The 228,507-nt window shown below is 72.1% G+C and carries 202 protein-coding genes, 2 tRNA genes and 4 pseudogenes (2 of these 208 running past the window's edge); 104 read left to right on the top strand and 104 right to left on the bottom strand.

Going from position 1 to position 228,507, the window contains the following annotated elements:
* The 7 genes from ACQEU6_RS37795 to ACQEU6_RS37825 form a co-directional block, all read left to right on the top strand.
* Positions 1–728, top strand: partial view of an MFS transporter gene (locus tag ACQEU6_RS37795; RefSeq protein WP_499338491.1) — the 3' portion only. 655 nt of this gene lie to the left of the window's left edge; the window shows 728 of its 1,383 coding nt (coding positions 656–1,383); its start codon lies off the left edge, out of view; the stop codon is at positions 726–728.
* Between the two features lie 323 nt (positions 729–1,051).
* On the top strand, positions 1,052–1,732 hold the full coding sequence (locus tag ACQEU6_RS37800) for a hypothetical protein (RefSeq protein WP_499338492.1): 681 nt from the start codon (positions 1,052–1,054) through the stop codon (positions 1,730–1,732).
* An 89-nt stretch (positions 1,733–1,821) separates the two neighbouring features.
* Positions 1,822–3,231 (top strand): MFS transporter, encoded by a 1,410-nt coding sequence (locus ACQEU6_RS37805; protein WP_499338493.1) that lies wholly within the window; start codon positions 1,822–1,824, stop codon positions 3,229–3,231.
* Positions 3,232–3,856: 625 nt separating this feature from the next.
* Positions 3,857–5,290: a family 2B encapsulin nanocompartment shell protein gene (locus ACQEU6_RS37810; RefSeq protein WP_499338494.1), complete on the top strand. Its 1,434-nt coding sequence runs from the start codon at positions 3,857–3,859 to the stop codon at positions 5,288–5,290.
* The gene (locus ACQEU6_RS37815) at positions 5,287–6,657 is read left to right on the top strand and encodes a family 2B encapsulin nanocompartment shell protein (protein ID WP_499338495.1); all 1,371 of its coding nucleotides are present in this window, start codon (positions 5,287–5,289) and stop codon (positions 6,655–6,657) included. The genes ACQEU6_RS37810 and ACQEU6_RS37815 overlap by 4 nt, the downstream gene beginning before the upstream one ends.
* A 16-nt stretch (positions 6,658–6,673) precedes the next feature.
* The gene (locus ACQEU6_RS37820) at positions 6,674–7,753 is read left to right on the top strand and encodes a family 2 encapsulin nanocompartment cargo protein polyprenyl transferase (RefSeq protein ID WP_499338496.1); all 1,080 of its coding nucleotides are present in this window, start codon (positions 6,674–6,676) and stop codon (positions 7,751–7,753) included.
* Positions 7,754–7,829: 76 nt separating this feature from the next.
* On the top strand, positions 7,830–8,063 hold the full coding sequence (locus tag ACQEU6_RS37825; protein ID WP_179846570.1) for a hypothetical protein: 234 nt from the start codon (positions 7,830–7,832) through the stop codon (positions 8,061–8,063).
* 120 nt (positions 8,064–8,183) lie between these two features.
* On the opposite strand, the gene ACQEU6_RS37830 is transcribed toward ACQEU6_RS37825, so the two are convergent.
* Complete coding sequence (locus ACQEU6_RS37830) at positions 8,184–9,401, bottom strand: ABC transporter substrate-binding protein (protein WP_499338497.1); 1,218 nt, start codon at positions 9,399–9,401, stop codon at positions 8,184–8,186.
* A gap of 290 nt (positions 9,402–9,691) precedes the next feature.
* On the opposite strand from ACQEU6_RS37830, the gene ACQEU6_RS37835 reads away from it, so the two are divergent.
* The 5 genes from ACQEU6_RS37835 (at position 9,692) to ACQEU6_RS37855 (ending at position 15,325) form a co-directional block, all read left to right on the top strand.
* Positions 9,692–12,268, top strand: a complete 2,577-nt coding sequence (locus ACQEU6_RS37835) for a sensor histidine kinase (protein WP_499338498.1) — start codon at positions 9,692–9,694, stop codon at positions 12,266–12,268.
* 6 nt (positions 12,269–12,274) lie between these two features.
* Positions 12,275–12,652, top strand: a complete 378-nt coding sequence (locus ACQEU6_RS37840; protein WP_179837111.1) for a DUF742 domain-containing protein — start codon at positions 12,275–12,277, stop codon at positions 12,650–12,652.
* Entirely contained in the window at positions 12,633–13,283 is a 651-nt protein-coding gene (locus tag ACQEU6_RS37845; protein WP_499338499.1) for a GTP-binding protein, read from the top strand. The genes ACQEU6_RS37840 and ACQEU6_RS37845 overlap by 20 nt, the downstream gene beginning before the upstream one ends.
* A 13-nt stretch (positions 13,284–13,296) precedes the next feature.
* A complete protein-coding gene (gene galT, locus ACQEU6_RS37850) occupies positions 13,297–14,346 on the top strand; it encodes a galactose-1-phosphate uridylyltransferase (RefSeq protein WP_499338500.1) in 1,050 nt (349 codons plus the stop codon).
* 70 nt (positions 14,347–14,416) lie between these two features.
* Positions 14,417–15,325 (top strand): WD40 repeat domain-containing protein, encoded by a 909-nt coding sequence (locus tag ACQEU6_RS37855; protein WP_499338501.1) that lies wholly within the window; start codon positions 14,417–14,419, stop codon positions 15,323–15,325.
* 342 nt (positions 15,326–15,667) lie between these two features.
* Here ACQEU6_RS37855 and ACQEU6_RS37860 read toward each other — a convergent pair whose 3' ends face one another.
* The 10 genes from ACQEU6_RS37860 to ACQEU6_RS37905 form a co-directional block, all read right to left on the bottom strand.
* Complete coding sequence (locus ACQEU6_RS37860) at positions 15,668–16,603, bottom strand: LamG-like jellyroll fold domain-containing protein (RefSeq protein ID WP_499338502.1); 936 nt, start codon at positions 16,601–16,603, stop codon at positions 15,668–15,670.
* Between the two features lie 61 nt (positions 16,604–16,664).
* Positions 16,665–18,758, bottom strand: a complete 2,094-nt coding sequence (locus ACQEU6_RS37865; RefSeq protein WP_499338503.1) for a PQQ-dependent sugar dehydrogenase — start codon at positions 18,756–18,758, stop codon at positions 16,665–16,667.
* A gap of 125 nt (positions 18,759–18,883) precedes the next feature.
* Entirely contained in the window at positions 18,884–19,186 is a 303-nt protein-coding gene (locus ACQEU6_RS37870) for a hypothetical protein (protein ID WP_499338504.1), read from the bottom strand.
* The gene (locus tag ACQEU6_RS37875; protein ID WP_499338505.1) at positions 19,177–20,124 is read right to left on the bottom strand and encodes an SLC5/6 family protein; all 948 of its coding nucleotides are present in this window, start codon (positions 20,122–20,124) and stop codon (positions 19,177–19,179) included. Before ACQEU6_RS37875 ends, ACQEU6_RS37870 begins: the two co-directional genes overlap by 10 nt.
* A complete protein-coding gene (locus ACQEU6_RS37880) occupies positions 20,121–20,969 on the bottom strand; it encodes a sugar phosphate isomerase/epimerase family protein (protein WP_499338506.1) in 849 nt (282 codons plus the stop codon). Before ACQEU6_RS37880 ends, ACQEU6_RS37875 begins: the two co-directional genes overlap by 4 nt.
* Positions 20,966–22,081, bottom strand: coding sequence for a dihydrodipicolinate synthase family protein (locus tag ACQEU6_RS37885; protein WP_499338507.1), 1,116 nt, complete (start codon positions 22,079–22,081; stop codon positions 20,966–20,968). The genes ACQEU6_RS37880 and ACQEU6_RS37885 overlap by 4 nt, the downstream gene beginning before the upstream one ends.
* The gene (locus ACQEU6_RS37890) at positions 22,078–23,229 is read right to left on the bottom strand and encodes a Gfo/Idh/MocA family protein (RefSeq protein ID WP_499338508.1); all 1,152 of its coding nucleotides are present in this window, start codon (positions 23,227–23,229) and stop codon (positions 22,078–22,080) included. The genes ACQEU6_RS37885 and ACQEU6_RS37890 overlap by 4 nt, the downstream gene beginning before the upstream one ends.
* Positions 23,230–23,287: 58 nt before the next feature.
* A complete protein-coding gene (locus ACQEU6_RS37895; RefSeq protein WP_499338509.1) occupies positions 23,288–24,097 on the bottom strand; it encodes an ABC transporter ATP-binding protein in 810 nt (269 codons plus the stop codon).
* Positions 24,098–24,117: 20 nt separating this feature from the next.
* Positions 24,118–25,140: an ABC transporter substrate-binding protein gene (locus ACQEU6_RS37900; protein ID WP_499338510.1), complete on the bottom strand. Its 1,023-nt coding sequence runs from the start codon at positions 25,138–25,140 to the stop codon at positions 24,118–24,120.
* A gap of 120 nt (positions 25,141–25,260) precedes the next feature.
* A complete protein-coding gene (locus tag ACQEU6_RS37905) occupies positions 25,261–26,130 on the bottom strand; it encodes an ABC transporter permease (RefSeq protein ID WP_499338511.1) in 870 nt (289 codons plus the stop codon).
* Between the two features lie 142 nt (positions 26,131–26,272).
* Between ACQEU6_RS37905 and ACQEU6_RS37910 the strand changes: the two genes are divergently transcribed.
* Together ACQEU6_RS37910 and ACQEU6_RS37915 are read left to right on the top strand one after the other, a co-directional pair.
* A complete protein-coding gene (locus ACQEU6_RS37910; protein WP_499338512.1) occupies positions 26,273–27,331 on the top strand; it encodes a LacI family DNA-binding transcriptional regulator in 1,059 nt (352 codons plus the stop codon).
* A gap of 28 nt (positions 27,332–27,359) precedes the next feature.
* Positions 27,360–28,484 carry a mandelate racemase/muconate lactonizing enzyme family protein gene (locus ACQEU6_RS37915; protein WP_499338513.1) on the top strand — a complete coding sequence of 375 codons (1,125 nt, stop codon included), beginning with the start codon at positions 27,360–27,362 and terminating at the stop codon, positions 28,482–28,484.
* A 57-nt stretch (positions 28,485–28,541) separates the two neighbouring features.
* Here the strand turns inward: ACQEU6_RS37915 and ACQEU6_RS37920 are convergent, their stop codons facing one another.
* Complete coding sequence (locus ACQEU6_RS37920; protein ID WP_499338514.1) at positions 28,542–28,670, bottom strand: hypothetical protein; 129 nt, start codon at positions 28,668–28,670, stop codon at positions 28,542–28,544.
* 195 nt (positions 28,671–28,865) lie between these two features.
* On the opposite strand from ACQEU6_RS37920, the gene ybiA reads away from it, so the two are divergent.
* A complete protein-coding gene (gene ybiA / locus ACQEU6_RS37925) occupies positions 28,866–29,393 on the top strand; it encodes a riboflavin biosynthesis intermediates N-glycosidase (protein WP_499338515.1) in 528 nt (175 codons plus the stop codon).
* A gap of 44 nt (positions 29,394–29,437) precedes the next feature.
* Here ybiA and ACQEU6_RS37930 read toward each other — a convergent pair whose 3' ends face one another.
* Positions 29,438–30,037 carry a helix-turn-helix domain-containing protein gene (locus ACQEU6_RS37930; RefSeq protein ID WP_499338516.1) on the bottom strand — a complete coding sequence of 200 codons (600 nt, stop codon included), beginning with the start codon at positions 30,035–30,037 and terminating at the stop codon, positions 29,438–29,440.
* A 92-nt stretch (positions 30,038–30,129) separates the two neighbouring features.
* Here ACQEU6_RS37930 and ACQEU6_RS37935 point away from each other — a divergent pair, with 92 nt between their 5' ends.
* On the top strand, positions 30,130–31,392 hold the full coding sequence (locus ACQEU6_RS37935; RefSeq protein WP_499338517.1) for an MFS transporter: 1,263 nt from the start codon (positions 30,130–30,132) through the stop codon (positions 31,390–31,392).
* A gap of 51 nt (positions 31,393–31,443) precedes the next feature.
* Here ACQEU6_RS37935 and ACQEU6_RS37940 read toward each other — a convergent pair whose 3' ends face one another.
* The 3 genes from ACQEU6_RS37940 to ACQEU6_RS37950 all read right to left on the bottom strand — a co-directional run bounded on the left by ACQEU6_RS37940 (position 31,444) and on the right by ACQEU6_RS37950 (position 35,343).
* Entirely contained in the window at positions 31,444–32,394 is a 951-nt protein-coding gene (locus tag ACQEU6_RS37940; RefSeq protein WP_499338518.1) for a hypothetical protein, read from the bottom strand.
* A complete protein-coding gene (locus ACQEU6_RS37945) occupies positions 32,391–33,053 on the bottom strand; it encodes an RNA polymerase sigma factor (RefSeq protein ID WP_499338519.1) in 663 nt (220 codons plus the stop codon). Before ACQEU6_RS37945 ends, ACQEU6_RS37940 begins: the two co-directional genes overlap by 4 nt.
* A 142-nt stretch (positions 33,054–33,195) precedes the next feature.
* Complete coding sequence (locus ACQEU6_RS37950; RefSeq protein ID WP_499338520.1) at positions 33,196–35,343, bottom strand: terpene synthase family protein; 2,148 nt, start codon at positions 35,341–35,343, stop codon at positions 33,196–33,198.
* A 112-nt stretch (positions 35,344–35,455) separates the two neighbouring features.
* On the opposite strand from ACQEU6_RS37950, the gene ACQEU6_RS37955 reads away from it, so the two are divergent.
* The 5 genes from ACQEU6_RS37955 (at position 35,456) to ACQEU6_RS37975 (ending at position 41,197) form a co-directional block, all read left to right on the top strand.
* Entirely contained in the window at positions 35,456–35,824 is a 369-nt protein-coding gene (locus ACQEU6_RS37955) for a phage holin family protein (protein WP_499338521.1), read from the top strand.
* A 64-nt stretch (positions 35,825–35,888) separates the two neighbouring features.
* On the top strand, positions 35,889–36,434 hold the full coding sequence (locus tag ACQEU6_RS37960; RefSeq protein WP_499338522.1) for a (2Fe-2S)-binding protein: 546 nt from the start codon (positions 35,889–35,891) through the stop codon (positions 36,432–36,434).
* Positions 36,431–37,405 carry an FAD binding domain-containing protein gene (locus ACQEU6_RS37965; RefSeq protein ID WP_499338523.1) on the top strand — a complete coding sequence of 325 codons (975 nt, stop codon included), beginning with the start codon at positions 36,431–36,433 and terminating at the stop codon, positions 37,403–37,405. The genes ACQEU6_RS37960 and ACQEU6_RS37965 overlap by 4 nt, the downstream gene beginning before the upstream one ends.
* Entirely contained in the window at positions 37,402–39,459 is a 2,058-nt protein-coding gene (locus ACQEU6_RS37970; RefSeq protein WP_499338524.1) for a xanthine dehydrogenase family protein molybdopterin-binding subunit, read from the top strand. The genes ACQEU6_RS37965 and ACQEU6_RS37970 overlap by 4 nt, the downstream gene beginning before the upstream one ends.
* A gap of 94 nt (positions 39,460–39,553) precedes the next feature.
* The gene (locus ACQEU6_RS37975) at positions 39,554–41,197 is read left to right on the top strand and encodes an L-lactate permease (protein WP_499338525.1); all 1,644 of its coding nucleotides are present in this window, start codon (positions 39,554–39,556) and stop codon (positions 41,195–41,197) included.
* A gap of 16 nt (positions 41,198–41,213) precedes the next feature.
* Here the strand turns inward: ACQEU6_RS37975 and ACQEU6_RS37980 are convergent, their stop codons facing one another.
* Positions 41,214–41,459 (bottom strand): DUF2630 family protein, encoded by a 246-nt coding sequence (locus ACQEU6_RS37980; RefSeq protein ID WP_499338526.1) that lies wholly within the window; start codon positions 41,457–41,459, stop codon positions 41,214–41,216.
* A 122-nt stretch (positions 41,460–41,581) separates the two neighbouring features.
* Between ACQEU6_RS37980 and ACQEU6_RS37985 the strand changes: the two genes are divergently transcribed.
* The 3 genes from ACQEU6_RS37985 to ACQEU6_RS37995 all read left to right on the top strand — a co-directional run bounded on the left by ACQEU6_RS37985 (position 41,582) and on the right by ACQEU6_RS37995 (position 43,251).
* Positions 41,582–41,995, top strand: coding sequence for an STAS domain-containing protein (locus ACQEU6_RS37985; protein WP_499338527.1), 414 nt, complete (start codon positions 41,582–41,584; stop codon positions 41,993–41,995).
* A 147-nt stretch (positions 41,996–42,142) separates the two neighbouring features.
* Positions 42,143–42,985: an acetate uptake transporter family protein gene (locus tag ACQEU6_RS37990; protein WP_499338528.1), complete on the top strand. Its 843-nt coding sequence runs from the start codon at positions 42,143–42,145 to the stop codon at positions 42,983–42,985.
* An 80-nt stretch (positions 42,986–43,065) separates the two neighbouring features.
* Positions 43,066–43,251, top strand: a complete 186-nt coding sequence (locus tag ACQEU6_RS37995) for a hypothetical protein (protein ID WP_499338529.1) — start codon at positions 43,066–43,068, stop codon at positions 43,249–43,251.
* Positions 43,252–43,285: 34 nt separating this feature from the next.
* Here ACQEU6_RS37995 and ACQEU6_RS38000 read toward each other — a convergent pair whose 3' ends face one another.
* The 6 genes from ACQEU6_RS38000 to ACQEU6_RS38025 all read right to left on the bottom strand — a co-directional run bounded on the left by ACQEU6_RS38000 (position 43,286) and on the right by ACQEU6_RS38025 (position 53,113).
* Complete coding sequence (locus ACQEU6_RS38000) at positions 43,286–44,251, bottom strand: effector-associated domain 2-containing protein (protein WP_499338530.1); 966 nt, start codon at positions 44,249–44,251, stop codon at positions 43,286–43,288.
* A 50-nt stretch (positions 44,252–44,301) separates the two neighbouring features.
* Positions 44,302–48,465: an FxSxx-COOH system tetratricopeptide repeat protein gene (gene fxsT / locus ACQEU6_RS38005; RefSeq protein ID WP_499338531.1), complete on the bottom strand. Its 4,164-nt coding sequence runs from the start codon at positions 48,463–48,465 to the stop codon at positions 44,302–44,304.
* Positions 48,462–49,487 carry an AAA family ATPase gene (locus ACQEU6_RS38010; protein WP_499338532.1) on the bottom strand — a complete coding sequence of 342 codons (1,026 nt, stop codon included), beginning with the start codon at positions 49,485–49,487 and terminating at the stop codon, positions 48,462–48,464. Before ACQEU6_RS38010 ends, fxsT (ACQEU6_RS38005) begins: the two co-directional genes overlap by 4 nt.
* Before the next feature lie 19 nt (positions 49,488–49,506).
* Positions 49,507–50,991, bottom strand: coding sequence for a VMAP-C domain-containing protein (locus ACQEU6_RS38015; protein ID WP_499338533.1), 1,485 nt, complete (start codon positions 50,989–50,991; stop codon positions 49,507–49,509).
* A gap of 60 nt (positions 50,992–51,051) precedes the next feature.
* Positions 51,052–52,464 (bottom strand): MFS transporter, encoded by a 1,413-nt coding sequence (locus ACQEU6_RS38020; RefSeq protein WP_499338534.1) that lies wholly within the window; start codon positions 52,462–52,464, stop codon positions 51,052–51,054.
* A 478-nt stretch (positions 52,465–52,942) separates the two neighbouring features.
* Positions 52,943–53,113 carry an FxSxx-COOH-like cyclophane-containing RiPP peptide gene (locus ACQEU6_RS38025; RefSeq protein ID WP_499338535.1) on the bottom strand — a complete coding sequence of 57 codons (171 nt, stop codon included), beginning with the start codon at positions 53,111–53,113 and terminating at the stop codon, positions 52,943–52,945.
* A 327-nt stretch (positions 53,114–53,440) separates the two neighbouring features.
* Between ACQEU6_RS38025 and fxsT (ACQEU6_RS38030) the strand changes: the two genes are divergently transcribed.
* A complete protein-coding gene (gene fxsT / locus ACQEU6_RS38030) occupies positions 53,441–55,951 on the top strand; it encodes an FxSxx-COOH system tetratricopeptide repeat protein (protein ID WP_499338536.1) in 2,511 nt (836 codons plus the stop codon).
* Here the strand turns inward: fxsT (ACQEU6_RS38030) and ACQEU6_RS38035 are convergent.
* From ACQEU6_RS38035 to ACQEU6_RS38045, 3 genes are all read right to left on the bottom strand, one after another.
* A complete protein-coding gene (locus tag ACQEU6_RS38035; protein ID WP_499338537.1) occupies positions 55,948–57,258 on the bottom strand; it encodes an HEXXH motif domain-containing protein in 1,311 nt (436 codons plus the stop codon). The two genes, fxsT (ACQEU6_RS38030) and ACQEU6_RS38035, sit on opposite strands and share 4 nt — an antisense overlap.
* Complete coding sequence (locus tag ACQEU6_RS38040) at positions 57,255–58,502, bottom strand: FxsB family cyclophane-forming radical SAM/SPASM peptide maturase (protein WP_499338538.1); 1,248 nt, start codon at positions 58,500–58,502, stop codon at positions 57,255–57,257. Before ACQEU6_RS38040 ends, ACQEU6_RS38035 begins: the two co-directional genes overlap by 4 nt.
* Before the next feature lie 105 nt (positions 58,503–58,607).
* Positions 58,608–59,804 (bottom strand): PucR family transcriptional regulator, encoded by a 1,197-nt coding sequence (locus ACQEU6_RS38045; RefSeq protein ID WP_499338539.1) that lies wholly within the window; start codon positions 59,802–59,804, stop codon positions 58,608–58,610.
* 98 nt (positions 59,805–59,902) lie between these two features.
* Here ACQEU6_RS38045 and ACQEU6_RS38050 point away from each other — a divergent pair, with 98 nt between their 5' ends.
* Both ACQEU6_RS38050 and ACQEU6_RS38055 read left to right on the top strand, forming a co-directional pair.
* Positions 59,903–60,796 (top strand): SGNH/GDSL hydrolase family protein, encoded by an 894-nt coding sequence (locus ACQEU6_RS38050; RefSeq protein WP_499338540.1) that lies wholly within the window; start codon positions 59,903–59,905, stop codon positions 60,794–60,796.
* A 257-nt stretch (positions 60,797–61,053) separates the two neighbouring features.
* Positions 61,054–61,854, top strand: a complete 801-nt coding sequence (locus tag ACQEU6_RS38055; protein ID WP_499338541.1) for a maleylpyruvate isomerase family mycothiol-dependent enzyme — start codon at positions 61,054–61,056, stop codon at positions 61,852–61,854.
* Between the two features lie 7 nt (positions 61,855–61,861).
* On the opposite strand, the gene ACQEU6_RS38060 is transcribed toward ACQEU6_RS38055, so the two are convergent.
* Together ACQEU6_RS38060 and ACQEU6_RS38065 are read right to left on the bottom strand one after the other, a co-directional pair.
* Entirely contained in the window at positions 61,862–62,356 is a 495-nt protein-coding gene (locus tag ACQEU6_RS38060) for a nuclear transport factor 2 family protein (protein ID WP_499338542.1), read from the bottom strand.
* Positions 62,353–63,225 carry a TIGR03619 family F420-dependent LLM class oxidoreductase gene (locus ACQEU6_RS38065; protein WP_499338543.1) on the bottom strand — a complete coding sequence of 291 codons (873 nt, stop codon included), beginning with the start codon at positions 63,223–63,225 and terminating at the stop codon, positions 62,353–62,355. The genes ACQEU6_RS38060 and ACQEU6_RS38065 overlap by 4 nt, the downstream gene beginning before the upstream one ends.
* A 181-nt stretch (positions 63,226–63,406) precedes the next feature.
* Between ACQEU6_RS38065 and ACQEU6_RS38070 the strand changes: the two genes are divergently transcribed.
* Entirely contained in the window at positions 63,407–64,396 is a 990-nt protein-coding gene (locus ACQEU6_RS38070) for an IclR family transcriptional regulator (protein ID WP_499338544.1), read from the top strand.
* A 19-nt stretch (positions 64,397–64,415) separates the two neighbouring features.
* Here ACQEU6_RS38070 and ACQEU6_RS38075 read toward each other — a convergent pair whose 3' ends face one another.
* On the bottom strand, positions 64,416–65,033 hold the full coding sequence (locus tag ACQEU6_RS38075) for a flavin reductase family protein (protein WP_499338545.1): 618 nt from the start codon (positions 65,031–65,033) through the stop codon (positions 64,416–64,418).
* Between the two features lie 284 nt (positions 65,034–65,317).
* Between ACQEU6_RS38075 and ACQEU6_RS38080 the strand changes: the two genes are divergently transcribed.
* Genes ACQEU6_RS38080 through ACQEU6_RS38095 form a run of 4 tightly spaced genes read left to right on the top strand, consistent with a single transcriptional unit; the run spans position 65,318 to position 70,096 of the window.
* Complete coding sequence (locus ACQEU6_RS38080) at positions 65,318–66,187, top strand: alpha/beta fold hydrolase (RefSeq protein ID WP_499338546.1); 870 nt, start codon at positions 65,318–65,320, stop codon at positions 66,185–66,187.
* Positions 66,184–67,866, top strand: a complete 1,683-nt coding sequence (locus ACQEU6_RS38085) for an FAD-binding protein (protein WP_499338547.1) — start codon at positions 66,184–66,186, stop codon at positions 67,864–67,866. The genes ACQEU6_RS38080 and ACQEU6_RS38085 overlap by 4 nt, the downstream gene beginning before the upstream one ends.
* Positions 67,863–68,888 carry a 2Fe-2S iron-sulfur cluster-binding protein gene (locus tag ACQEU6_RS38090; RefSeq protein WP_499338548.1) on the top strand — a complete coding sequence of 342 codons (1,026 nt, stop codon included), beginning with the start codon at positions 67,863–67,865 and terminating at the stop codon, positions 68,886–68,888. Before ACQEU6_RS38085 ends, ACQEU6_RS38090 begins: the two co-directional genes overlap by 4 nt.
* 23 nt (positions 68,889–68,911) lie before the next feature.
* Positions 68,912–70,096 carry an acyl-CoA dehydrogenase family protein gene (locus ACQEU6_RS38095; protein ID WP_499338549.1) on the top strand — a complete coding sequence of 395 codons (1,185 nt, stop codon included), beginning with the start codon at positions 68,912–68,914 and terminating at the stop codon, positions 70,094–70,096.
* Between the two features lie 106 nt (positions 70,097–70,202).
* Here the strand turns inward: ACQEU6_RS38095 and ACQEU6_RS38100 are convergent, their stop codons facing one another.
* Both ACQEU6_RS38100 and ACQEU6_RS38105 read right to left on the bottom strand, forming a co-directional pair.
* The gene (locus tag ACQEU6_RS38100) at positions 70,203–71,102 is read right to left on the bottom strand and encodes a transposase (protein WP_499333365.1); all 900 of its coding nucleotides are present in this window, start codon (positions 71,100–71,102) and stop codon (positions 70,203–70,205) included.
* A gap of 61 nt (positions 71,103–71,163) precedes the next feature.
* Positions 71,164–72,000, bottom strand: a complete 837-nt coding sequence (locus ACQEU6_RS38105; RefSeq protein ID WP_499338550.1) for an SDR family NAD(P)-dependent oxidoreductase — start codon at positions 71,998–72,000, stop codon at positions 71,164–71,166.
* 152 nt (positions 72,001–72,152) lie between these two features.
* On the opposite strand from ACQEU6_RS38105, the gene ACQEU6_RS38110 reads away from it, so the two are divergent.
* The 6 genes and pseudogenes from ACQEU6_RS38110 to ACQEU6_RS38135 all read left to right on the top strand — a co-directional run bounded on the left by ACQEU6_RS38110 (position 72,153) and on the right by ACQEU6_RS38135 (position 79,244).
* Positions 72,153–73,064, top strand: coding sequence for a VOC family protein (locus ACQEU6_RS38110; protein WP_499338551.1), 912 nt, complete (start codon positions 72,153–72,155; stop codon positions 73,062–73,064).
* Positions 73,065–73,069: 5 nt separating this feature from the next.
* Positions 73,070–74,536, top strand: coding sequence for an FAD-dependent oxidoreductase (locus tag ACQEU6_RS38115; RefSeq protein ID WP_499338552.1), 1,467 nt, complete (start codon positions 73,070–73,072; stop codon positions 74,534–74,536).
* Between the two features lie 297 nt (positions 74,537–74,833).
* Positions 74,834–75,982, top strand: a pseudogene (locus ACQEU6_RS38120) (RNA-guided endonuclease InsQ/TnpB family protein); the annotation flags it as partial.
* A 193-nt stretch (positions 75,983–76,175) separates the two neighbouring features.
* Positions 76,176–77,783 carry an AMP-binding protein gene (locus ACQEU6_RS38125; protein WP_499338553.1) on the top strand — a complete coding sequence of 536 codons (1,608 nt, stop codon included), beginning with the start codon at positions 76,176–76,178 and terminating at the stop codon, positions 77,781–77,783.
* 71 nt (positions 77,784–77,854) lie between these two features.
* Entirely contained in the window at positions 77,855–78,538 is a 684-nt protein-coding gene (locus ACQEU6_RS38130; RefSeq protein WP_499338554.1) for a serine/threonine-protein kinase, read from the top strand.
* Positions 78,539–78,971: 433 nt separating this feature from the next.
* Positions 78,972–79,244, top strand: a complete 273-nt coding sequence (locus ACQEU6_RS38135) for a hypothetical protein (protein WP_499338555.1) — start codon at positions 78,972–78,974, stop codon at positions 79,242–79,244.
* A 41-nt stretch (positions 79,245–79,285) separates the two neighbouring features.
* Here ACQEU6_RS38135 and ACQEU6_RS38140 read toward each other — a convergent pair whose 3' ends face one another.
* The 4 genes from ACQEU6_RS38140 to ACQEU6_RS38155 are packed head-to-tail and all read right to left on the bottom strand — an operon-like array spanning position 79,286 to position 82,249.
* A complete protein-coding gene (locus ACQEU6_RS38140) occupies positions 79,286–80,074 on the bottom strand; it encodes an SDR family NAD(P)-dependent oxidoreductase (RefSeq protein ID WP_499338556.1) in 789 nt (262 codons plus the stop codon).
* Positions 80,071–80,862: an SDR family NAD(P)-dependent oxidoreductase gene (locus tag ACQEU6_RS38145; RefSeq protein ID WP_499338557.1), complete on the bottom strand. Its 792-nt coding sequence runs from the start codon at positions 80,860–80,862 to the stop codon at positions 80,071–80,073. Before ACQEU6_RS38145 ends, ACQEU6_RS38140 begins: the two co-directional genes overlap by 4 nt.
* Complete coding sequence (locus tag ACQEU6_RS38150) at positions 80,859–81,095, bottom strand: ferredoxin (protein WP_089309888.1); 237 nt, start codon at positions 81,093–81,095, stop codon at positions 80,859–80,861. Before ACQEU6_RS38150 ends, ACQEU6_RS38145 begins: the two co-directional genes overlap by 4 nt.
* Positions 81,092–82,249 carry a 3-ketosteroid-9-alpha-monooxygenase, oxygenase component gene (locus ACQEU6_RS38155; protein WP_499338558.1) on the bottom strand — a complete coding sequence of 386 codons (1,158 nt, stop codon included), beginning with the start codon at positions 82,247–82,249 and terminating at the stop codon, positions 81,092–81,094. Before ACQEU6_RS38155 ends, ACQEU6_RS38150 begins: the two co-directional genes overlap by 4 nt.
* A 143-nt stretch (positions 82,250–82,392) precedes the next feature.
* Here ACQEU6_RS38155 and hsaA point away from each other — a divergent pair, with 143 nt between their 5' ends.
* A complete protein-coding gene (gene hsaA / locus ACQEU6_RS38160) occupies positions 82,393–83,559 on the top strand; it encodes a 3-hydroxy-9,10-secoandrosta-1,3,5(10)-triene-9,17-dione monooxygenase oxygenase subunit (RefSeq protein WP_499338559.1) in 1,167 nt (388 codons plus the stop codon).
* Positions 83,560–84,420: 861 nt separating this feature from the next.
* On the opposite strand, the gene ACQEU6_RS38165 is transcribed toward hsaA, so the two are convergent.
* From ACQEU6_RS38165 to ACQEU6_RS38175, 3 genes are all read right to left on the bottom strand, one after another.
* Positions 84,421–85,377 (bottom strand): ferritin family protein, encoded by a 957-nt coding sequence (locus ACQEU6_RS38165; protein ID WP_499338560.1) that lies wholly within the window; start codon positions 85,375–85,377, stop codon positions 84,421–84,423.
* 167 nt (positions 85,378–85,544) lie between these two features.
* A complete protein-coding gene (locus ACQEU6_RS38170; RefSeq protein WP_499338561.1) occupies positions 85,545–86,705 on the bottom strand; it encodes an alpha/beta hydrolase family protein in 1,161 nt (386 codons plus the stop codon).
* Positions 86,702–88,222 carry an FAD-dependent oxidoreductase gene (locus tag ACQEU6_RS38175; RefSeq protein WP_499338562.1) on the bottom strand — a complete coding sequence of 507 codons (1,521 nt, stop codon included), beginning with the start codon at positions 88,220–88,222 and terminating at the stop codon, positions 86,702–86,704. Before ACQEU6_RS38175 ends, ACQEU6_RS38170 begins: the two co-directional genes overlap by 4 nt.
* A 175-nt stretch (positions 88,223–88,397) precedes the next feature.
* Here ACQEU6_RS38175 and ACQEU6_RS38180 point away from each other — a divergent pair, with 175 nt between their 5' ends.
* The 3 genes from ACQEU6_RS38180 to ACQEU6_RS38190 are packed head-to-tail and all read left to right on the top strand — an operon-like array spanning position 88,398 to position 90,628.
* Entirely contained in the window at positions 88,398–89,039 is a 642-nt protein-coding gene (locus ACQEU6_RS38180; RefSeq protein WP_499338563.1) for a TetR/AcrR family transcriptional regulator, read from the top strand.
* A gap of 48 nt (positions 89,040–89,087) precedes the next feature.
* Positions 89,088–89,840 (top strand): SDR family NAD(P)-dependent oxidoreductase, encoded by a 753-nt coding sequence (locus tag ACQEU6_RS38185; RefSeq protein ID WP_499338564.1) that lies wholly within the window; start codon positions 89,088–89,090, stop codon positions 89,838–89,840.
* A gap of 11 nt (positions 89,841–89,851) precedes the next feature.
* On the top strand, positions 89,852–90,628 hold the full coding sequence (locus ACQEU6_RS38190) for an SDR family oxidoreductase (RefSeq protein WP_499338565.1): 777 nt from the start codon (positions 89,852–89,854) through the stop codon (positions 90,626–90,628).
* Positions 90,629–90,694: 66 nt separating this feature from the next.
* Here the strand turns inward: ACQEU6_RS38190 and ACQEU6_RS38195 are convergent, their stop codons facing one another.
* Positions 90,695–91,615 (bottom strand): SDR family NAD(P)-dependent oxidoreductase, encoded by a 921-nt coding sequence (locus tag ACQEU6_RS38195; RefSeq protein ID WP_499338566.1) that lies wholly within the window; start codon positions 91,613–91,615, stop codon positions 90,695–90,697.
* A 170-nt stretch (positions 91,616–91,785) separates the two neighbouring features.
* Here ACQEU6_RS38195 and ACQEU6_RS38200 point away from each other — a divergent pair, with 170 nt between their 5' ends.
* The 4 genes from ACQEU6_RS38200 to ACQEU6_RS38215 all read left to right on the top strand — a co-directional run bounded on the left by ACQEU6_RS38200 (position 91,786) and on the right by ACQEU6_RS38215 (position 97,400).
* Positions 91,786–93,378: an acyl-CoA synthetase gene (locus tag ACQEU6_RS38200; protein ID WP_499338567.1), complete on the top strand. Its 1,593-nt coding sequence runs from the start codon at positions 91,786–91,788 to the stop codon at positions 93,376–93,378.
* Between the two features lie 68 nt (positions 93,379–93,446).
* Entirely contained in the window at positions 93,447–94,607 is a 1,161-nt protein-coding gene (locus tag ACQEU6_RS38205) for a steroid 3-ketoacyl-CoA thiolase (RefSeq protein ID WP_499338568.1), read from the top strand.
* Between the two features lie 7 nt (positions 94,608–94,614).
* On the top strand, positions 94,615–96,792 hold the full coding sequence (locus ACQEU6_RS38210; protein ID WP_499338569.1) for an acyl-CoA dehydrogenase family protein: 2,178 nt from the start codon (positions 94,615–94,617) through the stop codon (positions 96,790–96,792).
* A complete protein-coding gene (locus tag ACQEU6_RS38215; protein ID WP_499338570.1) occupies positions 96,789–97,400 on the top strand; it encodes a PaaI family thioesterase in 612 nt (203 codons plus the stop codon). Before ACQEU6_RS38210 ends, ACQEU6_RS38215 begins: the two co-directional genes overlap by 4 nt.
* A gap of 22 nt (positions 97,401–97,422) precedes the next feature.
* Here the strand turns inward: ACQEU6_RS38215 and ACQEU6_RS38220 are convergent, their stop codons facing one another.
* The 4 genes from ACQEU6_RS38220 to ACQEU6_RS38235 all read right to left on the bottom strand — a co-directional run bounded on the left by ACQEU6_RS38220 (position 97,423) and on the right by ACQEU6_RS38235 (position 99,547).
* Positions 97,423–98,016: a GNAT family N-acetyltransferase gene (locus ACQEU6_RS38220; protein WP_499338571.1), complete on the bottom strand. Its 594-nt coding sequence runs from the start codon at positions 98,014–98,016 to the stop codon at positions 97,423–97,425.
* Entirely contained in the window at positions 98,013–98,621 is a 609-nt protein-coding gene (locus ACQEU6_RS38225) for a TetR/AcrR family transcriptional regulator (protein ID WP_499338572.1), read from the bottom strand. Before ACQEU6_RS38225 ends, ACQEU6_RS38220 begins: the two co-directional genes overlap by 4 nt.
* A gap of 132 nt (positions 98,622–98,753) precedes the next feature.
* Entirely contained in the window at positions 98,754–99,098 is a 345-nt protein-coding gene (locus ACQEU6_RS38230) for a hypothetical protein (protein ID WP_499338573.1), read from the bottom strand.
* Positions 99,098–99,547, bottom strand: coding sequence for an ATP-binding protein (locus ACQEU6_RS38235; protein WP_499338574.1), 450 nt, complete (start codon positions 99,545–99,547; stop codon positions 99,098–99,100). The genes ACQEU6_RS38230 and ACQEU6_RS38235 overlap by 1 nt, the downstream gene beginning before the upstream one ends.
* 99 nt (positions 99,548–99,646) lie before the next feature.
* Here ACQEU6_RS38235 and ACQEU6_RS38240 point away from each other — a divergent pair, with 99 nt between their 5' ends.
* The 3 genes from ACQEU6_RS38240 (at position 99,647) to ACQEU6_RS38250 (ending at position 101,109) form a co-directional block, all read left to right on the top strand.
* Entirely contained in the window at positions 99,647–100,456 is an 810-nt protein-coding gene (locus ACQEU6_RS38240; RefSeq protein WP_499338575.1) for a helix-turn-helix domain-containing protein, read from the top strand.
* Positions 100,453–100,641, top strand: coding sequence for a DUF397 domain-containing protein (locus ACQEU6_RS38245; protein WP_499338576.1), 189 nt, complete (start codon positions 100,453–100,455; stop codon positions 100,639–100,641). Before ACQEU6_RS38240 ends, ACQEU6_RS38245 begins: the two co-directional genes overlap by 4 nt.
* 297 nt (positions 100,642–100,938) lie before the next feature.
* Positions 100,939–101,109: a hypothetical protein gene (locus ACQEU6_RS38250; RefSeq protein ID WP_499338577.1), complete on the top strand. Its 171-nt coding sequence runs from the start codon at positions 100,939–100,941 to the stop codon at positions 101,107–101,109.
* A 33-nt stretch (positions 101,110–101,142) separates the two neighbouring features.
* On the opposite strand, the gene ACQEU6_RS38255 is transcribed toward ACQEU6_RS38250, so the two are convergent.
* Positions 101,143–101,604, bottom strand: a complete 462-nt coding sequence (locus ACQEU6_RS38255; protein WP_499338578.1) for a hypothetical protein — start codon at positions 101,602–101,604, stop codon at positions 101,143–101,145.
* Between the two features lie 550 nt (positions 101,605–102,154).
* On the opposite strand from ACQEU6_RS38255, the gene ACQEU6_RS38260 reads away from it, so the two are divergent.
* Positions 102,155–102,691, top strand: coding sequence for a Type 1 glutamine amidotransferase-like domain-containing protein (locus ACQEU6_RS38260; RefSeq protein ID WP_499340487.1), 537 nt, complete (start codon positions 102,155–102,157; stop codon positions 102,689–102,691).
* A gap of 249 nt (positions 102,692–102,940) precedes the next feature.
* Positions 102,941–103,471, top strand: coding sequence for a hypothetical protein (locus tag ACQEU6_RS38265; RefSeq protein WP_499338579.1), 531 nt, complete (start codon positions 102,941–102,943; stop codon positions 103,469–103,471).
* A 111-nt stretch (positions 103,472–103,582) separates the two neighbouring features.
* Here ACQEU6_RS38265 and ACQEU6_RS38270 read toward each other — a convergent pair whose 3' ends face one another.
* Together ACQEU6_RS38270 and ACQEU6_RS38275 are read right to left on the bottom strand one after the other, a co-directional pair.
* On the bottom strand, positions 103,583–104,329 hold the full coding sequence (locus ACQEU6_RS38270; RefSeq protein WP_499338580.1) for a hypothetical protein: 747 nt from the start codon (positions 104,327–104,329) through the stop codon (positions 103,583–103,585).
* Between the two features lie 11 nt (positions 104,330–104,340).
* Positions 104,341–104,739, bottom strand: a complete 399-nt coding sequence (locus ACQEU6_RS38275; protein ID WP_499338581.1) for a MerR family transcriptional regulator — start codon at positions 104,737–104,739, stop codon at positions 104,341–104,343.
* An 88-nt stretch (positions 104,740–104,827) separates the two neighbouring features.
* Between ACQEU6_RS38275 and ACQEU6_RS38280 the strand changes: the two genes are divergently transcribed.
* Entirely contained in the window at positions 104,828–105,838 is a 1,011-nt protein-coding gene (locus ACQEU6_RS38280; RefSeq protein ID WP_499338582.1) for an SDR family NAD(P)-dependent oxidoreductase, read from the top strand.
* Positions 105,839–105,884: 46 nt separating this feature from the next.
* Here the strand turns inward: ACQEU6_RS38280 and ACQEU6_RS38285 are convergent, their stop codons facing one another.
* The gene (locus ACQEU6_RS38285; RefSeq protein WP_499338583.1) at positions 105,885–106,391 is read right to left on the bottom strand and encodes a DUF4240 domain-containing protein; all 507 of its coding nucleotides are present in this window, start codon (positions 106,389–106,391) and stop codon (positions 105,885–105,887) included.
* A gap of 97 nt (positions 106,392–106,488) precedes the next feature.
* On the opposite strand from ACQEU6_RS38285, the gene ACQEU6_RS38290 reads away from it, so the two are divergent.
* On the top strand, positions 106,489–107,925 hold the full coding sequence (locus tag ACQEU6_RS38290) for an AAA family ATPase (RefSeq protein WP_499338584.1): 1,437 nt from the start codon (positions 106,489–106,491) through the stop codon (positions 107,923–107,925).
* A 104-nt stretch (positions 107,926–108,029) separates the two neighbouring features.
* Positions 108,030–108,821: an SDR family oxidoreductase gene (locus ACQEU6_RS38295; protein ID WP_499338585.1), complete on the top strand. Its 792-nt coding sequence runs from the start codon at positions 108,030–108,032 to the stop codon at positions 108,819–108,821.
* 39 nt (positions 108,822–108,860) lie between these two features.
* On the opposite strand, the gene casG is transcribed toward ACQEU6_RS38295, so the two are convergent.
* Positions 108,861–110,468: a steroid-24-oyl-CoA synthetase gene (casG, locus tag ACQEU6_RS38300; RefSeq protein ID WP_499338586.1), complete on the bottom strand. Its 1,608-nt coding sequence runs from the start codon at positions 110,466–110,468 to the stop codon at positions 108,861–108,863.
* 243 nt (positions 110,469–110,711) lie between these two features.
* Between casG and ACQEU6_RS38305 the strand changes: the two genes are divergently transcribed.
* The 16 genes from ACQEU6_RS38305 (at position 110,712) to ACQEU6_RS38380 (ending at position 127,448) form a co-directional block, all read left to right on the top strand.
* Entirely contained in the window at positions 110,712–111,473 is a 762-nt protein-coding gene (locus tag ACQEU6_RS38305; RefSeq protein WP_499338587.1) for an SDR family NAD(P)-dependent oxidoreductase, read from the top strand.
* Between the two features lie 112 nt (positions 111,474–111,585).
* Positions 111,586–113,004, top strand: coding sequence for an ABC transporter substrate-binding protein (locus ACQEU6_RS38310; protein ID WP_499338588.1), 1,419 nt, complete (start codon positions 111,586–111,588; stop codon positions 113,002–113,004).
* A 57-nt stretch (positions 113,005–113,061) separates the two neighbouring features.
* A complete protein-coding gene (locus tag ACQEU6_RS38315) occupies positions 113,062–115,272 on the top strand; it encodes a branched-chain amino acid ABC transporter permease (RefSeq protein WP_499338589.1) in 2,211 nt (736 codons plus the stop codon).
* Positions 115,265–116,014: an ABC transporter ATP-binding protein gene (locus tag ACQEU6_RS38320; protein WP_499338590.1), complete on the top strand. Its 750-nt coding sequence runs from the start codon at positions 115,265–115,267 to the stop codon at positions 116,012–116,014. The genes ACQEU6_RS38315 and ACQEU6_RS38320 overlap by 8 nt, the downstream gene beginning before the upstream one ends.
* On the top strand, positions 116,007–116,750 hold the full coding sequence (locus ACQEU6_RS38325; RefSeq protein ID WP_499338591.1) for an ABC transporter ATP-binding protein: 744 nt from the start codon (positions 116,007–116,009) through the stop codon (positions 116,748–116,750). The genes ACQEU6_RS38320 and ACQEU6_RS38325 overlap by 8 nt, the downstream gene beginning before the upstream one ends.
* A 6-nt stretch (positions 116,751–116,756) precedes the next feature.
* Positions 116,757–117,110: a hypothetical protein gene (locus ACQEU6_RS38330; protein WP_499338592.1), complete on the top strand. Its 354-nt coding sequence runs from the start codon at positions 116,757–116,759 to the stop codon at positions 117,108–117,110.
* A gap of 85 nt (positions 117,111–117,195) precedes the next feature.
* The gene (locus ACQEU6_RS38335; protein WP_499338593.1) at positions 117,196–118,395 is read left to right on the top strand and encodes an NADH:flavin oxidoreductase; all 1,200 of its coding nucleotides are present in this window, start codon (positions 117,196–117,198) and stop codon (positions 118,393–118,395) included.
* Positions 118,388–120,043 (top strand): steroid-22-oyl-CoA synthetase, encoded by a 1,656-nt coding sequence (casI, locus tag ACQEU6_RS38340; RefSeq protein ID WP_499338594.1) that lies wholly within the window; start codon positions 118,388–118,390, stop codon positions 120,041–120,043. Before ACQEU6_RS38335 ends, casI begins: the two co-directional genes overlap by 8 nt.
* A 16-nt stretch (positions 120,044–120,059) precedes the next feature.
* Positions 120,060–121,223, top strand: a complete 1,164-nt coding sequence (locus tag ACQEU6_RS38345) for an acyl-CoA dehydrogenase family protein (RefSeq protein ID WP_499338595.1) — start codon at positions 120,060–120,062, stop codon at positions 121,221–121,223.
* The gene (locus ACQEU6_RS38350; RefSeq protein ID WP_499338596.1) at positions 121,220–122,209 is read left to right on the top strand and encodes a bifunctional MaoC family dehydratase N-terminal/OB-fold nucleic acid binding domain-containing protein; all 990 of its coding nucleotides are present in this window, start codon (positions 121,220–121,222) and stop codon (positions 122,207–122,209) included. The genes ACQEU6_RS38345 and ACQEU6_RS38350 overlap by 4 nt, the downstream gene beginning before the upstream one ends.
* Positions 122,209–123,273, top strand: a complete 1,065-nt coding sequence (locus ACQEU6_RS38355) for an acyl-CoA dehydrogenase family protein (protein WP_499338597.1) — start codon at positions 122,209–122,211, stop codon at positions 123,271–123,273. The genes ACQEU6_RS38350 and ACQEU6_RS38355 overlap by 1 nt, the downstream gene beginning before the upstream one ends.
* Before the next feature lie 11 nt (positions 123,274–123,284).
* A complete protein-coding gene (locus ACQEU6_RS38360) occupies positions 123,285–123,731 on the top strand; it encodes a MaoC/PaaZ C-terminal domain-containing protein (RefSeq protein WP_499338598.1) in 447 nt (148 codons plus the stop codon).
* On the top strand, positions 123,728–124,903 hold the full coding sequence (locus ACQEU6_RS38365) for a lipid-transfer protein (RefSeq protein ID WP_499338599.1): 1,176 nt from the start codon (positions 123,728–123,730) through the stop codon (positions 124,901–124,903). The genes ACQEU6_RS38360 and ACQEU6_RS38365 overlap by 4 nt, the downstream gene beginning before the upstream one ends.
* The gene (locus tag ACQEU6_RS38370) at positions 124,900–125,754 is read left to right on the top strand and encodes a MaoC/PaaZ C-terminal domain-containing protein (RefSeq protein ID WP_499338600.1); all 855 of its coding nucleotides are present in this window, start codon (positions 124,900–124,902) and stop codon (positions 125,752–125,754) included. The genes ACQEU6_RS38365 and ACQEU6_RS38370 overlap by 4 nt, the downstream gene beginning before the upstream one ends.
* An 11-nt stretch (positions 125,755–125,765) precedes the next feature.
* A complete protein-coding gene (locus ACQEU6_RS38375; RefSeq protein ID WP_499338601.1) occupies positions 125,766–126,557 on the top strand; it encodes an SDR family NAD(P)-dependent oxidoreductase in 792 nt (263 codons plus the stop codon).
* A gap of 261 nt (positions 126,558–126,818) precedes the next feature.
* Positions 126,819–127,448 (top strand): HNH endonuclease family protein, encoded by a 630-nt coding sequence (locus ACQEU6_RS38380; RefSeq protein WP_499338602.1) that lies wholly within the window; start codon positions 126,819–126,821, stop codon positions 127,446–127,448.
* 152 nt (positions 127,449–127,600) lie between these two features.
* Here ACQEU6_RS38380 and ACQEU6_RS38385 read toward each other — a convergent pair whose 3' ends face one another.
* The 3 genes from ACQEU6_RS38385 to ACQEU6_RS38395 form a co-directional block, all read right to left on the bottom strand.
* The gene (locus tag ACQEU6_RS38385; RefSeq protein ID WP_499338603.1) at positions 127,601–128,533 is read right to left on the bottom strand and encodes an aminoglycoside phosphotransferase family protein; all 933 of its coding nucleotides are present in this window, start codon (positions 128,531–128,533) and stop codon (positions 127,601–127,603) included.
* Between the two features lie 112 nt (positions 128,534–128,645).
* Positions 128,646–130,238: a Coagulation factor 5/8 type domain-containing protein gene (locus tag ACQEU6_RS38390; protein WP_499338604.1), complete on the bottom strand. Its 1,593-nt coding sequence runs from the start codon at positions 130,236–130,238 to the stop codon at positions 128,646–128,648.
* Between the two features lie 104 nt (positions 130,239–130,342).
* Positions 130,343–131,464 (bottom strand): FAD-dependent monooxygenase, encoded by a 1,122-nt coding sequence (locus ACQEU6_RS38395; protein WP_499338605.1) that lies wholly within the window; start codon positions 131,462–131,464, stop codon positions 130,343–130,345.
* A gap of 62 nt (positions 131,465–131,526) precedes the next feature.
* Between ACQEU6_RS38395 and ACQEU6_RS38400 the strand changes: the two genes are divergently transcribed.
* Both ACQEU6_RS38400 and ACQEU6_RS38405 read left to right on the top strand, forming a co-directional pair.
* Positions 131,527–131,973, top strand: coding sequence for a MarR family winged helix-turn-helix transcriptional regulator (locus ACQEU6_RS38400; RefSeq protein WP_499338606.1), 447 nt, complete (start codon positions 131,527–131,529; stop codon positions 131,971–131,973).
* A gap of 122 nt (positions 131,974–132,095) precedes the next feature.
* Positions 132,096–133,655 carry a FadD3 family acyl-CoA ligase gene (locus ACQEU6_RS38405; protein WP_499338607.1) on the top strand — a complete coding sequence of 520 codons (1,560 nt, stop codon included), beginning with the start codon at positions 132,096–132,098 and terminating at the stop codon, positions 133,653–133,655.
* A 7-nt stretch (positions 133,656–133,662) separates the two neighbouring features.
* Here ACQEU6_RS38405 and ACQEU6_RS38410 read toward each other — a convergent pair whose 3' ends face one another.
* Both ACQEU6_RS38410 and ACQEU6_RS38415 read right to left on the bottom strand, forming a co-directional pair.
* Positions 133,663–134,565: an acyl-CoA dehydrogenase family protein gene (locus ACQEU6_RS38410; protein WP_499338608.1), complete on the bottom strand. Its 903-nt coding sequence runs from the start codon at positions 134,563–134,565 to the stop codon at positions 133,663–133,665.
* Entirely contained in the window at positions 134,562–135,743 is a 1,182-nt protein-coding gene (locus ACQEU6_RS38415) for an acyl-CoA dehydrogenase family protein (RefSeq protein WP_499338609.1), read from the bottom strand. The genes ACQEU6_RS38410 and ACQEU6_RS38415 overlap by 4 nt, the downstream gene beginning before the upstream one ends.
* A gap of 465 nt (positions 135,744–136,208) precedes the next feature.
* On the opposite strand from ACQEU6_RS38415, the gene ACQEU6_RS38420 reads away from it, so the two are divergent.
* Both ACQEU6_RS38420 and ACQEU6_RS38425 read left to right on the top strand, forming a co-directional pair.
* Positions 136,209–137,657, top strand: coding sequence for a carboxylesterase/lipase family protein (locus tag ACQEU6_RS38420; protein WP_499338610.1), 1,449 nt, complete (start codon positions 136,209–136,211; stop codon positions 137,655–137,657).
* A complete protein-coding gene (locus tag ACQEU6_RS38425; RefSeq protein ID WP_499338611.1) occupies positions 137,654–137,917 on the top strand; it encodes a hypothetical protein in 264 nt (87 codons plus the stop codon). Before ACQEU6_RS38420 ends, ACQEU6_RS38425 begins: the two co-directional genes overlap by 4 nt.
* Here the strand turns inward: ACQEU6_RS38425 and ACQEU6_RS38430 are convergent.
* A complete protein-coding gene (locus tag ACQEU6_RS38430) occupies positions 137,907–138,734 on the bottom strand; it encodes an SAM-dependent methyltransferase (protein WP_499338612.1) in 828 nt (275 codons plus the stop codon). The two genes, ACQEU6_RS38425 and ACQEU6_RS38430, sit on opposite strands and share 11 nt — an antisense overlap.
* Before the next feature lie 160 nt (positions 138,735–138,894).
* On the opposite strand from ACQEU6_RS38430, the gene ACQEU6_RS38435 reads away from it, so the two are divergent.
* Both ACQEU6_RS38435 and ACQEU6_RS38440 read left to right on the top strand, forming a co-directional pair.
* A complete protein-coding gene (locus ACQEU6_RS38435) occupies positions 138,895–141,039 on the top strand; it encodes a hypothetical protein (protein WP_499338613.1) in 2,145 nt (714 codons plus the stop codon).
* A 65-nt stretch (positions 141,040–141,104) separates the two neighbouring features.
* Positions 141,105–141,923, top strand: a complete 819-nt coding sequence (locus ACQEU6_RS38440) for an NYN domain-containing protein (RefSeq protein ID WP_499338614.1) — start codon at positions 141,105–141,107, stop codon at positions 141,921–141,923.
* 128 nt (positions 141,924–142,051) lie between these two features.
* Here the strand turns inward: ACQEU6_RS38440 and ACQEU6_RS38445 are convergent, their stop codons facing one another.
* Both ACQEU6_RS38445 and ACQEU6_RS38450 read right to left on the bottom strand, forming a co-directional pair.
* Entirely contained in the window at positions 142,052–143,341 is a 1,290-nt protein-coding gene (locus ACQEU6_RS38445; protein ID WP_499338615.1) for a phosphodiester glycosidase family protein, read from the bottom strand.
* A gap of 464 nt (positions 143,342–143,805) precedes the next feature.
* Positions 143,806–146,967: an AfsR/SARP family transcriptional regulator gene (locus ACQEU6_RS38450; RefSeq protein WP_499338616.1), complete on the bottom strand. Its 3,162-nt coding sequence runs from the start codon at positions 146,965–146,967 to the stop codon at positions 143,806–143,808.
* Between the two features lie 233 nt (positions 146,968–147,200).
* Between ACQEU6_RS38450 and ACQEU6_RS38455 the strand changes: the two genes are divergently transcribed.
* Genes ACQEU6_RS38455 through ACQEU6_RS38465 form a run of 3 tightly spaced genes read left to right on the top strand, consistent with a single transcriptional unit; the run spans position 147,201 to position 150,165 of the window.
* The gene (locus tag ACQEU6_RS38455) at positions 147,201–148,391 is read left to right on the top strand and encodes a hypothetical protein (protein ID WP_499338617.1); all 1,191 of its coding nucleotides are present in this window, start codon (positions 147,201–147,203) and stop codon (positions 148,389–148,391) included.
* Between the two features lie 2 nt (positions 148,392–148,393).
* Positions 148,394–149,635, top strand: coding sequence for a hypothetical protein (locus ACQEU6_RS38460; protein ID WP_499338618.1), 1,242 nt, complete (start codon positions 148,394–148,396; stop codon positions 149,633–149,635).
* A complete protein-coding gene (locus tag ACQEU6_RS38465; RefSeq protein WP_499338619.1) occupies positions 149,635–150,165 on the top strand; it encodes a hypothetical protein in 531 nt (176 codons plus the stop codon). Before ACQEU6_RS38460 ends, ACQEU6_RS38465 begins: the two co-directional genes overlap by 1 nt.
* Here ACQEU6_RS38465 and ACQEU6_RS38470 read toward each other — a convergent pair.
* Complete coding sequence (locus ACQEU6_RS38470) at positions 150,095–152,242, bottom strand: ATP-binding protein (RefSeq protein WP_499338620.1); 2,148 nt, start codon at positions 152,240–152,242, stop codon at positions 150,095–150,097. The two genes, ACQEU6_RS38465 and ACQEU6_RS38470, sit on opposite strands and share 71 nt — an antisense overlap.
* A 179-nt stretch (positions 152,243–152,421) precedes the next feature.
* On the opposite strand from ACQEU6_RS38470, the gene ACQEU6_RS38475 reads away from it, so the two are divergent.
* Positions 152,422–152,787, top strand: coding sequence for a hypothetical protein (locus tag ACQEU6_RS38475; RefSeq protein ID WP_499338621.1), 366 nt, complete (start codon positions 152,422–152,424; stop codon positions 152,785–152,787).
* A gap of 18 nt (positions 152,788–152,805) precedes the next feature.
* Here the strand turns inward: ACQEU6_RS38475 and ACQEU6_RS38480 are convergent, their stop codons facing one another.
* From ACQEU6_RS38480 to ACQEU6_RS38500, 5 genes and pseudogenes are all read right to left on the bottom strand, one after another.
* Positions 152,806–153,762, bottom strand: coding sequence for a DUF5954 family protein (locus ACQEU6_RS38480; protein WP_499338622.1), 957 nt, complete (start codon positions 153,760–153,762; stop codon positions 152,806–152,808).
* A 208-nt stretch (positions 153,763–153,970) separates the two neighbouring features.
* Complete coding sequence (locus ACQEU6_RS38485) at positions 153,971–154,345, bottom strand: cellulose binding domain-containing protein (protein WP_499340489.1); 375 nt, start codon at positions 154,343–154,345, stop codon at positions 153,971–153,973.
* Positions 154,325–154,504 (bottom strand): annotated as a pseudogene (locus ACQEU6_RS38490) (endo-1,4-beta-xylanase); the annotation flags it as partial. The gene ACQEU6_RS38485 and the pseudogene ACQEU6_RS38490, both read right to left, overlap by 21 nt.
* A 27-nt stretch (positions 154,505–154,531) precedes the next feature.
* On the bottom strand, positions 154,532–155,302 hold the full coding sequence (locus tag ACQEU6_RS38495) for a transposase family protein (RefSeq protein WP_499340490.1): 771 nt from the start codon (positions 155,300–155,302) through the stop codon (positions 154,532–154,534).
* Positions 155,303–155,414: 112 nt separating this feature from the next.
* Complete coding sequence (locus ACQEU6_RS38500) at positions 155,415–155,756, bottom strand: endo-1,4-beta-xylanase (protein ID WP_499338623.1); 342 nt, start codon at positions 155,754–155,756, stop codon at positions 155,415–155,417.
* 504 nt (positions 155,757–156,260) lie between these two features.
* Here ACQEU6_RS38500 and ACQEU6_RS38505 point away from each other — a divergent pair.
* Complete coding sequence (locus ACQEU6_RS38505; protein ID WP_499338624.1) at positions 156,261–157,271, top strand: patatin-like phospholipase family protein; 1,011 nt, start codon at positions 156,261–156,263, stop codon at positions 157,269–157,271.
* Between the two features lie 192 nt (positions 157,272–157,463).
* On the opposite strand, the gene ACQEU6_RS38510 is transcribed toward ACQEU6_RS38505, so the two are convergent.
* From ACQEU6_RS38510 to ACQEU6_RS38560, 11 genes are all read right to left on the bottom strand, one after another.
* A complete protein-coding gene (locus ACQEU6_RS38510; protein ID WP_499338625.1) occupies positions 157,464–158,495 on the bottom strand; it encodes a M20/M25/M40 family metallo-hydrolase in 1,032 nt (343 codons plus the stop codon).
* The gene (locus ACQEU6_RS38515; RefSeq protein ID WP_499338626.1) at positions 158,492–159,280 is read right to left on the bottom strand and encodes a [LysW]-aminoadipate kinase; all 789 of its coding nucleotides are present in this window, start codon (positions 159,278–159,280) and stop codon (positions 158,492–158,494) included. The genes ACQEU6_RS38510 and ACQEU6_RS38515 overlap by 4 nt, the downstream gene beginning before the upstream one ends.
* A 26-nt stretch (positions 159,281–159,306) precedes the next feature.
* Positions 159,307–160,317, bottom strand: coding sequence for an N-acetyl-gamma-glutamyl-phosphate reductase (gene argC, locus ACQEU6_RS38520; RefSeq protein ID WP_499338627.1), 1,011 nt, complete (start codon positions 160,315–160,317; stop codon positions 159,307–159,309).
* A complete protein-coding gene (gene lysX, locus ACQEU6_RS38525) occupies positions 160,314–161,168 on the bottom strand; it encodes a lysine biosynthesis protein LysX (protein ID WP_499338628.1) in 855 nt (284 codons plus the stop codon). Before lysX ends, argC begins: the two co-directional genes overlap by 4 nt.
* Complete coding sequence (gene lysW / locus ACQEU6_RS38530) at positions 161,165–161,332, bottom strand: lysine biosynthesis protein LysW (protein ID WP_258940458.1); 168 nt, start codon at positions 161,330–161,332, stop codon at positions 161,165–161,167. The genes lysX and lysW overlap by 4 nt, the downstream gene beginning before the upstream one ends.
* On the bottom strand, positions 161,307–162,317 hold the full coding sequence (locus ACQEU6_RS38535) for a transketolase family protein (protein ID WP_499338629.1): 1,011 nt from the start codon (positions 162,315–162,317) through the stop codon (positions 161,307–161,309). The genes lysW and ACQEU6_RS38535 overlap by 26 nt, the downstream gene beginning before the upstream one ends.
* The gene (locus tag ACQEU6_RS38540) at positions 162,314–163,156 is read right to left on the bottom strand and encodes a transketolase (RefSeq protein WP_499338630.1); all 843 of its coding nucleotides are present in this window, start codon (positions 163,154–163,156) and stop codon (positions 162,314–162,316) included. The genes ACQEU6_RS38535 and ACQEU6_RS38540 overlap by 4 nt, the downstream gene beginning before the upstream one ends.
* On the bottom strand, positions 163,156–163,995 hold the full coding sequence (locus ACQEU6_RS38545) for a family 3 encapsulin nanocompartment shell protein (RefSeq protein ID WP_499340491.1): 840 nt from the start codon (positions 163,993–163,995) through the stop codon (positions 163,156–163,158). The genes ACQEU6_RS38540 and ACQEU6_RS38545 overlap by 1 nt, the downstream gene beginning before the upstream one ends.
* 17 nt (positions 163,996–164,012) lie before the next feature.
* Complete coding sequence (locus ACQEU6_RS38550; protein ID WP_499338631.1) at positions 164,013–164,786, bottom strand: SDR family NAD(P)-dependent oxidoreductase; 774 nt, start codon at positions 164,784–164,786, stop codon at positions 164,013–164,015.
* A gap of 1 nt (position 164,787) precedes the next feature.
* Complete coding sequence (locus tag ACQEU6_RS38555; RefSeq protein WP_499338632.1) at positions 164,788–165,675, bottom strand: sulfotransferase; 888 nt, start codon at positions 165,673–165,675, stop codon at positions 164,788–164,790.
* Between the two features lie 184 nt (positions 165,676–165,859).
* The gene (locus tag ACQEU6_RS38560; protein WP_499338633.1) at positions 165,860–166,897 is read right to left on the bottom strand and encodes a ketoacyl-ACP synthase III family protein; all 1,038 of its coding nucleotides are present in this window, start codon (positions 166,895–166,897) and stop codon (positions 165,860–165,862) included.
* 156 nt (positions 166,898–167,053) lie between these two features.
* Here ACQEU6_RS38560 and ACQEU6_RS38565 point away from each other — a divergent pair, with 156 nt between their 5' ends.
* Positions 167,054–169,285, top strand: a complete 2,232-nt coding sequence (locus ACQEU6_RS38565; protein ID WP_499338634.1) for a lantibiotic dehydratase — start codon at positions 167,054–167,056, stop codon at positions 169,283–169,285.
* Here the strand turns inward: ACQEU6_RS38565 and ACQEU6_RS38570 are convergent.
* Entirely contained in the window at positions 169,258–170,622 is a 1,365-nt protein-coding gene (locus ACQEU6_RS38570) for an MFS transporter (protein ID WP_499338635.1), read from the bottom strand. The genes ACQEU6_RS38565 and ACQEU6_RS38570 overlap by 28 nt on opposite strands.
* A gap of 297 nt (positions 170,623–170,919) precedes the next feature.
* On the opposite strand from ACQEU6_RS38570, the gene ACQEU6_RS38575 reads away from it, so the two are divergent.
* A complete protein-coding gene (locus tag ACQEU6_RS38575) occupies positions 170,920–171,378 on the top strand; it encodes a hypothetical protein (protein WP_499338636.1) in 459 nt (152 codons plus the stop codon).
* Positions 171,379–171,728: 350 nt separating this feature from the next.
* Here the strand turns inward: ACQEU6_RS38575 and ACQEU6_RS38580 are convergent, their stop codons facing one another.
* From ACQEU6_RS38580 to ACQEU6_RS38600, 5 genes are all read right to left on the bottom strand, one after another.
* Positions 171,729–172,745 carry a hypothetical protein gene (locus ACQEU6_RS38580; protein ID WP_499338637.1) on the bottom strand — a complete coding sequence of 339 codons (1,017 nt, stop codon included), beginning with the start codon at positions 172,743–172,745 and terminating at the stop codon, positions 171,729–171,731.
* Positions 172,746–172,837: 92 nt separating this feature from the next.
* Entirely contained in the window at positions 172,838–174,745 is a 1,908-nt protein-coding gene (locus ACQEU6_RS38585; RefSeq protein WP_499338638.1) for a hypothetical protein, read from the bottom strand.
* Entirely contained in the window at positions 174,742–175,467 is a 726-nt protein-coding gene (locus ACQEU6_RS38590) for a toll/interleukin-1 receptor domain-containing protein (RefSeq protein WP_499338639.1), read from the bottom strand. Before ACQEU6_RS38590 ends, ACQEU6_RS38585 begins: the two co-directional genes overlap by 4 nt.
* 13 nt (positions 175,468–175,480) lie before the next feature.
* Positions 175,481–176,770, bottom strand: a complete 1,290-nt coding sequence (locus tag ACQEU6_RS38595) for a helix-turn-helix domain-containing protein (protein WP_499338640.1) — start codon at positions 176,768–176,770, stop codon at positions 175,481–175,483.
* Between the two features lie 191 nt (positions 176,771–176,961).
* Entirely contained in the window at positions 176,962–177,546 is a 585-nt protein-coding gene (locus ACQEU6_RS38600) for a dihydrofolate reductase family protein (RefSeq protein ID WP_499338641.1), read from the bottom strand.
* A gap of 750 nt (positions 177,547–178,296) precedes the next feature.
* On the opposite strand from ACQEU6_RS38600, the gene ACQEU6_RS38605 reads away from it, so the two are divergent.
* Together ACQEU6_RS38605 and ACQEU6_RS38610 are read left to right on the top strand one after the other, a co-directional pair.
* Positions 178,297–180,054: a hypothetical protein gene (locus ACQEU6_RS38605; RefSeq protein ID WP_499338642.1), complete on the top strand. Its 1,758-nt coding sequence runs from the start codon at positions 178,297–178,299 to the stop codon at positions 180,052–180,054.
* A complete protein-coding gene (locus ACQEU6_RS38610) occupies positions 180,038–181,492 on the top strand; it encodes a hypothetical protein (protein ID WP_499338643.1) in 1,455 nt (484 codons plus the stop codon). The genes ACQEU6_RS38605 and ACQEU6_RS38610 overlap by 17 nt, the downstream gene beginning before the upstream one ends.
* 4 nt (positions 181,493–181,496) lie before the next feature.
* On the opposite strand, the gene ACQEU6_RS38615 is transcribed toward ACQEU6_RS38610, so the two are convergent.
* Positions 181,497–181,694: a hypothetical protein gene (locus tag ACQEU6_RS38615; protein WP_499338644.1), complete on the bottom strand. Its 198-nt coding sequence runs from the start codon at positions 181,692–181,694 to the stop codon at positions 181,497–181,499.
* An 84-nt stretch (positions 181,695–181,778) separates the two neighbouring features.
* Positions 181,779–182,591 (bottom strand): SDR family NAD(P)-dependent oxidoreductase, encoded by an 813-nt coding sequence (locus ACQEU6_RS38620; RefSeq protein ID WP_499338645.1) that lies wholly within the window; start codon positions 182,589–182,591, stop codon positions 181,779–181,781.
* 145 nt (positions 182,592–182,736) lie between these two features.
* Here ACQEU6_RS38620 and ACQEU6_RS38625 point away from each other — a divergent pair, with 145 nt between their 5' ends.
* Positions 182,737–183,435: a TetR/AcrR family transcriptional regulator gene (locus ACQEU6_RS38625; RefSeq protein ID WP_499338646.1), complete on the top strand. Its 699-nt coding sequence runs from the start codon at positions 182,737–182,739 to the stop codon at positions 183,433–183,435.
* A gap of 57 nt (positions 183,436–183,492) precedes the next feature.
* On the opposite strand, the gene ACQEU6_RS38630 is transcribed toward ACQEU6_RS38625, so the two are convergent.
* Positions 183,493–184,797 carry an outer membrane protein assembly factor BamB family protein gene (locus ACQEU6_RS38630; protein ID WP_499338647.1) on the bottom strand — a complete coding sequence of 435 codons (1,305 nt, stop codon included), beginning with the start codon at positions 184,795–184,797 and terminating at the stop codon, positions 183,493–183,495.
* A gap of 160 nt (positions 184,798–184,957) precedes the next feature.
* On the opposite strand from ACQEU6_RS38630, the gene ACQEU6_RS38635 reads away from it, so the two are divergent.
* Complete coding sequence (locus tag ACQEU6_RS38635) at positions 184,958–185,704, top strand: NAD-dependent epimerase/dehydratase family protein (protein ID WP_499338648.1); 747 nt, start codon at positions 184,958–184,960, stop codon at positions 185,702–185,704.
* Between the two features lie 302 nt (positions 185,705–186,006).
* A pseudogene (locus tag ACQEU6_RS38640) lies at positions 186,007–186,957 on the top strand (RecQ family ATP-dependent DNA helicase); the annotation flags it as partial.
* A gap of 654 nt (positions 186,958–187,611) precedes the next feature.
* On the opposite strand, the gene ACQEU6_RS38645 reads toward ACQEU6_RS38640, so the two are convergent.
* The 8 genes from ACQEU6_RS38645 to ACQEU6_RS38680 form a co-directional block, all read right to left on the bottom strand.
* On the bottom strand, positions 187,612–188,634 hold the full coding sequence (locus ACQEU6_RS38645; protein WP_499338649.1) for a WD40 repeat domain-containing protein: 1,023 nt from the start codon (positions 188,632–188,634) through the stop codon (positions 187,612–187,614).
* Positions 188,616–189,626, bottom strand: a complete 1,011-nt coding sequence (locus tag ACQEU6_RS38650) for a serine/threonine-protein kinase (RefSeq protein WP_499340492.1) — start codon at positions 189,624–189,626, stop codon at positions 188,616–188,618. Before ACQEU6_RS38650 ends, ACQEU6_RS38645 begins: the two co-directional genes overlap by 19 nt.
* A 22-nt stretch (positions 189,627–189,648) precedes the next feature.
* On the bottom strand, positions 189,649–191,673 hold the full coding sequence (locus ACQEU6_RS38655; RefSeq protein WP_499338650.1) for a WD40 repeat domain-containing serine/threonine protein kinase: 2,025 nt from the start codon (positions 191,671–191,673) through the stop codon (positions 189,649–189,651).
* Positions 191,674–192,190: 517 nt separating this feature from the next.
* A tRNA-Lys gene (locus tag ACQEU6_RS38660) sits at positions 192,191–192,263 on the bottom strand.
* An 84-nt stretch (positions 192,264–192,347) separates the two neighbouring features.
* Entirely contained in the window at positions 192,348–192,917 is a 570-nt protein-coding gene (locus ACQEU6_RS38665; protein ID WP_499338651.1) for a response regulator transcription factor, read from the bottom strand.
* 233 nt (positions 192,918–193,150) lie between these two features.
* Positions 193,151–193,226, bottom strand: a tRNA-His gene (locus tag ACQEU6_RS38670).
* Positions 193,227–193,280: 54 nt separating this feature from the next.
* On the bottom strand, positions 193,281–193,877 hold the full coding sequence (gene orn / locus ACQEU6_RS38675) for an oligoribonuclease (RefSeq protein ID WP_499338652.1): 597 nt from the start codon (positions 193,875–193,877) through the stop codon (positions 193,281–193,283).
* Positions 193,878–193,929: 52 nt separating this feature from the next.
* A complete protein-coding gene (locus ACQEU6_RS38680; protein ID WP_499338653.1) occupies positions 193,930–194,580 on the bottom strand; it encodes a pyridoxamine 5'-phosphate oxidase family protein in 651 nt (216 codons plus the stop codon).
* A gap of 117 nt (positions 194,581–194,697) precedes the next feature.
* On the opposite strand from ACQEU6_RS38680, the gene pdxR reads away from it, so the two are divergent.
* Positions 194,698–196,014, top strand: a complete 1,317-nt coding sequence (pdxR, locus tag ACQEU6_RS38685) for a MocR-like pyridoxine biosynthesis transcription factor PdxR (RefSeq protein WP_499340493.1) — start codon at positions 194,698–194,700, stop codon at positions 196,012–196,014.
* A gap of 4 nt (positions 196,015–196,018) precedes the next feature.
* Here pdxR and ACQEU6_RS38690 read toward each other — a convergent pair whose 3' ends face one another.
* Complete coding sequence (locus tag ACQEU6_RS38690) at positions 196,019–196,681, bottom strand: hypothetical protein (protein ID WP_499338654.1); 663 nt, start codon at positions 196,679–196,681, stop codon at positions 196,019–196,021.
* Positions 196,682–197,149: 468 nt separating this feature from the next.
* Here ACQEU6_RS38690 and ACQEU6_RS38695 point away from each other — a divergent pair, with 468 nt between their 5' ends.
* The gene (locus tag ACQEU6_RS38695) at positions 197,150–198,235 is read left to right on the top strand and encodes a phosphotransferase family protein (protein ID WP_499338655.1); all 1,086 of its coding nucleotides are present in this window, start codon (positions 197,150–197,152) and stop codon (positions 198,233–198,235) included.
* A 28-nt stretch (positions 198,236–198,263) separates the two neighbouring features.
* Here ACQEU6_RS38695 and ACQEU6_RS38700 read toward each other — a convergent pair whose 3' ends face one another.
* The 3 genes from ACQEU6_RS38700 to ACQEU6_RS38710 form a co-directional block, all read right to left on the bottom strand.
* Positions 198,264–199,751 (bottom strand): RNA polymerase sigma factor, encoded by a 1,488-nt coding sequence (locus tag ACQEU6_RS38700; protein WP_499338656.1) that lies wholly within the window; start codon positions 199,749–199,751, stop codon positions 198,264–198,266.
* 214 nt (positions 199,752–199,965) lie between these two features.
* Positions 199,966–201,474 (bottom strand): RNA polymerase sigma factor, encoded by a 1,509-nt coding sequence (locus ACQEU6_RS38705; protein ID WP_499338657.1) that lies wholly within the window; start codon positions 201,472–201,474, stop codon positions 199,966–199,968.
* 289 nt (positions 201,475–201,763) lie between these two features.
* Positions 201,764–203,986: a substrate-binding domain-containing protein gene (locus tag ACQEU6_RS38710; protein WP_499338658.1), complete on the bottom strand. Its 2,223-nt coding sequence runs from the start codon at positions 203,984–203,986 to the stop codon at positions 201,764–201,766.
* 271 nt (positions 203,987–204,257) lie between these two features.
* Between ACQEU6_RS38710 and ACQEU6_RS38715 the strand changes: the two genes are divergently transcribed.
* The 3 genes from ACQEU6_RS38715 (at position 204,258) to ACQEU6_RS38725 (ending at position 208,856) form a co-directional block, all read left to right on the top strand.
* Complete coding sequence (locus tag ACQEU6_RS38715) at positions 204,258–205,205, top strand: TrmH family RNA methyltransferase (protein WP_499338659.1); 948 nt, start codon at positions 204,258–204,260, stop codon at positions 205,203–205,205.
* A 675-nt stretch (positions 205,206–205,880) separates the two neighbouring features.
* Positions 205,881–207,695 carry a DUF7380 domain-containing protein gene (locus ACQEU6_RS38720; protein WP_499338660.1) on the top strand — a complete coding sequence of 605 codons (1,815 nt, stop codon included), beginning with the start codon at positions 205,881–205,883 and terminating at the stop codon, positions 207,693–207,695.
* 237 nt (positions 207,696–207,932) lie between these two features.
* Positions 207,933–208,856, top strand: a complete 924-nt coding sequence (locus tag ACQEU6_RS38725) for an SAVMC3_10250 family protein (protein WP_499338661.1) — start codon at positions 207,933–207,935, stop codon at positions 208,854–208,856.
* 29 nt (positions 208,857–208,885) lie between these two features.
* On the opposite strand, the gene ACQEU6_RS38730 is transcribed toward ACQEU6_RS38725, so the two are convergent.
* Positions 208,886–209,470, bottom strand: a complete 585-nt coding sequence (locus tag ACQEU6_RS38730) for a hypothetical protein (protein WP_499338662.1) — start codon at positions 209,468–209,470, stop codon at positions 208,886–208,888.
* A 206-nt stretch (positions 209,471–209,676) separates the two neighbouring features.
* Here ACQEU6_RS38730 and ACQEU6_RS38735 point away from each other — a divergent pair, with 206 nt between their 5' ends.
* Entirely contained in the window at positions 209,677–210,636 is a 960-nt protein-coding gene (locus ACQEU6_RS38735; RefSeq protein ID WP_499338663.1) for an ATP-binding protein, read from the top strand.
* Between the two features lie 724 nt (positions 210,637–211,360).
* On the opposite strand, the gene ACQEU6_RS38740 is transcribed toward ACQEU6_RS38735, so the two are convergent.
* Complete coding sequence (locus tag ACQEU6_RS38740) at positions 211,361–211,699, bottom strand: ATP-binding protein (RefSeq protein ID WP_499338664.1); 339 nt, start codon at positions 211,697–211,699, stop codon at positions 211,361–211,363.
* 295 nt (positions 211,700–211,994) lie between these two features.
* Here ACQEU6_RS38740 and ACQEU6_RS38745 point away from each other — a divergent pair, with 295 nt between their 5' ends.
* The 3 genes from ACQEU6_RS38745 (at position 211,995) to ACQEU6_RS38755 (ending at position 213,869) form a co-directional block, all read left to right on the top strand.
* Complete coding sequence (locus tag ACQEU6_RS38745) at positions 211,995–212,819, top strand: helix-turn-helix domain-containing protein (RefSeq protein WP_499338665.1); 825 nt, start codon at positions 211,995–211,997, stop codon at positions 212,817–212,819.
* A complete protein-coding gene (locus ACQEU6_RS38750) occupies positions 212,816–213,028 on the top strand; it encodes a DUF397 domain-containing protein (protein ID WP_499338666.1) in 213 nt (70 codons plus the stop codon). The genes ACQEU6_RS38745 and ACQEU6_RS38750 overlap by 4 nt, the downstream gene beginning before the upstream one ends.
* Before the next feature lie 82 nt (positions 213,029–213,110).
* Positions 213,111–213,869 (top strand): GntR family transcriptional regulator, encoded by a 759-nt coding sequence (locus ACQEU6_RS38755; RefSeq protein ID WP_499338667.1) that lies wholly within the window; start codon positions 213,111–213,113, stop codon positions 213,867–213,869.
* Positions 213,870–214,044: 175 nt separating this feature from the next.
* Here ACQEU6_RS38755 and ACQEU6_RS38760 read toward each other — a convergent pair whose 3' ends face one another.
* Positions 214,045–214,866, bottom strand: a complete 822-nt coding sequence (locus ACQEU6_RS38760) for a GntR family transcriptional regulator (protein WP_499338668.1) — start codon at positions 214,864–214,866, stop codon at positions 214,045–214,047.
* 214 nt (positions 214,867–215,080) lie between these two features.
* Between ACQEU6_RS38760 and ACQEU6_RS38765 the strand changes: the two genes are divergently transcribed.
* The 6 genes from ACQEU6_RS38765 to ACQEU6_RS38790 all read left to right on the top strand — a co-directional run bounded on the left by ACQEU6_RS38765 (position 215,081) and on the right by ACQEU6_RS38790 (position 218,996).
* On the top strand, positions 215,081–215,428 hold the full coding sequence (locus ACQEU6_RS38765; RefSeq protein WP_499338669.1) for a hypothetical protein: 348 nt from the start codon (positions 215,081–215,083) through the stop codon (positions 215,426–215,428).
* A gap of 3 nt (positions 215,429–215,431) precedes the next feature.
* Positions 215,432–215,656, top strand: coding sequence for a hypothetical protein (locus ACQEU6_RS38770; RefSeq protein WP_499338670.1), 225 nt, complete (start codon positions 215,432–215,434; stop codon positions 215,654–215,656).
* 149 nt (positions 215,657–215,805) lie between these two features.
* Positions 215,806–216,531 (top strand): DUF2637 domain-containing protein, encoded by a 726-nt coding sequence (locus ACQEU6_RS38775; protein ID WP_499338671.1) that lies wholly within the window; start codon positions 215,806–215,808, stop codon positions 216,529–216,531.
* A gap of 52 nt (positions 216,532–216,583) precedes the next feature.
* A complete protein-coding gene (locus ACQEU6_RS38780) occupies positions 216,584–216,778 on the top strand; it encodes a hypothetical protein (protein ID WP_499338672.1) in 195 nt (64 codons plus the stop codon).
* 50 nt (positions 216,779–216,828) lie between these two features.
* Complete coding sequence (locus ACQEU6_RS38785; protein ID WP_499338673.1) at positions 216,829–217,164, top strand: hypothetical protein; 336 nt, start codon at positions 216,829–216,831, stop codon at positions 217,162–217,164.
* A gap of 11 nt (positions 217,165–217,175) precedes the next feature.
* Positions 217,176–218,996, top strand: a complete 1,821-nt coding sequence (locus tag ACQEU6_RS38790) for an FtsK/SpoIIIE domain-containing protein (RefSeq protein WP_499338674.1) — start codon at positions 217,176–217,178, stop codon at positions 218,994–218,996.
* A 316-nt stretch (positions 218,997–219,312) separates the two neighbouring features.
* Here the strand turns inward: ACQEU6_RS38790 and ACQEU6_RS38795 are convergent, their stop codons facing one another.
* Positions 219,313–220,800: a recombinase family protein gene (locus ACQEU6_RS38795; RefSeq protein WP_499338675.1), complete on the bottom strand. Its 1,488-nt coding sequence runs from the start codon at positions 220,798–220,800 to the stop codon at positions 219,313–219,315.
* 50 nt (positions 220,801–220,850) lie between these two features.
* Between ACQEU6_RS38795 and ACQEU6_RS38800 the strand changes: the two are divergent.
* A pseudogene (locus tag ACQEU6_RS38800) lies at positions 220,851–221,270 on the top strand (TrmH family RNA methyltransferase); the annotation flags it as partial.
* 98 nt (positions 221,271–221,368) lie between these two features.
* Here the strand turns inward: ACQEU6_RS38800 and ACQEU6_RS38805 are convergent.
* From ACQEU6_RS38805 to ACQEU6_RS38830, 6 genes are all read right to left on the bottom strand, one after another.
* Entirely contained in the window at positions 221,369–221,710 is a 342-nt protein-coding gene (locus ACQEU6_RS38805; protein ID WP_499338676.1) for a hypothetical protein, read from the bottom strand.
* 281 nt (positions 221,711–221,991) lie between these two features.
* The gene (locus tag ACQEU6_RS38810; protein WP_499338677.1) at positions 221,992–222,411 is read right to left on the bottom strand and encodes a hypothetical protein; all 420 of its coding nucleotides are present in this window, start codon (positions 222,409–222,411) and stop codon (positions 221,992–221,994) included.
* Between the two features lie 467 nt (positions 222,412–222,878).
* Positions 222,879–223,871 (bottom strand): hypothetical protein, encoded by a 993-nt coding sequence (locus ACQEU6_RS38815; protein ID WP_499338678.1) that lies wholly within the window; start codon positions 223,869–223,871, stop codon positions 222,879–222,881.
* Positions 223,872–223,991: 120 nt separating this feature from the next.
* Positions 223,992–224,360: a UCP033725 family protein gene (locus tag ACQEU6_RS38820; protein ID WP_499338679.1), complete on the bottom strand. Its 369-nt coding sequence runs from the start codon at positions 224,358–224,360 to the stop codon at positions 223,992–223,994.
* Positions 224,357–228,112, bottom strand: coding sequence for an SseB family protein (locus tag ACQEU6_RS38825; protein ID WP_499338680.1), 3,756 nt, complete (start codon positions 228,110–228,112; stop codon positions 224,357–224,359). Before ACQEU6_RS38825 ends, ACQEU6_RS38820 begins: the two co-directional genes overlap by 4 nt.
* Positions 228,113–228,223: 111 nt before the next feature.
* Positions 228,224–228,507, bottom strand: partial view of an aminotransferase class V-fold PLP-dependent enzyme gene (locus ACQEU6_RS38830; RefSeq protein WP_499338681.1) — the 3' end only. Its footprint extends 976 nt past the window's final position; only the last 284 of its 1,260 coding nucleotides appear in the window; its start codon lies beyond the right edge, outside the window — the gene reads right to left on this strand; its stop codon occupies positions 228,224–228,226.

The raw sequence follows: 228,507 nt of genomic DNA on the forward strand, positions 1-228,507 counted from the left end.
TCTATCCCCTCGTCCAGGGCACCTGGGACGGGGCCCTGATCGCGGCGGGCCTCGTCGTGCTGGCGCTGTTCGGCCTGCACCAGCGCCGCAGTGCCCGGGCCGGAAGGCGGCCGCTGGTAGAGCCGAGCCTGTTCGCCGGGCGGGGGTTCCCGGCCGCGCTGGCCACCTCCGTCCTGTTCTTCGCGGCGATGAACGGGCTGATGCTGGCCGTGGTGCTGTACGTCCAACTCGGCCTGGGCCGGGACACGGTCACCTCGGCGCTCACCCTGCTGCCCTGGTCGATGGCGGTGGGGGCGGCATCATGGATCACCGGCGCGTACCTGGTGCCCCGGTACGGCGCACGGGTGATGCACGCCGGGCTCGCCGCCATGCTGGCCGGAGTCCTCGCCGCGGTCTGGGCGTTCGGCGCCCACGACGGCTTCCCGCCGCCGCTGCCGGCCACCCTCGCCATGGTCGGGCTCGGCGCGGGCCTGTTCACGGCGCCCTTCTTCACCGCCGCGCTGAGCCCGGTGAAGAGCCACGAGACCGGCTCGGCCGCCGGCCTCCTCAACGCCGTCCAGCAGTTCGGCGGCACCCTCGGCGTCGCCGTCATCGGCAGCGTCTACCAGACCGGCGCTCTCCACGCCGCACCGGCCACCGCCGCTCAGCGCGCCTTCTGGACGGCCGCCGCCCTGCTGGCCGCCGCCGCCCTCGCGGCAGTCCCGATGCGTGCCGACAGCGAGAATTGACAGGCGGCCCCGGATCGACGGCGGGGCGTGACAAGGTGGTCCGGGCCGTTCGTGGCGGTGTGCGGAACGTGCGCGGGCGGCGTGCGGGGCGCCGGGTCGGACGCGGCCGTCACATCCTGTTAGGGTTTTCGCCAAGGTCTCCCTCCGGTCACGATTCGTGGGAGCCCGTCGACTGACAGGGCGGCGCGCGAGGGCGCGAGCCCGGAGCCGTCCCGGCCGCGGAGCCCGGCGGCGTCCCCTGGAACGGCGGTGCCACGGCGCTGGAACATCGCGCCTCGGCCCGGTCGTTGCCCCCGTTCCGAGCCGAGTGGAGGAGAAGGCGAGTGAGGATCCCCAAGCGCGTCAACACCGTCCTGGACTGGGTGGAACAGCACCTGCTCGCGCTCACGGTGGTCGTCGCGCTGGTCGTGGTCGCGCTGGTCGCCACGCTCGCGCCGCCCGCCGTCGGCCTCCCCGTCGCCGGGTTCGTCCTCGGCGCCGCGGCGGGGGGCCTCCTCGTGCACGTCCGGATGTCGCGCCGCGTCGCCCGCGCCCGCTCCGACATCGACAACCTCCTCCGCGAGAACGGCGCGCTGCGGCACCGCAACACCGTCCTCGCCAGCGGCGTGATCACGCGGGAGGCGCAGGAGACGCAGGCGCTCGTCGCGATCCCCGAGGACGACCTGCTGGGCGCGGCCGGCGATCCGCGGACCACCGCGTCCCTCGACGAGCTGCTGGGCGGCGACCCGCAGACCACCAACGAGCTGCCGGACGCCCCCGAGACCGCCGAAGAGCCCGCCGAGGACCCGCGGGCCGCCGGCGACCCTCTGACCACCGACGAGCTGCCCGGACGGGACGAGGTCCCGCGCCGCGCCGCCGACCCCCTGGAAGGCGATCCGCAGCGCACCACCGTCCTGCCCACCCTGCCGGACGACCTCCTCGGAGGCCCGGGCGCCGGGGACGCAGAAGAGGACGAGGACGACGAGGACACCGCCCGGACCCCGCGCCGGTCCCGCAAGGCGTAGAGCAGGCCCTAGACCAGGGCCGTCTACCGCAGAGTCATCGAAGGCCCAACCCGGCGTTACCTTTGCTGATCTTCGGGCAGGGGCAGGCCGTGAACGACTCGACGAACGCGCGGCAGGGAGCGGATCCGGGAGGCGGAGGCGGGGGCGACGGACCGCCGGAAGGCGGGGCGCCCGACGAGGGCGCCGTCCGCAAGGCCGTGATCGCCTCGGCGATGGGCAACTGCATCGAGTGGTTCGACTTCGGCGTGTTCAGCGCCGGGGTGATGACGTCGATCATCGGGACCGTGTTCTTCCCCGAGGACGCGGGCGGCAGCGCCACGCTGCGCTCGTTCGCGCTGGTCGCCGCGGCGTTCCTCGCCCGCCCGTTCGGCGGCATGTTCTTCGGGCCCATGGGGGACCGGATCGGCCGCAAGCGGGTGCTGGCCGCCACCATCATCCTGATGTCGGGCTCGACGTTCGTGATCGGCGTCCTGCCCGGCTACGCCGCGATCGGGATCGCCGCGCCGCTGCTGCTGCTCGGCGTCCGGCTCGTCCAGGGCTTCTCGACGGGCGGCGAGTACGGCGGCGCCGCCACGATGATCGCCGAGTACGCGCCGACGAGGAGACGCGGGTTCTACGGAGCGTTCCTGGAGTTCGGCACGCTCGGCGGCTACATCATGGGCGCCGGGCTCGTGCTGCTGATCGACCTCCTGCTCAGCGAGGACGCGATGCAGGGGTGGGGCTGGCGCATCCCGTTCCTGATCGCGCTGCCGCTCGGCGCCGTCGGGCTCTACGTCCGGACGCGGATCGAGGACACCCCGACCTTCCAGCACATGGAGGCGGAGGGCAGGAAGGCCCGGTCGCCGCTCAAGGAGACGGTGGAGCACCACTGGCGCACCATCCTGAGGCTCATCGGGATCGTGATCCTGCTGAACGTCGCCGTCTACACGCTGCTGACGTTCATGCCGTCCTACCTCGTCGACTTCCTGGACATGGACGACACCTCCTCGCAGCTCACCACGATCGGCGTGGAGGCGGCGATGATGGTGGTGATCCTTCCGCTCGGCGCGCTGTCGGACCGGATCGGCCGCAAGCCGCTGCTGATCGCCGCCGCGGTCGGCTTCCTCGTGCTGTCCTGGCCGGCGTTCGCGCTCATGCAGACGCACGACACGGCCGGGGTCGTGGTCGGCTACGCGATCATCGGCGCGCTGCTGGTGCTGATGCTGGCGGTCATCGGCGCGACGTTCCCGGCGATGTTCCCGACCAAGGTGCGGTACGGGGCCTTCGCGATCGGCTACAACATCTCGACGTCGCTGTTCGGCGGGACCGCGGCCGTGCTCGTGGGCTCGCTGATCGACGCCACGGGCTCCAACTCCGTCCCGGCCTACTACCTGATGATCGTCGCGCTGGTGGCGCTGCTGCCGATCATCAAGATCCCGGAGACGGCCGGGGTGCCGATCGAGGAGGCCGGGGAGGAGAACGCCCCGGAACCGGTGGGTTCCGGGGCGCGGCGGAGCTGAGAACGAGCCGGGCCCGGGAGCCGGGCCCGGCTCGGAAGTTCGGTCAGCGGGAGCGGGCGAAGTGCCGGCGGGCCCAGCCCGCCAGGGAGCCCGCGATCGCCAGCGCGGCTCCGGTCTCGATCGCCAGCGCGGTCCACACTCCGGTCACTGGGGGCCTCCTCTCGCGCTCCGCCGGGCCCGTCCTGGCCCGGTCCGGTGCACGCCGGGTACAACATCGAAATGCGGTAGATCTTTCCTCGGCGAGGCCGTCCGGCGGGGTGATCTACCCCACGTCCGCCATGCCTGACCTGCGACCAAACCTCTACAGAGGGTAAAAACCGCTGCTCGTCGCCGTGCCGGGACCGAGGGCGCCGAGGCGGTCTCCGCACCGCCCGCCGGCGATGAACGACAGCGCTCGCAGGAAGATCGCGGCAACGGCGGCAACCCGCGTCGCGCGCCCTCTTCCACGGCGCTGAGCTGGCCCGTCGCGAGGGATGTTGCGCCCGGGTGCGAGTTGTGTGGCGTGAGAGCAAATCATAGGTGCGGTCCATGGCTCCTTGCGACCGTCTCATTACCGTCTGTAGCGTCACGGGTGGCCAAAGGCCGCCCCTTCCCCGCAGGACCACGACGAATCGGTGGTGTGGACGTGACGGAACAGCAGCAACAGGAACAGCAGCAACAGGACCACCAGCTGAGCCTCGGCACCGCCGCCGCGCGGAACCTGGCGACCACGACCAAGTCCGTCCCGCAGATGCAGGGCATCACGTCGCGGTGGTTGCTGAAGCTGCTGCCCTGGGTGCAGGCGTCCGGCGGCACCTACCGCGTCAACCGGCGGCTCACCTACACGCTGGGCGACGGCCGGGTCACGTTCGTGACCACCGGCGCCGACGTCCGCGTGATCCCGCGCGAGCTCGGCGAGCTGGCCCCGCTGCGCGGCTACGACGACGACCTGACCCTGGACGCCATCGCGGGCCGCTTCACCCAGCAGGAGTACGCGCCCGGCGACGTCGTCGTCGAGCGGGGACGCCCCGTCGACCGCGTCGTCCTCGTCGCGCACGGCAAGCTCAGCAGGATCGGCGCGGGCGAGTACGGCGCGGACGCGGTCCTCGGGACGCTCGCGGGCGGCGACTTCTTCGGCGAGCAGTCCCTCCTCGGGACCGAGGACGGCGAGGAGCCGCCGACGTGGGACCACACCGTCAAGGCGGTGACCTCCTGCACGATCCTCAGCATGAGCCGGTCCGACTTCCAGGAGACGCTCGGCCAGTCGTCCTCGCTCCAGGCGCACCTCGACGAGTACCGCGCGAGCCCGCGGCGCTCGCACAACGCCCACGGCGAGGCGGCGATCGAGGTGGCGTCCGGGCACGACGGCGAGCCGGTCCTGCCGAGCACGTTCGTCGACTACGAGGCGTCCCCCCGCGAGTACGAGCTGAGCGTCGCGCAGACCGTGCTGCGCGTCCACACCCGCGTCGCGGACCTCTACAACCAGCCGATGGACCAGATCGAGCAGCAGCTCCGGCTGACGATCGAGGCGCTGCGCGAGCGGCAGGAACAGGAGATCGTCAACAACCGCGACTTCGGCCTGCTGCACAACACCGACCTGTCGCAGCGCATCCACACCCGCTCGGGCCCGCCCACGCCCGACGACATGGACGATCTGCTCACCCTCGTCTGGAAGGACCCGGCGTTCTTCCTCGCGCACCCGAAGGCGATCGCCGCGTTCGGCCGCGAGTGCAGCGCCCGCGGCATCTACCCCGACAGCGTCGACGTCGGCGGCCACCGGGTGCCGGGGTGGCGCGGCGTGCCCATCTTCCCGTGCAACAAGATCCCGGTCTCCTCGACGCTGACCAGCTCGATCCTGCTGATGCGGACCGGTGAGGCGGCGCAGGGCGTCGTCGGGCTGCACCAGGTCGGCCTGCCCGACGAGTACCAGCCGGGGCTGTCGGTCCGGTACATGGGCATCGACGACAAGGCGCTCCTCAACTACCTGGTCAGCGCGTACTACTCGGCGGCCGTCCTGGTGCCCGACGCGCTCGGCATGCTGGAGTCGGTCGAGGTCGCCCACGGCGGTGCCGGCGCGTGACGGAAGAACGGCTGGCCCTCTCCACCCGCGCCGCCCGCAACCTCGCCTCGACGACCAAGTCCGTCCCGCAGACGCAGGGCGTCACCCCGCGGTGGCTGCTGTCGCAGCTGCCGTGGGTGCAGGCCGGCGGCGGCGCCTACCGGGTGAACCGCCGGCTCACCTACCGGCTCGGCGACGGGATCGTGACGTTCGTCAACGACGGCGCGGCGATCCGGGTCGTCCCGCCCGAACTGGCCGAGCTGCCGCCGCTGCGGGGCCTGTCCGACCCCGCGATCCTGGAGGGTCTCGCCGCGCGGTTCGAGCAGCGCGAGTACGGGCCCGGCGAGATGATCGCGGAGTCGGGCCGGCCCCTCGACGCGGTCCACCTGATCGCGCACGGCAAGGTCGAGGAGAGCGTCCCCGGCGCCTACGACGCCGCCGGGCGGGTCGGCGTCCGCGACGGCGGCGGGTTCTTCGGCGCGGGCGCCCTGCTCGACGAGCCGGGGGAGTGGGCGCACACGTTCCGCGCGCTCACCCCCGTGATCGTCCTGTCGCTGCCGCGGGCGGCGGTCGAGGAGCTGACCGAGCGGTCCGACGCGCTGCGCGCGCACCTGGAGGAGTACCGGTCCGCGCCCGCCCCGCCGCAGACCAGGCACGGCGAGGCGGCGATCGAGGTGGCGTCCGGGCACGGCGGCGAACCCGTCCTGCCCGGCACGTTCGTCGACTACGAGGCCTCGCCACGCGAGTACGAGCTGGCCGTCACCCAGACGCTCCTGCGCGTCCACTCCCGGGTCGCCGACCTCTACAGCGAGCCGATGGACCAGGTCGAGCAGCAGCTCAGGCTCACGATCGAGGAGGTCAGGGAGCGCCAGGAGCACGAACTGATCAACAACCGCGACTTCGGCCTGCTGCACAACGCGGACCTGCGCCAGCGCATCCAGACCCTCGGGGGCCCGCCGACCCCCGCCGACATGGACGAGCTGCTGGCGCGGCGCCGCAAGACCCGGTTCTTCCTCGCCCACCCGAGGACGATCGCGGCGATCGGCCGGGAGTGCACGCGGCGCGGCGTGTACCCCGCGCCGGTCGAGGTCGACGGCCGTCGCGTGCACGCCTGGCGCGGCGTCCCGATCCTCCCGTCCGACAAGATCCCCATCTCCCCGACCGGGACCAGCTCGATCCTCGCGCTGCGCACCGGGGAGGACGACCAGGGCGTGGTCGGCCTGCACCGCACCGGGCTGGAGGGCGAGGTCGGGCCGGGCCTCGCGGTCCGGTTCACCGGCATCGACGACCGGGGGCTGCTGACCTACCTGGTCAGCGCCTACCAGTCGGCCGCCGTGCTGGTCCCCGACGCCCTCGGCGTCCTGGAGAACGTCGAGATCGCCCGCTGACGAGAGGGGACCCGCCATGCCCGCCTGGAGAGACGACCCGGCCGTGATCGGCTGCGACCACCGGACGGGGCCGCAGCACCGCCCCCGGACGGCGGCGGAGGTGCTCACCTGGAGCCGCCGCCTGCTCGACCCGGCGCTGCGCCACGTGGTCGAGGCCATGCCGGAGGCGTCTCGCTCCACCGCGGGCTTCCACTTCGGCTGGCGCGACGAGCGCGGCCGCCCTGCCGCCGGGGCGGGCGGCAAGGCGATCCGGCCCGCTCTCACGCTGCTGGCCGCGGAGGCGGTCGGCGGGACGGTCCAGGCCGCCCTGCCGGCCGCCGTGGCGGTCGAACTCGCGCACAACTTCTCCCTCATGCACGACGACGTGATGGACGGCGACCTCACCCGCCGGCACCGCCCCACCGCGTGGGCGGTCTTCGGCGCCAACGCCGCCATCCTGTCCGGGGACGCCCTGCTCGCCGCCGCCTACGAGATCCTCGCAGAGGAGCCCTCCGCGGTGGTGGCCCGCGGCGTGCGCATCCTCGCCCGCGCCGTCCTGGAACTGGTCGAGGGCCAGCGCGCCGACCTGGCGTTCGAGGAGCGCGCCGACGTCACGCTCGACGAGTGCCTGGCCATGGCCGCGGGCAAGACCGGGGCGCTGCTCGGCGCCTCGTGCGCGCTCGGCGCCGTGTACGGCGGCGGCACCGCCGGGCAGGTCTCCCGCCTGCGCGTCTTCGGCGAGCGCCTCGGCCTGGCCTTCCAGCTCGTCGACGACCTGCTCGGCATCTGGGGCGAACCGGCGGTCACCGGGAAGCCCGTCCACGCCGACCTGCGCCGCCGCAAGAAGTCGCTGCCCGTCGTCGCGGCCCTCACCTCCGGCAGCGCCGCCGGGAGCGACCTCGCCGCGCTCTACCTGCGCGAGGCGCCGCTCACCGACGAGGAGGCGGTCCTCGCCGCCGGCCTCGTCGACGCGGCGGGCGGCCGCGCCTGGGCCGCCGCCCACGCCGACGAGCTCCTCACCGACGCCCTCGCCGACCTCGACGCCGCCGGCGTCGCCCCCTGCGCCGACACCGAACTCCGGGCCCTGGCCCGCCTGATGACCCACCGAGACCACTGACCGTCCACCCGTACCGGGCGACGCCGCACGAGACCCCCTTCTCGATCGATCATATGTTCGAGTAGGGTGTCGAGTCGTGCAGGCTCCCGAACACGTCCCGTTCCTGTGTCCGGCCGGGCACCGGCTCGATCCGGGCCGAGTGATCGTCGGCTGGTCGCCGTGCGTCTGCCCGCCCTGCGACAGGCGGGGCCGCGGGCTGCGCGGCCACCGCACCTACCTCTGCCTCGACTGCAAGGACGAGCACGTCACGACGAAGTGCTACCTGCCCCATCACGTCCCGGCCGAGGGCGCGGAGTACCGCTGGCCCTGACCGCGCCGCCCCCGGGCGGGGGCGTTCGACTTCACCGTCGATCGCGGGTGGCGGTTCGCGTCCCGGCCGGGGGAGGGGGAGTGACCGCGTCCGCCCGCGGCGGCGCAGGTCGGTGGGGGGTCAGCCCTTGATCTGCGTCCAGGCCTGGGCCCAGCGGGAGTAGTCGACGCACTTCTTGCCGCGGTCGTCCCCGCACTCCTCCACGGGGGTCTTCCAGAACGCCAGGCGCTTGTAGAACTCCGGGTCGCCGACGTGGTAGGTCGAGCAGAAGCCCTTGGCGGTGTACCGGCACGCCTTGGGGTTGGCGGGCGCCTCTCCGAACCACTGCGCGACCTCCGCCTGCACCTTCGGCATGGTGATCCAGTTCATCCACTTGTACATGCAGGTCGGGTGCTGGGCCTTCGAGGAGATCATCCACGTGTCGGACCAGCCGGTCGCGCCCTCGTCCGGGATCGTCGTGGCGACCGGCGCCTTGTCCGTCATGGCCAGGTTCGCGGTCACCTGCCAGGCGGTGCCGGCGTAGTTGTAGCCGCTCTTGAACGACTGGAGCTCGTCCAGGTAGTTCGCCCAGTACTGGTTGACGTTCGGGCGCTGCTGCTTGAGCAGGTCCACCGCGGCGTCGAACTGCTTCTGGTCCAGCTCGTAGACGTCGTTGATCTTCAGATCGGGGCGGTGCGTCTTCAGGTAGAGCGCGGCGTCCGCGATGTAGATCGGGGAGTCGTAGGCGACGACGTGCCCGGCGGCGGGGGACTCCTTGTCCCACACCACGCTCCACGACGTCGGACGCTGTGTGATCTTGTCGGTACGGTACATCAGCATGTTGGCGCCGTAGCCGTGCGGGACGCCGTACATCCGCCCCCCGGCGGAGTTGTACGGCTGGTTCTTCAGGTACTTGGCGATGTCCTCCCAGTTGCCGAGCAGGCCCGTGTTCACGGGCGCGACCGTGCCGCCGTTGATGAGCCGCAGGCTCGCGTCGCCGGACGCCGACACGCCGTCGTAGCGCCCGGTCTTCATGAGCGCGACCATCGAGTCGGAGGTGTCGGCGACCTTCGTGTACACCTTGCAGCCGGTCGCCTTCGTGAACGGTGTGACCCAATCGACCTTGGGGTCGTTCGTCCCGTTCTCGGCGTATCCGGCCCAGGCGACGAGGTCGAGCCGGCCCTCCGGGGTGCCGAGTTCCTGCAGCATCGGGACGTCGGGCGGGCCGGCGGCCCCGCCGGAGCCGCCGCTGCAGGCGGCGGTCAGCATCGCGGTGACCAGGGCCCCCGTGGCGAGCAGGGTCCGGCGGACGCGGGCCGGAGGGCGCACGGTCGTCGTCGCGTCTGGGGTACGAGCCATCACGCTGAGGCATCGTAGGGGTATTTTGGCCTGACCGTCGCCACAAAACGTGATGCTCTGGAAACTGTCGACACATGGCGGCGGACCGTCCTAGGCTCTCCTGCGTTCCGCGTGAGCCGCTCCCCACGCGATCGATGCCAACCGTCCGACCAGTCGATGCCAGCCCGTCCGACCGAGTTGAAGGTTCAGCCGCAGTGCCAAATCGAGGCCGCACAACGGACTCTTCCGCCGGACACCGGCGGGCTCCCAAGGCCGCCCGTTTCCGGTCCATTCGCTTCAAGGTCGTCCTGATGGTCACCGTCTCGGTGGTCTCCCTCGGCGTCCTGTGGGCTTTCGCCGCGAGCATCGCGCTCGGCGAGGGGCTCAACCTCCGCCACGTCAAGACCGTCCAGGACCACTACGGCTACCCGTCGGGCGCGCTCGGCAGCGCCCTGCAGGCCGAGCGGCGCCTGTCGATGGTGTACCTCGGCGGACGCGCGGAGGGCGACCGTGCGGCCATGGAGTCCGGCCGCCTGGTCACCGACCGGCAGGCCGACCTGTTCCGCCGCCTCGCCAAGTCCGAGGCCGTCGACGGCTCCGCCCCGAAGGACGCCCGCCGCATCGCCGGCAAGATCCTCACCGAGCTGGACGGGCTGGACGACCGGCGCCGCTCCATCGACGCCGGCCGCCTGGACCGGGCCCGCGCGTTCGCCGACTACACGGCCCTGCTGGGCGACGTCGGCGCGCTGCAGGGCTCGCTCTCCACGCTGGACAACTCCGAGGTCGCCAAGGACGCCCGCAACGAGGCGTCGCTCACCCGGGCCCGCGAGGTCCTCGCGCAGGAGGACGCGCTGCTGGCGGGCGCGCTCGCCGCCGGCAAGATCACGGCCGGTGAGCACGCCCAGTACGTCAAGCTCGTCGGCACGCAGCGCACCCTGTACACCTACGCGGCGGCCGAGCTGCGCTCGCCCGACCAGTCCTACTACGAGCGCATCGTCGGCATGCCCGAGCACAGCCGGCTCCGCACGCTGGAGGACCGCTTCGTCGCCTCGCCCCGGCTGGTCAACGCCACCGGCGTCGCCGGAGCGCTGTGGAAGACCACCGCCGACTCCAACCTCACCCGGCTCCGCGGGCTCGAACTGTCGGTGTCGGCGGGCGCGGAGAAGCGGGCCCAGCCGATCTCCGAGGGCATCATCACCCGCGTCGTCCTGGCGGGCGCGCTCGGGCTGCTCGCGGTCGTCGCGACCCTCGCCCTCGCGATCTGGGTCGCCCGGTCCGTCATCCGCGAGCTGCGCCGGCTGCGCCGCGAGGCGATCGACCTGGCCGACGTCCGGCTGCCCGGCGTGATCCGCCGGCTGCGCCGCGGCGAGGAGGTCGACGTGGGCGCCGAGGCGCCGCCCCTGTCGTTCGGGACCCGCGAGATCGACCAGGTCGGCGAGGCGTTCAACGCCGCCCGCCGCACCGCGATCCAGAGCGCGGTCGAGGAGGCGACGCTGCGCCGCAACGTCAGCGACGTGTTCGTCAACCTCGCCCGCCGCAGCCAGACGCTGCTGCACCGCCAGCTCAAGCTGCTGGACTCGATGGAGCGGCGCATCGAGACCCCGGACGACCTGGAGGACCTGTTCCGGGTCGACCACCTCGCCACCCGCATGCGCCGGCACGCCGAGGGCCTGATCATCCTGTCCGGGCAGGCGCCCGGCCGCGGCTGGCGCAGCCCCGTCGCGATCGTCGACGTCGCCCGCGCCGCCGCGTCCGAGGTCGAGGACTACACCCGCGTCAACGTCGCCCCGATGACCCGCGCCGCGATCGTCGGCCCGGCCGTCGCCGACGTCATCCACCTGCTCGCCGAGCTGATCGAGAACGCCGCGACGTTCTCGCCGCCGCACACGACCGTCCAGGTGCAGGGGCAGGCCGTCTCGCACGGCTTCACACTGGAGGTCGAGGACCGCGGCCTCAGCATGGACGAGCCCAGCCTCGCCGCCGCCAACGAGCGGCTCGCCACCGCCGCCGAGTTCGACCTGTCCGACAGCGCCCAGCTCGGCCTGTTCGTCGTCGGCCGCCTGGCCCGCCGGCACGGCATCAAGGTGACCCTGCGCACGTCCCCCTACGGCGGCATGACCGCGATCGTGCTGCTGCCCGAGGACCTCGTCGTCCCCGACGAGGGCGCACCGGTGCAGAGCGCGCCCGCCCTCACCACCCGCCGCGCCGAGGACGCGCTCGTCCCCATCGGGACGGTCGTGGGCGGCGCCAGCGTTCGCAGCGGTCCCCAGCCGGTGCTGGACGAGGGCGGGTCCGTGCTGCACCTGCCGTCCGGACGGCACGCGGCCCCGGATCCGTCCCCGGCCCCGTCCCCGGCCCCGTCTCCGTCTCCGGTCCCGGCCCCGGCTCCGCCGAGGTCTCCGGCGCAGGCCCCTCCACAGGAGCCGCTCGTCCAGTCGGTCCGCCCGTTCATCCCCCCGGCCGCCGCCGTGCCCCCACAAGGGGAGCCCCTCGCGGAGGCGGACGCGCTGACCGGGCCCATCCCGGTGTTCGAGGAGCCGATCCAGGGCCCGTCGCCGGTGCCCCGGCCGGCCCCGTCGCCGTGGGGCGACGCGCAGCCCGAGCCCGCCTCGCCGCCTCCGCCCCCGCCGGGGGTGCCGCGCTCGCCCCGCGAGGTGCGGCGCCGTCCCCCGGGCAAGTCGTCCGGCGCCGACCGGCCCTCGCTCCCGAAGCGCGTCAGGCAGGAGAACATGGCCTCCCAGCTGCGCGAGGAGCATCCCGCACCGGCCGGTCCCGCACCGTCCGACCGCGCCGACCGGTCGCCCGAGCAGCTGCGGTCGATGATGTCGTCCATCCAGCAGGGCACCCGGCGCGGACGCGCCGAGTCCCTCGATACCGAGGAAACGTGACGGACCATGACCGGTCCTGGCAGCGAATGGCTCGATGACGAGGCCGGCCCGATCGTGCGGTCGTACGCGCTCACCCGCGGGCGCGCCCGGCCCGCGACCGGCGAGGCCTTCGACATGATCACGATAGTCTCGACCGCGGCGCGGCCGCGGTCGGGCTCGCCCGGCATCGGTCCCGAGCACCTCGACATCCTGGAGATGTGCCTGCAACCGCAGCCGGTGGCCGAGGTCGCGGCGCGGATGCGGCTGCCGCTCGTCGTCGTGCGGGTGCTGCTCGGCGACCTGCTCCACCACCGGCTCATCACCGCCACCCGTCCCCAACAGGAGAGCGCGCTCTCCAAGGAACGTCTGCTGAGGGAAGTGCTCCATGGTCTCCAAGCCCTCTGAGAACGCCGGTGCGGCCGCCGGCGCGGGGCCTTCTCCCCGCGACGGGGCCGCCTCGGTGACCCCGGTCGCGGTGAAGATCCTCGTCGCCGGGGGCTTCGGCGTCGGCAAGACCACGCTCGTCGGGTCCGTCAGCGAGATCCGCCCGCTGCAGACCGAGGAGCTGCTCACCGACCGGGGCGTCGGCGTCGACGACACCGAGGGCGTCGAGCAGAAGACCACCACCACGGTCGCGATGGACTTCGGCCGCATCACGATCCGCGACGGCCTCGTGCTCTACCTGTTCGGCACGCCCGGCCAGGACCGGTTCTGGTTCATGTGGGACGAGCTGTCCTACGGGGCGCTCGGCGCCGTCGTGCTCGCCGACACCCGCCGCCTCTCGGACTGCTTCCCCGCCGTCGACTACTTCGAGAACCGGGGCCTTCCGTTCGTGATCGCCGTGAACCGCTTCGACGACGGCTACGACTACACGCCCTCGGAGATCCGGGACGCGCTCGACCTCAGCGAGGGCACCCCGGTCGTGATGTGCGACGTCCGCGAGCGCACGTCCGGCAAGGACGTGCTCACGACGCTGGTCAGGTACCTGCTGGCGGTGCACGAGGAGACGACGCGGGCGGACGCCCCGGCGCTGTAGGCTGCCGATCGAGATGAACCGGACACGCGCGCGGCTCTCGGACGGCCGCGAGATCGTCTACTACGACGAGGCCCCCGGCCGGGCTCCCGTCGCGGATCCGCGCGGCCTGCCGCCCGTCGAGCCGGTGTGCGAGGTCCGGCGCGACCCGCTGACCGGCGACCACGTCACGATCACCCGGCATCGCAACACGCGGACGTTCCTGCCGCCCGCCGACCAGTGCCCGCTGTGCCCCGGCGGCCCGGCCTCGGAGATCCCGGACCCGTCCTACGACGTCGCCGTGTTCGAGAACCGCTTCCCGTCCTTCGACGTCCGCACCCCGCCGGCGCCGCCCCCGATCGACGGTGTGGAACGGTCCCGCGGCGCCGGGCGCTGCGAGGTCGTGTGCTTCACCGACGACCACGCCGCCTCGATGGCGCTGCTGCCCGTCTCCCGCGTGCGGGCGGTCGTCGACGCGTGGGCCGACCGCACCGCCGAGCTGTCGGCGGTCCCCGGCGTCGCGCAGGTCTTCGCGTTCGAGAACCGCGGCGTCGAGATCGGCGTGACCCTGCACCACCCGCACGGCCAGATCTACGCCTACCCGTTCCTCACCCCCCGCACCGAGCGGATGCTGGCGTCGGCCGCCGCGAACCCCGGCCTGTTCGGCGACGTGCTGAAGGCCGAGCGCGCCGGCAGCCGCGTCGTGCTGTCCGGCGAGCACTGGACGGCCTACGTCCCCGCCGCCGCCCGCTGGCCGGTCGAGGTGCACCTGATGCCGCACCGCCACGTCCCCGACATGGCCGCCCTCGACGCGGGGGAGCGCGACGAGCTGGCCGTCCTCTACCGCGACCTGCTGCGCCGCTGCGACGCCCTCTACGGCGTCCCGCTGCCCTACGTCGCGGGCTGGCACCAGGCGCCGGTCGGCGAGGGCCGCGACCTGCTCCGCCTGCACCTGGAGCTGTTCTCGGTCAGGCGCGCCCCCGACAAGATCAAGTACCTGGCGGGATCGGAGTCGGGCATGGCCGCCTGGATCAACGACGTCCCGCCGGAGGACATCGCCGACCGGCTGCGCGCCGCCCGCGTCTGACTCGGGCTTGACCTGACCGATTTTCCGACTGTCTGGAACGATCTCCGCTGTGTGGCCTACGCTCCGACCCATGCCGGAAAGCGTGCTGGCGGACCCGTTGGCGCGAGGGTCCTTCGACGGCGTCGCCGCCACCGCCGAGCGCCCGTCGCTGGCGTTCACCTCCCGGGTCGGGCAGGGCGTGAACACCGGCCAGGCGTGGGACCTGGCGGCCGGCGCGCCGCTCGGCCCGCCGATCCCCGGCTTCCCCGCCGACCGGGCCGACTGGGCGTTCGGCCTCCCCGCCGGATCGCCCACCGTCGCCTGGACGCACCGCGACCGCCTCCACGTCCACGACCTCGGCACGGGCGGCGAACTCGTCCTGGACGCCCACCCCGACCTGCTCGGCCTCACCGTCCACCACGGCCGCGGCGCGGTCGTCGCCGTCTTCGGCCCCGCGAACGACGCCGAGGTCGCCGTGTGGGACGCCCGCACGGGCGACCGCCTCGCCGACTTCCGCCTCTGGCTCGGCCACCGCAGCGCCGTCGGCCGCCGCCTCCTGCACGCCACGCCCGCGACGGGCGCCCTCGCCGGCCTGACCGGCGACTCCGCGGCCGCGCTCCTGGACCTCGAACGCGGCGAGGAGATCGCCTCGGCCCCGTCCGGCGCCGCGACCCTCGCCCCGTCCCCGGACGGCCTCGTGCTGCTCTGCCCGTGCCCGGAGGGCCTCGGAGTCCACGGCCTGGACGGCGACCGCCTCGCGACCCTCTCCGCGCCCGCCCAGTGCGACCAGGTGACCGCGGCCCTGGTCGACGGTCACCTCCTGGTGGCCGCCGCCCTCCGGGACGCCCCTGACACCCTCGTGGCCTGGAACGGCGCCGCCCCGGCCCCGTCTCACCGCATCAAGCTCCCGACCCCGGCCAACGACCTGGCCCTGGCCCCCGACGGCACCCTCCTGGCCGCCACGGACACCGCCCTCTACACCGCCCGCCTGGGCTGCTAGGAGCACCTCCCGGTTGCGGAGCCGCCTCCTCCTCCGCCTCAGATGTCAGTGGCGCAGACATACTCGTGCTGTGGCGTCACCGGGCGCCGCAGCGTGGGGGAGCGACATGGCCGGGGTTCTGGTTTTCCATCACGGGCACGGGCTGACCGCCGGCGTCCGTGAGTTCGCCGGACGGTTGCAGCGAGCCGGGCACACCGTCCACGTCCCGGACCTGTCCAGGGGCAGACGTTCGACAGCCTTGAGAAGGGCATGAGCTACGCCGAGGACGCCGGGTCCGCCGCGGTCACCGCGCGCGGCACCGCCGGCGCCCGTGGGCGCCGGCGGTGGGGGTGGGGTGGGAGGTCAGCGGTTGGCGAACTTGTACTGGACGGCCGCTTCCTTCGGGGTGAGGGGGCGGTCGAGGAACATCAGGCCGTCCATGCGGCAGTTGCAGGGGTTGCCCTCCGCGGTGTTCTGCGGGAAGCTGCCGCCGATCTTGATGCCGCGGGGGTCCGTGGCGGACGTGACGTGGGGCGAGGGGGTGCCTTCGAGGCTCCACGGGTCCCCGGCCGTCGTGTAGAAGCCCTCCAGCGGCCTGCCGTTCTTGTAGAGCGCCATCTTGCCGGTGTCGTAGTCGAACGTCGCAGCGAGGTGCACCCAGGTGTTCTGGGGGAGGATGCTCCGCCAGTCCTCGCTCGCCGCGAACGTCTGGGACTTCGAGCCGTCCACGCGGCGGCCCAGCGCGACGACGTGCAGGGTGCCGGAGACCTCGATGATCTCCAGCAGGGCGCGCACGGCGTGGCCGTCGGAGTCGCCGGTGAGGAGGCCGGACAGGCCGATCGCGTTGTAGACGTCGTCGGGGTTCGAGCTCTGGCTGTTGGGGCTCGGGTTCGTCCCCGTCATCTTGACCCAGCCCGCGAGGGTCGCGCCCTTGACGGCGTTGAACGCGCGCAGGGACGGGACGCCGGTCGGGGAGTAGACCCCCGCCTTCCAGTCGTCGTTGCCCTTCGTGGACGGGTTGACCTGCCCGAGCTGGATGGCGTGCCGCCGCGCGCCGTCGCGGACCCGCATGGCCGCGCCGCCGTTGATCAGGTTGATCGTGGTTCCGGAGCGTCCGCTGTCGGCCTCGCGGGACGGGTCGCCCGGGACGGGGTGCTCGAAGTCGTAGTAGGAGATGAGGTTCTTCTTCAGCGGCGGGAAGACGCCGCCGGTCGAGGCGTGGGCCGGGGCTGCGGTGGCGCAGAGGGAGGCGCCCAGCAGCGCGGTGGTGAGTGCGGCGGTGCCGCGGCGAATCATCATGTCGACTCCTTGGGGCCCTCCGGGCGGGCGGCGGTGTGCGGCGCCCGCCCGGAGGAGGCCGTTACTTCGCCGGGACTCCGCGGACCGTCAGGTCGCGGAGCCGGCCGATGTTGTCGAACGAGCCGAAGCCCACCCGGCCGGAGCCGAGGGTCCTGTCGAGGGCGGTGAAGACCGGCTTGGACGAACCGTCCACGTAGACGGCGGTCTCGCCGGTGTCCGCGCGGCGGTCCACCCGGACGCGGTGCCACGCCTCGTCGGTGATGGAGGGCGGGGCGCCGTGCGACCGGTTGGCGTTCCACTGCTGGTCGATGCGCAGCCGGTCGGCGCCGTTCACCAGGAAGATCCCGTTGTGGGGGTAGATGGTGTTGTCGCTGGACAGGTGGGCGTAGTAGAAGTGCGTGTCGTCCTGGTAGCCGAAGATGACGATCACGTCCCGGTTGCTGACCGACACCGGCGTGTCGAGCCTGACCTTCGCGTCGATCCGCGTCGTGGTGAGCACGGGGCCCTTGTTCAGCACCGCGTACTCGAACGGGCGGCGCGGGCCGGGGCGCTGCTCGCCGGCCTCGGCCAGGATCACCTGGTCGCCGGGGAACTGCCACTTGGACGGCGTGACGGGCGTCCAGTCGGCGGCGCCCATCGCCTTCGCGACGCGGACCGGGCCCGTCGCGCCGGACGCGACCCGCTTCGTCCCGACGACCTTCCAGATCTTGCCGTTGGCCTTGGCGAGCAGGTACGGCTCGCCCTTGCCGTCCGACCCGTACCGCAGGTCGACGCGCTTGTCGCCGGCCAGCTCCTGCATCGTGACGGGCTTGCCGGAGGTGTCGTAGGCCGCCAGGTCGTAGATCTGGGCGCGGTTCGTCCCCGTCGCGTCGTGCTTCATCTCCGACTCTTCGGTGTACATGAGCCGGCCGCTGACGATGTCGGTGAACAGGTACTTGCCGCGCAGGGCGGGCAGCCTGGCGCCGCGGTAGACGTAGCCGCCGGAGATGGCGCGGCCGACGTCGCTGGAGCAGTCCCAGTTCGCGGGCGGGTCGTGGTCGTAGGCCGCGAGCGGGTACTCGTAGTCGTACTTGGCGTCGTCGGCCGGCAGCGGGTACAGGTGGCAGCGGTCGTCCTTGCGGAACGTGAACGCGCCCTCCCGCTCGCTCCACCCGATGTTCGCGCCCGGGTAGAGCTCGTGGATCGACTCGATCTCGTGCTCGCCGATGTGCGCGAGGAACAGCCGGTGCGTGCCTCCGGTGTCCCAGCTGAAGCGGTGCGGGTCGCGCATGCCGTAGGCGTAGATCTCGCCGAGCCTGCCGGCCTGCCCTGCGAAGGGGTTGTCGGCCGGGACGCCGTACCTGCCGTTGGCGCTGTTCTTCCCGGCCGGGTCGATCCGCAGGATCTTGCCCTGGGGGACGCCCAGGTTCTGCGGGTCGCCGCCGTTGTCGCCGACGTTGCCGTTGCCGCCGTCGCCGACCGACAGGTAGAGCTTGCCGTAGTCGGCGTCGCCCGGACGGGCGTTGGGGTTGAAGTCGATCTGCTGGAGGTTGTGGACGCGACCGGCGAACCCGATGCGCAGGATCTCGCGGTGCGTCCCGGAGAAGGTGTCGGCCTTGGGGTTCGTGGCCGTCCACTCGTCGATGACGCCGTGGTAGCCGGTCTTCGGCTGCGGGGTGAGGTCGGGCGTCTTGGTCTTGAGCGCGTTGCCCGCCTCGACGTGCGTGGTGTAGAACTTCCCGTTCTTCCGGAAGTCGGGGTGGAACGCGACGAATCCGAAGCCCTGGCCGAGTCCGGCCTGGGAGAAGAAGTCGGGCGCGAACGTGGCGGCGACGTCGAGGTAGACGTGCGGGGTGCGGGTCTTCTTGTCGAGCAGGTAGAGGTTGCCGTTCAGGTCGGGCACGTACAGGCGGCCCGAGTTGTCGGGGACCTCACCGACGTGGTTGATGCGGTTCCACCGCAGCAGCCGCGGGTCGGTGGGGGTGCCCGACGGCGTCGACTTCGGCAGCTGCGCGACCTCCTGGAGGACGAGGCCGAGGCCGGACGGGGCGGGGTCTTCGGGGATCGGGTCGAGGATGGGGGCGTCGTCCCGGGCCTGGGCCGCAGGCGGGACACTGAGCAGCGGCAGCAGCAGCGCCGCGATCGTCAGGAGACACCAGCTGAGCTTTCTTCGCATTCCGGCCGTCCTAGGGTGGGGATCGGGGGCAGGAAAGCGCTTTCTGGAAGCGCTTTCCAGAAGGTACGACCGGTCTCGCCCGACGTCAAGGACGAATTTCGGGCCAGCCGGATGTGGACATCTCGTCACGACCGCGCGCGGCGGAACCACGCGTGGACCAGCGTCGCGGCCGTGGAGGCGACGAGGCCGACGGGCGCGGCGGCGGCATGCCCGGCCAGGGTGAGGGCCACGGCCACCGCGGCGCCGGGCGCCCAGATCCACGTCGCCACGGGCCGCCCCGCGCGCCCGCGCCGCCTGCGCCCGAACTCCGCCGCCATCGGCGGGACGAGCGCCGGCAGCGCCGCCGCCAGCACCGTCAGCCATTCGAGCAGCATCCGGTCGACCCGCAGCGCCGCCAGCACCGCCCCGGGCAGAGCGATCACCAGCACCGCCGCGACCCGCCGCCCCTCCACCCGCGACGCGGGGGCGCCGCGGGACGGGCGGGGAGGAAGCGGCCCGCGGCGAGGGCGCCGGAGTGGACGGCGGCGAGGGTCGGGGCTATGACCGACGCGGCGACGAACAGGTTCGCGGCCGGGAGTCCGTCCGGGCCGGCGAGGACCGCGACCACGTCGGTGGAGCCGCTGGCCGCCGCGACCCCGGCGCCGACGACGGAGGCCGCGAGGGCGGGGACGACGAGCAGGGCGACGCACGCCGCGAGGTCGCGGCGGCCGCGCAGGCCGACGGTGAAGTCGGGCGCCCGCACGGCGAACACCGACACGTAGCCGATGTACCCGGCGAGGTCCGCGGCGAGGACGCCGGGCGGACCGTCCCGCGCGAGCGAGACCGGCGAGGCGGGCGGCGCGAGCTTCACCGCGACGATGCCGATCAGCGCGACCGCGGTGAGGGTGGTGGCGACGGCGACCGCGTTCCACCGCCCCCCTCCCGCGACCAGCACCGCGACGGTGGGGACGGCCAAGGCCGCGACGCCGACCGCGTCCGGGACGCCGCCGAGCGCCGCGGCGGCCGCGCCGCCGAGGCCGACGTTGAACCCGAACCAGCCGACCATCGCGACCGCGAGCAGCGCCGTGAAGGCGCGTTCGGCGACCGGGGCCAGGTAGCGGGGCGACAGGTCGGCCATGCCGGCGTTCTCCCCGGCGGGCTCCCGCAGCCCGAGCCGCCCCTGCGCGGCCAGCAGCGCGGCCATGACCGCCCCGCCGACCACCAGGACCGGGACGGGCAGCGCGCCGCCGTGCCGCGCGCCGACCTGTGCCCCGAGGACCAGCGCGCCCGGCGCCGTCCCGATCCCGAGCCACGCCCCGGACGCCGCCCGCCACGTCCGCCCGCCGCCGGCGCCGGACGTGTGCGGGCGCGCCGGAGCGGACGTCACGCCCCGTGCTCCGCGGACGCGTGCTCCGCGGTGGCGTGCTCCTCGAAGACGTGCTCCTCGAAGCGGGCCATCGTGAGCGCGAGGGCCTCGGGGCCCGGCATGGCCCACAGCGCGTCGTTGAAGATCTCCACCTCGATCGGTCCGGTGTAGCCGGTGGCGTCCACGGCCTCGCGGAACCGGCGCAGCTCGACGCGCCCGTCGCCGAGCATGCCGCGCCCGGTGAGGACGCCCTCGGGCAGCGGCGTGACCCAGTCGGCGACCTGGAACAGCGAGATCCGGCCCTCGGCGCCCGCGCGGGCGATGCCGTCCCACACCGCCGGGTCCCACCACAGGTGGTAGGTGTCGACCATGACGCCCACCTGGGCGGACGGGAACGGCGCCGCGAGGTCGAGCGCCTGCCCGAGGGTGGAGACGACGCAGCGGTCCGAGCAGAACATCGGGTGCAGCGGCTCGATCGCGAGCTGGACGCCGTGCTCGCCCGCGTAGGGCGCGAGTTCGGCCAGGACGTCGGCGACGCGCGAGCGCGCCCCGTCCAGGTCGCGGGACCCGTCCGGGAGGCCGCCGCTGACCAGGCACAGGGCGGGCGCCCCCAGCTCGGCGGCCTCCTCGACGGCGCGGCGGTTGTTCTCCAGCGCGTCCGGTTCCTGGAAGAAGCCGCCCCGGCAGAGGGACGTGACCGCCAGCCCGTGGTCGCGCATGAGCTTGCCGGTGCGGGCCAGGCCGTACTCGGCGACGGGTTCGCGCCACAGCCCGACCCCCGTCACCCCGGCGGACGCGCAGCCGGCGGCCAGTTCCTCCAGGGGCCAGTGCCTGGTCGTCCACTGGTTGAGGCTGAACCTCGTCACGCGGCCCCCTGGACGGTCAGCCAGGCGCGCATCCGGTGCGCCGCGAGGTCGGGGTCGGGGAAGAGGCCGGCGGCGTCGGCGAGCCGGAAGAGGCCGGACATGTGCGTCACCGAGCGCGCGGTCTCCAGCCCGCCGACCATGCGGAAGTGCCGCTGGTGGCCGGTCAGCCAGGCCAGGAACACCACACCCGTCTTGTAGTAGTAGGTGGGGGTCTCGAAGAGGTGCCGGGCCAGCGGCACGGTCGGGGCGAAGATCTCCTCGTAGGACGCGGTGTCGCCGCCGTCCAGCGCGTGCAGGGCCGCCGCGGCGGCGGGCGCGATGGGGTCGAAGACGCCGAGCAGCGCGTCGCTGTGCCCCTCGGAGTCGCCCCGGATCAGCTCCGGGTAGTTGAAGTCGTCCCCGGTGTAGAGCCGGACGCCGGACGGCAGGCGGCGGCGCAGGTCGACCTCCCGCCCCGCGTCCAGCAGGGAGATCTTCACCCCGTCGATCCGGGAGGCGTGCTCGCCGATGAGGGCGAGCAGCGCGCCGGACGCGACGTCGAGGTCGGCCGAGCCCCAGTAGCCCTCCAGCGCCGGGTCGAACATCGGGCCCAGCCAGTGCAGCACGACCGGCCGCCTGACCTGGGCCAGCAGCCGCCCGTAGACGGCGGCGTAGTCCTCCGGGCCGGTCGCCGCGGCGGCCAGGTGCCGGCTCGCCATCAGCACCGGCACCGCGCCGGCGGACTCGATGACGGCGAGCTGCTCCTCGTAGGCGGCGGCGATGTCCTCCAGCGACGCGGGACCGGGGGGCAGCTGGTCGGTGCCCGCTCCGCAGACGATCCGGCCTCCTGCTGAAAGCGCTTCCTCACCGCTCCGCACGATGAGCTCGCGGGTCGTCGTCCAGTCCAGGCCCATGCCGCGCTGGGCGGTGTCCATCGCCTCGGCGACGCCCAGCCCGTAGGACCACAGGTGCCGGCGGAACGCCAGCGTCGCGTCCCAGTCCAGCGACTCCTCGCCCGCCACCACGTGCGCGGCCGCGTACGCGACCCGCGACGCCGCGGGCCCGGCGGGCGGCTTGTAGGTGCGCGGCTCGCTCATCGCGTGGCCGGGCGCCCCGGGCAGGTCGATCCTCATGGCGTCAGCTCCGGGACGTCGAGGCGGCGGCCCTCCCGCCACGCCTGGAGGCCGAGCTCGGCGAGCTGGACCCCGCGTGCCCCCTCGTAGAAGTCCCAGGGGAAGGGGCCGTCGTCGGCGACGTGCCGCAGGAACATCTCCCACTGGGCCTTGAAGCCGTTGTCGAAGTCGGTGTTGTCGGGGATCTCCTGCCACTGGGAGCGGAAGTCCTCGGTGGCGGGCAGGTCGGGGTTCCACACCGGCTTCGGCGTCATCGAGCGGTGCTGGACGCGGCAGCGCCGCAGCCCCGCGACCGCCGACCCCTCGGTGCCGTCGACCTGGAACTCCACCAGCTCGTCGCGGAACACCCGGGTGGCCCACGAGGAGTTGATCTGGGCGACGATCCCGCCCTCCAGCTCGAAGATCCCGTAGGCGGCGTCGTCGGCGGTGGCCTCGTAGGGCTTGTCGTGCTCGTCCACCCGCTCGCCGATGTGCGTGGCGCCGAGCGCCTGCACCGACCGCACCGGCGCGATCACCCCGTCCAGCACGTACCGCCAGTGGCAGAACATGTCCAGGATGATGCCGCCGCCGTCCTCGGCGCGGTAGTTCCAGCTGGGCCGCTGGGCCTCCTGCCAGTCGCCCTCGAACACCCAGTACCCGAACTCGCCGCGCACCGACAGGATCCGGCCGAAGAACCCGCCGTCCACCAGCCGCTTGAGCTTGAGCAGCCCCGGCAGGAACAGCTTGTCCTGCACCACGCCGTGCTTGACCCCGGCGTCCCGGGCCAGGCGGGCCAGGGCGAGCGCCTCGCCGAGGTCCTCGGCGAGGGGCTTCTCGGTGTAGACGTGCTTGCCGGCGGCCACCGCCGCGCGGATCGCCTCGACCCGCGCGCCGGTGACCTGGGCGTCGAAGTAGACGTCGATGCCCGGACGCGCCAGCGCCTCGGCCAGGTCGGTCGTCCACGCCGTCAGCCCGTGCCGTTCGGCCAGTTCGCGCAGCTTGACCTCGCTGCGTCCCACCAGCACCGGCTCCGGCCACAGCACGGTGCCCTCGGCCGTGCGGACCCCGCCCTGCTCCCTGATCGCGAGGATCGAGCGGAGTAGATGCTGGCGGTACCCCATCCGGCCGGTGACGCCGTTCATGACGATCCCGATGGACCTGCGTGCCATCCCGTTCCTTCCTAGCCTGTCGTGTGTCCTGTGCGGCGCGCCCTCTGCGGCGCGCCGGTCAGTCGGCCGCGCCGCCCGCGCCGAGGAGGCCCCGGACGCGGTTGGTGACGCGGGCGAACTCCGGGCGGGCCATCGTGGCGGCGTAGTCGCGCTCCGCGGGCAGGTCGACGTCGATGATCTCGTCGATCGACCCGGGCCTGTCGGTCATCACCACGACGCGGTTCGCCAGGTAGGCGGCCTCCGCGATGGAGTGCGTGACCAGCAGGACGGTCGTGCCCGTCTCCCGCCAGATCCGGTTCATCTCGATGTTGAGCTGCTCGCGGGTGAGGGCGTCGAGGGCGCCGAACGGCTCGTCCATCAGCAGGACGGGCGGCTCGTGCAGGAGCGCCCGGCACAGCGCGACCCGCTGCTGCATGCCGCCGGACAGCTCGTGCGGCAGCGCGTCCTCGAAGCCCTTGAGCCCGGTCATCTCGATCAGCTCGTCGGTCCGCCGGCGCGCCTGCTCGGACGGCATCTTGCGCATCTCCGCCTGGAGCAGGATGTTCTTGCGGGCGCTGCGCCACTCCAGCAGCGCGGCCCGCTGGAACACGTAGCCGATGTCGTGGCGCGGTCCCCTGACGCTGTCGCCGCGCAGCCGCACGTCCCCGGTCGAGGGCTTCAGCAGCCCCGCGACCAGCTTCAGCATCGTGGACTTGCCGCAGCCGGACGGGCCGACGATCGCGACGAACTCCCCCATGGGGACGTCCAGCGACACCTCGCGCAGGGCGGTGACGTCGCGCTTGCGGGTGCGGAACCGGACGGCGACCTCGTCGAGGCTGACGGCCGTCTCCCGGCCGGCGGCCGGCTTCGCGGTGGATTGCTCGCTCATGGTCCTCATCGCTCGTCCCGTCATGTCTGCGGCGCGGCGGACGCCTGCCAGTACTCCGACGGCGCCTGCGCCTTCCCGATGACCCCGGCCTGCTGGAAGGTGGAGATCGTCTGCTTCCAGTCGTCCTCGGAGTTGACGCCGGGCGCCTTGCCCTGCGTCGCGGGGGTGTGCAGCAGCGTCAGCGTGGTCTTGAACTGCTCGGTGAGCACCTTCTCGGGCGGGAGCTGCTCGGACGCGCCCGCCATGCTCGCGACGGCGCCCGCCTGGTCGGACTCCGCGGCGGTCCACGACTCGCTCGTGGCCGCGACCATCTCCTTGACGAGCTTGGCGTCGCTCTTCAGCTTCCGCTCGCCGGCCAGCAGGCCGTTGGAGAAGAAGTTCAGCCCGAAGTCGGAGTACCGCAGGTACGAGACCTCCTTGCCGGACTTGGCGGCCATCGTCGGGCCCTGGTCGTTCGCGAAGCCCATGAGCCCCTGGGTCTTGCCGGCCAGCACCGCGGCCATCTTCCCGGCCGGGTCGGTGTTCTGGACGGGGACGTCGCTCGCGCTCATCCCGTTCTTCTGCAGGAACACCGGGAAGGTGCGCGCCAGCGCGTCCCCGGCCGTCCCGGCGATCTTCTTGCCCTTCAGGTCGGCGGGCTTCTTGATCCCGGCCGAGGTGAACGACTGCACCGACGCGGGCGTCGTCTGCAGGAACACGCCGATGCTCTTGACCGGCATCCCCTTGTCGACGGCGGCGAGCAGGGCGGGCGTGTCGGCCCAGCCGAAGTCGGTCTGCCCGGCGCCGGTGGCCTGGACGGTCTTCTGCGAGCCCTGGCCCGCCTTGATCTCCAGGTCGATGCCGTGCTTCTCGAAGATCCCCTTCTGCTTGCCGTAGTAGAACGGCGCGTGCTCGCCGTAGGGGTACCAGTTCAGGGTCAGCGTGACCTTGGTGAGCTTCTTGCCCGAGGCGCTCGTGCTCTCGCCGGAGTCACCGCCGCAGGCGGCGCCGGTGAGTGCGAGTGCCGGAGCCATGACGGCGATGGCGAGGGTGCGGAGTTTCATCAGGACGGCCCTCCGTAAAGGGGTGGGTTGTTCTCGGCCGTTGGTCTGTCGGGACGTCCCGTCCGGCGGATTCCGGGCGGGCGGTTCGGGTGGCGGGGGGCGCGTCCGCCGGCGACGCCGTCAGTAGGTGGTGGTGACGGCGTCGCCGCGGCGGCTGGCGTGCCACGGGAGCAGCAGCTTCTCCGCGACCTCGACGACGACGAACAGCACGACGCCGATGGCCGACATGACCAGCAGCCCGGCGAACAGCATCGGGGTGTCGAGATTGCCGTTGGCCTGCAGGATCACGTATCCGAGCCCCTCGTTCGCGCCGACGAACTCGCCGACCACGGCGCCGGTGACGGCCAGGGTGACCGCGACCTTCAGGCCGGAGAACAGGTGCGGGAGCGACGCCGGCATCCGGATCTTGGTGAACGTGGCCATCGGGCTCGCGCCCATCGTGGCCGACAGCTGGAGCATCTCGGGGTCCACCGCCTTCAGCCCGGCGACCATCGAGATCACCACCGGGAAGAAGGCGATCAGCACCGCCACGACGATCTTGGGGCCGATGCCGAAGCCGAGCCACACCACGAACAGCGGCGCGATGGCGATCTTCGGGATGACCTGCGCGAACAGCAGGATCGGGTAGAGGGTGCGCTCGACCGTGGCCGAGTACACCATGAGCACCGCGGACGCGACGCCGATGAGCACCGCGAGCGCGAAGCCGATCAGGGTCTCGTACGTGGTGACCCACGTGTGGTGCCAGATGTAGCCCCACTTGTCGCCCATCAGCCGCAGCGTCGCCCCGGGCGAGGGGACGAGGTAGGCCTCGACCAGCTTGAAGGCGCTGATCGCCCACCACGCGGCGAAGCAGGCCACCAGCAGGGCGGCGGGTCGCCACGACCGTTCCAGGCCGTCGCGGATCCGCTCGCCCGCGCGGGGCCTGGCGCGTTCCACGACGCCCGCCGCGTCCGCCGAGGGCGGTGCGGCCGTCGTACCCTGACTCACCATGGGTTCCTCCGGACGGGGTGGTTCGGAAAGCGCGTTCAGAAAGCGCTTTCTGATGTACCGTAAGAACCGGCACACGCCGCGGTCAAGAGGGTCTTCGCCAGGAACCCGCCGCGAGGGCCCGTGCCGGCCGAGGGGGACGGGGATGACGGAAGCGGCGGAAGGGGAGCGCGCCGGCGACCGGGCCTACGTGACCCTGCAGGACGTCGCGCGGGAGGCGAGCGTCTCGCTGGCCACCGCGTCCCGCGTGCTGAACGGGACCTCGCAGGTCCGCGCCGACCTGCGGGAACGTGTCCTGGCCGCGGCGGCCGAGCTGAGCTACACCCCGAACGCGCACGCCCAGGCCCTCGCCAGCTCCTCCAGCAAGTCCGTCGGCGTCGTCTGCCACGACGTCAGCGACCCCTACTTCGCCGCCGTGGCCCGCGGCGTCATGCGCACCGCCGCCGAGCACGGGATGCTGGTGATGCTCGCCAGCACGTTCCGCGACCCGGCGCGCGAGGTCGAGTACGTGGCGATGCTGCGCGCCCAGCGGGCCCGCGCGATCCTGCTCATCGGCTCCGGCTTCGAGGACCGCGACTGGGAGCGGGCGATGGCCGCCGAGCTCGACCCCTACCAGCGCACCGGCGGCCGCGTCGCCGTCCTCAGCCGGCATCGCAGCCTCAAGGTCGACGCCATCCTGCCGCAGAACCGCGAGGGCGCCGCCGCCCTCGCCCGCGCCCTGCTCGACCTCGGCCACCGCCGCTTCGGCGTGCTGACCGGCCCACGCGCCCTGACGACCGTCCACGACCGGCTCGGCGGGTTCACCGACGCGCTCGCCGACGCGGGCGTCCGGGTCGCGCCCGAGCACATCGTGGAGGCCCCCTTCACCCGCGACGGCGGCTACCGGGCGGTGTCCGAGCTGCTCCGCCACGACAATCGTCCGACCTGCGTGTTCGCCGTCACGGACGTGATGGCGGTCGGCGCGCTCGCCGCGCTGCGCGACCGCGGCGTGTTAGTGCCGGGGGAGATGTCGCTCGCCGGATTCGACGACATCTCGATCGTCCGCGACCTGACCCCGGCGCTCACCACCGTCGCGCTGCCGCTGAACGCGATGGGGGAGCGCGTCATGGGCCTGGCCCTGCGCGAGCCCGCCACCCGCCGCAGCCGCATCGAGCGCGTCGCGGGCGAGGTGGTGCTGCGCGCCAGCACCGCACCGCCCGGCTGACCCGGGCGCCCGCTTCCCGGAGGCGAGAATGAAGATCGAGAAAATCGAGGTGTTCTGCGTCGCGCTGCCCACCCGGCGCTCGTTCGGGGTGTCCGGCGGCGCGGTCGCCGTCGCCGGGCGGCCCAGCCTGCGCGTGCTGGTGAAGGTCAGCGCCGAGGGCGCGCACGGCTGGGGCGAGGCGACCCCCATCCCCGCCTGGACGTACGAGACCGCCGAGTCGATCGTCACCACGATCGACCGGTACCTCGCGCCCGCGATCACCGGCCGTCCCGCCTGGGACCTCGACGGCGTGACGGCGGCCTTCGACCGCGCCGTCAACCGGGGCTTCAGCATCGGCGCGCCGCTGGCCAAGTCGGCCGTGGACGTCGCCCTCCACGACCTCCTCGGCCGCGCCGCCGGGGTCCCGCTGGGCGTCATGTGGGGTCAGCGGCGCAGCGAGACGATCGATCTCGGGTGGATCGTCTCCGGCCGCTCCCCGGCCGAGGTGGCCGACAGCGTCGCCGAGGGCCGCGGCCTGGGATACCGCTCCTTCAAGGTCAAGGTCGGCCTGGGCCCCGAGGACGCCGAGGTCGTGGAGGCCGTCCGCCTGCACGCGGGCGACGCCGCGGCGCTGTGGGTGGACGCGAACCAGGGCTACACCGTCCGCTCGGCCCTCGCGATGGCGCACCGCCTGGAGGACCTCGGCGTGACCGCGTTCGAGCAGCCCCTCCCCGCCAACGACGTCGCGGGCCTGCGCCGCCTCCGCGACGCCAGCCCGATCCCGGTCGCCCTCGACGAGTCCCTCCGCCACCCGTCCGACCTGGCGACCTTCGTCCGCCTCGACGCGGTCGACGTCGCCATCGCGAAGGTCCAGCGCACCGGGGGCCTGACCCTGTCCCGCCGCCTGTGCGCCCTCGCCGAGGACTGCGGCGTCGAGCTGATGGGCTCCGGTCTCACCGACTCCGACCTCGGCCTCGCCGCGTCCCTGCACCTCTTCTCGGCCTTCGGCGTCGACACCCCGGTCGACCTCAACGGCCGCCAGTTCATCGAGTCCCCGTACGCCGGGCCGACCGTCGAGATCCGCGACGGCACCGCGCGCGTCCCGGACGCCCCCGGCCTCGGCGTCGAGGTGGACGAGCGGACCGTCCGCGAGCTGGCGGTCGACGTCCTCTAGACGCAGGGAACCCGCCCGGTGAACCGGGCGGGTTCTCATCTATCGGCCTGACGGCCGTCAATGCGCGGCGAGCTCGTCCTCGGACACATCGGTCTCCATGGGGCGCTCGGAGACCGGTTCCGCGGGCCGCCATTCGGGCCACGCGTCGATCTTGGTCCGCCGGGGGTTCGCCAGGGCGTTGTCCATTGTTACCGCAGTCCTCCTGTTCAAGGCCGGGCCGGATCAATAGATGGTCCCGGCGAGATGCCGGGTCCGCAAAATGGTCTAGACCGCGATCCCCAACCCGGGCCGCGGCAAACCCCATAACAACGCCAATCGATCATCCATTCCCGGCGGGAAACCGGATGGACGGCGGCGGCCTTCCCTGGCACGCTCTCATCCATGGACGTCGCCGGGCTCATCCGCCTCCAGGAGCAGGGCGCGCACCTGAGGTTCCTGTTCTTCTGGGGCCACCAGACCCCAGGTCGCGGCTACCTCAGCCAGTGGTGGCCGTCCCCCTTCACCGTGGACGGCGTGACCTACGCGACCGCCGAGCACTACATGATGGCGGAAAAGGCCCGCCTCTTCGGCGACGAGGAAACGGCCGCCGCCATCCTCGCCGCGCCCCATCCCCGCCGCGCGAAAGACCTCGGCCGCGGCGTCCGCGACTTCGACGAGCGGACGTGGCGTGACAATCGTGTGACCATTGTCACAAAGGCCAGCGAGGCCAAGTTCGCCCAGAACAAAGATCTTCGCGACTATCTCGCCGCCACCCGCGACCGCGTCCTCGTGGAAGCGAGCCCCCTGGACCGCGTCTGGGGCATCGGCCTGGCCGCCGACGACCCCCGCGCCGACGACCCCGCCTCCTGGCAGGGCGAGAACCTCCTGGGCTTCGCCCTGATGACCGCCCGCGAGACCCTCTCCTCCTGACCGCCGCACCTCGCCGCCGGTCGGGCGCCGGGACCGCGCCCCGATCAGGACGCCGCGTCCCGGCGGGGGCGGGGTCTGGCGCGGACGTGGAGGCGTTCTCCCTGGCGGCCGAAGAGGCTGAGCACCTCGACCGGGCCTTCGCCGGTGGTGCCGAACCAGTGCGGCAGCCGGGTGTCGAACTCGGCCACCTCTCCCGGGCCCAGCACCAGGTCGTGCTCCGCCAGGACCAGGCGCAGACGTCCTGACAGCACGTAGAGCCACTCGTAGCCCTCGTGGGTGCAGAGGTCGGGCACGCGACGGGCCGCCGGGAGGACCATCTTGTACGACTGGATCGGGCCGGGCTGGCGTGTCAGGGGAAGGACGGTGTTGCCGTTCACGTGCCGGGGCGTCAGCCGGACGCGGGGGTCGCCGACCTCGGGGGCGCCCACCAGCTCGTCCAGCGGGACCTGGTGGGCGTGCGAGATGGGGAGCAGCAGCTCCAGGCTCGGACGGCGCTGACCGGACTCCAGGCGCGACAGCGTGCTCTTCGAGATCCCGGTGGCCTCGGAGAGCTCGGCCAGGGTCACGTTGCGCTCGTTGCGCAGCCGCTTGAGGCGCGGGCCGACCTCGGCGAGCGCGTCGGCGATGGCGGGTGGGTGATGCATGTCCCCATTCCACTGCGGACGTCCCGGAAATGGCAACAAAGGTTGTCGTCCGGACGGCGGGGAGGCCACTGTCCGCGGCGGAGGTGATCGCGATGAGCGATGCGGAGTACGACGCCGCGGTGGTCGGCGCGGAGGCGGGTCGGAGGCGGGGTCCGGCGAGTGTGGAGACCGCGCGGCGGCGGGCGACGGCCTCCGGGGGGAGGCTGCCGGTCGGGGTGTACCTGCTGGCGTTCAGCCTGTTCGCGATGGGCAGCGCGGAGTTCCTGCTGGCCGGGGTCCTGCCGGAGATCGCCGACGACCTCGGGGTCGGCCTGTCCTCCGCCGGCGGGCTGATCTCGGCGTTCGCCGTCGGGGTGGTCGTCGGCGGGCCGCCCTTCGCCGTCCTGACGCTGCGCTGGCCGCGCCGCACCACGCTGGTGGCCGCGCAGGTCGTCTTCGCGGCCTCGGTGGCGGTCGGGCTGGTGGCCGGCGGCTACACGGTGCTGCTGGCCACCCGCTTCCTGTGCGGCCTGGCCTACGCCGGGTACTGGGCCGTCGCGGCGGTCACCGCGATCGGCCTCGTCACGCCCGACCGCACCGCGAGGGCTTCCGGGGCGGTCGTCAGCGGCCTCGGCCTGGCGATGATCGCCGGCGGTCCGGCGGGCGCGCTGCTCAGCCACTTCACCGGATGGCGGGGCGGGTTCTGGGGAGTGGTGGCCCTGACCGCCGCGGGCGCGGTCCTGTGCCTGCTCGCGGTGCCCGCGACCAGCGCGGACGCGGAGCCGAGCGTGCGGCGGGAGCTGCGCGCCATGAGGCGGCCGCAACTGTGGGTCGTCTACGCCGCCGTCATCCTGAGCACCGCCGCCTACATGATCTCGTTCAACTACCTCGCGGCGCTCCTGACCGACGTCACCGGCGTCCCGGGCGTGTGGGTGCCCGCGATCCTCGCGCTGTTCGGCGCGGGCGCCTTCGCCGGCCTGTCCGTGGGGGGCCGGATCGCCGACAGACGGCCCACGCACGCGCTCCTGGCCGGCGCGGTGGGGATCATGGCCGGGTCCGTGCTGCTCGCGCTCCTGGCCGGGCACGCGTGGGCGGTCGTCCCGCTCGTCCTGCTGCTCGGGATCGCCGGGTTCGTGCTGAACCCGGCCGTCTACGGGCGGGTGTTCGCCATCGCGGCGGACGCCCCGACCCTCGCCGGGGCCACCACCGTCTCGGCGTTCCAGCTCGGCATCAGCCTCGTCCCGGCCCTCGCGGGGGCCGCCCTGAACGCCGGCGCGGGACTCACGTCCCTCACCTGGATCGGCGCCGGGCTGGCGGCGGCCGTCGTGCCGACCGTCCTGCTCGACCGGACGCTCTCCCGCCGCGAGCCTGGTTGATCAAGACGCGAGGGGGGCGGACCGCCCCGGTCGGGGCGGTCCGCCCGGCGGTCATGGAGTCGGGGTGGCGCTGGGGGAGACGGGGGCCCCGGGGGGCGCCGACGCGGGCGGCTGGGCGCCGAGGTCCTCGGTGGGGTTCGGGCCCACGAAGAGGAGGACCTGGTTCTTCGCCCAGGGGACCGCGTCGTGGACGTACCACGTGGACGGCACCTGGCCGGGCTTGCGCACCTTGCTGATGTCGCCCTCCATGGCGCGGTACTCCGGCACCGTGACGTGCCGCTTCCGCAAGGCCGCCAGCACCTCGCCCACGCGGTGCTGGCGGTAGGTCATGCCGTGCATGACCTCGCCGGGGGCCGTGGCGGGCGCGGTGCTGTCGTACTGCTCGCCCGGACGGGCCTCCCGTCCGAAGACGATGGTGGCGGCGCCCTTGTATCCGGTGCGGATCCGGACGCCGACCGGGCAGACGTCGCCTCCGCCGCCGGTCTCGCACTCGCCCCTGGCGGTGATCGTGGTGACGTCGCGCTCGGTGGTGTGCTCGCCGGTGTCCATCATGACGACGGTGCCGACGATGGACGGGGACGTCGGCACCAGCGACAGCGTGACGTCGAGGCCGTGGGCGGCGAACTCCTCCTTGTAGCGCTTCGGGTCGGCCAGCGGGTCGCGGACGCGCACGTCGATGTAGCCGCCCTTGCGGGTGAACGTCAGCGCCGCGGCCAGTGCGACGCGCGGGCTCGTCGGCGTGATGTAGGGTGCGCCGCCGGAACCGCCGTCGCGGGTCGCCACGACCGCCGTGACGGCCGCGCAGGCGACGCCGGCCGCCGCCAGCGGGAGGCCGATGCGCACGACCGGTGAGCGCCGCCCGCGCGGGGCGGCGGAGGGGACCGCGGTCGCGGTGATGCGGTCGGCGAGGGTGGCGGCCGCGTCCTCGGGCAGCAGGGCCGCGGCCTGCTGGTCGGTGATGGAGGCGAGCCCTCCGATCGGCGCGTCGACGTCGCGGTTCATGTGGGGTCTCCGTTCGGGATCCGCCGCCCCGCCGCGGGCATGGACGCGGCGCGCGGGGGCGCGGTGGGCAGGGAAGCGGCGTGCGGCTGGGCGTGCGAGGAGGCGGCGGGGGCGTCCGCGTCCGCGCGGGCCAGGGCGCGGGCGAACCGGCGGCGGGCCCGGTGCAGGCGGATCCGCACCGCGTTGCGGGAGCAGCCGAGGACGGCCGCGATCTCGCCGTGGTCCAGCCCCTCCCAGCCGACCAGGGCCAGCAGCTCGCGGTCGGGTTCGGGCAGGCCGCGGAAGGCGGCGCCCACGCCGGAGAGGTCGACGCCGGGCGCGTCCCGGGCGGTCAGGCCGTCGCGCAGCCGGGAGCCGAGGTCGGCGGCCAGCGCGGACCGGCGGCGCTCGCCGCGGTGGTGGTTGGCCAGGACGCGGCGGGCCACCCCGTACAGCCACAGCCGGGCCTGGTCGCCGGGCGGGACGTCGTCGAGCCGCCGCCAGGCCGTGAGGAACGTCTCCGCCAGGACGTCGGCGGCGTCCTGCGGGTCGCTGGTGCGGCGCAGCGCGTACCCGAGGATGCGGGCGCGGTTGGCCGCGTAGACGTCCTCGAAACGGCGCCGCCGCTCGTCGGGCGGGTGGGACTCCTGCGCGTCGGATCGTCGCAATGGGGATGGCAAGCCCTCTCCTCTCGTCGCGGCGTTCTCACCGGACGCAGGGCACATGTCCGCACATTGCACAGCATTTCTGAAAGCTTCGAGCCGTGTCCTCGGGCCGCCGCCCCGGGGCGGGGACCGCGGCGGCGACCGGAGGGGGCGCCGCTCAGCGGGCGGCGCGCGCGAAGGGATGGAAGGCCGACGTCCCGAGGCCCGCGGGCCGGGGGAGCCGGAAGACGGGCTCGCGCTCGTCGTAGCGGTCGGTCTCGCGGTGCCACGCCAGCACGGCGGCCATCCAGCCGCGCAGGTCCTCGACGTAGGAGGAGAGTGCGGCGCGGACGGCTTCGTCCAGGTCGAGCAGGTCGCAGAGGACGGGGAGCTCGCCGGCGGCGAGGTGCTCGAACTGGTGGCGGCGCGAGGCGATGAGGTCGCCCACGATGGGCAGCGCCTCGTCGCGGCCGCAGCCGAAGAAGTTCTCGACGGCGAGGACGCCGTTGTTCAGCTCGCCCTCGTACTCGATCTCCTTCTGGTAGGAGAAGCAGTCGTTCAGCAGGCCCCCGACGTCCATCGCGGAGGCGTGGATCTCGCGGAGGACGCGGGTCTCCAGGACGTGCGCGGGGATCTCGTTCGCGCGCCCGATGCGCGCCAGGCCCATCGTCAGCTGGGAGCCGAACGTGTGCCGTCGCATCTCGATGTAGTCGACGGGGTCGGGGACGCGCGACTGGAGGTGGTTGTTCAGCTCCCACACCCAGCTCTCGACCATGTGCTCGACGGCCGCGCGGAGCTCGCCGCGGCCCCGGTCGTCCATGGGCCCGGCGGTGCGGGGCCACAGGTCGGCCAGCCCGGCCTCGAACGGGTTCTCCGGGGCGGGGACGGGGCCGAGGTCCAGCGGCAGGAACCGGGCGACGCGGGCGTTGAACGCCTTCGCGCCCGCCATGTCGCGGTCGCGGTTGAAGACGGCCGGGAAGAAGTCGTCGCCGAACGTGCCGCACGCCAGCCACTGGACGGCGAGGTCGAGCGCCTCCGGACCGGCGTCCGGGACGAGGGACGCGCCGCAGGACTCCAGCGCCATCCCGGCGAGCCGCTCGGGGCTCCACACCGGCACGGGCGTCCGCGGGTGGGGCGAGAACATGCCCGTCCGCCGCGCCCAGGCGAGCAGGTTGCGGCCGGCGCGCTCGCGGTGCGGGTTCGCAGCGGCCGCGTAGGGGATGTCGAACGCGGGCAGCGGCGTCGGCCCGACCTTCTGGAACGGGACGTGGGGCAGGCTGATCCGCGCCGACTTCAGCAGGGCCGGGATGCGGGCGGCGGACATGCCGAGCGACCTGTCGTTCATGTACCGGCTGGACCGCAGGTGCCATTCGTGGCCGCCGGACTGCCAGTCCTGGAGGGCCTTCACATAGGTCGCGACGGCCGCCCGTTCCGCGGGGTCGAGGGCGTGGTCCTCGAAGACGTGCGGCAGCTCGGTCACCGCGGTGTTCTCGAACTGGCGCAGCCGCGAGGTGAGCAGGTCGTTGACGGTGTCGGCCGCGACCTGCGGCGCGACGGACAGGAACCGCTCCATCACCAGGACGGAGTTGTTGACCTCGCCCTCGGTCTCGGTCTCGCGCTGGTAGGAGAAGATGTCGTTGCGCAGGTGGACGGCGTCGGAGAACGTGTCCTTCAGGACGCGCAGCGGTCGCGTCGCCACCACGCGTTCGGGGATCTCGATGCCCGCGGCGTGCTCGGCGAGGTCGGCCGACCACGGCGCCCCGCCGACCTTGCGCCGCATCTCGATGTACTCGACCGGGTTCGGGATCCGGCCGGTGCTGATGTTGGACAGCTCCCACAGCGACTCGCGCAGCAGGTTCAGGGTGCTCACCGAGAAGCGGCGGCGCCAGGCGTCCGACCGCGCGGGGACGGTCCGCGCCCACAGGTCGGCGAGCCCGCGCTCGACGGCGTTCACCGGTTCGGGCGGGTCGAGCGACATGAACAGCGGCAGCCGGTCGAGGTAGGCGCGGGCGCCCTCCTGGTCCTGCGGTTTCTTGAAGACCTCCAGGAAGTGGTCGTCGAAGTAGAAGACCCAGACGTACCAGTCGGTGACGAGGTCGAGCTCGGGGGCGGCGCAGTCGGGGTGCGTGTAGGCGCACAGGAGGGCGTAGTCCATCGCTTCGAGGGCGCGCTCGTCCCAGACGTCGGGGGTCCCGGGGTCCCGGTCGGCGTCCAGCATCTTCATCTCGCGCGCCCACGCCATGGTGTGGCGCCGCGCGCCCTCCAGATGCGGGTTGAGCCGCGCGGGGTACGGGACGTAGAAGTCGGGCAGCTCGAAGGGTTGCATGAACCGGCCTCTCTGTCGGGTCCGGTTCGGCAACCTACAGCACCTGCAAAGTCACTGAAAGTGACACATTGCTTGCCGGAATCCTCTCCCAATCCGGGGGTAAGCCGAGGTCATGTCGAAGTCGCGCGAACCCGCGGCCAGCGATCCGCTGGAGCAGAACCTCGTGCTCGCCCGGCGTGTGGTCGAGGCCGCGCAGCAGGAAATGATCGACAAGGCCAGGCAGCGCGTCCCCGCGCTGCGCATGGGGGCCGTGGCCGGGGCCTTCGGGGTCATGGCGACCGCGGCCGCCTACCGCATGAACGTGCTGCTGCTGGAGAGGAGGCTGCCTCCCGAGCTGGCGTCGTTCATCACCGCCGCCGTGTACGGGGGAGGGGCGGGCGCGGCGGCGATGGCGGCGTCCCGCAGGTGGAAGGGGCTGCCGGCGCCGCTGCCGACCGACACCGCCCGGCAGGTCGTGGAGATCCTCACCGGCAACGAGTGATCGCCGGGCGACGCGGCCGCCGGACTTCTGTGACCGGCGGAAGATCCGGGGTAGGCACCCCGGCATGGACAGCGAAGCCACTCCGGTGCACGCCGACGTCACCCTTGTCGTGAACGGGACGGAGCACCGGCTCAACGTCGACACCCGAGCGTCCCTCCTGGACGTCCTGCGCGAGGAGATCGGCCTGACGGGGTCGAAGAAGGGCTGCGACCACGGCCAGTGCGGAGCCTGCACCGTCCTCCTCGACGGGCGCCGGGTGAACGGATGCCTGGTCCTGGCCGTCGCCCATGACGGAGCGGACGTCGTCACGGTCGAAGGGCTGGCGCAGGACGGTGAACTCAGTCCCGTCCAGCAGGCGTTCGTCGACAACGACGCCTTCCAGTGCGGGTACTGCACGCCCGGCCAGCTCTGCTCCGCCACCGGGATGCTGGACGAGGCCGAACGCGGCTGGCCCAGCGCCGTCACCGGGGACCTCAGGGCCGACCTGGTCCTCGACGACGACGAGATACGCGAGCGCATGAGCGGCAACCTCTGCCGCTGCGGCGCCTACGTCGGCATAGTCGCGGCCCTGAAACAGGCATCGAAGCGCAGAGAAGGGGCCGAGGCATGAGGCCCTTCGCATACGAGCGCGCCACCAGCGCCGAGGACGCCCTCCGGCGCCACCAGGACGGGGCCGTCTACCTGGGCGGCGGAACCAACCTCGTCGACCTGATGCGGCTGGGGGTGGAGGAGCCGGCCAGGCTCGTCGACGTCGCGCATCTCCCGTACGACCAGATCGAGCTGCGGCCGGACGGGAGCCTCGTCGTCGGCGCGGCGGTGACCAACAGCGCCATCGCCGCCGACCGGACCGTGCGCGAGGGCCACTCCGTCCTGGCGCAGGCCGTGCTCGCGGGGGCGTCCGGTCAGATCCGCAACCTCGCCACCGTCGGAGGCAACCTGCTCCAGCGGACCCGCTGCTCCTACTTCCAGGACACCTCCAAGCCCTGCAACAAGCGCACCCCGGGCAGCGGCTGCCCGGCGAGGGAGGGCGAGCACCGCAACCTGGCGATCCTGGGCCACTCGGGCGCCTGCGTGGCGACGCACCCGTCCGACATGGCCGTCGCACTGGCCGCTCTGGACGCGTCCGTCCGCGTCCAGGGGCACCGGGGGGAGAGGCTCGTCCCCATCGAGGAGCTGTACAGGCTTCCCGGTGACGAACCCCAGCGCGACACCACGCTCGACCCGGGCGACCTCATCACCGCCGTGGAGGTTCCCGCGCTGGGCGTGCCGTCCCGCTACCGCAAGGTCCGCGAGCGCGCGTCGTTCGCGTTCGCGCTGGTGTCCATCGCGGCGGCCGTCGACGTCAGCGACGGCCGGGTGCGGGACGTCCGGCTGGCTCTCGGCGGCGTGGCCCACAAGCCGTGGCGGGCGCGGCGCGCCGAAGAGGCACTGCGCGGCGGGGAGGCCACGCAGGAGTCCTTCCGGCGCGCCGCCGAAGCCGAACTGGAGGCCGCCGAGCCGCTGCGCGACAACGCCTACAAGGTGCCGCTGGCGCGCAACCTGATCGTCCGGACGCTGACCGAGCTTACGGAGGACTCATGACCGACCGGCTGGAGAGCCGCGAGAAGGTCACCGGGACGGCGCGGTACGCGTTCGAGTACCCCGTGGAGGGCGCCGCCTACGCGGCGGCGGTGCAGGCGAGCGTGGCCAAGGGCCGGGTCAGGTCGGTCGACGCGGAGGCCGCCCTGAGGCTGCCCGGGGTTCTCGCCGTCCTGTCCTGCGAGAACGCCCCCGAGCTCAGCGACACCTCGGACGGCGAGCTGGCCCTGTTCCAGTCGCGGACGGTCGCCTACCGCGGCCAGTTCGTCGCCGCCGTGGTCGCGGAGACCCTGGAGACCGCCCGGGAGGCGGCCCGCCTCCTGCGCGTCGAGTACACCGAGGAGACGCCGGACGTGCGGCTCCGCGCCGACCATCCCGGCCTGTACAAGCCGGACAGGGTGAACCCGGTGTTCCCCGCGGACACCGAGCGGGGCGAGCCGGAGAAGGCGTTCGGCGAGTCGGCCGTGCGGGTGGACGCCGTCTACACGACCCCCGCCGAGCACAACAACCCGATGGAGCCGCACGCCACGATCGCCCAGTGGAACGAGGACGGCACCCTCACGCTCTACGACTCCAACCAGGGCGCGACGACCGTCCAGTCCATGATCGCGAAGGTCTTCGGGCTCGACCCGTCCCGGGTGCACGTCGTGTCGCCGCATGTCGGCGGCGGGTTCGGCTCCAAGGGGATGCCCCGGCCGAACGTCGTGCTCGCCGCGATGGCCGCCCGCGCCGCGGGACGTCCCGTGAAGTTCGCCGTCCCGCGCCGGCAGATGTTCGCCACCACCGGCTACCGGACGCCGACCATCCAGCGGCTCCGGCTCGGCGCCGGCGACGACGGCCGGCTGAACGCGATCCTCCACGAGGTGGCGGAGCAGACGTCCACCGTCAAGGAGTTCGCCGAGCAGACCGCGACGCCCACGCGCATGATGTACCGGGCGCCGCACCGCCTCACGTCGCACCGGGTGGTGCCCCTGGACGTCCCCACGCCGTCCTGGATGCGCGCCCCGGGTGAGACGCCCGGCATGTTCGCTCTGGAGACGGCGATGGACGAGCTGGCCGTGGCCGCGGGCGTCGACCCGATCGAGCTCCGCGTGCGCAACGACACCGACCGCGAGCCGGAGAGCGGGCTCCCGTTCAGCTCCCGCAACCTGGTCGCCTGCCTCCGCGAGGGCGCCGAACGCTTCGGGTGGGCCGGGCGCGACCCCCGGCCCGGCGTCCGCCGGGAGGGCCGGGGGCTCGTCGGCACGGGCGTCGCCGCGTCCACCTATCCCGCCTACCAGCGCCCCAACCAGGCCACGGCCCGCGCCGAGCACGACGGGACGTTCACCGTGCGGATCGCCGCGGCCGACATCGGCACCGGCGCCCGCACCGCCCTCGCCCTGATCGCCGCCGAGACGCTCAAGGAGGACCTCTCCGACGTCAGGGTGGAGATCGGCGACAGCTCGCTCCCGAGGGCGACGGTGGCGGGCGGCTCCGCCGGGACGGCCGGCTGGGGCACCGCCGTCGTCCGCGCCTGCGAGGCCCTGCGCGGCAAGCTGAACGGCGCGGTCCCGCCCGAGGGCGTCGAGGCGTCCGCCGACACCGGCGAGGAGCTCAGGGCCCGGGCCGAGTACGCCCGGCACGCGTTCGGCGCGCAGTTCGCCGAGGTGGAGGTGGACGCCGACACCGGCGAGGTCCGGGTCCGCCGCATGCTCGGCGTGTTCGCCGCCGGCCGGATCATCAACCCGACGACGGCCCGGTCCCAGTTCATCGGGGGGATGACGATGGGCGTCGGGATGGCGCTGATGGAGCAGAGCGTCATGGACCGGGAGTTCGGCGACTACCTCAACTGCGACCTCGCCCAGTACCACGTCCCGGCCTGCGCCGACATCCGCGACGTCGACGCCGCGTGGGTCGAGGAGTCCGACCCGCACCTGAACCCGATGGGCGCCAAGGGCATCGGCGAGATCGGCATCGTCGGAGCGGCGGCGGCCGTCGGGAACGCCGTCCACCACGCCACCGGGATCCGCGTCCGCGACCTGCCCATCACCCCGGCCCGGCTCCTTCCGGAGCTCTGACCGGTTGAAAAGTTCACTATCAAGGTGATCTCCGTCACCGGGCCGGGCAGGGAGACGTACTCGGGGGCGACCACTACCCCGCGAGGTGATCGCCTTGTACCAGCAGATCCTCGATCCCGTCGCCGACTCGCTCGGCTGGAGCTCCCTGGTCGCCGCGCTGCCGCTGGCCGTCCTGTTCGTCCTGCTCGGCGGCGTCCGCATGCGCGCGTGGCCGGCGTCCCTGATCGCGCTCGCCGTCGCGCTCGCCGTCGCCGTCTGGACGTACGGCATGCCCGCCGGCCAGGCGCTCCTGGCCGGATCCGAAGGCGCCGCCTTCGGCTTCTACCCGATCCTGTGGATCGTCATCAACGCCCTCTGGGTCTACAACATCACCGTCGCCACCGGCCACTTCGACGTGCTGCGCCGCTCGTTCGCGCAGGTCAGCGACGACAACCGGCTCCAGGCCGTGCTGATCGCGTTCTCGTTCGGCGCGCTGCTGGAGGCCCTGGCCGGGTTCGGCACCCCGGTCGCCGTCACCTCCGTCATGCTGATCGCGCTCGGCTTCCCGCCGCTCAAGGCCGCCGTCCTCGCGCTCACCGCCAACACCGCGCCCGTCGCGTTCGGCGCGATGGCGACGCCGATCCTCACCCTCGGCAAGGTCGCCGGCGAGTCCAGCGACACGCTCGGCGCCATGGTCGGGCGGCAGACCCCGATCCTCGCCGTGTTCGTCCCGCTCGTCCTCGTCGCCATCGTGGACGGGCGGCGCGGCCTGCGCGAGACCTGGCCCGTCGCCCTGCTGTGCGGCGCCGCGTTCGGCGCCGCCCAGTACGTCACCGCGAACTTCGTCTCGGTGCCGCTCGCCGACGTCGTGGCGTCGCTGGTCTCGGCCGCGGCGGTCGTCCTCGCCGTCCGGCTGCGCCCGTCGGCGGCGCCGGCGAGGCCCGCCCCGGTCGCGGGCGGCGCGGCGGACGAGCCGACCCCGGGGTTCGCCGCGCGCGTCGAGGGACAGGGCGAGGACCCGCGGACCGAGGTCGCCCGCGCCTACGCGCCCTACGCGATCATCATCGCGGTCTTCGTCGTCTGCCAGATCGGCCCGGTCAAGGACCTGCTGGACCGGGCGACGCGGACGTTCTCGTGGCCGGGCCTGCACCTCACGGGCCCGTCCGGCAAGCCGCTGGCCCTGCCGACCTTCACCTTCAACTACCTGACCACGCCCGGGACGCAGATGCTCGTCGCCGGGCTGATCACCATGGCCGCCCTCGGCGTCGGCCTCGGCCGGGCCCTGCGCGCGTACCGGGCGACCCTCGTCCAGCTGAAATGGGCGATCATCACGGTGATGGCCGTCCTCGCCCTGGCGTTCGTGATGAACGCCTCCGGGCAGACCGTGACGCTCGGGACGTGGATGGCCGGGGCGGGCGGCGCGTTCGCGCTCCTGTCGCCGGTCCTCGGCTGGCTCGGCACCGCCGTCACCGGCTCGGACACCTCGTCCAACTCGCTGTTCGGCTCCTTGCAGGTCACCGCCGCGAACAAGGCCGACCTGTCGACGGTCCTGATGGCGGCGACCAACAGCTCCGGCGGCGTCCTCGGCAAGATGGTGTCGCCGCAGAACCTCGCCATCGCCGCCGCGGCCGTCGGCCTGGACGGGCGCGAGGGCGACATCTTCCGCCGCGTCGTGCTGTGGAGCCTGCTGTTCCTGGCCGGGATGTGCCTGCTCTCCGGCCTCCAGTCGACCCCGGTGCTCGACTGGATGGTCCCGTGACGGGCCCGGGGACGCGCTACTGGCGGTAGCCTTCCACTTCGCCGGCGGGACGGACCTGGGCATCGCCCGGGTCCTGTCCCGCCGCGATGCGGGCCCGCCGCTGCCGCAGCAGGTCCCAGCACTGGTCGAGGGCGACCTCCAGTTGCCGCAGCCGCGTCTGGGCCTCGGCGTTGGTGGTCTCGGCCCGCTCGTGCGACCGCCGGAGGGCGTGTTCCTCCTCGATGAAATCGTTGATACGTTCCAGGATCGCCTTCTCGTCCATGAAATGGCTTCCGATCGTGGTTTTCCGCTCTGGTGGGGTCCAGAAGGTCCCGACAGGTGAGAGCCTTGCATATACGGGGCCGCGCACGGTAGCGGCGGCGCCCCGCTGAGGGCGAGGAGCAGATGACGGTCTGGCGGATCACCGGCGGTGAGGGCGGCCCCGAGCCCGGTGCGCGGGCGGCTCCCCGCTACGACATCGTCGAGCACGATTCCGCGCTGCTGCGCATCACGGCCGCGTCGGGCCTGCCCCGGGTGCTGCTCGCCGGTGAGGTCGACGTCTCCAACACCGCCGCGGTGGCGCGCACCCTGCGCGCCGTCCAGGACCGCGTGCCCGGCGACCTGCACGCCGATCTGTCGGGGGTGGAGTTCATGGACGTCGCGGGCCTGCGCGTCTTCAGCGAGGCCGCCCGCGACCTGCACGAGCGCGGCGGCCTCCTCGTCCTGCACGGGGTCCACCCGCACATCGAGCGGCTGTTCGCGCTGATCGGGTGGAACGCCACCCCGGGCCTGGAGATCCACTGCCCGCCGCCCCGCTGAGCCACCGGTTCGCCATGCCCGCGTCAGCGCGCGGCAAAGGGTGCCGAGCGCAAACGCGAACCTCTTCAGGATACGGTTATGTGCCGTTTGACCTGCTTGAACACGGTTAGGAGGGATTTACAGCTCTCCGATTCAGAGGGGGATCTCATGGCAAGGCGTAGAGAGCACCAATCCGCGCCGACGCCCGGCGAGCACACCGGATCGGCGATGCCCGCGGAGGGCATGGCGACGCCGGCGCACGGCGCGGCGATGGCGCCGCCGAGGGGCACGGACCAGGCGGGCGAGCACGCGCTCTGGGAGGACCGCACCCGCGTCTTCCTGCAGCCCATCGCGGCACCGTCGATCCTCGGCCTGTTCGGGCTCGCCGCCGCGGCCATGATGGTGGGCGCGTGGCAGGCCGGCTGGTACGGCGGCGCCGGCACCCCGCTCATCCTGTGGCCGTTCGTGCTGACCTTCGGCGGCATCGCGCAGCTGCTGGCCGGCCTGTGGGGCTACCGGGCGCGCGACGGCGTGGCCACCGCGATGCACGGCATGTGGGGCACGTTCTTCATCGGCTGGGGCCTGCTGTTCCTGCTGGTGAGCATCGGCGCGGCGCCGGTGGCGCTGGCGCCCGTCATCGGTACCGCCTTCCAGGGCTTCGCGTTCTGGTTCATCCCGCTCGCGGTCATCACCGCCCTGGGCGCGCTGGCCGCGCTCGGTGAGAACCTGATGACGGCCCTGGTCTGGGGCTGCCTGGCGGTCGGCGCGGGCTTCACGGCCGCCGGATTCTGGGCCGGCACGACCTGGTCGCTGCACGTCGGCGGCTGGCTGTTCGTCGTGGCGTCGGTGGTCGCCCTGTACGCGGCAGCCGCGATGATGTTCGCGAACAGCTTCGGGCGGACGATCCTGCCCACGGGCATGATCCGCAAGGGCGCCAACATCCCCGGTGGCCGGGGAGTGCGGCCCCTGGAGTACCGGCAGGGCGAGCCGGGCCTCAAGATCGGGCAGTGATGCCCGGCGTTTCGCCTTGACATTCCCGTTACCCTATGCTGAGTCCAGAGCACCGAAGCGGGCTCGGAGGGGAAACGGGAATGTCATCGGCGGTCCGGCGGACGTGGCGGCGCTTCGTCCAGTCCTACAACCTGCTGTGCGCGCGCGAGGACGCGTCGGCGCGCGGCGTGACCATACCCAGCGGAGTCTGGGCCTGCGACCGCTGCCACGCGCCGCACCTCGAGCTCGCGACCCTCAAGCACCACCTCCGCACCGAGCACGCCTGAGGCGCCCGCCCCGAGAGGCAGGTCCGGGCGACGCTCACAGGATCCGGGCCATGGCCTGTTCCAGGCGGTGGACCGACAGCGACTCGCCGGCCAGCCCCCGGGTGACGTCGACGAGCTCTTTCAGCCCGCCGGGGTAGTCCAGGCACGTGGTGAGGATGGCGAAGCAGTCCATCCGTGCGCCCGTGTGGCGGGTGACCGCGGCGGCGACGTCCCGGCGGAGGGCTCCGACGACCTGGTCGCGGCCCTGCGGGGACGACAGCAGCGGCACCTCCAGCATGCGGTCGACCAGATCGAAGACCGCCGGCCGGCCCGGCGCGTCCCGCGGCGGCGCGTCGGCGGACGGCGTCGGCGAGACCGCGGCCGCCGGATACGGGTGCGCGTCCGAGCGGGCGCCTGCGCCCGGCAGCCTGACCCACGCCGACGCGTCGGTCTCCTTGACCGACACCTCGATCCGCCGGTAGTCCTCCGGGATGATCCTCCCCCTGGCGTGCCGGACGACGTCGGAATGGACGCGCTCGGAGACGACCAGCCCGAACCAGGCCCCGGACTCGGCGAGGGCGTCCTTGAAGGCGGGCGCGTCGAGGATCCGGAACGCGTGGTTCACGGCCGTGCCCACCAGCCCGTGGCCGTCGAACACGGCCTCCCCGGTGTGCACCGCCATCCGCAGCCGGATCCGGGCGATCTCGGAGGCGACCCGGTTGTGGCGGCCCAGTTCGGCCCGCAGCGTGTCGGCGACGTCGACCAGGACCGACTCCACTTCCAGATGGGGCCGCAGGGCGATCATCGCTCCGTCGCCGCGGTCCTCCCAGTAGCAGTCGGCGAGGAGGACCCCCGCGGCGGAGAGGCTCACGTCCAGATGCCGGTACAGCGCGTCGCGCATGTGCCGTCGCACGTCGTCGGTCCTGGCCGCGTCGCCGAAACCCGCGATGTCGCAGCCGACGATGACGCAGGGCCCGGAGGGGCGCCACAGGGGGACGGTGGCGTCGTGATCGGGAAGCATGGTCCGCTGCTCCTCCTCGGTTCCGTGCGCCGCACCCCGGTCCATCCGGCTCAGAGCGGGGTCGGCGCGATGTCGCAGTCGAGTAGACGTCCCTCCCCGGCCCGCCTCACGTCCGGGTGCCCGGCGCCGAGGACGTCCGCCAGGGCCCCGACGGGGTCGCCGTCAGGGCCTTCCAGGTCGAGCGCGCCGCAGATCACCCGGTGGTTGTGGGCGCACGCCAGCGTGTAGACGTGGTCCGGGCCGTACCGGCCCCTGAACCGCTCCCAGGTCTCGTTGGAGCGGATGCGGGCCGCCTCCAGCCGGCCCATGTGGAACAGGTCGTGGACGAGCCCGACCGAGCAGCAGAGCGAGAAGTAGTGGTCGGCGCCCAGCGCGGCGCGCAGCTCGCGGACGGAGGTGTCGTCCAGGACGCGCGCCGCCTCGTGGTCGCCCAGGCCCCGCAGCGCCATGGCGAGGTCCGCGGCGCAGGCGTGGGAGAACGGATGGTCCATGCCCATGACCCGGCGGTGTTCGGCCAGGGCGGCCTCTCCGAGCCCGCGGGCCCTCCCGGCGTCGCCGGCCGCCAGGCAGGACGCCACCAGCACGCGCCGCGCCGCGAGGGTGTCGGGATGCCGCTCGCCGTAGCGCTGCGTGTGGAGCCGCAGCGTGTCCTCCGCCCGCGCCATCGCCTCGGCGTGCAGACCCAGCTTCCGCAAGGTGACGGCGTGGCTCATCTCCGTGTGCAGCACGAACGCGTGCTCGGGCACGGGTGTCTCCCGCATGGTCGTCAGGACGTCCCGCTGGAGCCGGGCGGCCTCGCGGTAGTCCCCCAGCCCGTGCAGGTCGCGGGCGAGCTGGCTGACGGCCAGCAGGGTGTCGCGGTGGCGGGGGCCGAGGCTCGCGCGCAGCTGCCCGGCGGAGCCGGCGTCGATCGCCCGGGCCTGCTCGAACTCGCCCAGCAGGCGCAGGTCGACGCCCACGTTGTTGGCGACGACGAGGGTCTCGACGTGGCCGTTGCCGAACAGCCGGACCGTGCGGCGCAGCGTGTCCTGGTCGAGGGCGAGGGCGGCCCGGAAGTCGCCCCGCAGCCGCAGGTCGGCGGCCACGTTGCGGGCGGCGCGCATGGTGAGCGAGTGGCCGGGCCCGAAGCGCTCGGTCGTCCGCCGGTGGATGTCGGCGTTCTGCCGGTTCGCCGCGGCCACCTCCCCGAGCGCGCGCAGCGCGGTGCCGAGCTCGCGGCCCGCGATGAGCACCGACTCGTCGTAGGGCCCGAGCTCCCGCCGCCAGTGCTCCAGCGCGAGTTCGGCGAGGACCCGGCTGCTCTCGAAGTCGCCGAGCAGGTACAGGTAGCGCATCTGGTCGAGCGCGACCCCCCGGACCTCGGTGGACGCGCCGCCGATGACCCCCGACGGCACCACGTGCGGGGCGATCTCGGCTCTGGTCGCCCAGGTGGTCTCGTCCTCCGGCGGCGCCTGCGGCGTCGCGGCGGCGAGGATCCGGTGCACCCGGTCGCGGACGGCCCGGCGATCGGCTCCGGAGAGGCTCGTCTGGAGCATCGTCCGCACGAGCCGGTGGACCTGGAGGCTGCACAGGTCCGGGTCGAACCGGCCGAGGGCGTAGCGGCTGATGTCGGCCATCGCCGTCCGGAGCAGGCCGGCGTCTCCGAGCGTCTCCTCCAGTTCGGGGGGAAGGCCGTCGGCGGGGCCCGCCGACAGCAGGTTCCGGGTGACGGGCTCGGGGCCGAAGAAGGCCCACAGCTCCAGCAGCCGCCCGGCGGCGGGCGCGTCCTCCAGCAGCCGCTCGAACGCCAGGGTCAGGGTCGCGGCCAGCTCGGCCGGATAGTCCGGCGGGAGGCCCGGCCGGGCCTCCCCGCGGAGCCGGCGGTCGAGGAGCCGCAGGTACTCCGCGGTCGTCCGGCCGGTGATGGCGTGCCATGCCGCGGCCTGTTCGACCGCCAGCGGCAGGTCGCCGATCCGCTGGGCGAGCCGGTCGGCGTCGGCGGGCGTGAGGCCGGGCACGCGGCGGCACAGCAGGGCGATGCTCTCCGTGCGCTCGAACACGCCCACCTCCTCGGCGGCGGTGCGCTCCGCCCAGCGGCGGTCCCGAGAGGTGATCAGGACGTGCCCGCCCGGAACGGCCGTCGTCAGCCGTCCGCCGGGCTCCTCCCGGCGCACGGGCATCAGGGGGACGATCTCGTCGGGGTCGGTGGCGTTGTCGTAGATGAGCAGCCAGCGCCGGTGCCCCGGGTCCGCGCGCAGCGCGTCCAGGAGGTGCTCGACGGTGCGGTTGACCTCGTCGCTCAGCGGGGTGCCGAGCCGCCGGGCCAGCTCGGCGAGCGACGACCTGGCGAGCGCGGTCCGCTCGGCGGGCACCCACCAGAGGAGGTCGTAGTCGCCCGCGTGGCGGTGGGCGTACTCGACGGCGAGCTGCGACTTGCCCTGCCCGCCGAGCCGCCGCGGGTCCGCGGGCAGCAGGGAGGTCACCGCGCCGGACAGTTCCGTCCGGATGCCGCGGAGCAGGGCGTCGCGACCGGTGAAGTCGAGGTTGCGCGCCGGGAGCCCGCCGCCCAGCAGCGGCGCCCGCGCGTCCCGCTCTTCGGGCTCCTCCCGCGCGGGGGGCTCGTCGGCCGCGGGTCCGGCCCCATCGGGGACTGCGGCGCCGGGACCGTCCGCGGCGCTCCGGGTCAGGCGCTCCGCGATCTGCGCGTACCGTCCGCCGAGCCGGGCGAGCACGCGCGCCGCGACCCGCGCGAACGGTGGATCGCGCCGCAGGTCCTCGGCGCCCTGCTGGATGGCCCGCAGCAGCGCGGGGAAGTCCTGGGTGGACCCCCACCGCCCGCGCACGACCTCCCAGACGTTGCGCAGGACGCCCATCGCCTCCGCGCGGCCCAGACCGCCGAGCAGGACGTCCCGGACCCCGTCGTGGAACTCGTACTCGACGTCCGCCGGGTCCGAGGCGCGCCGGGCGCGGCGCAGCAGGCCGCCCAGGTACACCTCGGCCAGGTGCGCCGACGTCGCCTCCGGGAGCATGGCCCTCTGGACGAGCGACATGACCTCCAGCCGCAGGGGGGCCGCCGCGAGGTAGGCCGCCAGCCGGAACGCCGTCGGCGAGGAGGCCGCCCGGAAGCGCGTCACCCGCTCGGCCGGCGACAGGTCGCCGCCGTCCTCCTCCCCGGCGCCCGGGCGGGCCTCGGCGGACGGCGCGCCGGTGAACAGGGCCATCGCCGGGATCCGCTCCGCCCCGCAGCCGACGAGTTCGGCCCAGGGGCGCAGCCAGCGAGGTTCGAGCTCCATCACGGGAACGGCGACGCCGGGCGGCACGGCGGGCTCCTCACGCGGCCGCACCACGAGCCGGGAATTGGGCGCCCCGGCCTGCTGCGCCCCGAGCCACACCGGCTCGACCGCCGTCGCGCACCGCCTCCACAGCCGCTGGGGGAGCGGCTGGAGGATCGCGACCGGGCCGGACCGCGCCCACCGTTCGACGACCGCGGCGGCGCGCCCGTCGCCCCAGGCGGGCCCGATGCAGTCGCTGAAGACCAGGACGACGCGGCGGTGCGTCGGGTCGATCAGCTCGTCCGGGCTGTGCCCCGGCCCGGTCCGCGGGCTCGCGGTGCGCAGGACGAGCGCGTCGTCGTCGGTGTCGAGCCGCCACACCCGCACGTCGCGGAAGGCGCCCAGGCGTTCCATCAGGGTCCGCAGCTCGGCGGCGAGCCGCGTCCAGACGACCATGGAGGGGCCGCCGTCCACCACGAGGGCGAGGTCGAGCCACCGTTCCGGCGCGGGCTCCATGACCGGTTCCCAGATGCCGGTCTCCGCGATCCGGTGCGCCGTGGCCTCCTCGACGAGGTTCTCCACTGTCCGGGACGAGACCCTGCCCCGCAGCGGCCGCAGCGCGCGGGCGAGGCTCAGCGCGTGCGGGAGCGCGGGCGGCGCCGGGGCGCGCACGGTGTCTCCCGGCGCGGACCCCGGCACGGGGAGGTGCAGTCCGGCCTGCGCGGCCGACGACGCGGGACGGACCGGCCGGCGGGGCGCGGGCGGTTCGGCGACCGCGGGCTCGGCCGCCACGGGCCCGGCGGGCGGGTCCGGCTCCGCCTCCGGGCCGGGCGGCGGCGGGTCCTGCCCGGTGGGCGGGGCCTCCCCGGGCAGGGACAGCGCCAGCCACAGGGCGTCGGCGATCTCCTCCGCGGTGGGCCGGGGGTCGAGCGCCTCCAGCGCCCCGATCAGCCGGGAGATCATCCCGGGCCGGCGGCGCCCAGCGGGCGCAGGATCGCCCTGACCATGTCCTGGAGCGCGGCCTCCGGGGGGCGGGAGCCGGTCGTGCTCAGGTAGACCGCGTTGAGGAGCTGGTCGGTGGCCAGGTCGCCCTGCTCGCGGCGGTCCAGGAACTCCCGGACGAGCTCCGCGCTCGCCGCGCGCGCCGCCCCGCCGAGGTGCGCCTCGACGATCTCGGCGAGCTCCTCGGGGCTCGGCGGCTCGATCACCAGCCGGACGCAGCGGCGCAGGAACGCCGGGGGGAACTCCCGCTCGCCGTTGCTGGTGATGACGACGAGCGGGAACGCGGTGCACTGGACCCGGCCGCGCCCCACCGGCACCCGGTCGGGCCCCTTGGCCGGCATGACGTGCACGACCGGCTGGTCCTCCGGAAGGCGTTCGAGCTCCGGAATCGTGAAGCCGCCTTCCTCGAACACGTTGAGCAGGTCGTTGGGAAGGTCGATGTCGCTCTTGTCCAGCTCGTCGACGAGCAGCACGCGGGGGCGCGGCTGCGGCAGCAGCGCCGTCCCGAGCGGCCCGAGCCGGATGTAGCGGCCGATGTCGGGGGCCTCGGTGGCGGCGCCGGGGGCCACGGCCTGGCGCAGGCTCGTCTCGTGCAGGCGGCCGATGGCGTCGTAGCGGTACAGCCCTTCCTGGAGCGTGACCCGGCTGGTGATCGGCCAGTCCAGCACGGGACCGAGGCCCAGCTCGTGCGCCACGTTGTAGGCGAGCGTCGACTTGCCCGTCCCCGGCTTGCCGGTGACCAGCAGCGGCCGCCGCAGGCGCAGGGCCACGTTCACCATGGTGACGACGTTCGGTTTCGGACGGTACGACAGGGCGCGCTCCAGGCCGCCGCCGGGCAGCCGGGGCGCGCCGTCCTCCAGGTCGAACCGCCGCCAGGGCGGGGGGTCGGGCAGCCGTGCCAGGCCGTCGTGCGGCGTTCCGTCACCCCGGTAGATCTCCCAGTCCCCGGCCTCTCCGCCCGGAGGCGTGTCCGTCTTCGCCACAGGTACCTCCCAGGAGAGCTCAGGCCGGGGCGTTCAGCCGCACGTAGGGTTCGGGCATCCGGTCCGCGTCGTCGAAGACCAGCGTCAGGTCGAGGCCGAGATGGTCGCCGCCGCCGTTGCCGCCGAGCGTGCGCAGCGCCTGCCGGCGCAGTGCCAGCACCGCGTCGGGCAGGTCCATCGCGCCCTTGTCCAGCAGGTCCTGGAACTCCCGGGCGAACCGCTCCGGATCGCGGCCGCGGCGACACCAGGTGACGATCGGCGCCCCGGCCTGGAGGGCCGCGCGCAGTTCCGCGGAGTCCGGCCCGTCCTCGCGCGGGGGGAAGGCCATCGCCATGCACACCGACGACGGTTCGGACAGCAGCATGCTGTAGAGGCTTTCACCGCCGTACTGGCCGGGCTGTGTCACCCAGCACACCTTGGCGCCGTGGGGGTTGTCGCGCAGCCACCGCCACTTGCGGCGCCAGTGGTGGTGGTAGGCCCGCCTGCGCATCCGGTCGAGGCTGCGGACGACCACCGGGTGCTCGATGCCGAGGCGCCGCTCCAGCCCGTCCACGGTGATCCGCAGCTGGTCGACCGGCAGGCCGAGCATGTCGACCGGCAGCACGAACTCCACCGTCAGCTCCGGCGTCGGCCGGTTCACGACCCGATGGTCCTCGCTCAGCAGTTCCTTGACGAGTCCCGGCAGCCGGTCGAACGCGACGGGCTCGTCGTCGCAGCGGAGCATGAGCCCGTGCTCGCCGTCCCCCTGCAGCCACGCGGAGACCAGGTACCGGTCCGGCGCGGCTCCGTCCCGGCGGAGCTCGATGACCAGGTAGCTCCGCGCCCCGGCGCTCCGCGACTCCGGCAGCTCGCGCCGCCGCGCCGGCGGGAGGCCGCCCGCCGGCCCCAGCCGGTGCGCGAGCCGGTCGGCCCAGGCGCGCAGCCCGGCGGACGCGGGCCCGGCCGCGCGCGCGGCGAGCCCCTCGACGAAGGCCAGCAGCGGCGGGACGCCCTCGGCGCTGAGGGTGAGGTCCTCCAGGCAGGCCAGGACGCTCCACAGATCGCCGGGGTCGGCGGCGAGGGCGGGGCCGGAGGGGCCGGTGACCTCCCAGTAGAGCGCCCGGATCGCGGCCGGGCCGACGGCGTCGGAGACGCGGTCGCCCAGGCTCCGCAGGAGGCCGTCGAGGTCCCGGCGCTCCTCCGGGCGCAGAAGCGGTTCGGGAAGCAGCTCCTCGACGAGATCGCGGAGCCTCCCCATCGGCACGCTCCCGCGGTGGAACTCCTCGACGATCTCGATCAGCGCGTGGAACGCCCCGGGATAGGACAGGCACGCGTCCACGAGGTGCCAGACATCGGTGATGTCCTTGTCGTCCCGGGTGATCGGGAGGGGATGGCCCAGCCGCCGCTCCAGAAGGGAGGTGCAGAGGTCACGGGAGGAGCGCTTGCGGACCGTCTCCAGTTCCCACAGGGCCCGCACGAGGCGGGACTGATCTTCGAAAGGCAGCGACCACGCCACGTCCGACACTCATCCCTCCGATACCCAAACCGCACCGGGACCCCCATCGGTGGGGCATATCGTACGCGTTCAGCGGGGAATGATCCCGTGGGGGATTTCCGGTGGTGCGGAATTGCCATAAAGGTCCGTGTCGGATTCGGGGTCCGTGGAGCGGGCCGTGGACCGGACCCGGCCCGGGACCGCCCGCGCGGCCGCCGAGCACCGGCGGAGCGGCGGCCCGACCACGTCCGCGAGCGCGCCCCTGAGCGTCTGGCGGGAGCCGATGTTCCGCCGCTTCCTCAGCGACCAGAGGCAGCAGCTGCTGACCACGGCGACGCACAGGGTGATCGCCGTGACGACTCCGGTCGCGATCCTCGTGCTCGCCACCAGCGAGAGCAGGTAGCCGGAGAACAGCGACCCCAGGGGGACGGCGCTCTGCGTGACGAGGCTGTTGATGCTGGCCACCCGCGCCAGCATGTCGTCGGGGATCCACGTCGCCTGGTAGACGGTGAGCGCCACGTTCATGTGCGCGCCGATGAAGCTGATCCCGCCCCAGGCGGCGAGCCCGGCCAGCGGGCTGTCATAGGCCGTCACGATCGCGGTCATCGCGAACCATCCCCAGACGCAGCAGAACAGCAGCCGCATCGGCCGGTTGCCCTGGGCCAGGCGGTAGCGCCGGGAAAGGTGGGACGCCGCGACGGCGCCGAGCGTGCCCCCGAGTCCGGACGCCGCGAAGAGAATGCCGATCATCGAAGTGGAGGTGAACTCGTGGTCCGCCTGCACCACGAGCCTCAGAAAGATGATCTGGAAGGCGAAGTTCGTCACCGCGCACACGCTGATCATCATGCAGAGGAACGGATGGCCCAGGATGAAGCGAAGACACTTTCCGAAATCAGTGGGTTCGGGATTCTGCTGTTCTTCCGGCGCGAATCCCTTCTCTCGCATGCAGTGCAGCGTGATGGCGGAGAAAAGGGAGGAGAGGGCGTCGGCGGCGAAAGGCAGCGCCCTGTCCAGGCCATAGAGGAATCCGCCGAGCGGGCGCCCGAGGAGCAGCGCGATATGGCTTCTGGCCTCGTTCCTCGCCATCGCCTCGGGAAGTTCGTCGGGGCGGACGACGCGCTTGACGACGGCGACCTCGGCCAGGCTGTACAGGCCCGCGAGCGCGCCGTCCGCCGCGGCCGCGCCGACCAGCAGCAGGCCCGGGTGGTAGTGCAGGGCGAGACCGACGGCCAGCAGCACCGACACGCCGAACCGGGTGTACTGGCAGGTCAGCATGATGCGGCGGCGGTCGAAGCGGTCCGCGAGCATGCCCGCGGGCAGGTAGAGCAGTAGCCGGGGGCACGTTCCGGCCGCGGCGACCCAGCCCGCGAAGACCGGCGACCTGGTCAGGGACAGCGCCAGCAGCGGAATCGCGATGGCGGCGTTCATGGTGCCGAGCTGGGAGGCGGCCGACCCGCTCCACAGGAAGGTGAAATCCCGTGGCAGGGACGCCCGTGGTTTCACGTGGACCCGCTCGCGCCGTCGGAAGCGGCCACCTGTTGCATCCTCCCCGGAACCGATGGCGTCCGGTTTGGTCAAGGTGCGACCCGGCCGCCGAGCAGCGGGCGGCGGCAGAACGTGCGCCGACCCGAATGGCTTTTCGCTCAACGGCATGAGCGGCTATGGGAAAACGGTCAAAAAGCTCCGGGCGCGTTCATACCGAGAAGAAAGCCTGCGCCCCCGTAGTGCCGAGGTCGCAGGCAGACTCTAGTGGAGATCGCGGCGAGAAACGGGTCGATTGTCGAAAAACGACTCGCGGCCGGCGAGTCTCGTACGACTCTTGAACGACGGTATGCCGATCACCGGCCGCGCGGGGGATGAACCCCTCTTCTCGCCGCCGGGCGGCGGCCGCGAAGCGCTCCGCGGGCGACGGGTGCCGGGGCCGGGCGGCGCGCCGGCAGGCCCCGCGCCGGAAGGCGCCGCGGGGCCGGCGGCCGGCGGGTCAGCCGAGTTTGCTCTCGAAGCCCGCGGAGGCGATCTCTCCGCGGCCGGGGTCGAGGATCTCGCGCAGGGCCAGTTCGATGGCCGACTCGCCGAGCACGTCGTCGAGTTCGCGGAGCGAGAGTCCGGACACGTCGATCAGATCGCCGTGGAGAGCGGGTTCCTGCTGCATGGATTCTCCTCGGGCGGGATCACGCCGCCTGGCGGGTGGCAGGCGCACGTACAGGATTGTCCGTGCATGGGCGGCTAACTTCAATGATTACAGAAGAATCCTGCTTTGACCATTGCCGTCCCGGCCGCCGGTCGCGCCTTATTGTGCAGTCGAAACAGGCGTACTAGTCGGACCGAAAAGGGTGCGGTGCGGAAACGGGTGCGGGGCGGATCTGTGACGCGTGACCTATTCCCCCCCTGACTGAATTGGGATAATACGGTAGCTAAGTACGCATGCCGGCGAAGCGATCTGGACATGTGATGATCGGCGAAATGCGGAGGTGGACGCGTGTCGCTCCCGGAGACGGCCCCGGCGGTCTGGGGGAAGATCCCGCCGAGGAACAAGAACTTCACCGGACGCGAGGAGCTGCTCACCAAGCTGAAGGCGGGCATCTCGGGCCAGGTCACCGCCGTGCTCCCGCACGCCCTGCACGGGCTCGGCGGCGTGGGCAAGACCCAGATGGCGGTGGAGTTCGCGCACCGGTTCTCCGTCGACTACGACGTCGTGTGGTGGGTTCCGGCCGACCAGCCGTCCCTGGTGCGGCCGGCGCTGGCGGCGCTGGCGCCCAAGCTCGGCCTGACCTCCGCCACGGCCCGGGGCGTCGAGGACGCGGCCAACGACGTCCTCGAAGCGCTGCGCCGCGGGGAGCCCTACCGCCGCTGGCTGCTCATCTTCGACAACGCCGACCAGCCCGAGGACATCCAGGACCTGCTGCCCCAGGGCCAGGGGCAGGGGCACGTCCTGGTCACCTCGCGCAACCCGCGGTGGGAGGGGGTCGGCCACACCGTCCAGGTCAACGTGTTCACCCGTGACGAGAGCGTCGCCTTCCTCAACAAGCGCGTCCCGCGCGCGATCGGCGAGGAGGACGCGAAGCGCCTCGCCCACGAGCTCGGGGACCTGCCGCTCGCCCTGGAGCAGGCCGGGGCGTTGCAGGCTGAGACCGGCATGTCCGTCACGGAGTACCTGCGGCTGCTCGACGAGTGCACCAGCCAGCTGCTGGCCGAGGGCAAGCCGACCGAGTACCCGGTCTCCATGACCGCGGCGTGGCGGCTGTCGGTGAACAGCCTGTCCGAGAAGGTGCCCGAGGCCGTCGAGCTCCTGCGCTGCTGCGCGTTCTTCGGTCCCGAGCCGATCCCGCGCGAGGTGTTCTCCCGGACCCCGCCCGGGATCAGCCAGCCGCTGGCCGGGCTGCTGCGCAACCCGATCCGGCTCGCGCGGGCCTTCGGGGAGGTCAACCGGTACGCGCTGGCGAAGATCGACGCGCCGAGCCGGACCGTCCAGGTGCACCGGCTGATCCAGGCGCTGCTGCGCGACGAGCTGGGCCCCGCGGTGCAGGCGCGCTTCCGCAGCGAGGTGCACATGCTCCTGGTGGCCGCGACGCCGCCCGAGGACGCGGAGTCGCCGGCGAGCTGGCGGCGCTACTCGGAGCTGATCGGCCACGTGGAGCCCTCCGCCGTCGCCGAGAGCACCGACCCCGAGGTCCGCAAGTTCGCGCTCAACATCGTCCGCTACCTGCGGCTGTCCGGCGACTACGCGTTCGCGCAGCACCTGATCGAGCGCATCCTCGACCAGTGGGCGGCCGACTCCGGGGAGGACGACATCGACCTCCTGGAGGGCAAGCGCCAGTTCGGCAACATCCTGCGGGACCTCGGCGAGTACGGCGCCGCCTACGAGTCGAACCTGAAGGCCATGGAGCGGACGGAGGCGCTGGTCGGCCCCAAGCACCGGATGACCCTGCAGCTGCTGAACTCGCTCGGCGCCGACCTGCGGGCGCGCGGGGACTTCTCGGACGCCCGGGACCACGACCTGCGCTCCCTGGAACGGCACATGGAGGCGTTCGGCGAGTCGGCGCCCGACACGCTGGGGGTGATGCACAACCTGGCGCTCGACCACGGGCTGAACAGCGAGTACGTCAAGTCGAAGGAGCTCCACGAGACCGTCTGCCTGAGGTTCGGGGACGTCGCCCGGGGCACCGCGGTCAACGTCAGCAACGCGCTCGGAGGCCTGGCGCGCGCCGTGCGCCTCTGCGGCGAGTACGCCGAAGCCTGCGATCTGGGGGAGGACGCCTACGCCAAGTGCGTCGACGAACTGGGCGCCGAGCACCCCCTGACGCTGCGCGTGGCCAAGGACCTCTCCATCGCGCTGCGCCGGGCCGGCGAGCTGGACAGGGCCCTGGAAGTGGCGCAGGAGGTCAACGCGCGTTCCGTGCGGCTGTTCGGGCTGGACCACCCCGACACCCTGGCCGCGGCGATGTGCCTGGCCAACGCGCAGCGGTGCACCGGCGACCTGAAGTCGGCCCTGGAACTGGCGGCCGACACCGTCGTCCGCTATCCGAAGGCCTACGGGCCCGAGCACCCCTACAACCACGGCTGCGGCGGGAACCTGGCGCTGCTGCACCGGGTGTGCGGAGACGCGGTGTCCGCCCGGGGGTTCAACGAGAAGGCCCTGGCGGGGCTGGAGGTCAAGCTCGGACGCGACCACCACTACTCGCTCACCGTGGCCACCAACCTGGCCAGCGACCTGCTCGCGCTCGGCGAGGCGGAGTCGTCGTGCAGGCTCGGCCGGGGGACGCTGCGGCGGCTGCGCGCGACGATCAGGCACGATCATCCGATGACGCTGGCCTGCGCCGCGAACCTCGCGGTCGCGCTGCGGGAGCTCGGCGACGAGGAGGAGGCGGACGGGCTGCACCGGGAGACGATGACCGCCTACGCCAGGACGCTCGGCCTGGAGCATCCGGACGCCGTCGTCGCGGGGGAGGGGCGGAACCTCGACTGCGACTTCGACCCGCCGCCGATCTAGAGGGCGCCGGAGGGCGCGGGGTGCCCCGGGTTGCGGCGGCGCCAGGCGGTCAGGTGCCGTCCCGCGGCCTCGCTGCCGCGGCGCAGGGCCTCGGCGGGGACGGGCTCGTCCAGCCAGGTCCGGACGGTCCGGCCCATCTCGCCGACGAACACCTCGCCCTCGGGAGTGAGCCTCCCGCTGGAGGCGAGGGTCCGGATCACGAGGTCCGCGGCGGTGCGCCAGCGCGCGAAGCCGCTCTCGGCCTCCAGGGCGGCCGCGCCCGTCTCGTGCAGGCGCTGGTCCCGCCAGAACCTGGCGATGCCGAGGTGGGCGTAGGCGCCCTGGAGGAGCCCGGCGACGGGTCTCGGATCCTCCCGCCACGGCGCGTAGTAGGTGGTGCCGTCGTCGGGTCCGGTGAGGTGGACGACGTCCAGCAGCCCGGTGAGCTTGGTGTGCTGGACCTCGTGGGCCAGCGTGACCGCGAGGAAGCGCGCGTCGGGCGGGGTGGACAGGCCGATGCTGCCGAAAGCGTGCCTGGGCGTCGCGCTGGACTGCCCCCGTGCGGGGGCGACGAGCGGGGTCAGAACGGAGACGAGGGACGCGACGTCCTCCGCGAAGCCCGGATGGTGCTCGACCAGGATGCGCCAGGCGCCGTCCAGGGTCGACCGCCAGTGGCCGAGTTCGGCGTCGCCCAGGCGGTGCGGGAGCCGCTCCGCTCCGGGCATGCGGTCCGGGTCGTGGTCGTCGAGCAGGAACGCGGCGTGCGCGCCGCGGTGTTCGGCGGTCAGCCTCCGCAGGGCCTCCCAGCCGGGCGCGTCCTGGTGGACGTCGGCCGGCAGCCCGATCCGCAGATCCTCGGCGACGACCTCCGCCCCGCCCGGTCCGGACCGGACGAGCGCGCTCTCCCGGCCGGGGACGAGGGCGCGTCCCAGCCCGGGAAGGACGATCGCCCCCGAGCGTGCCGGTACCTCGATCTCGCCGGGAATGCCCGCTTCGACCGCCGCTCCGGCGGCGAGGGCGGCGAGGCCGGCCGGCCCGGCGCCGCCTCCCGCGCCGGACGGGTCGTCGAGGGCGCGCCTGGCCCATTCGCCGACGGTCGGACACCGCAGCACGGCCTCGACCGCCCGCGGGGCTCCCTGCTGGATGCGGCCGAGGAGGTCGTACGCTTCGGCGGCCCGAGGCCCGCCCGCGTCGCGCACGCCTCGCAGCAGCAGGAGGCGCTTGCTGTACTGGGCTCTGTGGAGGAGCTCGCCCGCGGCGGAGCCGCCGTCGCCCGCGGCGAGCGCCAGGAAGACCTTCTCGGGGATCTGGTGGACGCCCGGGCTCATCCGGCTCCCTCCTGGGACGACGTCTTCCGCCTGTACGCCTCGACGTCCTGCGAGACCGCGTCCCGCATATGGGTGATCAGGTGGAAGAGGTCGCGGCAGTAGACGGACGGGTTGGCGAAGCCGGTGCCGGAGCGGTACCGGTGGGTGTAGTGACCGCCGCCGCACACGCGGTGGACGGGGCAGGCCGCGCACGCGTCGGCGAGCGCCCGGCGGCCGATCTGGCGCGCGGCCATCGCGGGGAGCATCAGGGCCGCGTCGAAGGCGTCCCTGCCGACGTGCAGCTCGGTGTGCGCCGCGCCCTCGTAGGCGGACTTGAGCGTGTCGACCTGCTCGATGGAGCCGTCGGTCTCCACCACGGCGACCGCGACCGGCGACAGCCCGATCGACTCGCTGTGCGAGGGCCGGCCGAGCAGCAGCCGGATGATCTCGCTGAACAGCCGGACGCGGGTCTCCCGCACCGGGGTGCGGTACCAGCGTTCGAAGATCGCGATGAGCCAGTCGCCGTACGGCGTCGCGTCGTCGTCGCCGCGGCCCGGGGGCGGGGTGTCCCAGTTGCCGTGCGGAAGCAGGAAGTCGACGGCCGGGGGGCGGTGGGCGACGAGCGCCTCGTAGGTGGCGACGGGGTCGTTGCGCAGGTCGATCGTGCTCAGCAGGCCGCTGAACAACCGCCGGTACGCGGGCTCCGTCAGCCGGTGCAGCCCGGTCGTGACGTCCTCGTGGCTTCCCCTGCCGTTGGCGCGGCGGCGGTGGCGGTCGTGGCCGTCCTCGTCGCCGTCCAGACTGACGCTCACGAATATGTCGAGTTCGTCGAAGAGTTTCAGGTAGACCGAATCAAGCAGGACGCCATTGGTCTGTAAGTGGAAACTCACCGATGTCCGGGAATCCACGGCTGAATTGACCGCCTCGACCGCGTAGCGGATGTGCTCGGGGCCGGCGAGCAACGGTTCTCCGCCGTGCAGGATGACGCCGATCCGGGACAGGTCATTGGAGCGCGCGTGCTCGGCGATGCGGGCGGCCGTGCGGTCCAGGGTGGCGCGCGACATGCGGCGCGGCTGGCGCCGCCAGCTCTGGTCCGCCATCTCGTACATGTAGCAGTAGTCGCAGGCCAGGTTGCATCTGCTGTGGATTTTCAGGACGAACTCGCGGAACGGAGTCGGCCGCCACCCCTGCTCCAGCAGGCTCTGCACGCTCAGCGTGGCCGGCCATTCGTCTTCGGTGGACGTCCGGGCCGCACCCACGGTCACACCGATCAACTCCCAGCGGGGTTCGAACGCAGGTCGATCACGTTACCTATATACATTTATATACGCATTATCATGATCACGGAATCGCGGTCCGGCGGTGACGGATCAGCGCAGGGAGCGGCGGGCCACCAGGGCGGCGTTCAGCAGTTGGAGGTCGGCGGGGCGGCCCGGGTCCAGCCCGGTGAGCGCGCTGATGCGGCGGATGCGGTAGCCGACCGTGTTCGGGTGGACGTGCAGCGCCGCGCCGGTCGCGCGCCGGTCCAGGCCGAGCGCCAGGTAGCGCTCCAGGGTGCCCAGCAGATCGGGCTTGCGGTCCAGCGGCGCCAGCAGCGCGGCCAGCGCGGCCAGCGCGCCGCTCGGGCGGCTCAGCTGGTAGTCCAGCAGGACGTCGGCGAGCCGGTACAGGCCGGGCGCGCGGCCCGCGCGGCGGACCAGGTCCATGATCTCGGCGGTCTGCGCGACGGCGTCCGGGACCCCCGCCGGTCCCGTGATCTCCGCGGCGGCCGTCACCTCGATGTCGGCCGCCTTCGCCGCGCCCGCGACCAGGTCGTGCAGCGCCTCCCAGCCGCAGGAGAAGGGCAGCAGGGCCGTCCCTCCCGAGGCGTCCAGGGCCGTGAGGGCGGGCTCGTCGGCGACGGCGTCCAGGGCGGTCCGCACGCGGCGGATCTTGCGGCGGGCGGCGATCCGGGCGCGCTGCCCCGAGCCCGCCTCGTCCGGATGCGGGCCGAACGCCAGCGCCAGGACGGCGTACCGGGGCGCCGGGCGGCGCCCCGCGGTGTCCCCCGCCAGCAGCGCGGTCATCAGGGCGTGCCGGCCGCCGTGCTCCTGGCTGTCGAGGATCTGCCGCACCTCCAGGTAGGCGGCGCTGACGGCCGACGTCAGCAGCCGCTGGAAGTCGAGGAAGTAGCCGAGCGCCTCCTGGAAGGCGGGCAGGTCGGCGGGCTCGGCCCCGGCGGTCAGCTCCTCCCAGGCCATGGCCGCCCCGATCTGGTAGGCGGCGAGGATCGCGTCGAGCGGCACGCCCTCCTCGGCCCGGAGCGCCGCCGAGTCGCGCTGCAGGGCGAAGTCGGCCGCGCGGGCCGGCCGGCGCCGCTCCAGGACGTCCGCGAACTGCCGCAGGCTGTGCTGGACGATCCCGGCGATGTCCCCGGCGACCTCCTCCTGCGGCAGCTCGGCGTAGACGGGCAGCTCGGCGAGCAGCCGCGCCACGACGCGGCGGGTCAGCAGCGGTGCGCGGACCCGCAGGTGGGCCGCCATCGGCCGGCCCGCCACCCGCAGCGCCGGCGTCTTGTCCCGCGTCACAACGGCTCCCGGAAGAGTCTGTCCCCACGCCAATTGAACGGCGTGTCCAGATTCTGGACGATCACGGCGACATCGTCCATGACGCCGGGAGTCAGCTCATGATGCGTCTGTTCAACGGCCGCCCGTCCACCGCCCGGGTCTCCAGGGGCAGGGTCGTCAGAGGCGCGGTCGGCGCGATCGTCCTCGCGGGCGCGGCCCTCGGCGGGACGGCCGTGCCGGCGGCGGCCGCGCAGGAGTACGTCGCGCTCGGCGACTCGATGGCCTCCGGCCCGCTCATCCCCGACATCACCGGTCCGGTCGGCTGCGGGCGCTCCACCCACAACTACGCGCACGAGCTGGCGTCCAAGCTCGGCGCCGCCCTGCGGGACGTCACCTGCAGCGGCGCCAGGACCACCCACATGACCCAGTCGCAGAGCACCAGCGTCGGCGGCGTCGACACCGGGACCGTCCCGCCGCAGCTCGACGCGCTCACCGCGTCCACCGCGCTGGTGACCCTCACCATCGGCGGCAACGACGTCGGCCTCGTCGGCATCGCCCAGGACTGCGCCACCCTCGACCCCACCGCGACCCCGTGCAAGGGCGAGTTCGAGGAGCAGGTCGCCCAGCGCACCCGCGACTTCGGCCCGAAGCTGTCCGCCGTCCTGGACGGCATCCGCGCCCGCTCCCCGAAGGCGCGGATCGTCGTCACCGGCTACGGCCTCTACATCAAGCAGAACGGCTGCTGGCCCGTGCAGCCCGTGCTCCCCACGGACGCCAACTTCCTCCAGGGCTCCGTGAACGCGTTGAACGACGTGATCCGCCAGCGGACGGCCGCGCACGGCGGGACCTACATCGACCTGGTCGCGCCGAGCGCGGGCCATGACGCGTGCCAGTCGGCGTCCAAGCGCTGGGTCGAGGGCTACGTCCCCGTCCACTCCGCCGCCCCCCTCCACCCGAACGCGCAGGGCGAGGCCGCCTACGCCGCCGTCATCGGCGGCGCCCTCGGCGCCTGACCCCGCTGATGACCCGTCCCGGCCAGACCCCCCGGCTGTGTTTCAACGTCCCGGCCCACTTCGCTCGCCTGGCGGCTCGCTACGCGACCGGGCCTGGGCGAACGCGGCATCGCTTCGCGATCTGCCCGGTTCCGCTCGCCTCCGGCTTCCCTCCACCGGGCAGCCCACGCGTTCGCGCGCGCGTGGCCGAGACCACTTCGAAACACGCCCTCGGCCGGGGCGGGTCGTAAGCTGCGTGAGCCGACGGAGGGGCTGAGATGAACGAGCAGATGCGCGCCAACACCGCCGCCTACGAGCAGACGATCCGCTCGTCGCTCGCGCTCGCCGGGGCGCTGGCCGACGACGACTGGGACCGGCCGACCGAGTGCCCCGGCTGGACGGTCAAGGACCAGTTCTCCCACCTCGCCGGCGTGGAGCGCGACCTGCTCGGGGACCCCTCCCCGGCCGTCGAGCTCCCCGAGTTCGACCACGTCCGCAACGACTTCGCCCGCTACACCGAGATCGCGGTCCACGCGCGGCGGACCGTCCCCGGCCCGCAGGTCGCGGCGGAACTGGCGGACGCGCTCGAACGCCGGCTCGTGCAGCTCGCGGACGAGGATCCCGGCCGCGTCGTGATGTGCCCGGACGGCAGGGAGGGCCCCTACACGCGGTTCATGGAGTTCCGGGCCATGGACTGCTGGACCCACGAGCAGGACGTCCGCCGCGCGGTCGGCCGTCCCGGCAACCTCGACGCCCCGGCGGCGCGGTGCTTCTGGGAGCTGCTGAGCCGCCCCCTGCCCCGCATCGTGGCGCGCGCCGCGAAGGGCGCCTCCGGGCGGAGCGCCGCCCTCGCGATCTCGGGCCCGCCCGACTTCGAGGTCGCCGTCACGGTCGGCGACGACGGCCGCGGCGCGTGGTCGGACGTGCCGGAGTCCCCGGCGGCGAGGATCGCCATGGACTGGGAGACCTATGTCCGGCTGACCGCGGGCCGCTGCGCGGCCGGCGACGTCGCCGTCCGGACCGAGGGCGACGCGGAGCTGGCCGGGGGGATCCTCGCCACCATGGGCGTCACGCCCTGACCGCTCCTCAGCGGTGCCGGACGGCGTCCGGGAAGTGGGAGGCGAGCAGGTCGGGGGACTCCTCGCGGCCGTCGAGGACGCGGTTGACGCGGGTCACGGCGCGCCAGCCGGACGGGGTGCGGCGCAGCCGCCAGTGGTTGGCGGTGGCGCGGCGCAGCACGAAGCCGTCCGGCCGCTTGACGATCATGAGGGTGTAGCCGACGGCGGCGGCCTCGTCGCCGGAGAGCGTGACGTGCGGCGGGCCGACGACGTGCGCGCAGCCGCCGGAGATCCACCGCTGGTGGTTCGCCGAGCGGACCATCGCCTCGATCTCCGGGTGGCCGGTCATCATCAGCTCGTCCACGTCGTAGACGCCGTCCGGCTCCCAGAGCCCGGCGACCTCGGCCGCGCAGCCGCCGTCGACCAGCGGGCCGTAGGACAGGATCAGCCGGGTGATCTCCCGCTCGTCCTCCAGGGCGCGCAGCCGCTCTTCGAGGGCGGCCAGGCGGGCTTCGACGCTCACGCCTCCTCCCCGAAGACCAGGCCGTAGCCGGCGGCCAGCGCCCGCAGGGCGGCGAGCTGCTCGCAGTAGTGCGCCGCCGACTCCGACTCCATCCGGACGCCGGCGATCGTGGCGCCCGCCTCGCGCAGCCGGGCGAGCGCCGTCCCGGACGCCTCCGGGGCGCCGATCGGGTCCAGCGGGCGCGACGGCGCGAGGACCACGTCGAAGCCGGGCGGCACGTCGGCGTCCGCGAGCATCTCCGCGAGCGTGCGCAGCGGCAGGCCGAACGGGACCCAGCCGTCGGCGTCCAGCGCCCGGCGCAGCGAGCGCTCCGAGCGGCCGCCGATCCACAGCGGGACGCGGTCCTGGACGGCGTGCGGCTCCACGACCAGCCCGGAGTAGGCGTAGTGCTCGCCGCGGTACTCCGGCGTCCGCCGCGACAGGGACGCGCGGAGCGCGGCCAGCGCGTCGTCGGCGCGCGCGCCGCGCCCGGCGAAAGGCGCGCCGAGCAGGGCGAACTCCTCCTCCAGGCTGCCGACGCCGAGGCCGAGCACGAGCCGCCCGCCGCTGACCTGGTCGAGCGTGCCGTAGCGCTTGGCGATGGCGAGCGGGTGGTGGTAGCCGAGCACGAGCACCTGCGTGGCGAGCCGGATCCGGGACGTGCGGGCGGCGAGGTAGCCGAAGGTCGCGAGCGGGTCCCAGTAGACGCCGCCGCGCTGCTCGGCCGCCTCCACCGGGACGGCGACGTGCTCGCTGCACGTCACGTGGTGGTAGCCGAGCCGGTCGGCGGTCCCGGCGATCAGGGCGATCTCCTCGACGCCCGCGCCGCGCTCCCAGGCGGCATGGCCGGGCGGCTGCGCCACCACCGGCGTGGCGATCCCGACGCGCATCGGCTGCTCCCTCTCGTTGGCAGAAAAACGTTCTATCACGCCCTCCGCCCCGACCTGGGCCGCGGTCCCGGTCACATATGCTCCGGCTGACCTGGTCTTACTGCCCCTCTTCCGCTGAGAGCAAGCGGTTGCTACATTCCAGGTAACAAGAATTCATTTCAGTCATGTTCTGGGAGGTGCGATGACCGAGGCCACGATGCCGGAGGCAGCGACGCCGGAGGTCATGACCGCGTCGGAGGCGCGGGCGGAGCGCGACGTCATGACGACCGCGGCCACCCTGCAGTCGGCGACCGTGCACGGCGACGCGCGCCGGGAGTCGCCGCCGTCGATGATCGAGCGGATGACGCTGATCCTCGACGCGTTCAACGGGCCGACCGCCCGGCTGACCCTGGAGGACGTCGCCCGCCGCACCCGGCTGCCGCGCTCCACCGCGCACCGGATCCTGGACCAGCTCGTCCGGCAGCGCTGGCTCGCCCACCACTCGTTCGGCTACGGACTCGGCCAGCGCGCCCTCGGCCTCGGCGGGCAGGACGGCGGGCACGGCAAGATCCGCGAGGCCGCCGCGCCGCTGCTGCACGAGCTGCAGGTCACCACCGGGCTCGTCGCGCACCTGGCCGTGCTGGACGGCGCCGAGATCTTCTACCTGGACAAGCTCGGCGGGCGGCTCGCCACCTCCGTCCCGTCGCGGGTCGGCGGGCGCGCCCCGGCGCACTGCACCGCGCTCGGCAAGGCGATGCTGGCGTGGCTGGAGCCCGAGCAGGTGGACGCGCTGCTCGGCTCGGGCATCAGCCGCTTCACCAGCCGCACGATCGGCGAGCTCGGCACGCTCCACCAGGAGCTGCACCGCATCCGGCAGCGCCGCGGCCTGGCGTTCGAGCGGGGCGAGTCCTACCCCGGCATCGCCTGCGTCGCCGCGGCGATCCGCGGCGCGGAGGGGCCGGTCGCCGGGATCTCCCTGGTCGGCGACATCCGCGCGCCGCTGGAGAACGTCGCGCCGCTGGTGGTCACCGCCGCCCGCGAGGCGTCGCAGACCCTGTTCCCCGGCTCGGCCCCCGGCGCCCGCGGGGGACGGCGCGCCGGGCGCGCCGTCCGCACCGGCGAGGAGACCAGCTGGTCGCCCGAGACGATGAACCGGCTGCTCGCGGTCGACGGGCGCGGCGACTGGATGTGACGGGCGGCCGCAGGTGACGTCAACCCCAGCCCCACCGGTCGCCGATGCCCCACGGGTCGGGGGCGATCGGCGCGTTCGGCTCCGCGACGCCGAACCGGCTGCGGAAGAACACCATCGGGCGCCGCCACGCGCCGTCCAGCACCTCGTGCCGGTCCACCGCCAGGACCCGCCCGATCACCACCTCGTGGTCGCCGGCCTCGTGCACGTCGTGCACGACGCAGTGGACGGCGAGCAGGACGTCCGGCAGGGCGGGGGAGCCCCACCGCGACTCCTCCCACTCCAGGTCGTCGAACTTGGCGCCCCGGCTCGACCCGAAGCGCTCGCACAGGTCGCGCTGCTCCTCGCCGAGCACGTTGACGCAGAACCGCCCCGCCGCACGGATCCGGGGCCACGACCGGCCGCGCTTGTCCGCGCAGAACAGGATCAGCGGCGGATCCAGCGACACCGAGGCGAACGACTGGCACGCGAAGCCGACCGGCTCGCCGCCGTCGAGGGCGGTGACCACGGTGACGCCCGTCGCGAACTCCGCCATGGCCTTGCGGAAGTCGGCCGGCTCCGGCGAGGCCGTGGCGGCGTCCGCCTGCCAGTCGTTCGCGTCGGCGTCGTGCAGGGGCGTGAGCGCTGGCTCGGCTGGCATGTGTTCACCTCGGGGCTGCGAGCGGGCGGGCGTTCGAATCCACTATGCGACATTTCTACTAACAGGTACTCACCCGGCACCGGTCAAGGGGCGGCCGGTGAGCCCGAAGGTAGGCAGGCCCCGCCGCGGCCACGCGCCCCGATCCCGATGAGTGGAAGCGGGCGCCGGGACGGGCCCGCCGAGCCGCCCTGAGACCCGCGTCCCGCTGATCGGGATCCACCGCCTGACCACGCCGTCCCGCCGATTACGTTCCGGACAAGCCACCGTCGAAGGACTGGGAGATCATGCCTGCGGAGCTGACCTACGAGTCGACGTTGCGCGAGCTCGCCACCGACCAGGGCGTCCTGCGCTACCACGAGGCCGGTGAGGGCCCGCCGCTGCTGCTGCTGCACGGCTCCGGCCCCGGCGTCACCGGCTGGCGCAACTACCGCGGCAACCTCGCCCGGTTCGCCGAGCACTTCCGCTGCCTGGTCCTGGAGTTCCCCGGCTTCGGGGTCAGCGACCCGACCGACGAGCACCCGATGATGGCGGCCGGCGGCGCCGTCGTCCGGTTCCTGGACGGCCTCGGCCTCGACCGGGTCGACGTCATCGGCAACTCCATGGGCGGCATCGTCGCGACGCAGGTGGCGCTGCGGCACCCGGACCGCGTCCGGCGGCTGGTCACCATCGGCGGGATCGGCCGCAACGTCTTCAGCCCCGCGCCCGGCGAGGGCATCAGGCTGCTGGCGGAGTTCACCGACGACCCGACCCGCGAGGGCCTCGTCCGGTGGCTGAACTCGATGGTGTACGACCCGCGGATCGTCACCGAGGAGATGATCGAGGAGCGCTGGAAGCAGGCCACCGACCCCGACACGCTCGCCAGCGCGCGCCGCATGTACGGCTCCAAGGCGATGGCGGCCCGCGCCAAGGCGATGGCGGCCTCCGACGAGCCGCCGTACTGGGCGATGCTCCACCGGCTCAAGGCCGAGACGCTGATCACCTGGGGCCGCGACGACCGGGTCAGCCCCGTCGACATGGTGCTCGTGCCGATGCGCACGATCCCGGACGTCCAGGTGAACATCTTCCCCGACTGCGGGCACTGGGTGATGATCGAGCAGAAGTCCGCCTGGGAGAGCGCCGTGCTGGCGTTCCTGACCCGGAAGGACGAGCGGTGAGCGGGAGCGGCTGGGACCACGAGTACGACCTCGTCATCGTCGGCAGCGGCGGCGGCGGGATGGCCGCGGCGCTGGCCGCGCACGACGCCGGGATCTCGGCCCTGATCGTGGAGAAGGGCAAGAGGTTCGGCGGCTCCACCGCGATCTCCGGCGGCGGGATCTGGATCCCGGGCAACCCGACGCTGAAGGCGCGCGGCCACGACGACAGCCGCGCGTCGGTCCGCCGCTACCTGGACCGGCTCACCGAGGGGCGCGTCCCGGCCGCGCGGCTGGACGCGTTCGTCGACCACGGGCCCGCCGCGATGGAGCTCCTGTGCCGGAGCAGGTGGATGACGTTCTTCTGGACGAAGGGCTACGCCGACTACCACCCCGAGTACGAGGGCGGGCGCCCGCTCGGCCGGTCCATCGAGGCCAAGCCGTTCGACACCCGCAAGCTCGGCGACGACGAGCGGTACCAGCGGCCGAACAGCATGAAGGGCCCGCTCGGTCTGTGGATCACCGCGAAGGACTACCACGACCTCGCGATGGCCAAGCGCACCTGGACGGGCCGGCGCGCGTCGCTCGTCGCGGCGTGGCGCGTGTCGTCCAACCTGGTCCGGCGCCGCCACATGGCGACCGGCGGCCGGGCGCTCGCCGCGCGGCTGCGGATGGCGCTGAAGGACGCCGGGATCCCGCTCTGGCTGAAGGCCCCCATGACCGAGCTCGTCGTCGAGGACGGCCGCGTCACCGGCGTGGTCGTCGAGCGCGACGGCGCGGCGCTGCGCGTCCGCGGGCGCCGGGGCGTCCTGCTCGCGACGGGCGGCTTCGACCACAACCAGGAGATGCGCGACGCCTACCTGCCGAAGGGCGGGCAGGAGGACTTCGCGATGGGCGCCCGCGAGAACACCGGCGACGGCATCCGCGCCGGTGAGAGCGTCGGCGCGGCGCTGGACCTGATGGACGACGCCTGGTGGATGCCCGCCGTCCGGCACCCGGCCGGGGCGACGGTCCCGCTGCTGTCGGAGCGGTGCATCCCGCGGTCGGTCATCGTGGGGCAGGACGGCAAGAGGTTCACCAACGAGTCGGCCCCCTACGTCAACTTCGTCCACGACCAGCTTGAGGGCGGGCACGTCCCCTGCTGGTTCGTGATGGACGCCAAGGCCAGGGCCCGCTACCCGTTCGCGCAGATCCTGCCCGGCGCGCCGATCCCCAAGGCGTTCTACGACGCGGGCATCGCCTTCAAGGCGGACACGCTCGCCGAGCTGGCCGGCAAGATCGGCGTTCCGGCGGACGCGCTCGGCGGGACCGTCGAGACGTTCAACCGGTACGCGCGCGAGGGCAAGGACCCCGAGTTCGGCCGCGGCGACTCCGCCTACGACCGCTACTACGGCGACCCGAACCTGGAGAACCCCAACCTGGACGTGATCGAGGGCGGGCCGTACCACGCGTTCCGGATGGAGGTCGGCGACCTCGGCACCAAGGGCGGCCTCGTCTCCGACGAGAACGCCCGCGTCCTGCGCGGGGACGGGACGGTCATCGAGGGCCTGTACGTGACGGGCAACTCCTCGGCGTCGGTGATGGGCAACGAGTACGCGGGCCCCGGCGCCACGATCGGCCCGGCCATCGTGTTCGGCTACATCGCCGCCCGGCACGCCGCCGGGTCGGGAGAGTCCGCCGGGAAGTCCGCGGGACGCTCATGACGGCACTGAAGGCGCGGGTGGTGGAGGTCGTCCGGGAGACGGCCGACGCGCACTCCCTCGTCCTCGAACCCGTCGAGGGCGACCGGGCCCGGTTCGCCTACCGGCCCGGGCAGTTCCTCACCGTCCGGGTGCCGGCGGAGGGCGGCTGGGCCGCGCGCTGCTACTCGCTGTGCAGCTCGCCGCTCACCGACGACCGGCCGAAGGTGACGGTCAAGCGGGTCGCGGGAGGTGTCGGGTCCAACTGGATCTGCGACAACGTCACGGCGGGCGACGTCCTGGAGGTGCTGCGCCCGGCGGGCACGTTCACGCCGCCCTCGCTGGACGAGGACCTGCTGCTCGTCGCGGGCGGCAGCGGCATCACCCCGGTCATGTCGATCCTCAAGTCGTGCCTGGCGGGCGGTGCCGCGAAGGTGGCGCTGCTGTACGCCAACCGGGACGAGCGGTCGGTCATCTTCGCCGACGAGCTCAGGGAGCTGACCGAGCGGCACCCGGACCGGCTCGCCGTCGTCCACCTGCTGGAGTCGGTGCAGGGCCTGCCGACGGCCGCGGCCGTCCGCTCGCTCGCGGGCCCCTACGCGGGCCGCCCCGCGTACGTGTGCGGGCCCGAGATCTTCATGGACCTGGTCTCCGGGACGCTCGCCGGCCTCGGCGCGAAGGTGCACGCCGAGCGGTTCTTCTCGCTGGAGGGAGACCCGTTCGAGCAGCCCGAGGACGCGCCGGAGCAGGGAGAGGCGGAGGACGGCGACGCCCGCGAGATCGAGGTCGAGATGGACGGCGAGACCCGCACCGTTCCCTGGCGCGGGTCCGATCGGCTCCTCGACGCGCTGCTGCGCGCCGGGGTCGACGCCCCGTTCTCGTGCCGGGAGGGCTCCTGCTCGGCCTGCGCCTGCGTGGCGCTGGAGGGCGAGGTCACCCTCGACGCCAACACGGTCCTCGACGAGCAGGATCTCGCCGACGGCCTCATCCTCGCCTGTCAGGCGAGGCCGGTCACCGACCGGCTGAAGATCACTTACGACGGCTGACGAACACTTACGGGAGACAGGCGATGGCTGACCGCGTGCTAGACACGATCATGGAGAGGGCGGAGCAGATCCGCGAGCTCGGCCCGGCCAACGAGGCGCTCGGCAGGCTCGACGACAAGGCGGCCGAGATCCTCAGGGACGCGGGCGCGATCCGGCTGCTCCAGCCGGAGGCGCACGGCGGCCTGGAGGTCCACCCGCGCGAGTTCGCCGAGACGGTCATGGGGATCGCCTCCCTGGACGGCTCCACCGGCTGGGTCGCCGGCATCGTCGGCGTCCATCCGTGGGAGATGGCCTACGCCGACCCGAAGGTGCGCGAGGAGATCTGGGGCGAGGACCCCGACACCTGGATCGCGTCCCCGTACGCGCCGATGGGCATCGCCCGCCCCGTGGACGGCGGCTACGTCTTCAACGGCCGCTGGCAGTTCTCCTCCGGCACCGACCACTGCGACTGGATCTTCCTCGGCGCGATGCTGGGCGACGACGAGGGGAGGATGGCGCAGCCGCCGCGGTCGCTGCACATGATCCTGCCGCGCTCGGACTACGAGATCGTCGAGGACTCCTGGGACGTCGCCGGGCTGAAGGGCACCGGCAGCAAGGACATCATCGTCAGGGACGCGTTCGTCCCGGCGTACCGGACGCTGGAGTACTCCAAGGTCGTGGACGGCTCGGCGCCGCGCGAGGCGGGGCTGACCAACCCGTCCTACCTGATGCCGTTCTCCTGCGTGTTCCCGCTCGGCATCTCCTCCGCGGTGATCGGCATCGCCGAGGGCGCGCTGCACCACCACCTGGCCTACCAGCGCAACCGCGTCCAGATCACCGGCACGAAGATCAAGGACGACCCGTACGTGCTGTACGCGATCAGCGAGGCGGCCGAGGAGATCAGGACGTCCCGGACGGCCCTGCTCGACAACTGCTCGCGGATCTACGACATGGTCGCCGCCGGGCACGTGCCGACGTTCGCCGAGCGCGCCGCCGGGCGCCGCACCCAGGTCCGCGCGGCGTGGCGGGCGGTGCAGGCGATGAACGAGATCGTCGTGCGGTCCGGCGGCAACGCGATGCGCAGCGACAACCCGATCCAGCGGTTCTGGCGGGACGCGCACGTCGGCCTCGCCCACGCCATCCACGTCCCGGGCTCGGTCTACCACGTCTCCGCCCTGACGGACCTGGACATCGAGCCGCCCCAGGGCCCGATGCGCTCGATGATCTGAGTCCCGCCGACTCGCGGCGTGCCGGGAGCGTGGGCGCCTCCACCGCCCGGCACGCCGCGCCCCAACCGGCCCCTAGATCGTTGATGGGGGTTGTTGAGTGCTCTGGTTAGTGGTCGTAGGCGGTAAGTGATCGCTTGGTTGGGGCGTCGATGAGCCAGTTGTGCCAGATCGCGGCGTTGAGGGCGCGGATGCGCTGGCACAGGCGCGTCCACAGGCCTTCGGTGGTGCGGGCGGCGTGGCGTTCCAGCCCGAGTTGGTTCTTCAGTGTCCAGATCACCGCCTCGATACGCTGGCGCAGCCAGCTGGGGAACACCTTCACGGCGGGTTCGGGCTCGTCGTCGCGGACGGGGCGGATCAGGATATGGCCCAGGTCGGCGGCGGCCTTTTCCACCCCGGCTCCGGCGAATCCCTTGTCGCACACGATCGGGCACGGTCCCGGCGCGGCCTGCTGGACGTGCAGCAGGTGCACGGCCTGTTTGCGTTCGTCCAGCTCTTTGGGGTGGGCCAGGCTGAAGGAGCACACCGCGCCTTCGGCGGTGGTGATCAGCATCAGTTTGGCGCCCCAGTAGAAGGCGTGGTGGGACTTGTCCATGCCGTAGCCGGCGATCTCGCCCAGGGCCGAGCGGTGCACGGTGGTGCGTGAGGCGCCGCAGCGCAGCGGAGTGCCGTCCATCAGCCGCAGCCGCTCCTGCCAGGAGGGCGTCTGGCGGACCAGCCACATCGAAGCGGCGAACAGAGCGGGCGCGGCATCGCGCAGGTGCCGGTTGTACTCGGACTGACCGGGCAGCCGCGGGAACAGGTGCCCGATCCTGCCGGGCGCGGTCCGCAGCCACCGCCGCTCGGAATCGCAGCCGAGCAGGACCTGGGCCACAGCGACGCACACCAGTTCAGCGTCGTTGAGGGTGCGGTCGGGGCCGCGTCTGCGGGTGCGGTCGGCCGACCGCAGGACGTGATCGTCCAGATGGACGTAGAGTGCGGTCAGAAGGGCGTCCAGGTTTGTCTTCACACACTGATCATGGGCGCCCTTCGTCATGCCCGCAGCGGTTCAGCAAACCCCCATCAACGATCTAGCCGAGCAGGTCGCGGTCGGCGACGAGCTTGGGGGTCCGGACGACCCGGCCCAGGTACCCGTCCGCGGCCGGGTCGGTGACCAGCCAGACCACGGCCGCCGCCGGCGCCTCCTCCGGCGTCGGCTGGAAGCCCTCGTCCTTCAGGCCGTCGAGGCCGCCGCGCGCCGCGCCCGCCTCGGTCACGACGAACCCGGGGTCGAGGTTGAACGCGCGGACGCCCGCGCCGCGGTACTCGGCGTTGACCGCGCCGGCGAGGCGCCCGAACGCCGCCTTGGACGCGGAGTACGCCACGCCCCAGCCGCCCTCGCCCGGCGGTCCGGGCGGGTCGGTGGTCGCCGACCCCGAGCACAGGTTGACGATCGTCCCGCCGCCCCGCGCCAGCATCGCGGGCAGGACGGCCTGGAGCAGCACGATCTGGTTCAGGTAGTTGCCCTCGACGGTCCGCGCGGCCACCTCCGGGTCGAGGTCGAGGAACCGCTCGTGGGTGCCCGCGATGTGCGCGACCGCGTTGTTGACCAGGACGTCCACGCGTCCCCACGCGTCGAGGACCGCCGTCGCGGCGGCCGTCACGCTCGCCCGGTCGAGCAGGTCCATCCGCACCGGCAGGGCCCGCGCGCCGAGCGCCTCGATCTCCGCCGTGGTGCGTTCCAGGCTCCCGGGGACGGGGATCGCCTCCGCCCGTCCGTGGCGCGGCGGTATCCGGCCCCGGCCCTCCTCCACCGTGCGCGCGGTGAACGCCACGTCGTACCCGGCGGCGGCCAGCGCGAGCGCCGTCCGCCTGCCGATGCCCCGGCTCGCCCCGGTCACCATCGCGACCGGCCTTTCCGTCGTCATCAGACCTCCCTCGAAGATGAGAGCCGCCGCCGTCCGCCCGCCGCAGGAAGACTCTCACTCAGCGGGAAGCGCCCGGCGGCCCGCCCCCGGATTTGGCAGGTTGAGGCTCGACGTCCGCCGCGCGGGCCGCCATCCAGAAGGGACCGAGGACAGTGACGCAGATCCGAGGGCTGGGATATCTGAAGGTCCAGACCCGGCACATCGACCGCTGGCGCGAGTTCGCCCTGGACGGGCTCGGTTTCGCCGAGGGGAGCGGGCCGGACCCGGGCGGCCTCTACCTGCGCATGGACGAGCGCCGCTCGCGCCTCCAGGTGCTGCCCGGCGACACCGACCGGGTGCTGGCCGTCGGCTGGGAGGTCCGCGACCAGTACGCGCTGGCCGCCGTCCGCGAGGCCGTGGAGAAGTCCGGGACGGCCGTGACGCGGCTGACGTCCGAGGAGGCGGCGGAGCGCGACGCGGAGGAGGCCATCGCGTTCACCGACCCGGGCGGCACCCCCGTCGAGGTGTTCTGGGGCCCGCTCCTGGACCACGACCCGCTGCGCACCGGCTTCGCGCAGAAGTTCGTCACCGGCCCCATGGGCATGGGCCACGTCGTGCTCCCGACCCCCCGGTTCGCCGAGACCGTCGCGTTCTACGCCGAGGTCCTCGGGTTCCTGCCGCGCGGCGCGATGAAGGTCGGCGGCGGCGCCGCGAAGGTCCGGTTCATGGGCGTCAACCAGCGCCACCACAGCATCGCGATCTGCCCGGCGCCGTTCGACGGCGACCCGGGCCTCGTCCACCTCATGGTGGAGGTCGACACGCTCGACGCGGTCGGCATCGCGCTCGACTCCATCACGAGGAAGGGCTTCTCGATCTCGTCCACGCTGGGCCGCCACACCAACGACAAGATGGTGTCGTTCTACGTGCGCGCCCCCGGTGGCTGGGACGTCGAGTACGGCTGCGAGGGCATGCTCGTGGACGAGTCGTACTACACCGCCGAGGAGATCACGAGGGACAGCTACTGGGGCCACGACTGGTCCGGCTCCGAGCCGCTGGCCGCCTTCGTCCCGCCGCGGAAGGGCTGACGCCGATGGCGAAGCCCCCGGTGGAACCGGTCGGCGCTGCGGAGGTGGAGTTCGACCACGAGTGCGACGTGCTGGTGGTCGGCTTCGGGGCCGCCGGCGCCGCCGCGGCTTACGAGGCCGCGGCGGCGGGCGCGGACGTGCTCGTCCTGGAGCGGTCGAGCGGCCCCGGCGGGACGTCCGCCCAGTCGGGCGGGGAGCTGTACCTCGGCGGCGGCACCCGGGTGCAGAAGGCGTGCGGCTTCGACGACACGCCCGACGACATGTTCGCCTTCCTCACGGCGGCGCTCGGCCCGCACGCCGACGCGGAGAAGCTGCGGCTGTACTGCGACGGGAGCGTGGAGCACTTCGAGTGGTTCCGCGCGCGCGGCGTCCCGTTCAAGGAGAGCCTGTTCGACGCGCCGGGCTGGATGCCGTACACCGAGGACGGCCTGATGTGGCTCGGCGAGAACGCCTGGCCGTACAACGAGATCGCCCGCCCCGCGCCCCGCGGGCACCGCCCGGAGACGCCGATGTTCGCCGGCGGCGTCCTCATGGAGAAGCTGATCGCGGCCGCCGCCGGGGCGGGCGCCGTCGCCCACCAGGACACCTACGCCACGAACCTCGTCGTGGACGGCGCCGGCCGCGTCACCGGCGTCGTCGCGCGCAGGTTCGCCGACCGGGTGGCCTACCGGGCGCGCAGGGGCGTCGTCCTGACCTCCGGCGGGTTCGTCGACAACGAGGACATGCTCGCCGACCACGCCCCGGTGCTGCTCGGGCACGACAAGGTCAGCGACGGCACCAGCGACGGATCCGGCATCCGGATGGCGACCGCGCTCGGCGCCGCGACCCGCCGCATGGCGTCGGTGGAGATCGCGCTCACCGCCAACCCCGCCGTCATCTGCCGCGGCATGCTCGTCGACGGCCTCGGCCGCCGGTTCATCAACGAGGACGTCTACCCGGGCCTGTTCAGCCACCGGGCCGTCCAGCACCAGCCCGGTCCCTACTGGGCGATCATCGACGAGGCCGGGCACGACGAGATCGCCGAGGCCGACATGTGGGGCGTCCGCCCCAAGCACGCGGCGGAGACGCTCGCGGAACTGGAGGAGTCACTCGGCCTGCCGCCCGGTTCGCTGGAGGCGACCGTCGAGACCTACAACCGGTTCGCGGAGCGGGGCGAGGATCCCTACTTCCGCAAGGACCCCCGGTGGCTGCGCCCCCTGAAGGGGCCGTTCGCGGCGATCGACCCGGCCGACGGGTTCTTCGGCGCCGGCAGGCACGGCGCCGGGACGGGCGCCGGCGGGTTCACCCTCGGCGGCCTCGACACCACCGCGGACGGCGAGGTCCGCAACAACTCCGGTGAGCCGATCCCCGGCCTGTACGCCGCCGGGCGCACCGCCTCCGGCATCCACGGCGAGGGCTACATCAGCGGGACGTCCCTCGGCGACGGCACGTTCTTCGGCCGCCGCGCCGGACGCGCCGCCGCCGCGAACTGACGACCCAGAACGGAGAGGAATCGGATGAAGTACGCCGTCCTGCTTCCCGTGGCGGCGGGCGTCACCGCCGATCCCGCGTGGATCGGCGAGTACGCCCGGCACGCGGAGGTCTGCGGCTTCGAGTCGGTCGGCGCGGTCGAGCACGCGGTGGTGGCGAGCGGCTACCGGGTTAAGGGCGGCTGCTCGGGCCTGCAGAGCGGGGGTGAGGGCCCGCGTGGGGCGGCCGTCAGGCCCGAGTGCCGCCTGCCGGTCTTGATATCGCTTCGGTCTGTCATAGGCCGATGGCAGGATCGGGGTGTGTGGTTGAGGTACCGGTTCCGGCTCTACCCGGCTCCCGGGCAGCAGCAGGCGCTGGCCAGGGCGTTCGGGTGTGCGCGGGTGGTGTTCAACGACGCCCTGCGCGCACGCGAGCGGGCGCGCGCGGCCGGGCTGCCGTACCCGTCGGACGGGGAGTTGTCCAAGCAGGTCATCACAGAAGCGAAGAAGACTCCCGAGCGGGTGTGGCTGGGCGAGGTCTCGGCCGTCGTCCTGCAGCAGACCCTGGCTGATCTGAACACCGCCTACCGCAACTTCATCGCGTCGGTGACGGGGAAGCGGAAGGGCCGCGGGGTTGCGGCGCCCCGGTACCGGTCCCGCAAGGACCGGCGTCAGGCGATCCGGTTCACCCGCAACGCCCGCTGGAAGATCACCGCGGGCGGGAAGCTACGCCTGCCCGAGATCGGAGACGTACCGGTGCGGTGGTCCCGGACGCTGCCGTCCGTGCCGTCGTCGGTGACGGTGATCCGTGACGCGGCTGGCCGGTACTTCGCCTCCTTCGTCGTCGAAACCACCGACGAGCCACTGCCGCAGACGGAAGCCGAGGTCGGCCTCGATCTGGGGCTGGCGCATTTCGCGGTGCTGTCGGACGGCCGCGAGATCAGCAGCCCCAGGTTCCTGCGCCGCGCCGAGCGCAGGCTCCGCAAGGCGCAGCAGGCTCTGTCCCGCAAGACCGAGGGGTCGGCCAACCGGCGCAAGGCCGCCGCAAGGGCCGCCCGGCTGCACGCGCGAGTCGCCGACGCGCGGCGCGACCACCACCACAAGCTGTCCACACAACTGATCCGCGACAACCAAGCGGTCTACGTGGAGAACCTGTGCGTGAGCGGTCTGGCCCGCACTCGGCTCGCCAAGTCCGTGCACGACGCGGGCTGGTCCCAGTTCCTGGCGATGCTGGAGTACAAGGCCGCCCGGCACGGACGCACCTTCGCCAAGGTCGACCGCTGGTTCCCGTCCTCGAAGCTGTGCGGGGCTTGCGGGACGGTCGCCGAGTCGATGCCGCTGAACATCCGCAAGTGGGCCTGCGCATGCGGCGCGGTCCACGACCGGGACATCAACGCCGCGAACAACATCCTGGCCGCCGGGCGGGCGGACAGGCTAAACGCCTGCGGAGGGACCGCAAGACCTTCCGTCCAGCGGAAGGCAGGACCCGGCGAAACAGGAAGCCACAGAAGCGCCGCACACGCGGCACAAGCTGAACCTCCAGCCTTCGAGCTGGGGGGCGCGTCAATCCAGCGTCTACCCCTACCCGGCACTCGCCCACGGCGCCCCTCCACCCCACTTCAAGTCCCTGGAGGCGCCCGAGACGAGAAGGGGCCAAGGCAACATGCAGGACGAGAAGACCGGGGCGCTTAGAGAGATGGCGGTACTGGGCGACGACCGTCCCGCCAGCGAGACCGCGTTCGCGGAACTGGTCGCGGCGCGCGGCGGCGACGACCGGACGGGCCTGTGCTTCGAGGACCGCTCCTGGACCTGGCGGGAGGTCGTCGCGGAGTCCCTGCGGCGGGCCTCCCTCGTCCGGGACCTGGACGGCCACGTCGGCCTGTTCCTGGAGAACGGCCCCGAGCACCTGTTCTGGCTGCTGGGCGCGGCGCTCGCCGGGGTCCCGGTCGTGGAGCTGAACCCGACGCGGCGGGGCGCCGAGCTGGCCCGCGACATCGCCCACACCGACTGCGCGCTGCTGGTCACCGAGACCTCCCGCGCGCCGCTGCTCGACGGGCTCACGCGCGTCCCGTCCCTGGAGGTCGACACCCCCGCGCACGCCGAGCGGCTGGCCTCCGCCCGCCTGGCCGCCCCCGCGCCGGTGGACCCCGACACGATCTTCTCGCTGGTGTTCACGTCCGGGACGACGTCCGCCCCCAAGGCGGTGATCTGCACGCAGCGCAGGCTGGGCCGGATCGCCGTCCAGCAGCGCGACCGGCGCGGCCTCACCCGCGACGACGTGTTCTACGTGGTCATGCCGATGTTCCACTCGAACGCGCTGATGGCCGGGATCGCGCCGGCCGTCGCCGCGGGCGGCCGCATCGTGCTGCGCCGCGGCTTCTCGGCCTCGGGGTTCCTGCCGGACGTGCGCCGCCACGGCGTCACGTTCTTCAACTACGTCGGCAAGCCCCTCAGCTACATCCTGGCCGTCCCCGAGAAGCCGGACGACGCCGACAACACGCTCCGCGTCGCGTTCGGCAACGAGGCGGCGCAGCGCGACATCGACGCGTTCGCCCGCCGCTTCGGCTGCACCGTCATCGACTCCTACGGGTCGAGCGAGGGCGAGATCCGCCTCACCCGCGTCCCGGGCACGCCGCCCGGCTCGCTGGGCGTCGCCGAGGCGGGCACCGTCGTGATGGACCCCGGGACCCTGCGGGAATGCCCGCGCGCGGAGTTCGACGCGAACGGGCTGCTCCTCAACGCCGAGGAGGCCATCGGCGAGATCGTCGACACGATGGGCGCCGCCAGGTTCGAGGGCTACTACGACAACCCCGAGGCGACGGCGCGGCGCGTCCGCAACGGCTGGAGCTGGTCGGGCGACCTCGCCTACCGCGACGCCGACGGCTACTGGTACTTCGCCGGCCGCGACGACGACTGGCTGCGCGTGGACGGCGAGAACTTCGCCACCGCCCCCGTCGAACGCCTCCTGGCCCGCTTCGGGCCCTTCACCGACGTCGCCGTCTACGCCGTCCCGGACGACCGCGTGGGCGACCAGGTGATGGCGGCCGTCACGCTGGCCCCGGGCCGCGCCTTCGACCCGTCCGCCTTCTCCGCCTTCCTGGCGGCCCAGCCGGACCTCGGCACCAAGTGGGCCCCGCGCTACGTCCGCGTGGTCGAGGCCCTGCCCCGCACCCCGACCAACAAGGTCGTCAAGCGCGTCCTGCGCACCGAGGGGCGCGACGCCGCCGGCCCCGTCTACGAACGCCGCGACGGCGCCTACCGGCCCCGCTGATCACGGTCACCGGCGCCCGTTTCTGTGGAAAGGTCTCTTCTGAACACCGGTTGACGCGGGAGGGCGAACGGGTGTCCAGCGGGAAGCCGAGGCCGCTCCGGGCGGACGACCCGAAGAGGATCGGCCGGTACCGGCTGCTGGCGCGGCTCGGGGCGGGCGGGATGGGCCGGGTCTACCTGGGCCGCTCGCAGGGCGGCCGGGCGGTCGCGGTCAAGGTGATCCACCCCCACCTGGCCGAGGACCCGGAGTTCCGGCGGCGGTTCGAGCAGGAGATCGCGGCGGCGCGGCGGGTCGGGGGCATCCACACCGCGCACGTCGTGGACGCCGACCCCGGCGCCGATCCGCCCTGGCTCGTGACCGAGTACATCGCCGGCCCGACGCTGCACGATGCCGTCGGCGAGCACGGCGCGTTCTCCGAGGAGTCGCTGGCCGGGCTCGGCGCGGGCCTGGCCGAGGGGCTGATGGCGATCCACGACCGCAACGTGGTCCACCGGGACCTCAAGCCCGGCAACGTCCTGCTCGCCCGGGACGGGCCCCGCATCATCGACTTCGGCATAGCCCGCGCCGTGGACGCCACGTCGCAGACCACCCGCACCGCCGTGGCCGGCACGCCCGGGTTCATGTCGCCCGAGCAGTTCCGCGGCCGCGAGGTCCGGCGCGCGAGCGACGTGTTCTGCCTGGCCGCCGTGTCGACCGCTGCTCCGCGCTGGTGCGGGGCGGGGAGCCTCCGCTGCCGGAGCCCGTCGCCACGATGATCGCCACACGGGTCGCGGAGACCGAGGTCCTGGTGCCCGCGGACGCGACCCGCCGCGCGCCGCGCGTCCCCGTGCTCGGACGGCCCGTGCCCGCGCCGGCCCTGGCCGCGGCCGCTGCGGCGGGTGTCCTGCTGGTCGCCTTCGCCGTCTGGGCCGTCGCGAACGGCGGGAAGGAGGCGGGTTCGTCGGGCACCGCCGCCCACGCGACCTCGCCCCGGGCGACCGGCACCACCGGGACGCCGTCGCCGGGAACGTCCGCCCCGGAACCGGAGCCGGGAACGGCGCCCCCACCCCCGACCCCACGCGCAGCGCCTTCGAGAGGATCACGTCCGGCGACTGCCTCGACGCCTACGTCTCCCCCTACGACTCCGACAAGTGGAGCGAGCCCGAACCGCACGCGGTCGACTGCGGCCGGACGGACGCCTACGTCCGGGTGACCAAGGCGGCGACCGACTCGTCCGCGTGCATCGACGTGGTCGGCGATCTGGACGGCACCCTGTGGTGGGAGTACGGCGAGGGGGCGGACCGGATCGCCCTCTGCGTCGAGCGGCGGCTCCGCGCGGGCGACTGCCTGCTGGGTTCGAAGGGCCGGGGGAAGAAGGGCACGGTCGCCATCAGCAACGGCGACCCGATGACCTCGTGGCCGTGCGAGAAGGACTCCCTGCCCGAGGGGTACGACTACGTCCTCAAGGTCACCGCCCTCTGAACGGACATGTCCCGTGCCCGCCGGTCGATGGCCGAAGCGTGTCAGGACGGCTTCGGGAGTATGCGCCGCATCGCGGCGTGCGCCCCGGCGACGAGCTTCTCGCGGGGGAAACCGGCGCGTTTGCGGGCCATGTCGTAGTTGCCGCCCGCGACCCAGACCGGGCCGTCCGCCAGGTGCTCCAGACCCTCGCGCGCGACGTCGTCGGGCTCGGCGACGTTCAGGCCCGGCATGTCCATGTTGAGGCCGGCGCGCTCCATCGCCGGGGTCCTGGTCACGCCGAGGACCAGCTCCAGGACGTCCACGCCGTGCTCGCGCATCTCCAGCCACAGCCCCTCGGCGAAGACGCGGCCGAAGGCCTTCACCGCCGAGTAGATGCTGATCTGCGGCTGGCCCATGTAGCCGGCCAGCGAGCCGACCAGCAGGATGCCGCCGCGTCCCCGCTCCTTCATCAGCGCGCCGAAGTGGTGCGTCAGCGCGAGTTGCGCGGTGATGTTGAGGTCGATGACGCCCTGGAAGCGGTCCAGGTCGCCGGTGACGAACTCGTGGCCGTAGCTGTTCGCGCCCGCGTTGAAGACCAGCAGCCCGACGTCCAGGCCGTCGGTCACCTCGCGGACCGCCTTCACCGGGTCCGGGGCGACCAGGTCCAGTTCGAGGGTGCGCACCTCGACGCCCTTCGCGCGGACGGCCTCGGCGGTCTCCGCCAGCGGCCCCGGCTTGCGGGCGATCAGCACGAGGTTCAGGCCCGCGTCGGCGAGGCGGTGCGCGAAGGCCGAGCCGACGCCCTCCGAGCCGCCGGCGACGACGGCCCACGGGCCGTATCGGTCGATCATTGCTCTCCGTCCAGGTCCGGGGTCCAGGCGACGCCGTTGATGTGCGAGCCGCCGTCCGCGAACAGGGTGTTTCCGGTCAGGTAGTGGGCGTCCTCGGACGCCAGGAACACCGCCACGGGGGCGATGTCGGTCTCCGGGTCGCCGAGGCGGCCCATGGGGTTGGCGCGGTCGGCGGCGGCCTCGATCTCCGGATGCTCGGCCGCCATCCGGCGGAACGCCGCGCTCTTGGCGCCCGGCCAGATCGCGTTGACGACGACGCCCGCCGGCGCCCACTCGCGGGCCGCCGTGCGGGTCAGCGTCCTGAGGGCCTCCTTGGCCGAGTTGTACTCCAGGGTCCCCATGTGAGCGTTGACGCCGTTCAGCGAGCACATGTTGATGACGCGCCCCCACCCGCGGGCCTTCATGTGCGGGAACGCGGCCTGCATCGCCCACAGCGGGCCGTAGTAGCCCATCGCGAACCCGCGGGCGAGCTGCTCGTCGGTCTTGGTCTCCACCCGGCTCACCGTCCCGGCGCCCCAGGCGTTGTTGACCAGGACGTCCACCGAGCCCCACGTCCCGACCGCCGCGTCCACCATCGCGCGGACCTGCGCCCTGTCGGTGACGTCCGTCCGGACGAACCGGGCGTCCTTTCCGATCTCCGCGGCCACCCGCTCCCCGGACTCCGGGTCGAGCTCGGCGACCAGCACGCGGGCCCCCTCGGCGGCGAAGCGGCGGGCGATGCCGCGCCCGATCCCGTCGCCCGCGCCGGTCACGACCGCGACCCGCCCGGCCAGCCGTCCGCCCGTCACTCGACCACCGTGATGGCGCCGTTCAGCGCGGCCTCCTGGATGGCCGAGCGGAGCGCCGGGCAGGTCGCGTGCGGGTCGTCCAGACCCACGCACGCCTCCCTGGCCTCGGCGTTCCACTGGATGCTCGTCTGCTCCCAGCTCGACTTGCGCACCAGCACCTCGGCGGCGCAGCGGCGGCAGCGGACCGGCAGCAGCGGCCCCTCCAGGAGGCGCTCGTCCTGGCGGGTCGTCACGCCGACGCCCCCTCGGCCTCCCGGCGGGCCATGTTCGCGTCGACCTCCTTCTGCCAGGACTCCACCGGACGCGTCGTGTCGATCTCGTACTCGAAGCGGTCGGTCATCTCCGGCGCGACGTCGGCGGCGTCCACGTAGAACTGCTCGTACCAGCGGCGCAGCTGGTAGACGGGCCCGTCCTCCTCGCAGAGCAGCGGGTTGTCGATGCGCGTCTTGTTCCGCCAGATCTCGATGTCCTGCTCGAAGCCCGTCAGGATGAAGTCCGACAGCTTCTGCGCGGTCGCCTCCGCGGCGTCGGCCGGGAGCGCGTCGCTGTGCTGGACGATGATGCCCGAGTGCAGCGAGAACGAGTTCTCGTCGATCGGGTAGTGGCAGTTGATCAGGACGGAGTGCAGGTCGTACCCCTCGTAGTGGTACGTCAGCTCGTCGATCATGAAGGAGGGGCCGTGGTAGGAGGCCACGGAGGTGTTGCCGAGCATCTTCGGCCCGCCGCCTCCGCCCTCCCGGCGCGCGTCCTCCCGCGTCCGGCCCTTCATGATCTGCGTGGCCACCTGGCCCTCGAAGATGTTCTTGAAGTACGTCGGGAACGACTTGTGGATGTAGAAGAAGTGCGCCATGTCCACGACGTTGTCGATGACCTCGCGCGCGTTGGTGTGGACGACCGTCTCCGTCCATCGCCAGTCGGTCCAGTCGTCGCGGGTGGCGCCCTCGATCACCGGGATCGTCACGTCCTCCGGCGGCTTCCCGCCCTCCGGGTCGTTCCAGACGAACAGCAGCCCGTCCTGCTCCATCGTCGGCCACGCGGCCGTCCGGGCCCGCAGCGGGACGCGGCGCGCGTAGGGGATCTGCTTGCAGCGGCCGTCGCCGCCCCAGCGCCAGTCGTGGAACGGGCACGCGATCGCGTTGCCCTTGACGGTGCCCTGGGACAGGTCGCCGCCCATGTGCCGGCAGTAGCCGTCCAGGACGTTCGTCGTGCCGTCCTCACCGGTGAAGACCACGAGCTTCTGCCCGAACGCGTTGACCGTGTGGGGCTTGCCGTCCCGGAACTTCTCGGCCAGCCCGAGGCAGTGCCATCCCCGGGCGAAACGGCGGTTGATCGCCTCCGCCTCGATGGCGCGGACGGCGTCCGACTCGGTTGCGGTCACGTGGATCATCCCTTCAGCGATGGATGGGTGATTCGAACGTTAGGTCGCAGGTCACCGTCCCGACCGCCGAGTCCCGGTGGGCGGGACGCCCGTCCCCGCGCCGGCGCGGGACCATGGTCTCCTGCAAGGGCCGTACTAGGGAAGGAGCGGGGATGAGCAACGAGGTCCTGGACGCGGTGCGCGGACTGCTGCCCGGCATTGCCGAGCGGGCCCGGACCGTGGACGAGAAGGGACGCGTCCCCGCCGAGACGATCCGGGAGCTGACCGCCGCCGGACTGTTCCGGATGCTCCAGCCCACCCGGTACGGCGGCGCCGAGGACGACCCCGTCGCCTTCTACGAGGTGATCCGCGCGGTCTCCGGCGCCTGCGGCTCGACCGGCTGGGTCGCCGCCGTCCTCGGCGTCCACTCCTGGCATCTCGGGCTGTTCGCCGACGAGGCGCAGCGCGAGGTGTGGGGCGCCGGCCCGGACACGCTCATCGCCTCCTCCTACGCCCCGATCGGCCGCCTCACGCCCGTCGACGGCGGCTACGAGGTGACCGGGCGCTGGTCGTTCTCGTCCGGCTGCGAGTTTGCCTCCTGGGCCCTGCTCGGCGCGCTCGTCGTCGGCGCCGAGGGCCGCCCCGTCGACTTCATGACCGTCCTCGTCCCCCGGCGCGACTACGAGATCGCCGAGGTCTGGGACTCGATGGGCCTGCGCGGCACCGCCAGCGACGACATCGTCGTGGAGAAGGCGTTCGTCCCCGCGCACCGCGCGATGCGCAACTTCGAGCAGGCCCAGCTCCGCAACCCCGGCCGCAAGGTCAACACGGGCCCGCTCTACCGGATGCCCTTCGGGACGATCTTCACCAGCACCGTCGCCGCCAGCGTCATCGGCATGGCGGCCGGCTGCCACGACCTGTACGTGGCCCGCATGCGCGACCGGATCCGCCTCAGCCTCGGCGGCGGTCGCTTCGTCGAGGACCAGTTCGCCCAGGTCGCCGTGGCCCGCGCCGCCTCGGAGATCGACGCCGCGGTCCTGCAGACCGACCGCAACGTCCGCGAGATCCACGAGTACGCCGTCCGCAACGAGAAGATCCCGATGGAGCTGCGCCTGCGCGCCCGCCGGGACCAGGTCCGCGGCACCGAGCGCGCCATCGAGGCCATCGACATCCTCTTCAAGACCGCCGGCGGCAACTCCCTGCACCGCGGCAACGTCATCGAACGCGCCTGGCGCGACGCCCACGCGGGCAGCGTCCACGTCGCCAACGACGTCGAGCACGCCCTCTCCATGTACGGCCGTGGCGAGTTCGGCCTCAAGGTGGAGGACAACCTCGTCTGACCACCCGACCCGGCGCATCCGGTTCGACGGGCGATGCGCCGGCGAAGGACAGGGAGCCGAAAGAGGCGGCCGCCCCCCGAACTGGTCGGGGAACGGCCGCTGTTTATGGGTGTGCCAGCCCGCTAGTCGGTGGGCTGACCTGCTGGTTCAGCTCTGCTCCACGTTTCCGCAGTTGCCGCAGAACCACATGGACCCCCCTGGTCGCCCGGCTTCGTCATCTGGTGACCACACTTCGGGCAGTTCATGCTGTTCTCCTTGGTTGTGCGCCGCCGGGGTCCGAGACCGCCGGCGAATGACCTGTGTCACGAGATCATCGTCGGGATGTGCGCCTGGCTTGATGATCTTCTGGGAGCGGGTATTCTGGCATCAGAACGGCTCGGTGGCGAATGGGGAGTTCGCCGTCTTCAGGGGGCCGTCGTATGGGCTGCTCTGGGGGCTTGCGGCGTGGTTCGAATGTGAGTGCCGGGTGAAGTGGTGACGCCTGAGGCGCACGAAACCCGGCCGTTCCCACTTACCTTCACGGGCGTTGACCAGGTCTGGCGTGCCCGGGAACAGTCGCTGACTCGGAAACGTGCACCGGCGATTCCTTGATGGTCGATCGCGTCATTTTCCGCTGAGCGAGTACCCGTCCTCGGGTCGGCGATTCGCCGCGTCGGCGAGAAAAGACGGTCGCTCCTGTGAAGGGGGCCTTTTTGTCACTCTGGCTTGCCTTTTTTAGGGGCGGGCGGGGGAGGACGATGAAAGGCCCATCTCCCGGCCGAGAGTGAATGCGGTCGATGCCTTATAGACGCCCGGCCCGGCTCTCGGTGAGAGCCGGGCCGTTCTCGGCGGCTCCCGAAAGGAGCGCCGCGTGGCGTGGGGTCAGGAGTCCGCGCGCGCCATGTGATGGTGGTGGTGAAGGTGCTTGAGGGCGCACTTGAACGCGCGGGCGTGCGCGGCCTCGTCGCCGGCGATCTCGGTGAAGAGGCGCGCGGCCTTGTAGGCGTGCTCGGCGCGGGCGGTGCGGGCGAAGCTCGGGTACATCTGCGTGGCCTCGTAGGTCTCACCGGCGATGCTCTTGCGCAGGTTCTCCCGGGTGCGGTGGACGAATCCGGCGAGGTCGGCCTCCCCGGCGAAGTGCTCGGTCAGCTCGACCGCGGCGGTGCGCTCGAACAGCCGGGCCAGCTTCGGGCTGCGGGCCTTGGCGTGCTCGCCGTAGAGCGTGTACTTGGCGTTCGCGAACGCCTCGCCGTGCATCGCGGTCTCCAGGTTGCGGAGCGTCCTCGCCGAGTGCACCTTGGGCTTGCCCGCGACGACCTTGACGCGGTCGGGGGTGGGCCCCTCGGGGATCTCCCCGTGGTGGTGCTCGATGGCGTACAGCGCCTTCGCGAAGTAGCGGGCGTGATTCAACTCGTCCGCCGCGATCTCGGTGAAGAGGCGGGCGGCGTTGTGGTCCTTGTCCTCCCGCGCCTCCTTGGCGAACCGCGGGTACATCTGCGTGCCCTCTTCGATCTCGCCCTTGATGCTCTCGCGCAGGTTGGCGGCGTCGTCGCGGACGAAGTGGATGAGGCGCGCCTCCTTGGTGAAGTGGTCGTGGAGCTCGGTGTTCGCGGTCTTCATGAACAGGGCGCGCACCTTGGGCAGGTGCTCGTAGCCGGCCTGCTCGCCGTAGAAGTGGTAGCTCGCGTGCGCCATGGCCTCGCCGTGCATCGCGGTGAGGGTGTTCTCGTAGGTCTTGTGGTGCACTACCGCCGGCGTCGCGGCCTGCGCGGGGAGCGCGGTCCCGACCACCATCGCCGCTCCGGCGAGGACGGCGCAGGTCCGGGTGAGCCCTGACATGGTCATCTTCTTCCCTTTCGGATGATCGGTCGCTTCGTGTAGCCGATCAGTTACTACATGTAGCGTCCGATGGATCCTCGGCACCACCCGAAAGGGGCACGGAAAGGGTCAAATCGATACCACGGGTGTGGTCCCGTCCACCTGCGGACGGGACCACACGGGCCAGGTCAGCAGGTCGTGGACGGTGTTTCGCCTCTGCGGACGGCCTGGGCGAACTTCAGCGCCGTCTCGAAGGACGCGCTGATGGCGCCCCGGTGGTCGGCGCCCTCGAACGTCCGGTGGTCGACGGTCCCGTAGCGCTTGCACAGGTCGCCGACGATGTTCCGCGTCGCGGCGGGGGAGACCTCGCGGTCGGCGGTGCCCTGGGCGACCAGCGTCGGGACCTTCAGGGTCAGGCCGAGCGCCTCCTGCGCGTTGTAGTAGGTCTCGAACCGCGTCAGGTCGGCGTCCGGGCGGAACACCTTGTCCAGCGGCAGGGCCTTGCTGAGCTGCTTGAGCTGGAGAAGGCACGCGTTCGTCCGGCCCGCCTTGGCGACGGCGGCGGCCTCGTCGGTCAGCAGGTCCTCGGGGACGAACGCCGGGTCGGCCGCCTGCGCGCCGTTGAGCAGCACGAACAGGAACGGCAGCCCGACCTCGGCGCCCGGGTACTGCGCCTTGACGTACCGCGCCGTCTGGCTCATGTTCGAGCCGGGCGCGATCGACACCGCGCCCTTGAGCCGGATGTCGCGGGGCGTCTGCCGGGCCGCCGCCGTGTAGAGCGTGGCCTGGCCGCCCTGGCTGTGCCCGGCGACGAACCAGTCGCGCCCGATGCGATGGTCCGCCTTGCGGGCGGCGCGGACGATGTCGGTGACGGTGTTGGCCTCACTGGCCCCGTTCAGGTACGGGTGCCCGCCGGGCGTGCCGAGGCCCTCGTAGTCGGTCTGGACGACCGCGAAGCCGTTCGCGACCCACTTGTCCAGGTACGACTCGGTGACGGACAGGTAGTCGTGGGCCGGCCCGTCCGCGGTGTCGGCGGACGGCGCGCAGGCGTCGGCCGTCCCGGTGGTGCCGTGCGCCCAGCTCAGCACCGGCCAGCCGCCGCGCGGCGGCGTGCCCTTCGGGACGGCGACCGTCCCCGAGACCGTGATCCGCTTCCCGCCCACGCCCTCGGAGACGTAGGTGACGAACCGGTTGGCGGACGCGCTCGGCAGCGCCGCCGCGTTCGCCAGCGGCCGGACGCCGAGCAGCGTCCCGCGCTGCGCCGGGGCCGCCTGCGCGGGGGCCGCGGCGATCCCGGCCGTCGCGGCGCACGCGGCGGCCGCGAGGGCGATCCTTCCCGTTGATCTCACGTGTGGTTCCTCCTGATGTCCTGGACGGCGCGGTAGGCGAAGGCCATGGCCGACCCGATTGGCACGCCGGGCCCCGGGTAGACGGGGCCCGTGAACGAGGCGCTGCTGTTTCCGGCGGCGTAGAGCCCGGGGACGGGACGGCCCGAGCCGTCCAGGACGCGGGCGTCGGCGTCGGTGCGCAGCCCGCCCTTCGTCCCGAGGTCGCTGAGGACGACCCGCGCCGCGTAGTAGGGCGGCCGGTCGACGGGGACGACGCAGGGCCTGCCGCCGGAGAAATAGAGGTCGTAGGCGTCCTCGCCGCGGTGGAAGTCCTCGTCGGCTCCCTGGGCGGCGAAGCCGTTGAACCGCTCGACCGTCCCGGTGAGCGCGTCCGCCGGGAGCCCGGTGGCCTCGGCCAGTCCGGGCAGGGTTTCGGCCCGGACCCAGGCGCCCGACGCGAGCTGGTCCTCGGCCCGCAGCGGCGGGACGGAGATCGCGGGCAGGCCGTCCGCCCGCGAGTCCCAGACCAGATGGAACGGTCCCTCGGCACCGGCCATCGCGCGGCCCATCCGGTCGTAGGGGAGGGACTCGTTGGCGAAGCGGCGGCCCGCGGCGTCCACGACCAGCCCGCCGCGGAACCCGAGGGTGAACGCGGGCCTGCCGTCCGGGGCGAGCAGGCCGGGGCAGAACCACGCCTGGTCGAGCAGGGCGGTGGACGCGCCGATCCGGACGGCCGCCTCGATCGCGTCGCCGGTGTTCGCGCCGTCCGGGGCCATCGTCCAGCCCGCGCCGCCCGGCACCCCGCGCTCGGCCCGCAGGGCGGTGGACGACTCGAACCCGCCCGCCGCCAGCAGGACGCCGCGCCGGGCCCGCAGCCGCACCGGGCCGTCCGCCGTCATCGCCGCGACCCCGGTCACCCGGCCGTCCTCGACGACCAGGTCGGTCAGAGCGGTCCGCGTGCGGACCTCCCCGGCGCCGGTCGCGGTGATCGCCAGCAGCAGCCGCCCGATCAGCGCCCGGCCCTGCGCCAGCGGACCGGACGCCGAATGCCCCCGCCCCGCCCTGTCCCGGTCGACCGGCGGGCGGACGAGCGCCGCGAGCTCCCCGAGCCGCTCGGCGGGCAGCTCCAGCGGGACGAACGAGCGCCCCATGTCGAGGCGTCCCGGCGCGTCGAAGTAGTCGGGGAACGCCTGGAAACGGAACTCGACCGCGGGGTCCTTCTCCAGGAAGTCCACCAGATCGGGTGCCGTTTCGAGGAACGCCTCGCGGCGCTCCTCCTCGTCGTCGCCCAGCAGCGCCCGCAGGTACGTCCGCGCGCCCTCGGTCGAGTCGGCGAGCCCGGCGCGCTCCTGCACCCGCGTCCCCGGCAGCCAGATCGCCGCGCCCGAGTACGCGGACGTCCCCCCGAGCAGGCCCGTCTTCTCCAGGACGGCGGTGCGCAGCCCGCCCGACGCGGCGGCGAGCGCGCCTGCCAGCGCCCCGGCCCCGGAGCCGGCGACCACCACGTCGTACTCGTCGTCCCACCCGGCTCGTCCCATGTGGCATGCCCTCCGACCTCGGGTTCCCGGCGCGGGCACACCGTAGGGCGCGGCCCGGCCGGGGAGGGGCGGCCCGTCCCACTGACCGGTACGGACGTTCGCGGGGACGGTCCGGAGCCCGGATATTGTTCCTGGCAGGAGAAGGACCAGGACGCGCGAGGACCGGAGGGGGACCGTGGCGAGGATCGCAGCGGGCAGGCTGTCCGCCGAGCCGAGCTCGCCGGAGCAGCACGACCGGCGCGAGCGCATCCTGCGCGCCGCGTCGCGCATCGGCGCCGAGAAGTCCCTCGAACGCGTCCAGATGCACGAGGTCGCGAAGGCCGCCGGGGTCGCGATCGGCACCCTGTACCGGTACTTCCCGTCCAAGGTCCACCTGTTCACCGCGGTCATGGCCAAGCAGGTCGACCGGCTCCGCGGCCAGGTCTCCGAGCCCGCGCCCGGCACGAGCCCGGAGGACGCGGTCGCCGACCTGCTGGTGCAGGCCAGCCGGCACCTCATGGCGCAGCCGGTCCTGTCGACGTCGATGCTGCACGCGTCCAACACCGCCCACGTCGCCACCGTCGCCGACACCGTCCACATCGACAGCACGTTCCGGGAGATCCTGCTCCGGGCGGTGGGGATCGAGGTGCCGACCGCGCAGGACGTCACCCTCGTCCGGCTGCTGATGCAGTGCTGGTACGGCGTGCTCCAGTCGAGCCTGAACGGCCGCGCGTCGATGGCCGACGTCGAGAGCGACATCCGCCTCGCCTGCCGGCTGCTGCTGGCGCCCCGTTCGAACGCTCCCGCAGGCGACGGGACGCCCGGCGCCTCCCAGTGATCGGGACCGCCCCGGCGGACCTCCCGCGCCCGCGGCTAGCGTGCCGCCATGAATCGCTTTGACGGCGTGAAAGTGCTGCTCACCGGGGCGGCGTCGGGCATCGGACGGGCCACCGCCATCCGCCTGGCCGCCGAGGGCGCCGCGGTGTACGCCGTGGACGTCTCGGAGCAGGGCCTCGCCGGCACGGCCGCGGCGGCGGCGGGCGGCCCCGGCACCGTCGCCACCCGCGTGGCGGACGTTACCGACGAGGCCGCCGTGGTCGCCGCCGTCGCGGACGCGGCGGGAACGCTCGGCGGCGTCGACGTCCTCGTCAACGTCGCGGGCGTCCACAAGACCACCCCGATCGAGACCCTCACGGTGGACGACCTCTACCGGATGTTCTCCGTCAACCTCGTCGGCACGGCCCTGTTCTGCCGCGAGGCCCTCCGGCACCTCCCGGACGGCACCGGCGTGATCGTCAACACCTCGTCGCTGTCGGCGACGCAGGGCAACCCGTTCATGACGGCGTACTCGGCGTCCAAGGGCGCCGTGCTGGCGTTCTCGCTGAGCCTCGCCGCCGAGCTGGCCGCCCGCCGCATCCGCGTCGTGCCGATCTCCCCGGGCGCCGTCGACACCCCGCTGACCCGGGCGCCGGGCATGTTCCCGGACGGCCTGGACCTCACCTACTTCTCCAAGATCCGCTCCTACTACGGCGCGGCCGAGCCCGAGCACATCGCGGCCGCGATCGCGTTCGCCGCCTCGTCCGACGCCGCCTACTTCACCGGCGCCGACCTCCGCGTGGACGGCGGCGCCCACACCTGAGAGGGACCACCATGGCACGCACCATCGCCGTCAGCGGGACGGCGTCCGGCATCGGCAACACGCTCGCCGGGCAGCTGCGCGAGCAGGGCGACACGGTCATCGGGGTCGACCTGCGCGACGCCGACGTGTGCGCCGACCTCGGCGGCGCCGAGGGACGGGCGCGGGCGGTCGCGCAGGTGCTGGACCTGTGCGGCGGCACCCTGGACGCCGTCGTCGCCTGCGCCGGCGTCTCCGACTTCACCGACCTGCCCGTCAAGGTCAACTACTTCGGCGTCGTCGCGCTGATGGAGGGCCTGCGCCCCGCGCTGGCCCGGGCGCGGGCCCCGCGCGCCGCCGTCGTCGGGTCGATCGCCGGCACGCACCCCGCGGACGACGACACCGTGCGGGCCTGCCTGGCCGGGGACGAGCCCGCCGCGCTGGAGGCGGCGGCGAAGGTCGTCGCGGCGGGCGCGGGCAACAGGACGTACCCGTCGTCGAAGGCGGCGCTGGCCCGGTGGATGCGCCGCGCGTGCGTCACCCCCGAGTGGGCCGGGGAGGGCATCCCGCTCAACGCGGTCGCGCCGGGCGTCGTCAGGACGCCGATGAGCGCGCCGCTGTTCGAGGACGAGGCGATGCTCAAGGTGATGAACGAGGCCGTCCCGATGCCGCTGAACGGCTACGCCGGCCCCGAGGTGATCGCGGAGGCCCTGCGCTGGCTGGTCTCGCCCGCCAACACCCACATGACCGGCCAGGTCGTCTACGTGGACGGCGGCGCCGAGGCGACCCTGCGCGGCCCGGACGTGTTCTGAGCCGACGTGTTCTGAGCGGACGAAAGCCGCCCCCTCCGCTTCGGCGAGGGGGCGGCGTTCCGCGTCTCAGTGCCTGCTGGTGCCGGTGTCGTCGAGCGCGGCGACGCTGTAGGCGGCGTAGGTCCGGTGCGGCTCGCGTCCCTCGAAGTACGGGGTGACCTGCGCGCCGAACTCCTCGACGGAGAACACGCCGTTCGCGGCGGTGAACTTGTGCTCCACGGTCGGCGCGGCCATCAGCGCGACCATGTCGCCGTACACGACGAACACCTGGCCGCTGATCTTCTCCGCCGCCGGGGACGCCAGGTAGCCGACGAACGTCCCGACCCGCTCGGGCGCCATGGAGTCCAGCCCGCCGGGGGCGGTGCCCTCCGCGAACGTCGCCTCGGTCATCGCCGTCCGGGCGCGGGGGCAGATCGCGTTGGCGCGCACCCCGTACCTGCCGAGGCCCGCCGCCGTCGACAGCGTCAGCGCGACGATGCCGGCCTTCGCCGCCGAGTAGTTCGGCTGGCCCGCCGACCCGAACAGGAACGCCTCGGACGCGGTGTTGACCACCCGCCCGTAGACCGGGCCGCCCGCGGCCTTGCCGGCCGCGCGCCAGTGCACGGCGGCGGCCCGCGACACCGACGCGTGGCCCTTCAGGTGGACGCGGACCACGTCGTCCCAGTCCGGCTCCGACAGGTTGAACAGCATCTTGTCGCGCAGCACGCCCGCGTTGTTGACCAGGACGTCCAGCGAGCCGAACGTGTCGACGGCGGCCGACACCAGCGTGTCGCCCATCGACCAGTCGCCGACGTCCCCCGTCACCGCGACGGCCTGGCCGCCCGCCTGCTCGATCTCGGCGGCGACCTCCTCGGCGGCCGGGCCCATGTCGTTCACGATGACGTTGGCGCCCCGCGCGGCCAGGGCGAGGGCCTCGCAGCGGCCCAGCCCCGCGCCCGCGCCGGTGACGATGGCGGTACGGCCCGCCAGGGAGAGGTCAGCGTTCATCGGAGCCTCCGGGTCGGTGTGGGAATCGTCCGCCGGGAGGCTAGTACGTATTCTAGTTCCACCACCGGGGACGTCCCGCTGAGCGGGCCCGCGGCGGCCGTTTGATCGGCGCGGACCGCTGAGTGGGACAGCCGTTGTGTACGGATGAGAATGAATTCTAGTCTCGCGCCATGACGCTGAACCTGGCGACCCTCTTCGAGGCGGTGGCGGCGGCCGTGCCCGGCCGCCTCGCCCTCGTCTGCGGCGACCGCAGGCCGACCTTCGCCGAGCTGGACCGGCGGGCGGACGCCGTGGCGCACCGGCTGCGCGCCGCGGGCATCGCGCCCGGGGACCACGTCGGCGTCCACATGCTGAACAGCGCCGAGTACGTCGAGGCGCTGCTCGGCTGCCTGAAGGCCCGCGCCGTCCCGGTCAACGTCAACTACCGGTACACCGACCGCGAGCTCCACCACATCTACACCGACGCCGAGATGGCGGGCCTGGTCGTGGACGCGGAGTTCGCCCCCGCCGCCGCCCGCGTGGCCGGCGACTGCCCCGCGCTCCGCCACGTGGCGGTCGTCGGGACGGACGGCGAAGCCCCGGCATGGCCGCCCCAGGTCGACGTCACCGCCTACGACGCGAGCGAGACCGAGATCGGCCCGTCCCTCCGGGAAGGCCGGAGCGCCGACGACCGCTACATCCTCTACACGGGCGGGACCACCGGGCTGCCCAAGGGCGTCGTCTGGCGCCACGAGGACTTGTACATGGCGGCCGTGAAGGGCGGGAACCCGTACGGCGACCCGCACCTCACCGCGGAGTCCCTCGCCGCCGCCGCACGCGACGGGCAGGCGCTCAGCTACATGCTCACGATGCCGCTGATGCACGGCGCCGCGACCTACACGCTGCTGATGTCGCTGTTCACCGGCTCCACCGCGATCCTGATGCGCCGCTTCGACCCGATCGAGGCGCTCGGCCTGATCGAGCGCGAGAAGCCCATGATCGTCACGGTGGTCGGGGACGCGATCGCCCGCCCGCTCGCCGACGCGATCCGCGCGCACGGCGCCCGCCACGACGTGTCGTCGTTCCGGGTGCTCGGCTCCGGCGGCGCGATCCTGTCGCGCAGCGTCCAGGAGGAGTTCGCCGAACTGGTCCCCGGCCTCCACATCAGCAACGGCTTCGGCGCCTCCGAGTCCGGGGTGGACGGCGACATCAGCGTGGGCGAGGACGGCCTGATGCGGCTCGCCGCCGGCCCGCGCGTCACCGTCGTCGACGCGGGCATGAAGCCCGTCCCGCGCGGCTCCGGCGAGGTCGGCCACGTCGCCCGGTCGGGCCACGTCCCGCTCGGCTACTGGGGCGACCCGGTGAAGACCGCCCGGACGTTCCCCGTCATCGACGGCGAGCGCTGGACGATCCTCGGCGACATGGCCCGCGTCGAGGCCGACGGCACCGTCGTCGTCCTCGGGCGCGGCTCCGGCTGCATCAGCACCGGCGGCGAGAAGGTCTTCCCCGAAGAGGTCGAGCAGGCCCTCAAGTCGCACCCGGCGGTGATGGACGCCCTGGTCGCGGGCGTCCCCGACGACCGCTTCGGCGAACGCGTGGCCGCCGTGGTCGAACTGCGCCCCGGCACGTCCGCCACCGTCGAGGACCTGCGCGCCCACTGCCGCACGCACCTCGCGGGCTACAAGATCCCCGCCCTCGTCACCTTCACCCCGATCGTCCGCTCCCCGAGCGGCAAGGCCGACTACCGCTGGGCCAAACGCGTCCTCACCGAGCCCACGGCCTGACCTTCCGCCTTGCGCGGGGCCCGGTGGCGCACTGATCTGCTCGTTCGTCGTGTAAAGGAGTGTCTTCCATGCCCGAGGCCGTCATCGTCGATGCCGTCCGGACCCCGGTCGGCAAGCGGTACGGGGCCCTGTCGGGGCTCCACCCGGCGCAGTTGCTCGGGGCGGTGCAGCGCGGGCTGCTGGAGCGCGCCGGCGTCGAGGCCGCGACGGTGGGGCAGGTCGTCGGCGGGTGCGTGACGCAGGCGGGCGAGCAGTCCAACAACGTGACCCGCAACGCCTGGCTGTACGCGGGCCTGCCGTACCAGACGGCGTGCACGACGATCGACTGCGCGTGCGGGTCGTCCCAGCAGGCCGTGCACCTCGTCGCCGGGCTGATCGCGTCCGGGGCCGTCCACACCGGGATCGGCTGCGGCGTCGAGGCGATGAGCCGGGTCTTCCTCGGCCAGGCGCTCACGCCGGAGACCGGCAGCCCGGCGCCGGACGGCTGGGAGATGGACATGCCCGACCAGTTCACCGCCGCCGAGCGCATCGCGAGCAAGCGCGGCATCACCCGCGCGGACGCGGACGCGTTCGGCCTGGCGTCGCAGGTCAAGGCGAACGCGGCGTGGGCGGACGACCGTTTCGCGGGCCAGATCCTGGAGATCGAGGCGCCGGTCATGACCAAGGAGGGCCCCACGGGGGAGACCGCCGTCGTCACCCGCGACCAGGGCCTGCGCGACACGACCGCCGAGGCGCTCGCCGGGCTGAGGCCGGTCCTGCCGGGCGGCGTCCACACCGCGGGCAACTCCTCGCAGATCAGCGACGGCGCCGCGGCGGTGCTGCTGATGGCGGCGGACCGGGCCGCCGAGCTGGGGCTGCGCCCCCGGGCCCGGATCGTCGCGTCCGGGATGGTGGGCTCCGACCCGTACTACCACCTGGACGGGCCGATCGAGGCGACGCGGCACGTCCTGGACCGGGCCCGGATGAAGCTCTCCGACATCGACCTCGTGGAGATCAACGAGGCGTTCGCGTCGGTCGTCCTGTCGTGGGCGTCGGTGCACGGCGCGGACATGGACCGGGTCAACGTCAACGGCGGCGCCATCGCCCTCGGCCACGCCGTCGGCTCCACCGGCGCCCGCCTCATCACCCAGGCCGTGAACGAGCTGGAGCGGTCCGACAGGTCGACGGTGCTCGTCACGATGTGCGCGGGCGGCGCGCACTCCACGGCCACCATCATCGAACGGATCTGAGGACCACATGACCATCGGGCTGACCGAGGAGCACCGCGACCTGCGCGACGCCGTGCGCGCGTTCACCTCCCGGCAGGTGACCCCCGCGGCCGTCCGCGCCGCCGTGGACGCCGACCGGGAGAAGGCGCCCGCGTTCTGGGACGAGCTCGCCGCGCAGGGGCTGCTCGGCCTGCACCTTCCCGAGGACGCCGGCGGTGCCGGCTACGGCCTGGTCGAGCTGGCCGTCGTCCTGGAGGAACTGGGGCGCGCCGTGACCCCGGGGCCGTTCCTCCCGACGGTGCTGGCGAGCGCCGTGCTGCACCGGGCGGGGCGCGCCGAGCGCCTGCCGTCCCTCGCCGACGGGAGCACGGTCGGCGCCGTGGGGCTGGACGCGGGAAGCCTGGCGCTCTCCCGCACGGACGGCGAGGCCACCGTGTCCGGCACGTCGGGACCCGTTCTGGGCGCCCCGCTGGCGGACGTCCTCGTCCTCCCCGTGAAGGACGGCGACGCGACGGCCTGGATCGTGCTGCCCCGGGACGCCGCGACGGTGGACGAACTGCCCGGCCACGACCTGACCCGGCGGCTGGCACGGGTCGGGTTGGAGAACCGGACCGTCCCCGGCGGTTCGGTCCTGAACCTGGACTCGCAGGCCGTGCGCGACCTCGCGGCGGTGCTGTTCGCCGCCGAGGCGTCCGGCCTGGCGGACCGGGCCACGACGACCGCGGCCGACTACGCCAAGGTCCGCGAGCAGTTCGGCCGTCCCATCGGGCAGTTCCAGGGCGTCAAGCACCGCTGCGCCCGGATGCTCGCGCACGCCGAGCAGGCCCGCGCCTGCGCCTGGGACGCCGCCCGCGCCCACGACGAGGGGCGGGAGCGGGAAGCGTCGCTGGCGGCGGCGGTCGCCGGGGCCACCAGCGTCCAGGCCGCGTTCCAGACCGCGAAGGACTGCGTGCAGACCCTCGGCGGCATCGGCTTCACCTGGGAGCACGACGCGAGCCTCTATCTGCGTCGCGCCCAGACCCTCCGCGTCCTGCTCGGCTCCACCGCGTCCTGGCGCCGCCGCGTCGCCCGCCTCACCCTCGACGGCGTCCGCCGCGAGCTCCGCGTCGAACTCCCCGCGGAGGCCGAGCGGATCCGCGCCGAGGTCCGCGCCGAGCTGGAGCCCGCGAAGGCCCTGGACGGCGGGGAGCGCGCCGCCTACCTCGCCGACCGCGGCTACACGTCCCCCCACCTGCCCGAACCCTGGGGCAAGGGCGCGGACGCCGTGACCCAGCTCGTCATCGCCGGGGAGATGCGCGCCGCCGGCCTGCGCGCCCACGACATGATCATCGGCAACTGGGTGGTGCCGACGCTGATCGCGCACGGCTCGCCCGCCCAGCACGAGCGCTTCCTGCCCGCCTCGCTGCGCGGCGACGTCCGCTGGTGCCAGCTGTTCTCCGAGCCCGGCGCCGGGTCCGACCTCGCCGCCCTCAGCACCCGCGCGGAGAAGGTCGAGGGCGGCTGGAAGATCACCGGGCAGAAGGTGTGGACGTCGATGGCCCGCGAGGCCGACTGGGGCATCCTGCTCGCGCGCACCGACCCGTCCGTCCCGAAGCACAGGGGCCTGTCGTACTTCCTTCTCGACATGAGGTCGCCCGGCATCGACATCCGGCCGCTGCGCGAGCTGACCGGCGACACCCTGTTCAACGAGGTGTTCCTGGACGGCGTGTTCATCCCCGACGACCTCCTCGTCGCCGCGCCGGGCGACGGCTGGAAGCTCGCCCGCACCACGCTGGCCAACGAGCGCGTCTCGCTCTCGAACGACTCGTCCCTGGGCAGCGGCGGCGAGGCCCTCCTCAAGCTGGCGACGGACGCCGGCGACGAGCGCCTGACCACCCTCGGCGGCATCCTCTGCGACGCGCAGTCGAGCAGCCTCTTCGGCCTGCGCACCACCCTGCGATCCCTCGCCGGAGGCCAGCCCGGCGCCGAGTCCAGCATCGGCAAGCTGATCGGCGTCGAGCACATCCAGCAGGTGTGGGAGACGGCCGTGGACTGGATCGGCCCGGAGGCGCTCTCCGGCGAGGGGCGCGGCGGGATGGGCGATCCGACCTGGATGTTCCTGAACTCCCGCAACATGTCGATCGCGGGCGGCACCACCGACGTCCAGCTGAACATCATCGGGGAGCGCCTCCTCGGCCTGCCGCGCGACCCGCAGGCGGCGTCGTGACCCTCGACCTCCAAGCCGAGTTCCAGGCGACCGGCGTGGACGCGGCGGCCGCGGCGGCTCGCCGCGTCCTCGACGCGCTGGTCCGCTCCGGCGACCTCTCCGGGGCCGACATGTCCGACGTCGCCGACCGGCTGAACGCGGTGGCCGACGACCTGGAGGCGGCGGCCCCGCCGCTGCGCGACCGCCTGGTCGACATGTGGCGCGGCGACGGCAACACCCGCCACGACCCGGTCACCGGCCCCGAGAACCCGATCGCCCCGCCGCTCGAATACAGCGCCGCGGACTCCCGCACCATCGAGGCCACCGCGACGCTGGGCCTGCCCTACCAGGGGCCGCCGTCGAGCGTCCACGGCGGGATCTCGGCCCTCCTCCTGGACCACACCCTCGGCGTGGCGAACGGGTGGGCGGGCAAGTCGGGCATGACGGCGGAACTGACCCTGCGCTACCACCGCCTGACCCCGCTCTTCGAGCCCCTCACGATCAGCGCCCGCCAGGTCTCGGTCGACGGCCGCAAGATCCGCACTGTTGGAGCGATCCAGGCGGACGGAGAAGACTGCGTGACCGCCGAGGGCCTCTTCATCGCCAAGTACCCACCCCGCCCCCGCTGACCTGCGACGACCGCCGGAACGGTCACACCGTCTGGCCGAGTCGCATGGAGACGTAGTCGGTGAACCCCGCACGCCGGGCGAACTTGACGGGGCGCCGCCGGTACTCGGTGAACCCGAGCTTGGCATAGAGGCCAATCGCTGGGGCGTTGGTGTCCTTGATGTCGCGGAGCACGAATTCGTCGTAGTCCGGAAGGGCGAGGATGCGTCGCATGAGTGCGGTCGCGACCCCGCGTCCCTGGCTGCCGGGCTCGGTCGTGACGAAGCCGATCTCTGCCAGGCCCGCCCGGGTCTCGTCCGCCGCGCCGAGAAACTGGGAGCGAAGGACGAGGTGGCTGATCGTGCCGTGCACCGCGCCCAGGTGGCGTCGGATCTCGGACCATCGGGGCGCGAAGCACTCCTGCGCACCCGCGGTGACAGAGGCGACGGCCGCGGGCTCGCCCTCCAGGAGGGCGACGTAGAACCGGTTCAGCAGGACCATGTGCTCGAACGCATCGGTGAGCTTCCGCGGATCGGAGGAGAAGAACGCGAAGTCTTGGGCGAAGCCGTGGACCAGCACCGCGGTGATCCGCCGCCGGTAGTCCTCGCCCAGTTCATCGCCGCGCCTGACCTCGATCATCCGGACACTCCTTCCGTGAGTACTCTCAGCACGATGTGGACGTCCGGGACGGCGAGCTCGGCACCGAGGGCGAGCCGCATGGTCGTCAGACCGCCGAGGGTGGCGAAGTAGCATGCCGTGATCTCTGCCGGATCGCCGCTGCCGAACTCGCCCGCGGCCTGGCCGCGCCGCACGCACTCCTCGAAGGCGCGCCACATCGAGCGCTGTGCCCCGACGATCCGCTCGACCGTGCCGGGGGGTGTGTCGGTGGTGACCCCGTGGTTGACGACGACGACGAACTCGGCGGCGCCGTCGTCGGCCGTGACGTCGGCCAGAAAGCGGGCGGTGAACGCGCAGATCAGGTCCACCGGCCGCCCCTCTCCCGAAATCTCGGCCGTGAGCGCGACGAGGCCGGCGACAGCCTGGTCGAGCAGGGCCAGGTACAGCTCGTCCTTCGTGGCGTAGTGGCGGTAGATCGACCCGATGCTCACGTCTGCTTCTCGCGCGATGTCGCGGACGGTCGACGCCGCGAACCCTCGGCGGGCGAACACCCGGACGGCGGCCGTCTGGATGACCTCGTGCGTTGCCGCGCGCAACGCGGCGTTCTGCTCGGCAGTGCGCGGCATGGAACCTCCGGGATGAAATGAACTTTCGTTCATTCTACGGCAACGCGGCGGCCACCGCCCGCCCCCTCTTCGTCGCCAAGTAGCCACCCAGCCCCCGCCGGCCACACGAATGAATACGCATTTGTGTGCTGGTCACCAGGTGGACGGGAACAAGCGGTGCTTGAGGAGCAGGTCGACATGTTCGGCCGCCGCCTCGACGTCCCCGCAGGGGACCAGGTAGCCGAACCGTCCGCGCTGCGCCCGGTGATATGCCCAGCCGCCGGAGACGGCCCGGACGCTCACCACGACCCCGACGTCCGCGGCGACGCCGCTCGCATAGACCCAGAGCAGCGGCACCGGCAGCGGGAATTCCTCGGGCTCATAGAGCCTGACGCACCGCCAGCCTTGCGAACCGACCGCCCCGGCGAGCATCTCCAGGAACCGCACCGCCGTCCGGTGTCCCCGGCGGGTACGCCACCTCAGCAGGAGCCGCTCCATCAGAAGGCCACCCTCGCCCACACCCATTTGCCGTGCGGCTCGGTTCTGGTGACCCCGCACTCTGCGGCCAGCGCCTGCACGATCGGCAGGCCCCGCCCCCGCGTCCCGGCGTCGTGCCCAGGTTCGAGTGCCCGCGCGTCCGGGACGATGTCCTCCAGGGACAGTTCGACCATCGGACGCAGCACGGGCATGGCATCGGACGAGTCCCACACCGCGAGCATGACGGTTCGCACCTCTCGCACGAACCTGACCCGGATCTCCCGATAAAGGGTGACCTCCACCGCATTGGCGACCAATTCACCGGCTACCTGGTAAACGTCCCCGGCGATCCCCGTAAGTCCCCATTCACGAAGCCGAAGCCCCGCCAACGTCCGCACCAGCCCCGCCGTCGACCGCGCCGCAAGACATCGAATGTCCAACTCGCCTGAGTTGATAGTGCCCTTTTTCATATCCGCCTTCTTTCTTTCTGTCTGTTTCAAGGGCAGAGTCGCGCGGTCGTGTTTAAGCTGTGGGGTATTCGTTGACGTTGTGTACTGGGGAGGTCGGCGATGGCGCCCATGCCGGGTATTGATCCTGACGACTCGCTCTGGTCTTGGCTGGCCTTCGACCTGCGCTTCTATCGGGAAGGCAGGGGATTGACACAGGCCGAGGTAGGCAAGATCCTTGGTGTCACAAAGCAGCAGGTACACAATCTCGAAAGTGGCATCCGAAAACCAAATAAGACGCAGGCCCAAACTCTGGACGCGGCGTGGGGCGCCGGCGGGCACTTCGCTCGGCTGCGCAAGTTCGCCGAAGAGGGGCATGATCGAAACTGGTTCAGGACTTTCGTCCTCTACGAGGCCAGAGCATGCATCGTCAAGGCTTACAGCTCATCGATCGTCCATGGGCTGCTGCAGACTCCCGACTATGCCCGTGCCTTGCTCGTCGCCGGTCACGTAGGTGACGTTGAGGCCGCACTCGCGGCGCGCATGTCGAGGCAGGCGGTATTGGGGACGGAGCACCCTCCGGAGATGTGGGTCCTCATCAACGAGAGTGCCTTGGAGCAGCCGGTCGGAGGACCAGCGGTCATGCGACGCCAGTTGGCTCACCTCTTGGAGGTCAGTCGCTCGCCTAATTTTGTTCTTCGGGCCGTCCCGCGCCGTGTTGGGGCCCATATGGGACTGGACGGATCCTTCACGGTCATCTCGACCAGGAACGAGCGGGTGGCCTACCTCGAAGCACTGGGCGGAGGGAGGCTGGCGCAGGAATCCGCAGAGGTGGCTGGCCTCGCCTTACGATTCGACCGCATCGGGGCAGACGCGTTGTCTCGAACTGACAGTCGGGTGTTGATCGAAAGAATTATGGAGGGCATGGCATGAGCGTGGTGTGGCGCAAGGCGAGCCGGAGCAACACCCAAGGAGATGAGTGCGTGGAGGTCGCCAACCTTGGTGGCCACGTCGGCATGCGGGACAGCAAAGCGCCCGAGGCCGGTCACCTCGTCCTCACTCCTGAGGTATTCGGGCAGCTGATGAACCGTTTGAAGCGCGGCGATCAGGTTTCCTGATCGCTGCCGCGGCGGCGGGCCCCGGCTGGGGTCGGGGCTCGGCCGTGACGGAGGCTCGGTTGTTTCTGGGGTCGGCTGGATTGTGGGCGTTGCCCTGCACGGCGAATCCAGACTGGTGCGGCAAGGTGCCCGGCATGCCGCCGATCAAGGAGGGGAACCGGCTCCGCGCTCGCCAGGATCCTGGCCAAGGGGCTTCCCGCCGGGCTCCGCAGCGGTTGGAACGCGCGGAAGAGCTATCAGCCCTGGCTCAGGGGCTTCTTTGAGAACGTCGCGCACGCGCCGCTCGAAGATAGTGACGTGCTCGCCTGGCACTGCTTCTACAATCCGGCCAAAAAAGTTCATGTCAACGACCGGGGCGATGTGCTCGCCGAGCGCATCGAGCCCTGCGGTTTCTTCGCTTTGGACAGCTATCTGACGCTCGACGACGCCATCAGCGAGGCCTTGGGTGTGGCTCCCGCGAGCGACTGAACACCGGTATTTCTAGTTAGCAGCGTCCGGCGGTCAGCGGATCGGCTGGTCCCAAAGGATCTCCACCTTCTTGAGGTGGTCGCGATCGGCCAGGCATGCGTAACCGGGCAGGTTCGCACCGATGTCACCGGCGAGTAGCGGCGACACTGCGGCGATGCTGTCGGTCTCGAAAGGAGCTTTTCCGGGAACCTGCACCCGCACACGGACGCGGTAAAAGCGGGTGTCGTTGATCTGGGCGCGCTCACCGCGCACGCCGAGGATCTCGGCGGTGCAGTTGACCGCGTGGGCGTGGGCCACCTGGCTGCCAGTTATCTCATGATTCACCGAGACGACCAAGGAGATTCCCCACCCGCATCCCCCAGCGGCAAGCAAGAAGATCAAACCACCGATTGCCACCTTGGGCTCGCGCTCGCGCAGCCCTCCGACCAGGCCGAACAGCCCGAGAGGGACCAGCGCCAGCACGGGGATGCTCAAAGCGACGATGATGAAGGCCACGAGGTCAAATTAGCTGGATCTATGGCTCGCGCTTCGCCTCGGATCGCGCTTGATCTGGCCTGCACATGGCCCGCGAATGGTGACACACGGTCTGCCTTCGCCATCGAGCGCCCGGACGAGCTCCGCGCCCTCGTCCTCGCCGGCCGGCCGATAGGGCCCGCCGTTCGCCCACCGGCTGATCCGGCGGTGGGACGGCTCAGACGCTGCGCAGGACCGAGACGACGATGACCGTGTCTGCTCAAGGCCTTGGAGGGCTTGACCAGGTGGCGTGCGGTTGCGGCACAGGTGTGCGCGGCGTCCATGGTCCGGCAAAGCGCCAGAGGCCGGTCATCTCCTCATCAGTCCGCAGGCGTTCGGAGCGCTGATGGACCGCTTGAGGCGCGGCGATCAGGTTTCCTGATCGCTGCCCCGCGGCGGGCTTCAGCTGGGGTCGGGGCTCGGTCGTGTAGGGGCGGGGGACGATCGGGGGGTGACGTTCTTGGGGGCACGGTTGTTTCTGGGGTCGGCTGGGTTGGGGGCGTTGCCCGCCTGGTTGGGCTCGTTGCCAGACGTGCCGCGCCGGGCGGTGCTCGTCCCTACGGCGGCGAATCCTCTGCCGTCCGCGCCGTTCGTCCGTGCCGCCGCCGAACTGCTCGGGGCCGCAGGGCTGGTCTTGGACGTCCTTGATCTCGAAGGCGCCTCGGGTGACGACGTCCGGCGCGTGCTGGACGGCGCTCAGGTCGTCTTCGTCACGGGCGGGTATCCCGTCTTTCTGCTGGAACACGTCCGCCGCAGCGGGTTCGACCGCGTTGCCGCGCCCGCCGTCGCCGACGGGTCTCTCGCCTACGTGGGGATCTCGGCCGGGGCGGCTCTCGCCGGGCCGGACCTGCGGCCGCTGCGAGCCGCGGACGACCCCGGAACAGTCGACTCCACCGCCGGGCTCAACCTGGTCCCGTTCGTCGTGCTGCCCCACCGCGACCGGGGACGGGCCGAGCGGCACGATCGGCTGGCCGACGACCCCGCCCGGACGTGGCCCGTGATCTCGATCAACGACTACCAGGCCGTCAGCGTCGCCGGCGACGCCTTCGAGGTCCTGCACTCCGGCTGACGCTCAGCAGGCAGCGCGCGAGGCGCGTCCGGTCGCCCACTTCCTGCTGCGGCGGGGCCGTGATCGCCGTGTTGCCGATCGTTCCGTGCCGTGGACGGTGGTGGGTGACACCCGCGCATGAACCGCGTGTGCCACGCAACCCAAACACCCACACCACTCAAGGAGCACGACATGGGTCGTCTTCTCAATCAGCGCCTTCTGACCATGCCGTCCGACAGCCGTCCCGTGATCAAGGGCGGTTCGGCCCCGGTGGCCGTCGTCGCCGAGGACCGTACGGACATCCAGGTCGTCCTGGAGGGCGTCGGCCTCAAGAGGATCGCCGAGCGGGCCATCCTGGACCCCACCATCAACGAGCAGGTCTTCGTCAGGTGCGAACGCCTGTGGAGGAGGGGCGGTCACCTCACGGCGGTCACCGTCCGTGTCCCGCGCGGCTTCGACTACCTGCGGGTGGAGACGCGCGGCGGTATCACCGTGGCCGGCCCGGTAGGGGACGCATTCCTGCACGCCGCCAAGAGCATCGAGGTCGAGGAGATTCCCTCGGACTCCTCGGTTCACATGAGGACCACGCGCCGCTACGGCCAGCCCATCAAGGTCGGGCGGGTCAGCGGTGACCTCACGGCGTGGACGAAGGGAGGGTCCGTGCAGATCGGGGCGGACCACCCCGAGAGACTCTTCATCAGCACCATCGGAGGCGACATCGATCTCCGCGGTTGCTGGGACGACGAAGACCTGGAGATCTTCGGCGAGAGGGGGCGCGTGACCCTTCGGAGGGACACGTGACCCGCCACGGGTGACGGCCCCTGGCCGTCTCCTGCCGCACTGAGGCTTCGGCGCCAGCCGAAGCCTCAGAAGAAGGGCCCGGCGCCAGCCGGGCCTTTCTCTTGCCCGTCGTCAGTAGCGGCCGGTGCCCAAGGCGCTGTGGGCAGTACAGCCGGTTGCGGTCTCGGTCCGGGGCAGGACCCATGCCTTCCTCTTGCCCGGTGTGACCTTTGCGAGGACGCAGTGCGGCTCACCCGGGGGCGCGGAGCCCGCGATCAGGGCCACGCCTACGGCGAAGTCCGATTCGGCCTCGGTCTCGATCCTGATCGCGGGGTGCAGGGCGAGGTTCGCCAGGGCGACGCGGACGTCCTTCTCCTCCACGCCTCGGCCCGAGGGGAGCGTGTTCACCTTGGGCAGGGCGCGCGCGATCCGAGCGGCGGAAAGCGGTGGTCCCTCGGGCCATGGGGCGAACGTTGGTGGAGCCCCGCCGGGGCAGGGGGTTCGGGGCGGGACGGTGTCCCACTCGCCGAGCTCGCCGTCGAAGGCCAGGTCGTAGCAGCGGTCCACGGTGACCCGTCCCGGGCCGTGGAACAGGCCCTCGCTCTGCTGCGCGGTGCCGGAGACCTTCACGATCACTCGGACGCCGCCCGGGGCGCCGGTGTCCGCGCCCGACACCCTCAAGACCTCGACGCCCTTGAGGTCCGCGATGTGGTGGCCGATGTCGTCCGCCTTGGCCAGCCGGGTGCCGTACATGGCGTTGCCCACCCGCTCGGCCTTGCCGCGCGCGTCGTCCGCGGCGTTCTCCTCGGCCGTGGCGTCCGCGCAGCTGGCGGCGGCCAGGGCCGTGACGGCGAGAGCCGCGACCATGATGAGTCGCACCGGATGCCCACCTACGCCCGCGGCGGTGCGGGGTTCGCGGGCACGGGGCCGAGGCGGTGCAGGGCGGTGGCGAGGATCGAGTCGAGCGCCCGCTCGGCCGTCCTGAGCCGGGTGATCGCCCCGGTGATGCGCGAGTGCTCCTGCCGCAGCCTGGCGATCGTGGTCGGGCAGGACGACGGCACCATCCGCCCCTCCTCGTCGTGGACGCAGGGCAGGAGCTGGGCGATGGTCGTGGTGGGAAGTCCGGCCGCGAGCAGGGCCCGGATGTGGCGTACCGCGGTGACGTCGGCGTCGCTGTACTCGCGGTAGCCGTTGGCCAGCCGTGCCGGGTGCAGCAGCCCCTGGTCCTCGTAGTAGCGCAGCAGTCGCCGGCTGATCCCTGTCGCGCCGGCGAGCTCACCGATCCGCATCCGCTCTCCTCCTGGGTTGACCCTCACATGAATGTGACGCCTTAGCGTGCCGGGTATTCCCGACCCAAGGATTTCGAGGAGGCGGAGAGTGTCCGGAGCGGTGGTCATCGGAGCAGGCCCGGGGATCGGTCGGGCGGTCGCGCGCAGGTTCGCCCGGGAGGGGTATCCCATCGCCCTCGTGGCCCGCGGCGACGAGACGCTGCGAGCCGCGGCCCGTGCCGTCGAGGCCGGCGGGGCGCCCGCCCTCACCCTCGCGGCCGACAGCGCCGACGAGGACGCCCTGCGCGCCGCCCTGGACCGGGCCGTCGCCGAGTTCGGGCTTCCCGACGTCGTGGTCTACAACGCCGCGATCGTCCAGGCCGACGCGCCGGGGGAGTTGCCGGCGCGCGCGCACCTGGAGGCCTGGGCGGTCAACGTCGTGGGCGCGCACACCGCCGCCGCCCATCTGGCTCCGGAGATGGCGCGCCGCGGGAGCGGGTCGGTCCTCATCACCGGAGGCATGCCCGAGCCGAAATGGCAGTACACCAGCCTCTCCCTGGGCAAGGCGGGGGTTCGGACCCTGGTCCGGATCCTCGACCAGCGGTACGGGGACGCCGGAGTCCACGCCGCCAGTGTCACCGTCGACGGCCCTGTGGCGCCGGGCACCGACTTCGACCCCGACGACATCGCCGAGCACTACTGGCGCCTGCACGGCCAGCCGCGGCACCGGTGGGAGCACGAGGTCCTGCACACCGGGCGGCCGGCGCCGACCGGCGTCCTCGCCGGGCTGCTGGACGCCTGGCAGCGCGCCTTCGACCGGCACCGGCCCGCCGAGGTGGCCTCGCTCTTCAGCCCGGACGCGCTCTTCCAGGGCATCGGCCCCTCCCTGCGCAGGGGCACGGCAGAGATCGCCGCCTACTACGGCGACGTCCCCGAAGGCACGACGGCCGGGGTCGACGTGCTCGGTGAGGTTCGTCTGAGCGAACGCCTGGTGAGCGGGTTCGCGGAGGTGACCTTCACCGCCCCGACCGGCGAGGTCCGCCGCGTGCGGTTGTCCGTCGTCGCCGAGAACCGCGAGGACGCCTGGCTCATCCGGCAGTACCACGCCGCCGCGCTCTGAGTCGCGATGCGGCCGCCGCCTCCCGGACGACCCGAAGCGCGGGGGTTCAGTCCGGCCAGCCGGCGCGGTTCGTGCAGCTCTCGCGGGAGATGCCCGTGCCGGTGTCGGGGAAGTCGCCGAAACGTCTGCGGTGCACGTGGGCGAAGAAGTAGCACATCGACTCGCAGTCGGCGTCCGGGACGGCGACGCGGGGGTCCGCCGCGACCGCGGTGTGGAAGTCGCGGCCGAGGGCGACGATGAAGCCGCGGGCGTAGAGGAAGCCGTCGTCGGAGCCGTCGGTCACCTCGTGGACGTCGGCCCGGTCGACCTCGTGGAGCAGGCGCTCGCACGACCGGTCGAGGTCGGTCAGTTCCTCGGCGGACAGGTCGCGGGCGGCGGCGGCGAGGTTGCCGAGGAACGCGTCCAGGGCCTTGGTGACCACGGTGGTCTCGGTCATCTCCCAGGCGTCCGCGGACGGGCCCCGCGTGGTGAGGGCCCGCCGCGCCGCGTTCACCTCGGCGCCCAGCGGCTCCCACGCGGCCTCGATCACGTCCCAGAATCGCTCGTCGCTCATGCCGGAAGCCAACCAGGCCCCGCCGACAGTTCACCGGCGTCGCCCTTCCTTGGTAGTGACAATCTACGTAGACTTAATCTACATAGATTCGAGCTATATGGATGGGGTCGCGGTGTTCATCGGTAGGAGAGCCGAGCTGGCGCTGCTGGAGAAGCGGCTTGAGCGGGTCGCGGCCACGGGGGCCGGGACGGCGGTCGCCCTGCGGGGGCGCCGCCAGGTCGGCAAGTCGCGGCTCGTCCAGGAGTTCTGTGACCGGGCCGGGGCGCCGTACCTCTTCTCGGCCGCCACGAAGGGGGCGTCGCCCGTCGAGGCGGTGGCCTCGTTCGCGCGCGACCTCAGGGAGTCGGCCCTGCCGAGCGAGCCCGACCTCGTTCCCCGGCTGGACGGCGGCAGCTGGCCCGACGCGTTCAGGGTCCTGGCGGCGACGCTGCCGGACACGCCGTCCATCGTCGTGCTGGACGAACTGCCGTGGCTCGCCGAGCAGGACCCCGTGTTAGACGGCGCGCTGCAGACCGCGTGGGACCGGCTGCTGTCGTCCAAGCCCGTCCTGCTCCTGCTGCTCGGCAGCGACCTGCACATGATGGAGCGCCTCACCGCGTACGACCGCCCGTTCTACGGGCGGGCCGACAACCTGGTGCTCGGCCCGCTGAATCCGGCCGACCTGGGGCAGGCGCTCGGGCTCGGCGCCGCCGACGCCGTCGACGCGCACCTGGTCTCCGGGGGGCTGCCGGGCATCGTCCGCACCTGGCCCCAGGCCACGCCCGCACTGGACTTCATGCGCGACGAGTGCGCCGACCCGGCCGCGGCCCTGTTCGGCGTGCCGGAGGCGTCCCTCCTGGCGGAGTTCCCCAACCCCGACACGGCGCGGCGCGTGCTGGAGGCCATCGGCTCCGGCGACCGGACGCACGCCAACATCGCGGCGGCGGCCGGTGGACGCGGCGAGGCGCTCCCGTCCGGGACGCTGTCGCCCCTCCTGCGCCGCCTGACCAGGGAGAAGCGCGTCCTCGTCGAGGAAGGCCCCCTTTCCGCGAAGCCCGGCAAACCCGCCCTGTACCGGATCGCCGACAGCAACATGCGCCTCTACCTGGCGGTCCTCCGGGCTGCCCACGAGCAGGCCCGCCGGGGACGGCCGGAAGCGGGCTTCCGCCTGATCGAGCGCCGCTGGACGTCGTGGCGCGGCCGTGCCGTGGAACCGCTCGTCCGGGAGGCCCTGGAGCTGTCGGACCTGCCGTGGGCCGACGTCGGCGCCGTCGGCGGCTGGTGGAACCGCCGCTTCGACCCGGAGGTCGACCTCGTCGGCGCCGACCGCGCCCCCGTGGCGAACCGGATCCACTTCGCCGGCTCGGTCAAGTGGCTCAACGGCCCCTTCGACGACCGCGACCTGGCGAAGCTCCGCCGGGCCGCGATCGAGGTGCCCGGCCTGGACCCGGCGACCGCCGGGCTCGTCGTGGTGTCGCTCTCCGGCACGGACATCACCGGTGGGGTCGACCTGAGCTGGGGCCCCGCCGACGTGATCGCCGCCTGGCGCCGGTAGGCATGACCGGAGCCACTCGGCGGGTTCTCGCGGCGATGTCACGTTCTGGGGAGCGGCCGGGTCGTGAGGGTGAAAGCGAGATCGGCCGAAGGTTCGGAGGAGTCATGACAGCACCCATCCTGGTCACCGGTGGCACGGGCACGCTCGGGCGGCAGGTCGTTCCGCTGCTGCGGGACGCCGGGCAGGCCGTGCGGGTGCTCAGCCGCGGCAGGCGTGAGGCCGCGGACGGTGTCGAGTACGTGACCGGCGACCTGGCGAAGAACGAGGGGATCGGCGCGGCGCTGGACGGCGTCGAGACCGTCATGCACCTCGCGGGCGGCAACAAGGGCGACGACGTGGTCGCGGGGAACATGGTGCGCGCCGCCTCGCGCGCGGGGGTGAGGCACCTCGTGCTCATCTCGGTCATCGGCGCCGGCAGCGTGCCGGTCGCCTGGCTCAGGACCCAGATGGAGGTGGAGCGGATCGTCGAGGAGTCGGGGGTGCCCTACACGATCCTGCGGGCCGCGCAGTTCCACGACCTGGTGTTCAAGGTGGTGCGGGGGATGGCGAAGTCCCCGGTGGTGCCGGTCCCGGGCGGGCTCCGCTTCCAGCCGGTGGACGCGCGCGACGTCGCCGAGCGGCTCGCGGAACTGGCGCTCGGCGCCCCGGCCGGCCGCGTCCCCGACCTGGCGGGTCCCGAGGTGTTCCCGATCGGGACCCTCGTCCGCGGCTACCTGACGGCGAGCGGCAAGCGCCGCGCGACGATGCCCGTCCGCATCCCGGGAAAGGCCGGGCGCGCCTACCGCGCCGGCGACAACCTCTCCGTCGAAGGCGCCGACCGCGGCGTGCGCACCTGGGAGGACTACCAGTCCGAGCGGCTCGGACGCCCGGCCTCCGCCCAGGCGGCGGCCGGCTGACGGCGCCCGCCGCCGGGCGCCGTCCCGGCGGGGCGGGCGTCAGAGGACCTCGGTCTCGACCTGCCTGCGGAGGACCTTTCCGGTCGCGTTGCGGGGGAGGGGGGCGGTGGTGATGTGCCAGCGGGACGGGACCTTGAAGTAGGCGAGGCGCTCCCGGGCGAAGTCCGCCAGCTCCTCGGCGGCGGGCGGGGCGTCGGCGAAGACGGCGACCGCGGCGACCTCCTGGCCGAGGTCGGGGTGGGGGACGCCGATGACGATGCACTCGCGCAGCCCCGGGTAATCGGCGAGGACGTTCTCGATCTCCGCCGGGTAGACGTTCTCGCCGCCGCGGATGATCAGGTCGGAGCGGCGGGTGGTGAGGCGAAGCCGGCCCTGCTCGACCATGCCGATGTCGCCGGTGTGCAGCCAGCGGGCGGCGTCGAACGCGCGGGCGGTGGCCTCGGGATCGCGCCAGTAGCCGACCATGTTGTAGGCGCTGCGGACGCAGACCTCGCCCTCGACGCCGTCGGGGAGCGGCTTGTCGTCGGGGTCGCGGATCTCCAGCTGCACCCCGACCGACGGGCGGCCGAGCGTCCCGGGCGCCTCCTCCAGGTCGGCGGGGGTGGCGGTGGACACGCCGGTGCACGACTCGGTGAGGCCGTAGCTGTCGACCAGGCCGCCCTTGGCGGGCGGGAACACCGCGCGCAGCCGCTCCTTGAACGCCGGTGAGGACGGCGCGGTGGCCAGCGAGAACGCCGTGAGCGAGGAGACGTCGTACTTCGACAGGTCGCCGTGCTCGATCATCCGGTTCGCCATGGTGGGGACGGCGCCCCAGTTCGTCACGCGCTCGCGCTCGATGAGGGCGAGCACCTTGTCCACGTCGAAGCCGCCCTCGTGCATGATCACGGCGGTGCCGGTGGCGAGCCGGGGCACGGCGAGGTTGTGCAGGCACGCGATGTGGAAGAGCGGCAGCGCCAGCAGGTAGCGGCGGGACGCGGGGTCCACCGGGTCGCCGAAGGCGCGCATCAGGGCGTCGTTGAACCGGTGGTACTCGACCACCGAGGTCAGGTTGCGGTGCGAGTGGACGGCGCCCTTGGGCCGGCCCGACGTGCCGCTGGTGTAGAGGATGACCGCCGGGTCGTCCTCGGCGACCCGCGGCGGCTCCAGCACGGCGTCCGGATAGCGGCGCGTCAGCGACGGGACGTCCCGCTCCACCGTCAGCACGTCCTCGGAGATCAGCGCGGCGCGCTTCTCGTCGGCGATGACGACCTTCGGGTCGGTGTGCCCGAGGGCGTACTCGATCTCGCGGGGGGCCCACCAGGCGTTGTAGCCGACCGCGACGGCCCCGGCGGCGATCGCCGCCCAGAACGAGATGATCCACTCGGGGCTGTTGGCGGCGTCGATCGCGATGCGGTCCCCGGGGCGCACCCCGAGGTCGTCCCGCAGCGCCTTCGCCATGGAGGCGACGGCGGCGGCGTGGTCGGCGAAGCTCAGCCGCCGGTCCGCGGTGACGATGTAGTCGCGGTCGCCGTAGGACGCCGAGCGGACGAGCACCTCGCCGAGGCTCCGGGCGCGGTTCGCGAACACCGGGATCGGGGCGCCGAGCACGTCCTCCTCCCGCAGCTCGAACGCGCCACCGGGACCGGTCAGCTTCCGGACGATCTCCATCGGGACCTCTCCTCCTCGCCGGACGCGCTCATTGTCGGCCGCCCCACCACGGGCTTCACCAGGGCATTCCGCTGAGCGGGACCGCCGTCCGCGGCCCCGGGCACGGTGATTCCCGGTGAGCGGGACTGGTCCCTTCACGTGGTCCCCATCACATCACCATGGGCCCTCACCAGGACTGATTCAGTCCGGCCCCCGGCAAGGGGACCGGGCTGGGCGCGAAGCAGGACTGAGCGGAGTCGTTTCATGGGAAGCCTCAGCGGCAAGGTCGCGATCGTGACCGGAGCGGGACAGGGCGTCGGGCAGGGCATCGCGCTCGCGCTGGCGTCGGAGGGCGCGGCGGTCGCCGTGCTCGGCAGGACGCGGGCCAAGCTCGACGCGACGTGCGAGCTGGTCCGGGAGCGCGGCGCGGAGGCCGAGGCGTTCGAGTGCGACGTCGCCGACACCGAGGCGATCCCCGCCGTGGCCGAGCGGGTCGCCGGGACGTTCGGCGGCGTCGACATCCTGGTCAACAACGCCTACTCCGGCGCCTACGGGCCGCTTCTGGAGATGAGCGACCGCGCGTTCCAGAAGGGTTTCCGGACCGGCCCGTTCGCCGCGTTCGCGTTCATGAAGGCCTGCCACCCGCACATGAGGGCGCGCGGCGGCGGCAGCATCGTCAACCTCGTCACCTCCGCCATGGTCCGCTGGGATCCCACCACCTTCGGAGCCTACGCGGCCGCCAAGCAGGCGCTCCGCTCGCTGACCCGCACGGCCGCCGCCGAGTGGGGGCCGGACGGGATCCGCGCCAACAGCATCGCCCCGCACGCCCTGTCACCCGGGCTGAAGCGGTGGGCGGAGACGAACCCCGAGGAGGCCGAGGAGTTCCGCAAGACGATCCCCCTCGGCTACATCGGCGACTGCGAGGACGACATCGGCAGGGCCGTGGTGGCGCTCGTCCAGCCCGCCATGCGCTACCTCACCGGAGCCACCATCCCGCTTGACGGCGGCCAGGCCCACTTCGGCTGACCCGGCGGCGACACAGACCACGCCCCCCGCCTGACACCACCCTCCACCCCATCTCAACCCACCCCATGCCACCGGCCGCGTGCGCGCGCGCCGGTGAAAGGAGTACGTCCGTATGAAGGTCGACAAGATCGGACGCCTCGCGGCGGGAGCCCTCGCGGTCGCGCTCGTGACGACGTCCTGTGCCAGCGACCGCTCGGGCACCGACGGGACGTCCGCCGGGAACGGATCGGGCGGCGGCGCGAGCGCGGGCGCGGGCGCCAAGGCGTTCGGGACGCTGCCCTCGCCGTGCGGGCCGGGCGACGCCAAGGGCAAGACCGACCAGGGCGTCACCGACGACCAGATCGCGATCGGGTTCGGCGACGACCGCGGCTTCACCTCCGCGCCCGGCCTGTCCAAGGAGATGGGCGACGCCGTCGGCGCCATGATCGACTGGTGCAACCAGCAGGGCGGCATCAACGGGCGCAAGATCAAGGGAAACCAGTACGACGCCGCCTACATGCAGTCCGCGAAGGTGGTGCAGGAGTCCTGCAAGCAGGACTTCATGCTCGTCGGGCAGGGCTTCGCGATGGACGAGGCCGCCGAGCAGTACCGGGTGGGCTGCAAGCTGCCGACCGTCGCCGGCTTCACCGTCGGCCCGAACGCGGCGATGGGCCCGATGAAGTACGAGGCCGTCCCGTACCCGGTGGACATGATGAACATCGGCGCGCTGCGCATCGCGCAGAAGATGTTCCCCGACTACAAGGACAAGACGGACCTGCTGCTGTCGACGTCCCCGGCCGTCAGCACCGGCACCAACAAGGTCGCGAGCGCGATGAAGGGGATCGGCGTCAAGCCGCTGGAGTGCGGCGTCCGGCTGAACGACGCGGGCGAGAGCAGCTACATGCCGTTCGCCAAGAAGATCAAGGACTGCGGGGCGAAGTACCTGTGGACGTCCGACTCGCCCGACCCGGGGCAGTTCAACCTGCTGGAGTCGATCGAGCGGGCGGGCGCCGACCCCACCTACGTGTTCGAGGCGACCTGGTACAGCTCGCTGGTCTCCAAGTGGAACACCTCCGGCGCGGGTGACCGGCTGCACGTCGGCATGATCTTCCAGCCGCTGGAGAACGCGGACAAGGTCCCGGCGGTCAAGCAGTACACCGACCTCGTCAGCGCGAAGAAGGGCAAGGTCGCGCTGCTCGGCATGCAGGCCACCTCGGCGTTCCTGCTGTGGGCGCAGTCCGCGCAGAAATGCGGCTCGGACCTGACCCGGCAGTGCGTGATCAACGAGCTGTCGAAGGTGCACGAGTGGACGGGCGGCGGCCTGCACGCTCCGACCGACCCCGGCAACAACAAGCCGGCGTCGTGCTCGCTCATGGTCAAGCTGAACAAGACCGAGTACGAGCAGGTGTACCCGAAGAACGTCGGCGAGTTCGAGTGCGGCGGCGACTTCGTCGTCAAGACCGACCCGAAGACGTGGGGGACGAAGCTGGGCGACGACCGGATCTCCACCAAGTTCCTGACCGGCGACGTCATCAAGCCCCAGACGTCCTGACCGCGACGGCGGCCGGAGGCGTCCTCCCCATGGCGGTGAACAAGTGGCGGTGACCACGTGACCACGTTCCTGACCTACACCATTCTCGGCCTGGTCCTCGGCTCGGTGTACTCCATCGCGGCCTCGGGGCTCGTGCTGACGTACAACACCTCAGGGATCTTCAACTTCGCGCATGGCGCGCAGGCCATGTTCGGAACGTTCCTGTACTGGCACTGCACCGAGCGGTGGGGCTGGCCGGCGTGGCTCGCGCTGATCGTCGTGGTCGGCGTCGCCGGCCCCGCGATGGGCGCCGCCCTGCACGCCGCCATCATGCGGGGCCTGCGCGGCACCGCCGACGTCACGAAGATCATCGTGACGGTGGCGGTGCTGCTCGGGACCGTCTACCTGGCGCAGTGGATCTGGAACCCCGACGAGGCCCACACCGTGGACATGTTCTTCGGCGCGGGCTCGAAGATCACGATCGCGGGGGTGGTGGTCCGCTCCCACGAGATCGTGTGCCTGGCCGCCGCCGTCGCCATCGCCGCGGGGCTGCGGGTGCTGTTCACCCGCAGCCGGGTCGGCGTGGTGATGCGCGGGTCCGTCGACGACCCCGACCTGCTGCGGCTGAACGGCCACGACCCGGAGCGCGCCGCGATGCTGTCGTGGGCGCTCGGGTCGACGCTGGCCGTGCTCGCCGGGGTGCTGATCGTGCCGATCAGCGGCGGCGGGCTGGACGCGAACGCGCTGACCCTGCTGGTGATCGACGCGTTCGCGGCGGCGATGTTCGGGCGGCTGCGCAGCATCCCCCGCACCTTCGCCGGCGCGATGGTGCTCGGCCTGGCCGCGAACTACGTGCTGGCCTACCTGCCGTCGGCGGGCACCTTCACCGGCAACCTGCGCGTCTCGCTACCGATGATCATCCTGTTCGTCGTGCTGGTGGTGCTGCCCCAGGACCGGCTGCGCGGGGCCGCGGTCCGCACCCGCGAGCGGTACCGGCCGCCGACCGTCCGGTCGGCGGCGGTGTGGGGGCTCGTGCTGGTCGCGGTCGTCCACCTCTACAGCCTGCTGCTGTCGGACGGCGCGATCACCACGTTCTCGCTCGGCATGACGTTCGCGATCATCGCGCTGTCGCTGACCGTCCTCACCGGCTACGCGGGCGAGCTGAACCTCGCGCCGCTGGCGTTCGGGGCGGTCGCGACGGTGGTGGCGTTCCACTTCGGCGTGCAGGGCAGCGGCCTCGCGGCCCGGACGAACCTCCAGGGCGTGCTGCTCGCCGTCGCGGCGGCGGCGCTGGTCGGCGGGCTCGTCGCGCTGCCGGCGCTGCGGCTGCGCGGCCTGTACCTGGCGCTCGCGACCATGGCGTTCGGCGAGTTCCTGTCGAACATGGTGCTGCGCGACACCACCGAGCACGAGCTGTTCGGGATGAGGTTCACCCTCTTCCCGGACGGGGCGCTCGTCGTCCCGCCCCTGAAGGCCGGCCCGCTGGACCTGCGGGACGGGACGACCTCGCTGATGACCGCGACCGTGCTGTTCGCGCTCATCGCCGTCGGGCTCGCCGCGCTGCGCGGCAGCGGCTACGGGCGGCGCCTCGCGGCGATGAAGGACAGCCCGGCGGCGACGGCGATGCTCGGGCAGAACCTCGTCCGGCTGAAGCTGAGCGTCTTCATGATCTCCGCGGCGATCGCGGGGCTCGGCGGCGTGCTGATGTCGGCGGCGACCGGGACCGTCGCGCAGGAGAACTTCTCCTTCGTCGGCAGCCTCGCCCTGCTCATGCTCGTCGTGGTGGCGGGCATCGGCTACCTCAGCGGCGCCCTGTTCGGCGGGCTGATGGCGGGCGTCGGCTCGGCCGTCCTCGTCTCCACGTTCGGCGACCTGGCCCTGGAGAACGAGGGCATGGCCACCGTCTACCGGGCGCTCGGCCACCTCGTCCTCGTCGGGACGGCGCTGGTCGGGATGGGCGTCGGCCGGAACCCGAGCGGGTTCGTGCACGACCTCGTGGACGGCTACCGGGAGATCAGGACCGCCCGGCCCCTGCTGATCGGGGCGGGGGCGCTGGGCGCCGTCCTGTACGTCCTCGCTTTGACCGGCGTGATCGGCGCCTGGACGTTCGCGCTGGCCGCGCTGTGCGTCGTCATGCTGCTGCCCGTCGTGGGCCGCGCCTACCTGGCGGAGGGACGCGGGGCCCGCCCGGCGCCGCTGGAGCTCGCCGGCGTGGACGAGCCCTACACCGACGAGCTGCGCGCCCGCCTCGACCGCGAACTCGGCCTGAAGGGAACGGTCCATGCCTGAGACCCCGCCCCTGCTCGCGACCCGGGGCGTCACCGTCCGGTTCGGCGGCAACACCGCCGTGGACGACGTGAGCCTCACCGTGGACGAAGGCCGCATCACCGGGCTCATCGGCCCGAACGGCGCGGGCAAGACCACGATGTTCAACACCGTCACCGGACTCCAGAGGCCCGCGTCCGGCCAGGTGCTCCTGGACGGGGACGACATCACCCGCCTGTCCCCGGCCAGGCGCGCCCGGCGCGGCATGGCGCGGACGTTCCAGCGGCTGGAGCTGTTCCTGTCGCTGTCCGTGCGCGACAACGTCCGCGTCGCGGGCGACGTCCTGCGCGCCACGTCCCGCAGGCGGTTCGACCTGAACGAGGAGACCGACCGGATCCTGGAGCGCACGGGCCTCACCGACGTCGCCGGCCGCGACGTGTCCGACATCCCGATCGGGCGGGCCCGGGTCGTGGAGGTGGCGCGCGCGCTGATGACCTCGCCGCGCGTGCTGCTGCTGGACGAGCCCGCCTCCGGCCAGACCGAGAGCGAGACGGAGGCGTTCGCCGGGATGCTCACCGGCCTCGCCGCCGAGGGCCTCGCGATCTGCCTGGTCGAGCACGACCTGCCGCTCGTCATGGGGCTGTGCTCCACCATCCACGTCCTCGACTACGGCGCGCTCATCGCGTCCGGCACGCCTCAGGAGATCAAGGAGTCGCCGGAGGTCGTCGCCGCCTACATCGGCACCGAGGAGGCGCGTCATGCCTGAACCGAACGCGGTCACCGAGCCGGCCGCGGCCGCGGAGCCGGAGCCGCTGCTCGAACTGAGGGGGATCCGCGCGGGTTACGGCGCCATCGAGGTCCTGCACGGCGTCGACCTGGCGCTGCGGCCCGGCTCGCTGCTGGCGCTGCTCGGCCCGAACGGCGGCGGCAAGTCGACCGCGATGCGGGTGTGCGCGGGCCTGCACCCGCCGACCGGCGGGGACCTGCTGTTCGCCGGGCGCAGGGTGAACGGCGTCTCGGCGCAGGACGCGGCGCGCCTCGGCGTCTGCGCGATCCCCGAGGGCCGCGGGATCTTCCCCAACCTGACGGTGCGGGAGAACCTGTGGGCCGCCACCGGCACCGGCGCCCGGCTTGAGGACCTGGAGGAGCGGGCCTACGCGCGCTTCCCGATCCTCGGCGAGCGCCGCCACCAGCTCGCCGGATCCATGTCCGGCGGCGAGCAGCAGATGCTCGCGCTGTCGCGCGCGCTCGGCAGCGACCCCGCGGTGCTGCTGCTCGACGAGCTGTCCATGGGCCTCGCGCCCATGATCGTCACCCGGATGTACGACACGGTCGCCGAGCTGGTCGAGGGCGGCCTGTCGGTGCTGGTCGCGGAGCAGTTCGCCCGCGCCGTCCTGCCGATCGCCGACACCGCCGCGCTGATGCTGCACGGGCGCGTGGTGGCGGCCGGCCCGCCCGCCGAGATCGAAGACCGGCTGTCCAGCGACTACCTGGGAGGTTGACCCACCATGCTCACTGAGGAACGGCGCCAGCAGTTCAAGGACGACGTCGCGCGGCAGCGGCTGAGGACCGACCGGTCCCGCTTCGACGGGGCGGGGCGGATCGCCGGGATCCTGGCCATGATCGTCGGCATCGCCGGGACGTTCGTCGCCTACAACGTCTCGCTCGCCAAGGACGACCTGCGGGACGTGGGCTCGCTGCAGACGCTCGCCGTCGGGTTCCTGGCGGTGACCGTCCTCGGCGCGGCCCTCCACCTGGCCGCCGCCGTCACCCGCGTCCTGCGCCTGTGGCTGCTGCGCCAGCTCGTGGAGCAGCAGTCCCAGGCCGACCAGATCGCCGCCGCCCTGCGCCGGGACGCCTAGCGGCCCGTTGCTCCCAGTCAGCGGGATGTCCGGAGTGCCCGGACATCCCGCTGATTAACGTCTAGTCCGGATGGAGGACTCTGAGATGAACGACCAGAAGCCCGACATGTTCGAGCCGGCCAAGCTCGGCCCCGTCACGCTGCGGAACCGCACGATCAAGGCGGCGACGTACGAGGGGCTGACCAAGGACGGCCAGGTCACCGACGCGCTGATCGACTTCCACGTCCGGCACGCGCGCGGCGGCGTCGGGATGACCACCGTCGCGTACTGCGCCGTCGCCCCGGAGGGCCGCACCGACCGCCGGCAGATCCACTGGCGGGACGAGGCGATGCCCGGCCTGCGCAGGCTCACCGACGCCGTGCACGCGGAGGGGGCGGCCGTCCAGGCGCAGATCGGGCACGCCGGCCCGGTCGCCAACCCCAAGAGCAACAAGCTCCCCGCGCTCGCGCCCAGCCGCCACTTCCACCTGACCACGCAGACCGTCGCGAGGGCCGCCACGCACGCGGACCTGGAGCGCGTCGTCGAGGCGCACGCCCGCGCGGGCCGGATGGCGATCGAGGCGGGGTTCGACTCCATCGAGATCCACATGGGGCACAACTACCTGACGAGCTCGTTCCTCAGCCCCAAGGTGAACCACCGCAAGGACGAGTACGGCGGGTCGCTGGAGAACCGCGCCCGGCTGGCGCGCGACATCGGCCGCGCCGTCCGCGACGCCGTCGGCGACCGCATCGCGATCACCGCGAAGCTCAACATGGACGACGGCGTGCCCGGCGGCTTCTGGATCGACGAGGCCATCCAGGTCGCCCGGTGGCTGGAGGCCGACGGCTCCGTCGACGCCCTCCAGATGACCGCCGGCAGCTCCCTGCTCAACCCCATGTACCTGTTCAAGGGCGACGCGCCGCTGCACGAGTTCGCCTCGGTCATGAAGCAGCCGACCAAGCTCGGGATCAAGCTGATCGGCAAGCACTTCCTGAAGTCCTACCCCTACGAGGACCTCTACCTGCTCAGGGACGCCCGGCAGATCCGCGCCGCGGTGAAGCTGCCGATGATCCTGCTGGGCGGCGTCACCGACCGGGCGGGCATGGACACCGCGATGGCGGAGGGCTTCCAGTTCGTCGCGATGGCCCGCGCCCTGCTGCGCGAGCCCGACCTGATCAACCGGATCCAGGACGAGCCCGCGACCGAGTCGCTGTGCATCCACTGCAACAAGTGCATGACCGCGATCTACGGCGGCACCCACTGCGTGCTGTCCACCGAGCCGGCCTGGGGCGCCGCGGGTGCGTGACGAGACGATCGCGGCGATGCTGCTGGCCCGGCTGGGCGACGCCCGGCCCGGCCTGCGCAGCCGCGAGCGGACCTGGTCGTGGGACGAGGTGGTCCGGGAGAGCGCGGCCCGCGCGTCGCTCGCCCGCGAACTGCGCCGGGACGGCCCGTTCCACATCGGCGTGCTCTTGGAGAACGTCCCCGAGTACGTCCTGTGGCTCGGGGCGGCGGCGCTGGGCGGCGCGACGATCGTCGGGATCAACTCCACCCGGACCGGCGCCTACCTGGAGCAGGAGGTCCGGCACACCGACCTCCAGCTCGTCGTCACCGACCGGGCCGGGCTGGAGCTGCTGGACGGCCTCGACATCGGCGTCCCGCGCGACCGCTTCCTGCTGGTCGACGACGACGGCTACCCGGAGCTCGTCGCCGCCCATGCCCGCGAGCCCGGGGCCGACGGGTCGGTCACGCCGGAGACGCAGCTGCTGCTGCTGTTCACCTCCGGGACGACCGGCGCGTCGAAGGCGGCGCGCTGCTCGCAGGGCCGGCTCGCCGAGCTGGGCCGCGACAACAGCGCCAAGTACGACGTCAAGCGCGAGGACGTCAGCTACTGCCCGATGCCGCTGTTCCACGGCAACGCGCTGATGGCGCTGTGGGCGCCGTCGCTGGCGGTCGGCGCGACCGTCGTCCTGGCGCGGAGGTTCTCCGCGTCCGGGTTCCTGCCGGACGTCCGGTACTACGGCGCGACCTTCTTCACCTACGTCGGCAAGGCGATCGGCTACGTCCTCGCCACCCCCGAGAAGCCCGGCGACGGCGCCAACACGCTGACGCACGGGTTCGGGACGGAGGCGTCCCCGGAGGACAAGGCCGAGTTCCTGCGCCGCTTCGGCGCGCGGCTGGTCGAGGGCTACGGGTCCAGCGAGAGCGCCGGCATGATCAGACGGGATCCGCAGGCACCGCCGAGCGCGCTCGGGTGCCCCGCCCACGACGGCGTCCGCATCGTCAACCCCGAGACCCGCGCGACCTGCGCGCCCGCCGTCCTGGACGGGCACGGCCGCGTCACCAACGCCGAGGCCGCCGTCGGCGAGATCGTCGACGTGCACGGCGCGGCCAGGTTCGAGGGCTACTACAGGAACCCGGAGGCCGACGCCGAGCGGGTCAGGCACGGCTGGTACTGGACGGGCGACCTCGGCTACGTCGACGGCGACGGGTTCCTGTACTTCGGCGGGCGGTCCGGCGACTGGATCCGGGTGGACTCGGAGAACATCTCCGCGCTGCTCACCCAGAACGTCGTCCGCCGCCACCCGAAGATCGTGGACGCGGTCGCGTTCGGCGTGCCCGACCCGCGCTCCGGCGACCAGGTGATGGCGGCGATCGAGATCCCCGAGGGCGTCCGGTTCGAGGACCTGGACCTGCCCGCCTTCCTGGCCCGCCAGGACGACCTCGGCACCAAGGGCGCGCCGCGCTTCGTGCGCGTCTCGCACGCGCTGCCGACGACCGGGTCGGGAAAGCTCAAGAAGAAGGAGCTGCAGCTCGACGGCTGGCGCACGTCCGACCCCGTGTACCGGTGGGAGGGCCGGGGCTCGCCGGAGTACGTCCCGATGACCGAGGCGGACAAGGCCGCGCTCCGCGAGGAGTTCACCGCCGCGGGCCGCGGGCGCTTCCTCCCCTGACCGAGAAAGGGCATGTATGGATCTGCGTGAGTCCGAGGCGCATCGCGAGTTGCGCGCGGAACTGAGGGCGTACTTCGCGGGCCTGCTGCCCGAGGACGTGCGGCGCCGCGCCGGCGAGCAGGGCGTGGGCGGCGAGCGGTTCCGCGAGATCGTCAAGATGCTCGGCAACGACGGCTGGCTCGGCTACGGCTGGCCGGAGGAGTACGGCGGGCAGGGCCGGTCGATCGCCGAGCAGTACGTCTTCTTCGACGAGGTGCAGCGCGCCGGGCTGCCGTTCCCGTTCGTCACCGTGAACACGGTCGGCCCCACGCTGATGCGGTTCGGCACCGACGAGCAGAAGCGCAGGTACCTCCCCGGCATCCTGTCCGGCGACCTCGTCTTCGCGATCGGCTACACCGAGCCCGAGGCCGGGACCGACCTCGCCTCGCTGCGCACCCGGGCCGTCCGGGACGGCGACCGGTACGTGATCGACGGCAGCAAGGTCTTCACCAGCGGCGCCAACACCGCCGACCACGTCTGGCTCGCGGCGCGCACGAACCCGGACGCGCCGAAGCACAGGGGCATCTCGATCCTGATCGTGCCGACCGACGCCGACGGGTTCTCCTGGAGCCCGATCCCGACGGTCGGCGGGATGGTCGTGACGGCGACCTACTACAACGGCGTCCGGGTGCCCGCGTCGTCGGTGGTCGGGGGCGTCGACGGCGGCTGGAGCCTGATCACCACGCAGCTCAACCACGAGCGCATCGGGCTCGCCGCGCTCGGCGGCCGGATGATCCGGCTGTGGGAGGACGTCCGCGACTGGGCGCGCGAGACCGGGGCGATCGACCTGCCCTGGGTGCGCGCCGACCTCGCCCGCACGCACGCCAGGCTGGAGGCGATGCGGCTGATGAACTGGAAGATGACGATGGCGGTGGAGGCCGGGACGCTGACCGGCGCGCAGGCCGGCGCGGCCAAGACCTACGGGACCGAGACGCACATCGACGTCCAGCGGACGCTGACCGGGGTCCTCGGCGCCGCCGGCCGGATCCGCCCCGAGTCGCCGGGCGCCGTGCTGCACGGGCAGATCGAGCAGCTGTCGCGGCAGGGCATCGTCAACACCTTCGGCGGCGGCGTCAACGAGGTGCTGCGCGACATGGTCGCCGTCCAGGGGCTGGGCCTGCCGAGGTCGAGGCGGTCATGAGCGGCGGCGAGGAGTACGAGGCCCGGCTCCGGGCGTGGGTCGGGCGGCCCTACGGCGCGCGCCGGGCCGGGCAGGACCCGGTCAACGTCCCCATGATCCGGCACTGGGTCGAGGCCATGGAGGACGGCAACCCCGTCTACCTGGACGAGGAGGCCGCGCGGGCGACCGGCCGCGACGGCGTCGTCGCGCCCGCGTCGATGATGCAGGCATGGACGATGCGCGGGTACGCCGCGTCCGTCCGCGCCGACCCCGCGGGCCCGGACGAGCTGACCGAGCTGCTCGCCGAGGGCGGCTACACCTCCGTCGTCGCCACCGACTCGGAGTTCGAGTTCCACCGGGAACTGGTGCCGGGCGACCGCGTCAGCGTCGAGGAGACCGTCGAGTCGATCTCCCCGGAGAAGAGGACCGCGCTCGGCGCGGGACGCTTCGTCAGCACGGTCAAGACGTACCGGGACGGGGCGGGCGAGGTCGTCGCCACGCAGCGGTGGCGCCTCCTGAGGTTCCGCCCCGCCGACAAACCGGCGGAGACGGCGGTGGAGAAGCCGGTGGAGGGGGCCGGGCCGAAGGCGCTGCGCCCGCGCCCGGCGATCAACCTGGACAACGCGTTCTGGTTCGAGGCGGCCCGCGAGCACCGGCTCGTCATCCAGCGCTGCGCCGACTGCAAGTCGCTCCGGCACCCGCCGGGACCGTGCTGCCCGCAGTGCGGCTCGTTCGACTGGGACACCGTCCGGGCGTCGGGCGACGGCCACGTCCACAGCTACGTCGTCAACCACCACCCGCGCCACCCCGCGTTCGACTACCCGCTGGTCGTCGCCGTGATCGAGCTGGCGGAGGGCACGCGGCTGATCGCGAACATGACCGGGACCGCGCCGGAGGACGTCGAGATCGGCATGCCCGTCGTCCTCGACTGGATCGACCCGGACCCCGACCTGTCCCTGCCGGTGTTCCGCCCGGCCGGACCGCCGCACGATCTCAAGGAGCGCTGATGGACTTCACGCTTGGCGAAGAGCTGGAGGCGGTCCGGGACCTCGCCCGGCAGATCTTCACCGACCGCGCCACGCAGGCGCGGATCAAGGACGCCGAGGGGTCCGCGCACGGGTACGACGAGGGCCTGTGGGCCGAGCTCGGCGAGACGGGCCTGCTCGGGGTCGCGCTGCCCGAGTCCGCGGGCGGCGCGGGCCTCGGCGCCGCCGGCCTGGCCGTCCTGCTGGAGGAGCAGGGCCGCACCGTCGCCCCCGTCCCGGTCTGGCCCGCCGTCGTCGCCGCGCTCACCCTCGCCTCGCACGGCGAGGACGTCCCCGGGGCCTTCGCCGACGGGACGTCGCGGCCGACCGTCGCGCTGGAGGAGTTCGGCCCCGCCGACCCGGCAGCGCCGCGCTGCACCGCCGTCCGCGACGGTGGGAGCTGGCTGCTGACCGGCACGAAGGCCGCCGTCCCGACGCCGTTCGGGGCGAGCCACGTCCTCGTCTCGGCCGCGTCGCCGGAGGGGCCCGGCCTGTTCCTGCTGGAGGCCTCGGCCGCCGGGACGTCGTGGGAGCGCGCCGAGACCACCGGCCGCGACGCCGCCGGGCACCTGACCCTCGACGGCGCCCCGGCGCGCGCCCTTCCGGACGGCGCGCTGGCCACGGCGCTGCGGCTGGCCCGCGTCTCGCTGGCCGCCGTCCAGGTCGGCGTCGCCGACGGCGCGCTGCGCATGGCCGCCGACTACCTGTCCGGCCGCGCGCAGTTCGGCCGCCCGCTCGCCACCTTCCAGGCCGCCCAGCACCAGCTCGCCGACTGCTACATCGAGATCGACGCGCTGCGCGTCTGCCTCTGGCACGCGCTCTCGCTGGTCGACGCCGGGGAGGACGCCGAGACCGCCGTCCTCGTCGCCAAGTGGTGGTCGGACGAGGGCGGGCTGAACGTCGTCCACCGCGTCCAGCACCTGCACGGCGGCATCGGCGTGGACGTCGACTACCCGGTGCACCGCCACTTCCTGTGGGGCAAGCAGATCTCCGGGACGCTCGGCGGCGCGTCCCGCGACCTGGAGCTGCTGGGGGCGGCCCTGTGATCGGAGACGCTGTGAGCAGGAACTACGAGGACGTGGCGGTGGGGGAGGAGCTTCCCGAGCTGAGCGTCCCGCTGACCCGCACGATGATCGTCGCGACGGCGCTGGCGAGCCGCGACTACCAGGACGTCCACCACGACCCGTCGCTCGCCGTCGAGCGCGGCTCCCGGGACGTCTTCATGAACATCCTGACCACCAACGGGCTCGTCGACCGGTACGTGACGGGCTGGGCCGGGCCCGCCGCCGTCGTGAAGGCCATCAGGATCAGGCTGGGCGCGCCCAACCACCCGGGCGACACGATGGTGCTGACCGGCGCCGTCGCGGCCAAGGACGACACCGGCCGCCGGGTCGAGGTCGCCGTGCGCGGCGTCAACGCGATCGGCCCGCACGTCACCGGCACCGTCGTGGTGGAACTGCCCCCCGTCGGACCCGCGGCCGGAGTACGGGGGAGCGGCGCATGAGCGTGCTGCCAGGGGCGGCCGCGGTCGCCGGGATCGGCGCCACCGAGTTCTCCAAGGAGTCGGGCCGCAGCGAGCTGCGGCTGGCCTGCGAGGCGGTGCTCGCCGCGATCGTCGACGCGGGGCTCCAGCCGTCCGACGTGGACGGCATGGTGACCTTCACCGCCGACACCAGCTCCGAGATCCACATCGCCCGCAACCTCGGCATCGGCGAGCTGAAGTTCTTCTCGCGCGTCGGGCACGGCGGCGGCGCGGCCTGCGGCACCGTCCAGCAGGCGGCGATGGCCGTCGCGACCGGCGTCGCCGACGTCGTCGTGTGCTACCGCGCGTTCAACGAGCGTTCCGGCACCCGCTACGGCCTCGGGCAGGCCGACCGGCCGATGGACGTCAGCGCCGACAGCGCCGCCTACGCGTGGATGAACCCGTTCGGGCTCTCGACCCCCGCCCAGTGGGTCGCGATGTTCGCCCGCCGCTACATGCACGAGTACGGCGCGACCAGCGAGGACTTCGGCCGCATCGCCGTCGTCGACCGCAGGCACGCCGCCGCGAACCCGGCCGCGTGGTTCTACGGGCGGCCGATCACGCTGGAGGACCACCAGGCGTCCCGCTGGATCGCCGAGCCGCTCCGGCTCCTGGACTGCTGCCAGGAGAGCGACGGCGGTCAGGCCCTCGTGGTCGTCTCCGCCGAGCGCGCCCGCGACCTCCCGCACCGGCCCGCCGTGATCTGGGGCGCGGCGCAGGGCTCCGGCAACGACCAGCACATGATGACCAGCTACTACCGCTCGGAGATCACCGGCATCCCCGAGATGGGCCTGGTCGGGCGGCAGCTCTACGGGCAGTCGCGGCTCACCCCGGCCGACGTCCAGGCCGCGATCCTCTACGACCACTTCACGCCGCTCGTCCTCCCGCAACTGGAGGAGCTGGGCTTCTGTGCGAAGGGCGAAGGCAAGGACTTCGTCGCGGACGGCAATGTGGAGCTCGGCGGCCGGCTGCCGGTCAACACCCACGGCGGCCAGCTCGGCGAGGCCTACATCCACGGGATGAACGGCATCGCGGAGGGCGTCCGCCTCGTCCGCGGCACCTCGGTGAACCAGCCGGGCGACGTCCACAACGTCCTCGTCACCGCCGGGACCGGCGTCCCGACCAGCGGTCTGATCCTGGGAGCCGACGAATGAACGAGCGGAGCGAACCGGGGGGCGCGGGGGGTCGGCCCCCCACCGGCGGCGGCGCCCGCGAATGGCAGGGGCGCGCGCTCGGCGCGCGGACGGTGACCTACGACGAGACGCGGCCCGTCCTCTACGCGCTCGCCGTGGGCGCGGGCGCCTCGGACCTGGACCTGGTCTTCGAGGAGAGGCTCCGCGTCCTGCCGACGTTCGTGCTGACCCTCGCCCAGTGGGCGCCGGACGTCCTCGGGTCGGCGGGCGCCTTCGACGTGCGGACGGCCGTCCACGGGACCCAGCGCCTCCGCGTCCTCAAGCCGCTGCCGCGCTCGGGCTCGGTGGAGATGAGCGCCCGCGTCACCGACGTGTGGGACAAGGGCTCCGCGGCCGTCTTCGACGTGGCGGTCGAGAGCGAGTACTTCGAGGCGACGTGGTCGCTGTTCGCGCCCGGAGGCGGCGGATTCGGCGGCGAGCGGGGCCCCGCGTCCCGCCGCCGTCCGGGGACCGACCCGGAGGGCGTGCTGACCGTCCGCACGTCGCCCGACCAGGCGGCCCTCTACCGGCTGCTCGGCGACCGCCACCACCTGCACATCGACCCGGAGGCGGCGAAGGCGGCCGGGATGCCGCGCCCGATCATGCACGGCCTGTGCACGCTCGCGGCCGTCACCCTCCCGCTCGCCGAGTCCGCCGGCGCCCACCCGGCCGACCTCGCCGAGCTCGAAGGCCGCTTCGCCGCGCCGGTCTTCCCCGGCGACGCCCTCCAGGTGAGCACCTGGCGGGACGGTGACGCGGTCCTCTTCGAGGCGGCCGTGGACGGGACGACGGTCATCTCGGGCGGACGGGCACGTTTCGCCGCCGCCCGCTAGGCTGCGGCGCTATGGCCGAACCGTCGAGCGTCGTCGTGACCGGCGGGAACCGGGGTGTGGGACGGGTGGTCGCCGCGGAGGCCGTCCGGCGGGGGTACCGGGTGACGATCGTGGCGCGCCGGCCGGACGCGGGCGCCGCCGCCGCGCGCGAGATCGGCGCGGACCTCGTCGTGGGCGACCTGTCGTCCGTCCGCACCGTCCGTGAGCTGGCCGGGGCGCTCGCCGCAGCCGATCCCGGGCCGGGCGTGCTCGTGCACAACGCGGCGCTCTGGCCCTACCGGCGCGAGATCAACGAGGACGGCTTCGAGCAGTCGTTCTTCACCAACCACCTGGCGCCGTTCCTGCTGAACCGCCTGCTGGAGGAGCGGCTGCGCCGGGTCGTGCAGGTCAGCGCCGCCCTCTACGCCACGGGCCGGGTCGACCCCGAGCGGACGCCCGAGGGCCGGGACTTCCACCCCGTCCGGACCTATGCCGACACCAAGCTGGCGAACCTGCTGATGGTCCCGCTGTTCGCCGAGCGGTGGAAGGCCGCCGGGGTGACGATCGACGCGGTGCACCCGGGCGTGCTGCGCACGGAGCTCACCACGCGGGGCGGGCCCCTCGGCGTGCTCATGAGGGTGGTCCGGCCGGCGCTGAAGCCGGTGGCCAGGGCCGCCCCACCGGTCGTCGACCTGGTGGACTCCGGCGGCACCGGACGGTACTTCCAGGTCGCCAGGGAGAAGCCGCTCAAGCCCAAGGCCCGCGACGGCGCCCTCGCCCGCCGCCTCTGGGACGACGCCGAAAGCGTCCTCGCGACCGTGTAGCGCCGGGGGCCCGGCCTCACGGCGGCCGGGGTTCAAGCGTTCTTCATCCGCCGTTACGGGAACGGCGGCGCCTGTTCCGTCGCAGCTCAGCGGCCTTCGCCCGGCGACGGACGTCACCTTCCGACCAACCGCGGCGCCGCGCATGGGCAAGGCGTGACATTTATTCGTATTTGTCAACAATGTCACCGTCGCAGTGCCGTCGTTCCCGCTCCCCCTCGGGGCCCCAGCCCCGGCCCGGGGACGACCGCGGAAAGGCGTCCGATGCGACGACTCCTCACGCTCGCGCTCCCCGCCGCCCTGAGCGCGGCCCTGCTCGGCGCGGCGGCCGCGCCCGCGTCCGCCACCCCGCCCAACATCCCGTCCGCCGCCACGGCCGCGAGCCGCCTCGGCACCCTCACCGTGGCCGCCGAATCGCACGGGAGCACCTACGACCGCGACCTGTTCCCGCACTGGATCACCATCTCCGGGACGTGCAACACCCGCGAGACCGTGCTCAAGCGGGACGGCACGAACGTCACCACCGACTCCGCCTGCGCCGCGACGTCCGGCAGCTGGTACTCGCCCTACGACGGCGCCACCTGGACGCTCGCGTCCGACCTGGACATCGACCACATGGTCCCGCTCTCCGAGGCGTGGGCGTCCGGCGCCTGGTCCTGGACGACCTCGCGCCGCCAGTCGTTCGCCAACGACCTCGGCGGCCCCCAGCTGTGGGCCGTCACCGACAACGTCAACCAGGCGAAGAGCGACAAGGACCCGGCCGAGTGGCAGCCGTCGGTCGGCTCCTTCCGCTGCACCTACGCCCGCGCCTGGATCCAGGTGAAGTGGTACTGGGGCCTGACCGTGGACAGCGCGGAGAAGAGCGCGCTCACCACGATGCTCGGCACCTGCTGACCGACCCGTCCCGCCGACCGCGCCGGCGCCCGCGAGAACCTTCCCGCGGGCGCCGGCCTCCAGATCGCGCGGTCTACGTCCGGGCCGCCGGCCCGGGCGTCGGCCGGCTCGAACAGACCTACGCGCGCGGGCGCCGCGCCGCCTCCGCGAGGTCAGCCGGCCCGGTGCCGCAGGAGGACGGTGGCGATGGCCACCTGGGCGGGATGCAGGGCGGTCTCGCCGTCCTCGACGTCCCACAGCGCGTTCTGCAGGACGCGCCCGAGCGTCCAGCCGGTCGCCCGCCGCCGGTCCAGGCCGAGGGCCTCGGTCAGCAGGTCGAAGCGGCGCAGGACCGCCCGGGTGACGTCGCCGCTCGCGACCACCTCGTCCCACCGGTTGTCCAGCGCCGGCAGCAGGTCGAAGCCGGGGTCGCCGGCGAGGGGCTTGGGGTCGATGGCCAGCCAGGGCTCCCGCTCGGCGGCGAGGACGTTGTCGTAGTGCAGGTCCCAGTGCAGCAGGCGGTCGCCGGGTTCGCCGACGAGTTCGGCCACGGCGGACGCGCAGGTCCGCACCAGCCGCCGGTCGGCCGGGTCGTCCAGCGCGGGCACGGCCCCGGGTACCTGGTCGAGCATGTCGGCGGCGATGTCGGCCAGGCGGCGCAGCCCCGCGGGCGCGGGCACAGCGACCAGGCGCACCAGCAGCTCGGCCAGCACCCCGACGGCGGCGTCGTCGTCGGCCACCGACGACAGCGGCCGGGTCGCGTCCAGGCGTTCGAGCAGCATCGTGCCGGTGTCCGGGTCGTGGTCGAGCAGGCGCACCGACCCGTCGCCGTCCCATGCGCGCAGGCCGACCGGTTCGGTGGCGTGCTCGTCGGAGACCGGCTGGAGCTTCAGCGCGGCGGGGATGCCGTCCGCGCGGGTCACCGGCAGCACGAGCGAGGCCATGCCGTGGCGTCCCGGACCGTCCAGGCGCAGCGCCCAGCGGTCCAGGAAGGCGGCGGCCAGGTCGGGCAGCGCGGCGATCCAGGCGCGGCCGGACGCGCCGCCGTGCTTGCCGTGCGAGGCGGCCAGCGCCTCGGGAACGTCGATGCGGATCGACGTGCTCATGGTTGACGTCTCCTTCGTGGGCTCCGGTTCTGGTCGCGTGTCACGAAGGAGACGTCGGCGGTGCCCGGCTTCCGGGCAGGGGTCAACGCATGCCCGGAAGCTTACCGATCTTTCAGGACGGCGCCGTCTCGGCGCCGCGCCACATCCGCAGGTAGACCTCCGCGCCGCGCGCCATGTCCTCGGTGATCTCCGGCCCGCCGACCGCGCGCAGGTCGGCGATCCAGTCCGGGACGAGGCCGTAGTTCGCGACGCCGTCGGTGTTGAGATCCCAGGTGCGCAGCCCGGCGCGCAGCCGGTCGAGCTTCACGGCGGGGTCGATCGGCGAGGCGAAGGGGTAGCGCAGCGGGCCCGCGTCGCCGCCCGTGCGGGGCTCCGGCAGCGCGCCCATGCCGTTGGCGTCGAGCCCGTACCCGTAGCCGAACGGGCGGGCGGGGTCGCGCTGGGACTTGTCGCGCCGCCACTCGGCGGTGAACCGGTCGGCGGCGCTGCCGTACCCGGCGACCATGCCGCCGAGCCGGTAGACGCGGGGCAGGTAGGTCGCGTCCATCCAGCTGTGGGACGAGATGACGCCGGGGTACCGCGCGGCCTCCAGGACGCCGAGGGCCTGGCCGGCGGCCTTCGCGCTCATGTGGTCGATCTCGACGATCATGTGCCGCTTCATCATCCCCTGGACCGTGTACGCGCCGAGGTCGCTGAGCCCCCGGACGTTGCAGTGCGGGCCGCTCGGATAGACCGGCAGCGTGATCCCCGCCAGTCCGAGCAGCTTCAGGAGCGGTTGGAGGGCGTCGCCGACCTCGCCCGCCGGGGCGATCGTGTTGTCGTGGGCGGGGCCGGTGCACGTCTCGGCCTGCCAGAACCGCCCGGTGCCGACGAAGTTGGCGACGTTGACGATCGCCCCCGCGACGCCGCCGTCGAAGCGCACGCCGCACAGGGCGTTGTCGTACTTGTGGCACACGAACATCGAGGCCACGCCGAGGCTCCTCGCCTCGTCCAGGCCCCGGTCGATGTCGGCGCGGGTGCAGGCGGGGGCGCCGTTGACGAGCCGGCAGCCGAACGGCTCGGAGGTCTCGATGCCGAGGACGACGGCGAGCTTGCCGTCCTCGATGACGCGGCGGGCGTCCGCCGAGTCCCGCACGATGCGGAACCAGCCCTTGCCGGGGCCGCCGCTGCGCTCGTCGATGAAGGACTGCATCTCCCGCATCCGCTGCGCCTGGAGCCGGATGCCGGCCATCTCGTCGCAGGGGTTGCGCTTGAGCGGGTAGATCTCGCAGAGCTGCCGGTTGTCCACCAGGTGGTTGACGAGGATCCGCTGCCCGGCCCGCCAGGACCGCTCCAGCCACTCGTAGTAGACCTGCTGGTGGGTGCGGGAGTCGTAGGCGGGCCAGTCCTTGAACGTCGGCCAGCCGGTCGGGTCGTGCGTCCCGAACGGGGTGCCGTACCTGTTGAAGTTCTCCCACCAGGCGAGCACGCCGTTGCCGGCGTGGTCGGGGCAGTCGCGCAGCGCCTCCTGGATGCCGCGCGGGTCGAACGGCTCGCCGCACATGAGCGCGCCGCCGAACGCCTCGTACGCCATCAGGTGGCTGTGGGCGTCGATGTAGCCGCGCACCTCGCGCGGCTCGCCCTCCGCGTGCGCGCGGGGGACGGGGAGGAGGGCGAGCAGGAGAACGAGAAGGATCGGAACGCGGGTGGCACGGCGGACGGGCATGGGGCACCTCGGCCGGGGAGACGTCCAGTGGCTCTCAGCCGAGTGAAACACCGATCCCGCTAAATGTGAATAGTCCTCACATAATCCCCGGTCAGCCGGGTGCCTCAGGAGGACCCCGCCGCGAGGCGGTTGCTGAACCGGGCGAGCATGGCGCTCTGGGACGTCTCCGGGATCAGCCGGCCGACCAGCGGCGGGATGCGCCAGTTCGCGGGGTTGCGCCGCGCCATGCGGGAGACCAGGGAGATCTGCGGGTGGCGGGCCGTCTCGTAGGCGCGCAGCCGCGCCGCCGGGTCGCCTTCCCCGGCCAGCTCGCGGCCGAGCACCCAGGCGTCCTCAAGCGTCTGGTTGGCGCCCTGCCCGAGGGTGGGCGGCATGGTGTGCGCGGCGTCGCCGACCAGGGTGACGCGGCCCTCGCCCCAGACCTTGCGCACCCTGTTCCAGTGGTGCCCGAAGAACTCGACGTCGTCGTCGGCCGCGGCGGCGAGCACCTCCGGAACCGGGGACGCCCAGTGCCCGAAGCGCCGCCGCAGCTCGTCCAGCGGGGACGCGGGCCGCGGGTCGCCGGGCGTCCAGCGCATGTCGAACCACCACTGGAGCAGGCCGCCGCCCGCGGGCATGAGCCCGCACGCGCCCTCGCGTCCGGTGATCATGAGATGGCGGTGGGTGCCGGTCAGGTCGATGCCGATGGGGCTGAGCCCCTGCCAGGTGCCGAACGCCGCGGGCCGCACGGCGCCGTCGCCCCACAGGCGCCGCCGCACCGCCGAATGGTGGCCGTCCGCTCCGATCAGCAGGTCCCCGGTGTCGGTCGATCCGTCGTCGAAGGACGCCGTGACGCGGTCGCCGTCCTGGGTCAGGCCCGTGCAGGCCGCGCCGTGGCGGACGAGGTCTTCGGGCAGGCCGCCGGCGAGCCGTCCGAGCAGGTCGCGGCGGGCGATGGCCTTGGTCTCGAAGCCGTAGCGGGACGCGGCGTGCGCGATGTCCTGCCCGGTGCGCAACCGCCCGGAGGACGTGAGGGCGTCGATCCGGTCGATGCGGTTGCCGGCGCCGTCCAGCGTGACGCCGAGATCGTGCAGGACGGCGTTGCCGTTGCTCCAGATGAGCACCGCCTTGCCGCCGGGCCGGGGGCCGGGCGCCTGCTCGTGGACCCGCACCTCGTGGCCCGCGGCGAGCAGCGCGCGCGCCACGGCCAGGCCGCCCACTCCCGCGCCGATGACGAGGATCTCCATGTCTCCTCCAAAATGAAGTATCTCCGATACGAAGATACATCGCTCCGGAGTATCCTTCGAGGGTGGGTGCCGAACGGGCGGGAGAGGACGTCTTCCGCGAATTCCTGATCGCGGTCCTCCTCCACAACGAGGCGGTCGCCGACCGGCTCGGCCTGCGGCCCCTCGACGTCGCCGCCGTGATCCTGCTGGAGATGCGCGGCCCCCTGCCGGTGGGCGCGATCTCCGAGGAGCTCCGGCTGCCCTCCGCCTCGGCGACCCGGCTGGTCGACCGGCTGGAGAAGGCCGGCTACGCGCGGCGGGTCCGCGGCGAGCACGACCGCCGCACGGTCACCGTGGAGCTGGTCGAGGACGGCCTCGACGACTACCGCGCCCTCGCCGCGGGCGCCCGCCGCCACCTGGACGAGGTCGGCGCCCGCTACACCCCGGAGCAGGCCCCGCTGCTGATCGGCATGCTCGACGGCATCGCCGCGGCCTACCGAACGGCCGCCAACGACCTGCGCGCCCCCTAGCGGCAGGGAAGCGGGACGGATCCGGATCGCGTCTACACCCTCGATCGCGGGGGCGAGACGGGTGTACCGGTCACCGGGACGCCGACGGCCGGGCCGGGGTGCGGCGGGGATGATGGTGGCCCATGAGCGAGCTGACGGTTCCGGGGTTGGTGGCGCGGGCGGCGAGGGAGTTTCCGGACGCGGAGGCGGTCGTGGACGGCGACGTCCGGGTCGCCTACGCCGAGCTGCGGGAGCTGGTCCGCGAGGCGACGGGCGCGTTCGCCGGAGCGGGGATCGAGCCGGGGGACCGCATCGCCGTCTGGGCGCCGAACGGCCTGCGCTGGATCGTCACCGTGCTCGGCGCGCTCGGCGCGGGCGCGACCCTCGTCCCGCTCAACACCCGCTACAAGGGCGACGAGGCCCGGTGGCCGCTCTCCAAGGCCGGGGCGAAGATCCTGTTCGTGGAGGACGGGTTCCTCGGCATCGACTACCCCGGCATGCTCGGCGTGGACGCGTCCGGCGCCCCCGGGCTGCCCGCGCTGCGGACGGTCGTCACGTTCAACGGCGGCGCCCGCCCGGGAGTGATCTCCTGGGACGACTTCACCGCCGCGGCCGCGCCCCCGGACGAGGCGGACGCGCGGTCGGCGGCCGTCGCGCCGGACGACGTCGCCGACATCCTGTTCACCTCCGGGACCACCGGCAGGCCCAAGGGCGCCATGGTCACGCACGAGCAGAACGTCCGCACGTACCGGGCGTGGGCGGGCCGCACCGGCGTGCGGGCCGGCGACCGCTACCTCATCGTGAACCCGATGTTCCACACGTTCGGCTACAAGGCCGGCGTGCTGGCGTGCGTGATGCAGGGCGCCACGATGGTGCTGCAGCGCACGTTCGACGTCCCGGAGACCCTGCGGCTCATCGAGCGCGAGCGGATCACCGTCCTGCCGGGGCCGCCGACCATCTACACCGCGCTCCTGGACGCCCCCGGCGGCGACGAGCGCGACCTGTCGTCCCTGCGGCTGGCGGTGACGGGCGCGGGGGACGTGCCCGTCGCGCTGGTGCGGCGCATCAAGGACGAGCTGTTCCCGCAGGTCGTGACCGCCTACGGGCTGACCGAGTCGTCCGGCACGGTCTCGGCCTGCTCGGTGGACGACGACGACGAGACCATCGCCACCACGTCCGGTCGGCCCATCGACGACGTCGAGGTCGCGATCGTCGACGGCGAGGGCGGGCGTGTCCCGGCCGGGACGGACGGCGCGATCCTCGTGCGCGGCTACAACGTCATGAAGGGCTACCTGGACGACCCGGAGGCGACCGCCGAGACGGTCCGCGACGGCTGGCTCGACACCGGCGACCGCGGGCGCGTCGACGAGCGCGGCAACATCACCATCACGGGCCGCACCAAGGAGATGTTCGTCGTCGGCGGGTTCAACGTGTACCCGGCCGAGGTCGAGAACGTCCTCGCCCGCCACGACGCCGTCGCCGAGTCGGGCGTCATCGGCGTCCCGGACGCGCGCATGGGCGAGGTGGGGCGCGCCTACGTCCGGCTCCGCCCCGGCAGGACGGCCGCGCCGGACGAGCTCGTCGCGCACTGCCGGGAGCGGCTCGCGAACTTCAAGGTCCCCAAGGAGGTCGTCTTCGTGGACGACCTCCCGAAGACCGCGTCCGGCAAGATCTGGCGCGTGAAGCTCAAAGAGCGCCTCTGACCAGCGCCTAGAGGGCCGCGAGGACCCGGGCCCTGTGCTCGGCCACGGTGCCCCACGCCGAGTACAGGGCCCGCGCCTTGCGGATCCACAGCGACGGGTCGTACTCGTCGGTGTAGCCGATCGCGCCGTGCACCTGGAGCGCGGTCTTGGCCATCCCGTAGGACGCCTCGGACGCGGCGACCTTCGCGGCGGACGCGTCCCGCGCGAAGTCCGGCGTCCCGTACGCCAGCGCCGCCCCGTACACGAGCGGGCGGGCGAACTCCAGCTCGACCATCGCGCTCGCCAGCTGGTGCTTGATCGCCTGGTACTCGCCGATCGGACGGCCGAACTGCTGCCGCGTCCTGGCGTACTCGACGGACACCTCCAGCAGCGCCCGCCCGAGCCCGACCTGCTGCGCCGCGCACAGCAGCACGCCGAAGTCGGTGCGCCCCGCGCCCTCGGGGACGCGGAACAGCCGCCGCGCCGGGTCGAGCGACGCGACGGCCTCTCCGGTCGCCTTCCGCTCGACGCCGTCGACGCTGAGCACCAGGTCGGCGACGTCGGCGTCCAGCGCGTGCGGGACGGCGAGCGTCACGACCGCCTCGCCCTCGGCGATCCGCGGCAGCCACGGCGACTCGCCCAGCAGCTCGGCGGCGGCGAGCGTCTCCACGTAGGGGCCGGGCGCGGCGGCCCGCCCCAGCTCCTCCGCTGCGACGGCCAGCTCGACCGGCAGCAGCCCGGCGCCGCCGGCCTCCTCCGGGACGGCCACCGCGAACGCCCCGGCCTCGGCGACCGCGGACCACAGCGCCCGACCGGGCCCGGCGTCCCCGGCCGCCCAGGCGCGGGCCGCCTCGGCGGTGCCGGGGCCGCCCAGCAGCTTGCGCAGCGTCCCGCCGAACATCCGCTGCTCGGCGGAGAGAACGAACTTCACCGGGACCCCCTCGGCAGGCCGAGCAGCCGCTCGGCGATCACGTTGCGCTGGATCTCGTTGGTGCCCGCGTAGATGGGCCCGGCCAGCGAGAACACGTAGTTCTCCAGCCACTCCGACTCCAGTTCGCCGTCCGGGCCGAGCAGGTCGAGCGCGGTCTCGTGCAGCGCCACGTCCAGCTCCGACCAGAACACCTTGTTCAGGCTCGACTCCGCGCCGACGTCGTCGTCCCGCGACACCGTCTCGAACCCCTTGAGCCGGTAGGCCCGCGCCCTGATCCAGGCGTCCGCGACCCGGTCGCGCAGCGCGCCGCCGGCGTCGTCCGCGCGCTCCCTCCACAGCTCGACGAGCCGCTCGGCCGCCGCGGTGAACCGCCCGGGGCTGCGCAGCGTCAGGCCGCGCTCGTTCCCGGCGGTGGCCATCGCGACGCGCCAGCCGTCCCCGGGCGCGCCGATGACGTCCTCGTCCGGCACGAAGACCCTGTCGAGGAACAGCTCGGCGAACGCGGGCTTGCCGTCCAGCCGCCCGATCGGGCGGACCGTCACGCCCTCGGCGTCCAGCGGGAACATCAGGTAGGTGAGCCCCTTGTGTCTACTCACAGTGGGGGGACGACCCCCCACACCCCCCGGTTCGCTCCGCTCATTTCCGGATTCGGGGTCGGACCGGAACAGCCCGAACCCCCGGTCGGCGAACGCGGCCCGCGAGCTCCACGTCTTCTGCCCGTCGAGCAGCCAGCCGCCGTCGGTGCGGGTCGCCGTCGACCGCAGGGCCGCCAGGTCGCTGCCGGCGCCCGGCTCCGACCACGCCTGAGCCCAGATCACCTCGCCGCCCGCCATCGGCGGCAGGATCCGCGCGAGCTGCTCCGGCGTCCCGTGCTTGAGCAGCGTCGGCGCCAGCAGGTTGATGCCGTTCTGGCTGACCCGCCCCGGCGCGCCCGCCGCGTAGTACTCCTCCTCGAAGACGAGCCATTGCAGGACCGACGCGCCGCGTCCGCCGTACTCCTCCGGCCACGACACCACGCCCAGCCGCGCCGCCCCGAGCGTCCGCTCCCACTCCCGGTGCGCCGCGAAGCCCTCCCCGGTCTCCAGCGACGGGAGGGGCAGCGCCGGGACGTGCTCGCGCAGCCACCCCCGCACCTCGCCGCGGAACTCCTCGTCCGCCGCCCCGAACTCAAGATCCATGCGACCCTCTTTCTAACAACTGTTTGGTAGAGTAGCCGCCCCTCGCCGCCCCCGCCTCCCCCTCCCGCCCAGTGAGATCCCCGGCGGCCGGAAAGGCCCCTCGGGCGCCGCCGCCCGGCGGCCGCCGAGCGGCCCGCGCCCGGCGGCCGCCGCGGGCCGCTCGGCGCGCCGGGGGCGCCGCTCTCCGCATCTGCCGGGAATGTTCTGTCGTGAGGCTCATGGACCGTCCTACGTTCGGCCCGTCCGGCAGGAGACCCACGCGGTGAGGACGGTCAGACATGCGGCCCAGAAGATGGCTCTTCGTGGTCGCCTCGGCGGCGTCGGCGGGAGCGGCGGCCGTGGCGTTCGCGGCCTCGGCGCCCGCCCGGGCGCAGGACGGGCCCCGCGCCGGAGAGGCCCCGGCCTGCGCGGACGGGACGACCGTGCGGACCGACAGGGGCCCGGTGTGCGGGACGGCGGGGGACGGTGTCAGGTCCTGGCTCGGCGTCCCCTACGCGGCGCCGCCCGCCCGCGGGGTGGACGTCCACTCTTGGGGCGACCTGGCGCGGCGGCCCGTGCCCGCAGCCGCCCGGCCTCGGGCCCGGCTCGACCAGCGAGGACTGCCTCACGCTGGACGTCACCGCTCCGGAGAGGACCGACGGGAGGCCGCTGCCCGTGATGGTCGAACTGCACGGCGGCGGGTTCCGGCTCGGGTCGCCGTCCGACGGGACGCACCTCGTCAAGGAGGGCGGCGTCGTCAACGTCGGCGTGCACTACCGGCTCGGAATCTTCGGGTTCATGGCGCACGAGGGGTTCGGGAAGCACGCGGGCAACTACGCGCTGCGCGACCAGCAGGCCGCGCTGCGGTGGGTCCGGCGCAACATCGCGCGCTTCGGCGGCGACCCGCGCAACGTGACGATCTACGGCGCGTCCGCCGGAGGGTCGAGCGTCTGCGCCAACACCGCGTCCCCGGCAGCGAAGGGCCTGTTCCAGAAGGGCATCGCGCAGAGCGGCGAGTACAACCCGCTGCTCGGCGAGGACGTCCAATGGCAGGCGCAGGACTGCAAGGCCGAGCTGCCGGGCGAGGCGGAAGGCCGGAAGGCCGGTGAGCGGTTCGCCGCCGCGCTCGGCTGCGGGGACGCCGCCTGCCTGCGCTCCCTGCCCGTCGACCGGCTGCTCAAGCAGGCCGGCGACGGCATCGGCCCGGACGCCGGGACGCAGGGCCCGGTCGTGGACGGCGAGATCCTCCCGATGTCGCCCGGCCGGGCGTTCGCCGAAGGGAAGGTCAACAAGGTCGCGCTGATGCACGGCGTCGACCGGGACGAGGTCCAGCCCCCCTCCGCCGACACCCCGGAGAAGTACCGGGAGTCCGTCCGGCGGCGGTACGGGCCGCTCGCGAGCCGCGTCCTCAAGCTGTACCCGCTGGAGCGCTTCCCCGCCCCGTCCGCGTTCATCGCCTACCGGACGATCGTCGCCGACTCCAACTCCGTGTGCCCGGCGCTCCTCAACGACGAGCGGCTGGCCGAGCACATCCCGGTGTTCGCCTACCAGACCGACCACGCCGACGCCCCGCCCATGTTCTTCCTGGACCCGGCGAAGCCGAACGGCTCCTACCACGTGAGCGAGAGCCCGTTCCTGTCGCCGTTCCCCGGCGGCGCCGAGCCGACCGCCGACCAGAAGGCGTTCGGCGCGCAGCTCACCGCCCAGTGGACGGGATGCGCCCGCACCGGGAACCCCACCGTGGACGGGACGCCGTACTGGCCGCGCTTCACCCGGCGCGACCCGGCCGTCCTGTCGCTCGTCCCGGCCGGGGACAGCCAGGTCACCCACGAGATCGCGGAGCAGCACCACTGCGGCTTCTGGAACCGGCACGCCCCCTTCGCGGCGCGGCCCAGTACCCGAAGGTCTGCCGCCTCGGCCACCCGCCCGCCGTGACGTCCACCCCCGGCCTCGTCTGGGAGGGCGGCATGGACGGCAAGATGCGCGCCTCCTCGTCCCGCACCGGCGAGGTCCTGTGGAGCTTCGACACCATCGCCGACTTCCCGACCGTCAACGGCGGCGTCGCCCGCGGCGGCTCCCTGGCCGGCGGCGGAGGAGCGGTCGTCTCGCACGGCATGGTCTACGTCCTGACCGGCGACATGTTCACGTCCTACCCGGGTGACAAGGGCCACGCCCTCCTGGCCTTCACCCGCTGACCGGGACGCGGGCGACGCCGCAGAAGGCGTCCACCTCGGGCGGCTCGTCGAACGGGGACGGCTCGGGACGCCAGCGCGACACCGGCACGACCCCCGGCTCCAGCAGCTCCAGGCCGCCGAAGTACCTGGCGATCCGATCGGGGGAGCGAAGGTTGTAGGCGACGCCGCCCGCCTCGACGTAACGGGCGATCGCGCGGGCGCGGGCGGTGTCGTCGGCGCCGTCCGCACCCGGCGCCCCGAAGACGTCGCTCCCGTCGTTGACGACCACGTGACTGCCCGGCGCGAGGGCCCCCACCAGCCGCGCGAGCACGCCCTCGGGGTCCTCCCCGTCGGTCAGGTGACCGAGAATCCCGAGTAGCAGCAGAGCGACGGGCCGGTCGAAGTCGAGCGTCTCGGCGGCCTTGGCCAGGATCACGTCCGGCTCGCGGATGTCGGCGTCGATATAGGACGTGACCCCCTCGGGCGCGGAGGTGAGCAGCGCGCGGGCATGCGTGAGGACGAGCGGATCGTTGTCGACATAGACGACGCGCGCGTCGGGCGCGATCCGCTGCGCGACCTCATGGGTGTTGTCGACGGTGGGCAGGCCGGTGCCGACGTCGAGGAACTGCCGCATCCCGACCTCGCCCGCCAGGTACCGGACGGCGCGCCCGAGAAAGGCCCGCGAATGCCGGGCGATGTCCACCTGGCCAGGAAAGATCGCCAGGAACTCGTCCCCCACCTCCTGGTCGATGGGGTAGTTGTCCTTCCCTCCCAGCCAGTGGTTCCAGATCCGCGCCGAATGCGGAACGGAAGAGTCGATCCGCGGATGCTCGGTCATCGAAACCCTCCAGAGGCGGAGATCGTCGCGGCCGCCCAGGATTCTATTGCGCTCCCGCCCGAGCCGCGGTCCCCGCCTTCGGACGGCTCGCCGGCGACCTCCGAGGCCGTCCTTGCCCGGTGATACAACATCGACCGTCACCGCCGAAGGAGCCTTCACCGTGGATGCCGCCAGCAGATCTCCCGCGTCGGTACGCGAACAGATCGTCCATGAGCACGAGTTGCTCGCGGCGACCGAAGCGTTCGCGTTCTTCCTGGAGCGCGTCGACGCACCCGAGACCGATCTGGCCCGCGAGTGGGACGCCTACCTGGCCCACCGGGACGAGGCGCGGACCCGGGCGCGAGAGCGAGGGCGGACCGCCCTCGAACGGTTCGATCGGCGGCTCGCCTCGCTGCCGATCGACGAGGCCCTGCGGGCCGTCGCCGCCGACACCGCGTTCTGGCACCCGGGCACCGCCGCGGTCCGGGAGCAGCGCGTCCTGCTCAACGAGCCCGACGTGGAGCAGCGCCTCCTCGCCGCCATCTTCGGTGAGCCGCTCGACGAGCCGGGCGCCTCGCATCGCGAACGGGCGCGCGAACGTCTCGAACGGGCGCGGCTGGCGGCCGAGGAGCGCGACTACGAGCGGTGGAGGGCCGACCTGCCCCCCGGCGAGCGGCACGCCCATCCCGCGAGGGGCAACCCCGCCCGATACGCCTACGCGCGCGCTCCGCGCCTCGACGTCAGCCGCCCGCCCGAGCGCAGCGTCGAGTGGGCCATCCGCTCCCAGACCGGCGTCGGCGAGGGCCCGATCCCCGAGGAGGCGCTCGACGCGGTGGACGGGTTGAGCCTGACACTGCACCAGCCCGCCGACCTGACACCGCTCGGGCGGTTGCGCAACCTGTCGTGGCTGTCGGTGCACTCGACCGTCCCGGTCGACCTGGTGACGCTCGCCTCCACCCTGCGTCCGGCGCGGGAACTACGGGATCTGACGATCGACGCCCCGGTCGGCGACATCACCCCGCTCGCCCGGCTCACGCAGTTGCGGAACCTGAGACTGGAACACACTCACGTCACCGATGTCGGACCTCTAGCCGACCTGACGCAACTGTCTGACCTGTCCGTCTGCGACGGCCCACTGTCCGACCTCACCCCGCTGTCCGGGCTGCGCCTGGGCCGCCTGTTCGTCTACCGGACGCGGGTGAGCGACCTGTCGCCGCTGTCGGGAATGCCGACACTGACGGTGCTCGGCCTGGCCGGCTGCCCGGTCCGGGACCTGACGGTCGTCACCACGCTGCCCGCGTTGCACTTCGTCAACCTGCGCGGGACCCCGATCACCGACCTCGGCGACCTGCCCGAACGGGCGCCCGAGGTCACGTTCGAGGGGGTGAACGAGCACGCCGGCGACGAGGCCGGCACCCGAGAGACCACGGCGGCATCGGCCGGTGCGGGCGCGCCGGCGGAACCCGTCCCGGACGCCCTGGCCGCCGACCTGCTCGCCGAGTTCCGTACCGTCGGCGACGACCATGCCCGGCGAGGACGGCTCGAACGGGCGATGCTGGCCGGCCGGCGCCTCGATCTCGTCCAAGAGATCATCGGCGATGATTTCCAGAGCGCGGGTTCGACCGTGGTGGGGCTGCTCCTGACGGGTGCCGCCGGGGACGTTCCGTTCCCGGACAATCCGTGGGGAATCCCACCTGCCGCCGACCTGACGCAGGCGCTGCGTCAGGTGTGGGAGCCGGTCGCCGGACTCGCCCCCCGGTTCGTCCGGACCGTCCATGACCGGACCCTGGGCCTGGCCCTGTTGATCGACGAGAGCGGCACGCACGCCCTCGGCTACTTCACCTGGCGGTCGGACAGGGGCGTCGACGCGCCGGCGGGCCTCGACCAGTTCGCCGACCCGGCACGGGACCACCACCTGTCCCTCGTGATCGGCTCCGCTCCGCATGCCGCCGACCCGACCGCCGTCATGCCGCTGCTGGCGGGACCGGTTCCCCTGCCGATCCGTGACTTCTGGGCGGTCCATCACGTCCTGGACACCGGCTTCGACCGCATCGGCGGTGGCCTCGACTGCAACACCCTGGAGTTCTTCGCCGACGACGGTTGGAGCGTGGTGGCCGAACGCCTCGACGGACACCCGCCGGACCGGTTCGTCCACTCCGTCGGCAACGGTAACTACGACATCTATGTGCTCGACCTGGACATGCTCGACAGCGCGGGCAACCCCACCGTCGCGCACTGGGCCTTCAAGGAAAGGGAGATCGGTGATCACAAGCAGTACTGGGAATGGCTCGACGGCACCGGCGCCGACCTGATCTTCCGCCCCTGACCCGGCGGGTCGAGGCCGCGAGGCACCGCGACGGCGTGGCAGTCCCCGGGGGCGGGGCGCCGGGCTTGGATAATGAGGAGCGGGTCGACGGCTTCCGGGGGGTGCTCATGGTCAGCGAGAACACTGCCAGGCTGGCGGTGCTCATCGACGCCGACAACGCGCAGCCCGCGATCGTCGAGGCTCTGCTGGCCGAGGTCGCCAAGTACGGGACGGCGCACGTCAAGCGCGCCTACGGCGACTGGACCGGCACCAGCCTGCGGGGCTGGAAGGAGCGGCTGCTCGACCAGTCGATCCAGCCGGTCCAGCAGTTCGCCTACACCAAGGGCAAGAACGCGACCGACGCGGCGATGGTCATCGACGCGATGGACCTGCTGTACTCGGACCGCTTCGACGGGTTCTGCCTCGTCTCCAGCGACAGCGACTTCACCCGCCTGGCCGCGCGCATCCGCGAGTCCGGTCTGACCGTCTACGGGTTCGGCGAGCGCAAGACGCCCAAGCCCTTCGTCGCGGCGTGCGACAAGTTCATCTACATCGAGAACCTGCTGTACGACCAGGACGCGACCACCCCCGCCGCCGCGACGCTGAAGCCGGCGCCCCCGACCCCGGCCGCCAAGCTGAAGAAGGACGCCGCCCTCGTCAACCTCCTCCGCAACGCCGTGGAGGCGGCGTCCGACGAGGACGGGTGGGCCGCCCTGGCGTCCGTCGGCCACATCATCACCAAGCAGCGCCCCGAGTTCGACTCCCGCAACTACGGCTACGCGAAGCTCAACGAGCTGATCGCCGCGACGACGCTGTTCGTCCTGGACCGCCGCAGCCCCGGCGACGGCAAGGCCAACATCATCTACGTCCGCGACAAGCGCCACCAGGACAAGAAGCCGTCCTGACCCTGCTCGGGCTCGCCGGCGTCCTTCCGCGGGTGTTCAACCGTCGCCTGGTCCGGCCCGCAGCCGCGGTGTGAGCCTGCCGCCTCCGTTTCGAAGAAGGAGATCGACAACTGGCGGGTCGGGACGTCTCAACGGGGTGCGTTCGGTGTGAAGACGCCGATGCCGTTGGCGACGGCGCGTTCCGATCCGTCCGAGGGGGTGTTGCGGACGGTCGCCTCGGGCTCGCCGGGGGAGCGCGCGACGAAGGTCGACGAGCCGCCGCCGTCGAGGTTCACGGCGTCGTCGGCGCCCGCCTTGTCCAGCAGGGACGCCAGTTCGGCGACGGTCACGCCGCCGCTCTGCTCGGACCTTCCGTCCACCACCACGAGGTAGAAATGGCGTCCGTCACGGCTCACCCCGGCGGCCGTGCGCGGCGCCGGGCCGACGGCGCTCAGACCGCCGAGCGGCCTGCCGTTGCGCAGGATCGGGAACCCGCCGACGGCGAACCGGAAGCGGACCCCTCCGGTGAACCGGTAGGAGACCTTGACCCGGTCGCCGGTCTTGAGGCGGCGCAGCGCGCCGGCGCCCTTCTCCCGTCCGACGAGCACGGTCGTGCCGGACGGGATCGCGCCGCCTCCCACCGTGCCGGAGACCCCCGTCACCACGCCCCGCCGCACGGTCACCTCGGCGGTGTCGGTGCTGCACGGGTCGTTGCGCACGACGTCCGTCCCGCAGACGGCGCGCTGCCGCGACACTTCCCCCCATTCGGGACCGAACGCCCCGACGCCGCCGACCGGGAGCGCGTACTGGTTGAGGCCGCGCAGGGCGATGGACCTCCTGCCGGCGCGGACCGTCCCGGTCAGGTGCAGGCGCGCGACATGTCCGCGCCGGTCGGCGCCGACGCCGATGACGTCCTCGGCGGACGTGCCGGGCGGCAGTGCCGGGCCGAACCGCTGCCCGTCGGGCACGGCGCCCTTGAGGGGACGGCCTTCGTCCACCTCGGGCCCGGACGACGATCCCGTGGGCGCCACCCCGGTGTGGGTCTCGCTGATGTTGAAGAAGTCGCCGTTCACCCCGGCCACGGCGTGCTGCGCGTTGGCCATCGCCGACACCGTGCGGCGCGCGGCGACCACGGGCGGACGCAGGAGCCCGACCCCCGCCCGCCGCAGGTCGACGTCCACGAGACCCCCGGCGACCCGCCCGCCGCTGCCGGACGTTTCGAACGTCCGTAGCGTCGCCCCGGACGCGAGCTTCTCCGAGGAGGTGATCCGCACATCCCCGACCTCGGACGAGACCCGGGCCCGTGCTCCCGCCGCGTCGCCCCGCTCACCCGACCCCGCCCCGTCCGCACCCGGCGGGGGCACGTCGGCCCGCGCCGGTACCCCTCCGAAGCCGACCATCACGACTGCCACCGCCGCGGCCGCCCGCTTACGCGCCATTCGCTCGCCCTCTCGCTGACCACAGTGCGATTGATCATGGCGCGCGCACGGTTAAAACCTGGCCGCTCGCACGCTAACATCGGTGCAAGATACATCGACGTTTGCGATAGGCGTCGCGGAGAACTGCCTCAAACAGCGATCAGGTGGGTCCGCGCCGCGGCGAACCCACCTGATGTGCGGCTGGGCGGCTCAAGTCATGTGCACCGATCCGGCGGCGTGCGCCACCTCGGTTGTAAGCACCCAGAGGGCAGCCGTCAGGGGCAATATAAAGAGGCGTTTCATCGTTGAAAGCCTATCCTCTCCAATGAATCCGAGGGTTCCTCGGGGTCGTAAGGAAAGTATAGGGGGTCGAGGGCAGGACGGGGTGATTGATCGGCAAGTCGAGCGATCAATCTGCCAATGGGTCCTATGTCGGGTTTTCGTGTGACTTGGAGCTATCGGTAATCTAGTGCGAGGATCAATCCTTATGTCCCCGTGGCCTCGTCGAGGTGACGGAGGCGGTTTTTGAGAATCTCAGCCTCGGGCAGGTCGAGCGTGTCGAAGATCTGTGCGGCTTCCTGCCAGAAGGCCCGGGTCTTGTCGCGGCCCTGGAGGTGCAGGAAGGCGTTGCCGAGGCTCTCCAGCGTCTTGCCGATCTCGTCCGGCACGCCGATGCGGGCGGCGAGGTCGCGGGCGCGTTGGAGGTGGTCGACGGCGGCCGGGTACCGGCCGGACGCCGTCAGCGTCTCGCCCAGGTGACGGAGGGCGAGCGTCTCCTCGTACCGCTCGTTGATGGACCGTGAGATCGCCAGCGCCCGTTCATGGTGGATGAGGGATTCCCCGAATCGGCCGATATTGTGAAACGTGGCGCCGATGCCGATCAGTGTCTCGACCTGGGTTCGCCGGTCGCCCAGTTCCATCGCCAGAGCAAGCGCTTTCCGGTAGTTCTCCAGGGCCGTGTCATGGTGGCCCGTGTGCCTGCTCACATTGGCGAGGTTGATGAGCATGATGGCCCGATGCTGGGGCCCGAGTTCCGCCGCCGCGGCGGCCGTCCTCCCGTAGTAGTCCACCGCCCGGTCGACGGCGCCCATGCGGAGCATGAGGTCGCCCATGTTGTTGAGGGCCATCGTCCGGCCGCGCGGGTCCCCGATCTCGGTGAAGATGGCCAGGGCCCGCAGGCGCAGTCGCTCGGCCTCCCGGTACCGGCCCTTGTACTCCAGGAATATCGCGGTGTGGTCGAGGTTCGTCGCTTCGCCTCGCCGGTCGCCTAACGACCGGTAGATGGCGAGCGCCTCCTCGACGTGGGCGAGCGCCTCGGAAAAGCGGGAGCGATGCCAGTGAATGAGACCGATGTGATCGAGGATGTTGGCCTCGCCGTGCCGCTCGCCGATCGACCGGAAGACCGTCAGCGCATTTCCGGCGTCGTCCAGGGCGCCGTCGTACTCGCCGCTGCGGAACCGGACGAGGCTGCGGTCCGACAACGCGCGGCCGAGTCCGGGCCGGTCGTCCGCGTCGTGGAGGGCGCCGATCGCGCGGGAGTGGAGCCGTTCCGCCGTGTCCCAGTGCCCCTGTGACTCCAGGTATCCGGCGAGGGCGCGTGCGAGCGCGGTGACGTGGCCGGGCAGCCCGACGCGGTCGGCTTCGGCGGCGGCGTTCAGCAGGCAGTGGTGCTCGGCGGTGAACCAGGCGACGGCTTCCGCCTCGTCCGCGGGCGACCGGAGTTCCGGTGGCGCGGGGAGCGGAAGCGGGTCGCGGACGAGGCGGTGGGGGAAGAGCAGCCGGTCGGCCCGCTCGGCGGCGGCGAGGTAGAAGTCGAGGATCCGGTGGAGGGTGCGGTGGCGCTCCTCGTCCGGATCGGTCTCGCGGGTGAGGCGGCGGGCGTAGTCGTGCACGAGGTCGTGGAAGCGGTAGCGGCCGCCGACCGGCTCGACGATCAGGTGGCGGTCGAGGAGCTCCTCCAGGATCCGCTCGGCCTCCCGGACCGGGCGGGCGAGCGCGGCGGCGGCGGCGTGGGCCGTCAGATCGGGGCCGGGGTGCAGCCCGAAGGCGCGGAAGGCGTCCCGGAGCGGGACGGGAAGCCCGCGGTAGGAGACCTCGAACACGGTGGTGATCTCGCGTCCCTCGTCCCGCAGCTCGTCCAGTCTGCGGTCGTCGGGGATCAGCCGGGCGAGCAGGTCGCGGGTGCTCCACGCGCGGCGGTGCCGCAGGCGGCTCGCCGCCATGCCCACCGCGAGCGGCAGCCGCCCGCAGAGCTCGACCACCTCCGCGACGTCGTCGCCGGCCTCCGCGCGTGTGGCCCCAGCGATCCCGGTGAACAGGTCCGTGGCGTCCCGGACCGGCAGGACGTCCAGGGACAGCGGCCAGGAGTCGTGGAGTCCGGTCAGCCGCCGGCGGCTGGTCACGATCACCAGGCACCCGGCGGACGCGGGCAGGAGCGGCCTGACCTGGTCGTAGCCGGTGGCGTCGTCCAGGACGAGGATCGCCCGGCTCGCCGCCAGTTGGGACCGCCACAGCGCGGCCCGCTCGTCCAGCGCCCGGGGCACCCGGGTCGCCGGGAGTCCGATCATCCGGAGCAGGGTGTCGAGCGCGTCCGCGGGTTCCAGTGGCTTCTGCCGGGGATCGTGCGCGTGCAGGGAGAGGAACATGTGCGCGTCGGGGAAGCGATCGGCCAGGCGGTGCGCGAGGCGGACGGCGAGCGTCGTCTTGCCGACGCCGGCCATTCCGTCGAGGGTGATGACGGTGACCGTGGACGCGCCCGGTGAGCCGTCGGGCGCCTGGTCCCGGACGGCCGGCACCATGTCGAGGAGCTGGCGGAGCTCCTCGTCGCGTCCGACGAACACCCGCGGGTCATGAGGCAGGTTGTGCGGACGCCGGTCGACGCTCAACTGGGTGCCGGGGACGCGCAGCAGCGCGGGATCGGACCGCAGGATGCGCTGCTGGAGCTGCCGGAGCCCCGGGCCCGGATCCGTCCCGGACTCCTCCACGAGGAGGTCGTGGGTGCGCCGGTACACCTCCAGTGCCTCGGCCTGCCGGCCGCACCGGTACAGGGCCACCATCAGCCGCTCGACGGGCCGCTGGTCCTGCGGGTGCCGTTCGGTGAGGTCCGAGAGTTCGCGGACGTGATCGGCGTGGTTGCCGCGCTGGAGTTCCAGATCGATGCGGTAGAAGGCGGCGGCGAGCAGCTCCTGCTCCAGGACGTGGCGGGTGCGCTCGGCCCAGTCGCCGGTCAGGTCGGCGAGCGGTTCGGCGCGGCAGAGCGCAGCCGCCCTGCGGTGATGGTCCAGGGCGTACTCGTCGTCGCCGCTCTCGGCGATCGCCCGTGCCTGGTCGCGAAGCAATCGGAACCGGTGCAGATCGACCGATTCGTCTGCGACGTCGATCAGATAGGAGCCCTGCCGGGACACCAGGGCGGCGCCCTCGGCTCCTTCGAGTCGATGCCGCAAACGCGTCATATAGGAGTGGAGACCCTGCCGGGCTTTGGCGGGCGGGGTATCGCCCCATACCCGCCGTATGAGAATCTCAGCGGGTACGGGTTGCCGCGGAGTCAACAAGAGCGCGGCGAGCACGCACCGCTCCTTGGTCGTTCCGAGGTCGCGCCGCTGGCCGTCGATCCACAGCTCAACGGGGCCTATGACACGGAACTCCACCGGCGCCCCTTTGTGGAAATGTCCTCCTGAGGCGATTTTTGCATCGAGAGGGCGGTATGACCAGAGTTCTGGTCATAGTTCACATGGCCATCAGGGGCAGTCCCCACTTATCGAGTCAGGCCGACTGCAAGCTTTCGTCAAGTTCCCCGATCGACACTCGATTCCGGAGGGCGGATCATTTCCGATCCGCGACGGAGGAACGGATGACAACATCCAAGGTCAAAGGGGGTTCGTTGACGGGGACAATGGGTTTCGAATGGCGCCGGGCCCTGAGCCGCTTCGATGTCGGCTGGTGGGGCGGCCTGGGGGACCGGCGCACCGTGCTCATGGTGGTGGGCTCGCCCGAACTCGGCCAGCCCGCCCTGGACGTGGCGCGACTGGCGGGCGCCGATCCGCGGTTGCGGGTGCTCTTCACGGCGCTCCCGGGCCCGTCCGAGGCCGCGGCCGACGCGCTCCTCAGGGACGCGGGCACCGTTCCGCTGCCCTGGCGCGAGGCGAGGGCCGGCGACTTCGCCCTGGTGGTCGCCGCGTCCCCCGCGCCCGGGCGGGGACCGTCGGCGCCGATGATCGTGCTTCCGGGGCTGGACGCGGGACGCGCACCCCGTCCGGCGCTCGCGCGAGACGGCAGAGGGCCGGTGGTCCTCGCCTGCGCCCATGAGAGGGACCGCCGGATGCTGGACGAGGCCAGGGTGGCCGCGAAGGTGGTCGTGGTCGGCGACACCGTCCACGACCGGATCGTCGCGAGCCTCCCGTTCCGCGACTTCTACCGGCGTGCGCTCGGGGTGAGCCGGGGACGCAAGCTCGTCGTCGTGGCGCTTCCGGCCGCGGCCCTGGGGGGCCGCTGCGCGAGTGTCCGCTGCGGGACGGGGACTCTTGTGCAGCGCCTGCTCGCCGAACTGACGCCCGCCGGCCACCAGGTCCTCGGCCTCTACGAGCCGGGACCCCACCCGTGTACCGGCGGGGCGAGCGCGGCCGACCTGCGGAACGGTCTCGGGCTCCTGCCGCCGGAGGCCGACTGGCGCGCGGCCCTCGTCGCCGCGGACTGGATCATCGGCGCCCCGGGACCGGTGACGCGGTACGGCACGATCACCGGTGTCCCGGTGCTGCTCACCGACGCGACGGCTCCCGCGGCGGCGCACGACTGCGCGCTCCAGGCCGCGTGCGGTCTCCGGCTGACGGGGCACCGTCCGGTCCTTGAGCAGTTGACCGAAGCGGCGGCGCGATGGCGGCCCGACCACGCCGAAGCCGTGGTCAGGCGGATCACCTCGGAGCCGGGGCGGTTCGACCGCGCGATCCGCCGCACGATGTACGGGCTCCTGCGCCTGCCGCAGCCGGCCACGATCCCCGTCGCGGACCCGGTCTCGCCGCCGTTCCGCATCGAGTGCCCGGCCGACCATCCGATCGACGCCTGCCAGGGAGGCTGAGCATGGACGGCACGAGCGACACGTGGGTGCCGGGCCCCTTCGGACTCGACGCCGCAAGAGGATCGACGATGCCGGCGCAGCGCAGCGTCCTCGCGGTCGCGCACCATCTGACCGCGGCGACGCGGCTGGCGGACGTCATGCCGCTGCTGGAGACCGACCGGAGGGTGGCGGTCGCCTACACCGCCGCACCGTCGTCGATCTTCACCGGCGGGCTGGACGCGCATCTGCGGGAACTCGGCGGGCTGGTGCTCCCGTGGCGGCAGGCGGTCACGACCAGGTTCGACCTTGTCGTGGCGGCGAGTCACGGGCGGCTGGAGAACCTGCACGGGCCCGTCATGACGCTCCTGCACGGGGCGGGCCCCGGCAAGCTGCTCGGTCGCCTGCGGGGCGCCGGCCCGCCCGCGGCACGACCTGTCACGGGCCTGATCAGGGAGCGGATCGTCGTCGCGGGACGGGTCGTGCCCTCGTCGATGGCCCTGGCACACGAGCGGCATCTGAGGATGCTCGACCACGAGTGCCCGGAGGCGCGGCCGGTCGCCTTCGTGTGCGGAGACCCCTGCCTGGACAGGCTGACGGCGAGCCTGCCCCACCGCGAGGCGTACCGGCGGGCGCTCGGCGTCCGGCGCGACCGGCGGCTGGTCTTCGTCAGCTCCACCTGGGACCGGGACTCGCTGTTCGGGGCGCACCCCGACGTGCTCCTGCGGTTGGCGTCCGAGCTGCCGCGCGACCGGTACCAGATCGTCGCGGCACTGCACCCGCACATCTGGTCCTGGTACGGCAGGAGGCAGGTGCTGTCCTGGCACACGGACTGCACACGGCTCGGCGTCCGGCTGCTGCCGCCGGAGGAGGGGTGGCGCGCGGCGCTGGTGGCCGCGGACCGGGTGATCGGCGACCACGGCTCGGTGAGCTACTACGGCGCCGCCTTGGGCGTGCCGGTGCTTCTCGGCACGTTCCCGGACGACAGCGTGGCGCCGGGGACGCACACCGCCCGGCTCGGCGCGGTCGCTCCGCGGGTCGACTGGAACCGGCCGCTCGTCCCCCAGCTCGGTGAGGCCGCGCACGCCTTCACCGGGCGGGTCCACGACGAGATGCGCCGGGACCTGAGTTCCCGGCCGGGAGAGGCGGCCCGCCTGATCCGGTCCGAGATGTACCGGCTGATGCGGCTCCCGGACCGGGCGCGCCCGCCGGACGTCTTACCCGTGCCGGCGCCGTGCCCGCCCGCCGGCCGCATGCGGGCGGCGTGATGGCCGCGCTGGTCCGGGTCTGGGACGGTCCGGCCGGCTCCTCGGACGCGGGAACGCCGCGGGTGCTGGTCGGCGGCCGGACGCTCGGGCTGGAGCGTGTTCCGGGACGTGGCGGCGCGCCGTCCCGGACGCCGCTCGACGAGCACCTGGTGGCGGGGCCCGACGAGGCGTCCCGGGACGTGCTGGCCTGCGCAGACGTGATCGTCCGTGCCGCGGGCGAGCCGGCCGGGCATCGGGCCGCCTTTCCGGGGTGCCTGGTGGCGGCCGTGAACACCGGGCGAGGATGCCTCCTCGCGGCGGGCGGCTGGTCGGCGCGACTCGTCCCGGTCCTCGGCCGGAGGTGCACGGACGAGGACGCGTCGGCGTACGCGTCGGCGGTGCACGCCTGGATCGTCGCGGGCCGTCCGCTCGGCGCGGTCACCCACCTCACCGTGGTCCGAGGCGGTGCCGTCGCGCGGGTCAGGGTTCGCCCTGCGGCGGCCGGGGCGGCTCCGACGGCCCGGATGGATCATCGCCGAGCCGCGCTCTGACCGGTGCGGCCTGCGGCGAGCCGAGTTCGGTGTAGATGGCGAGCGCCTGCTCCAGGTGGCGGCGCTCGTCCGCCGCCGCGCCCCGGTGCGCGGCCACCCGGGCCAGATCCTGCAACGCACCGGCCTCCACGTGGCGGGCGCCCGACTCCCGGGCGACGCCGAGGGACGCGCGGAACGCGTCGGCGGCCTCGTCCGGTCGGCCTGCCGCCAGGCGCGCCCGGCCGAGACAGGTCAGGGTCCTGGCCTGGTGGTACGGCTCGTCGAGCCGCGTGAACGTGTCGAGCGCACTGGTCAGCACCGCGTCGGCCTCGTCGTGCCGCCCCGCCGCGCTGAGGGCCTCGCCGATGTGGCGGTCCATCAGCGCGATGCCGCGCGGGCGGCCGAGCACGGTGTGCACGTCCCGCGCCTCCGTGAACAGGCCGACCCCCGAAACCAGATCGCCTGCGGCGAGGGCGACGATGCCGAGCCCCTCCAGCGCCGCCGCCTCGCCGAGCCGGTGACCGGTCCGTCGTTCCAGCACGAGTGCGGCTTCGTACCGGTCCCGGGCGGCCTCCATGTCCTGGAGGTTGAGCCAGGCCACGCCGAGCCCCTCCAGCATCCGCGCCTGGGCGCGCTGGTCGTCGCAGCTCCGCGCGGCGGTGAGCCCGAGCTCGTACGTCCGGATCCACGCTCGGTAGTGCTTGCGATGGAGGAACAGCGGCCACATCGCCTCGCAGAGCTGCCACGCGACCGAATGGAGCCCGATCTCGTGCGCCTCCCGCGCCGCGGCGGCCAGGTTCTCCCGCTCCCGTTCGAGCCAGGCCAGCGCCGCGGGGCGGTCGGTGAGCGCCTCGTTCCGCTGACCGGAGGCGTAGCGGTCACCCAGATGCCATCGCGTGGGCATCAGGAGCAGGTCGGCGGTGACGGCGGTCGTCAGGTACCGGTCGGCCAGCCGGGCCAGCGCGGCTTCCCGGCCGGACACCGCCGCCGGTTCGCGGGCCTTGTCCCGCGCATGCAGCCGGACCAGGTCGTGGAACCGGTAGCGCTCGGTCTCGGTCTCCAGCAGGAGGCTGGCGTCCACCAGGCCGTCCAGCAGTTCCGCGGCGCGGTCCTCATCGGTTCCGATCAGGGCCGCGGCGGCCGCCGCGTCGAAGTCGGGCCCGGGGTGGGAGCCGAGGAGCCGGTACGCGCGGGCCTGCGCTTCGTCGAGCGCCTGGTAGGACGTGTTGAACACGGCGTCCACCGAGATGTCCCCCTCTCCGGTGCGCAGGGCCGACAGGCGTCGTGCCTCGTCGCCGAGCTCGGCGACGGCGCGGGCGAGCGGCCAGCGCCGCCGGGCGGCCAGGCGGGCGCCCGACGCGCAGACCGCCAGCGGCAGCGTCCCGCAGAGAGCCACGAGCGATCGGGCGTGCTCGCGTTCGGCCCTGATCCTGTCCGCGCCGATCAGGCGCTCCAGCAGTTCCAGCGCACCCGTCACGCCGAGCGGATCGACGTCCACGAAGCGCGCGCCGTCCACGACGAGCCCCGACAGGCGCCGCCGGGAGGTGACCACGACCAGCGACCCGCCCGCGCCGGGGAGCAGCGGCCTGACCTGGGCCGCGGAGACCGCGTTGTCGAGAAGGACGATGAGGCGGCTTCCCGTGGTCATGGACCGGAACAGCGCCGCCTGCTCGTCGATGCCCGCAGGGATGTTCTCCGGGAGGGCGCCGAGCGCCCGCAGGAAGCGTTCCAGCGGCTCGTCCGGGGGAAGCGGATCGGCTCCGGAGAATCCGCGCAGGTCCACGAACAACTGACCCTCGTAATCGCTTTTCAGCTCGTGCAACCAGTGCAGGGCCAGCGTGGTCTTCCCCACGCCGCCCGCACCAGTGATCACGACGAGCCCCTGCCGCCCCGCGAGGGCGCGCAGTTCCGCCATCTCATCGTGGCGGCCGGCGAACAGCCCGGGCGGCGGCAGCTGCGCCGGAGCGGGAAGGGACGCGCTCCCCGGCATGGTGATGTGGACGCCGCCGGCGATGGAACCCGCCTGGACGCTGGAACCCGCTATCGTTCCGGTCAGTTCGTTGGCCCACCGGTCCCGTTCGTCGGGAGACTGCACCATCGATCCATCCCATGCCATGGCGGACGAGGGGATTCGCGCCCGATCCACTCTTCAAGGTACCTCGCCGTTCTGGAACGCCATTAATTGCCATTGCGGCCAGGAAAATTCAGCGAGCAATGCCGGATTCGGTAATTGGATTGCCGGGGTCGTCGTGATGAACTGTGAGGGTGACAGATCCGATGACCGTCGCAGTCGCGACCGCGATGGCGGGCAAGGCCGTCGAAATCGCCGGAGAACCGGTCCGTGCCGCCGTCGCCGAACTCTCCCGGCGCGTCCGGGAACGGTTCCGCGGACGTCCGGACGACGAGGAGGCCCTGGCGCGGGCGGCCGGCGATCCGGCTCCCGACCGGATCGACCGCCTCGCGGGCGCCGTCCAGCGCCTCATGGCCGAGGACCCCGAGTTCGGCACGGAGCTGCGGAACCTCTGGAACCAGGCCCAGACCAACGCCGCCGCGACGGACGACGGCGTGGTCAACGTGCTCAACGGCCAGGCCGGAAAGGTGATCCAGCTCAGGGACGTCCACGGTGACCTGAACATCGGCTGACGCCTCCTCCCGGCGCGGTCAGCCGAAGGCGGGGAGGCCGTAGCGGTCCTGGTCGGAGGGGCGGGGGGCCTCGGGTCCGTCGCGGCCCAGGCGGAGCATGCGGCAGACGCGGACGGTGCGGAACTCGCGGCCGCGGACGCGGAACACGTGGCCCGTCGTCGCCCGGACGCCGTCGGCGATCGCGGTCCACTCGGCGAGCTCGGCGTCGGACGCGGGGTCGCCCTGGAACTCGCGGAGCCTCGGCATCAGGTCGGTGAAGTGGCGCGCCAGCCGGTCGCGGGCCTCCTCCGGGTCGTCGCCGCCGGTGAGCGGGGCCCAGGCCTCGCCGTCGACCTCCACCGCGATGAAGGCGGGCGGGAGCAGGACGACTCCCGGGTGCGTGCGGACCGCGTGCCGCGCCTCGGTGCGGATCATGTCCGGGACGCTGCCGGTGACCGGCAGCCGCCCGACGAGGTTCAGCCGGAGCTGCGCCTCCCACCGGCCGCACGGCGCCGGCGGGTCGAGCAGGTGGTCGCGCAGGAGCCCGTCGGCGGCGAGGTCGGCGTCGGTGGACCGGGGCGGCTCCATCACCCGGTCGCCGAGCAGGATGAACTTCTCCACCCGGACCACGCGGTAGCGGCGGTCGCCGATCTCCCACTCGTCCTTGGCGAGCTGCTCGCCCTCCTCGGGATCGAGCCGCGCGGCCGCGGCGAGCATCGCCCGGACGGTCGGAGGGTCGGTCTCCCGCGCGGCGGTGGTGCGCAGGTCGATGGCGAGGTTGTAGCGGGCGGTGGCCGGGCCGTCCGCGCCCAGCGACCCGATCCGCCATTCTTTCCCGAACTGCACCGCGTAACCGAATTCGGGGGATCCTGCGGGAAAGAGCTTCGGATACCGCAGAATCCGCTCGCCGAGTTCCCGGTCCCGGACGTCCGCGACCGGATCGAGCCGAGCCACCACGTTGATGTGGTCGTACCCCTGCATCAGCGGGAAGGTCATGCCCGCATCCTGGCCGGATGCGGCACCGCCCGCACGGCTTTTCCCGTATTCGAACGCCGGAAAGATTCGATCTTGAGGGTATTTGTGGGGTTTATTCGAGGACCTATTCGGTGAGGGTGATAACGACTTTCATATCGTCCGGATGGGGGGCGAAGCGTCCGTCGTGGACGCGCGGCAGAGGTTTCCAGCGGGCCGTCCGGCGCGGGACTCAGGGAGTGCCGCACGTGACGGACGGGGCCGCCTGGTTCCCGCCCGGGGCGTTGACGGTGAACCCGAACGAGGTGGACGCCCCCGGCGCCAGAGCGGCGTTCCAGCCGGCCGGCTTCACCGTGACGACGTCGCCGCTCGTGCTCGGGGTCCCGTTCCACAGGCCGCTGACCTGCTGGCCCGAGCCCATCGTCAGAACGGCCGTCCACGAGCTGACCGCACCGGCGCCCGCCTTGATGGTCACCTGGCCGTTGAAGCCCGTGTTCCACTGCGCGGTGCGCGCGTAGGTGCAGGTGACGGCGCCCGGCTCGCCCGGCTCGCCCGGGTCCGTGCCGCCGAGGGCTTCGAGTGACGCGGCGTAGGCGGGCGTGGTCATGCGGATGTCCAGCTCGGTGATGTGGACGTCCACGCCCAGGTCGGCGAAGCGCGGCATGTTGGCCTGCATGTCGGACGGGACGCCCCCCAGCGTCAGGTGCGCCTGAAGGCCCACGCAATCGATCGGGACGCCGCGCGCCTTGAAGTCCTTGACCATGGCGTAGACGGCATTGAGCCCATTCCATCTTCAGTTGGCCTGGTGGTGGAGGGTGAGGATGGCCTGGACGATGGCGGTCAGTCTGCTGGGTGAACAGCGGGCCTTGCGCAGGATGTGCCAGTTCTTGAGCGTGGCAGCGCCCCGCTCGCCCTGGGCACGGACTTGGGCGTGATGCCGGTTGAACAGCTTCTTGGGTTTGCCCAGTGTGCGGTGCTTGCGCCGTTTGTACGGCGTGCCGATCGCGCCGCCGGCGCCGACGTATCCCTTGTCGGCGTAGCAGGCGATCGCTCGCGCGGTCAGGCTGGCGACGATGCCGTGGTGACGGGCGGCGGTCAGATCATGGGTCGATCCCGGCAGCGCCGGGGACGCCCAGATCAGTTCGCCGTGCGGATCGGTGAGGAACTGGACGTTCACTCCGTGCCGCCGGTGCTTGCCCGAGTAGAACAGCCGATCGTTCTCGCCCGACAGGCGGTCGGTGGCGATGAGGGTGCCGTCCAGGATGACGTAGGCCTTGCGCTGTGCGATCCGGAGGGCTTCGCGCAGGTCGGGTGCCTGTTCGGCGGGCAGTTCCACGACCTCGGTCACATACCGGTGTGCGGTGGCGGCCCCGACGCCGAACGCGGCGGCCAGGCGGGCGAAGGGTTCGTTGCGGCGTAGATGCACCAGCACCAGCAGCGCTTGGCGGTCCGGGCCCAGCACTCGCCACCGCGTTCCGATCTGGCGGCGGCGCTCGCGCACCAGCCGGGCCACGAACGTAAGGGTCTGGCGCGACAGATCGAGCGCGGCACGGTAGAAAAGCACATGAAGCTCCTGCGCGGACAAGGTTGATCTTGGTCGACAACCTCATCTAGCAGGAGCTTCACTCTTTACGGGCGCCTATCTGCCGTCCGCAACCAGCCCGTGACCTGCAGGCTCAGGTTGGAATTGCCTCATTGCTCTTCGCGTTCTGGCCGTCGATGTTGTAGTCGTTGTAGCAGAGCTTGGCGGCGGGGTCGGCCGAGCGCGCCGCCCGGAACGCCTCCTCGATGTAGCCGTCGCCGATGACGCGCTGGAACACCGAGTCGCGCCGCGCTCCGGACCCGTCCTGGAAGGCCTCGTTGACGACGTCCCAGTAGGCGATCTCGCCCGCGAAGTGGCCGGCCTCCCGCGCGACATGGGTGCGCATCGCGCTCAGCAGGTCGTCTCGCGAGGAGATGCCGCCGACCCAGCCCGGCAGCTGGCTGTGCCACACGAGGGTGTGCCCGCGGATCTTCATGCCCTGGGGAGTGCGAGGGCCACCAGCACCGCCAGGAGCAGTGCGCCCGCGCCGAGCAGCGCGATGAGTGCTCTCCTCATGGTCTCTCCTTGGGATGGGGGCGAGGACCTTCGAAAAGTTTCGCCATTCTTTCGACGGCCGACTGGAAAGTAACCCCAGGACCCCCGGGCGTCAACGTTCTTTCATCGCTTTTCAAAGGTCCCCGCGGCTGACCTGCGGTCGGAGTCGAGATCGTTTGTCGAAAGGTTTCGACCCGGCCGCCCGAGGCGGTGCGGCGCTCGCGACACCGTCGTCGGCAGGTGATCGGAATCGCACCTGAATCAGACGTATTCCTGATCGCGAAAATAGGCGAAAAAAGCGCGCCGCAGGCCGTTGAACAGGTGATCGACAGGGCATCTCTCCAGGTAGGGGGAAACGGAAATGCAATCGCCTGTCGGTCGTTTTCTCCTGCCCTGAAAAAGTGGACCGCGGCGCCCGGCGGGCTCCGCGGCGGAAGGGAGATCGATGGACTCTTCGGCGACTCCGCGCGCCGACCTCGTGCTGGAGGGCGGCGGCGTGAAGGGCGTCGCGCTGGTCGGCGCGATCGCCGAGACGCAGGCGCGGGGGTACCGGCTCGGGGCCCCGGCCCGCGTCGCCGGGACGTCCGCCGGCGCGATCGTCGGATCGCTGCTCGCGGCCGGGATGCCGGTCCCGGACATGGTCGACACCATGCGGAAACTCGACTACCGGTCGTTCCGGGACGGCTCGCGCTTCGCCGTCGTCCGCGGCCTGTCCCTGCTCACCACGCTCGGGCTGCACAAGGGCGACGCCCTGCACCGGTGGATCTCGTCGCACCTGAGGGAATGCGGGGTCGAGACGTTCGGGCAGCTGAAACTGCGCGATCCCGATTCCGCGCTCCCGCCGCGGCACGCCTACAAACTCGTGGTCGTGGTCTCCGACATCAGCAGCGGCCGAATGGTGCGCCTGCCGTGGGACTACGAACGGTACGGGCTGGACCCCGACGAGCAGTCCGTCGCGGACGCGGTGCGCGCCTCGGCGTCCATTCCGGTGTTCTTCCGGCCGTGCCGCGTCTGCCGGAAAGACGGCCGCGCCTGCGTCCAGGTGGACGGCGGGATGCTCTCCAACTACCCGATCACCATTTTCGACCGGGAGGACCGGGAGCCCCGCTGGCCGACGTTCGGGGTGAAACTGTCGGCCCGACCCCTCCCCGGGGGCGTCTTCCCGCAGTGGCGCGCCGCCCGCGGTCCCGTCGGCTACGGGCGCGCACTCGTCTCGACGATGGCGGAGGCGCACGACCGGGAGCAGATGGACGAACCTGCCATCGTGGCCCGCACCATGTTCGCCGACACCGGCGACGTCCTCGCGACCGACTTCGATCTCGACGACGCGGCCCGCGACCGTCTCTACGCGGCCGGCCGCGAGGCCGCGGCCCGCTTCCTGGACGGCTGGGACCACCCCGCCTACCTGGCGCGCCACCGGACGCCCCGCCCCCTCGCGAGCCCGGCCCCCGACTGAGGGTTCGTCGAGCGCCCGCACCACCGCTTCTGATCTGGCGGCCACCCGCCGCTGACCCAGGCGGCGGCCGGCCTCCCGTTCGCCTTCCGCCACGAGAGCGGCGGCGAGCCCCGGACCGGCGTGCCCGGCGGGCGCCGCCCCTTCACCGCCGCGGCCGGCGCGCCGGTCCGCTGAGCCCCGCCCGCGGAGGGCTCAGAGCGCGGCGGCCAGCTCGTCGAGGGCGGTGGTGAGCACGTCCACGCCCGTCAGGAACTCGGCGATCTCGATGTGCTCCTCGTCGGAGTGGTCCAGCGAGCTGTCGCCCGGCCCGTACGTCGCCATGGGCACGTCCCAGTGCGGCGCGACGGTGTTCATGTCGGAGGTGCCCGTCTTGAGGGTGGGCCGCGGCGTCCCGCCGTGCCGCCGGATCGCGGCCGACACCGCCCGCACCACCGGGTCGGCCCGCCCGCGGCGCACCGCCGGGACGTGCCGGACGATCGTGACCTCGCCCCCGTTCGCGCGGGCGCGCAGCCGCGCGGCCAGGGCCTCGGCGTCGTACCCGGGCGGGACGCGGCAGTCGACGTCGAGCCGGGCCTCGGTGGGATCGCCGTGGACGCCGCGCAGGGTGGCGGCGGGCAGCCCGAACGCGCCGTGGTCGCGCTCGGGGCCGAGCGCCTCCAGCAGGTCGTGCCAGAACGCCACCGCGACCTCGGTGGCCTTGGCGGCGGGGTTGGTGGAGTGCGTCGCGGCGCGGGTCACCCGGTACCCGACGTCGATCTTGCCCTTGTAGCCGAGCACGACCCGCGACCAGCCGCTCGGCTCCCCGACCAGCAGCGCGTCCGGCGCGGGGACGGTGCGCGCCAGGTGCTCGCCGCCGCGCGACAGCCGCTCCTCCTCGACCGCGCCCACGACCCGCAGCGTGCCGGGGAACGAGGGCCGCGCCGCCGCCGCGCTGATCATCGCGGCGAGCGGCCCCTTGGCGTCGGCGGCGCCCCGGCCGACGAGGCGCCCGCCCTCGCGCCGCGCCGGCAGCGGCCGGTCGACGGTGTCGAGGTGGCCGAGCAGCATCACCACCGGCCCCCGACCGGTGCCGATGTCCCCGATCACGTTGCCGGCCTCGTCACGCCCCGCGGCCATGCCGAGGTCGTTCATGACCTTCTCCAGATACCGCGCCAGCTCGTCCTCCCCGCCGGACGGCGAGGGGATCGACACCATGGCGTGCAGCAGGTCGACGGGGCCGCTCATGAGATCTCCAAGGTCGTGCCGGCGCCGTTCAGGGCCGCGGTGACCGGGCGGGGGATCCGGCCGTCGCCGACCGACACCCGGGGGACGCCCGCGAGCAGGGCCTCGCGGGAGGCGATGAGCTTGCGGTGCATGCCGCCGCTCGCCGCGTGGGGGACGGGGCCCTCGCGCGGGAGCGGGCAGCGGTCGAGCAGGGAGTGCTCGTCGGAGGCGTCGCGCAGCACGCCCGGCGCGGCGGTCAGCAGGATCAGCCGCTCGGCGCGCAGCGCGCCCGCGACCGCCGCCGCGACCCGGTCGGCGTCCACGTTCACCGGCGCGCCGTCCTCGCCCAGCGCGGGCGGCGACACCACCGGGACGAACCCGGCGCCGACCAGCGCGTTCAGCACCCGCGGCCGGACGGCGGTGAGTCGCCCGCTGTGGTCGTCCCGGACGATGGCGGTGCGGCCGTCGCGCACGGTGCGCTGCGCGGGCTTGCGCCGTGCCCGCAGCAGCCCGCCGTCCAGCCCCGTCAGTCCCACGGCCGGGACGCCGGCGGCGGCCAGGGCGCGCAGCAGCCGCGGCTTGACCCGCCCGGCGAGCGCCAGCGTGAGCACGTCCAGCATGGCCGGGTCGGTGTGGCGGCTGGTCTCGCCGCTCGGCGAGACGAGGGTGCGGGCGGGGACGCCGAGGTCCGCGGCGAGCCGGTCGACGTCGGCGGCGCCGCCGTGCACGAGGACGGCCCGGCCCGCGAGCCCGGCGAGGTCGGCGCACACCGTCTCGGCGGGCAGCGCGCCGCCGCACTTCACCACGACGATTCCTCCCGGACCGGTCCCCATCAGACCGGGTGCAGGCCGGGGAACCCCAGGCCGAGGGTCTCGGGCCGGCCGGTGCGGATGTTCAGGCACTGCACCGCGGCGCCCGCCCCGCCCTTCACCAGGTTGTCCAGCGCGGCGATCGCGGTGATCCGGTCGCCGTCCACCGCGAAGCCGACGTCGCAGTAGTTCGACCCGGACAGCAGCTTCGGGTCGGGGAGCCGGTGCGTCCCCGTGCGGTGCGCGACGATCCGGACGAACGGCTCGCCGGCGTAGCGCTCGCGGTAGGCCCGGCGGACGGCCCGCTCGTCGGCCCCGGCGGCGGTGGCGTGGCAGACGGCCTGCACCCCGCGCACGGCCTCGACCCCGGTGGCGGTCATCCTCACGTTCAGCCCGGTCAGCCGCGCCACCTCCGCCTCGTGGCGGTGCCGCACCGGGGCGAACACCCGCAGCGCGCCGCTGCGTTCGGCGTGCAGGTTGGCGTCGCCCGCGAGCGCGCCCGACCCGCTGGACCCGGTGCGGGCGTCGATCTGCACGTCCGGGCCGATCAGCCCGGTCAGGGGGTGCAGCGCGAGGATCGCCGCGGTGGCCATGCAGCCGGGCACGCTGATGAGGTCGGCCTCGGCCAGCTCCGCGCGGAACAGTTCGGGGACGCCGGGGACGAACGCGCCGAGCAGTTCGGGCGCGGTGTGCGGGACGCCGTAGTAGCGCTCGTAGACGGCGGGGTCGGGGTCGCGGAAGTCGCCCGACAGGTCGATGACCGTCCCGGCCCGCTCCCGCAGCCCGGGCAGCAGGCTCATGGTGGTCTTGTGCGGGGTCGCCATCAGCAGCACGTCGCAGGCGTCGAGGTCCTCCGGGGCGCTGAACAGCAGGTCGGTCCGGGCCCGCAGGTTGGGGTGGACGGAGTCCACGCGGCGGCCGGGGAACCGGGTCGAGACGGCGTGCGCGACCTCCGTCCCCGGATGGCCGATCAGCAGCCGCAGCAGCTCGCCGCCGAGGTACCCGGCGGCGCCCATGACGCTCGCCCGGATCACGCCGCCTCCAGCACGTGGGAGACGATCGCGTCCGCGACGTCCACGTCCTCGCCGTGCGCGTCCTGGAAGCCGCGGAACTCGACGTTGTGGTTGACCTCCAGGACGAGCGGCCCCTCGGGCCCCTCGATCAGGTCGACGCCGAGGACGCCGCCGCCCACGGCCCGCGCGGCCCGCAGGGCCGGTTCGACCAGCTCGGGCGTGAGCGGGCAGGGCTCGGAGCGGGCGCCCCGGGCGGCGTTGGTGCGCCAGCCGTCCGCGTAGCGGTACGTCGCGCCCACCGCCGTGTCCCCGGCCACGATCACCCGGATGTCGCGTCCCGGTTTGTCGACGAGTTCCTGGAGGTAGACGATGTGCTGGAGCGGGGAGGGCAGGGCGGCCCGGTGCTCCAGGACGGTCCGCGCCGCCTCCCGGTCGCGCACCGCCGCCGCGAGCCGTCCCCACGACCCCGTCAGCGGTTTGATCACCACGGGGAAGCCCAGCCGCTCGGCGGCCTCGGCGCCCTCCTCCGGGGTGAGCGCGACCGCCGTGCGCGGGGCGGGGACGCCGGCGCGCTCCAGCTCCAGCGAGGTGCGCAGCTTGTCGCCGCAGACGGCGATCACCTCCGACCGGTTGACCGTCGGCACCCCGCGCGCCTCCAGGATCATCGACGCGTAGAGGCCGCGGCTGTGGGAGATCTCCCGGTTCAGCGCCGCCGCGTAGCGCGGCCCGCCCTCCGCCGCCCGGCCGCCGAGCTCGGCGCTGAACCGGCGGGTGTCCAGGTGCGCGTACGGCACCCCGCGGCGCTCCAGCGCGGCGAAGACGCGCTTCTCCTCGTACCGCACCCGGGAGGCCAGCACGGCCACCGGCCTCACTCGCCCCAGTCCTCCTCGATCTCGGGGGCGAGCGCGAGGGCCACCGGGTCCAGGCCGACCACCTCCAGCTCGCTGGAGCAGTCGGCGCACTGCGCGATCTCGCTGAGCCGGACCGGCTCGGCGAGCTGGACCGGGCCCTCACACTCGGGACAGGTCTGGGTCATGCGTGCCACCTCCGTGGGTTCCGCCGGTCAGGTCCAGCGCGGCGGCGACGACCGCGCCCGCCGTGATGCCGTACCGGTCGAGCAGGTCCTCCTGGCCGCCCGCGCGCTCGGCGAACGTGTCGGGCATGCCGACCCGCGCCACCCGGGCGGGCGCGTGCTCGGCCAGGGTCTCGGCGACGGCGCCGCCGAGGCCGCCCGAGCGCCAGTGCTCCTCGACGGTGACGACGCCCGCGGCGCCCTCGGCCGCCGCGACCACGGCCGCGACGTCGAGCGGGCGCAGCGTGTGCAGGTTGAGGACGGCGGCCCGCACGCTCCGCCCGGCGAGCCGGTCGGCGGCGCGCGTCGCGGCCAGCACCGGATGCGGCCCGCAGGCGACGATCGCCACGTCCCCGCCGCGCCGCAGCCACTGCGCCCGCCCGATCTCGAACGGGCCGTCCCCGGGCGCGGCGCCGTCCAGGCCGGGGGTGGCCGAGCGGCCGAGCCGGATGTAGACGGGGCCGGGCAGCGCCGCGCCCTGCCGGACGGCCTCGCCCGCCTGCCCCGCGTCGCCGGGGACGACCACGGTGAAGCCGGGCAGCGCCCGCATGACGGCCAGGTCCTCCAGCGCGTGGTGGGTCGGGCCGAGATGCCCGGCGGCCAGCCCGCCGTGGGTGGCGACGATGCGGACCGGCAGCGCGTTGTACGCGATGTCGATCTTGATGGCCTCCAGCGCCCGGGTGGCGGCGAAGGTCGCCATCGTCGTGACGAACGGGACGTTCCCGCTGGCGGCCAGGCCCGCGGCCGTGCCCATCAGGTTGTGCTCGGCGATGCCGAGGTTGAGGTAACGGCCCGGGACCCCGGCGAAGGCGGCGGCGTCGAACAGCCCGGTGTCGCTGTCCAGGCAGTACAGCCGGTCGTCGGCGCGCATCAGCTCCGGCAGCAGGTCGCGGTACACCTCACGCGCGGAGCGCGGCCGGGCCGTCTCGCGGGCGCCGTCGGCGGTCATGAGACGGCCCGCCGGCGCCGGGCCTGGAGCACGGCCAGGGACCGCTCGGCCTGGCGCCCGCTCAGCCTCGCGTAGTGGCTGCGCGTCTCGGCCTCCAGCGACGGCAGGCCGCGCCCCTTGACGGTGCGGGCGATGACCGCCACCGGCGGCCCGTCCCCGGCGCCGCCCGGGGCGAGCGCCTCGCGCAGCGCGCCGAAGTCGTGGCCGTCCGCCTCGCGCACCGTCCAGCCGAAGCTGCGCCAGCGGTCGGCGAGGGGCTCCAGCCCGACCGCGTCCTCGGTGGGGCCGGTGATCTGGAGGCGGTTGCGGTCGACGACGGCCGTCAGGTTGCCGAGGCCGAGCGCGGCCGAGGCCATGGCCGCCTCCCAGACCGCGCCCTCCTGGAGCTCGCCGTCCCCGAGGACGGCGAAGCAGCGGCGGCCCCGGTCGGCGACGGCGAACCCGTTGGCGAGCGCGAGCCCGTGCCCGAGCGACCCGGTGGGCATCTCCACGCCGGGCACCGCGCGGACCGGGTGGCCCATCAGCCTGCTGCCCGGCCGGGAGTACTCCGCCAGCTCCGCGACGGGGAAGAACCCGCGCTCGGCCAGCACCGCGTACAGGCACATCGCGCCGTGCCCCTTGCTGAGGAGGAAGATGTCACGATCCAGCGCGGCGGGGCGGCGCGGATCGACCCGCATCACCTCGAAGTACAGCAGGGTGAGGATCTCCACCAGCGACATCGACCCGCCGAGGTGGCCGCCCTCCGGCCCCGCGCACATCCGCACGATGTGCTCGCGGACCCGGTGGGCGACCGCCGGCAGGTCCGCCGCCGGCGGATCGGCCGGTGCCGGCGCGCCCATCAGCGCCCGCCGGGAAGCGCGGTGAGCACGAAATGGCCGGGCAGGTGGACGGCGAGACCCTCGCGGATCTCGGCCACGAGCGCGTCCCCGTCCAGCCGGATCGTGGAGGACCGGCGGTCCAGCAGCGTCGCGGCGGCGGTGAAGTCGCCGACCAGGGCCGTGCCCGCGGGCACCATGCGGGTCCTGCTGACCTTGACGCCCTGCGCGGCGAGGCGCTCCAGGAACGCGCCGTCCTCCACGAGCGGCCACCAGTCGTCCGGATGCATGACGATCCCGTCCGCCGATCCGCCGTACCACTCGCACAGCGCCGCCGTCGCCAGCAGCGTCCGGGCCGCCGAACCGCCGTCCGCCGGGTCGGCGGGACGCCGCCGCAGGCCGGGGGCGCGCAGCAGGCCCTGGATCGGACCGGTGCCGTTGAGCAGGACGTCGTTCTCCGCCGTGCCGAGCCGTACCAGCAGGCGGTAGTCGACGAACGCGGCGAGCGCGGCGGGATCGGCGAGGATCTCCTTGGGCGCCGGCACCGAGGCCCGCACGACCTGCGTCCGGACGGTCTCGGAGCCCACCTCGAACTCCCACTCGGGGGCGGTGTCGTCCGGCGAGGCGTTCTCGGCCCGCTCGGTGAAGACCGTGACCTCGTCGGCGTCCACGACGGCCTTGCGCAGCAGGTGCCGGACGGTGAGGCGGGGGCGGCGCTTGGCGGGCGGGAACAGGTCGCTGATGGAGGCGCGCAGCTCCACCGCGGCGTCCGGACCGTGCCGGGCGTGGGCGAGCGCGAACTCCTCGCCCGGGCTGCGCCGGGTCAGCTCGGGATCGTCCAGCATCATCCGCACGTCGGACATGGACACGTCGGGCATGGTCAGACCCCCAGGGAGCGGCCGCCGTCGACGACCTGGACGGTGCCGGTCACGAAGCTCGCGCGGGCGCTCAGCAGGAACACCCCGGCCGCGGCGACCTCCTCCGGGCGGGCGACCCGGCCGAGCGGGATGCCCGCCTCCCGCGCGACGCGGGCGGTCTCGGCCCCGGGCTCGCCGGTGATGCCGGACAGCAGCGCGTCCGTCGCGGTGTACCCGGGCGCGAGGACGTTGACGGTGACGTCCCCGGGGCCGAGCTCGTGCACGAGGGTCTTGGCGTAGCCGACCAGCCCGGTCCGCACGATCCCCGACAGCGCGAACGCGGGGATGAGGTCGCGGATCGTCTCGCTGGTGACCATCAGGACCCGGCCCCAGCCGGCCTCCCGCAGGTGCGGCAGCGCGGCCTGCACGAGCCCGATGTGGGAGACCATCCCGAGGTCGAGCGCGGCGCGGTAGTCGTCCGGGCCGAACGCCCCGGTCGGCCCCGCCGGCGGCCCGCCCGCGTTGGTGACCATGATGTGGACGGCGCCGTGCTCGGCCGCGGCGCCGTCGACCCAGGCCCGCGCCGCCTCGGTGTCGCGCACGTCCAGCGCGCGGGTGCCGATCTCGGCGCCGAGATCCGCGCGGATCGCGTCGCGCGCCTTGGCGAGCCGGCCGGGGTCGCGGCCCGCGATCGACACCGCGGCGCCCTCGCGCACCAGGTCGCGGGCGATCGCGAGCCCGATGCCCGCCGACCCGCCCGCGACCAGGGCCACCTTTCCGCTCAGTCCGAGGTCCACGTCACACCCTCTTCTCGTAGCCGTACCGGTGCAGCAGCGGGAGCGCCATGAGCGTGGTCGCGGAGCGCTGGGAGCGCGGCAGCGCGGCGTGCCACCTGCGGTCCTCCTCGATCCGGGTGCGTCCGCGGCCGAACCGGTTCGGGTTGCCGGTGACCGTGTGGTTGCCGCCGAGCTCGACCGTCCCGTCGGGGCCGACGGGGTTCGGGCCCGCGTGGCCGAGCAGGTCCAGGACGGCGCCGACGGCGGCGCGGGGGCTGCGGACCAGGGCCTCGTAGCGCATGTGCAGCGAGCGGTCCCGGTGCGCGCGGCCGACCGCCTCGGCGGCCAGGTTGAAGCCGGTCCAGTGCCAGGTGCTGTTCAGCGCGGAACGGCGGCCCGTGTACGCCTTGGGACGCAGCCACGAGCAGGCCACCGCGCGGGGATCGCGGATCAGATGGACGTAGTGCCCCTCGACGCCCGGCAGGGAGGCCAGCAGCGCGGCGTCCGAGGCGAACTTGGAGCTGTCGACGATGACGCGCGCCCCCGAGACCCGGGCGACGGCGCGGTAGGCGGCGGCGAGCGCGTCCGGCCACCCGCCCCGCGGCGGCTCGCGCAGCACCCGCCAGGTGTGCCGGGTCCGGTACGCCTCCTGCCAGGCGACGACCTCGGCGGCGTGCCGTTCGAGGGACGTCCCGGGCGGGCGGACCTCCTCCAGCACCGCGGACCAGAACGGGCATTCGCGGTGGCCGAGGCCGCAGCCGCACCGGCCGTTGCTGCCCGTTCCGAGAACCCCGTTCAGCCAGAGGAAACGCAGTTCGCCGACGTGCACGATCCCCGGGACCTCGGCGAGGACGTTGCCCAGCATGGTGCTGCCGCTGCGACACCAACCGGTGATGTAAAGCACCTTCATTGGCAAACCGCGACCTTCTGGGGTGTACCGGCACAAGCTGGTCGGGAACATAAAAACATGATCTTCCGTAAAGTGGAACCATCACGCGTGAAACAGGATTGATTCGGCATTTTGTGACGTCATGACATAACAGAGCGCGGTCGCGATGGCGGGATCGACCAGCGCTCCGCAATATCCGCGCGCGTCAGCGGGCCCAGGCGGGACGCTCGGCGATCTCGACGGCGGCGCACGTCCAGGCGAAGCCGGCGCCGATCCCGACCAGCAGCACCCGGTCCCCCGGCCCCACCCGCCCGGTCTCGACCAGATGGGTCAGGGCGGTGAGCTGGTCGGCCGCGCCGACGTGCCCGGTGCGGCGGCCCCAGTCCCAGGTGGTGCGCTCCACGTCCAGGCCGAGCGGTTCGGCGTACCGGGTGCGCAGCACGTGCAGGCCGACGTTGGGGAAGGCGAACCGGGAGACGTCGGCGAGCTTCAGCCCGGCTTCGTCCAGCGTCCGGCCGACGGCCTCGGCCAGGCCCGAGGCGGTCCGCTCCGCGAGGCTCCCCGCCGGCCGCCTCGCGTGCGCGGCGAACGCGGCGCGGCGGGCGCGCACGTCCACCGGCCGGCCGGGGGCCGAGGCGAACGGCTCGTCGCCGCGGTACATGCCCTCCAGCGCGGTGTCGACGACCGTCGAGACGGCCAGCAGCCGGGCGAAGCCGGACCGGGCGAGCACCGCCGCGGCGGCGCCGTCCCCGTAGACGATGCCGCGCACGTCCCCGCGCCACCGGTCGAACCCCGGGTCGGCGAACCGGTCCGCGGTCGTGACCAGGGCGGACGCGCGGGAGGCGTCGGCGGCGAGGTAGGAGGCGGCCAGTTCCAGCGCGCCGAGGGCGCCCGCGCACATCTGCTGGACGTCCAGCGCGGGCGCGCGCCGGCCGTCGTCGCCGAGCACCTCCCGGTGCACGAACGAGGCGGCCGGCCAGTAGTCGACGCCCTGGAACCAGGCCGACGCGTGCAGCAGGAGCGCGACGCCGGACGGCGCGATCCCGGACCGGTCCAGCGCGAGGCGCGCCGCCGCGGCCGCCATCTCGGGCGGGGCCTCGTCCTCGGCGACGGCGACGGAGGCGTACGCGTCGGCCTTCCGGTCCTCGGCGTCGTAGCGGCCGCCGTCCACCGCGCCGTCCACGTCCACGGCCTCGGGGAGCCGGTGGGCGAGCCCGGCGAGGAACAGACCGTCGCAGCGCATGTGCGGACCTCCGGGAAGTGACGGCGAACAAATCACACATTAGGTTGATCTTCTTCGCGGCGCGAGAGCCGTTTCCGGTGGCGGAGGGAGATCGCAGTGGGCGACGGACGGCACTCGGTGCCGCTACCCGGAACGCGATGGTCGGTTTGGCGAGATGTGCTGATCCGCTCCACCGGATTCCCTGCCGACGGGCTCGCGCTTTTCGCCGCGCCGGAATGCGCCGCGACCGCCGACGCCTTTCTCGACGGAGTCGCCGGTGAAACCGAATTCGCGCAGGCCATGGACGCCGCATTGGCGGACGCGGGCCGCGCCGCCGCGAGGATCGCCGCCGATCCGCTCTTCCGCGAGGCGGTGACATGGCAGAATCCCACCGCCGCGCGGCATTTGGCACGTCTCGCCGACGGCCCGGCCGTCCGGCCGGGGAAGAACCCGAGGCTGGAGCGCAAGAAGCGGCGGGGACGCGAGAACACCCTCGTCCGCTACTGGCAGCGCTACTGCGGCAAGAACGACACCGCGGGCTTCTTCGGTCCGGTCGCCTGGGGGACGCTCGACCCCGAGGCGGCGGCCGCGGTCGAGGCGCGGCCCGGCGGGGGACTGGTGCGGTCCCGCAAGGTCGACTTCGAGTTCTGGGCGCTGGAGGCCTACGTCGCCGCGCTTCTGGACGACCCGGACGTGGCGCCGTGGCTGCCCGCCGGCGTCCACCCGCACGTGCTCGCCGACGGCGGCCGCGTCCTGCGACCGGGGGAGGACCCGCGGCGCCTGACCGACGCCGAAGCCGAGGTGCTGTCCCGCTGCGACGGCGCCCGGGCCGCGGCCGAGGCCGCTCCCGTCCCGCACCTCGTGGCGGCCCTGGACCGGCTGGTCGACGACGGGATCGTCTGGCGGGGCGTGAACATGCCGTACAACCCGCGGGCGGAGCGCGTGCTGCGTGACACCCTCGACGCGATCCCCGAGCCGCGGGCCCGGGAACGGGCCCTGGCCGGACTCGACCGCCTCGACCGGGCGCGCGCCTCCGTGGCCGCCGCGGCGGGCGACGCCGACGCGCTGGCCGAAGCGCTGCACCGCCTGGACGCCGAGTTCACCGCCGTCACCGGGGCGGAGCCGGAGCGGCGCAGCGGGCAGATGTACGCGGGGCGGCGGCTCTGCTACGAGGACACCGTCCGCGACCTGGACGTCACGTTCGGCCGCCCGCTCCTGGACGCGCTGTCCGGCCCGTTCGGGGCCGTCCTCCTGCCCGCCGCGCGCTGGCTGTCGGCGACCCTCGCGGACGCCTACGACACCGCGTTCCGCGACCTGTACCGCGACCTGCTCGAACCGGGCGCCGGCGGCGTGCCGATGCCGGCGTTCTGGGACGCCGCCCAGCCCCTGCTGACCGGGCGGGAGCTCCCGGTGGACGCGGTCGCCGCCGAGTTCGCCCGCCGCTGGAACGCGCTGTTCGGCCTGGACGGCGCGGCGGGGGAGCGCCGCCTGGCCTTCACCGCCGCCGACCTGGCGGAGCCCGCCGCCCGGCTCTTCGCCGCCGAGCGCCCCGGCTGGGCGGGTGCCCGCATCCACAGCCCCGACCTGTGCCTCGGCGCGGCCGGCGCCGAGGCGATGGCGGCCGGCGAGTTCACCCTCGTCCTCGGCGAGATGCACACCGCGTGGCCGACCCTCGACTGCGCCGTCTTCGCCGACCGGCACCCCGACCCGGGCCGGCTGCGGGCCGCGGCGGCCGAGGACATCGGCCCCCAGTTCCGGCCCCTCTACCCGACCTGGTGGCCCCAGTACACGGCGCGCATCGCGCCCGTCCTCGGCGTCACCGACCGCCAGCTCGCCTTCGCGGCGGCGCCGGGAGCCGACCCCGCCCGCGTCCTGCCGCTGGTCGCGCTCACCGTGTCAGAGCGTGACGGAGCCCTGGAGGTCGCCGGGCCGGACGGGCTCCGGCGCCCGCTCCGCGAGGTGTTCGCGCTGCTGTTCGGCTGGCTCGGCACCGAGGCGTTCAAGCTCGCCGGCGCGGGCCCCCACCATCCGCGGCTCACGCTGGACGGGCTCGTCGTCGCCCGCGAGACCTGGCGCACGACCGTCGGCGGGACGGGCCTCGCGCCCGCGCACGGCCCCGAGGAGTACCTCGCCGCCCGCCGCCTGCGCCGCTCCCTCGGCATGCCCGAGCGCGTCTTCGCGAAGGTCGGCACGGAGGTCAAACCGGTCTACGTCGACTTCACCGGCCCCCGCTACGTCTCCTCGTTCGCCACGCTGCTGCGCGCCGCCCGCGCGACGTCCGGCGACGGCGTCCCCGTCGTCTTCACCGAACTCCTGCCGGACCTGGACGAATCGTGGCTGCCCGACGCGCAGGGACGGCGCTACAGCTGCGAGCTGCGCCTTCAGCTCTGCGATCCGGAACGTCCCTGAGCGCGGAAGGCGGCCAGCGCCGGGAGCATGCACGCGGTGAACGCCACCCCGGCCGTGAACGCGTCGCGCATGCCGTCCAGCCTCGACGTGCCGGCATGGTCCACGGTGACCAGGACGGCGACGCCCAGCGACCCGCCGATCTGCTGCATGGCCTGCAGCAGCGCCGAGGCGGCCCCGGACTCTCCGGGCGGCACCGACCGCATCGCCACGAACGTCGCCGCCACCGCCACCAGGCCCGTCCCGGCCCCGAACAGCAGCACCGGCCCGAGGATCGTCGCGACGTAGGAGCCGTCCGGCGCCACCCGCGTCAGCCACACCATCCCGACCACGCACAGCACGGCCCCGACCGCCATGATCGGCCGCGGCCCGTACCGGGGCAGCAGCCCGGGCACCGCCCGGCTGGCGGCGACCAGCGCGATCGTCGTCGGCAGGAACCCGAACCCCGTCGCCAGCGGCCCGTACCCCAGCACCCCCTGCACGTAGAGCGTCAGGAAGAACAGCATCCCGCTCATGGCCGCCGTGAGCAGGAACCGCATGAGGAACGAGCCCACCCGGTCCCGGTCGGCGAACAGCCCCAGCGGCACGATCGGCTGCCGCGCCCGCGCCTCGACCACCGGGAACAGCGCCAGCAGCACCCCCGCCGCGCAGAACGCGCCCACCGTGAGCGTCCCGGACCACCCCCGCTCGGCGGCGCGGATGAACCCGTACACCAGCAGCGCCGACCCGGCGGTGCACGCGAGCGCCCCGCCCGCGTCGAAGCGCCCCTCCCGCCTGTCCGACTCCCGCACGACCCGCGGCACGAGCAGCACGATCGCGAGGCCCACCGGGACGTTGACGAACAGCACGGCCCGCCAGGACGCCCACGCGGTCAGGACGCCGCCGAGCACCAGCCCGACGACCATTCCCACGCTCGCGACCATGGAGAACACGGCCAGCGCTCGGCTCCGGCGCTCCGCGTCCTGGAACGTGGTCGCGATGAGCGCCAGCGCCCCCGGCCCCGCGAGCGCGGCCCCGACCCCCTGCGCCGCCCGCGCCGCCAGCAGCCAGCCCGGTGTGAGCGCGAGCCCTCCGGCCAGCGAGGCGACGGTGAACACCCCGATCCCGACCGTGAACACCCGCCGATGCCCGAGCAGATCACCGGCCCGCCCCCCGAGGAGCAGCAGCCCGCCGAACGCGAGCGTGTAGGCGTTGACCACCCACGAGAGCCCGGCGTCACTGAACCCGAGCCCCCGCTGGATGCCGGGCAGGGCGATGTTCACGATCGAGGCGTCGACCACCAGCGTGAGCTGGCACCCGCACAGCAACGCCAGCGCGGGCCCCCCGCCCCCGACCCCCACCCGACCAGACGCCTCCCCAGAAACCACAACCCTCCTCACCCCAACCATCCAGCCCAAAAGCTAGCCAACCCCCAAACCGCTCACCACCCCCCAAACCGGCCCACTGGGGGCTGCCGTCATTTCTGCCGGCCGAGACATGTCCCAACCTGCTGACCACTGCGGGCTTTCCTCCGGCCGCCTGCGACCAGGTGCCCGCCGATGACACCAGGTACGTCCCTCGCTCCTACTGACACTGCAGGCTGCGCGCGGTGGGGGCGCGCCCATGAGGACCATCCGACATTCCACGGCTTGCACCACATGTGGCAGGGTTACCTGCGCTCCGGCCGCCAGGAACTCACGAAGTTGGGGGAGCGAACCGTCATCGCGCCGTCCCTGTCTCCGGGGTTCGCCGTCGCGGATCTGGTCGAGGGCCGGACCCTGGTCGACATCAAGGCCTCTGCCGAGCCCGCGAAACACTACGGTGCCTGGCTGAACCGACTTCTGGGATACCTGCTGCTCGCCCGCTTCAACATCTTCTGCTGGGAAGCCGTCGCGATTTATCTCGGCTGGCACGCTGCGACTCTGTCGATTTCCGTGCGAGATCTCCTGGCGACTTCCTCCGCGGGCGTCACCCATGGATTGAGCGACCTCCGGGCGGAATTCCATAAGGTCTCGTACGTCGATGCGAATACTACGGTGATTGATCGCGTGTACTACCGGGCTCGCTGGACGGAGGTGCGAGGTTCAAGTCTCCCGAGATATGGCCGGCCTGGATGACGGATCCGAACCTCACGTCGCCGCTGTTGAAGTTTGAAACCGGGCTTGCCGGACGTGGTGTCTGATTGGTGAGAAGGCGTTGGACCTCCTCTTTCGCAGTGGGGTCTGCGTGGAGCATCGACTCCAGTCGGGCACGCCAACGGCCTCCTATCTCCTCGACCTTCGGAGCATCGTGCGCAAGGTGCGCCGCCAGTACCTCGGTTCGTGAGGACTCCAGTTCCTGAAGTGGTGCCTCCGCGGACACGTGACGCCCGAACAGGCGCACCAAACCGTCTTTCGCCTGCGACCAGGAATCTGAGTCCATCAGTGCGATGAGTGCAGTCGCTCCGGCGCTCGCAAGTGCGGAGAGTTCAGCTTCCATCGAGCCATTCCTTGTTGTCCGTGGCGTCGGATTCACTAGGTGGGTCGTACCGGCGGATGAGCTTCTCGGCGATATCCTGCCGGCCGTGCTTGGTGGCCAGTTCGGAAATCTGCCGGGCGAACAGGCGACGTTGCGGGTCTGAATGATCGAACCTCAACGCGCGTAAGAAGGCTTCGAAGCTCTCCAGTGCGGGCCCCTCGTCTCTCGTCGATCCTGCCGGGTCTGAGCCGTTCAACCTCGACGGTTCGTCGGTAAGCGAACCATTGTGCGCAGTGGAATTAGACAAGAAGGAGAGGAATGCCTGCGGTACTACGGAATTGTTCGCGGCAGACGAGAGCTGTGCGAGCAGGCCGATGTCTCTTACCGTTCGATCCACCTGATCATCGTTCTTCGTTAGCCACCACACGACGGCGCTTCCGGGGTCCTTCAGCACGTCATGCTTGAGATAGTCTCGCCTATTCTGCTCGTATTTGCGGGCGTGTTCCCAGATGGCCTCTTCCTTGCGGACCACGGCGAGCTTGTCCAAGCGCTCCTGGTCAGGCCCGGGAAGCGCGAGCCGGACTGACTCGGCTCTTGCGTGCAGACGTCCCGTCGAGTCCATCCGCATCTCACCCAGCGCCCCGGCCAACTCATGCTGGACGAGCGAGGCATGCCCGGGATCTCGCCTCTCGGTGAGTTCATAGGCCCGCTCCAACACCGCGTTGACCGCGAGAGCGGCATAATTGGTCTCGGATTCGGTCGTCTCGTTCGCCGTCGGTGACCACATCACCGTGGCGGAGAATTGGAAGCGATAGTCCGGAGACCTGCTGGGGAGCAGGACGTCGGGCAGGCGCGTCGCTCTGACGTCCGCAGCGGCGGCCGGTGCGTATGCGAACACTTCCGAGGGGGAGTTCCTTCTCCGCTGACCTCTCGGTTTCCCCGCCCGGAGGAGCAGCAGGCCAAAGATCGCGACCGCCGCACCGAAAGCCGTCCACAGCGGCCAGGGAGCAAAGATCATCAGACCCATGAGAACCGCTCCCGCGGTGACCACGAAATAGACGGTCGTGAGATGACGTCCGGCACACACGGTTCTCTCCTGATGTCGGCGTGAATGGTGAGCTACTGGGGGTTGGGAAAGGTTTCGAAGCGTTGACTGATCGGAGTACTGAGAGGCATCAGCGACATCCTCGTGCGTGTCATCTCATAGAGGCACGACAAGAGATTCGGGTCTCCCTTGGTTCCCTGCATGAGCACGTCGAGGAGAGTGTCGCGATGACGCTCGTCCTCGACGGCGACGCTTAGCCATCGCCGGGCAAACGGAGCCCACTCCTCGTAAGGGAGCCGCGCCAGGACAAGAGTCCAGCCCATGGCCAACTGGCGTCGGATAGCTCTCTCAGCGATCAGAGCGTGGTTGCGTCGACCAGGCGCGGTCAGCGCCCCCGGATCAGCGAGTTCCAGGAAGAGAGTGATATCCGAGGAGTACTTTCCCGGTTCGTAGGCAGATTCGGTCAAGCGTGCAAGCATCTGCCGGCGAAGCCGAGGAGCGTCTTTCGCGAGCGCCACGAGGGTGTCGTGAGCGCGGGTGCCGGACTCGCGCCGTGCCAGATGGTGTAAGCGGACCAGGGCCTCTGCGGGATACTTCACCATCATCTCGTCCCGGCACGCCGTAATGATCAGATCGGCGAGCTGGCTTGAGATGTTGGTGTATCGCGACCATTCGTATATCTGCCGCCGGAAGAATCTCCCCTGCTTCTCATCTCGTAGGCCACGCTGGAGGATCTGGGCGGCCGCCTCCACCTTACGTCCAGTGTTCGGAGATGTGATCAGCTGATTCAGCAGTGATACCAGGGTCTGTCCGTACCGCTCGTGCATCAGGCAGAGGTCGGTGAACCGCTCGACAAGATTCCTCCACTCGGGAGCTGAGAGGTCCGGCCAGTTCACCGTGCTCACGACCCAGGCTTGCAAAGTGTCGTGGAGGGCCGGCATATGAGTCCAGACATACGACCGGACCGCGGCGTCGTAGTCGAGTTTGTCGAACTGCACCGCGCCGGATGGGGCGAGCCGCGCGCCGATGTCATGAAGTCGCCTGTCGAGAAACGCATGCTCCAGCAACGGAAGATCTTCCGGTGGGTGTTCCGCTTTGTCGAGAAGGGCCGCGCTGGCACGGTGCACGACGTCGGCGTGGGCCTCGTGGAGCATGGCGACGGCGATGAGCAGGGCGCGCTCCTGCCCTGTGGCCAGCGCGGTCATCTGCTCGGCCACATCCTGGGCTTGACCGGACCAGGCGGTGAAGGCCGCCTCGCTCCACACCGCGAAGCCGCCTTCGCGGTGCTCATCTCGGGCCCGGCAGATGAGGTCCACGTAGGTGGGAATGTCGCTCATGCGCCGGTCGGTGCCCAAGAACCGGAGCGGAGGCAGCGGTGTGGGCCGGTGGATCTTCTCCACCTGGAGATACCGCGCCAGAACGTCGGTGACCGCAGGACGTTCGATCCTTGCGCGGTATCGGGCCACGGCCGGTTCGAGGGTCGCCGCCTTGTTCGGCAGGATGATGGCAAGGTAGGCGTCGCGTTCCTGCACGGTCGCACGGAGCGAGGAGAGTTCCGCGCGGACCTCCTCCCAGAGCGGCCCGGTGATTGCTGAGAGGTCGAGCCACACCAGGTCGCCGTCGCCCACATGGGTGTGATCGATGGGCGGGGCGTTCTCTTCTTCTTGCGGTGTCAGTTCACGAAGCTGCCCGGCGTCGTCCTGGAGTTCCTGCAGAAGGATCTGAGCTGCTGCGACCCGGCCGCTGCCTGGTGCTCCGTCGATGAACACGGTGTGCGAGGCTTTGAGGATCCCCCGCGCCTCACTCAGTCCCGCCGGCTCTACGAAGCGGCGTCTGAGCCACCACTGCTCATCCGCCGGCTTCTTCCGGAGGGACGCCCTCCGCGTGCCGGAATGCAGCACGAAGACGTTGTTGATGTCCCCCTTTCCTCCGTGGAAGCTCCCTGGAGCCCCCGAAACGTGCGTCTCAAAGGAGTCACTCACCCCTCTTCCTCCCTGCGGGCCCGGCTGAAGCGGTGATTGACGCCACCGTGGTTGTCGCCCTGGATGTACGTCGCCCCATCGCCGGAGAACTGAGGGGAGTTCTGGTTGATGTCGCCCTTCCCGGTGTGGACCGAGCCATGGGCCCCTTTGACGACGGTGCCGACATCGCCGCGGATGTCGCGGCCCTGGATGACCGGCCCACGAGGGGCGCTCACGGTGTTGTGCACGTCGGCGATGGCGGAAGGCCCGGAAGTCTCCTCCTCTGCTTGCCCCAGTTCGGGGACGAGCTGGGCCAGGTAATCGCCGATGTGCCGCAACTCCCTTTCGCAGTCTCGGGGATCCAGCCGCAGAGATTGAACGTTGGCCAGGCGCTTCAGTTCGGGCGGCAGGTCCGCTGCCTTCAGACGTTCGGTCGTCCGGCCCTTCAGCACCGGGATGACGGTGGCTCCCGAGGCGTACGCTTCCAGGATCTCCCGGCGGACCCAGTCGCTCTCCTCCCGCAGCCGCGGATCGCGGACCCACCCGGGACCGATGACGGCGAGGAGGACGGCGCTGCGACGCACGGCGTTCAGCAGCTCGTCCGGATAGGACCGGCCCGGGCTGATGGAGGTCGTGGCCCGGAAGATCTTCTCCCGGCCGAACCTGTCGGACAGACTCCGCTCCAGCAGGGCGGCGGCTTCGTCGCCGTCGCCGGTGCGGTAGTTCACGAAGACGATCTGCATTCTGGTCTCCTCACTACGGAACAGCGGCTCGCAGCGCCGTGCCGAGTCCGGGCATCAGTTCGCTCACAGACGGGTTCTTCGGGTGACGCGAGAGAGTTCGTGCCAGGACGCTCAGGTCGGTGAAGACCGTCGCCGACCTGAGCGTGGTGATGTCTCTCAGCAGCCCCTGGGTCAGCAGGCAAGCTTGATCGATTTCACCGTCGGCGGCATGGGCCAGTGCCCCGCGGACACCGAAGCGGACTCGCGTGCGCACGGCCCGCTCGGGCACCTGTGCCAGCTGCGTCGCGATGACCTGGGCGGCCGCGCCGGGTCGGCCCAGGTCGTACAGGCACCAGCCTCGGACCATCTCGGCCGGATCCGGAAGATTCGTCGTGCCGATGACGGGCGACTCCAAGCTCTCCGCATGCTGGGCGAGCAGAGTGCGCGCCTGCTCCAGGCATCGCATGCACGAGTCGTAATCACCGGCCAGTGCGTGTCCCTGGGCTTCTCGCTGTGCGGCCAAACCCCGGATCCGGGGTGGTTCTCCGCCGCCTTGCGCCCGCCGGGCCAGCCCGATCGTCTGGTCGGCGTCGTCACGATAGAGGGTGACGAGTGCGCGGCGGACCAGCGCATACGCGGCGAGATCGGGGTCGCCGCCGGCCTCCGCAAGCTCGACGGCACGCCGGGTCCACCACTGAGCCCCGGCATCGTCGCCGTTCTCCTGCACCAGCCAGCCGATGTACTCGGCGTAGCGGGATCCGAGCCGCAGCAGCCCCTGGCGCGTTCTCGCCCCCACTTGGCGGGACAGTTCCTGGAGAGCATGCGTCTGGGCTATGAGGACGGGTACGAGCGGCCCGGCGTTGGAGGCCTGGCCGAGTTGCCGATACTGATCAAATAAGGACCGATAAGATCCGAGAAGAGATGTATCTTCTTTTTCGGGATAGATGGCAGGACGGCCGATGCTCATGCCCGCGACCGATGCGGCGCCGGCCATGACCGCCTGTCGACGGCTTATCGGCAGGAAACGGCTCTGACCGTCTGGCGACAATTGCATTATCCACACCTCCTCGTCAGCACTTGTTTCCGCTGTGACGTGATCCCCGGGGCGGTTCTCCTGAGTGAGAGCGACGAGCGTCCCTCCTGCGTCGAGCGCGGCGTCGCAGAGACGCGCCAGTTCCCGGCTGGGACTCTTGATGCCCCGCTCGACCTTGCTGAGCTGGCCCTTGCTGTAATGAACCCGTTGGGCCAGGCCGGTGAGGCTGAACCCGGCCGCAAGACGTCTTCGTCGAAGTTCCTCTCCGAATGCGGTGGCTTGCTGGACCACTTGAACCCTCCATCGCTGCTACCTGGACTGTCCGGGAGCCACCGCCAGTAAGACTGCGTGAGGCAAGGCCGACTGGACAAGTGGCTCCCGGTGTTTCCCGTTTCCTCTTATGGAGGGAACAGGAGATCGCCATGTTTGTCGATGAACGCTTCAAGTGACATTCTTGCTACTCGGGCCGCCCTGACGAAGGCTCAGCGGCGGGCGTAGCGGGCGATGATCACGCCTTTGGGGGTGGTGATGCTGGCGGTGAGCTCGAACTCGGTCAGGGGAGCGGGGCCTTCGAAGAGGCGCCGGCCGGTGCCGAGGGTGAGCGGGTGGATCAGCAGGGTGTAGCGGTCGACCAGCCCGGCGGCGTGCAGGCTCCGGACCAGTGAGGCGCTGCCGTTGACCGCGAGGACGCCGCCGGGCCGCGCCTTCAGCTCCGCCACCGTCTCGACGGCCTCGCCGCGCAGCAGGATCGAGTTCTCCCAGGCGTCCGCGTCGTCCAGCGACCTCGACACGACGTACTTCCTGGCCGCGTTCATGTGCCGGGTGTACGGGTTGCCGTCGGTGGCCCGTCCCCATGCCTTGAGGAAGTCCTCCCACGTCCGGCGGCCGAACAGCATGTCCCCGGCGTCGGCCATCCCCTCGGCCATCTCGCGGCCCATCACCTCGTCGGTGTACCGCGGGCCCCAGCCTCCGTGGGCGAACCCGCCGCGGGTGTCCTCGTCCGGGCGTCCCAGCCCCTGGACGACTCCGTCGAGGGTGACGAACATCGTGACGCTGATCGAACGCATCGACCTGATCCTCTCCGTGGCGCGGGCCGCCCTTCCGCGGCCCTGTCACCCCCTACACGAACGCCCGGCGCCGAGAACGACACCTCGTCGGAGGCGAATCCCGACCGGGCGTCGAAGCGCTTCACCCAAACTCTTGGACGGCGGCCGGATTCGGTCAGCTAGAGGATTATGAAGCTTGGTCGCGTTGTCGCGGGCGGGTCCTCCGGGGAATGGCGGGGATGCGCGGTGGGATCGGGGGCCGGGGTGCCGGATGTCGCGCGGCGGTCGGCGCGAGGTGAGCCGACCGAACGGGCCGGTCATTGACCCCCGAGTTCACCCGGCGTCGGTAGAACTGTCGAATCGCCGGGCGGGGCGTCGAAAGGAGTTCGACATGACGCCGTATGCTCCGACCGGCAAGTGTGCATGGCCCGTGCTGCCTGCGAAGTTCGGGGCGAGCGCGCCGGTCGTGCATCGACAGGTGCGGAGGCGCGCCGTAAGGCGCATCCGGCGGGGCGCCGGACCGAACGGCTCGCGGCGCCGCGCGGGAATGGAGTCCTCGAACACGGAATCTTTCACGTCCGGGGTGTCCGCGGACACCGGCGAAGCAATCCCCGCGGCACTTCCGCCTTCGGCCTCGCATGCCGCGCGCCCGACCCTGGATAGCTAGTAATTAGTATAGTAAATTGACGCCCGATCGGCGATCCCGCCTGCGAAAACACGGGGGAGAAGGCCATGGTCGGCAGCGCACCAATCTCGAACCTGCGCCGAAGAGTGATCGTTTTCATCGCGCTGGCGGCCGCCGCCGCCGGCCTCGTCGCGTTCCCGCCCGTGGCGGGGGCGGGCGCCGGACCCGGTGACGTGGACGTCAGCACGTCCAGCGTCAGGGGACGCGACGGCACCACCTACACCGTGACGAACCACATCGTCCGGACGAAGCGCGACGGCCGCCGGAAGGAATGGCTGCTGGTCTGGACGGGCGACGCGAGCGTCCCCGGCGGCCCGGTGGGCGCCGCGGGCCACGCCGCCCACCGGAAGGCCGACGCCGAGGGCTCCGCCGACCCCGACTTCCTCGCCGTGATCGACGCGACGAAGGGGTCCCGCGACTACGGCAAGGTCGTCAACACCGCGACCATCGGCCCGCTGCTGCAGAACGAGCCGCACCACATGCAGTACGTGTGGCACAAGGGCGACAAGGTGTACGCCGGCGGCCTGCTCAGCGACACGACCTACGTGTTCGACGTCGCGCAGCTTCCCCAGGTCGGGCTCAGCGGGGTCGTCACCGCCACGGACACGCCCTGCGGCACGGCACCGGACGCCTTCACCACTCTGAAGGACGGCACCGTCTACGGCGCCTACATGGGCGGGCCCAACGTCCCCGGCCCCTGCACGTACACGCACGGCGAGGTCAGGACCGGCAACGGCGCGGCCGGCACCCCCGGCGAGGTGCTCCGGCTGGACCAGACCGGCAGGGTGCGGGTCGAGTACCCGGCGGCCACCGAGGCCGCCGAACCCGACACCTGCCACAGCATCCCGCAGGTGGACCCGCCGACCTGCGCCAACCCGCACGGCATCCGGGTGCGCGAGGACCTGAACCGGCTGGTCACCAGCGACTTCGCCGAGGTGCGGAGCCTGATGCTGATCCCGACGGCCGACTTCTACATCGCCCGCGACACGGTGCGGATCTACGACATCGCGAACCGCGACCGCCCCAGGCTGCTGTCGGTGTCCCGCCTGCCGGACGGTCCGCGCAAGGAGCCCTTCCTCATCGAGGAGGAGCCCCGCGTGGTGATGGAGACCGCGCTCACCAACGAGCGCCGCAACCGGGGCGGTTTCGTGTCGACGATGGGCGGGGCGTCCATCTACTACACCCCCGACATCACCGACCCGAAGCCGACGTGGCGCGAGGTCTTCGACGACACGACCGCGTTCACCAGGCTGGCCCCCGACCTGGACAACCGCGTCGGCATGGACGGCGGCTCCTGGCTCCAGACCAGCGCGGACGACCGCTACCTCTACCACGTCGTCATGCGCCGGGGGGACGAGTCGTCCGGCGGCAAGGACACCGGCATGGTGTACGTGCTGGACATCCGCAAGCTCGTCGGCGCGGGCAAGCGGACCCGCTGCAACATCGACACGATGGAAGAGGTGACCCGCGGCGGCGCCGAGCCCGACTGCCCGTCCCTGGTGAGCGTCCTGCCCGTCGAGGACCCGACGACCGGCGGCCCGCACTGGGCGGCGCTGGACAACTTCCGGCAGGGCCCCGGCGGCCACTACCAGGAGACGCCGCAGCCGGCGCGGCTCGCGCTGGCGAACTACTTCGTCGCCGCGTCGCCGTTCGACGGCGACCACCGCGTCTGCATGGTCGACATCTCGCCGCGGCAGCAGCTCTCCCTGGACCGGAGTTTCAAGGACGAGCACACCGGCCGTTCGTGCGTGGAGTTCAACCGGTCCGCGTGGCCGCACGGCGAGACCGGCGACGCCCGGCCGCACGGCGTCCTGTTCGCGGTCTCCGATGCCGACGTCCGCTGACGTCCGGCGTGCGCCGCCGTCCGCCGGGAGGGGGACGGCGGCGCCGCTGCTCCTCCCCTCCATGGCGCCGCTGCTCCTCGCCTCCCCGGCGCTGCTGTTTCTCGCCTCTCCGGCGTGGGCGGACGGCGGCCACGGCGGGCACGGCGCGGTCCCGGACGGCGGCTGGACGACCGCGGCGATCCGCGTCGCCGCCCTGCTCGCCACCGCCGTCGTCGCGGGCGCCGCGCTGCTCCGGCCGCGCACCGGCCCGCAGTCCCGGCGCCTCACCGTGCTCGTCTCGGTCGTCGCCGCCGTCGCCGCGGTCGGCTACCTGGTGGCCGTGGACCGCGTTCTCGTGGCCCTCGCCCTGGCCGCGGTGGTGCTCGCGACGCCCCGCGCGCTCCGGCACCCCCGGCGCTCCGTCGCGTCCGGCGCGGTGCTGACCGTCGCGCTCGCGACCCTCACCGTGGACGGGTCGCTCGCGGCCGTCCGGGACCGGGTCGCCCCCGGCGTTCCGCTGTTGCGCGAGGTCGACCTGGCCGGGCAGCGCCTGGCGATCCTGGTGGCGCCGCAGCGCCCCGGCTGGAACCTCGTCCACACCGGCGACCGTCCGGTCTCGGTGGGGACCTCCCGCGACCCGGGGGGCGCCACGGCGCGGATGCCGGGCGCCCCGGGAACCTGGCGGCAGGTGTGGCTCCCGTCCGGCCGCAGCCGGATCCGCGTGGCGGCCGGCGGCCGGACGGCCTCCGTCACGGTCGACACCGGCCGGGGCCCGGCCGCCTCGCCTCGGCTGAGCACGGACGGCCCCGAATGCGCGAGCGCCGCCCTCGGCGCCCTCGTCTCGGGCGGCGGCACGACCGTCCCCTGCCCGGCCGACCGGCTCGACGCCGCGGACGCCGGCGCGCTCCGCGCGACGGTCGGGTTCCTCGCGGGGCGCGGGGTCCGCTCCGTCCACCTCCTCGGCGACGGGTCGCCCCGGTCGCGGGCCGCGTCGCTGGTCGTCCGGGAGGCGAGCGCGAAGGCCGGAATGAAGATCTCGGCGGCCGGTGCGGACCGTCCCGTCATCCTCGTCTCGGGCTGGTCCGGGGCGGACGCGGCGCTGCGCCGGATGGCGCGCGGCAGCCTGCGCGGCCAGGGCGCCTACCTGGCTCCCTGGCTGCTCAGCGCGCCGCTGCTGGCCATCCCGGCCGCGCAGATGCTCCCGCTGCGCTTCTCCCCGCGCGACCCGGAGCCGCTCCGCTACGCCGCCGAGCTGCGGGCCCGCTTCCCGGACGAGACGCCCACCACCGTCGGCTACCGGACATGGCGCGGCCCCGAGGGAACAGAAGGCCCGCCCCGGCTGTACGCGGCCTCCCTCGTCACCTTCATGCCGTCGAGAGCCTCGGCGCAACACGCGCACACCGGCACCAGCTGGCTTCCGGGCGGCACCATCACCGTCGCCACCGGCCCCCTCGCCTGAGCGCTCAGTCGCCCCAGCCGCCGCCGGTACCCCTGCTCGACAGGAACGAATTGCGCAGCGCCTTGCGCAGCCCGGGCACCGCCTGGTCGAATTGCGCCGCGATGGCCTTCAATTCCTCTCTGTGTTCACGGCGCTCCTCCTTTGCGAACACACTGCTCGTTTCGCATTCCACGGGAAGCACGGCCATCGCCAGTTCGTCCAATGGGAGATCCGTCGGATCGGCCCCGGAGAACGCCGCGTCGCGTGCCCGCTTCTGCAGGACGGCGACCTGCTATGACAGCCGTGCTCACGCCGCCGGTCTGGCGGGATCGGTGTCGACCCGGCGGGTCACGATCCTGGCGATGAGCCGGCCCAGCGCCGGTATCTCCAGCGGCAGGAGCGACGTCACCGGATGGCTGCGGCGACGCTCGCCGAGCTCGATGGCCTTCACGATCGCCCTGGCCGCCGACTCGGGAGACACCGGCGGCGGGGTTCGCATCGGTCCGGCCCGCCAGGGGAGCAGATCGATGTCGCGGGCGGCGGTGTCCGTGGCACCGGGCACGATCTCCAGCACCGACACGCCGGTGCCCCGCAGCTCGTGGCGCAGCGTCAGGGTCAGATGCGCCAGGGCGGCCTTCGAGGCGCCGTAGTAGCCCAGAAGCGGGATCGGCACGGCCCGGAGGGTGGAGGTGACGTTCACCACCAGCCCGCCGCCGGAGTGCAGGGCCGGGTACAGATGCCGGGTCAGGGCGAGCGGAGACCAGAGGTTCGTCTCGAACAGCGCCCGTGCCCGGTCGTCGTCGCCGGTGGCGCACTGCGCGGCCACCAGGCCGACGCCGGCGTTGTTGATCAGGATCCGCACCGTCCCCAGCGCGGAGATCGCGTTGCGCGCCAGCTCGGCGGCCGCGCCGGGGCGCGACAGGTCCGCCTCGATCACGTGGGGGCGCACCAGGCCGGCGTCCTCGATCTGATCGGCGATCTCTTCCAGGGCCGCCCGGCGACGGGCGGCGATCGCCAACCGCGCACCCCGCCTCGCCAGGGCGAACGTCACCGCTCGGCCGATCCCGCTCGACGCGCCCGTCACCAGGACCGGCGCCTCCGCCACGGAACGACCGCCCACCCGCCTTGCTCCTGCCGGAATGGCGCCGCCCATCAGGCCTCCCACATTGACTGATTATCAATCAATTTGGGACGGTAGTCCTGCTCCTCCGGACCGTCAAGCAAGGGCCCGCCGCCACCGGCCGACCGCGCCCTAGGCTTCTGCCATGACCGGCCCGCAACTCGACGGCACCGAGACACCCCGCGTCGACCGGCGCCTCCGGCTCGTCGCGGCCGCGTCGCAGCTGTTCTCGGAACGCGCCTACGACGAAGTGACGACCACCGAGATCGCCAGACGCGCCGGCGTCGCGTACGGGCTGATCGCTCACCACTTCACCAACAAGCGCGGCCTCTACCTGGCCACCATCCGTGCGGCTGGCGACGCGCTCCGAACCCTCCAGGAGACCCCGCCGTCCGGCGAGACGCCGGCCGAGCGGCTCCGCGACGCCGTCGGCCGGCACATCACCTACATGGACCGCCACGCCGCGGGATTCCTCACCCTGATCCGCGGCGGCAACGGTTCGGACCCCGAGGTCCGCGCCATCATCGAGGACCTGCGTTGGCAAGGCGCGGTCCGCGTCCTCGACGCCCTCGGCGTCGGCCACCCCGTCCACCCCGTACTCCGCGCCTCCATGCGCGGCTGGGTCGGCTACCTCGACGAACTCATCGTCGACCACATCCAGAACCACGACGTCCCGCAGGAGCATCTCGTGCGGCTGGCGACCAGCGCGCTGACCGCGACACTGCGCACCGCCTGCGCCATCACTCCCGACACCGGGATCGCCCCGGCCACCGTCGACCGTCTGGAGGACACCACGCCCGGCGGGCCGGAGGCGGAGCGGCAGGGCAGGGAAGGAACGCCATGACGGAGCCGGCTCGACGATCCGGGCGGGCCCGCGACCGGTCACCGTCCACAGGGCCGTTCAGATTCGGATGAAGTCGTAGGTGAGCGTGTTCGCCTTGGCGTCGTGGCCGATCGCGACCCAGTCGTCCCCGAGCCCTTGCAGCCATCCCGGGAAGCGGCCGAGCCGACGACCGGTGGACGCGTCGTAGACGAGGACGAACGGGTGGTCGTCCTCGGCTCCGCTGACGGCGACGCGCCGCTGCGTGACGGCGGTCTCCCAGCTGGCGGAGACTCCCGGCAGGCCCGGATCGGGCGCCTTCCACAGGACGCGGCCGGTGGCGAAGTCCAGCAGGGAGAGGGCGCCGGTGTCCGCGTGCTCGCGAACCAGAAGCGCGTGCCCGTCACCGTCGATCGGAACGCCAGCCGCGTCGCCGCGCCAGACCGTCCGTCCCGAGGCGAGGTCGAAGACCTGCGGCCTGCCGGTGTCGGTCGACGCGGCGATCCGGCGGCCGTCGCCGATCAGGTCGAGGCCGGTGCTGGACGGCGCGAGCCGCTTCTCGCACTCGCCGTCGGCCGTGCGTCCCCCGTAGACCTTCCGGGTCCATTCGCGGTGACCGCTCCCCGCCTCGGCCGCGGCGACGGTGACCGTGCATTCCTCGTCGCCGGACGGAGGGTCGTGGTCGGTGGTGATCAGCGTCCGCCCGGCCACCACCGAGTACCAGCCGCTCCCGCCGGTCTTCTCCCCACCGCCCCATGGCCGGTCGTCGCCGTGCCGGGAGGCGAAGACCTGACCGGTGTCCGGGACGAGCGGCCGCCGCACCCCGACCACCGCGTTCGCCAACCGCACCTCGTCGCCCGGGAGACTCCAGCGGACCCTCCCCGTCCGCAGATCCCTCCGGGTGATCTTGCAGCCGCCCCCGTCGCCGCAGGCGGTGATGAGGACGGCGTCCGTCGTCACCTGCGCCTTCGTGACCGGACCGTCCTGCCAGAGCGTCCCGCCGTTCGCCGCGTCGATGACGCTGAACCGAACCGTGCCGGCCGGGGTCTCGCGCCGGTGCACGATCAGGGCGCCCGCCACGTCGACCTCGTCGTCCTGCCCGGAGGGCACCCGCCACACCTGCCGCCCGGACCCGGGATCGACCCCGAGCACCGTCCGGTCATTGGCGATCACCGCGACCCGCCCTGCCATCGCCGTGGTGTTCTCACCGGTCGGCACGGACAGGGACCAGGCCGCGGCCGGTCCTTCACGGGACGGCGACGTCAACGGGGTACCGGAGCAGGAGGCCCCAGCCGTACTCACCAGGACCACGAGGGCGGCGGTCCCCACACCAAGCCGGGAGCGGATCATCCCGACATTGTCCCGTCGCGCCCCCTCGGCCGTCATCGCCCCCGGGAGCGACGACGGCGAACGCCGCGACCGGCCCGCCGACACCGGACGACGCGACGGTCGTCACCGCTCGCGGCCCGCCGGTCTCCTTGCGACCGAGTATTGAACGTGTTCAAATACTGGCGTCGGGATGATTCGTGAGACGGGGGGAGCCGCGATGAAGATCGTGATACCCGGGGGAACCGGCCAGGTGGGCGCGATCCTGAACCGCGCGCTGACCGCCGCCGGCCATGACGTCGCGGTCCTGACCAGGCGGCCGACCCGCGAGCACGAGATCTTCTGGGACGGCGAGACGCCGGGCCCCTGGACCGGGGCGATCGACGGCGCCGACGTAGTGATCAACCTGGCCGGACGCAGCGTGAGCTGCCGATACTCGCCGGCCACCCTGCAAGCCATGATGGATTCGCGGGTGCGCTCCACCCAGGCCGTCGGCGCGTCGATCGCCGCTGCCGCGAGGCCGCCTCGGGTCTGGCTCCAGATGAGCACCGCCACCGTCTACGCCCACCGCTACGACGCGCCCAACGACGAGGCGTCCGGCATGCTCGGCGGCGCCGAGCCCGGCGTCCCCCGCTACTGGGCCTACAGCGTGAAGATCGCCAAGGACTGGGAGCGGGCGCAGCGGCAGGCCGCGACACCGTCCACCCGCAAGGTCGCCCTGCGCACCGCCATGGTGATGAGCCCCGACCGCGGCGGGGTCTTCGACTACCTGCTCCGGCTGGCGCGCCTCGGCCTCGGCGGCCCGGTGGCGGGCGGCGCGCAGTACGTGTCCTGGATCCATGACCGGGACTTCGTCCGAGCGGTGGAATTCCTGGCAAGGCGCAGCCGAAAACCTCATCCACCGCACCCGCGCCTCCCGGTGAACGACTGCCTCAGACGCCCCCGCGTCAGCGTTCGGCAGGCGTGATTCCAGCGACCGGCGGAAAGCGCGCGTGGTGCCGACATGTGTTTTCGCAGCGCAGTGGTGGTGGACGTTTCCGGGGGCGTTCCTGAGAAAGACCTCCGCGTGTTTCGTCGCCTTCGCCGAGGGTGGACGGCCTGCGCCGCACCGGCGTACGGTCCTCGAACTCGGCGGCGGGGACACGGTGCGAGGAGGACTCAATGGGCATGCGGGTCGTCTGGGGCCGGTTGGGGAGGCGCCGCCGGCTGCGCCGGGTGGCCAGGGAGGTCTTCGGCTGGCCGGACCTGCGCCCGGGCCAGGGCGAGGCGATGGAGCACCTGCTGCGGGGCCGTGACGTGCTGCTGGTCATGCCGACCGGCGGCGGCAAGTCCGCCGTCTACCAGGTCCCCGCCCAGCTGCTTCCCGGGCCGACCGTGGTGGTCTCGCCCCTGATCGCCCTGCAACGGGACCAGATGGTCGCGCTCGCCGGTCGCGACGCCGGCGGCGCCGTGATGGTCAACTCCGCCCAGTCCGGCGGTGCGAGCGAGGACGCCATGGACCAGATCCGGGCGGGCAGGGCGGAGTACGTCTTCCTCTCGCCCGAGCAGCTGGCCAAGCCGTCGGTCGTGGAGCGGCTCGCCGCCGTCCGCCCGTCGCTGGTCGCCGTCGACGAGGCGCGCTGCGTCTCCTCGTGGGGCCACGACTTCCGGCCGGACCACCAGCGCCTCGGCCGGGTGATCGAGCAACTCGGGCATCCTCCGGTGATCGCGCTGACCGCGACCGCCTCGCCGCCGGTACGCGCCGACGTCCTCGCCGCGCTCGGGATCGGCGAGGCACGGCAGATCGTCCGCGGTTTCGACCGGCCCAACCTGTCCCTGGAGGTGCGGCGGTTCCACGAGGAGGCGGACAAGAGGCGGGCACTGGTCGAGGACGCCGCCGGGCGCAGGGGCCTGGGTCTCGTCTACGTCGCCACCAGGCGTGACGCCGAGGCATACGGCGAGGAGTTGACCGCGGCGGGCCTGCGTGCGGCCGTCCACCACGCCGGAATGAAGGCGGCCGACCGGCACCGGGTCCACGAAGCGTTCCAGGGCGACGAACTCGACGTCGTCGTGGCCACCTCCGCGTTCGGCATGGGGATCGACAAGCCCGACGTCCGCTACGTGCTGCACGCCGCCCTGCTGGAGTCCCCGGAGTCGTACTACCAGGAGATCGGCCGTGCCGGACGGGACGGCGAGCCCGCGACGGCCGTCCTGTTCTACCGATCGCAGGACCTCGGACTGCGCCGCTTCTACGCGGCGGGCAAGCCCGACGAGGAGAAGCTGCTCCAGACCGCGACGCTCCTCCAGGCCCACGGCGGCACCGTCCCGGCGAGCGAGATGCGCACCACCCTGGGCGTCGGCGCGTCCAAGCTCACCAGCCTGGTCAACTTGCTGGAACAGGCCGGAGCCGTGGAAACGACCGGCAAGGGAAACCTGCGCTACGTCCAGGAAGGGTCGCCGCCCGAGGAGGCCATGGCCCGCGCCACAGAACTCGACGAGAACCGCCGCCGCGTCGACGACTCCCGCAGCAACCCGCACCCCGGACCGTGCCGAAAGGACGACCACACCGTCGGACCAATCCGACAACGCCCCGTTCCCCCTACACGCCGAGGTGCGGCACACCGCGTGGGGAACCGGCACGGTCATGCGGGGAGAACCCGACCGGATCACCGTGCTCTTCGAGGACGCCGGCCACCGCACGCTGTCCCTGGAAGCGATCCAGCGCGACGCCGACCTCCTGACCCTCCGCCCCGGCACAGCCCGTTCAGCAGCGCGACGCGCACGCCGACGCACATCCCGTTCACGCCGAGGCAAGACCGCAGCCAGCACGAAGTCCACCGCCGGCGTGTCTTAATCCCCAGGCGCAGATGCCATGGCGGCTGTTCGGCGCGACTTTCACTGCCCCGACGAACCGGGCACCTTCCACAGGCGGACGGTGCCGTCCTGGCCGCCGGTGGCGAGGGTGCGGCCGTCCGGGCTGAAGCGCACGCTGAGGACGGCGCCGTCGTGCCCGGTGAGCGCCGGGCCGAGTTGCCGGTGGCGGGTCACGTCCCACAGCCGGACGGTCCCCTGCGAGCCTCCGGCCGCGAGGGTGCGGCCGTCCGGGCTGAACACCGCCGTGTGGCAGCGGCCGTCGCACTGGAACGGAGTGCCCGTCTGGAGGCTTCGGGCCACGTCCCACAGGAGGACGGTCTCACCGCCCGCCGTCGCGAGCGTCCGCCCGTCGGGGCTGAACGCCACGTCCTCTGTCCAGGAGTCGTGCCCGGACAGGTTGCCGCTGAGCCTCTTGCGGTCGTACACCTCCCACACTTGCGTCACACCGCGGGTGTTCCCGGTCTTGGGATCCTCCTCGGTGCCGGTCGTGCCGATGGCCAGCATCCGGCTGTCCGGGGCGAACGCCAGGGCCTGCACGTTTCCGGCGCCGGTCTCCAGGAGCGGGCCCACCTTCGCGTCGTCCAGGTCCCACAGCCGCACGGACTGGTCCGTGTTGCTGGTGGCCAGGACGCGGTCGTCCGGGCTCAGGGCCAGGGACGTCAGGGGCCCGAGATCGATGTCGAGGTCGCCCGGCTCGCCCTTGCCCGACACCGGGAAGAGGCGGAGGCGCCCGTCGTCGCCCGCGGTGTACAGGGTGCTGCCGCCGTGGCTGATCGCCAGAGCGTTGACGCCGTCGGGGTGGTCGAGGGGCGCGCGGCGCTGCTTGCCGTCCGCGACGTTCCAGAGCCGTACCGTGGCGTCGTCGCCTGCACTGGCCAGCGTCCGGCCGTCCGGGGTGAACACCAGGTCGCGCACGGACGCGGTGTGCCCGCGCAGCGCGCGGCTCTGCGGCGGGGCCGTGGACCGGCGCGCCCCGGGATCGCTCCGGGCGGCCGATCCCGGCCACGGCGCCACCAGCAGGGCCGTCACCACGAGGGCCGCCACCACCAGGACCGTGGCCGCCGCCGCGCACGCCGCCGGCGCGGCCCGCGGGGAGCCGAGGGCGGTGAACACGCGGGGCGGCGCGTGTCGACCAGGGTCGCCGCGGGTTCCGGGCCGGGCGCCCACCCGATCCAGGCCCGCCGCTCGTCGATCATCCGCTGGACCGCGGGCGGCCACGGCTGCGCGGCCGGGGCGACCGCGCCGAGCATCGCCGCCAGCCGGGCGGGGTCCGGCCGCCCGGCCGGGTCCTTGGCCAGGCAGGCCGCGACCGCCGGGCGGAGCCGGTCCGGTACGGCGGACAGGTCGGGCTCGGCGTGCACGACGTAGTAGAGCGCCTGCGCCGGGCCGGGCCCGTCGAAGGGGCCGCGGCCCGTGCAGGCGTACACCAGCACCGACCCCAGCGAGAAGACGTCGCCGGCCGCGGACGCCCATCCCTCCTCGGCCTGTTCCGGCGACATGTACCCGGGCGTTCCGGCCAGGACGCCGGTCTGCCCCTCGCCGCCGTCGCCCTCGGCCGCCCGCGCGACCCCGAAGTCGATCACCTTCGGGCCGTCGGCGGCCAGGAGCACGTTCGACGGCTTGAGGTCGCGGTGCACCAGCCCGGCCCGGTGGATCTCCGCGAGCGCGGCCGTGAGCCCGGCCGCCAGCCGCAGCGCCGCCGGCTCCGGCAGCGGCCCGGCGGCCCGGACCGCGTCCCGCAGCGACGGCCCCGGCACGTACACCGACGCCAGCCACGGGGCCGGCGCGTCGGCGTCCGCGTCGAGCACGGCGGCCGTGTACGCGCCCGACACGCTGCGGGTGGCCGCCACCTCGGCGCGGAACCGCTCCCGGAAACCGGGGGCGCCGGTGAGCCGGGCGTGCATGAGCTTCACCGCGACCGGCCGCCCGTCGGGCGCGGACCCCAGCAGCACCCGGCCCATCCCACCGCGCCCGAGCTCGCCGAGCATCCGGTAGTGCCCGACCCGCTCCGGGTCGGACGCGGCGAGCGGTCGCATGGTCACCTGGCTCACCGGCGGTTCAGGCGCGGGTGCGGCCGGCGATGTCGTACAGCCACACCTTCTCGTCGCCGCCGACGGCGAGGGCCTTCCCGTCCGGGCTGAACGCCACGGCGGAGGCCTTGCCCGGGCGGATGATCGGCTTCCCGACCTCCTTGCGCCCTGCCACGTCCCACAGCCGGACGGTGGCGTCGTTGCCGACGGTGGCCAGCAGCCGGCCGTCCCGGCTGAACGCGACGCCCTGCGGGGCGTGGTCGCTCGCGGGCACGATCTCACCGAGCGGCGCCGCACGCTGGACGTCCCACAGCCGCACGGTCATGTCGGCGCCCCCGGTCGCCAGCGTCCGGCCGTCCGGGCTCATCGCCGCCTGCGTGATCTGGACGGTGTGCCCGCGCAGGGGCTGCCCGACCTCCTTGCGGGAGTCCACGTCCAACAGCCGCACCTGATCCTTGGTGGTGAAGGCCAGGCGCCGCCCGTCCCCGCTGAACGCGATGAACGACATGATGTTCGCGTTGTCGAAGGTGAGCCCGCTCACCTCCTTGCGGGACCCGGTGTCCCACACCTTCAGATGGGAGCCGATGGCCGCCAGCCGGTCCCCGGCCGGACTGAAGGCCACGTCGCTCACCGGGGCCGGATCGTCGCTGAAGTCGAACATGGGGATGCCGAGGGTCGCGCCGACCTGCTGGCGGGTCCGCACGTCCCACACCTTGATACCGCCGTCCATGCTGGCGGTGAGCAGCAGCCGCCCCGCCCTGTCGAACCTGGCCCTGAGGGCCGACTTGGGAGCGATCTTGAGCGGCTGGCCGGACGGCCGCCGGGTCCCGGCGTCCCACAGCCGTACGGTGCCGTCCTCCCCGGCGGTGACCAGGAGATCACCCGCGCTGCTGAACTCCGCGTAGTGCACGGAACCGGCATGGCCCTCCAGGACCGCCAGCGGCTTCGCGTCCGTACCGCCGCTTCCGCCGGACGCGTTCTTCCGGCCGGATGCCGGCTCGCCGTCACCGCGCAGCGCCCAGGCGGCGGCCCCGCCGATCGCGGCGAGGCCGAGGGCGCCGCCGCCCGCCACCAGCAGGAACCGCCTCCTGTCCGGCGCCGGCGCGACGGCCGTGGGCGTGGGCGCCGGCGCGGGCGGGACGTGCGGCGCCGGGGCCCGCGGAGCCTGAAGCAGCCGGGCGACCTCGGCGTCCTGCCGCGCGATCGTGTCGTGCACCGGGTCCGGCCAGGGCCGGGCGGACGGCGGCACCTCGCCGATCCACCGCAGCAGATCGGCGGGCCCTGGCCGTGCGGCCGGATCCTTGGCCAGACAGGCAGGGACGATCTCGCGGATCCGGTCCGGCAGGTCGCCCAGCACGGGCTGGGCGTGGATCACGTTCTGCAGGGTCTGCGGGGTGCTCCGCGCGGAGAACGGGCCGCGGCCGACGCAGGCGTACACCAGCGTCGAGCCCAGCGAGAAGACGTCGCTGGCGGTGGTCAGGTCCCGCCCCAGGGCCTGCTCCGGGGACATGAAGCCGGGCGTCCCGATCAGGGCGCCGGTACGGGTGAGCTGGGTGCCGTCCTCACCCTCGGCGGCCCGCGCGACCCCGAAGTCGATCACTCGCAGGCCGTCCTCGGTGAGCAGCACGTTGGACGGCTTCAGGTCGCGGTGCACCAGCCCGGCGCGGTGCACCTCGGTCAGCGCGGCGGCGAGGCCGGCGGCCAGCCGGAGCGCCGGTCCGCCCGCCAGCGGACCGCTCGCGGCGACGACCTCGTGCAGCGACGGACCCGGAACGTACACCGAGGCCAGCCAGGGCTCGGCCGCCTCGGGGTCGGCGTCGATCACCGCCGCGGTGTAGGCCCCGGCGACCCTGCGGGAGGCGCGGACCTCGCGGCGGAACCGCCCGCGGAACCCGTCGTCGTGCACGAACTGCTCGTCGACGAGCTTGACCGCGGCCAGCCGCCCGTCCGGCCCGCCGCCGAGCAGCACCCGCCCCATGCCTCCGCGGCCGAGCTGGGCGAGCATCCGGTAATGCCCGATCTGGCGGGGATCGGTAGCCTCCAGAGGTCTCACGGCACACCTCCCTCTCTCAAAAAGACAATAACGTCTGATTGATCGCCACGGAGGCACCCACGGCCATCCGTCACCGCGCCGCCACCTTGGGCTCGCGCGGGTGAAGAAGATCGGGACTTCCGGCGTTCGGTGTGCGGCGGCCGGTCGGCCGCACAAGGGGGCGGGACCACCGCGTTCCGGGTCACCGGGGGTTCCGCGACGCCGCCGATGGGATCCAGACCCTGCCCACCGCCGACGCGGCTCGGCCCGCAGGAAACGATGCGGGCGAAAGGAGCACTTTCAACTCCTGGCGCTGACTCTGCGATGCCGAAATGGCAACTGGGCACCAGGCGGCGTGGCGATCGGAAAGGCCCACGTGCAATGCCGCACGCGCTCGCCCTGTGGCGTTGGACGCCCTGAGCAGACCGAGACGATCTCGCCCTGAACACACACGGGGGGCGGGTGCGGCTTGGCCTTGATTCGGCCTCATATGAAAGCAGCGACGATTCCCAAGAGGGACTTCGTCGCTGTTTGCGGGTGCGCCGTCAGGGACTTGAACCCCGAACCCGCGGATTAAGAGTCCGCTGCTCTGCCAATTGAGCTAACGGCGCCTGTCGTACGGGCCTCGGCGGTGGGCCGGGGTCCCTCGCGACAGGTAGAACAGTATCAGGCCCTGCGGACCAGTGCGAACCGGTTTAGTCCCGGGCCGGAAGGACGCTCATCATGCCGCGCCAGAGGGCGATGGCGGTGGCGCGGGAGCCGACGCCGAGCTTGGCGTAGATGCGGTTGACGTGGTTCTTGACCGTCTTCTCGCTGAGGAAGAGCTGGCGGGCGATCTCGCCGTTGGAGCGGCCGGTGGCGATCAGATCCATGACCTCCGCCTCGCGGCCGGACAGCCCGAGGGTGGTGCGGGACGCGTGCCGGACGCCGCGGACGAGGTCGTGGGCCGTGAAGGAGCCGGGGACGAGGTGCCCGCAGGCGCCGGCGCGAAGCGCGGCCTCGACGGCGGGCTGGTCCTCCGAGGCGAGGACGAAGACGCGAGCCGACGTGCTGAGCGGGAGCACGTGACCGGCGGCGACCGCGTCCAGCAGGACGATGTCGGGCCGCAGCCGCTCGGCCAGCGGAACCGCCGCGGCGGGATCGGAGGTCTCGGCGACGACCTGGAACTCGTCGCTGGCGTCCAGTACGGAGATCACGTCAGCCCTGCCCCGGGCGTCCCCGTCCACCACGAGTACGCGCAGCGGAGCCGTCTCATCGACACTCATCCGTCGCCCTTGGCGTCTCGTTGACATTTCTAGGGTCGGAGCATAACCACATGATCTTCGAAGGTCGATGGACCTGCGCCTACGGACGCCTTATCGAGATCTGGCCCACGGCCTGTGACGCAGTAGCCGAAGCGGGTTGAGGGCCGGTGCGTGTTCCAGTGCCGTCCCTGCGTCGGAGCGTGGTGCAGACGCAGAGAAGCCCTGGTCGGGTTTGCGGGACCAGGGCTTCTGAGTGGGGTGAGTGAGGGGACTTGAACCCCCGACATCTTGGACCACAACCAAGTGCTCTGCCAGCTGAGCTACACCCACCGTGGCCGGGATCGCTCCCGGCTCCCAGTAGTGTAGCGGCTTCCGCGGGGTGGGTCAGCCGGAGGCCACCTGGGAGGCGATGGCGCGGGCCGTGTCGGAGTCGGGGCCGGGCTGCTGGACGAAGACGGCGGCGCGGTAGTAGCGCAGTTCCTGGATGCTCTCGGTGATGTCGGCGAGGGCGCGGTGGCCGCCCTTCTTCTCCGGGCTGGCGAAGTAGACGCGCGGGTACCAGCGCCGGGCCAGCTCCTTGATGGAGGAGACGTCCACCATGCGGTAGTGGAGGTGGGAGTCGAGGGCCGGCATGTCGCGGGCGAGGAACGAGCGGTCGGTCGCGATGGAGTTGCCGCAGAGGGGGGCCTTCTTGGCGTCCTTCACGTGGCCCTTGACGTACTTGAGGACGATGTCCTCGGCCTCGGCGAGGGTGACGCCGCCGGGGAGCTCTTCGAGCAGGCCCGACGTGGTGTGCATGTCGCGGACGACCTTGGTCATCTGGGTGATCGACTCCGGGGGCGGTTTGACGATCACGTCGACGCCCTCGTCGAGGATGTTGAGCTCGCTGTCGGTGACCAGGGCGGCTATCTCGATGAGCGCGTCCTCACGCAGGTCGAGTCCCGTCATCTCGCAGTCGATCCAGACCAGCCGCTCGTTCATGCACTCACCCTACGGCCATGAACGACTGCGCGGGGCGTCGCGGGCGATCGGATTAGGAGGTCACGCGCCGGGCGATATGTCCGGGGATGGGGATCCCCGGGCGCAGGAGGGGATCGGGGTCCGGGGCGCCGAAGGTCTGGGTGACGGGCAGGACGCCGGCCCAGACGTCGAGGGCGTGGTCCTCCTCCTCGTCTCCGGGCGGGCCCTGCCGGACCTTCACGGACGCCTCGTCCAGGGAGAGCGCCAGGACGGAGACGCCGGCCAGTTCCCTGCGGTTGGGCCGGCGGGCCGCGTCCCACTGGCCGGGGGTGAGCTGCTCGGTGATGACGCGGAGGCCGGTCATCTTCTCCTCCGGGTCGTCGACGAGGCGCGGCGTCCCGTAGACGACGGCGCTGCGGTAGTTGATGGAGTGGTGGAACAGGGAGCGGGCGAGGACGAGGCCGTCCAGGTGGGTGACGGTGACGCAGATGTCCTGGGACGGTCCCGCCCTGAGGCTGCTCGCGCCGGTGGAGCCGTGGAGGTAGAGGGTGTCGTCCAGGCGGCCGTAGCCGGTGGGGAGGACGCGGGGCGAGCCGTCCACGATGACGCCGAGGTGGCAGATCATGCCGGCGTCGAGGATCTCGTACAGGACGGAGCGGTCGGTGCTGGAGCGTTCCGGAAGGCGGCCGAGGCGGGTGCGGTCGGTTGCGGAGAGTGGGTTCATGTCCGTTTACGCTAGGAGGCCAGTGGCCTGGCGGGTATGGCCACTTGGCGCGTATAGCAGGTGACCACTTTGTCGATCGATCTGCCTCTTTCCGTGGAGCGGGACGCTCCGCTGGCGATGAGTGCGCAGCTCGTCGCGCAGTTGCGTTCCGCCATGGCGGAGGGACGGCTCGCGGCGGGCGAACGGCTTCCGTCCAGTAGGGCGCTGGCTGGTCTGCTCGGTGTCAGCCGGACGGTCGTGACAGAGGCGTACGAGCAGCTCTACGCGGAGGGCTGGTTGGAAGGGCGGCATGGGTCCGGGACGTATGTGACCCAGGGTGTTGCCGCAGCGCCTACGCCGAGACCGCAGCTGAAGACGAAACCAATGCGCAGGGCTGCTGCCCCACACGAGATCGACCTGCGGCCCGGTCTCGCCTGGATCGGTGCACTGGACACACCCGCGTGGCGCAGGGTGTGGCGGCTCGCTGCGGGGATGCCGCCGCAGCAGCGTCAGGACCCGCATGGCCTGCTCGGTCTTAGGGAGGCTCTGGCCGACTACATCAGGCGTAGTCGCGGCGTGGCCTGCCCTGTGGACGGCCTACTCATCACGCGTGGAGCGACGAACGGGCTCGATCTGCTTGCCGCGACCGTTCTTCGCCCTGGGGACAGGGTGGGTGTGGAAGAGCCCGGTTACGGCAGAGCGCGCGCGGTCCTGAGGGGACGTGGCGCCGTGCTCGTCCCCTGCCCCGTGGACGAGCACGGCCTCGTTGTCGATGCGCTGCCCGATGACCTGCGCATCGTCTATACGACGCCGTCGCACCAGTTTCCGATGGGCGGCGTCCTGCCCGTCCCGCGCAGGCAGGCCCTGCTGGCGTGGGCGAGGCGCAATGGGGCGCTCATCGCCGAGGACGACTACGACGGAGAGTTCCGCTACGACGTCGCCCCCCTGCCGGCGCTCTACGGCCTGGACCCGGACGTCGTCGTCTACCTGGGCACGACCGCCAAGATCCTCACGGCGGACATGGGCGTCGGGTGGCTCGGGGGCCGTCCCGACCTGGTGGCGGAGGTGGCGCTCCGGAGGGAGGAGCTGAACGACCGCACGGCCGTGGTGCCGCAGGACGCGCTGAGGCTCCTCCTGGAACGTGGCGACCTGGATCGATACGTCCGTCGGATGCGGGGGGAGTACGCGCGGCGCCGCGAGGTGGTGGTGCAGGCGCTGGACGGCCTGCCCCTGCGCGGCGACACGGCCGGTCTGCACCTCGTGGTGGACGTTCCCGAGGCGGTGGCGGCCCGCGCCGTGGACGAGGCGGCCCGGCGCGGTGTCGTGGTGGAGACGCTGGACCGCCATTACGCCGGTCCCGTGCGCGCCTCCGGACTCGTGATCGGGTACGGCTCCGCCGCGTCCCTGGCCGAGCTGCGCAAGGGGTGCGAGATCGTGCGGACGCTCGCGGAGTAGCGGGTCAGTTGGACAGGGGGCCGACCGGGACGGGCTCCGACGCGGGGTGCAGCGGTCCGGGACGGGTGGACGGCGTCTCGGCCGGCGCCGGGCGGACGGTCTCGGACGCGCGGGACCGCGGCGGAACCAGCCGGGGCCCGGTCGGGGGACCGGGGAGGCGGGGCTTCGGGATGGGGGCGACGGGAGTGTCGGGCCCGGTGATGCGCCGGACGTCGATGCCGCCGGGGTCGGGACGGTTCAGCAGCGGCACCTGGGACGCGCCGTAGTGGCCGCCGCGCGCCCAGTCCCTGCGGGCGCGCTGCGCGTGGTACGACTGCGGCGACGGCAGCGGGGGGCCGGCGGGCCAGCGGCGCGCGACGCCCCAGGCGTCGAGCCACTGCACGATGGCCTCGACGCCGGTGAGCAGGGAGCCGGTGAACGGCGACCGCGACTGGCCGACCACCATGATCTGCGCGCAGACGCGGCCCTCCCGCCCGAGGGCGCCGCCGAGCAGCCGGGCCGCGCGGGTGATGGGCAGGAGCTGGACGATCTCACCGGTGCCCGGGTGCCACACCAGGTGGGCGGGGCGGTCCTCCTTCAGCAGGTCGGCGGCCACCGAGCGCGCGGAGACGGTGTGCGGGTCGTGCTCCTCGGCGCACCAGACGACACGGGGAGCACCTCCCCGCAACGCTCCGCCATCGTTCGGTGCCGGCAAGCGGCCGGCTCTCGGCAGCCATGCGTCTGCCACGGTGCGTCCCCCCCAATCGGGCGGTCTGACCCCCGAGTGGTCTCAGTTACTTCTCTTAGCCCGGCGAGACTCATAAGTCCAGCCCGCCGCCTCGTGGCGGGATGACGGCTGACGATCGCTTTTCCGGGTTCGATCCGGTTCGATCGGGTGTGGTGTCAGACGGGCACCCCGCGTGTCCGAGCATTCCACCTTGTGTCACCTTTTTCCTCCCGCGCTTTCGGTCGACTTGCTCACCCTGGGCGGAAGAGAGGCTGAGGGTCGCCGTGTTCGCGCAGGTCAGCGCCGACCTCGGAGATCGGATTACCGGCGGCCGCAAGTCGGCCGGAAGTGGCCGGTGTCTCACGGCCCGCGCGGCGGTACGGGGGTGGGGTTCACAGCCCTGACCGAGCAGCGTTCTAATAGTGCGTCATGACCGTTGACGCAGAACCGCCCGCCGGGGTCCCCGGTATCGACGTCCCCCGGCTGGCGGCCTGGCTGGCCCGTGAGCTGCCCGGATCGGGGCGGATCAGCGCGATCGACCTGATCGCGGGCGGGCGTTCGAACCTCACCTACGGCGTCACCCTGGACGGCGGCCGCCGCGTCGTGCTGCGCCGGCCGCCACTCGGCCACGTCCTGCCGACGGCGCACGACATGGGCCGCGAGCACCGCGTGCTGTCGGCGCTCGGCCGCGGGACGGCGGTGCCGGTGCCGGCGACGCTGGCGTTCTGCGACGACGAGGAGGTCATCGGCGCCCGCTTCTACCTCATGGACTTCGTCGAGGGGCGGGTCCTGCGCACCCGGGAGGACGCCGCCGACATCACCCCCGGGCAGGCGCGCGGCCTCAGCGACGCGCTGGCCGAGGCGCTCGCCGCGATCCACACGGTCGACGTGGAGGCCGTCGGGCTGGGGGACTTCGGGCGTCCGAGCGGCTACATGGAGCGCCAGCTCAAGCGCTGGGGCAAGCAGTGGGACGGCTCGCGGGAGGCGATCCGGGGCACGGGCGGCACGCATGACCTGCCCGAGTACGACCGGCTCGTCGCGCGGCTGGCCGAGCGGCTGCCGGCCGACGCCCCGGCCCGCCTGGTCCACGGCGACTTCCGGCTCGACAACGCGCTCGCCCGGCTGGAGCCGCGCCCGGAGATCGCGGCCGTCGTCGACTGGGAGATGTCGACGCTCGGCGACCCGCTGTCCGACCTCGGGCTGACGCTGGTCTACTGGGCGGAGGCCGCCGACACCGAGCGGCTCCCGGTCGGCGCCACGATCACCTCCGCGCCCGGCTTCCTCACGCGCCGCGAGTTCGCCGGACGGTACGCCGAGCTGACCGGGTTCGACCTCGCCGACCTGGACTTCTACGTCGCGTTCGCGTGCTTCAAGCTCGCGGTCATCCTGGAGGGCATCCACGCCCGCTACCTGCAGAACGCGACGGTGGGCGAGGGCTTCGACCAGATCGGCGGCGGGGTGCCGCTCCTGCTGGACCGCGCCCACCGCACGCTCGACGCGGGCTCCGTCTGGTAGACGCCCCGACCGGCGGCGGGCGCCCCGCTCAGCAGCGGTAGGTGACCGTCGCCGATCGGCCGGAGGAGAACGACACCGTCCCGGTCTGCCGCCCCCAGCAGAACCCGGACGCGCGCGACACCTGCACGCCGCCGCTCCGGCCCGCGTCGAGGTGCCCGGAGCCGCTCGCCCTGATGGGGCCGGACGTGCCGGTGACCTGCCAGTTCGCGTAGCCGCCCACGGCGGTGACCGTGACGGTGCAGGAGTCGTTCCCGCCCATGTCGCAGCCGCTCACCGACAGCGTGCCCGGCTTGGGCGGCTTCGGCGCGCTGCTCGTGGGCGGCGCCGGCGGCCTGCTCGTCGGCGGCTTCGTCGCGCTCCTGGACGCCGTGGGCGACGGCGTCTTCGACGGAGTCTTCGACTCGGTCGGGGACGCCGACGGCGACGTGGGGGACGACGGGTCGGTCGGAATGGGCTCCGGCGCGGCCGAACCGCCGGGCGGGGTACTGCCGCCGGGCGTCACGGGACCGGTCGCGGCCGCGTTCGTCCCGTCGTCCCCGCCGCCCAGCCAGGCCATCCCGCCGGCGAGCAGCACCAGGACGCCGACGCCAACCGCGACGGCGGCGAGCAGCGGCCCGCGCCGCCGCGCGGGCGCGCGGTCGCGGGCGCGCGGGGCGGTGGGCTGGTAGGGGAGCGGCCAGCCGTACTCGTCGAACGGCTCGGTCCAGGCGGCGATGGCGCGGCGGTTCCCGGCGCGGTCCTCGGCGGTCGCGGCGGTCAGCACGTCCAGCCGCAGGTCGGCGGGGATCGCCGCGATCGGCAGCACCGACAGCAGCCGGTCCGGCGGCAGCGGCGGCGTCTCGCGCGCCCCGCACACCGGGCAGTTCTCCACGTGCCGGACGAGCGCCGTCGACGTCTGCGGGGACAGCGGCCACGACTCGGTCAGCGCCGCGACGCTCGGGCAGTCCTTCCAGTGGTTCTGCGCGATGAGGGACGCGTGCAGCGCGGCGGCGAGGTCCTCGCGGGCCTGCTGCGCCAGGGCGAGCGTCTCCTCCAGCGGCATGCCGAAGATGCCGGACAGGTCCACCTCGTCCAGCTCGTGGCGGACCGACAGGTCGATGGCCTCGCGCTGCCGCCCGTTGAGCGCGGCGAGCGCGCTGTGCGCGAGCAGCCGGCGCTCCTCGCGGCGGGCGAGCTGCTCGGGCGTCAGCTCGTCCTCGGCCTCCGGCGCCTCCTGCCCGGTGTGCCGGTTCGGGCTGTCGCGGCGCCGCATGCACTCCTTGCGGGCGATCGCGTACAGCCAGCCGCGCAGCCGCGCCGGCTCGGTGAGCCGGTCCACGTGCTCGCGGGCGGCGATGACGACGTTGCGCAGGGCCCCCGAGGCCTCGACACGGTCGCGCAGCAGGCCGTGGCAGTAGTCGAAGAGGAACGGCGCGTAGGTGTCGTAGACCTCGGTCAGCGCGATGACGTCCCCGGCTCGCAGCGAGTCCGCCAGCCTGAGGTCGTCGTTCTGCGCGTCCCCTGGCTCACCGGCCACGGGATCCCTCCCAGTCGAATTCGGTGTTCAAAGATCTGCCCCCGACGAGCCCCGACGCGCGTCGGCCGACTCAGGTTGCCTGATCTTGCCACCAAGTTGCTGGGATTTCTCCCTTATAGGTGGATTTAAGTGACGAATCCGGTACGCCCCGTGGCCGTATCGCCTTGTGAGACGGCCCTCCCGCGCGTAAAAGTGATCTGAGTCACCTTCCCGGTCAGCCGGGGCCCTGGCCTCCGTCTCCCGGCTGGCATGACAGCGTCACGGTGCGCACGTCCCCGTTGGAGAAGCTGACCGTCCCCGAGCCGCCGGGCGGGGCGCAGGTCCCGCTGACGCGGGCGTAGCCGGCCTGGCCGCTGCGCAGCGTGCCGCCGCCGCTGGCGCTGAGCCCGCCGGACGCGCCCGTGACCGACCAGGTCGCCGTCCCGCCGACGGCCCGCACGGTGATGGTGCAGCTGCCCGGGCCCGCGCCCTCGATCGTGCAGGAGCCGATCGACAACCGCCCGGGCTTGGGCTGGGTGCGGGTCGCGGTCGGGCGGGGCGTGCGCGACGGCTCGCGCGTCTTCGTCGGGGTCGGCGTCGGCGAGGCGGTCGTCGGCGTCGGGGTGGCCGACCGCGTGGGCGTCGGGGTGTCGGACGGCTCCGGCGACTCGGTCGGGGAGGACGGCGCGACGGTGGCCGCCGACGTCCCGTCCGAGGGGCTCCGCGCCGCCGTCGGCTCGCTCGTCGGGCCGGACATCAGGTAGTACGCCGCCGCGACGACCGCGATGACGGCGGCGGCCGCGGCGAGCGCGGCCCACACCCCGCGCCCGCCGCCGCCGCCACCGCCGCCTCCGGACGCGGCGCGCACCGGTTCCCGCTCGACCATGGAGGGCCAGCCCCAGTCGTCGAACGGCTCGGCCGCGCGCGCGATGGCGGCGAGGTCGTGCGCCAGCGCCGGGTCGGTGGCGGTCGCCATGACGAGCCCGCGCAGGTCGTTCGGCATCATCGCGACCGGCAGCACCTGCAGGAGCCGCGCCGCCGAGACGGTGCGGTCGCGCCGGGGGCCGCAGACGCCGCACGAATCGATGTGGTGGACGAGCCTGCGCACCACCGGCGGCGGGAGCGGCCATCCGGCGTCGTCGGCGATCGCCGCGACCTCGGGGCAGTCGCCGCGCCCCGCGCGGGCGATGTAGGCGGCGGCGAGGGACTCGTCCAGGCGGGCGCGGGCCTCGGCGGTCAGCCCCGCGGCCTGCTGCGCGTCCATGCCGAGGACGCCGCCGACCTCGGCGGTGTCCAGGCCGTGCCGCAGCATGAGGTCGACCGACTCGCGCTCGCGTCCGCGCAGTCCGGACAGCGCGGCGTGGACGAGCCGCCGGGCCTCCTGGCGCCGGGCGAGCTCCGCGTCGTCCAGGAAGCCGTCCTCGACCTCGGGCGCCTCGTGGCGCTGGGCGGGACGTTCCGGGTCGCGCAGCCGCCGCATGCACTCGTTGCGGACGAGCGCGTAGAGCCAGCCGCGGAAGCGGTCGGGCTCGCGCAGGCCGGACACGTGCGCGTAGGCGGCGATGAGCGCGTCGTGGAGCGCGCCGGCCGCCTGGTCCTGGTCGCGCAGCAGCGCGTGGCAGTAGTCGTACAGGCGGGCCGCGTAGCGGTCCATGACCTGGATGAGGGCGCTCGGATCGCCTGCCGCCAGCGTCTGCGCCAGACGCTCGTCGTCGGCGCGGTCAAGGCTGGGCCAACCGGACACGAAGTCCTCCCGCGGGCTTGCTGGGAATCCTCGTCCGGGGCGTCGGGGACGCCGGGGACGGGCTGGAAGATCTCAGAGGGAGCGGTTCGCTCTCCCGGCCCCGGTCGGTCGTCCGACCGGCGGCCGCCTCCCCGTCACGGGCCAGGGGGAAGAAGGTCGGAGGCCCGACGGCCCCGCTCCCCGTCGGGCCTCCACATAGATTGACGGTCGAATCCGGCGCCTGGTTGACACCGATTTCAGAGAAAAATCAAGAACTACCTGACGCATCCGAAAGATCACCGATTGGTGATCACTGGATCCGCCGGGAGAGCATCTTCAAAAAGATCTTGGAGATCTCTCCGGGCGTCATGGCGATCTGCACGTTGCCGTTCGTCGCCGCGGCGATCTGCTCCAGCTCGCCCCGGTCCACGCCCTTGCCGAACCCGATCATGTTCACCTGGATCGGCTTGTTCGGGTCCTGCATGTCCTTCAGCTGCTTCAGCGTGTCCTGGAGCGACGGGCCGTCCGGGTCGTCGTTCTTCCCGTCGGTGAGCAGCAGGATCGAGTTGCCGAACTCCGGCTTGTAGGAGTCGTTCATGCTCTTGTACGCGGCCAGCATCGTCCGGTAGAGGCCGGTGTCGCCGTCCGGCTTCGGCTTCATCTGGTTGAGCGTGGACAGGACGAGGCCGCGCCGCGTGTTGGACCCGACCCGCTCGCCGAGCGGACCGACCGGCACCGTCTCCTTGTACGGCGTGTTGCCGTCCATGTTCGTCGAGAACAGCCACTGGCCGAGCTCGGTGTCGTTGGACATCATGCTGAGCCCGCCCTGCGACACCTGCGCGATGGCCTGGAGGCGGTTGACGTTCGGCCCGACCTTCTCGGCCATCGACCCGGACACGTCGATCAGCGTCAGCATGCGCAGGCCGAGCGACAGCTTCGACCACGCCTGCATGACCTTCGCGACGTCCTCGCTCTTCGGCGCGGGCAGCTGCCGCGGCCGGGCGGGGCTGACGCCGGCGGCCTCGCCGAACCCGGGCGGCGCCTTGCCGTCGGTCGTCCGGAACCCGGCGTCGAGGACCTCCTTGCGGGTCGCCTCCGTCCGCATCGCCTGCTCCAGCAGGCGGGCGGCCTTGCGCTGGGTGTCGCCCTTGGCGGTGACGGTGAACGGGTAGTCCATCGACAGCGTGCCCTCGATCGGGTACAGCGCGACCGCGGGCTCGGCGGGCTTGCTCCGGTTGTAGGCGTAGAGCGACTGCTCCGACGACAGCGAGATCGGCTGCTTGCCGGTGCGGTCCTTGCGGAAGTGCTCGAACTCCGCCTTCACGTTCGGGACGGTGCTCTCCCGGACGGTCCGGACGATGCCGGTGAAGATCGAGTCCCGGTTGGGGTCGTTCGCCAGCAGCGTGCTCGTGACCATCAGCGAGCCCATGCCCGCCGCGTTCCGCATCGGGTCGGGCACGACGAGCCGCACCGACCCCGCCGGGATCATCTGGTTCTTGGTCACCGCGCCGCCCGCGACGCCGCCCGCGGCCTTCAGCAGGTTGTCCCACGACGGGCTGGCGGTGATGCCCTGCTGCTTCAGCTGCGACGCGAGCGTCTGCGGGAGCCCCACCACGATGGGGCTCGACGCGAGCGAGGTCCTGGTGGACACGACGCCGCTCTTGTCGCCGTCGCCGCCGTCGGTCCGCGCCAGGGAGATCCACAGGGACGAGTCGGGGATCCACACGTCCGGGCGTTCGTCCGCGACGGCCTGCCCGGACAGCTGCGTCGTCACCAGCGACGGCTCGGCCGTCTTCACGATCGCCTTGACGCACTTGCCGTCGACCTTGTGCTTGCCGTCGTTGAACCGCCGGGCGGCCTTCTGCACGACCGGCGCGATGTCGGGCGCCGTCGCCACGGACAGGCTCATCACGTCGCCGCCGGAGCAGCCTCCGCCGCTCTCGGCGAACGCGTAGACGCCCACGCCGAGCAGCAGCGCCAGGCCCACGGCGCCGGCCATCGGCCCGATCAGCGCGGCCGTGCTGCGTTTGCGCCTGCGGCGTCCGTACTCGTAGCCGCCCGAGCCGCTGCCGTAGCCCCCCGAACCGCCGGAACCGCCGGAACCGCCGGAACCGCCTCCGTACCCGCCGGAGTCACCCGGCCCGCCGAAGAAACCCGCCTGGCCGCCGTCCGACCTGCTGATGGCGTCGTACTCGCTGTAACCCGTCCCGGCGAGCGGCGAGGACTCCGGGGGAGGCCCCTGCGGGGACGCGGTCCTCGGCTCCTCGCCGTACCGGCCCCGCGCGTACACCGGCTCCTCGGACGAGAGCGGGGGCGTGAACCATTCGGGCGTCTCGCCGGACGCGCCCGGCGCCATGCCGGGCGGAGCGCCCTGGGGGCCGGCCTGGGGCTGGGCGAGCGGCTGGCCCTGGCCGTCCCGCGCTCCGAACCAGTCGGACGACCCGTCGTTGGCCGGGCCGAAGACGGGGGTGGACGGGTCGAACCCGCCTTCGCCCGCGCCCTCGGGGAAGTCATTGCGATGACGTCCGCTCACGGCTGCCCTCGATTCACCTGAAACCGGCCGATGTTCCCCGGCACTGTAGTAGTACGCCCCAGAGGTTACAAAGGACTCAAAACTGCTGATGACGCAGGTCATGAGCGTGAGCCCCCGACGAACCCGGCGGTGCGCACGGCCGCAGCGCCCACCGGTCGGGGGGTACGAGGGTACGCGAATCCCCCTCTAGAACCGGATTCAGACGGCTCCGGCGGCCGGATCCGGCCGCCGCGCAGCCGGGGCACCGCGCGCCCGGCGGCAGACTTGGGGGATGGCCAGCCTGATCCCCGTCGCCGATCCCGCCGACCCGCGCCTCGCGGACTACGTCCGCCTCCGCGACGTCAACCTCCGCAAGAGCCTGGAGGCCGAGCACGGCCTGTTCGTCGCCGAGGGAGAGAAGGTGATCCGCCGCGCGGTCGCCGCCGGCCACCCCGTCCGCTCCCTGCTGATGGCCGCCCGCTGGGCCGGGCCGCTGGCCGACCTGCTGGACGGCGTGGACGCCCCCGCCTACCTGGTCGACGACGCCACGATGGAGTCCATCACGGGCTTCCAGGTGCACCGCGGCGCCCTGGCGTCCCTCGCACGCCTGCCCCTTCCGTCCGTCGACACCGTCCTCACCACGTCCCGCCGCGCCGCCGTCGGTGAGGACACCGCCGGCGGCCGCGTGCGAGACGCTCGGCCGCCGCGGCGCGTCCTCGTCCTGGAGGATCTCGTCGACCACGCGAATGTCGACGTCCCTGTGCGACACACTGAGCCGCCCCGCCGCATCCTCGTTCTAGAGGATCTTGTCGATCACGCGAACGTGGGCTCTATATATAGGTGTGCTGCAGCCCTGGGCATCGACGCGATCATCCTGTCCCCGAGGTGCGCCGATCCCCTCTACCGCCGGTCGGTGAAGGTGTCCATGGGCGCGGTCTTCGCGATCCCCTACGCCCGCATGACCAACTGGCACGACGACCTGGGCAAGCTGCGCGCGGCCGGCTTCACCCTGCTGGCCCTGACCCCCGACCAGACGGCCACACCTATAGATAAGGCATCGACGGGCGACCGGGTGGCCCTGATGCTCGGTTCGGAGGGTGACGGCCTGTCCTCCCACTGGCTGGACGAGGCTGACGAGCCGGTGTGCATCCCGATGAGCGGCGACGCCATGTCCGCCGGCGTCGACTCCCTCAACGTCACCGCAGCCGCCGCCATCGCCTGCCACACCCTCATGCGTTAGCAGGACAGTCTGTAGATCAGCCTGCTTCGCCGCCGTGCCATGAGCACGTACCGCGACCGGTCGAGCCTGACCACGTCCCGTCAGAGCACAGTGTTCCTCCACCGCTGGGTGGGCTCAGCACAGGGCCGGGAACCGGTGATGGGAAGACAGGAGGATACGACCGCGTCTGGCGCTCAAGCTCTCGCTGTTGCTTGGCAAGCTTCTCCATCAACCTGGCTATCGCCTCTTCCTCGGGATCTGGCGACATGCACGTCTGATTCTTCATGATCAGAATGGCAGGGTCATCCCCCGGTCCACAGTTGATGACTTGCGCAGGAGGTTCCTCCCACGTCGGGGTTGGCTGCGTTGATACGGTAACCGTCACCGTGGGGGAGGGGGCCACGTGGGACGGCTCGTAGTGGTTGCTGGACAGGAAGAACACTGCGCCACACAACGCACAGCCTGCCAACATCGCGCCGATGACAGGCCCCTGTCGGGGCTGAAGCGGGCTGACCACAACGCAAGGCTACGGGTGACGAATTGGGTCGAGCCAGCAACCGCGCAATAGTGGCCACTTCCGGCGATGGAAACCTGTGTCAAGACGGGGTGGAGCCTGACATCGATAATCTCCTTGCGCTGTGTAACGATGGTCTGCCATCGTCGACATTGCCCGCTCGACCATAGTGAGGAGACTCCATGAGCGAAGAACAAGAAGAGCACGAATTCGACCCAGCATGGTGGACTGCCCCCCTTGAGTGTGAGGAAGGCGCAACCCGCTTTGAGTGCCCCAACTTGATGTCGAGCTATTTCGAGGCCGCCCTCCAAGAGGCTAATGTCGAAGCCACACAGCGCTACGTGCTTGCTGCTCTGGCTACTGTCTCATCTGCCTTGCTTGTTCCAGACAACTGGCTGGAGCCGTTCACCCCAGCCATGCAAATTGCGGGACGGCGTACGGCTCTGCCTAGCGACCTAAACGAGGACCAACTGGCCCTGCTTGCACGACTCGCACCGCTAATTGAGCACCCCATGCTTCAAGCTCGTGTGGCAGACGTGGCCTGGTTCTATGGCGATCGTAGCAAGGTCGAAATTATCGACATTGCAATCAACGCGTATCGAACTAGTCCGCTGGATTCGCGGACATGGGGGAATCACGGTCGAGACGCCTGGGCTCGTGCCTTTCAACTCGCTAAGCGTCGAGGTTCCACAGGCAAGGCAGTCATCCAGGAAATGTGTCAGCAACTAGAGGAACGCATACTAAATAGCACAGGCGCCGACGGTCATATGATCACCTCGTTGTCTAGCCTGCTGACAGCCCATTGTCGACTTGGTAACGAGGCGGCACTGCGACTTGCACGCAAGCTTGCGTCGCTCGCGCAGGAGGTGGGGGAGCAAGAGCCACGACTTTCGCGCCACTGTGAGCGTGAAGCCAGCAGCTGGTTCCGCCGAGCGGGTGACGCTGCAGCAGCATATGCCTGTACTGCACGAGTTGCCGAAACTTATGCGTCCGAAGCGCAACAGCGCCTTGTTGCGGACGCCTCGGGCAGTCAAGCCGCTGGCCTCTCTCTGGAGAAGGCGCTGGCCACTATCCGCGAGTTGCCCACAGCATACCGACGAGAAAATGATCTCGACTCTCGCTTCAAGGAACTGCAGGCTAAACTCGCCGCTACGCGTATGACCACCCTTGAGGCGATGATTCACCTTGAGAGCGATCCGATCGACCTCACAGAATACGTCGCAGAGGCTCGTCAAAACGTCGCTGGTAGAGAACAACTCGAAGCACTGGTACGACTCGCTGGCTTCGTTCCTCTCACAGATCCTGAGCGAGCGCGGAGTAATGCGGAAACTCGGGTTGCTGGCAGCCTTAGGCGCCTCTTCTCGCAAGCTACCTATACTTCGGACGGTCGTAAGGTAGCAGCCAGTGCCGGAGGCATCGATGACACCGACAACCAAATCTGGTCGGAGATCATTCGTGAATTCGAAATTCGAATCCAGTGTGTCAGTCTCGGTGCCATACTTCCCGCGCAGGAGATAGTGACATTCGAGCATCGTTATACTTTCGACTACTTCATGCAACTCTGCCTTGAATCTCCCGGCATTCCACCGGCACATGAAGCTCTGTGGGCGCAAGGGCTCTGGCATGGTCTCAATGGCGATTACGCGTCAGCGGCTGCCCTTCTCATCCCGCAGGTGGAGCATCTTGTCCGTCATCATGTCAATCAGCGCGGCATCTCAACCCGCCTTGTTGATGACGAAACCGGCGTTGAAAATGAGAAGAGCCTCAACGCGCTCCTCACCATTCCGGAGGCCACCGAAATATTCGGGGGTGGGCTGGCGCTTGAACTACGTGCTCTCCTTGTGGAGAAGCAGGGAGCCAACCTGCGAAACGATATCGCCCACGGCCTCCTGACCGATGCTGCCGCTTGGAGCTATGCAACGGTATACGCATGGTGGCTTTGCTTGCGCGTCATGGTAGTTCCTCTATGGCAATTGCGAAATCAGCAAGCCACGTGAAGAGGGAGTCCCTGGGCAGGGCTTTCTGTAGAAAGTTGGCGTTCACCTACGTGGCGGACGACGGAACACAATGGCGTGGTGTAGAGATTAGAAGTAGGTGACATTGTGGTAGCAAAGTCGACGAAGAGGGTGAAATTGTCGCAGTCAGCCAAGGACTGGCTGTGGTCCGAATCTGGCGGGCACTGCCAGAATCCAAACTGTTGTGTTGATTTGCATGGCTTTCTAGTAGACAAGCACGTGGGTGAGTTGGCGCACATCATTCCGGCAAACCTGAGAGGCCCGCGAGGTCAAAGTGAACGGGAGTTGACCGAGACAGGGCGCGCCATGCGGGAGAACATAATCATGCTATGTCCAACGTGTCATACGTTGATCGATAAAGCTCCTGAAAAGTATCCTGCTGACCTTCTTCGTAACTGGAAGCGGCGTAGTCAACTAGCGCGCGCAATTGCCCATGGGACGCCAGAGTTCGCTTCCTCTATCTCCGCCACTTACCTCTGCGATCTACTTTATGTATCCGAAGACAAGATCTACAGGAGACTAACGAAAACTCCGCACATTAATACGGGAGAAAACCCTTTGGCGTCGCGTGATCTAGTCATGCAGGCCATTATCGAGATTGAAGCTCAACGCTATCCGCGCCCGTATACTGCCCTCGGCCTCGAATCTTACGAGTGGATAACCTTCGATCTCGAAATGAAGTTCCGAACAGCTTACGGCGATAGCGAACTCCCTCCCGAGGACGTTGCTCTATTCGCAAGCAGTAATGCATATTTGCACAGAGATGTCCCTCGGAAAACAAATCTCCTACTGTGTGGATCTCAAAAACACTTGCGCACGCACTCTATTGAAGGTGGCCGAATGGGGTCCGACACCCATTGGCTCCATGTGTTGATTCTAGAAATTCAACGTCGCTATGAAGATGGGATCGACTTTATACCAGAATTCATTACCGAAGTTCTGCAAGGGAAGGTAAGTCAAAGCTCCATAGAACTCTCGGCCCTTCACACATTTCAGAGCTGGTGCGAAAAGCCCGGTCGGGGCCGTCTGCGTGGACATGCGACAGTGTTGATGGATATTGATCGTGCTGACTTCCCTTTTCGGTTGGTGGTCGCTAGCCCGCTTTATGTCGAGAAGGCTCCACCAGTCGTACGCGCCAGATAAGGTGTCCGGTATAGACGAATCCAAGTCTGTTATGCGATACCTAGGTCGCTACGGGCTTGATCTCTAATCTCAGCCAGTATGACAAAGACTTTCTGCTTGTCGCCCCACAATTCACTCCCTTCCTGGCCGTCAAGCAACTTGATAGCTTTATTCACAAAAACACTGTAGGGCATATGGATTTTCCGTATCAGGGCGCGAACCTCCGAACTCCAGTAGAGTCCTGCAAAACACAATTCTTCTGGCGGAACAATAATGTTCCATACATCTCCCCGCAGCATGAGTTCTACCTTCTCCCGCACATCTCGGTGTGTAGAAGTAACCACACCTGCATAGATTTCATCTAGAGTTCGCTCCAGTTGAATAAGCCATTTGGCTAGCTGTTCATAACTTGCCTTTCTTTCGAGGTGTTGACGGTCCTCCTTGTATGCATTTAGATGCATTTCTGTGTTGACTTTGGCTAGTTCCAAGTAGCAGTGAAAGCGACGTTCGTCACTCGTTATTTTTTTGGCGAGCCTCCGAAGCGTCATCTTAGTTCCGAGCAGGTAACCAATAGCAATCAAGGCAGTAGTGGCTCCGAGTTCAACAAAAGTAGTGCTGATCATCTCAGTAGACATGCGTCTATTGTCCCACAGTGCGGCCGCCCGAAGAGGTATATCCCATATTTTTCCGATATGGGTAGTGGATTGATCTGGCAGTTGCTGACTGCCACATGCAAAGAATTGGATGGTTGTGAGGAGTTCGCGCGTTTAGGTTGATGTGATCAGCTGGATCTACCATACTCAACCCAGGACAATGGTTTTCATCTCCAAATGGGGGGCTTGTGAAGGTTGCGTTCGTGGGTAAGGGCGGTAGTGGGAAGACGACTACGTCGTCGCTGTTCATCCGGTATCTCGCCAAGGAGGGGGCGCCGGTGGTCGCGATCGATGCGGACATCAATCAGCATCTCGGCGCGGCCCTGGGGCTCAGCGATGCGGAGGTGGCCAGCGTGCCGGCGCTGGGAGCGCACCTCGACGTCATCAAGGAGTACCTCAGAGGCGATAACCCACGCGTCGCCTCCGTGGCCCAGATGGTGAAGACCACGCCACCGGGGCGCGGTTCGAAGCTCCTGCGGATCGGTGGTAGTGACCCGATCCATGCCCTGTCGCGTCGGTTCGGTGGCGTGACCTTCATGGTCGCCGGCCAGTTCGACGAGAAGGACTTGGGGGTCTCCTGCTACCACGGCAAGACGGGTGCGGTTGAGATGTACCTCAACCACCTCGTGGACGGTCCCGGAGAGTACGTCGTGGTGGACATGACGGCGGGGGCGGACACGTTCGCCTCTGGGTTGTTCACGCGGTTCGACGTGATGTTCCTCGTCGTGGAGCCGACGAGGAAGGGCGTTGCCGTGTACCGGCAGTACACCGACCATGCACGGGACTTCGGGGTGAAGATCGCGGTCGTGGGCAACAAGGTTCAGACGAGCGAGGATGAGGCCTTCCTCCGCTCACAGGTGGGAGATGACCTCCTGACGTGCATGGGACATCAGCCAGCCGTCCGGGCGATGGAGCAGGGCCGTCCCTTCGACTTCAGCGCGCTTGATGGCGCTGGCCGAGAGGTACTTAGGCGCCTCCAGGCTGAGGTGGACGCGCAGCCGAAGGACTGGGCGAAGTTCTCTCGGCAGGCGGAAGAGTTTCACGTCAAGAACGCTGAGAGCTGGGCGAACAAGGCGGTGGGCGTCGATCTCACGACGCAGATTGATCCGGAGTTCAGCATGGCTCTCGAAGCGTCGGTTTCGGGTTAGCGCCTTCACAGCGTCGCAGGTCACGAGGACGAGTTCGAGGGCTCCGGAGTGTCCTCAAGAGAGACTCGTGTCGCAGGAAGCCGGGCGGGAGGGGTGGGCGGTATCTGCGGGGACGCGAGGGTCTCCGCAGCCGCCCTGAACGTTTCGGCCCTGCACCAATGAGCTCGGGCTTTGTGGTGCTCTTTGAGCAGGATGCATCGGAAGGAACCTTCCATGTGCATCCTGCTCTGTTGGTGCAGATAGAGGCGAACGAGTGGGCTGAGAGGGCGTAGCAGGGCGCTGTGGAGGCGAAGCACTTGGGAGCTCCTGTGATCAGATCCGCGGACAATGCCGCATTGAGAACTTGTCTCGGTGGCGCGATCTCAGCAGGAGATCCGCTCTTTGAGGATGCGTCCGATGTACTCGGCTGCATCCTCCACCTCGTTGCAGGGGCGAAGGTGGCTGTCGGTTCCGCGTCCGCGTAAAGCTTCGTGGAAGCTCCATCGGCCGTCGGGCTCAGTTCGTACGTAGATCCAGATCTCAACGCCTTTGACGCCGGGGGCGTATATCCGGAGGACGGGGCAGGAGAGTGGTAGCCCAGCGGGACGGTAGAGGCGAACGCTTCGCCAGCCAGCCGCATCGAGCGCTACGGCGAGAGAGTCCAGGTACCGTAACGCGGTGTTGTGTGCGACGCGTGTGCGGCAACGCATGGTGTGGCGCTCGACGATGCCGCACACGCGATTGATCAGTTTGCGGGCCACGCGGCGAGGCGCGCCCAAACGATCTTCCCTCCCTCGCTGATCGGGCGCGTGCCCCACTTGAGTGCGATGCCTTCGACGGTGAGGAGTCCGCGGCCGTCGAGATGCGTGTCGCTTCCCGGGCGTACGACCGGTTGGCCCCCTCCCTGGTCCCAGACCTCGATGACGAGGATGCCGTCACGCTCATCCCGATAGACGCGGACGATGATCTGTCCCGTCCCGTGGACGAGGGCGTTAGTGACCAGCTCCGAGACGATCAGGCGACCGTCGGAGTCATCGGTGATACCCCACTCGCGGTAGCGGTCGGCGAGGAAGCTGCGCGCCATGGCCGGCGCCCTGTCAGTGGGGTCGAGGATCAGAGGTGGGGGCTCTGGGACTTGAACGGTTGCGTGCATCGATACGACCTTTGGAGTGTCTCCGGATGTCGGTTGGCACCGATGGTGATCAACAGCGGTGGGCGGGTGTTCGCCATTGGGAACGGTCGCCTCCGGTTTGCCGTTGAAATGCCGTGACCACAGTCGCAACCGTGAGTTACTCTCGGCTATGAACCCTGAGACGGGTCCGCTAAACCGCAGCCCCGGACCACGAAACCTCCGACCGGGTTTCGGAGAGGAGTCGGCTATGGGATCACGCCGTGAAGCGTACGAAGATCCGGCAATCCAGACATTCGCGGCTGAGGTAACGGCCTGGCGCTCGGAAGCGCAACTGAGCAAGCAGGAACTAGCCGAGAAGCTTGGGTATACGCCGCAATGGCTTGGTCAGATCGAAGCCGGCAAGAACATCGCTTCGGAGAAGTTCGCTCAGGACCTCGACACTTTCTTCAGAACTAACGGCCTGTTCTCGCGTCTATGGAGGCGCATCCTCGACACGCGGCACCGTACTGTCCGGCCTCCAGGATTCGACCACTATCTTGAGTTGGAAGGAGAAGCGGCCACGGTCCGGGCCTTCGACGTTGCCATGGTCAATGGCCTGTTGCAGACCGAGAGTTACATCCGGACCGTGGTCGGACGGAATCAGAGGCCGGAGATCGTTGACCAGCTCGTCAAGGACCGCCTGAAGCGGCAGGAGTTGTTTACCGCTGACGATGCGCCCCAGGCATGGTTCACCATCGACGAGTTCGCTTTGCGGCGCGTAATCGGGGGCCCCGCGATAGTGCGTGAGCAACTTCAGCACCTGCTCACTATTAGCGAGTTGCCTAACGTCTGGATCGATGTCGTCCCGCAGGATACCGGGTACTATCCGGGGTTGGGTGGGAGTTTTATCCTGCTCAGTTTCTCGGACCTGCCCGATGTGGCGTACATCGAAGCCGGCGGGCAAGGAATGCTGCTCCGGGAGAAGAAGTCAGTTGCTGAGTGCGCCGTGTTGTATAACCTTCTGCGAGGTGACGCGCTCCGAACCGAGGAGTCGCGTCTGCTGATCGAAAGGTTGATGGAGGAACTCGGATGACGAACTTGCCGGGACCATTCGACGTCCGGTGGCGGAAGGCGAGCCGTAGCGATCACCACGGAGGGGCGTGCGTCGAGGTTGCGCACGCGGCTCCGGCTGTCGGAGTCCGTGACTCGAAAGATCCGGACGGACCGGTACTGAGGTTTGCGGCGCCCGAATGGTGTGCTTTTGTGCGCCGCGTTAAGGGCTGCCAACACGACCTGACATGACGTGCTTATGAGTCCTCAGACATGTTGAGAATGATCACGTGCGGCGCCCTAAGCTGCGCGCTGTCTATGAGAGAATCCCTCCATGGTCGACCGTGATCAGCACAGCTCCCCGTATCAGGCCATCGTCGACGACCTTCAGACGAAGATCAAGAAGGGAGACTTGCCGCCCGATTCGCCCGTGCCCAGCGCGCAAGAGCTGGTCCAGCAGTGGGGCTGTGAGCTGACCGCGGCCCGTCGAGCGCTGATCGCGCTGAGGAATCTTGGCGCGATCTACTTCCTGGCTGGTCAGGGCGCCTTTGTTGCGAAGAATCCGCCCCTCGTAAGGACCCATTGGGACCGCTTCCAGCGCCCACATGCCAAGGCAGCGTATCGACGGGAGTCGGAGCGCGCGGGCATGGAACTCAGCGTGGAGCATTCCACTGAACGCGCGGAGGCTCCCGCTGGCGTTGCGGAACGTCTCGGCATCGACGAGGGCGACCCGGTCACCGAGACCTCTTACGTCATCAGCATGGGCGGGAGTCCGGTCTCCTTCAGCGTGGCATGGGAACCTCTCGCGATCACGGATGGTACCGAGATCGAGTTGCCACATGAAGGGCCGTACGGCGGGCAAGGGATCGTCCCTCGTTTCGACGCGATCGGCTACGTCGTGGAAACTGAGGAAGAAGTCCTGCAAGTTCGTATGCCTGAACCGCATGAGCAGGCGCAACTTGACATTCCCGCTGGCGTCCCAGTGATCCAGATATGGCAAACGTTCTGGGCAGGAGATATGCCGGTCGAGGTCGCGAAAATTATCTACCGGGCTGACCGGTATGAGTTCCAGTACCGGACGACGATCGACTAGGCGTCGTCGCCTTTCTGGGCGGTCGACGGGAGTCCGTGGTCGTATTCGTTGCCGCAGTTCCGGCACGTCCTAAAGGGAACTTCCTCGCCGAACGCGAGATCAATCTTCGTTCTGATCTCGCTGTCATTTGCGCTGCAGCGTGGGCATCTCTGGGAGTCGGTGTCTTCTGCGGTCATCACTCACTACCCAGGTTGAGGCGTGTGCTCTCGGCAGGCCACACCGTGACCGTGTGATCGAGCGGGTGTCCCGTTTGATCCTGCGTGGTCTCTGCCCGGACGAGTACACAGGCCGTGGGTCGAAGCCCGAGCATCGCGGCTTCCGAGTCGGTTGGGTGGCGCGCTGAGACGTGTCGCTGTGCCTTCCCCAACGTCGTGCCGCAAGCGGAAGCTAGGGCGTCATTCCATGCGCCCGTAACTGGTTCCGCTTCGGCAAGCGCAGTGCCCTGGGCGAAACCGTGATCCATGTAGCTCGCTCGAAACTCGACCGGTGTCCCGTGCTCGTCAGTCGTGAGACACCTCCGGACCACTACGGGCGAGGTCGCCTCTTCGAGAGCTAGCGCCATGGCGACCTCTGCAGGTACCACTTCGGAGCGCACATCGATCGTGGTCCGTTCGGCCTCAGAACCTGCGGACCCCCCTGCTGTGATCGTCACGGAGGGCCGAACGATCAACCCGGCAGACTGGTCATCGGTGGGATTCGCGGTCGGCTGGCGAGTCTTCCCGGCGGTGTGCTGAGCACGGGGCCCGGCCGAGACATGTCCGCGTGTCCCTTCAGGGCGCGCGTAGCCGGCCGCCACCACCTCAGCGAGCGCCTTACGGGCGGTGGTGGTGCTGATGGCCATCTTCGCCGTGAGTTCCCGGACTGACGGCAGGAGAGCCCCGGACGGGTATCGGCCCGACTTGATCTCGCCTATCAGCTGATCCCGAATCACCTCGTAGAGGTTCGGTTTCGAGCCCGTCGCACGTGCGTCCGCTGGTGACGATGCAGCGCCAGCCATGATCGATCGGCTCCTCTCACCTGCGTCGATGCCTGGTCCTTGGTCACTGTAGCGCGCACGGCTGTATGCGTCCAACTGTCTGCACACAGCATGACGCGTTCAAGTGTTAACGCGAAAGTGTGCGCTAACGTCTTGACGCGCACAGCTGTGCGCTCACAAGATGGATGTGTTCGCGCTTCCCGAGAGTGCGACAGGACGAGAGGGGTGATCCCACATGCCGTACGCAGACACGAACCAGCGAACGCGGCTCATCACCGGTCTCCGCGCCCTCGCCGAGTACCTCGAAGCCAACCCCGAGGTGCCGGCTCCCTGCGGAACGGAACTCATGGTCTTCGTCCAGGGCAGCGACCACGCCCAGCGGATCGAGATCGACCGCGTCGCCAGCCTCGTCGGGACGAAGGTCTCCGCTCCCGACCCGTTCAGTCGCCACTACCGAGTCACGCGGGACTTCGGCCTCGTGACCTACAGCGCGATCGCGATCCCGAACGCCGTTCGCGCCAGCTACGACGCCCTGATGACCTACGACGGCGCCGTCATCGCGGACGCCTCCGAGGAGATGTGACCGATGCCCTCCGCGCTTCTCATGCTTCTGCTCGCCGTCTTCCTGACCGGTGGTGCCCTCGGCGTCTTCCTGCTCCTGCTCGTCGGTATCCACATCGAGGAGCACCGCATGAGCCTGACCGGCACGCCCAGCTCCAGGACGACGGCCTCAACACGCCGGTTCCTCGGCGTCACGGTCCGGCACCAGACCCACGAAACGACCCGTAAGCCCGCGGGCCTGAAGAGGTGACTGTGCGAGTTCCCCACGACCTACAAGGACGTTCCTGCCCCTGCGGCGCCCGTACCGAGATCGGCAACCGGCGGTGCCACAAGTGCCGGTCCCGCTCCCGCTGGCGGCGTCGCAAGTCCCGCCACGACGGAATCTGAAAGGACGGTCCCATGTCCGCGACCGATGCACTTCCGACCGCCGTACCGCAATCCGTACCCGATGAAGACGACGGCCCGGTAAGGGATTGGTGGGTCGTGATCGGCATGACCATCGCGGCCGTCTCCGCTGCGGTCGCCAGTTTCGCCGGCCTGTACGGGCTGGCCACCGTCGCGGGTTGGCCCGTACGGCTGGCATGGCTTCTACCGATCACCATCGACGCGCACGCCATGACCTCGGCGCGCGTGTGGCTGGCGAGCACGACCCGTTCAGCCGCCGCGCGCCGATTCGCCCGGACGAATGCCCTCGGCGCAATCGCTATGAGCATCACCGGCAACGCCGCGTACCACGCGATCGGGGCCGGACTGATCGACCTCTCATGGCCGATCGTCGTCCTTGTCGGTGCCGTACCGGCCGCCGTACTCGGACTCACCGCACACCTTCACGCGCTCCGCAGCCGGATCGACGCTCCGCACCTTGTCGAGGACGCACCGACAGTCGTCACGGAGGACGAGCTCTCCTCTCGTCCGAAACGACGAGTACGGCGCCCACCACGCCGTACCGACGAGGAACTCATGGACGCTGCGCGGTTCGCCGATGCCCAGTACCGGCAGATGCACGGCCGTCCCATCACCCGCGACGCTCTCCGGACGTCCCTGAGGATCAGCACCCCCAAAGCCACGGAACTACGCCGGCAACTCAATGACCCGGACGAGGCCGAAGACTCCGACCGCCCGTAGGGCCCTGACCCGAGATGCCCGCTCGCAAGCACGGAAGGAGGTGATGCATCCGATGAACGTTTCGATCCCGCTCGTCGCCATCCTCGGTGTGGTCGCGTACGTCGCGTGGCGCTACATGGGCCTGCGCGTCTGGCACGCGCTCATCTGCCTGTTGTTCGGCTTCTTCCTGGCCGCTACCAGCGCCGCGCCGGAGATCCGCCACCTGGTGGCCGCGATCGTCGAGTGGCTCAGCGCAAGCCAGCACTGACGACGATCCCGGACGTCCCAATGACCCCGACTAAAGGAGGGGATGCCCTAGTGACCAACTCCCCGTACCACCCGAAGATTGACCTTCAGGAGGCCATCAACCGCAGCCGAACTGCCCTCCGCATCGTCGCCAACACGTGGCCAGACGAGTCGCTCCCTGCCATCCTCCGCAGGAACCTTGACGAAGCCCTCAACGCGATCCCCTCTCTGGCCGCGGAAGTCGAGCGGCTCAGCACCGAACTACGCGACACCCGCATACACCGCGCCAACCTCGCAGCGGCCGCACGCGCCACCCTCAACGCGCATCGCGACGGGGAACGCGACCCGCTCTCGTACCTGATCGACGAGCTTCACACCCAGGGGTACGACGCTGAGGGGCGCGCATGAGGAACCGGCAGATGAAGCGCCACGCGCGCCGCATGCGCCGCAACGGGCTTCAGCCCATGGTGGTCATCGACTCCAACGGGCCGATGCCGGACCTTGCAGCCGTCGTCATCGCCCGCGGACTCTGGCGCTACCGCTCCGAAATCGGGCCCGTCGCGCTGGCCTTCGCCCTCGTCATCGCCGCTCTGATCCTCCACATGTCACACCCCAGGTGGTGGTTCGGCATCCTCGTCGCGGCCACCGCGACCGCATCGGCTCTGGCCCTCGTCGGCGACCGCGTCGGCCTGTCGCTCCGCATCGAGCGCGCGTACGCGGCAACCGTCGCGCTGAGCGCCGGGGGATGGCTGGCCGCAGCGACAGCACTCGGTGCTACCTACCGGCCGCTAACGCAGATCATCCTCGTCGGCACACCCGTCCTGTCCATCCCGTGGTGGGTACACCGACGCCGGCGCGCCCGCGTCCGAGTCGAGCGCACACTTGCCGCGTGGCCGGAGATCTCGCAATCGGTGGGACTGGCAGGCTCCCGCGTCATGTCCGCCGTGGTGGACGTGTGGGGATGGCGCGCCCGATTCGGGCTGGCGCGCGGCCAGACGATCCAAGACGCGATCACCAAGATTCCCGCGCTCGAATCCGCACTCGGGACGTTCCGAGGAGCCGTCCGCGTCTACCCGACGCGTGACGATCGCGCGAACCGATTCGAGTTGCGGGTACTCAACATCGACCCGCACGCAAACGCCATCGCATGGCCGGGACCGTCCGTCACCACCATCACGGAACCGATCGACCTCGGCCCCTTCGAGGACGCCTCACCCGCACGCGTCATACTCCTGCGCCGGCACGCCCTCATCGGAGGCATCGCAGGATCGGGCAAGAGCGGCGGCATCAACGTCCTCATGGGCAACCTGTCCGCATGCGAAGACGTCGTCATCTGGGCCATCGACCTCAAGCGTGGCATGGAGCTCCAGCCGTGGGCACCGTGCATCGATCGACTCGCCACCACACCGGAGCAAGCCCGCGCACTCCTACGCGATGCCGTCGCGATCCTTGAGGCACGCGCAGATCACCTTGCCTCAACCGGCCGGCGCGTGTGGGACCCGTCGCCGCGCATGCCCGCACTCGTGATCGTCATCGACGAGTACGCCGAACTGGCCGATGATGCGCCGGAGGCGACTACGTTCACCGACTCGATTGCGCGCCGCGGACGGGCCGTCGCCGTGACCCTCGTCGCTGCGACCCAGCGTCCCACTCAGAAGGCCATGGGCAAGGGCGCGGTTCGCTCGCAGATGGACGTCCGCATGAGCTTCCGCGTCCGGGAGCGCAAGGACGTCGATCTCATCCTCGGGCAAGGGATGCTCAGCGCCGGCTGGCACGCTCACACCCTCAACGCGCCCGGCAAGTTCTTCCTTTCCGCTCCGGAACACGACATCCCTCGTCGCGCCCGCGCGTTCCTGCTCAGCGACGAGACCGTGAGCGAAGCGGCGAGGAGCCAAGCGGGAGGACGACCGACACTCGACGAGGTTTCTCGACGGGCGCCCGAGGAAGCCGTCAGTCTCGTGAGTTCGGACGCCTCCGGGAAGCGCCCAGAGCCCTCCCTCGACGAGCCGGCGCCCCTCGACGGACCCGAGTCCAGGGAGGGCCCTGAAACGGCTCTGTGGACCTTGCTGGCGACCGCCCCCGAGGAGGGTGTCCCGGTGCCTCTGCTCGTCCAGGCGAGCGGCAAGAGTCGGCGGTGGGTCTACTACCAACTCAACGGGTTGGCCAGCTCGGGCCGCGCGATCCAGGTGACACGAGGACGCTGGCGCGCTGTTCGAACGGCTGGCGACGACTCTCCGTAGCGGTGCAGGGGGTTGTGCATGTGCACCCCCGCGCGCGTCTGCACGTATGGGACGTGGCTGCACATTGCACGTGCACGTTCCCCCCACTGTTCTCGGCCACGCACCGTGAGGGGAGGTGAGGCCACACGGGGAGATGTACACCAGCGCAGACACCCACGGAACGGGAGTGTTGGGATGAGTTCTGGAAGGTAGCCGCTCATGTGCTCGCCAACGTCGAACGCAGACGGCGCGATCAGACGGTACGACCACGAGACGACGCCAAGCGTTGAGCCTGCCCCTGCCGATGGCCATCGGCAGGGGCAGTTGCGTTAACGGCTCATTCGTCGGCCCAGTACGGGACTATGCGCGCCTTCTCAGGGTTCGTCCACCCGCCCGGCTGGATCTCGATCCTCCTGACGACCCTGGTGAGCATCTCGTGGCGCTCTTGCGGCGTCGCGTCGTCCCAGAGGTCGGCAAGGGTCGTGAAGATGGACCGGTAATCGACGTCAAGTCCCTTGGCCTCTGCCTTGGCTGCGCGCTCGCTCGCTTCCGCCGCTGTGAGCGCCTCGTCGATCTCTGCCTTCCTCTCCCTGTAGTCATCGCGATCTACGTCCCCGTCCGTGTAGAGGTCGACGAGCCGCTTGCGCTTGGCTTTCAGGCGCTTGATCTCGGTGCGCGACGCTTCGAGGTTGGTCGTCGCCGTACGGGCCGCGATCTCACGGCGGGCGTCCGCCTCAACCGTCTCCCCGCCCTTCGCGTTCTTGAGAACCCACTCGCGGACGTACGCCTCAAGACGCGCGTTGCTGGCCACAGCGCCGGGGCAAGACTTGGACTCCTGCCGCTTGCGGCATCGCCAGACGTGATATTGCCGCGCTCCGTTGCGAGCGCTGATCATGCTCGTCTCGCATGCCTTGCAGACGACGAGGCCGGAGAACGTGTGCGCGACGGTTCGGAGACGAGGAGTCTTGAGCGCGTTCGCCAGCCGCTTGTCGCGGTACCTCTCCCAGAGATCGGCCGAGATGATCGCTTCGTGCGCACCCTCACGCCAGACGTCGAACGCTGCGATCGTGCGCCCGTTCGTCGCTGCGTCCGGTGGCACGGAGCGCTCACGAATCAGCCCGGCAGCGAAACCGGTGTCCAGGGTTCGGCCGAGTGCGGTCGGGGTGAAGGCGTTGCCGCGCGTCGTCCGGTAACCGTTGGCGTTGAACTCGAACGCCAGCGACCGCATGGACTCGCCGTTCACGAACCGCTGGTAACACGACTTGAGGGCGGGTGCCGTCTCGGGATCGATGACATAGCCCTGTCCCTTCACGTACGTGTAGCCGAAACGAGGCGCGGTCGTGTGCGGCAGGCCGAGACGGCGCCGGCGGCCGTGCGCCTCACGCCAGCTTTCCGCCATCTGGTTGGACTGGAGTTCCGCGATGGCGAGCATCTGGTCACGCGTGAACTTGCCGACGCTCGTCGTCGTGTCGAAGTCCTCCGTGACGGCGATGACCTGTCCGCCCGCCTGTTCCACCTCCGAGAGGTAGAGGCGCGACTGGAGGAGGTTGCGGCCCCAGCGCGACCACTTCCACAGGAGGACGGTGTTCCAGCGGCCCGACTTGATGCCCTCGACGATGTAGTCGACCGACCGGCGAGCGAAGTCACGCCCGGACAGGTCGAGATCCTCGACGCGTTCCACGATGGGGAATCCATGCCGCGCGGCGTAGGTGTCCTGCTCGTGTGCCTGAAGCTCAGGGCTGACCATCTCTTCGCGCTTGGTGGACACTCGCGTGTAGGCGACGGCGAGAACGGGGGACTGGTCCGCACGCTCGGACGGGGGCATGTTCGCTCACCTGCTTCGTAGGCCCGGTGTGTCTTTCATTGCAGTCTACGAACGTGGGTTCCATCTACAGGTGCGCCGCGGCCCTGGGCATCGACGCGATCATCCTGTCGCCGAGGTGTGCCGATCCCCTCTACCGGCGTGCGGTGAAGGTCTCGATGGGCGCGGTCTTCGCGATTCCCTACGCCCGCATGGCCAACTGGCACGACGACCTGGGCAAGCTGCGCGCGGCCGGCTTCACCCTGCTGGCCCTGACGCCCGACCAGACGGCCACCCCCGTCGAGAAGGCGTCCATGGGCGACCGCGTGGCCCTCATGCTCGGTTCGGAGGGCGACGGCCTGTCCTCGCGCTGGCTGGACGAGGCCGACGAACCGGTGTGCATCCCGATGAGCGGGGACGCCATGTCCGCGGGCGTCGACTCCCTCAACGTCACCGCGGCCGCCGCCATCGCCTGCCACACCCTCATGCGGTAGCGGGGCGTCTGGAGGCCGGGCGGTTCACCGTCGTCCATGCCGAAAGAAGAGGACGGCCCGCAGGCGCTCCCAGCGCCGGCGGGCCGCCCCCCTGTCGGTCAGCTGCGGAAGGTCGCGCTGTGGATGTCCACCGGGTTGGCGGTCTGGCCGGCGGACGGGCGCCAGGTCGCGCCGTAGTCGTCGGACACGGCGGTGCCGGTTCCGTTACCGCCGTACCGGTTCCACCGGTCCTGCTGGTACACCGTGACGAGATGCCAAGGCCGCTTCGGGTCCCGCGCCACCATGGGCTGGACCTCGCTGTTCGGGTTCAGGACATGGCCGTCGCCCTCGGGAAGTCCGCACCCCGGCGGCAGCGCGCTGGTGCCCGACACCGGCACCACGCTCGCGGGATCGGAACCGTCCGCTGAGGCGGCCTGAACCGCGAAAGCGAAGGTGAACATGGGGGTCTCGCAGGGGACGCCGTCACCTGGCCGGCAGGGCGTTCCCAACGGGCGCCGAACGGCGCGGCCGACATGACAGCCCAAGATCGACTTCATTTGCCCTTACGCTTCAGCACCTCCTTTTCAGGCTGCCGGGGCTCGCCTGGGGGCGCATATTGGACGATGTCCAACCTGGTCTCGAACGGTGCGCCGGTCCGCCGAAAATGAGGACGGCCATCAAGGGGCTTCCGGCCGATCGAGCCGCCCGGCGAGCGAAGGGGGCCGGGACCGTGGAACGCGGCCTACGCGACGGCGGCCTCGTCGTCCCGGTCGGCCAGGAGCCTGGCCAGCCGCTCCCTTTCCATGAACGCCCAGTCCTCCGGGTCGTCCTCCCAGACGACGAGCTCGTCGGCGTCGAGGCCGGCCATGAACTCCTCGTGGAGGCCGGACGGGTTCTGCCTGACCGGGTCGGAGAACTGCCACACCTCCACGGCGGCCCTCAGGTCGCCGCGGTCGGCCAGCAGTTCGGCCAGCCGCCTCGTCGTCGGCGCGGCGTCGCCGTAGGCGCGGGCCCACACGCGCAACGCGGCTTCCAGGTCGCCGTGCTTGGCCAGCAGCTCGCCCAGACGTCCGGCCGCGTCCCGGTCGCCGGCCTCCGCTCGGGCGCGCAGCTCCACGATCTCGTCCTGGTTCGGCACTCCACCGTCTGTCCGAATTTCCATTACCGGTCACCTCTTCCGGGGGCAGCAAGGGCGCTGGCAAGGAACAGCCGCCCCGGGAAGGTAACCATTTCCAGGAAGCCTCAAACCGCTTCCCTCCAGCGAGTCTGCGGGGCGTGCACCTGAAGCGGGGAGGACGGGCGTGAGGCCGCCGCCGTTTCGGCGGGTATTACGGACGTCCGCCACCAATCCTCAAGACGCTCCACGCGATCCGGGGTTTTCGCTCGCGTTGGAACGGGCCCGTCGGTGCCGCGCCGTCCGACGGCGGCCACGGGCGCCGTTGTCCTCCACCGGCTTCCGTGACGGTTCGCGGGTGGACGATCCGCGTCGGCCCAGACGGTCGAAATTACCGTGCGCGGGCATTTTCGGACCTGTTCTTCGACGTCTTCGACGGATGCGCGTGAGATTCTCTCTTTCCAGGGGCCGCCGTCGCCGAGCCGCCCGTGAAGGGGTGCCGGGCGTCCCCGGGATCACCGGCCGAACATGCCGCCCCGCGGTCGCCGGTGCGTTCCCCTGGGCCGCCTCGGGGCCCCGGCGGGCAGCCGGCGGCGGCCGAGTCGCAGCTGCGTCAGCAGCAGTGAGAACGCCACCATCAACGCCGCCAGCCAAGCGATCTGCGTGCTGGCCATCCGCTCGAACGTCAGATCCTGCGCGACGGGTGCCTTGTTGCCCTGGAGACGGCTCTGCGGCGTTCCCGCTCCGGGGGCGGGGCTCGGCGCGACGGACGGGCTCGGCGCCTGGATGGACGGCAGCGCCACCTGGGGGTTCTGCGGCTCGAACGACGAGTTCGGCGACGTCTGGACGGACCCGTTCGTCCCCGTGCCGTTCCCGGAGGAGCCGTTCCCGCCCGACCCGCCGCGGGACGCCCCCGAGGACGAGGAGTGCGACGGCGTGGGCGACGGCGTCGTCGGCTTGCGCGACGGCGACTTCGTGGGGGACTTCGAAGGGGTCTTCGAGGGAGTCGGGGTGGGCGTCTTCGTGGGCGGCTTGGACGGGACGACGTACGTGAACGTCGTGGTCCCGGCGACCGGGGCGAGGTCGGCCGCGTCGACGGTCACGGTGATCGTGTAGACCGCCGTGGCCTTCGGGCCCTCCTTCGGGACCGTCACGTGCGACCTGACGGGGGCGCTCCTGCCCGAGGCCAGGTCGCCGACGGCGCACCCCGCCGACGTGAACGGCGCGCCGCAGTCACCGGTCACCGTCGTGCCCTTGAGGGTCGCCGTGACGCCGGTGACCTTGATGCTCGCCACGTCGCCGCCGACGGCCGTGACCGTCGTCGTGACGTCGAGCGAGTCGCCGGGGTCCAGCCTGGTCGCGGTCGAGGCGACGTCCACCTGGAGCTTGCCCGCCGCGGGAGATGAGGGATCCGACCCTGAGGGGGAGGGGGCGGTGTCGGCCACGGCGGACGCGCCGCCGGCGGCGAGGATGGCCGCCGTGCCGAGCCCCACAAAGATCGGTTTCACCGTCGCTCGGCAGATCACTGCCGCGCACCTCCGTCGCGTCGCCGTTGAGCGCTTCCGTCCGAGGGATCGCCTCGGCACACATGCGAACACGGATCCAAGGGCCAAATCAACCCCGTCCGGTCAGACGAACTCTTCCCGGACGTCCTCAATCTCCGCCCCCGGCGCCCACGCCTGCCAGATTCCCTGGTCGACGCGGTCGAGTCCGAGCGCCTCGGCGACCGGCGCCCGGCCGCCCGCGTACTCGACCCGCACCCACGTCTCGTGCTCCCCGACGATGACGAAGCGCTCGCCGCGCCAGCGGCACGTCGTCCGGACGTAGCGGAGCTCCTCGACCTCCGACGCCGGGACGATGCGGCGGAAGCGCCCCGGCCGCAGCTCCTCGAACCCGTCCGTCGCCCCGGGCGCGTACAGCCTGATCTCGCCGTCGGCGCCCGGCGCGGCCTCGAAGTCGCGGCCGAGCCACCGCGCGACGTACCCGTCCCGGTTCACTGCGCGGCCTCCGTCCGTCCGTCCCATGCCTCGGCGCCGGCGTCCGGCCGCAGCCAGGCGAGCCGGTCGGGGTCGTACATCGCGATGAACCGCTCGGACCGGTCCCTGCCGATGTAGTACATCTCCGCTCCGTACGGCAGCCGGACGCTGGTCACCTTGTACTCGCGGATCGACCCGGCGCTCCCCGGCGCGAAGCCGTTGCCCGTGAACGGCGGCCGCTCGACCACCCAGCCGGACTCGCCCCAGGACGCCATCTCCTCCTCGTCGCGCCCGCCGAACGGGACGCGGTACAGGTCGGGGCAGTACGCCGGCCAGCGGATGACGTACACGCCCTCGTCGTCGAGGGTGAACGTGGAGTCGGAGAACAGCAGCCCGAGCGCCTCGTAGAGCTGGGAGGGCGTCTGCAACTCGGCCACGTCGCCGGTGGAGTGGACGAAGCCGCCGACGCGGTCGTACCCCTGCTCCAGGTACCAGGCGACGTGCCCGTGCGGGACGACCTTCTGCATGATGGCCGGCGAGGAGACGCGGTCCTCGGGGTCGGACGGCGGCTGCGGCACCGGTTCCCGCCGCGGCGGCGGCAGCGGAACCTCCGGCCGCGCCTGGACGAGCCCGACCCGCACCGCCCACTCGCTGAGCGACCGCACCTGGTCGCCGTGCAGCGACGCCCCGATGTGCGTCCCCGGGTTGAGCACCATGGCCCAGTCCTCCCGGGGCCACGCGCCGATCAGCTCGCGGAAGTCGGCGTACACGAACCGGGACTCCGGCAGCACCTCGCGCAACCGGACCATCGAGGTGAACACCTGCACGGACACCGCGTCCCGCAGAGCCGCGTCCCACCGGAACTCCCGCTGCACCGGCGTCACCTCAAGCGGCGCGTCGTCGGGAATCGGCACGAGCACGTTCGCGTTCAGCAGCACCCGCAGGAAAGCGTCGGAGTCGCCGCCCGAAGCCGCCTCGAAGAGTTCCTGGTCGATCCGGTTCCCCGGTTCGAACGCGGGCTCCGGCTCTTCGACGGCGCGCAGCGCCCGGCCCGCCCCCGGCTCTCCGGCGGGCACGCCGTCCCCGCCGCCTGCGGCGTCGTGCCCGTCCGCCTGGCCAGGGTGCACGGCGTCCTGGGGAACCGCCGCGAGGCCGCTCGGCGCCGCCTCACCGGGGCCGGCCGGGCCGGGCGCCGGGGTCGGCGTGCCAGATGCGGCGCCGGCGGGATCGCTGCTCAGGGCGCCCGCGTCCTGCCCGCTCACCTGACCGGGCCGCGCCTCCTCGACAGGCGCGACAGGCCCCGCGACACGACGGTCGGCACCTTCCGGCAAGCCTGGGACGGCACTGTCTCGTCCGGCTCCATGACCCGGATCGGTGGCCGCACTCGGCGGTACGGCGGGAGCGGCCGCGAAGGGGCGGTCCGCGTCATCTCGACCACCAGGCGCCACAGCCCCGAGGGATTCGGCGCCCTGCGCCTCAGGCATGGGAGCCGCCGGGTGCGGCGGTTCGCTGCTCGGGGACGCGGCGCCGGGAGGGCTCGGCTCCACGGGCGTGCTCGGCGCGCCAAGGGGCGCGGTGCCCTGAGGAGCGGGCTCGGGAGGAGCCATGTTCGGTGAGGTGCTGGACGCGTCCGTGAGGTGGCCGGCATCGCCGGGGCCGCGAGCGCTGGGTGCGCCCAGGTGATGGCCCGCGCCGTCGGGCAGGCCTGGCGTGGCGTCGAGAGGCCCGGCGTTCTCCGGTGCCGGCCCGGGGAGGCCGGGCTCTGCGACGCCGCCGGACGGGGCGGCCGTGCCGGGTTCGGTTGAGCTGGGCGGGCCCGCGTAGGGGCGGCCCGCGTCGCCCGGCACGCCCGGTGCGGGGATCGGCGTCTCGGAGTCCTGAGGGGTGGCTACGGGGAGGCCGGTTTCGACTACGCCGCCGGGCGCGGGCTCAAGGGGCCCGGTGCCCTGGGGAGCGGGCTCGGAAGGAGCGATGTTCGACGGGGTGCTGGACGCGTCCGAAAGGTGGCCCGCGTCGCCCGGCCCGCCTGGGCCGGAGCCGGTTGAGCTGGGCGGGCCCGCGTAGGGACGGCCCGCGTCGCCCGGGACGGCGCCGAGGGGTTCGGGTCCGGCCATGTGGCCTGGGTCGATGGCCGTGCCGGACGGGTCCGCGAGGTGGCGGGCCGACGGCCCCGGCACGGGGCTCGGAGGATCGCCGGCCGGGGCGTCGCCCGCCTCGCCGAAGTGCGCGGGGGGCGTGGGCACGGGTTCGGGAGGGCCGGGCTGCGCGGCGCCGCCGGGCGCTCCCGCATGGTGACGGCCCGATTCCGCGGGCGCGGGGACGGCGGGCTCGTCCGCCGGCGGCGCTCCCGCGTGTCGGCCGAGGCCGGGGGCGGGGCCGGGGCCGGGGGCGGCGGGGTCGGCCGGGACGGCGGGGGCCACCGGCACCGAGGGGGCGTCGGGCGGCGGCGGAGCCGCGGCGGACGGGGGAGCGGGCGGACCGCTGAGCGTGCGGACCTGCTCGCCCGGCATGGACGCGTCGATGGGCGTGCCCGGGTTGAGGACGAGCGTCCACGAGGCGTCCGGCCAGGCGGTGACCATCTCCAGCAGGCTCGGCATGATGAAGCGCGACGTGCCGATCGCCTCGTTCATCCACTTCAGCGACGTGAAGATCTGGATCGACGTCCGGCCGTGGACCCGCACCGGGCGCCACGGGAACTCCTGGTCGCCGGGGACGATGCCCCACGGGGTCTCGGCGTCCACGGGCACGAGCACCTGGGCGCCGAGGAGGATCTTGAAGAAGGCCTCGGTGTCGCGGCGGCGGGCGGCGTCGAAGAGGCGCTGCTCGATGTCGTTCTGGGGCTCGAAGCGCTCCGTCATCCGCTGGGCGGCGCGCTGGTCGGCCCAGGTGGCGAGGCCGGGGAGCTGCTGCGCGAGGACGGTGCCGCCCGCGGGCGAGCCCGAGTTGATGGCGAGGAGCCAGTCGTGGTCGGGCCAGTAGCGCAGCGCGATGGTGAACGGCAGCGGGATGTGCTCGGTGCCGGGCCCGGACGCCTCGGCCAGGCGCTCCGGCGAGGTGAAGACCGGGACGACGGTGGAGCCGTCGACCTCCCGCGTCTGCCACGGGAAGCCGGGGCGGCCCGGACGCAGCGAGAAGTCCATGTCGTCCGGGACGGGCAGCAGCACGTCGGTGGCCGCCAGCGTCTGCAGGAACAGGTCGTGGTCGTTGGTCGCGGCGGCCCGCAGCAGCTCGCGCTCCACGTCGTTGGCCGGCTGGAACTCCGGCCGCGGCGCCTCGCGGGGCAGGTCGCGGTGCTGGTCGCGCAGCTCCTCCCACGGCGGGGACGAGCGGCCGACCTGCGGGGGGCGGCCGTCGCCGTCGGCGACCTGCCGGACGAACCAGGCCGGCAGCCGCGCCTCGATCGGCAGGACGGCGGGGACGCCGCGCGCGGGCGCGTCGACGGCGAGCCACCAGCGGTCGTTCGGCCAGCTCTCGGCGATGTCGCCGAACCGGACGGTCATGAAGTGCTGGTAGGACGGCCCTAGGCACGCCCGCATCGCCGCCGCCGACGTGTAAACCAGGACGTGGACCCGGCCGTCCTCCTCCTGGGTGGGCCACGACGGCTGCGCCTCCCCCGCGAGGACGCCGTCCACCAGCTCGGGCCGGACGGGGACGACGAGGTCGGCGTCCGACAGGAGGCGGAAGTAGCTCTCCTGGTCGCCGGCCCGTACGGTCTCCTGCAGTCGGTGCTCCAGTTCCGACGTGGGTCGCCACGCGTCGGCCACGGTCGCCACCCCCTGTATCTAGCGTGCTCGTCCCCGCGCGACTGCCTACGCTACATGGGCGAACAGGACCAAAGAGCATAATCATCTGACTGCGCGCGGGAGTTCGCAGGTCAGCGGCTGTCAGCGCGCAGTCAACTCGGCGAGGGCCGTGAGGAGCCGGTCGATGTGCTCCTCGTCCGTCCCGATGCCGATGCTCGCACGGACGGCGCCGCCGTCCTCGCCCAGCAGGTGCCGGACGAGAGGGTGGGCGCAGAACTTTCCGTCGCGCACGCCGATGCCGTGCTCGTCGGACAGCGTAAGCGCCACGTCCCGCGCGTTCCAGCCGTCCACCGCGAACGACACGATTCCGACGCGCGGCGCCCGCTCGCCCCACAGCGTCAGCTCCCTGACGCCGGGGAGCGCCG

The organism is Spirillospora sp. CA-108201 (assembly GCF_050936235.1).
In the GTDB taxonomy this organism is placed as follows: Bacteria; Actinomycetota; Actinomycetes; order Streptosporangiales; family Streptosporangiaceae; genus Spirillospora.

Coding starts and splice junctions, on each gene's coding strand:
- ACQEU6_RS38775 (WP_499338671.1), top strand. CDS start 215,806: ATGTCCGCGACCGATGCACTTCCGACCGCCGTACCGCAATCCGTACCC.
- ACQEU6_RS38535 (WP_499338629.1), bottom strand. CDS start 162,317: ATGACCGCCGACGGCGCCCGCGAGACGGCCCGGCCGCGCTCCGCGCGT.
- ACQEU6_RS38035 (WP_499338537.1), bottom strand. CDS start 57,258: ATGAGCCCGGGCGTCCACCAGATCCCCGAGAAGGTCTTCCTGGCGCTC.
- ACQEU6_RS38345 (WP_499338595.1), top strand. CDS start 120,060: ATGGATCTGCGTGAGTCCGAGGCGCATCGCGAGTTGCGCGCGGAACTG.
- ACQEU6_RS38475 (WP_499338621.1), top strand. CDS start 152,422: ATGACCGTCGCAGTCGCGACCGCGATGGCGGGCAAGGCCGTCGAAATC.
- ACQEU6_RS38470 (WP_499338620.1), bottom strand. CDS start 152,242: ATGGTGCAGTCTCCCGACGAACGGGACCGGTGGGCCAACGAACTGACC.
- ACQEU6_RS37980 (WP_499338526.1), bottom strand. CDS start 41,459: ATGGACGAGAAGGCGATCCTGGAACGTATCAACGATTTCATCGAGGAG.
- ACQEU6_RS38465 (WP_499338619.1), top strand. CDS start 149,635: ATGGCCGCGCTGGTCCGGGTCTGGGACGGTCCGGCCGGCTCCTCGGAC.
- ACQEU6_RS38485 (WP_499340489.1), bottom strand. CDS start 154,345: ATGACCACGCCCGCCTACGCCGCGTCACTCGAAGCCCTCGGCGGCACG.
- ACQEU6_RS38375 (WP_499338601.1), top strand. CDS start 125,766: ATGGCCGAACCGTCGAGCGTCGTCGTGACCGGCGGGAACCGGGGTGTG.
- ybiA (WP_499338515.1), top strand. CDS start 28,866: ATGGACGTCGCCGGGCTCATCCGCCTCCAGGAGCAGGGCGCGCACCTG.
- pdxR (WP_499340493.1), top strand. CDS start 194,698: ATGAGTGCGCAGCTCGTCGCGCAGTTGCGTTCCGCCATGGCGGAGGGA.
- ACQEU6_RS38720 (WP_499338660.1), top strand. CDS start 205,881: ATGAGCGAAGAACAAGAAGAGCACGAATTCGACCCAGCATGGTGGACT.
- ACQEU6_RS38335 (WP_499338593.1), top strand. CDS start 117,196: ATGAACGACCAGAAGCCCGACATGTTCGAGCCGGCCAAGCTCGGCCCC.
- ACQEU6_RS38810 (WP_499338677.1), bottom strand. CDS start 222,411: ATGGAAATTCGGACAGACGGTGGAGTGCCGAACCAGGACGAGATCGTG.
- hsaA (WP_499338559.1), top strand. CDS start 82,393: ATGAGCAACGAGGTCCTGGACGCGGTGCGCGGACTGCTGCCCGGCATT.
- ACQEU6_RS37885 (WP_499338507.1), bottom strand. CDS start 22,081: ATGAGGATCGACCTGCCCGGGGCGCCCGGCCACGCGATGAGCGAGCCG.
- ACQEU6_RS38155 (WP_499338558.1), bottom strand. CDS start 82,249: ATGATCCACGTGACCGCAACCGAGTCGGACGCCGTCCGCGCCATCGAG.
- ACQEU6_RS37835 (WP_499338498.1), top strand. CDS start 9,692: ATGGTCACCGTCTCGGTGGTCTCCCTCGGCGTCCTGTGGGCTTTCGCC.
- ACQEU6_RS37950 (WP_499338520.1), bottom strand. CDS start 35,343: ATGCAACCCTTCGAGCTGCCCGACTTCTACGTCCCGTACCCCGCGCGG.
- ACQEU6_RS38380 (WP_499338602.1), top strand. CDS start 126,819: ATGCGACGACTCCTCACGCTCGCGCTCCCCGCCGCCCTGAGCGCGGCC.
- ACQEU6_RS38560 (WP_499338633.1), bottom strand. CDS start 166,897: ATGCGCTGCGACGGTCTGTTCCTCGCCGGGCTCGCCCACCGGCTCCCC.
- ACQEU6_RS38055 (WP_499338541.1), top strand. CDS start 61,054: ATGAACGAGCAGATGCGCGCCAACACCGCCGCCTACGAGCAGACGATC.
- ACQEU6_RS38505 (WP_499338624.1), top strand. CDS start 156,261: ATGGACTCTTCGGCGACTCCGCGCGCCGACCTCGTGCTGGAGGGCGGC.
- ACQEU6_RS38190 (WP_499338565.1), top strand. CDS start 89,852: ATGGCACGCACCATCGCCGTCAGCGGGACGGCGTCCGGCATCGGCAAC.
- ACQEU6_RS37860 (WP_499338502.1), bottom strand. CDS start 16,603: ATGATGATTCGCCGCGGCACCGCCGCACTCACCACCGCGCTGCTGGGC.
- ACQEU6_RS38695 (WP_499338655.1), top strand. CDS start 197,150: ATGACCGTTGACGCAGAACCGCCCGCCGGGGTCCCCGGTATCGACGTC.
- ACQEU6_RS38770 (WP_499338670.1), top strand. CDS start 215,432: ATGCCCTCCGCGCTTCTCATGCTTCTGCTCGCCGTCTTCCTGACCGGT.
- ACQEU6_RS38205 (WP_499338568.1), top strand. CDS start 93,447: ATGCCCGAGGCCGTCATCGTCGATGCCGTCCGGACCCCGGTCGGCAAG.
- ACQEU6_RS37955 (WP_499338521.1), top strand. CDS start 35,456: ATGTCGAAGTCGCGCGAACCCGCGGCCAGCGATCCGCTGGAGCAGAAC.
- ACQEU6_RS38220 (WP_499338571.1), bottom strand. CDS start 98,016: ATGATCGAGGTCAGGCGCGGCGATGAACTGGGCGAGGACTACCGGCGG.
- ACQEU6_RS37895 (WP_499338509.1), bottom strand. CDS start 24,097: ATGAGCGAGCAATCCACCGCGAAGCCGGCCGCCGGCCGGGAGACGGCC.
- ACQEU6_RS38235 (WP_499338574.1), bottom strand. CDS start 99,547: ATGAAAAAGGGCACTATCAACTCAGGCGAGTTGGACATTCGATGTCTT.
- ACQEU6_RS38630 (WP_499338647.1), bottom strand. CDS start 184,797: ATGACGGCCGAGGGGGCGCGACGGGACAATGTCGGGATGATCCGCTCC.
- ACQEU6_RS38350 (WP_499338596.1), top strand. CDS start 121,220: ATGAGCGGCGGCGAGGAGTACGAGGCCCGGCTCCGGGCGTGGGTCGGG.
- ACQEU6_RS38000 (WP_499338530.1), bottom strand. CDS start 44,251: ATGCTTCCCGATCACGACGCCACCGTCCCCCTGTGGCGCCCCTCCGGG.
- ACQEU6_RS37855 (WP_499338501.1), top strand. CDS start 14,417: ATGCCGGAAAGCGTGCTGGCGGACCCGTTGGCGCGAGGGTCCTTCGAC.
- ACQEU6_RS38750 (WP_499338666.1), top strand. CDS start 212,816: ATGACGAACTTGCCGGGACCATTCGACGTCCGGTGGCGGAAGGCGAGC.
- ACQEU6_RS38295 (WP_499338585.1), top strand. CDS start 108,030: ATGACAGCACCCATCCTGGTCACCGGTGGCACGGGCACGCTCGGGCGG.
- ACQEU6_RS38305 (WP_499338587.1), top strand. CDS start 110,712: ATGGGAAGCCTCAGCGGCAAGGTCGCGATCGTGACCGGAGCGGGACAG.
- ACQEU6_RS37910 (WP_499338512.1), top strand. CDS start 26,273: ATGACGGAAGCGGCGGAAGGGGAGCGCGCCGGCGACCGGGCCTACGTG.
- ACQEU6_RS38115 (WP_499338552.1), top strand. CDS start 73,070: ATGGCGAAGCCCCCGGTGGAACCGGTCGGCGCTGCGGAGGTGGAGTTC.
- ACQEU6_RS38075 (WP_499338545.1), bottom strand. CDS start 65,033: ATGCCAGCCGAGCCAGCGCTCACGCCCCTGCACGACGCCGACGCGAAC.
- casG (WP_499338586.1), bottom strand. CDS start 110,468: ATGGAGATCGTCCGGAAGCTGACCGGTCCCGGTGGCGCGTTCGAGCTG.
- ACQEU6_RS38740 (WP_499338664.1), bottom strand. CDS start 211,699: ATGGCGCGCAGCTTCCTCGCCGACCGCTACCGCGAGTGGGGTATCACC.
- ACQEU6_RS38610 (WP_499338643.1), top strand. CDS start 180,038: ATGCCGACGTCCGCTGACGTCCGGCGTGCGCCGCCGTCCGCCGGGAGG.
- ACQEU6_RS38095 (WP_499338549.1), top strand. CDS start 68,912: ATGGCTGACCGCGTGCTAGACACGATCATGGAGAGGGCGGAGCAGATC.
- ACQEU6_RS38230 (WP_499338573.1), bottom strand. CDS start 99,098: ATGGAGCGGCTCCTGCTGAGGTGGCGTACCCGCCGGGGACACCGGACG.
- ACQEU6_RS37865 (WP_499338503.1), bottom strand. CDS start 18,758: ATGCGAAGAAAGCTCAGCTGGTGTCTCCTGACGATCGCGGCGCTGCTG.
- ACQEU6_RS38245 (WP_499338576.1), top strand. CDS start 100,453: ATGAGCGTGGTGTGGCGCAAGGCGAGCCGGAGCAACACCCAAGGAGAT.
- ACQEU6_RS38555 (WP_499338632.1), bottom strand. CDS start 165,675: ATGAAGGTGCTTTACATCACCGGTTGGTGTCGCAGCGGCAGCACCATG.
- ACQEU6_RS38225 (WP_499338572.1), bottom strand. CDS start 98,621: ATGCCGCGCACTGCCGAGCAGAACGCCGCGTTGCGCGCGGCAACGCAC.
- ACQEU6_RS37840 (WP_179837111.1), top strand. CDS start 12,275: ATGACCGGTCCTGGCAGCGAATGGCTCGATGACGAGGCCGGCCCGATC.
- ACQEU6_RS37995 (WP_499338529.1), top strand. CDS start 43,066: ATGTCATCGGCGGTCCGGCGGACGTGGCGGCGCTTCGTCCAGTCCTAC.
- ACQEU6_RS37965 (WP_499338523.1), top strand. CDS start 36,431: ATGAGGCCCTTCGCATACGAGCGCGCCACCAGCGCCGAGGACGCCCTC.
- fxsT (WP_499338531.1), bottom strand. CDS start 48,465: ATGATCTCCCGGCTGATCGGGGCGCTGGAGGCGCTCGACCCCCGGCCC.
- ACQEU6_RS38625 (WP_499338646.1), top strand. CDS start 182,737: ATGACCGGCCCGCAACTCGACGGCACCGAGACACCCCGCGTCGACCGG.
- ACQEU6_RS37990 (WP_499338528.1), top strand. CDS start 42,143: ATGGCAAGGCGTAGAGAGCACCAATCCGCGCCGACGCCCGGCGAGCAC.
- ACQEU6_RS38480 (WP_499338622.1), bottom strand. CDS start 153,762: ATGACCTTCCCGCTGATGCAGGGGTACGACCACATCAACGTGGTGGCT.
- ACQEU6_RS37820 (WP_499338496.1), top strand. CDS start 6,674: ATGCCCGCCTGGAGAGACGACCCGGCCGTGATCGGCTGCGACCACCGG.
- ACQEU6_RS38665 (WP_499338651.1), bottom strand. CDS start 192,917: ATGAGTGTCGATGAGACGGCTCCGCTGCGCGTACTCGTGGTGGACGGG.
- ACQEU6_RS38760 (WP_499338668.1), bottom strand. CDS start 214,866: ATGGCTGGCGCTGCATCGTCACCAGCGGACGCACGTGCGACGGGCTCG.
- ACQEU6_RS38500 (WP_499338623.1), bottom strand. CDS start 155,756: ATGAAGATCCGCGGGCACACCCTCGTGTGGCACAGCCAGCTGCCGGGC.
- ACQEU6_RS38805 (WP_499338676.1), bottom strand. CDS start 221,710: ATGTTCACCTTCGCTTTCGCGGTTCAGGCCGCCTCAGCGGACGGTTCC.
- galT (WP_499338500.1), top strand. CDS start 13,297: ATGAACCGGACACGCGCGCGGCTCTCGGACGGCCGCGAGATCGTCTAC.
- ACQEU6_RS38730 (WP_499338662.1), bottom strand. CDS start 209,470: ATGTCTACTGAGATGATCAGCACTACTTTTGTTGAACTCGGAGCCACT.
- ACQEU6_RS37845 (WP_499338499.1), top strand. CDS start 12,633: ATGGTCTCCAAGCCCTCTGAGAACGCCGGTGCGGCCGCCGGCGCGGGG.
- ACQEU6_RS38385 (WP_499338603.1), bottom strand. CDS start 128,533: ATGAGCACGTCGATCCGCATCGACGTTCCCGAGGCGCTGGCCGCCTCG.
- ACQEU6_RS38780 (WP_499338672.1), top strand. CDS start 216,584: ATGAACGTTTCGATCCCGCTCGTCGCCATCCTCGGTGTGGTCGCGTAC.
- ACQEU6_RS37900 (WP_499338510.1), bottom strand. CDS start 25,140: ATGAAACTCCGCACCCTCGCCATCGCCGTCATGGCTCCGGCACTCGCA.
- ACQEU6_RS37890 (WP_499338508.1), bottom strand. CDS start 23,229: ATGGCACGCAGGTCCATCGGGATCGTCATGAACGGCGTCACCGGCCGG.
- ACQEU6_RS38165 (WP_499338560.1), bottom strand. CDS start 85,377: ATGTCAGGGCTCACCCGGACCTGCGCCGTCCTCGCCGGAGCGGCGATG.
- ACQEU6_RS38285 (WP_499338583.1), bottom strand. CDS start 106,391: ATGAGCGACGAGCGATTCTGGGACGTGATCGAGGCCGCGTGGGAGCCG.
- ACQEU6_RS38580 (WP_499338637.1), bottom strand. CDS start 172,745: ATGGGTCTGATGATCTTTGCTCCCTGGCCGCTGTGGACGGCTTTCGGT.
- ACQEU6_RS38175 (WP_499338562.1), bottom strand. CDS start 88,222: ATGGGACGAGCCGGGTGGGACGACGAGTACGACGTGGTGGTCGCCGGC.
- ACQEU6_RS38415 (WP_499338609.1), bottom strand. CDS start 135,743: ATGGATCTTGAGTTCGGGGCGGCGGACGAGGAGTTCCGCGGCGAGGTG.
- ACQEU6_RS38445 (WP_499338615.1), bottom strand. CDS start 143,341: ATGGCGCGTAAGCGGGCGGCCGCGGCGGTGGCAGTCGTGATGGTCGGC.
- ACQEU6_RS38090 (WP_499338548.1), top strand. CDS start 67,863: ATGACGGCACTGAAGGCGCGGGTGGTGGAGGTCGTCCGGGAGACGGCC.
- ACQEU6_RS38460 (WP_499338618.1), top strand. CDS start 148,394: ATGGACGGCACGAGCGACACGTGGGTGCCGGGCCCCTTCGGACTCGAC.
- ACQEU6_RS38025 (WP_499338535.1), bottom strand. CDS start 53,113: ATGCAGCAGGAACCCGCTCTCCACGGCGATCTGATCGACGTGTCCGGA.
- lysW (WP_258940458.1), bottom strand. CDS start 161,332: ATGACCCAGACCTGTCCCGAGTGTGAGGGCCCGGTCCAGCTCGCCGAG.
- ACQEU6_RS37905 (WP_499338511.1), bottom strand. CDS start 26,130: ATGGTGAGTCAGGGTACGACGGCCGCACCGCCCTCGGCGGACGCGGCG.
- ACQEU6_RS38635 (WP_499338648.1), top strand. CDS start 184,958: ATGAAGATCGTGATACCCGGGGGAACCGGCCAGGTGGGCGCGATCCTG.
- ACQEU6_RS38540 (WP_499338630.1), bottom strand. CDS start 163,156: ATGGGCGCGCCGGCACCGGCCGATCCGCCGGCGGCGGACCTGCCGGCG.
- ACQEU6_RS37930 (WP_499338516.1), bottom strand. CDS start 30,037: ATGCATCACCCACCCGCCATCGCCGACGCGCTCGCCGAGGTCGGCCCG.
- ACQEU6_RS38070 (WP_499338544.1), top strand. CDS start 63,407: ATGACCGAGGCCACGATGCCGGAGGCAGCGACGCCGGAGGTCATGACC.
- ACQEU6_RS38125 (WP_499338553.1), top strand. CDS start 76,176: ATGCAGGACGAGAAGACCGGGGCGCTTAGAGAGATGGCGGTACTGGGC.
- ACQEU6_RS38325 (WP_499338591.1), top strand. CDS start 116,007: ATGCCTGAACCGAACGCGGTCACCGAGCCGGCCGCGGCCGCGGAGCCG.
- ACQEU6_RS38195 (WP_499338566.1), bottom strand. CDS start 91,615: ATGAACGCTGACCTCTCCCTGGCGGGCCGTACCGCCATCGTCACCGGC.
- ACQEU6_RS38765 (WP_499338669.1), top strand. CDS start 215,081: ATGCCGTACGCAGACACGAACCAGCGAACGCGGCTCATCACCGGTCTC.
- ACQEU6_RS38210 (WP_499338569.1), top strand. CDS start 94,615: ATGACCATCGGGCTGACCGAGGAGCACCGCGACCTGCGCGACGCCGTG.
- ACQEU6_RS38575 (WP_499338636.1), top strand. CDS start 170,920: ATGTGGCAGGGTTACCTGCGCTCCGGCCGCCAGGAACTCACGAAGTTG.
- ACQEU6_RS38745 (WP_499338665.1), top strand. CDS start 211,995: ATGGGATCACGCCGTGAAGCGTACGAAGATCCGGCAATCCAGACATTC.
- ACQEU6_RS38390 (WP_499338604.1), bottom strand. CDS start 130,238: ATGCCCGTCCGCCGTGCCACCCGCGTTCCGATCCTTCTCGTTCTCCTG.
- ACQEU6_RS38370 (WP_499338600.1), top strand. CDS start 124,900: ATGAACGAGCGGAGCGAACCGGGGGGCGCGGGGGGTCGGCCCCCCACC.
- ACQEU6_RS37970 (WP_499338524.1), top strand. CDS start 37,402: ATGACCGACCGGCTGGAGAGCCGCGAGAAGGTCACCGGGACGGCGCGG.
- ACQEU6_RS37960 (WP_499338522.1), top strand. CDS start 35,889: ATGGACAGCGAAGCCACTCCGGTGCACGCCGACGTCACCCTTGTCGTG.
- ACQEU6_RS38290 (WP_499338584.1), top strand. CDS start 106,489: ATGGATGGGGTCGCGGTGTTCATCGGTAGGAGAGCCGAGCTGGCGCTG.
- ACQEU6_RS38590 (WP_499338639.1), bottom strand. CDS start 175,467: ATGCAGATCGTCTTCGTGAACTACCGCACCGGCGACGGCGACGAAGCC.
- ACQEU6_RS37935 (WP_499338517.1), top strand. CDS start 30,130: ATGAGCGATGCGGAGTACGACGCCGCGGTGGTCGGCGCGGAGGCGGGT.
- ACQEU6_RS38365 (WP_499338599.1), top strand. CDS start 123,728: ATGAGCGTGCTGCCAGGGGCGGCCGCGGTCGCCGGGATCGGCGCCACC.
- ACQEU6_RS38795 (WP_499338675.1), bottom strand. CDS start 220,800: ATGCCCCCGTCCGAGCGTGCGGACCAGTCCCCCGTTCTCGCCGTCGCC.
- ACQEU6_RS38185 (WP_499338564.1), top strand. CDS start 89,088: ATGAATCGCTTTGACGGCGTGAAAGTGCTGCTCACCGGGGCGGCGTCG.
- ACQEU6_RS38330 (WP_499338592.1), top strand. CDS start 116,757: ATGCTCACTGAGGAACGGCGCCAGCAGTTCAAGGACGACGTCGCGCGG.
- ACQEU6_RS38545 (WP_499340491.1), bottom strand. CDS start 163,995: ATGTCCGACGTGCGGATGATGCTGGACGATCCCGAGCTGACCCGGCGC.
- ACQEU6_RS38200 (WP_499338567.1), top strand. CDS start 91,786: ATGACGCTGAACCTGGCGACCCTCTTCGAGGCGGTGGCGGCGGCCGTG.
- ACQEU6_RS38050 (WP_499338540.1), top strand. CDS start 59,903: ATGATGCGTCTGTTCAACGGCCGCCCGTCCACCGCCCGGGTCTCCAGG.
- ACQEU6_RS38320 (WP_499338590.1), top strand. CDS start 115,265: ATGCCTGAGACCCCGCCCCTGCTCGCGACCCGGGGCGTCACCGTCCGG.
- orn (WP_499338652.1), bottom strand. CDS start 193,877: ATGAACGAGCGGCTGGTCTGGATCGACTGCGAGATGACGGGACTCGAC.
- ACQEU6_RS38405 (WP_499338607.1), top strand. CDS start 132,096: ATGAGCGAGCTGACGGTTCCGGGGTTGGTGGCGCGGGCGGCGAGGGAG.
- ACQEU6_RS38065 (WP_499338543.1), bottom strand. CDS start 63,225: ATGCGCGTCGGGATCGCCACGCCGGTGGTGGCGCAGCCGCCCGGCCAT.
- ACQEU6_RS38105 (WP_499338550.1), bottom strand. CDS start 72,000: ATGACGACGGAAAGGCCGGTCGCGATGGTGACCGGGGCGAGCCGGGGC.
- ACQEU6_RS38240 (WP_499338575.1), top strand. CDS start 99,647: ATGGCGCCCATGCCGGGTATTGATCCTGACGACTCGCTCTGGTCTTGG.
- ACQEU6_RS38080 (WP_499338546.1), top strand. CDS start 65,318: ATGCCTGCGGAGCTGACCTACGAGTCGACGTTGCGCGAGCTCGCCACC.
- ACQEU6_RS38355 (WP_499338597.1), top strand. CDS start 122,209: ATGGACTTCACGCTTGGCGAAGAGCTGGAGGCGGTCCGGGACCTCGCC.
- ACQEU6_RS37985 (WP_499338527.1), top strand. CDS start 41,582: ATGACGGTCTGGCGGATCACCGGCGGTGAGGGCGGCCCCGAGCCCGGT.
- ACQEU6_RS38755 (WP_499338667.1), top strand. CDS start 213,111: ATGGTCGACCGTGATCAGCACAGCTCCCCGTATCAGGCCATCGTCGAC.
- ACQEU6_RS38600 (WP_499338641.1), bottom strand. CDS start 177,546: ATGCGTTCGATCAGCGTCACGATGTTCGTCACCCTCGACGGAGTCGTC.
- ACQEU6_RS37940 (WP_499338518.1), bottom strand. CDS start 32,394: ATGAACCGCGACGTCGACGCGCCGATCGGAGGGCTCGCCTCCATCACC.
- ACQEU6_RS37830 (WP_499338497.1), bottom strand. CDS start 9,401: ATGGCTCGTACCCCAGACGCGACGACGACCGTGCGCCCTCCGGCCCGC.
- ACQEU6_RS37920 (WP_499338514.1), bottom strand. CDS start 28,670: ATGGACAACGCCCTGGCGAACCCCCGGCGGACCAAGATCGACGCGTGG.
- ACQEU6_RS37915 (WP_499338513.1), top strand. CDS start 27,360: ATGAAGATCGAGAAAATCGAGGTGTTCTGCGTCGCGCTGCCCACCCGG.
- ACQEU6_RS38790 (WP_499338674.1), top strand. CDS start 217,176: ATGAAGCGCCACGCGCGCCGCATGCGCCGCAACGGGCTTCAGCCCATG.
- ACQEU6_RS38310 (WP_499338588.1), top strand. CDS start 111,586: ATGAAGGTCGACAAGATCGGACGCCTCGCGGCGGGAGCCCTCGCGGTC.
- ACQEU6_RS38140 (WP_499338556.1), bottom strand. CDS start 80,074: ATGATCGACCGATACGGCCCGTGGGCCGTCGTCGCCGGCGGCTCGGAG.
- ACQEU6_RS38395 (WP_499338605.1), bottom strand. CDS start 131,464: ATGGAGATCCTCGTCATCGGCGCGGGAGTGGGCGGCCTGGCCGTGGCG.
- ACQEU6_RS38510 (WP_499338625.1), bottom strand. CDS start 158,495: ATGAGCGGCCCCGTCGACCTGCTGCACGCCATGGTGTCGATCCCCTCG.
- ACQEU6_RS38715 (WP_499338659.1), top strand. CDS start 204,258: ATGGCCAGCCTGATCCCCGTCGCCGATCCCGCCGACCCGCGCCTCGCG.
- ACQEU6_RS38650 (WP_499340492.1), bottom strand. CDS start 189,626: ATGCGACCGCTCGCCGCGTCCGACCCGGAGCGGGTCGGGCACTACCGG.
- ACQEU6_RS38680 (WP_499338653.1), bottom strand. CDS start 194,580: ATGAACCCACTCTCCGCAACCGACCGCACCCGCCTCGGCCGCCTTCCG.
- ACQEU6_RS38275 (WP_499338581.1), bottom strand. CDS start 104,739: ATGCGGATCGGTGAGCTCGCCGGCGCGACAGGGATCAGCCGGCGACTG.
- ACQEU6_RS38430 (WP_499338612.1), bottom strand. CDS start 138,734: ATGACCGAGCATCCGCGGATCGACTCTTCCGTTCCGCATTCGGCGCGG.